Here is a 230,090-nt window from a genome sequence, read left to right on the forward strand (position 1 = left end):
AAGGTGATCAGTGGGGGCCGATGATGGCGCTGGCCAGTCTGGCCTGCCTGCCGGTGTTGCTGATGTACCTGCTGCTGCAACGGCACATCGTGAACGCCTTCGTGCGGTCGGGGTTGAAGTAACGAGTTCCGGGGTCGACACCGCAGTTCTGACAATGACTGTGGGTCAGTCGTGCAAACCTCAGTCGACTAGTGCGCCGCCGGACAGGTTGACGATTGCTCCCGTCATGGCCCCAGCTCGATCAGAAGCCAGAAATGCGGCCGTCTCTGCTATTTCGGACAGCGTGGGCAGCCTTTTCAGCAGCGTCCCCTGCGCCATTGCCCCGCCTTCGAGCAATTCCTGGACCGACTGCCCGGCCGCTGCCGCGATTTGCCCGAAGAGGTCCTTGGTGTAGGAACCCGCTGCGGGCGCATCGACGACAGCGTGTGGACGGATGCCGATGACCCGGATGTTGCTGGGCGCCAGCTCCGCGGCCAGGTTCCGGGTGAATGCCTCCTTGCCCGCCGCGCTCACGCTGTGCCCCAAGATGCCGCCCACAGCCAGCTTGGAACCCGGCTCGGACAAAGTCAGGATGACGCCGGGACGCTCGCGCCCCATGTGCCGCGCCACGGCCTGGCTCGTGATGAACAGCGTCCGCAGAAAACCGTCGATCGGCCGCATGAACTCCTCCAGCGAGAGGTCCGCCAGCAAAGTCCCCTGGTCGTGCATGACACTCACGGCGTTGAGGGCGATGTCGATATTGCCTGCCGTCGCCGCGACCGCATCGGCGTGCTTTTCGACCGCAGGTTGATCGAAAACGTCGACTTGTGCGGTCTCGACTGTTCCGCCCGTGGCGGCAATATCACCCGCCACGGCGTCGAGCTTCGCCTGCGTCCGCCCGGCGATGAAGACCCGCGCGCCTTCCCTGGCGAATACCCGTGCGATAGCGCCGCCGATAGCGCCCCCGCCGCCATAGATCACAGCGCTCTTACCTTCCAGCAATCCACTCATATCCGATCGGACTCCGTTCCATCACGTGCGACGCCGACACAGCGCCGACATCGGTCGAGGAGGTCGCCGGACGAACTCCGCACCGGACCTCCAATAAGCAACCATCGGTTGCGCATTACTCTGCCATGCACAACGAGAACGCGCAACCTTTTGTTGCGCAATAGTGGCGCGGCGCATTGCGCGCGCTGCGATGTTCGACTGGAGCCGGGAGGCGGCGGCTAGGCACTCGGTGACATCCATCCCGTTGTGCGAAGCGGCATTTTATGTCCTCTGCGGCAGGCCGATAGCGTCGGATTCATGGAGTGGAGTTTGCGGTCGGCCGAAGAGCTCGCAGCTGCGTTGCGTGCCGGTGAGGTGACCTCGGTGGAACTGACCGACGAGGCGATCGCCCGGATCGAGCGCGACGACAAGGCGATCAACGCGATCTGCGTGCCGGACTTCGACCGTGCGCGGGCCGCCGCGCGCGGTGCCGACGAGGCGCGTGCCCGCGGCGAGGACCGGCCGCTGCTCGGTATTCCGGTGACGGTCAAAGAGTCCTACAACATTGCCGGGCTGCCCACGACCTGGGGCATACCGCAGCAGCGGAACTACGTGCCTGCCGAGGACGCGGTACAGGTGTCGCGCCTGAAGGCCGCGGGCGCGGTGGTGCTCGGTAAGACCAATGTGCCGTTGATGCTGCGAGATATCCAGAGCTTCAACGAGATCTACGGCACCACCAACAACCCGTGGGATCACGACCGCACGTCGGGTGGGTCGTCCGGCGGTTCGGCGGCGGCCCTCGCGGCCGGCTTCGGCGCGCTGTCCATCGGTTCCGACCTTGCCGGTTCGCTGCGCACCCCCGCGCATTTCTGCGGTGTCTACGCGCACAAGCCGACACTCGGGCTGGCGCCGACCCGCGGCATGGTCGCGCCGCCGGCGCCGGCCTTGCCGATCGACCTCGACCTCGCCGTCGTCGGCCCGATGGCGCGCACCGCCCGCGACCTCGCGCTGCTGCTCGACGTGATGGCCGGCCCGGACCCACTGACCCACGGCATCGCCTACGACGTCGCACTGCCGCCCGCGCGCCACGAGCGGCTGTCGGACTTCCGTGTCCTGATCATCGAGGACCATCCGCTCATTCCGACCGGATCGGCGGTGCGGGCGGGCGTGCACCGGGTCGCCGAGGCGCTCGTCGACGCGGGCGCCCGCGTCGAACGGCACAGTCCGCTGCTGCCCGATCCGACCGAAGCGGCGACGCTCTACATGCTGCTGATGCTGTCGAACGCCGCCACAAGCCTTTCCGTCGATGTGTACGAACAGCTGCAGACCCACGCCGACGCCTTGAGCGCGGACGACCGGAGTCTCGATGCGGCGCGGCTGCGCGGCATGGTGCTCAGCCACCGCGACTGGGTCGAGGCGAACACCCGTCGCGAACTCCACCGCCACGGCTGGCGGCAGCTCTTCGCCGAGTTCGATGCCGTGGTGTGCCCCATCACGCCCACGCCCGCCTACCCGCACAACCACAACGGAGGTCTGGAGGACCGGCACATCGACATCGACGGTGTCGAGTACCCGTACTTCGACCAGCTCGTCTGGGCCGGTGTGGCGACCATGCCCGGCCTGCCCGCCACCGCCATACCTGCAGGCCGGTCCCCCGAGGGCCTGCCGGTGGGAGTGCAGCTCATCGGTCCGATGTTCGAGGACCGCACCCCGCTGCGGCTGGCAGAACTGCTCGAGCAGAAGATAGGCGGCTTCCAGGCCCCGGAGTAAGGGGCGTACTAGGCGCAGATCGGTTGGCCGCCAACATCTCAGGCCTGGGCCGCCGGCCGCTTCGGTAGCAGGAACACGCCAATGCCTGCTGTCACGGCGATTACGAACGTCCCGAAGGACGCGGTGGCAAAGGCGTGGCCTGCGGCGGCGACCCTGCCGACTTGCGCGGGATGGAACGAGCTGAAGTAGACGGCTCCGATAACGGCAACGCCCAGCGCTCCGCCACACTGCTGGGCGGTGGAGAGCGCCCCGGACGCGACGCCGACCGACTCCGGTTCGACGCGGCTCAGCACGGTGTTGAGCGCCGGGGTGATAACCAGTCCGCCACCGACGCTTTGCAGAATGAGGGTGGGGATCACGAGCAGCGGAGTGATTCGCGGGCCGGACACCAGCAAGACGCCGGTCGCCAGGTAACCGCTCGCCAGGATGATCGCCCCGACCTCGAGGACGCGTCGTCCATATCTCGGGATGATTCGGCTCGCCACCACACTGAACACGAAGAATGCGGTGGCTGCCGGCGTGTAGACCAGGCCCGCGCCGAGCGCCGACATATCGAGCCCCTGCTGCAGCGTCACCGACAAGGCCAGGTAATACGAGTAGATCAGCGCGTACAGGGCGATGACGAGAATGATCCCGAGCGAGAACGAGCGCTGGCTGAACAGCGTCAGCGGTACCAGCGGATCCTCGCCCCGCCGTTCCAGGCCCCGTTCGATCGCGACGAACACGCCGAACGCGACCGCGCTGCCCGCGAAGCAAGCCCAGACCCACCATGGCCAGCCTGCCTGCTGCCCCTGGATCAGCGGGAGCACCAAGAGGAAGAGGGCCGCGCTGAGCGCCAGGACGCCGGGCATGTCCAGCTTGCGGGTGGCGGCCGAGCCTGTCTGCGGCACGTATCGCACCGCGAGCAGGAACATGACAATTCCGATCGGCACGTTCACCCAGAACACCAGGCGCCAGCCGGAGTCGAACAGATTGGCGCCGATAAGCAGTCCGCCGACGACCTGTCCGCCGATGGTGGCCATACCCATGACGATGCCGACTACGCCATATACGCTGTGCCGCTTCGCCTCCGGCACCAGCACCGTGACGTACGCGAACACCTGCGGAACCATCAGGGCAGCGCCTAGGCCCTGGATCACACGCGCGGCGATAAGGCTGCCCGCGTTCGGTGATAGCGCGCAAGCGACTGACGACAGCGTGAACAGGGCCACCCCGAGCAGGAAAATCCGCTTGCGGCCGTACATGTCGGCCAGGCGAGTAGCGGCAATGATGAAGACCGCGTAGCTGAGCTGATAACCCGCCAGAACCCACTGGACATCGCCGGCGGAGGCATGCAGGTCCGCCACGATCGAGGGGTCGGCGACCACGACGATGAACGAGTCGAGGACCGCCATGAACATGGCGGACAAGACAATCGACATCGTCATCCACGGAATGCCGGCGCCCGCCGCGGCCACTACCGGCCGGCCAACTGCTTGTTGACTACTTGCCACGGTAAGAGACCTCTTCATTCGTGCGTCCCAGGGAATTGGCCAGCATCTTGACCACCTCGGCCGCCATGACAGCCTGACCCGAGGCCGAGAAGTGGATGCGATCCGCACTGAGCAGGTTGTCGCGGTCGTTGACCGGGTGATCCCACATGTCCACGACGATGGCGTCGTATTCGGCTGCCAGCCCGCGCACGATCTCGTTGACCGCGGCAATCCGCTCCGGCCAGTCAGGGAAGACCGGGACGACGTACGCCCTGCCGAGCGTGAAAGTGGTCAGCAGGGCGCCGGTCCCCTTCGCCAGGTCGTACATCTGCCGAAGCGTTCGCTCTATCGCACCGAAGTCCGGTGTCCGCCGCACGATGTCGTTGGCCCCGCATGGCACGTGCAGCAGGTCCGGGGAGAACTCGAGCATGCGGGCCGCCTGGTTCTCCAGCGTCTGGGCGGTTGTCGCCCCGATCTCGGAGACGTTGAGGTAGTCCAGCTCCGGCCGGACCGATCGCAAGACACCAGCAACCCGATCTGACCAGCCTTGATCCTGGTAGCCCGGGGTGGGATCGCCGGTTCCGGCCGAAAGGCTGTCTCCCACAACGGCATACCTGCGCCACGGGGCACCTGTCAGCAATGCCGCGGCATCCGCCTGGTCCAGGCAGAACGGGTCGGCCGCCTCGGTGAAGGTTTGTTGCACCATGCCCGAGAGCATACGGTCGGCCGTATGTTTTTCTCAACCCCACACCGTTTACCGGCCGACCCCCGCCTCAACGTGGCTTAGTGCGACACCTGCGCGAGGCCGCACGCGGCTTGGCTGCGGGCGGACCTACGGACCTCCTCCCCCGGGCCGCACCGCGTACGAATCCGACTCGAAATGCAACGCGACCGTGGTGATTCCGAATCGGACGCAGGATCGCGCAGACGGCGATCGTGTTGCACTCCTCAGCACTGCTGGATGGGGCGCGGCACGAAGCGGGTGCAATCGGCAGGTAGGCGTACGCCTGCGGTACGGAGTTGGGCGATTCGGGTGAGATAGGCGGCGCCCAGCATCATTTGGTCGGCGATGTCGGCCGCGTGGCGGTTGTTGAGGGCGGCGAGGTAGGTTCCGGCGACCCAATTGTTGAAGCCGCCCATGGCGGGGCCGCACCAGATCTGGTAGTCGGCGGTGCGGTCGGCTTCGCCGCGGATGCTCCAGCCGGAGGACAACCCGAGGTACCACCGGAATACCAAGGCCATCTTGCGTTTTGGATCTTCGTCCGCGCCGACCAACTGTCCGGGGTCGCGTTCGGTGAAGTAGGTGACGCAGTCCTGCCAGACTGTTTCCAGCGGCCGCCGGAACAGGGTTGCCTCGAGATCGCGGCGTAGGTCGGCGGGGATATCGTCCAATCCGGCGTAGGCGCGGTAGGTGTCGTACAAGCGCTGGGCCCGGGCGGCGAACATAGTGCCTCGGCGCAGGACCTGGACCTGCACACCGAGTTCGAACATGTCGGAGGACGGCGACATGGTGCAGTCGGCGAAATCTGCTCGGGCCAGTAGCTGTTTGGTTGTTTCGCACTGGGCCGCCTCACGGGTGGCCTGGTTGATCGAACCGGTCACTACATAGGCGGCACCCAGTGCGAAGGCGGCGGCCGCAGCGGCGGGTGTGCCGATACCGCCTGCGGCACCGATCCGTACCGCTGCCGCTGCGGGCACGGTGGCGGCAATCCGATCGCGCGCGGCGACCAGCTCCGGGAACAGCACGAGCAGTGGCCTGCGGTCGGTGTGGCCGCCGGAATCGGCTTCCGCGGTGATGTCGTCTGCCATCGGCACCTGCTCGGCCAGGCGGGCCTGTTTCGGCGTCAGATCACCGGATTCGACCAGTCGGCGGAGCAGAGCGACAGGTGCCGGTCGCAGGAACGGTTCGGCGACCTCGACTCGGGACACCTTGGCTATCAGGCGATTGCGCACCTCGATCTGGCCGTGCCGGTCGATGCCGAGGCCCGCCGCCCGGTATCGCACGACCTCGGTGGTCAGGCCCATGAATGCCGAGGCCTCTACGCAGCGCACGCGGTGGCGCAGGCAGGAATCGACGATCGCGCGTTCCAGCGCCGGCTCGGAGGGACTGTGAATCAGATTGCAGGCGAAGGGCTTTCCCAGCGAACTGAGTTCAGCCAGCGCCGCATCCACGGCCGGGGGCGTCACCCCGGCCGCACCATACGATGCCAGGTAGCCCGCACGCGCCATCGCCGCAACCAAGGCCGGAGCGGCGATGCCATTGGCCATCGCACCTGCCGCGTAGGCCGCGCGCACGCCGTGCGTCGCGTGGAACTGTTTGTCCCCGAGCGACTCCGGCGGCAGCGGCGCGACCGCGGTGAGCACCTTCGATCGTGCCGCGACCGCCGCGTCCGAGGTCGCGCCCACCCGGCCGTCGTGCCGCACGATCCAGCACGGTTCCCGCACATCCAGTAGTACGGCCGTGATGTCGTCGGCGGTTTCCGCGACGACGGTGGTTGACGATGCGGTCACGGCCGCTCCTCTCGCTCACCGAGTTCGATTGCCAGGTCGACCAGTTCGTAGATGCGCAGACCCGGTTTCCACAGCGATCCGTCCGCGATGACGGTGACACCGTTTGCGCCCCTGCGGATTTCTTTGATGTGGGCCTCCAACCGCACCGTTGCATCGGTCGGTAGGAATTGGCCGCGGTAGCGCCAGCTGAAGGCGATATCGCTGGGGATGCGGAAGACTGGGTCGCCGATGGTGTCGGCGAATCCGGCGTCGAGCATCCACTCCTGGACGGCGTGGATGACCGACTCCACTCCGAGCGATCCCGGGATCACCGGGTCCAGGTGGAAGTGGCGGGCGAAATACCAGTCCGACGCGTCGATTTCGCGCAGTGAATGCAGATATCCCGCACCGTATTTTCCGCCGCCGTCGACCACGTCGATCCGGTCGATCAGTGCCAGGGTTCGGCGGGCACACAGCCCGGCATTCGGATCCGCTCGGCGAGCGGCGACATCGATGGTGCGGGTGGCTTGTGGATGCTCGTCCAGCCAGGTCGGGACGGACCGTCCGGCGTCGAGGCCGGTCTGGTTCGCCAGTGCTTCGTCGCTGAAGTACCCGAACATGGTCTCGCCGGTGTAGAAGGGTGCACCGTCCACGCTCAGCGTGTAGTCGAAATTCTGCAGTGACGAGCCGGGCAGGATCGTCGTCGACAGCAGGCGCGAGGTCTGCTCGATCGTCTTGTCCCGCAGATCTACCTGGCGCAGAACGGTTGCGGTGCCGCCGAGGTTGCGCAGACTCAGGGTGACACCCGGCTGGGTAAGGGTGGGACCGGCGTAGTAGCCCATCAGCAGTGCCGCCTGCAGCGAGGTCTCCATGTACACGAAATGCGGCATGGATTCGTTGGCGGTATCGCCGTAGTACCAGGAATCGGCGGGTGAATCGTATTCGGTGCGGTACGTCGCACCATCCAATTTGCCACGGGCACCGTCGAATTCGAGGACACGGTCGACCAGGAGCAGCCCGCCCGTCGGCAGGCGGGTCGCTCGGACGTCGGTGTATTCCGCGAATTCGGGGCCCATGGCGATGGCCTGATCGCCGCGGGCGAGATGGGTCATGTGGAATTCGTTGAGCAGTAGGCCAGGTACGGCGGCACCTAGGCCGACGCCCGCGCCCGTCGGTTCGGCCACCGTCACGGTGACCCGCAGCGGAGCAGTATCCGCGATGGTCGCGGTGCCGGTGACATGCGGCCGGGGCACCAGGTCGATTTCCGAGACTACGAATTCGACTGTGCCAGTCCTGCTTTCGGTCATTCCTGGCTCGCTCACCAGCGTGCTCCGTGAGAGGCACAGCTGCATGCCGGTGAACAGTGCGAATACCTCCGCCGCCTGTACTGCGGCCGCTCGGGTATCGCCGTCGAAATGCGCGACCAAGCGGCCGTTTCCGGTGCCGCCGCGCAATTCGATGGCTACGACCTCGGTGAGCACCAAGGGGCCCGCCGCCGCGAGTCGCGCCACGGATTCGACGCCGGCGCGCCGATATCCGAATACGCCGGCGGCATCGCCCTCGGTGAGGCGTGCCAGCGCTGCTCGATCGAGGCTGGTGCGGGTGGTGCGGACCGGCGGCTTGAATGTCCACTCCGGTGCGGCGGTGACGCGTGCACTCGAAATGGACGGGCCGCTGTGGCCCTGGTCCGACGCCGGGACCTGCGGGTGCACCGTCCGCCGCCAGATCGCCCGTTGCAGCGCGACCTGGGCGGTCAGCGCTGCGCGGTGGGCGGCGACGACACCCGAACGGATCTCGGTGAGCGGACCCGGGGTTTGCGTACGTGCCTGCGCTGCGGCCGTCGAGATGGCGACTTCCCGTACCGCAGGCAGTTCATGCGCCCTCGGCGTTTCATTGCTCGCAGGCGTTTGGTGCGTGGCGAGGCCTTCGTGCGCGGCCTGGCCTTGGCGCATCGCCAGGCTTTCGCGGACCGCAGGGCTTTCGCGGACCGCCGGGCTCTCGTGCATCGCAGCCGACGTGCCCCGGACGGCAGCAGTGCCGACCGGGTCGAACGGCACTCCGTCGAACTCGATAACCGTCACGCCAGCCACCCCCGCACCGAAGCCTGGAATTTCGCGGTCAGATCCGGTGTCGTCACCACGGTGACATCCGAGAAGCGTTGCAGCACTGTCCCATCCGATGTTGTTGCGGTGGCGTCGATCCGGACATCGAAGCTGCTGGGCCGTGGGTTGTCCACGGTGAGCAGGAACGGCTCGTCCGTCGGCAGCTGCCGGTAGTAGTCCACGCGGCCGACACCCAGTGGCAGACAGGCTGCCCCGAGGAGTCGGTAGCCGAGCACCGGCGGTCCCTGCAGGATCAGGTCGGCGAGGACCGGGTCGTGCAGGCGACCGGCGTAGGCGCCGTCGGCCACTCGCGCGGCGGGCAAGGCGCAATCGAATACGATCGCCTCGTCCGATGCCGCCAGTACCGTGCGCAGGCCCTGCAGGGCGGGCGCGTGGAACTGGATGGCATCGCGGTAGATATTCGCGTCGCTGACCGATCCGGTCGGGATCGACTTGGTCGGCGGCTGATCGGCTCCGGCAGCCAGCAGCAGCGTCGCCCGGAAGTGCAGCGCATCGTCACTGCGGACAGTCGCCTCGACCAGCGCTATGCCATCGACCGACTCGCCGGGGACGAGTGCGAGTTCGAGCTCATCCACCGGATGGTCGAACACGATTCCCTTGAGGACCTGGAAATCCCTGGCACCGACGACCATTCGGCCGGGCAGGCTGCGCTCGGCCAGGTTCACCAGCGCACCGATGCCGAACGTGGCTGGAAGCACGATATGTTCGCCGATTCGGTGCGCCTGGATGATCGGATCATCGGTGAGCCCGGTGATAATCCGCCGGGCCTGCGTCGCGGGTGGAGCGACTGTCGTATCGCCCGTGAGACTTTCGGCCGGACCGATCAGTACCACCGCGTCGGCGTGTCGGTCCGCGGTGAACTGTTCGGTGAAGGCCGCCGCACCGGTCTCGGGATCCAGCAGGGCGATGCCGCGAGCGTGGAAATGCTCGCGCAGTTCGGGCGTCACCATGCCGCCGTCCCAGGCACCCCAGTCGATCGCGGTGACGTGGCAGTCGGGATGGCGGCGCCGATAGCTCACGGCGAATCGAGACAGTGCCTCGTTCGCGGTGGCGTAGTCGGCCTGACCCGCGTTACCGAACAGTCCGGCCACCGAGGTGAACAGCACCAGATGCCGTAGTTCGCCGAGTGCGGCCAGCACGGTCGCCAGCCCGGAGATCTTGGGATCCAGTACCCGCTCGATGGATTCGGCGGTTTTGTCGGTGAGCATGGAGTCCGCCAGCACACCTGCCCCGTGCACGACGCCGGTTATGGTGTCGCGCCACGGTGCGAGTGCGGTGCGCACCGCCGCTTCGTCGGTCGCGTCGACGGCCAGATACTCTGCCCGCGAACCCAATTCGGTCAGCGTTTCGCTGATTTCGCGGCTGGCCCTTATCTGGGCGCACGCACGCTCGATATCGCGTGGCTTTGCTCCGGTACCGGCGAGTGCGCGCACCGCGGCGGCCTTGAGCTCGGTATCGGAAACGCCTGCGGCCCAGTCCGGTTCAGGCGCCAACTCGGAGCGACCGAGGAGCACGAAGCTTGCCTCACTCCGCTGTGCCAGCGCCCGAACGCACGTGGCGGTGACGCCACGCGCACCGCCCGTGACGAGCAGAACATCCTGTGCCGTAAGCACACTCGGCCCCGACTCGTGACGCACGATGCTGACCGAACGGGCAGGCGCATGCGCACTGGGCACCAGCGTCCTGCGCTGCTCCGCCGCATCGATACCGACCTCGAGCGCGTCACGCGCGGCATCGTGCAACTCCGCGGTGACCAGTTCGGCCAGTCGCACCGGTGTGATTTCCGGATCGAAATCGAGTGCCCGGCAGAACAGCGCGGGCTGTTCGGCCGCAAGGGTTTTCACGACGCCGCCGACACCGCCGAGCAGGGCGGTGATCGGACCCGCCGTGCCGAGGAAGCCGAGGTGACCGTCGAGCCGGGTCACCGTGACGAACGCCGCCCGACTATCGGTCTTCGCCAGCCGCGGCAGCGCATGACCGGCGGTCAGCACGGCCGCGCCCAGCCACCGCTGCGCAGCCTCCCAATCGGCGAACTCACAGCTCAGCACCGCGAGGCAGACATCGACGGAATCGAGATCGGACAGGCCTGCCGAATCCGTCCGATGCACCGACCAGCCCTGCTCGGTGAGCACGGATTCGATGGCGGCGCAGTCGGCATCCGCGTGACCGGTGAGGTCGATCAATGCGACCGCACCGCCCTCGCGATACGGGGCGACGGCCCGGTCCAGCGACGGCAGAGTGATCAGTTCGACGGCATACCGCGGCGTTTCGGCCGCGGCCTCAGCTTTTGGGTGGACATCACCGCCCACCGACGTCGCGAGCTCGTCGACGATCTGATCCACTGTGCGTAGCGTGCCAAGCTGCTCCGGACCAAGGCTGGGTAAGTCCGGAAACCGTTCCTGAAGTGCGCCGATCACCTGAACTCGCTTGATCGAATCGACGCCGAGGTCGGCCTCCAGATCCATCGACGGATCCACCATTTCGACCGGATAGCCGGTCTTCTCGGCGACGACCTCCCGCAGTGCGATCCGCAGGTCGTCACCCGTGGGTGCGGCCGTCGACGCGGTTGCGGCATCGGCCGCAGATGCGGCCGGCACACCAGTCCCGACACCAACCGTAGGCGCAGCGGCCCCAGCAGTCCCGGCACCAGCCGTGGGTGCAGCCGCAGCAGCATTTCCGGCACCAGCCGTGGGTGCAGCCGCAGCAGCATTTCCGGCACCAGCCGTGGGTGCAGCAGCAGCTCCGGCACCAACCCTGGGTGCAGCAGTTCCGGCAGCAGGCGTAGGTGCAGCCGCCGTAGACGCACCCGAGACCTGCGAGGCTGCCCCGTTCCCCAGCAAATTCGCGATCTGATCGAGCGTGCGCAGCGTCCCCAACTGCTCCGGCCCGAGGTTCGGCAGCTGCGGGAAAAGCTCCTGCAGCGCACCGATCACCTGAACCCGCTTGATCGAGTCCACGCCGAGATCGGCCTCGAGATCCATCGACGGATCCACCATTTCGACCGGATACCCGGTCTTCTCGGCCACGACCTCCCGCAATGCGCTCAGCAGTGCGCCGGTGGATGTCTGAGAGCTGGATGCCGCGGACTCGGCAGCAGCGACGCCGCCATTGGCCTGGAACTCGGGAGCAGCGGCAACGCCACCGTTGAACTGGGCAGCGGCGGAAGTGCCACCGTTGAACTCCGGAGTGACCGGTCCACCATTGGCGGAGATCCCCGAATGCGTCGCATTGGTTTCGGCAGCACCAGAGGTACCGACACCCCCGGAAGCCAACGGCCGACGCTCGGGCGCCGACTCGATCGCGGTCTGCCGTGTGGACTCCACCCGCCGCGTCACCGCCGTCCGCGCAACAGGCGCGAAGCCACCCTCCAGCTCCGCCAACTGCGCGAGTACTTCACTTGCCCGCGAATGACTTTCACTGATCGCCACACCGTGATCCTTCACGGCTTCGATCGCCCGCACGGTCGCCTCGTCGAGCGATCCATTGCCGAGTGCCCCGGCCAAGTTGCGGGCCATATCCAGCTGGCCGTCGAGGAACTGACGGTGGGTCTGTAGGTGCTGCACGAGCGCACTGTCGAGTGCGTCCGAGCCCGAGTCGTAGGGCTGATACACGGTCGTCTCCGTTGGTTCGGCGAAAGTTGCTGCCACGGGCAGCATTTCAGGCTGAGGATCGACGACGGTGTCGACAGGAGTTGGTGCGGCGACACTGACGCGATAGCCGTCGTCGAGTGCGGCCGCATACGCCGCACGCCGGCTCTCGGGCACGTACTCGGGCGCCGAGATCGTCACGGTCATCGCACGATTCGAGGTGCGCGAAGCGGGCAGAGGCGCGACATGCCTATTTATGCCGTGCAGGCCGAAGCCGAGCACGGCCAGCCGCACCGCCGCCCGTCCCAGCGCGAGATCGCTATTGCCGATGGGACCGGAATCCGTGGGAATGGCGATGACGTCGTCGCCGAGGGTGCGCCGCACCAATGAGGTGAGCACCTGCTTCGGCCCGAATTCCACGAATACCGTGCAGCCGTCCGCACGCATCGCGGTCAGCGCGGCGACGAACTCGACCGGCTTACTGAGCTGTCCGGTGAGCAGCGCGCGATTCGCCGCGACATCATCGCCATAGCGGGCGTCGGGGGTATTCGCATACACCGGCGCGTCGGGCGCACCGATCGTCACCGCCGCGGTCGCGCCGGCGAATGCGTCCACCGCATGCGCCACATAGGGCGTGTGGAACGCACCGGACACCGGCAGGGCCCGAGTGGCCACCCCACGCGCACCGGCCCGCTCGACCACGGCGGCGATCCCCTCCGGCCCGCCGCCGACGACGACCTGATCGGGCGCATTGTGGTTGCAGATCCACACATCGTCGACACCGGCGAGCAGTTCCTCGGCGATCTCCCTCGACGCGCCGATCGCCACCATGGTCCCGGCCTCGACACCGGCTGCCGGCGTCATCGCCGCACCGCGCGCCCGGGCCAGGGCGAAGAAGTCCTCGGTGCCGACCGCACCGGAGGCCCACAGCGCGGTGAGTTCACCGAAGCTGTGGCCCAGATAGCCGTTCGCACGGAATCCGCACTCCGCCAGCGCCCGGAACTGCCCCGACGACAGCGCGCCGATCGCGGGCTGTGCGAATTCGGTTCGGCGCAAGGACTTTTCCTGCTCCGACGATGTCTCTTCATCGAAGGCGGGCGGCGGGAACACCACCGAAGACAGCCGCACCGGCGCGCCGGTGAATGCGATATTGGCCGCATCGAAGGCCGCGCCGACCGCCGGATTGCTCAGTGCCGCATCCGCTCCCATATCGACGTACTGACTGCCCTGCCCGGCGAAGAGCGCACCGATCTTGCGCTCCGGCAATGCCGCCGCCCGGAAGTACACGCCCTCCGGGTGATCCCAGGCCACGGCCTCGGGATTGCGCACCAGTTCGTCCACCGCGAGCGCCCGCAGGTGCGCGGCATTCTCATCGTCGACCGAGACGAATCCGATGCGCGCGTGGTCCTCCGGAATATCGCCGCCGTCGACGCCATCCACGCTGCGGACCGCATCCACCAGCCCGGCCACATCGGGCGCATGCCACAGATGCGCCTGCGCGGTGCGATGCAGTACCGGCTCGGTGCGACCGGAGTCGGCTTCCTCCAACACGACGTGGAAGTTGGTGCCGCCGAACCCGAATGCCGAGGCCGCGGCCCGGCGCACCGGACGCTGCGGATCCAGGATCCACGGCCGCGTCCGAGTATTCACGTAGTAGGGCGCGTCGTCCGGCGCGATCTCCGCATTGGGCGCGTCCACATTGATGGTGCCCGGCAACACCTTCTGGTGCAGTGCGAGCGCCAGTTTCATGACCGAGGCGGTGCCCGCGGCACCCTTGGTGTGCCCGATCTGCGACTTCACACTGCCCAGCGCCGCGAAGCGCGACTCCGAAGTCGCCTCGGACAACAGCGATTTCAGCGCGGTGAGCTCGGTCTTGTCGCCGACGGGCGTACCGGTCGCATGCGCCTCGATGAGCGCGACATCCGCCGGTGAGCAATCGGCATCGGCATAGGCCCGATCGAGGGCGACCCGCTGCCCGCCCGCCCGCGGCGCGTAGATGCTCTTCGCCCGGCCGTCACTGGAGGAACCCAGGCCGCGGATGACGGCATAGATCCGATTGCCATCGCGACGTGCGTCTTCCAGTCGGCGCAGGGCGAGCATGGTGATGCCCTCACCCAGCAGGGTGCCGTTCGCATCGGAGGAGAACGGGCTGATCTGACCGTTCGCCGACAGCGCCCCCACCTTGCTGAAGCACATGTAGATGAAGATGGTGTTCTCGGTATCCACACCGCCGGTGATCATCATGTCGGCCCGGCCGTCCTGCAGTTCGGCGATGGCCGTCCGCAGTGCGGCAAGCGATGCCGCACACGCAGCGTCGACGGTGCAGTTGATACCGCCGAGGCCGAGTCGATTGGCGACCCGGCCCGCGGTGATATTGGCCAGCAGACCCGGGAACGAATTCGCTTCCCACGGTGCGAACGCCGCGACGAACTTATCGGCGATCGCGTCGGCGTCGGTATCGGAGAGTCCGACCGAGCGCGCCGCCTCCTTCAACACCGGTGTCGAAAGTCGTGCCGCCAGCGGATGCATCAGCGGTACAGGCCCGGTGGTGCCGAGCACGACGCCGGTCTTGCCCGGGTCGTACCAGGCCGAATCGACCGCGCCCGCATCGATCAGCAGATCGCGCGCCACACCGAGGCTGAGCGTCTGCATGGTGCTGGTGACTTCGAGCTGATTGGGCGGCAGCCCGAATTCCAGCGGGTCGAAGTCGATATCGGGCAGGAACGCGCCGCGACGCGAGTAGGTCTTATCAGGCGCGTCCTGATCGGCGTCGAAGTAATCGTCGAGGCTCCAGCGCGATGCGGGCACCTCGGTGGTGCAGTCCACGCCGTCGACGATGTTCTGCCAATACTCTCGATGGTTGTGCGCGTTGGGCAGCAGCCCGGACATCCCGACAATAGCGATCGGGTTGCGCGCCAGGCGTCTGTCGTCTGTCACGAAAGTTCCTCTCGAACCGGGTGGAAAATCAGGCGGCGACGGTGGTCGCGGTACGCGACGCGATGAGTTCGGCCGCACCCGCGGCGAACATGTGATGACCGAGCGAGCTCGGGTGCAGACCATCGGCGGTCCACACCTCGGGCCGCTCCCACTCGGTCTGGGCGGCGATATCCAACAGCAGGGTGCCGGTTTCGGCGGTGACGGCGGCCAGCACCATATTTGCGAAGTCGAACCGCTCCCGCAGCAGCGCACGGAAGCCGTCCGGCACCGGCAGGCGGGCCGGAATGTCGGGGTAGCTTGCGGTGAAAACCGTTGCGCCAGTGCTACGTAGCGTGCCGAAGAGGGTTCCGAGGTTGCGCTCGAAACGATCCGGGTCGAAGTCGCTGACCAGATCGTTCACGCCGACGACGACACCGAAGAGGCCGGATCGCGTCGAAACCGCCCTGCGCAGTTGCTGCTCGAGCACAATGCTGGTCGTGGCCCCGTGCACACCGAAGTTGCGCACGGCGGCGGGCCGCAGGCCGAGCTGGCCGCCCAATCGGGGCACCCAGCCGCGGTAGCCGCCACCGGCCGCGGCGTCACCGCGACCCTCGACGAAGCTGTCCCCCAACGCGGTTAGGCCGGGGCCGTTCATGCCGTCACCCCGTCATTGGTGACATGCCGCGCGTCGACCGGGAAGTCGACCTTCTCGTACAGCTCGGTGAGCTCCTGCTCGCCGAAGTACTTGTCCGGCGAGTAGATTCCGGCGATCAGCCCGAAGAACTTCTTCGAGTAGTCCTCGTCATAGCTGGTCGCGCGGAATACCGAGTCGTAGTACGGCGTCAGCGACAGCTCCGAAATGCTCTGTGTCAGTTCGTAAGTGCTCGCGCTCTGCGCATCGCGCTCCACCTGGTATTCGGCCAGTGCCTCATCGAGCGGCCGGGCGCCGGACAGGCCCGCGTCGACCAGATCGGCCAGCAGCTGGGCGTACTTGAAGGCGTCGGTGATGCCCCAGCCGGTGAACGGATCCTTGTGGTAACCGGCGTCTCCCACCAGCGCCCAACCGGGCCCGTAGGAGCGGCGACGGTAGTTGTCCGGGTAGAGCATCGGCCGGAACTGCTCGACCCGCTTACCCGTATCCCGCAGGCGCGCACCGATTTCCGGGTCGATCTGGTCGACGATCTCCTGCACACCGGCATCCGGATCGGTGCGGAAGTCGCGGAACCGGTCGCGCTTGCGCATCACCGCGACCAGCGCGAGTCCGTCGTTGGTCGGCCACGACGCGAACTGCTGCTCACCGAATCCGGTGCGGTGCTGCATACCCCAGTCGACGCCCTCGTAGTAGGAGTAGTAGACGAAGCACGCCGCCGGGGAGCCCTCGTACACCTCGGTGCCCACCGCCTTCGCCACGGTCGAATTCGATCCGTCGGCACCGATCACCAGACCGGCACGGAACTCCTGTTCCGCACCGTCGCGGATGCGCCCGCGAATGCCGACCACCCGATCCTCGTCGAACACCAGCTCGGTGACGGAGAATCCGTGGATCACCTCGACGCCCGCGTTGCCTGCCGCGTCGACCAGGATCTTGTCCAGCACGGTGCGGCGCGGGCAGTACACGGCGTCGATGCCATCGGCCGCGACATCGGCGAAGCCCTTGATGACGATGTCGGTGTAGGAGAAGTTCAGGTGCCGGATGGGCGGGCAGCCGGAGGCCACCACCTCGTCCAGCAGACCCCACGACTTCAGCATTCCGAGTCCGGCCTGGTGAATGTAGTGGGTCGAGGGGGTGTCGCTCGGGAAGGTGGCGCGGTCCACGGCAAGGACCCGGTAACCCTTCCTGGCGAGCAGCATGGCCAGCGGGGAACCCGCAACCCGAGTTCCGACAACGATGACGTCGTACATGTTCGCATCACTTTCCGGTAGTCGAATTCGATTTCGAGATCAGCCGCGCTTATTGCGCGGGTTGGCGTGCCGGGTAGAGGTAGTCGATATCGGCGGAATAGGCCGCCGCGATCGCGGCTCGGCGCAGTTTCCGCGAGGAGGTCAGCAATCCGTCGTCAACGGTGAAGTCGCCGTCCACAATTCGGAACGCGCGGATCGATTCCGCGCGGGAGACAAGGGAATTCGCGTCGTCGACAGCGGACTGCACCGCGGCTTCGAGATCACCGTCGGGATGGTCGCCGCGCCAGCGTTGCACCTGCACCGGATCCAGCGTCACCAGTGCGGTGACGTAGTCGAGGCCGTCACCGACCACCATGCAGTTGCTCACCAGCGGATGCAGCCGCACCCGATCCTCCAGCGGCGCCGGCGCGACATTCTTGCCGCCGGAGGTCACCAGGATCTCCTTCTTGCGGCCGGTGATGCGCAGGTAGCCGTCGGCGTCGAGTTCACCGATATCGCCGGTGTGCAACCAACCTTCGTCGTCCACGATCGATGACTGCGTCGCGGAGCGACTCGGTGAGGGGCGGTGGTCGGGCGACGGGCGGGCCTGGACCGCCGCCGCACCCCAGTAGCCCGGTGAGACGTGCGGACCAGCGACCAGCACCTCGCCGTCGGCGTCCGCGATGGCGACCGAGGTGCCCGGAATCGGTCGCCCCACGGTGCCGAGCCGATTGGTTTCCGGGGCACTGACCGTCACGGCCGTCGCCGCCTCGGTGAGCCCGTAGCAGTTCAGCAGCACCACACCGAATCCGGCGTAGAACCCGATCGTCGACTCGTCGAGCGAGGCGCCGCCGGAGATGACCGCGCGCAGCTGCCCACCGAGCGCGGCCGCCACCGGATGGTCGGACGGGTCCGGTGTCGCCTGGTCACGCAACACCGCCAGACCGCGCGCCACCGCCTCCTGCTCCTCGGTGCCGGACAGCAGCGTTCGGCAGTACTTGCGAATCTTCTCCAGGCCGTAGGGAATCAGCGCCAGGAAGGTGGGCCGCAGCGTCGGCAGCACCGGCACCAGGTCCGGGATGCCGGGCAGCAGATGGGTGCGGCTGCCGCCGAACAGGCAGGCGAACAGGATGGTCTGGCCGAAGACGTGCGACAGCGGCAGCGCGAGCACGGTCGTGCCGTCGAACAGCTCGCCGGTCTGGCGCACGGTATTGGCCGAGGATACGAACATATTGCGGTGCGTGATCAGGCATCCCTTGGAGACGCCGGTGGTGCCGCTGGTGTAGACGATCATGGCCAGGTCATCGGCGTGCACCGCGGCGATGCGGGCACCGAGATCAGCGTCGATCTCGGTGGCCGTCCACTCCGCGATCAGTGCGAAGGTCCAGACCTCGCCCGCACCCGCGGCCCGCAGGCGCGCTCCATCGGACTCGTCTTCGGCGACGAAATAGGCACTGTCGCTATCGCGCAGGATGTGCTCGATCTGCGCCGCCGAGGAGGTCGGATACACCGGCACGACCACCGCGCCGAGGGCGAGCAGTGCGCAGTCCAGTAGCGCCCACTCCAGACTCGTGCGGCCGAGGATCGCGACCCGATCCCCCGCTTGCACGCCACGCCCGGCCAGCGCCGAGGCCAGCGCCCGAGCGCGCCGGTCCACTTCGGCGCAGGTGAGTTGGGTCCCATCCGCGCCGCACAGCGAATGCCGTTGCGGATGTGCCGCGGCCGCACCGGAAATCACCGAGTACAAACTCGCGTCGTCCGGGAGGTCGATTCCGTTCTCGGTCACTGACACTGTATTCACAATGTCGAATTCTGGTCGGCGGCAACGAATTACGTCCCCGCCTATACAGAGGTTCCTACCGCGCGAATGTCATGGCCTATCGAAGGACTCAGGCCGATAGCGCGCGGGCAATATCTATACGTGCCGGTTCGGGGGAATCGATGCAATCCAGGAAAAACGAAACCGCCGGATTCGTCTCATCCGTACGCCACACCGCGTACAAATCCAATGTCGGCACCGGATCGAACAGTTTGACCGCCACCGAGCTACTGCCCGGCGCACCCATACCCATCGAGATCGCGCGCGGTAGCGAGGCGAATCCGACGAACGGACGCACCGAGACCATATGCGCGGTCGCACCGGGATCATCCGCGGTATGCGCGACCGCCAGGCTGATCCTGGTGTCCGCGGCCGCACGGAAGATGGAGTCGTACATGGCCGGACACTGTTCGCGGGCGAACAGTACACACTCCTGCCCGGCCAGTTCGGCGAACGGTACACCGGGCCGGTCGGCCCAGCGGTGTCTGCGCCCGACCACCGCGACCAGTGGAACCCGGTGCAGCAATCGGCGATACGAGAAGTCCGAGGTGCTCGGGTGGCCGTAGACCAGCGCCACGTCCAGCGAGCCGTCGGCCAGCGCCGCCAGCTGCGGGCCGGTGCGCTTCTCCCACAGCGACACCACGATATCGGGATGTCGTTCGGTCATTCCGGTGAGCGCCTCCGGCAGCACATGTCTGCTGGCCGGAAGGTTGTAACCGATATTGAGGGTGCCCGCGCGCCCCTCGGCGGTCGCCTTGGCGACCTGGGCGGCCCGGTCCATCTGGGCCACGATGATGCGGGCTTGACTCTCGAATTCTCGGCCCGCCGGGGTCAATTTGACCTCGTGGGAGTTACGTGCGACCAGTTGCACGCCGAGTGATTTCTCCAGCTTCTGCAGCTGGGCACTGAGACTGGGCTGCGTGAGATGCAGGCGCTGCGCTGCGCGGCCGAAATGCAGCTCTTCGGCAATAGTGATGAATGAGACCAGGTGTCGGAACTCCATACCGCCGGCTCCTTATTCCGCGTATCCAAAACGTTAGCGGAGCCAGGTAACCGAGGATGAACCGCGGTCGGACGGCTATTGCCGAGACCGTTGCTGCCGGGTGAACTGACTACGGAACGTTTCGCAGATGTGCTAAGCGGAGCCGCGACCATCTAGCATGCCCGAAACGACAGGCCGAGGCAATAGCGGACCCGGTGCGCTATCACACCGGGTCCGAGCGCAACTCACTTGGCGGTGAACCTCGTCGGCAGAGATTCCAGCCCGCGAATGACCACATTCGGCTTATAGGGGGGTTCGTCCGAAAGCAGTTCGATATCACGCACTTTCCGCAACAGCACGTCGAGCAGCACCTCCATCTCCAGCAGTGCCAGAGGTGCGCCGAGGCAGTAGTGGATGCCGAGACTGAAGCCGAGGTGCTTCTTGGCCGGACGCATCGGATCGGAATACCTGGCGACGTCGACCCGGTCCGGATCGGCGAAGACGGCATCGTCGCGGTTGGCCGAATTGATCAGCACCACAACCCCTTCGCCGGTTTCGAACTCATGGCCGGCGACAGTGATCGGCCGGGTGGCGGCGCGGGTGGTGATCTGCACCGATGGCTCCAGTCGCAGCAGTTCGTCGGGTGCGGATGCGGTCAGCTCGGGACGTGCGCGCAGGGCCGCGATTTCGACCGGATTGCGCATCAGCTGCAGCATGCCGGTGCCGATCAGATTCGCGGTGGTCTCGTGCCCTGCGACGAAGGTGGTGATGCAGGTGGCCAGCAGTTCCTGTTCGGTGAGCACATCGCCGCGGTCCTCGACCTGCGACAGCACGCTCAGCAGGTCGTCCTTCGGATCGTGGCGCCGTTCGTTCAGCAACTCACGGAAGTAACCCATGAAGCCGCGCGAACCGGCGCTGCGGGCCTTCAGCGCCTCCTCGGGCAGCGTGTAATCGTGATCGAAGCCGCGCGCCAGGTCCTGGGACCACTGGTGCACCTGCTCATAGGCCTCCGGCGGCACGCCGATCAACTCGCAGGCGATGATCAGCGGCAGCGGGTAGGCGATCATCTCGACGAGATCGAATTCGCCTGCGGCCAGGGCATTGTCGACGAGTTCCTCGGTGAGCTGCTCGATGCGCGGGCGCAGCCGGGTCACCATGCGCGGGGTGAAGCCCTTGGTCACCAGATTGCGCAGCCGGGTGTGGTCCGGCGGCTCCATCCAGAGGAACGAAGTGGGCAGTTCCTCCGGCGCATCATCCGGCGACACGGTGGGATGCATCATCGCGGCCTCTTCCGCATGACTCCACGCCGTGGTCGAAAGAACGGCCGTGCAGTCCTCGTAGCGGGTCAGCAGGTGGTGGCCGAGCGGGGTCTGATGCAGCGGGCCCGCTTCGCGCAGGACCCGTGCGGGGGTGTATGGGTCGGGCCTGCCTTCCGGGCCGAATAAGTGGGCGATGGCGGTCTGGATGGCGGAATCCTGATCCGCCACCGCAGTATTCGCTTGCGACATGTCGGGGTGGTCCCTTCTGTGCGGTGCACCGCCGAACTGGCGGTGCGGCCGGTCGGAATGTGGCGGTGCGGGCCGCGACATTGCGGACCCGTCACCTCGTCGGTTCGATGAGGATCGGTGTGCGTTCGGCTGCTGCTGCCGGTTTTGTGTTGCCGCGCAGCAGGATTCGGCCCGCTATCAACGGGTGCAGGAGCGCCGCGGGCGGTTCGACGAGGTTGGCTACCCGCAGAAAGGTGCGCGCGACCTGCGGGTCGACATGTGCGGCGCGGTGCGCTCGGGCGACATAGGCATTGGTGAGGCGCGTACGCGTCGTACGCGGGCCGATGACGCCCGGATGGCTGAGGTCGGCACCCGCCGCGAGCTGCCACGCGACATCGACCACTTTGCCCGCGGCGCAGTAGAACCGGGCGGGTAGCCCGGCCTCGGATCCGGCGCGCAGACAGTCACGCAGGACGAGAGCTTGCTGGGCGGCCACGGCCATGCCCTGCGCGTACAGGGGATTGAAGCTGCACAGCGCGTCACCGAGTACCAGAAAGCCTTGCGGCACAGCGGAAAGCCGCTCGAATCTGCGCCGCACCGGAGAGCGGAATCGATGGGGCACAGCATCCTCGAGCGGTTCGGAGCTGGTGATGAGTTCGTGGATATCGGGTGCCGCAATGGTGGCGGCGAATTCGGCGAAGCCGTCCGGATCGGTGGGTGGATGGTCGCCGAGCATTCCGGCCAGCGTGATGTGCCAGCGGTCGCCCTCGACCCGGATCGCGCCGCCACCACGGCCATTCGGGCCGGTGGAGATGATCACCGAGGAGTGGCCGCCCAATTGTCCTGGCTGCCAGCGGAAGAGTCGGGAGGCGTAGCCGAGATCGACCTCGAGGCGCTCCTCCAGGGGTATCCGCCCGCCGAGGGCAGCCAGCCATACGCTCGCGCGGGAGCCGCGTCCGGTCGCGTCGACAATGAGGTCGGTGGCGTGCGCCTCTGCGCCGTATGCGCCGGAGACCGACACCGCACGCACCCGTGCGGCATCGCCGATGAGGCCGCGCGCCATGCCCTCACACAGGCGCACGCCGGGCACAGCGAGTGTTCGTTGCCGCAGTATCTCTTCCAATAGCGGCCTGGTCGCCATGATCGAGGTAAGTCCGGTCGAGGTGGGCGCGACCCGCAATCCGCCGACGTACCAACGCGTTCCGACCAATGCCTCCGCGGTGGTCGCGCCCCGATCGGCCATTTCGGAGGTGAAACCAGGATACAGCTGCTCGATAATGGTCCGGCCACGATCCAGCAGTCCGTGCAGGTGCCGTGCCTGTGGTACGCCGCGTCGCATGGCGGTACCGGCCACCGTGTCGCGCTCGAAAATGGTGACCCGGGCGTAGTGCTCGGAAAGCACCCGGGCCGCGAGCAGCCCCGCAATGCCCGCGCCGAGCACTACCGCGTGCCGCCGCTCGTTCATGACTCCGCCTCATCGGCGCTCAGCTCCGGCACGAGCGAGAGCTCGGCTGCGTTCGTGGTTCGCTCGCCGCGCTCGCTCACACCTCCCCCTCGCCAACGCTCGGCTCCGTCCCGACCGAGGTCGGCCGCGTTGGTTGCTCGCGCGCTCACAGCGACACCGGCAAGGACACAATGCCGCGGTGGATCAGGCTGGGCCGGTATTCGACGGTTTCGGTGGCGAGTTCGAGGTTCGCGGCCCGGTCGAGCAGGGTGCCGAGGGCGGTCTCCGCCTCGATGCGTGCGAGCGGTGCACCGACGCAGTAGTGGATGCCGAGGCTGAAGCCGAGATGCTTGCGCGCCGGGCGGTTTCCGGCGTAGCGAGTGACATCGAAGGTGTCCGCGTCCGGGTATACCCGATCGTCCCGGCTGGCCGAGGCGGTGAGTACAACTACGCCGTCGCCGCGGCGGAATTCATGCTCACCGACGGTGGTGTCGGCCAGGGCGACCCGGATGGTGAACTGGGTCGGGGCGTCGTACCGCAGCATCTCGTCCAGCGACGGGCCGATCAACTCCGGATTGTCCCGAAGCAATTGCAGCTGTGCCGGATTGCGCAGCAGCGCGAGCATGCCGTTGCCGATCAGGTTGATCGAGGTCTCCATGCCCGCGACCAGCGTCAACAGCGCGATCCCGATCACCTCGGGCTCGGTCAGCTGCGCACCGCTCGCGGCCGCCAGCGCGCTCAGCAGATCCGGTGTCGGATTCGCCTTCTTCTGCTGGATCAGCCGGGCGAAGTAGCCCATGCACTCCATCGCCGCGGTGCCGCGCGCGGCCACCTCGTCCGGGCCCAGCAGCGAATCCGGATCACTGCCCCGCGCGATCGCCAGCTGCCACTCGCGGAACAGTGCGCCATCGGCCGGATCGGCGCCGAGCAGCCGCACCGGCACCATCGCCACAGCGAGGGGTACCGCGAGATCGTTGAGCACATCGAGTTCACCACGCCGCACCGCCGCGTCGACCAGGTCGCTGACCACCTGACCGGCGACCGGAACCATCTCCGCCATCAGCCGCGGCGTGAACGCCTTCGCGACCAGCTTGCGGTAGCGGCCGTGCTCGGGCGGATCCATCCGGACGAACGAACCCGGAATCGCGGCGGTGGTGTCGCGGAACGGGCTGATTCCGGCGGCGTAGCCGTGACCCCAGTCCGAGCCGGTCAGGATGGCCGCGCATTCCTCGTAGCGGGTGATCAAAGTGACCGGCACATCGCCGAATTCGTACGGGAACAGTGCGGCGGCATCGCGCACCCGACGGTATGCCGGATACGGGTTCGCCCGCTCGCTGGGATCGAAGGCATCGAAGGCAATAGGGATGGCTGTATGCCCACCCGTCACCCGGCCGCCACCCCCCATGGAATCGCTCCGCGATGCTGTATTCATTTTCCCTCCAGCCGCACATGAAGTTCGGACATGCCGCGCACGACCACATTCGGCCGATACGGCGGTTCCTCGAGCAGGGTCATGGCCACGACCCGATCGGCGATGGCACGCAGCACCACCTGCATCTCCAGCCGGGCCAGCGGTGCGCCGAGGCAGTAGTGCAGGCCGAGGCCGAAGGACAAGTGCCGCTCGGCCTTTCGGCCCCTGGCGTATCGCGCGATATCGAACTTGTCGGCGTCCGGGAAGGCAAGCGGATCACGGTTCGCCGAGGCCAACAGGACGATCACCGCATCACCGGGCGCGAAAGTCCGTCCGGAGACGGTGATCACGTCGTGCGCGGTGCGCGTGGTGAGGTGCACCGGCGCGTCATAGCGCAGCACCTCGTCGACGGCGGATTCGCACAGTTCCGGGAATTCACGCAGCCGCTCGAACTCCTCGGGATTGCGGATCAGCGCGAGCACCCCGTTGCCGATCAGGTTGACAGTCGTCTCGTGCCCGGCGACAACGAGAATCAGCAGCGTGCCCAGCAATTCGGTGCGGGTCAGCCGGGCGCCCGCGTCATCGGCCTGCACCAGCGCCGTGATCAGGTCGTCGCGCGGGGATTTGCGGCGCTGCTCCACCAGATCGCCGAAGAACTCCAGGAAGGCGTGCACCGCCGTGGTGCGCGCGGCCAATTCCTCGGTCGAGAGCAGCAGATCCGGATCGAGGCCGCGGGCGATGCCGGTCGAGATCTGACGCACGTGCTCGTACGCCTCGGCCGGAACGCCCAGCAGTTCACACACCATGGTGAGCGGGAGCGGATAGGCCAGCGCGTCCAGCAGATCGACCTCACCCGCGGCGAGCATCTTCGCCAGCAGCTCGTCGACCAATTGTTCGGCCCGGTCCCGCATGCCGCTGACGGTGCGCGCGGTGAATGCCTTGCTGACCAGTCCGCGCAATCGAGTGTGCTCCGGCGGCTCCATCCAGAGGAACGAGCCGGGCAGTTCGACATCGCTGTCGCCGTGCAGCAGTTGCGGTTCCTCGGCGTGGCTCCAGCGCGGGTCCTGCATGATCGTCTGCGCCTCGTGGTGACGGGTCACCAGGTGCATATCGTGCGGTCCGGGTACGAAGGGGCCCGCGTCGCGAAGCACCGCATAACTGTCATACGGATTGTGTCGCATATTCGGTGCGACGCTCTCGACGACCGCCAGCTGCACCGGGGTCGACTCCTCGACCGCGGAATGGTCGGAACTCACCGGCAACTCCTGAATGGAATGCGAAATGGACACCGGGGGAAAACAATTCCCGTCCATCGTGGTGCCGTCGCACCCGGCGGTACGGCGACGATTGTCCGTTCCTATCGCGCCATAGCCCGAATACCTTATCGGGCAACGCGATTGAATGATCGCGGATGTTTATCGCAGACCGTAATTCACAATGCGTTCAAGGCGCCGTCACAATTCACTGTTGTCGTGGCAGACATGAATTCTGCGGAATCGGTCGAAACGCTGCCGAGTCAGCTGGCCCGGATCGCGGCCGAGCACCCCGAGGTGGCCGCCACATTTTGGTCGGTTTCGGAAACGCTGACCTACGCCGAACTCGACCGGCGCTCCCGCGGAGCTGCCGCCGCGCTGGTCCGCCGTGGGATACGGCGGGGCGAGCCCGTTGGCATCCTGTGCCCGAACGCGCCCGAATTCCTCGTCGGGCTGTTCGGTGTCGCAGCGGCCGGCGGTGCCGCGACTCCCCTGCCCCTGCCCGCCGGTTCCGCGCAGCTGAGCGGATATCCGCAGAAACTCGCGACGATCGTGGCGGCCGCCGGGATGCGCACGGTGCTGGTGTCGCACCGCTTCGCCGATCTGGCCGCGCTGCTCGACACCGCGGTGAACGTCGAATTGGTGGACACCGCAACGCTATTCACCGAGGACAGCACCCCGCTGCCCGCCATCAATGCCGATGACCTGGCCATCGTGCAGTTCACCTCCGGCAGCACCGCCACCCCCAAAGGCGTTCGCCTGACCCATCACAACGCCCTCAGCGGGCTGGCCGCTATCCGCACCGGCATCGCGCTCGACCTGACCGATCAGGGCGGATTCTGGCTGCCGCTGTTCCACGACATGGGCCTGTTCGGCACGTTGTCCGCGATCCTGCGCGGAATTCCGGCGCACGTCTGGTCGCCGCTGGCATTCGTCAAGGATCCGGCCCGCTGGCTGGCCGAATTCGCGGCCAGCGGCACCACGATCACCGCCATGCCGAATTTCGGCTACGAAGCGCTGCTCAACGCCATCCCGACGGACGAGGTCACCGATTACGATCTGCGGCGCTGGCGCATCGCCTTCAACGGTTCCGAACCGATCTCCAACGATGTGGTCGAGGCGTTCTGCGCGCGTTTCGCGCCCGCTGGTTTCGCGCCCTCGACGATGTTCGGGGTCTACGGCATGGCCGAGGCCACCCTCGCCGTAGCCTTCCCACCGCTCGGCCGGGAGCCGCTGTTCGAGTGGGTCGACCGCACGGGACTCGCGGAAGATGCTCGAGCACAGGTTGTTTCGCCCGCCACACCCGGTGCGCGCGCCGTAGCCGGTGTCGGCTCCGCCGTGGCCGATCTGCGACTGCGGATCGTGCATCTCGGTACCGGCGCGGAACTCCCGGACGGCGCGGTCGGTGAAATCCACATCCAGGGCCCCTCGGTGACCGAGGGCTATCTGACCGCCGACCCGTCCAGCGTCGCGGGACTGCATACCGCAGGTTGGCTGCGCACAGGCGATCTCGGCTACCAGCGCGATGGTGAACTCTTCGTCACCGGCCGCTGCAAGGACATGATCACCGTGCGCGGCGTCAATTACTACGCCCAGGATGTCGAGGCCGCCGTGCGTGACCTCGACGGCATCTACAAGGGCCGCTGCACCGCCGCGACCGATCCCGACGGCGCGGATGTCATCGCGCTGATCGCCGAATCCGAATGCACCGGCGCCGCGGCAGAGGCACTCGCCGATCAGATCCGCGGCCGCATCTCCACCGAGCTCGGACTGACCGCAGTCCAGGTGTATCTCGTTGCACCACGCAGCATTCCACGCACCAGCAGCGGCAAACTGCAGCGCCTCGCGGCGCGCGACCTCATCTCCCCACGGCAATGACCTTCGACCGAACTGGAGCCTCCCGTGCACAGCTATGAAGTCTTCCGTCACTACGAGCGCCTGCATTGGCGGCTGACCGATCTGGACCTCGACGCCGTCGACCACGCATTGATCCGTCCCGAATACGTGACCCTGGCCAAGAGCGCGACCATGGGCGAATCCAATGTCATCGCCGCGGTACACGGCTTCATGAACGAATTCGTCGACGACTACGACTTCTCCACCTTCGCCGTGGTGTGGGGCTACCAGGAAGTGCAGCACCACTATGCTTTTCGCTCCTGGCTCGGCGCGGTCGGCGAGAGCGTGGACGAGAAGGCCGTCGACTCCATGCGCGAGCCGTACGCGCCCGGCAGCACCCCCTCGGCCACCCTGGCAACCAACATCATCTCCGAACTCACGGTGAACCACATCTATCGCGCCGTCGCGAGCTGGGTGCAGGAGCCGGTGCTGAAGGGCCTGCTGCTCAATGCGAGTCGCGATGAGGCCGGACATGCCCGCGAATTCATCCACTACGCCACCAAGCGGCTGGAACAGCGGCCCGAGGAGTTGCCCTCGGTGCTGGAGACGCTCTACGTCTACAGCTCCGAGGCCAAGATCAAGCATCCGGTGAGCACCTTCAAGGCGGGCATCAGCGAACTCGGCGACCACGAGACCATCGACACCGGATTCGATCTGTTCCTCGAACAGGTCGCCGCCGAGGGTGAGCTGGAGGTCCTGCACGACAAGGTGCGCCGCACCTTCGCCAATATGACCGGCCTCGACCTGTCCTCCAATGCGAAGGTCCGCCGCGCCCTCGCCGACGCGATCGCCTAGCTCATGGAGCGACACAGCTCGGTTCAGGTGCCGTGGTCGGTGATTCCGGACTACCACTGCTTCGGCTGCTCCCCGCACAACGCGTCCGGGCTGCGGCTCGAGTTCGAACCGCATCCGGACGGCCTGCAGGCGCGGTTCCGGCTCGGACGCAGCTTCGAGTCCTACCCGGGGGTCGTGCACGGCGGGCTCATCGGCGTGATCTGCGATGAGGTGATGGGCAACCTCATCGTGCTGGCCCGCCACCATCCCGCATTCACGGTCTCACAGCGCACCCGCTTCATCTCCCCGTTGCTGATCGACCGCGAGTACCACTGTGTGGCAACACTATCCGAATCGGAGCACCCGATTCAGGCGTCCGCCGAGATCCTGGACGCCGACGGCGCCGTCTGCGCCACCTCCAGCGCGGCCTATCAGCCGTTCGAACTCGATGCGGTCCGCCATCAACTCAAGCTGGGCGACGACGAGGTTGCCCTGCTCTCGCAAGCATTCGCCACCGCGAATGCCCTCTCTTCGAATGGAGTTCAGCATTAACGCTTCTTCCGCTTCAGGGCGGGAGATTTCACGCTCGGACCGCAACCCCACCAGCCACCCGAGGGAAGTGATCGGATTGTCTGACATCGTCGACACGTGTGTGGCCGCGCTCTGCCACAGCCAGAATCACTCTGGCGGCGTTCCGGTCCCGACACGCGGTAAACCCACATGCCAGGCATCGGAAGATTCGTTCGCCGAGTTCGAGGGGCTGCTTGGCTCTCGCGAAACACCTCGAACACGTCATCGTCGTATACGCGGGCCGCACCAACACCACCTTCCGGCCGGCCCGCACGCCACGGCTGATCAGTTCGGACTTCGTCGCGCCGATGGCCGCGTCGGCAGCTTTGCGGGCCATCGTGGATTTGGCCAGAAACTTGGGCGTGAAATCCTCCACCGCGATCAAGTCATGGTGGTCGACAACGCTTTTCGCCCACACCCGCGCCTCGTGCTGTGTTTGGCGTGCGGCTTTCTTGTGCAGCTTGGTGGCCTCGCGGGCGGCTCGCCGGTACCCCTTCGACTGCGGACCGCGTGTGCCGCGTCGGCGTCTGGCCATCTTGCGTTGCGACCGGGCCAGTTCAGCGGCACACCGCGCACGATGGCCGCGATAGGGCAAATCGAACGACAGGTCGGTGGTCGTGGCCGTAACACGCACACCCCAGTCCAGACCGATACCGCCCTGGACCACCGGTGCGGGATCGACGGTGCGGCGCACGACGAACGAGGCATACCAGTGCCCGAGCGAATCCCGCGTGACACGCACGCTCGTCGGTGCGGAAGGCAACTCACGCGACCACACCACCGGAATACTTGTCCCCTTCGCCAGCACCAGCCGCCCGTCCCGCAGACTGAACCCACGCCGGGTGTACTCCAACGACAACTCGGTCGTCTTTCGGGGTTTGAACACCGGCCGACCCCGCCCCTTGACGGTGAACGACTGAGCAAGCGCCTGCGCATAGGTTCGCAACGTCTGCTGTTGGGCGACTTGGGAACCCTCCCGCAACCACGCGCTCCCCGCGCGGGCGGCGGTCAGCAGCTTGCTCAGCGTGCCGAACGTCGGCTTATTGCCCGACTTCTGCTGGTGCACAGCCTCGTTCCACAGGAACCGACAGCGATGCCACTCCGCCAGCAAAGCCGACTGCGCAGCCCGGCCCGGCCGCAGTCGATAGCTGTACCGCACCACCTCCTCCACGCCCGTGAATCTATCCGACACCACCGACAAGAACCCTCGAAAGGAGGACGGCGCTTCCTCACCCTCGTAAACGAGGGAGTCTCCGCGCCGAACATCCGATGACCCACACCGCCGACAACATCCTGCGCACCGTCACCGATATCGCCGCCGCCGAGACCGGCATCGCCGAGGCCGAGCTAGAACCCGACGTCGACCTGCGCGGTATAGCGGGCGTCGATTCGGTGCGCGTACTGCGCATGGTCGCCAAGATCGAACGCACCTACGACATCGAGTTGGAGGACCAGGACGTCTTCGGTCTCTCGACGCTCGCGGATGTCGTCAAGGTGGTCGATCGGGCACTGCACGAGGCAGCGGCATGACCGTCACCGCCGATACCAATCAGCACTACGATCTGGATCCGGATATCTTCGGGCAGTTCCTCGACCCGCTGCGCAAATACAGTTCGGCGCTGTACAACTCGCCGACCGACACCCTCGAACAGGCGCAGCGGCAGAAGCTGCACTTCGTCGCCGATCGGCTCGGATTGCGCGGCGGGGAGCGGCTGCTCGATGTCGGCTGTGGCTGGGGTTCGCTGATCCTGTTCATGGCCGAGGAACTCGGTTGCGACACACTGGGTGTCAGCCCGGCACCACGGCAGCACCGGTACATCGCCGAACAGGCCGTCGCACGTGGTGTCGAGGCACGCGTCGATACCGAGGTCGGACACTTCGAAGAGCTCGACCTGCCGGTACGCAGCTTCGACGCGGTTACCCTGCTCGGCTCGATCGTGCATATGCCCGACCTCGGCGCGGTCTTCCGGCGCGCACGGGCGGTACTGCGACGCGGTGGCGCACTGTATGTCTCGGAGAGCTGTTTCCGAAATGCCTCCGCCCGCAATGCCTTCGACACCCGCGTCGGCACCGAATTCGTCCGCGAGGACATTTTCGGCTGGGGTGATCTGCGCCCACTGTCGGAGCTGCTGACCGCCGCCGAGGACGCCGGTTTCTCGATTATCGCGGTGGACGACCTCACCGAGCACTACCGCCGCACCATCGATGACTGGATCGCCAATGTCGACGCGGCCGCCGAGCGCATCGACGCGCACGGCCCCGGGCTGGCCGCGAAGCTGCGGCACTACCTGGAGATCGCCAATGCCGGATGGGGTTATACGACCAAGCATTACGCGCTGACCTGTCGCAATGCCCGGTAGGAGACGCAGATGAATACGGAGTCAGCTCTGATTCCGGTCGACGAGGTGGCCGCCGCGGTCGACGGCTTCCTCGCCGCTTCCCCGGCCACGCGGGCCTGGGATGTGGAGACCGCCTTCGACTGGTCGCTGGCCGATGCGGGCCGGCTCACCGAGGGGCAGCGCTCGGCGGTGCAGTTCGTCACCCTCATCGAGGATCATCTGCCCGGCTATTTCGATGTGTACCACCGGCATTTCCCGGTGGACGACACCGTGGACCGGGCCACCTTCGTCCACAACCGCGAGCTCTACCACTTCACCGTGCGGTGGGCGCTGGAGGAGGATACCCACGCACGGGCGCTCACCCGATACCAGGAAGCATCGGGTATCGCTGAACGTGGCTCTCTCCGTGAAGAATTGGCGATCGAAGGCCAGAAGCCGTTCGATCTGCCCTACGACCATCCGGTGCAGTTCTTCGCCTACGCGCTGGTGCAGGAGAAGGCGACCCAGATGTACTACCAGCACCTGCGCGATGTGGTCGACGACCCGATCCTCGCGACGGTGCTGGGCCGGTTATCCCGGGACGAGGCAAGGCATTTCAGCTTCATGGCCGATGTGGTCGGACGGTATCTGCGGGTGCAGGGCGATGCGACCGTGGAGCCGATCCGCGATGTCATCGCCAATTTCCGCATGCCACTTGCCGATACCATGCGCGGCTACTGGCGGTGGGCGCTGAAGATCGCCGATGTGGCCTCCTACGATCACACCGAGGCCTATGAGCATCTGGTGAAGGTGATCGACCGGACGGTGGATGCCAGATCCGACCGGCTCGACGAATTGGTTCGTTTCATCGGCGAGTGCAACGCGCTGGCCTGACAAATAGCCCTGCCGCCGCTTGTTCGGAGGCAGGGCTATTTATTTCACCGCTCCGGATTCAGCACCAGAATCGTGGTCGAGCCATGCGCGATCAACTTGCCGTTCGCATCCACGATCCGTCCCTCCGCGGTCGCGGTACGGCGCCCGACGTGAATCGCATTGGCCTCACACGTGAGCCGCGATCCGTCCAATGTCACCGATCGAATGAAATTCACCTTCAGCTCCAGCGTCGTATAGGCCACGCCGTCACCGAGTTTCGTGAATACCGCACTCCCCATCGCGGTGTCCATGAGCGTCGCGATCACCCCGCCGTGCACCGTGAACATGGCGTTGATGGTGGCCGGATTCGGATCGAGGTAGTACCGGGTGTACCCGTCCCCCGCCGTCTCCAGCCGAATCCCCAGCGACGCGCCGACCCCCAGATTCTCCTGCAGCCCCCGCTCGAATACCGCCGTCAATTCCTCGACACGGGTGGCGACGGTCCCATTGCTGTGAGTATCGATGCTGGTCATGGCCTCTTCCTCCCTGGCGAACAATGCCAGCCCATTCGACCAGCGCCCGGTGAACTCCACCTGGCCACGACCCACTGCATATCCAGCTTCGATCGGCTGATCGAAATCAGAGGTCGGCGACCGCGCGCACCAATTCGGCGAGCTGCTCGAAGTCCTCCTCGACGAACGGGCCGGAGCGGCCGAGTACTACGTGCTGGATACCCACATCCGCAAAGCGGGCGAATGAATCTGCCTGCTCGGCAACCGACTTATCCGGGTACCAGTACGCGACCATGGTCTTTTCGATGTCCTCGTACCGACGGCCGACAGCTTCGCAATGTCCGTGCAGGACTTCGAGTTTGGCCGCGACGGTCTCGGCGGATGCACCGAACAGATTGCAGGCGTCGGCGTATTGCGCGACCAAGCGCAGTGTCTTTCGCTCGCCTTGGCCGCCGACCATGATGGGCGGATGCGGGCGGGTCAGCGCGTTGGGAACATTGAGCGGGCGTTCGAGGGTGTAATGCTGTCCGTGGAAAGGCTTTTCGGATCCCGCCCACATCTGCTTCGCGATCCGCAGGGTTTCCTCCAGGCGCTCGTATCGCTCGGAGGTCGGCGGGAAGAACAGGCCGAGACCTGCGGCTTCATCGCCATTCCAGGCCGCGCCGATGCCGAGCCAGGCGCGGCCACCGGAGAGCACATCGAGGGTCGTGACACTCTTGACCAGCAGACCCGGATCCCGATAGCTGACGGCGGTGACCAAAGCGCCGAACCGAATTCGCTCGGTCCGCGCCGCGATATACCCCAGCGCGGCGTAGGCCTCGAGCATGTCGTGTTCCGCAGGACCGTTCGAACCGATCTGGAACAGATGATCCATGACGAATACCGAGTCGAGCCCGGACTGATCGGCGGCCCGCACGATCCCGTCGACTCGCGGGCCGATCGCACCCGGTGAATCCGGCCAGGTGAAGTCGGCAAGAGAAATACTCAGTCGCATGAGCCGAGCCTGGCACGACAGGCGCGCGCTGGGGAGGCACCACCGGTCCTAGGACAGTCCCACCACCGGGCCTGGCTCGCCGTCCGGTCGGTCGATGGCGTGCAGCCATCGGTCGATGCATTCCAGCAGTTCGTCGGGGTCGACGGGCTTGGTGATGTAGTCACTGGCGCCGGATGCCAAGCTCTTCTCCCGATCGTCTGCCATGGCCTTCGCGGTGACCATGATGATCGGGAGCCGGTCGAACCGGGGCATTCTCCGTATCGCTGCGGTCGTGGCGTATCCGTCCATCTCCGGCATCATCACGTCCATCACGATGACATCGACACCCGGGTTGGCCCGCAGTGTTTCGATGCCTTTTCGCCCGTTGGGCGCGTGGTCCACCGACATTCCGTTCAGTTCCAGCATTCCCGCGATCGCCAGGACATTGCGTGCATCGTCATCGATGATCAGCACCTTGCGTCCGGCCAGTCTGGGCTGTGCTGCCGGCTGCGCCGGTGTTTCGAGCTCCGGCCGGTGCGGACGGGTCAGCAGCAGGATGAACCGCTCGCAGAACTCATCGGGCGAAGCCACCAGTTCGACCCCATGGTCGCGGGCATCCGCTTCGATAAGCCGTTCCTGATCGGGACCGAGTTCACCGACCGGATGTGCAAGCAGTGGAATACTTCTCGACTCAGTGCCAGCACGCAGCCCACGCAGGAACTGCGGCGTCCACACGGCCGGCAGGCTCGCATCCAGCAGGACACACCGATATGGACAGGCCGGCAACGCCTCGAGTGCCTTGTCGGCGGTACCGACGGACTCGATACGGACCGACCCTGCGGTGTCCGCAAGTGCCCTGACGACCCCACGCGCCATCCGGGTCAGCTGCCTGCTCTCCTGGTCCTCTATGACAAGGATGGAACGATCGATCGGCTTCGACCGCGTCCTCGACTCGGCCGCCACCTCCGGTTGCGGTGTCACCGGGATATAGACCGTGAACGTACTCCCGCCGCCGAGCCTGCTTTCGGCACGAATCTCGCCGCCGAGCAAGTTCGCCACCTGCCTGCTGATCGACAGGCCGAGGCCGGTACCCCCGTATCGCCGGCTGGTGGTGCCGTCGGCTTGCTGGAACGCGGTGAAGATGGCCTCCAGGTTCTGCTCTGCGATACCGATTCCGGTGTCGCTCACGGAGAATGCGATGCGGTCGTGCTGTCGCCACACCCTGAGCCGGATCATGCCTTTCTCGGTGAACTTGACCGCATTGGACAACAGGTTGCGTAGCACCTGCCGCAGCCGCTGCTCATCGGTGTTGAGGTGAGCGGGAACGTCCGGTTCGACATCGACGTCGAACTCGAGGCCCTTCTCGCTGATCAGTGGCAGGAACGTGGTCTGCACGTATTCCAGCAACTGCCGCAGCGGCACGAACTCCCTTTGAATATCCATCTTCCCGGCCTCGACCTTGGACAGGTCGAGGATATCGTCGATCAGCTGCTGTAGATCCCGGCCGGCGGACTGGATCACGTTCGCGAATTCGACCTGCTTCTCGGTCAGATTCCGGGTTGTGTTCTGCGCCAAGATGCCCGCCAGGATCAGCAGGCTGGTCAACGGTGTGCGCAGCTCGTGCGACATGTTCGCGAGGAACTCCGACTTGTACTTCGACGCCAGCGCGAGCTGTTGGGCTCGTTCCTCGATCTCGCGCCGGGCCTGTTCGATTTCGAAGTTCTTGATTTCGATATCGCGGTTCTGGCGGACCAGCAGTTCTGCTTTTTCTTCGAGATCCGCATTGGACTGTCGCAGCTCTCCGGCAAGTCGCTGCGATTCCTCGAGGAGGGCGTCGGTGCGTGCGTTGGCCATGATCGTATTGGCATTCACGCCGATGCTTTCCATCAGCTGTTCCAGAAAGTCTTGCTGTACCAGCGTGAACCGGCTGAAGGAGGCCAGTTCGATCACACCGAGCACCTGGTCCTCGAACACTATCGGCAGCACGATCAAGTTGACCGGTCGCGCGGCCCCGAGACCGGAGCTGATCTGAACGTAGTCCGGCGGTGTCCGGTCGACCACGATCGTCTTTTTGGTCAGCGCCACCTGCCCGACCAGCGACTGGCCCAGCTCGAATACGACGTTGTCCGCATTGCGCCCGTAGCCCGCGATCAGCCGCAGCCGAACGTGGTTGCCTTCGGGTTCCATCAAGAAGAACGCACCGTACTGAGCGCTGACGAGAGGGGTGAGCTGGTTCATGATCAGCTGGGCGACAGCGCTGAGATCCCGGTGTCCCTGCAAGCGTCCCGACATCCGCGCCAGATTGGTATTGAGCCAAGCCTGCTCTTCGTTGGTGCGGGTGGTTTCGCGGAGGGACTGCACCATCGTGTTGATGTTGTTCTTGAGTGCGGCGACCTCACCTTGCGCCTCTACGGAAATCGATCGGGTGAGATCTCCGGTCGCCACCGCGCTCGCGACCTCGGCGATGGCACGCACCTGACGGGTGAGGTTGCCTGCGAGCTCATTGACGTTCTCCGTCAGTCGCTTCCAAGTTCCGGATACACCCTCGACCTCGGCTTGACCGCCGAGCCGACCATCCTTACCTACCTCACGTGCCACCCTGGTCACCTCGGCGGCGAACGCCGACAACGTGTCGACCATGGTGTTGATCGTGGTCTTGAGTTCCAGGATCTCGCCGCGCGCATCAACGTCGATCTTCTGCGACAGGTTGCCGCGCGCCACGGCCGTGGTGACCTGGGCGATGGATCGAACCTGACTGGTCAGATTGCCCGCCATCGAGTTCACATTGTCGGTGAGGCTCTTCCAGGTGCCTGCGACATTGGGCACGCGCGCCTGCCCGCCGAGGATGCCTTCGGTACCCACCTCCCGGGCGACACGGGTGACCTCGTCGGCGAATGAGGACAAGGTATCGACCATCGTATTGATGGTCTGCGCCAGCACGGCGACCTCGCCCTTGGCTTCGACGGTCACCCGCTGCGACAGGTCGCCGCGCGCAACCGCGGTGGCGACCTGGGCGATCGAGCGCACCTGATCGGTCAGATTGTCCGCCATCACATTGACCGACTCGGTCAAGCCCTTCCAGGTGCCGGATACGCCCTTCACATCGGCCTGGCCACCGAGCCGACCCTCCGTACCGACCTCGCGCGCAACACGAGTGACCTCGTCGGCGAACGAAGACAAGGTATCGACCATCGTATTGATGGTGTCCTTCAACTCGAGGATCTCGCCCCGGGCATCCACCCGGATCTTCTGCGACAAATCCCCGCGCGCAACCGCGGTCGTGACCTGGGCGATCGAGCGCACCTGATCGGTCAGATTGTCCGCCATCACATTGACCGACTCGGTCAAGCCCTTCCAGGTGCCGGATACGCCCTTCACATCGGCCTGGCCACCGAGCCGACCCTCCGTACCGACCTCGCGCGCAACACGAGTGACCTCGTCGGCGAACGAAGACAAGGTATCGACCATCGTATTGATGGTGTCCTTCAACTCGAGGATCTCGCCCCGGGCATCCACCCGGATCTTCTGCGACAAATCCCCGCGCGCAACCGCCGTGGCGACCTGGGCGATCGAACGCACCTGATCGGTCAGATTGTCCGCCATGAAGTTCACCGACTCCGTCAGCCCCTTCCAGGTGCCCGAGACGCCCAGCACCTGGGCTTGGCCACCGAGTTGACCTTCGGTACCGACTTCGCGGGCGACGCGGGTGACCTCGTCGGCGAACGAAGACAAGGTGTCGACCATCGTATTGATGGTCGACTTCAGCTCCAGGATTTCGCCACGGGCATCCACGGTGATCTTCTGTGACAAATCGCCCTTCGCCACCGCGGTCGTCACCTCCGCAATCGACCGAACCTGCGCGGTGAGATTGCCCGCCATGATGTTCACCGATTCGGTGAGGTCACGCCATGTTCCCGACACGCCGGGCACCTGCGCCTGGCCACCCAGCCGTCCTTCATTGCCCACCTCTCGGGCGACACGGGTCACCTGGTCGGCAAACGCCGAGAGCTGATCCACCATCGTGTTGATGGTGTTCTTCAGCTCCAGCAGCTCTCCCTTGACATCCACGGCGATCTTCTGCGACAGGTCGCCCTGCGCCACCGCTGTGGCTACGCCTGCGATATCGCGGACCTGAGCGGTGAGGTTGTCCGCCATCGCATTCACCGACTCGGTCAGATCCTTCCAAGTGCCCGAGACCCCAGGCACCGACGCCTGGCCGCCGAGCTTGCCCTCGGTGCCCACCTCCCGGGCGACGCGGGTGACCTCGGTGGTGAATAGGGAGAGCTGGTCCACCATGCCGTTGAACACGGTGGCGATCTCGTCCAGCAGCGGATCACCGACCTCGGGCAGGGACCGCCGGAAGTCGCCGTCGCGTACCGCTTTGAGCCCATCCAACAGGGGCTGCAGGCGTTCGTCGTTGCCGCTTACTCGATCCATGGTCGCGCTGTCTCGGGCCATTGGCTGTACCTACCTAACGTCGCCTCTGCAGCCGCTCAATATCCGGGGTCGACGTCGAAGTAATCCTGGCCTGCGGCGACCCGCCGAATAGCGTTCAACAGGTCGTCGAACATTCCGGTCTTGAGCACCAGGCCGGCACCACCCGCCGCGATCACCCGGTCGACCATCGACTGATTCGCATCCCCGGTGAAGACCAGCACCCTGGTCTCCGGGGAGACGATGCGCAGCCGCTCGATCGCATCGATCCCATCTCCATCGGGCAGCCGACGATCGAGCAGGACGACGTGCGGATGGTGCCGGCTTGCCGCACCAATGGCGTCCTCGACCGACCTCGCTATTTCGATGACCTCGATGTCGTCGACGAGTTCGAAGGCGGAGTCCAACGCCATCACCACCATGGGGTGATCCTCCGCCACCAGTAGCCGGGTATGACCAGCGTCGACATCAGTCGACATAAATGTCAGTCTACATCGATGCCTGTTCGTTGCCACAAGATTTCTATCAGTCGCAAATTCTGATGGAAAATCTGTGATTTCGATGGAATTGACACAAAATTTACACCTTCCAGCGATCCCGGATCGCAGGAAGGTAACCACGCCGTCAAAAGCTGTTCATGTTCGGCGCCAGCTACCGCCGATACAGCGGTTGACACAGGTCCTGGCCACGATTGAGGCTACATCGAGCTTGTCGTACGCGATGTCGCCGGCACGCTCGGTGACTGCTGTCGAGAGCCGGCCACTGAATACATTTGCACGACAACCGCCACAATTCTGATGAGGCCGCCGAGCGAGTAGCTATGGATTTACTTGAAAGAATTACGACCGATAATTATCGGGTATAGCCGCACGACGGAAGCCAAAAGAACTTATTCTGCAGATTCCTAGGACAACAGCGGCGGGGATTTCGGGAAGGCGGTCGGAAGTGCGGTGAGGGCCCGGTGGAACGGTCCCGGTCGCCAGATCAGTTCGTCCGCAGGCACGGCGAGGCGGACCTCGGGGAGCGCGTCGAGTAGTTGGTCGATGGCGTCCTGGGCGATCATGTAGGCCATCGAATTCGCAGGACATACGTGTGGTCCGGCGCCCCAGGCCAGATGGGAGCGATTGCCCGCGTACTGATTCGCGACGATCGCCGGATCGGTATTGCAGGCGGCGATGCTGATGACGACCGGCTGGTGGGCGGGTAGCCAGACATCGTCGATCAGGATCGGCTGGCGCGGAAATGTGATGCAGAAATTCGCCATCGGCGGATTGTTGAACAACACCTCGTCGAGCGCGTCCCTGGTCGACATGGTCCCGCCGAGCACGCTGCCACCGAACCGCTCGTCGGTGAGAATCAGCAGCAGGGCATTGACGATCAGATTCTGCTGCGGTTCGATGCCCGCGCCGTACAGCGTGCCCAACTGGTGCACCATCTCGGTATCGCTCAGCGCCGCCGGATGCCGCAGCATTCGGGTGGTGATGTCGTCGCCGGGCTCGACGCGCTTGAGCTGAGTCAATTCCAGCATCGCCCCGACGAGCAACTGATTGCCGTGCTCGGCATCGATCCCCTCGAAGATCGCGGCCATACCGGTCGCGGCCTGCTGCGCGATATCGTCCGGGCACCCGAGCATGGCGTTGAGCACCGTGAAGGAGAGCGGAAACGCGTACTGGCGCACCAGGTCGGCCGACCCGTCGCCGCAGAACGAATTGATCAGCGGAACAGCGAGTTTCGCCACCGTATCGTGCAGGTGGTACTGATCGACCTTCTCCAGGCCCGCGACATTTGTCTGCCGATACCTGGCGTGCGCTTCACCAGCATTGCGCAGGGCATTCGGTCGCCACTGCATCATCGGCAGCACCGGGCAGTCCGCGGCCACACTCTGCTGCCAGGTGCGCGGATCGGCCGGAAAATGATCCGGATCATTGAGGATCTGCAACGCAGAGTAATAGCCGACCACCAATGTGGCGGGCACCCCAGGCGCCAGATCCACCGGAACCAGTGCCCCGTACCGCTCCCGCATGTCCCGATACGCCCGATGCGGATCCGCCGCGAATTCCGGCGTATACAAGGCCACCCGCGGCCCATCTGTGCCGATCGGCGAAGTGAACGGTGCACGGCTGTGCGCCGAAGGCGGCATCGTCATCGAAAAACTCCAGGATTCGAACAAACAAGCCCCGTGAGCGTAAGCACCCACCCCACCCCTCGCACCCCGAACAGCGATAACCCCCACCCGTGGCCGCCGCGGGCTGGTCAGACGATCACGATGCGTCGGTGATCCTGCGCCGCATGGCGTCGACGACGGTGTCGCCCAGGGAGGTGAGTGATTCGGCGGCCTCCAGCTGCGCTATGCCTTCGGCGGTAAGCGTCCGGACCTCGGCGAAGCGACGCTCGGCGGCCTCGGCCTCGGATCCGGTCGCGATGGTGCGCTGGACTCGCCAGAAGTCGGTGATGGCGAGGTGGGCGTAGGTGCTGTGCAGTAGGCCTTCGATCGGGCGTGGATGCGAAAAGCACGGTGGGTGGTAGCGCGGTTCGATATCGGCGCGGTCGTACAGTTCGAAGGCATCCATCATCGCGCCGAGCTTCACATGCTGGAATTCGTGCACCAGCAGTTCGGCGAGTGATTGCGGATCCAGGTGCCGGGCCGCGATACCCACCGCGCCGAATGCCAGTCTGGCCGACGCACTTCGGTTCGTCGGACCATCCGGTCGCAGCGGCAGTATCGTCCGCAGACCTGCACGCAGGCCGGGCATATACGCAGGCAGATGTTCTTCGAGGAATTCGAGAGCGCCCACGAGGACCTGCTGCCAGTGCTCGGCCTCGACATCGCTCAACCGCTCGGTCGGGTGAATTTCGCTGCCGTGATAGGGCAGCCCTCGATAGGGATCGGTGTCCTCCAGCGTCACGGTCAGCTCGCCGTAGGTCAGCTTGCGCACCGGCTCGGCCAGCGCGACCTCACCCTTGCCGGTATCGATCCACACGCGCTGCGCGGCCCGCAACGCACCGAACATCGGCAACGGCGCCATACCGTCGCGCACCGGCACCGGCAGTCGCAGATCCGCGCCTGCCAGCAGCGCGGCGCTGGCCGCGACCGCCTCCAAGTGGTGCACATCCGCGGCGACAAACTCTGCGCGACTGATGTTTTCGAGCAGTGCGGTGGCCCACACCCGGGTGTAGGGATGCGCGAGCACCGCCGCCACCGCGTCCGGGGCCGATGCGTCCAAACCCACCAGCACATCCCACGCGGCGGCGAAGCGCGCATCGTCGTGCGGGCCGAATCTGCCTACTGCCGCCAATAATTCACGTTGCACCGACGCCTGCGCCTGTACCAGCCAACGCACCGTCGCCGCATCGCCGAAACCCGCTGCCAGCTGCGCGAATTGATCCTCCGACAGACTATGTGCGGATTCAACTGAGGTCACGGCTCACCTTCATACGTTCGTCGAATGTGGCGCGGTGCACTTCCGCGGCGCGGACCGCGGCACTTTCCGCGGTGGGATCGACCGGCTCGGCGAGCCACGGCTGCACCGTCGCACTCATGCCCGCAACGAACCGAACCCCCAGCGGGGTCAGTGATCCGGATGCCTGGAGTTGGCGAATCGCCTCCGCGGTCATCATGCGCCACCGCACGAATTCCCGTTCCGATTCCTGGCGCTGCGCCCCCTCGGCCCGGATGCGATGCACCCGCCAGAAATCGGTCACGCCGATATGCGCGTAGGTGCCCTGCAACAGCCCCTCGATCGGACGCGGGTCCGGCCGCCACGGTGCGTAATACCGCAGCGCCGTATCGGAGCGGTCGAACAATTCGAACATGTCGAGAATGGCGCCCATCTTCACGTGCTGGAATTCGTGGATCAGCGGCAGCGCGGCCGATACCAGCGCTCGTCGCAACCCGATGCCGACGGCGCCGAAAGCCAGTCGCATAGAGGCACTTCGGTCGTAGTTCTCGTCCGGCTCCATCGGCATGACCGTGCGCAAGCCGGCGCGCAGCCCAGGCGCGTACACGGGCAGATGTGCGTCGATGAAGTCGATGCCCGCGGCGAAGGCGCGCTGCCACCGCTGCGCCTCGGCATCGCTGAGCCGGTCGGCCGCATAGCTGTGACCGATGCGGTAGGGGTCGGTGTCCTCCAGCGCAACGGTCAGGTCGGTCGCCGTCAGCAGGCGCAATGGATGTACCAGATCCAGCTTCTCGGCCGCGCCGGCATCGATCCAAACCTGTTCTTCCCCATCGGCTTTCAGCGCACCGAAAGTAGGCAGCGGCGCAACACCGTCGCGCACCGGCACCGGCAACCGTAGATCCTTGCCCGCGTGCAGCGCCGCACTCGCGGCGACCGCTTGCAGGTGATAGACATCCTCGGGCACCATCTCGCCCTTGCTCACACCCTCCAGCAGGGCGATGGCCCACACCCGGGTGTACGGATGCGCCAGCACCGTCGCCACCGCATCGGGCGCCGACGCATCCAGGGAGACGAGCACATCCCATGCGGCCGTGAATCTTTCGTCACTCTGCGGCCCGAATCGGCCGATGGCGGCCAATAATTCGCGCTGTAGCGACGACTGCGCCTGTGCTAGCCAGCTCACCGTGGCCGCATCACCGAAACCGGCTGCCAGTTGGTCGAATTCGTCATCGGACAGGCTGTGCGCTGCTGCTGCGGCGGCATGGGCGGAGGTCTGCGCACCGCCTCTACCCGCTGCGGCTTCGGACTCGGCCACGTGAGCGATCATCTCCTTCAGATCGGCGCAATAGACGGAGGGATTGTCGAACTCGGTGCCCGGACGGTATCGGTGCGGGTAGAACCCACCGCCGCAGACCTGAACCACGTCACAGGACCGGCAGGTGGCGCTGACGCCGTCGATGCCGTCGCGACGCACGGTGATTCCGGGCAGCATCGCAGCCTCGTCGAGACTGTTGTCCCATACATTCAGTCCAGTGGCCGCCGCGCCTTCGAAGGCGGTCTTGAGCGAGTCGACCTGCTCGAGCGTGCCATCGGTTTCGATAACCAACAGGTCCACCGGATCGAGTCCGATTGCCTCCGCGGTGCTCGGACGGCCGTACATGGCCGCTACCACCGATTCGAAGGTGCGCAACGGTACCGGTCGGCCGTCGGCATTCCACGCGTCGAATATGGCGATGAGCCATTGCGCATACTCGCCGCCACCCTGTTCCGGATTGTCCGGGTCGCGCGGTATTCGCAAGCCCGGCGGCTGATGCTCCCAATTCGAGTGCGGCAGTAGCAGATCCATGCGCGGCGGCGCCTGCTCCAGCAGCCCGTGATAGACAGCGATCGGGTCGTTGGCGATATCCACCGTGCACAGCAGGCCGGAATACAGCGGGCGGTACTGCGGCTTGCGCAACAGGTCGAGGCTCGTGATCACCTGGTCATAACTGCTGCGGCCGTTGCGGTACAGCCGATGCCGGTCGTTGGCAGTGCGATCGCCGTCGAGCGAAACACCAACTCGCACATTGTATTCGGCGAACAAGTCGAGGTACGCCGCGCTGAGCAGAATCGCGTTGGTATGGATGTGCAGATTCAGGCGGGCCACCGGGGCGATGGCCGCGTGCAGCGCGACCAGGAATTCCCTGGTCCGATCTACGCCGAGCAGCAGTGGTTCGCCGCCGTGCAGCACGATGGCGACCTCGGGTAGCGCATGGGCCACCGCATGTTCGGCGATGCGGAACGCAATCCGGGTGGCCGTCTCCGGGGCAAGCCCCATCGGACGGCCACGCCAGGATTGGTCGACGTGCTCATACATATAGCAGTGATTGCACGCCAAATCGCACCGGCTATGCACCTTGATCACAAACTGACGAAAGGGAAGCGGTTTACGGTTCACGGAGATAGCCGGTATGCCGAAGCGGTATTTCGGATCAGATCAGAGCGGAGCTGAACGAAATACCGGTGGTTGAGGAGTTGGCCAGATTCGCGAGCAGATCGGTCAAGCTCTGCCCCGAAAGCTGCCCGAGCGGAGTGCCACGCAGATCGTTCACAGCGGACACCACGGCGCGATTATTCGACTTCATGATTCGTTCTCCTAACGAGCGAAACCCTTTGGCGCTCTTGATGAATGCTACGCACCACCGGTCGCGCCCAGTTTCCCAACTTTGGGAGTCTGGTCATGGGTGAGAGGGACTGTTCCCGCGTCCTCCGCCCGCTTGAACCGCTCAGACGAATTCGACCGAATCGATGCGCCAGTCCCGGCCGGAGCGCTGCAGGGTCACCTTGGCGGTGAGATCGATGCTGTCGACAACGGTGCCGTCGGGCGCTTTGACATCCTGGGTGATCATCGCCAGCCGATCGATCCGCTGATCGGTATCGGCACCGTGCTCGGTACCCAGGATCAGCACCGTGGCCTCCACGGTGGAACGCGCACGCGCCCACTGGTCCCACTGCACCCCCGGCCCCCGTTCGGACGTCGTCGTCGAGGTCGCCGCGAATTTGTCGGTGAGCCAGGGCGCTGCGCGCCGGAATGCGTCGAGCCTGCTGGTATCGGTTCCCGGGTGCCAGGTGAACATGGTCCGCAGACCGGAGGTGATCGTCTCGATCGCCGCGTTGTCGGCGGGTTTGTCATCGCTGCCGGACGGCGTCGAGGAACACGCGACGCACAGTGCCGCTGCGAGCGACGCGAGTAGGATGAATGCGTACCGCAGTTTGGACATGGCAACCTCCTCAGAAGTGCATGGCGTGGATGCGCCAGCCTTGTTCGGTCTGCACGACGGTTGCCCAGACCGTGATTTCGATGTTCTCGATCGGTTTCGCCGCGGCGTCGGTGATCGTCTGGCCGATCAGCACCACGCGATCGATGCGGGCGAGTTGATCCGCGGGATGTTCGTCGGTCGTGACCTGCACGGTGACCTCGACCTTCGCCTTGGCGTCCGCCCATGCCTTCCACTGGGTCTTCGAGCCGCCGGAGGTGGTCTCGCGGGCGCGGGCGCCGAGTTGGTCGGTGAGGTACGGACGGGCGCGGGCATAAGCGTCGTCGGGTGAGTTGTCGCTCTGCGGCCGCCAACCGAACATCGTCGAGAAGCCGTCGTGCAGAACGATATTCGGATCAGCAGTGGCGGCGGCACCGAGCGGGGCCGGCAGTGCGAGACCGCGCACCGTCGAACCGCAGCCGCTGATCGACGCGATACCGAAGGCCGCGAACAGCAGGGCCGACACGATTCGGCGAATGCTCATGACATGCTCCGTACCTTGGCATCGGCGGCAATGGCTGCCTCGACAACCGTGCCGTCGGTGCTCGACGCGTGCACCATCCGGCCGTCGCCGATCGCAATGCCGACGTGGCGCGGTGTTCCGTTCGAATTCCATTCGCTGAATACGAGATCGCCAGGTTTGGCCTGATCGGCGGCTATCTCACGACCCTGCGCCCAGTGTTGCTGGACGGTACGTGGCAGCGTGGTGCCGCCACTGGTCGCGACGTAGGTCACGTAGCTCGCCAAACCGGGTGAGTCGAAACCACCGAGCGTGGGGCCCTTGGTATTTCCGCCGCCCCAGGCGTATTTCGTGCCGAGATACTCCTTGGCCGCCTGTGCTGCCTTGGCCGTTCGATCGGACTGCTGATCCGGCGTCGCACTGAAGTCGGTCGAGGCGAATTGGCGTTCGAGATCCCTGATGGTGCGCACATAAGGCCGGGTCTGCGTGGTGTAATCACCGCCAGAGGGCATGCCGCCCGCGGCTTGGACCGCCCCGAAGCCCGCGTTGTACGCGGCCAACGCGAGATCGACCGCATCGCCCCGCAACGAACCGCTGTTCACCCCGGCCGAGGTGTCCTTCCAGTTCTTGCACATGAAATGTGCCTGTGCCACAACGGAATCGGCAATGCTGTTGATATCGGCGACACCGTTGTTGTCGGCGTCGACCTTCCAGGTCTCCCAGGTGCCGGGCATGAACTGCGCCGGGCCCCTGGCACCGGTCGACGACACCGGAGCATTCGCACCGTAGTTGAAGTTGTTCTCCGCTTTGAGTTGTCCCGCCAGCAGCGGCGCGGTGATACCGCTGTTCGGACATTCGGCGGCACCTTTGACCAGCCACGGCACGAATTCCTGCGGCACCTTGCCCGGCGCGAGGCCCGTCCCCGGACGCACGGCACAGTCGGCGATCGCATGCGCGATCTTCAGCGCCGACTGCGACGCCGCCGGCGCGGCCTGCTCCAGCATCGGCGCGGGATCGACGGCCTTACCGCTGCCCAACCGCAGACCCTGCCACAGCTCGAAATGCAAATGGGCGCCGGAGGATTGGCCATTGCTGCCGACATCGGCGATGTGCTGGCCCGCCTTCACGATGTCACCGGTTCTGACGTGCAGACCGTTGTCATACATGTGTCCGTAGACGGTCGAGACCTGACCGGTGGATGTCGTCGAGTCGATGACGATCCAGTTGCCGAATCCGGTCGCCGGCCCGGCCGCCGACACCTTTCCGTCCAGCGCCGCGTAGATCGGGGTGCCCTCCCGCGCCGCGAGATCGATGCCGCGGTGGAATTCACCGCCGCGCTGACCGAACGGCGACGAAACCGTATACTGCCCCTTGGCCATCGGGCCGGTGATCACCGCGCACGGCGACGACTGCGAGAGATCGTCGGGGACCGTGCGTTCGGGGGCGGGCTGATTGCGCGGCGGTGGCGGGATCTGCGCGTCATTGGTAATGACCACCGGACGGTCGGTGGTTGCGCTCGTCGTTGTCGACGTCGTCGTGGCCGCGACAGTTGAATTCGTCGAGGAGACACTGGATTTGGTGTCCACGCACGGAACCGCGGAGGCGGTTGCCGTTGTCGTTACGGTTGGGCACGCCGATACTTTGGTATCGCAGGGTCGACCGGTCGCGGTGGTCGGTCCTGTCGTGCTCGGGCATGTCGTGGTAGTTGTCGTCGGCCCGGTACCTGTCGTCGGCCCAGTGCTCGTCGCGGTCCCGGACGAAATCACCGTCGTGGCGGCAACCGACGTTCGCAACGGTACGGCCGATGTAGTAGTCGTCATGGTCGTCGGCTCGACCCGAGCAGATGACGAAACCACCGGCGGCACAGTGGTTCCGGTTACCACGGTGACCGGAGCCGGAGCGGGTGACGTGTTGACCGGAGCCGGAGCGGGTGACGTGGAGACCGGCGCGGCACCCGCGTACCCGATCCGATTCCCGGACAGCAGACCACCCGCCGCCATCACGACGACCATCGCCACAAAAAGCAGCCCGGTCGCCAGCCGACGATGCGGTTCACGGTTATTACGAGTCGATCCCATTCAGGTGTCCCCACGCGCTCGAATGCGGAATGGACAACAGCGTGGCCGCGCGCCCGCCGCATCGCACCTGCCCGATCCGCCACCACGCAGCCGCCTCGGTCGTGAGCGCCGCGCACAATAACGGCCCCTACCTGGGCCGATGCCCTCGAATACGGTGCCCGAATGGGCAACGACCTGCACGTTTAGTTCTTGATGAGTGCACGGTTAGAAGTCCGCGGATGCTCGAGTTCCAGGCATCGAGAGCACTCGAAGCCCAGTCCTCACGAGAGGTGCTCCGATGGAGAGAACCGCGGTCTATGTCGACGCGCGCGACCCGATCTCGCGCGCCGGTCTCATCGCCCAGTTGCGATCACGGACGGAGGTGCTGGTCGCCGACGATCCGACACGTGCCGCTGTCGCACTGGTCGTCGCCGATACCGTCGACGAATCCACCCTGCAGACGCTGCGGCGCCTGCAGCGCGGCAGCTGCCGTCCGGTACTCGTCGCATCCGATTTCGACGAACACGGATTGGCCGCGGCGGTCGAGGCCGGAATCGCGGGACTGGTGCGCCGACAGGACGCTTCGGCCGAACGCCTGGCCCGCGCGGCATGTGCCGCGGCGCGCGGCGAAGGCACGGTGCCGCCCGATCTGCTCGGCCGGCTGCTCGATCAGGTCGGCCGGTTGCAGCGCCAGGTACTGCATCCGCGCGGACTCAGCCTGACCGGCTTGTCGCAGCGGGAGATCGAGATCCTGCGCCTGGTCGCCGAGGGCGATGACACGGCCGAGATCGCCGCCAAACTCTGCTACTCGCAGCGCACCATCAAAAACGCGCTGCACGACATCACCAGCCGCCTGCAGTTGCGCAACCGGTCGCATGCCGTGGCCTACGCGCTGCGCCAGGGCCTGATCTAAGGCTGGTGAGACGATGTTCGTCGAGGTGGACGAGGCGTTGCGGACGCTGATCGGAGCCGATGCGGTCGATCGGAACGAGGTCGATGTGGTGTTCGACGCGCCGACCAAAGACTGGGCCGCGCGGCGCAATTCGCCGACGGTCAATATGTTTCTCTACGACATCCGCGAGGACCTGCGACGACGCCAGCGCGGGCTGATCAACGAGTACGACGACCGCGGTGTCGTGGTCAGCCGACACCAAGGTCCACGGTATTTCAAACTCTCCTACTTGATCACGGCATGGACCCAGCGGCCCGAGGACGAGCATCGACTGCTGTCGGCGCTGCTGTCGTGTTTCCTACGCCACGACCAGATTCCACCTGCCTCGCTGACCGGGACGCTGGGCGATATCGGCTTGCCGGTGGCATTGAATATCGCCTTGCCACCGCCGGAGGATCGGTCCTTCGCCGACGTGTGGTCGGCACTCGGCGGGGAGCTGAAGCCGTCGCTGGATCTCGTCGTCACCGCACCCGCGGACGGTGGCCGACGGCTGCCTGCCGCGCCGCCCGCGACCGACGGTGTCACGGTCGGTATGCAGGACCGCGACGGCGCGACCGTCGACACGCCACGTAAGGCGGTGTCGCGGTGAGCGCGTCGAGTCTGCGATATCTATTGGCCCGCTTGGGAATTGTCGAGGCGAGGGTGCGTCGGGCGGTCGCGCAGCGCCGCGTCGGCGACCCGCAGCCGGACGACCCGTTTCGCGGTCTGTATCTCTCCGATGACGCGGTCGATCGGTTGCTGCGGACCCAGCACGAGCCGGTTGGACCGGATCAACCGGAGGCACAGGGCGGCATCGATGCCGATACCGCGGCCGCTGCGGCGCGGGCCGATGGCAAGGATGTGCGGCTCGCACAGGTGGTCGACGCGTTCGGACTCGATGCCCTCGATGTCGAAATCCTGCTCGTCGCACTGATACCGGACGTGGACGCCAGATTCGAATGGCTGTACGGCTATCTCAACGATGACGTGACCCGCCGCAGAGCAACTGTGGGCCTTGCCCTTTCGCTGTGTGGTGTGCCCGCCGCAGCGGCGCAGGGGCGCGCCAGATTCGCCGCGACCAGCGCGCTGGTAGGCGGGGGTCTGATCGCTGTCGACGACGCGGAGCGCCCTCTGCTGTCGAGGACACTGCGTGTACCGGACCGAGTCGTCGGATTCCTCTTGGGTGACAACACACCCGAACCCGAACTGCGCCAGGCGATCTCGCCGGAACCGCCGTACCCCGACACCGCGGATTCCCGACTGGTCGCGGCACTGCGGACCCGCGCGCCACTGCTGTATCTACGGGAACGTCCCGGCGGGGGCGGCGTCGCCGCCGCCGTCGCAGCCGCGCGACACCACGACCGCGCCGCGCTGATCATCGACCTGCGCCGAGTCGCCGAACATTCGGATCTACTGTCCGCCGCGGTGCTGGAGGCACGACTGACCGGAGCGGTGCTGATCGCGGCCGGTATCGATGTTTTCACCGAACGACCCGAAACCATCCGTCAGATCGCCGAGGCGTCGACCTGCGTCGTACTGGTCGGCACGGCGGTATGGGACCCGGAATGGGTGACCCGGCAGCCGCTCACCTTCGATATCGAGCCGCCGAATGCCGAGGAGCGCACCCGCATGTGGCGCAGCACCCTTGATGACCTACTGCCCGACGAACTCGACCCGGCGGCCGCGACCATGCAATTCGTGCTGACCCCGGAACAAGTCGCGCGCGCAGCCGCCGCAGCCGCCCTGTACGCCGAACTGTCCGGGCGGCCGGTCTCGGCGGCGGATCTACGTCGCGGCGCCCGCGCCCAGAACGGCGCCGGCCTCGAACGATTGGCCCGCCGGATCGAACCCGGCGTCGGCTGGCCGGATCTGGTATTGCCCGCGCCGGTGCTCGACCAACTGCGCGAGGTGGCGTTGCGCGCCAGGCAGCGCGCACTGGTGCTCGACGAGTGGCGGATGCGGCCGGGCGGTGGACGTGGCCGCGGCGTCACGGCGCTGTTCGCGGGCGACTCCGGCACCGGTAAGACGATGTCGGCGGAGGTGATCGCCGCGGATCTCGGGCTCGACCTCTACACGGTGAATCTCGCGACGGTCGTCGACAAGTACATCGGCGAGACCGAGAAGAATCTGGAGCGAATCTTCGTCGCGGCGGCGGGTGTGAACGCGGTGCTGTTATTCGACGAGGCGGACGCCTTGTTCGGCCGGCGCACCGAGGTCCGCGACTCACACGACCGCTACGCGAATATCGAAAGCGCCTATCTGCTGCAGCGCATGGAATCCTTCGACGGACTCGCTATTCTCGCGACGAATCTGCGGGCAAATCTGGACGACGCGTTCACCCGTCGCCTGGATGTCGTAGTGAACTACACGCTGCCCGACGAGAGCGCGCGGCGCAGCCTGTGGGAGCGCTGCATCGGCACCAGGATTCCCCGGGCCACAGATCTCGACCTGGATTTCTGCGCCCGCGGTTTCGAATTGTCCGGCGGCAATATCCGCTCGGCCGTCGTCACCGCCGCCTACCTGGCCGCCGACGCCGGAAGAGAACTGCGCACCGCCGATCTCGTCGCGGGTGTGCACCGCGAGTACCGCAAGCTCGGAAGACTCACCCTGGCAACAGAATTCGGCGAATACCACGAAGCACTGCGCTGATGCGGATTGCCCGATCGGGCAGTATTGGCTGCCCTTTCGCCGTCACGCCGGTCGACTGTCGGCGGCCTCGCCGCCACGCATACTCGACTCACGTGACAACAAGGAGATCGGCCGTGCGCGAATGTTCGAACTGCGGGCAGCCCAACTCCGAGAATGCCGAATTCTGCGTGAATCCGCAGTGCCGCACGTACCTGGGTTGGGCGACGACGGCGTTCTCGGATCCGGCGGCAAAGCCGCCGAACCCGACGCGCGCCGAGACGGTCGGGGTCTTCCCCGGGCCGCCCCGGCAACCGAACGGTCCGGCGACACCGTCGAATCCACAGCGCTTCGGGGTCCGGGTGACCATGGACCCGACCGAGTTGAGCGTCGATCCGGGCGCGGCCGTGGTCAGCACGGTGACCGTGCACAACACCGGCACCCGGGTAGAGGAGTTCGAACTCGGCGTCGCCGGTCCGCTGCGACCGTTCGCACATTTGGAACCCGCTGTGCTCAGCGTATATCCGGATGCGAAGGTCACCGCGGTGCTCCGGTTCGCACCACCGCGCGATGCCGGGGTGCGCGCCGGGCGCGCGCCGTTCGTGGTCGGCGCGCGGTCGCGGGTGAATGCCAGGGTCGAGGACAAGGTCTCCGGCACGGTGACCATCGGCTCGTTCACCGAGTTGAAGGCGGCACTGCAACCGGAATCCAGTCGCGGGCGCAAACCCGCGCGGCATACCGTGGTCGCCACGAATCTCGGCAATGTTGCGCTGGGCGTGCAGGTGGTGCTCGCCGACCGGGCCGGTGCGCTGACCTTCGAACCACCGCAGGCCATCACCACCCTTGCGCCGGGGGCGAGCGCGGAGACGCCGGTATTGGTGGGCGGATCGCGAAAGTGGTTCGGCCGCACAGAATCTCATGCCTTCACCGCTCAGGTGAGTCCGGCCGACGGCGCTCCCCCGATCGGGCTGAACGGTGTGCGGAATCAGGTTCCCGTCCTCCCGTGGTGGGTGCCGACCGCGGTGGTGGTACTGCTCGCGCTGACGTTGGCCGTTGTCGCGCTGGTGCCCAAGCACAAGGACACGGTGCCGGGGACCACCGGCATGATCCAGCTCGCTGCCGAGCAGATCCTGGAGAACGCGGGCTATAAGCCGGTCATCGTGCAACGAGCCGATCCGAATGTGCCGCTGGGCGAGGTGATCGATTCCAAACCGGTTGCGGGATATGAGTTGAAGCACGGTGAGCCGGTCCAGCTGTTCGTGTCGATCGGGCCGTGTGACGGCGGATGCCTGATCGAGGTGCCCAATGTGGAGGGGTTGAAGCAGGCCGATGCCGAGGCCGCGTTGAAAGCGGGGCAATTCGAGGTCGAGCGGTCCATCGAAGTGCCGAATCCGGCCATTGCCAAAGGGTTGGTGATTTCGAGCAGTCCCGCGGCGGGGGAAAAGAAGCAACCAGGCAGCAAGATCGTTCTCGAGGTGTCGACCGGTCCCACGCCGACCACCACGATGGCTCCGCCGACCACGACCGGCGGTACGGGCGGCCCAGGTGGCACCGGCGGTAAAGAACAGGTCGAGGTACCCGATGTGGTCGGAAAGACGAAAGCTGACGCGACCGAGAAGATCCAGGCCGTCGGTTTGACCGCCGACATCGCCGAACAGTCGAGCGCCGCCGTTGCCGCGGGCAAGGTCATCGCCACCGATCCCGCCGCAAAATCCAAGGTGGACAAGGGATCCGCGGTCAACGTCACCGTCTCGACCGGTCCAGCCCCCATCCCGGTCCCTGATGTGACCAAGAAGCCGAGAGCGGACGCGCTCTCGGCTCTGACCGCGGCCGGGCTGAAGGCCAAGGTGGTCGAACAGACGGATACCAAGATCGCCGATGGTGCCGTGATATCGACCGACCCCGCCGCGAAGACCGAGGTCGCCAAGGACACGGTGGTCACCGTGACGGTCTCGCAGGGACCGCCGTGCAAGTCAGGCTTCGTCTTCCGGCTCGCCAAACCCGACGACCACGTATGTGTCGCCCAAACGATCGCGAATCGCACGAAAACCGAGAACAGCCAAGCCGCGTCTCGGGTCAGTGCCACCGACCACACCTATGGTCCGGATACCTGCATCCAGGGCTATGTGTGGCGGGAGGCGGTGCAGGACGACCACGTCTGCGTCACACCGCAATCCCGCACCGACGCCGCGACGGATAACGCAGCCGACAAGGATCGACACGCCAAGTGAGGAATCATGCGAGCACATGACCACGAGACCGCCGAGGAAACAGTTCGCCCCAAGTCGAGCCGGGTCGAGGACCCGACCGCCGCGCAACTGCGCGCGGCACTGTCGGGACGGCTGGACGCGGTAACCCCGAACGGCCTGCTCGGATTGCAGCGCGCCGCCGGGAATGCGGGTACCACAATGCTATTCGAGGAGCAGTCGCCGGTGCACGGTGTCATCGGATCCGGTGGCGGCGCCCCGCTCGAACCCGAGGTGCGCGCCGATATGGAATCCCGCTTCGGACAGGATTTCGGCGATGTGCGTGTGCATACCGATGATCGCGCGCATCAGTCGGCGAAATCCGTGAATGCCCATGCCTACACGGTGGGCTCCGATATCGTCTTCCAGCGCGACACCTACGCCCCGACATCGGATGCCGGACGGCACACCCTCGCCCATGAACTCACCCATGTGGTGCAGCAGCGCAGCGGCCCGGTCGATGGCACCGATGCCGGTGGGGGCGTGAAGGTCAGCGACCCGTCGGACCGATTCGAACGGGAGGCCGTAGCCAATGCCGACCGCGTGATGTCCGCGCCAGCGGTGGCGGCCGGGCCCGCGGTGCAGCGCTGCGCCGACGAATCAGCCGAGGTCCAGCGGACCGAAGCGCCCGCCGAGCAGGAGGAAGAGCAGCCGACGGCGCAAACCTATGTCCAGCGCGCCGAGAGCCAAGAGGAAGAGGAGTCGGCGTAGGCCGGTGATCCGATCGGAGGCAGAGCATGCCCGAGCCCGCCCGCAAATCGAAACCGCCTCGGCCCCCGCACAATCCGGCGAATCCGGTGCGTGCGGTCGGCACCGCGAACGCGATGCAGCGGCTGCAGGCGACCGCTGGCAACGGCGCCGTCGCAGCGCTTTTCGCTCAGCGACTCAGCGCGGGCGAGGGTGCGTCGGCATGTCTGCCGCCCACCGTGGCTCCGACCCCGATGACACCGAAGCAGGATCCGAAGTTCGCAGCGGCGACCGATCGGGTAGCGGCGGAATCGGCGGCGGCAAAAGCACATCCGGCCCCGGCGAAGGAAGTCAAGGCGGCCCAGGACGCCGCCGTCGCACCGGCCGACGACAGAGACGCACAGGCCAAGGCAGCCCACACCGCGACCATGGCAGCAGCGAAACCGGCTGGCTTCGACAAAGCCGGATTCATCGCCGCGGTCAATGCCGCGATCGTGGCCAAAGCGCCCAAAAATCTCGATGAGGCCGATAAATTCGCGTCCTCCGGCAAGGCCGATCAGGTCAAGAACGAGGTACTCGGCAAGGTCGGCGCGGGCAAGGAGGCCTCCGCGAAGAACGTCGCCGACACCACCAAGGCGACACCGGATACCACCGTCGCCGAAGACAAACCGGTCACCGCGATGCCCGCCGCGCCACCGGCCCGCCAACCCGTCGCGCCCGATCCAGCGGCAGCCGCACCGAAACCCGCACCCGCCGAACAGGTCCAGCTCGGCGCGGGCAGCTGCGAGACCAACGCGAAAATGGCCGATGCCGGGGTGACCGACGAACAGCTCGCCAAATCCAATGAGCCCGAATTCACCGGCGCGCTCGATGCCAAAAAGGAGCTGCAGGCCCACGACGCCGCAGCGCCCGCGCAATTCCGCCGGCAGGAAGCCGCCACCCTCGCCGCCGCCAAGGATCAGGCCGGTGCGAGCGCGAAAACCGGTCTGGCCGCGATGGGTTCGGCCAAGGCTTCCGCACTGCGGGCCACGGGATCGGGCAAGGACGCCACCAAAGCCAAGGACGAAGCCGAACGCGCACGCATCACCGGGGAGATCAAGAAGATCTTCGACGCCACCAAAACCGAGGTGGAGCAGATCCTCACTGGTCTGGACGGTTTGGTGGCCCAGAAGTTCGAGGAGGGCGAACGCAAGGCCAAGGAGGCCTTCACCGCCGACCACAAGGAGCGGATGTGGCAGTACAAGCTGCGCCGCTACGGTGGTCCGCTCGGACCAACACTGTGGGTGAAGGATCTGCTCCTCGATATGCCCGCCGAGGCGAACAACCTCTTCCTGGAATCCAAGAAGCTCTACGAGTCCAAGATGTCGGCGGTCATCAACGATATCGCCGACACGGTCGGGACCGAATTGAACCGCGCCAAAGAACGGATTGCGCAGGGGCGCACGCAAGTTCAGAAGTTCGTCGCCGAACAACCGGCGAATTTGCAGAAGCTCGCGAGCCGGGCCGTCGACGAAATCGGTTCGCAATTCGCGGATCTGGAGAAATCCGTCGACGACAAGCAGCAGTCGCTGGTCGACGATCTGGCGACCCGCTACAGCGAGGCGCGCGACGGAATCGACGAGGAGATCAAGAAACTTCAGGACGAGAACAAGGGGCTGGTCGGCAAGACGATCGATGCGGTCGGCGGCGCGATCGAGACGATCAAGAAACTGAAGGACATGCTCCTGGGCGTGCTGGCGCGGGCAGCGGGCGCGGTCGAGAAGATCATCAAGGATCCGATCGCCTTCCTCGGCAATTTCGTCAACGCGGTCAAGGCCGGCATCAGCAACTTCATGTCGAACATCGGAACACACCTGAAGAAGGGCCTACAGGGCTGGCTGTTCGGCGCGCTCGCCGAGGCAGGCATCGAGATTCCGGCGAAGTTCGACCTCAAAGGCATTATTACGCTGCTGCTTTCATTGCTCGGTCTCACCTGGAACTCGATCCGCGCGCGCATCGTCAAGGTGGTCGGCGAACCCGCCATGCAGAAGATCGAGGGCGCTGTCGATTTCGTGAAGGCAATCGTCACCGAAGGCATTCCGGGACTGTGGAAGTGGATCGCGCAGAAGATCACCGACCTCAAAGAGCAAGTGCTGGGCCAGATCCGGGAATTCGTGATCAGCAAGGTGATCACGGCCGGAATCACCTGGCTGATCTCACTGCTCAACCCCGCGGCCGCCTTCGTCAAGGCCTGCAAGATGATCTACGACGCGGTCATGTGGTTCGTGGACAATGCCGAGCGCCTCGAGGAATTCGTCGACTCGGTACTGGATTCGGTCGAATCGATCGCCTCCGGCGGCGTCGGCAGAGTCGCCGCCCTGATCGAAGGCACCCTCGCCAAGACCGTCCCAATGCTGATCAGCGGCCTGGCCAGCCTCCTCGGCCTCGGCGGCATTGCCGACAAGATCAAGAAGATCCTGGAGACGGTGCAGAAGCCAGTCGGCCAGGTGGTCGACAAGCTCATCGGCGTCGCGGTGAAGTACGGGAAGAAGTTCCTTGGGAAGCTGAAGAATTCGAAACTCGGGAAAGCGGCCGGACGGACCGCCGACAAGGTGAAGGCCAAACTTCGCGGAGGCGACGACAGTCCGGAGGGCAAGCAGAAGCGGCTCGAGGGTGGACTTGCGACCGGGGTGTCGATCGCGAACAGATTCTCCGGCAAGACTGTCGGCGAAAGTGTGCTGCGACCACTGCTGAGCGCCGTGCGACTGCGGTACGGATTACAGGTGGTCGAGCCCGTGCAGCAGGGCGATCACTGGGCGGTGCACGCGGAGGTACAACGCGCGACGCGGGTGACGGCCGCCAAAGCGGGCACGGGTATCCAATGGGATAAGCCCCCTGCGACAAAGCTGCAGGCACGCGGACTCGACCGAGCTGAAATCACCCATGTCTTCGACCAGGCGCCCAACATCAATCTGATCAAGTCCGCGATCATGGAGGGAATGCTGGCCCGCGCCAAAGCCAGGACGCATCCGTCGAAGCCGGGCAAACCAGCGCAGGATGCCACGGGACGACCGCAGCCGGAATTCATAGCGGGGCGTCGTCTCAGCATGGGCGGCCGATCTCTCACCGACGGGATTCTCGCAACTCTCGGCATGGAGAACGACCGGCGTGTGGTCAAGATTCACAAGATCTACGAGGCGAAGTCGAGCGAGCGCCAGAAGTACAAGCTCGCGGAGGAGCACGATCGCTACAGCCGCATGTCCACCACGCCGCAGGGCAAACACCAGATGAGCGACAAGGACTTCCTCCGAAAAGAAGTCATCGAAGACCTCATCGTGCAGCACTACCCTGGTGAGCCGTACGAGACAGCGCAGGCCAAGGTGACCACGAGATTCAAGTCGAGGCTGGAATCCCTTATGGCTGCCAAGTACCGAGAGGCCACTACCGGCCAGGCGGTACGAAATCGGGAGCGGTTCAGCCCGGACGTCGATATGAAGACCGGATCCGATATCCCGGCCGTCGTGACCATCGACGAAAAGTCCTATACCGTCGTCGCATTCTCGCCGCACCAGATAGTCACGGTGGGCGTCCTGCCCAGCGATGTGAAGCCCGGTGTCACTGTCCCGGCACGGCTCGCGGAACAAGGCGTAAGAGCCGAATTCGAGAACGTCGCGATCACGGCCGACGCGCTGTCCAAGCTGGCGTCGGAGGTCAAAGCTGCGGCAGGCAAGTGACACATCGTCCGCTGCTGTCGTCCAGGGATGGACCAGGCGCCGTTGACATACCTCGCTCTCTAAATTACCTTTGCTTACAAAGCAATTATGGCGAACCTGACCCTCGTATTCCCACGCGAACGCGCGGGTCCCACGCTCCACAGAGGAGAACCAATGTCCGAACCATTCGTACGGCCCAGGGCACTGACCATCGGATTGCATCCACAAGCCATGGACTACAACCGCTTCCCCGACTTGGACGAGGCACAACTGACGGCCAGGATCGGCGCCGCGAACGATGCCCTGCGCGACACCGAATTCGATATCACCCCATACCTGGTCGGCGCATCGCCCGACGAAGCCGAAACCGAAATCCGAACCCTGCTCGCCAACCAGCGATTCGACCTCGTCATGATCGGCGGTGCGATACGAGCCTTCCCCGACCACACCCTGCTGTTCGAGCACATCATCAACGCCGTAGTCGAGGCGGCCCCGGGAATTCGATTCTGCTTCAACACTTCCCCCGAGACCACCCTCGACGCCCTGCGCCGAGCATCCGCATCCATGTGAACTCCGCCTGGTCGGAATGACCATGCTCGGTCGACACCTGCCATGCTTTGGGTCGCCAGCCGATACGGTAGGACGTACCGAGGGAGGGCAGTCATGGAGTTGGTCAAGGGTGCGAATGCGCCGATTGCTGCGGGTGAGGTCCGGGTCGCGGTGGTTGCTGCGGCGGCGGTGGATGTGGCGGCGCTGCTGCTCACGCCCACCGGGAAAGTTCGCTCCGACACTGATTTCGTCTTCTACAACCAGCCGACCGCGCCTGGCGTGGAGGTGCATCCCCCGGACGCCATCCGCATTGTCCCGGGCGCGGTGCCCAGCGATATCGACAAGATTGTCGTCACCGCCAGCCTCGACGGTTCCGGGCCCGCCGACTGGGGACAGGCTGGCCCGCTGCGGATCTCGGTGACCGACGGTGCCACCGGGGTGGTCCTGGCCACCTTCGTGCCGACCGGTTTGGGCCCGGAGACCGCCCTGATCGCCTGTGAGCTCTATCGACGGCAGGGTGCCTGGAAGGTGCGTGCCGTCGGCCAGGGGTACGCCAATGGATTGGCCGGTATCGCAGCCGATTTCGGGATCACTGTCGACGACGCCCCGCCGAGCACCAGCCAGCCGGTATCGCCGCCCATCACGCCGGTCTCGCCCCTTGCCGCACCGGCAGGCCAGCCGCCTGCCGGGCAGCAGCACGCCGCACCACAGCCGAACGCGGCGCCACAGCCGTACATCGAACAACTGCCCGCCGCACCACAGCCCTACGCCCAGCAACCCCCCGCCGCACAGCACCCGGCCGCAACGCCGTATTCAGCCCCAGCGCAGTACTCCGCCGCAGCATCGCAGTTCGGGCAGCCGACGCTGAGCCTCGACAAGGGCCGAGTCTCGTTGCGCAAGAACGAAACCGTCTCGCTCACCAAACGCGGCGCGCCACCGCTGAGCCGCGTACGAATGGGATTGGGGTGGGACCCGGCAGTACACGGCCGCAACATCGACTTGGACGCGTCGGTCATCGCATACGACAACCGAGCCAAGAAGCTGGTCAATGTCTGGTTCCTGAAGCAGGAGGCATTCAAAGGCGTCATCCGGCACTCCGGCGACAACCTGACCGGCCACGGCGAAGGCGACGACGAGGTCATCACCGTCGACCTCACCGCGCTACCACCCGAGGTCTATGCACTGGTCTTCACCGTGAACTCGTTCGCGGGCCACAAGTTCGACCAGGTGAGCCGGGCGTATTGCCGACTCGTGGACGACCACTCCGGTACCGAACTGGTGCGTTTCGAACTGTCCAAGGGTGAGCCGACCACGGGCGTGTTCATGTGCATGCTCACTCGTGGCGCGCACGCCTGGAACATGACGGCCCTCGGCGAATACGCCAAGGGCATGACCGTGCGCAAGATGATCGATCCGGGCAAGCGGTTCGTGCTGACGAGCCTCTGACCGCAAACGACGGCAGGCCCCGGCATCGGGGCCAACTCAGACTTTCTGCAACTCTCCTGCGGCGGTGAACGCTTGCGGTGCCGTCCGGCGCATCTTGGCTAACACCTTCGTGGTTCGTGCCGAATTCACCGCCGACAGGATCTGTACCGATGGTTGCCACATCGAGACCGCCCCTGTGTGATCGCCTGTCTTCCACCGGATCAGCCCGGTTTCGGCTGCGGTCAGCGCGTACACACGCGCGTGCGTATCGGGCGACCAGATAGTTGTAGCAAGCTCGTAGTACCGCTCGGCGGCAGCAAGCTCTCCTGCAGCTAGCAACGACTTGGCCGACTGGTCGACCACGGTCGCTTTGTTCGGGCACCACAGCGAAATCCATCGCGGCTGCTCGCTGGTCATCTCTGCGTTGATGTAGGGATCGGCCCGACGCAGGGCGGCGAGCGCTTCGGGCTTGTTGCCCGACTCGGCATGACAGCGCGCAACGGCCACGGTGAATAGTGCCATCGCGTCTGGGCCGATCTTCCCGGCCGCACGGCGTTCGGATTCCGTGGCAAGGTCGACGCTGAATTTCTGTTGCCGAATGTCGGTGCCTTGCAGGGCAAGGATGCGGAACACGAATGCGTCTTGTCCAGGCATCTTCGACTCTTCGGCCAGCCGGAGCGCGCCGAGGAAGTACCGTTGCGCCACGCCGTCTTCGCCCGCGTCGTGCGCCTTGAATCCGGCCAGGTAGGCCAACTCGGCGGCGGCTGAAAACGCGTGCATCCGCGTCCTTTCATCCGGGTATCGAGCCCGCAGCATTGCGCCGACGTCGGTAGCCAAGAGTTCGGCAACCGCAGTCCGGCCGACACCCCCTCCGCGAGCTTCGTCCAGCTTTATAAATGCATCCGTAATCGCTTGCACTGCACGGATTTCCGGCATTCCGACCATGCGCGTATCGTCTGCTCGGATCAACCGAGCAATGTCGGACCGAGCGACGAGACCGGTAGCGGACAGCGCAGCACTGTAAGCGGCTTTCCGCAGGAAGCTGCGTCTATCCACGTCCGCTCGCCCCAGCACTTCCACGGCGGTCACGGCATCGGCAAATGGTGCGCATACTCGTTCGTAGCACGAAATAACGTCCGCAGTCGCGGTGCGTTCACCGGTTTCGTAGTAGGCGAGCGTCGTCTTACCCCAAGGAACACGGCTAGCAAGTTGGGACAGCGACAGCCCGGCCGACTCCCGTACCTGGCGCAGTCGCGCCCCAACGATCGCGGCGTCATCCATAACGCCAGCCTAGGTGCATTGTCTCCGCTACGCGGCGGACCGAGCGGTTGTGAACGACTGTGGACGCATTCGCGCATCAATCCGATACGCCCGGGGCGACGCTGGTGAGATGACGCCCGGCATAGTCAACGAGCATCAAGCACTGCCGCAACGGATTCCGTTCGTCGGCCCTCCATTTGTGTACTCCGGTGCACCAGCGGAAACGGTTGAGCAGTTTGCGGATGCCGTCCGCAAGTGGGCAACGCAGCCCGAATCGTCCCGGTGCCGGGGTGTCGGGTCCTCCGGCACCGGGCGCACCAACAGGGAGGCGTGATGCGACGAGATGGGTTGCGGACCACGCAAACCGAGGGCGGCCGCAAGATCGCTGTGTGGCAGTTGGCAGGCCGTATACCGCGAGTCCTGCGCGTGCAGCTCCCTGGTGAGCACTTCACGGCTTACCGCGTGCCGTCGAAGACGCCGCTCTACGGAGCTCAACCGGGAACAATCCTTTTCGACGCGTATCCGGATTTGGCCGACGCTCGGGAAATGCTTCCGCAGCACGAAGACCTGTGGAACGTCCTGCGCGATGACTACTGGGCTGTGCTGCTCGGTACGACTGATCTCCCAAATCCGTTGGGGGCGTGATGATGTTGTCCGACCTCGTTTCGTCTAGTTCGCAGGAGATCGCGCCGTCCGTGCGGGCGCTTCTCGCCGCCTTCCATGAGGAGACTCTTCAGAAACTCGCTATTGCTCCGATCGATAGCGACCCGATCTACCAGGCTGCGGACGGTTGGCTGTGCCGGGTGGGCGAAGACGGCTGGATCTTCGACTCGGACGCGGTGCTCGACAAGGCCGACACAATCACGATCCAGCCGACCAGTGTTCGCGATATCGAGGAACCCTGTGATGAGACACTGACGCAGAACGGGCAGCGACGACCATACGGAGGCATCGGCGTGGGGAATGATGAACAACTCGGTCTGGATTTCGAAGTTGAACAGACCGAGTGGGGTAAGTGGGTCGACCCGGACCGGCGAGCGGCACAAGTCCGCAAGTTCTTGGAATATGCAGGGTTGCAGCGGATTCCATCGAAGCCATGGCCGGAAGACTCGGCGGAGGTAAAACGACTCGACCCCATTGTTGCGGGCCTCTTCCCCGATATGGCTACCGCGATGGCCCCTGAGAACGCCAACATGGCCGATGCGTTCATTTGCTTCATCGGGGAATGCTTCATCAAGTTCGCGGGCGCGAAATGGGTTGAGTTCGAGTGGTTCGGCCGCGAGAACTCGTTTTATGACCACGTCAATCCAGCCCTGCTGATGGACACCTATGACGAAGACGTGGATACGGCGTGGGGGTTGATGGAAAGCATGATCGACTATCACCCCGAAGTATATGACGGCATGTTCTCGCAGATAGCCAAAGCGATTCGCGAATACGCAGCCGATCACGAAGAGAAACGCCGCGAAGAAGCCTCGTCGGTCATGTGATGTGACCCGATAACTTTCGACACACAATTCAACACCTCGGGGGGTGGATTCCGTTATGCCGGACGGATACGACAAAGACCGCGATAACGTCGACAACAACACGCGCGGCAGGGTATTCGAAAACGGCACCGATCGCTTCTTTCGCGATCGCGAAAACGGATATGTCCAGCAGTCTCGTACATACACAACACGCGCGGGCCGGACCGAGTTCGACAAGATCAGGGAACGCGACGGTCGCACTGACACCATTGAAGAGAAATCAGGAAGGGTCGACACCCCCAAAGATAAAAAGCAACTGGAAGTCGTCCGCGCCATCCTTGAAAAGGATGAGAATCACCAGCATATACTGCGAACGGTCGAAGGCGAGTTCATTTCGAAAGACGTGCAGGTACTTCTCAAAGACCTCAAAGAACGGTTTCCGGACCAGTTTACGCATCAAGTTATTTCGAGAGAGGATGCCCGGGAGATCTGGGCGCGAGGTCTGGAAAGGGAAAGGAGTCCGCAACTCGAATTGCCCGGTGTCCGCGAACAAGCGCGTGAGCAGAAGGAACGACAGCGCGAGGCCCGGCAGCAGGCGAAAGAGCGTCAGGACCGGACGCGGATCGCAGAGCGGGTACAGCGGGCACGTGATCGAGAGATGGCGCGTAGCGTCGGTTCACGAGAGTTGAACGAGAAACGCGAACATGTCCGCGCGGATGTCGCGGAGCAGACGCGGAATATCGCCGAAACTCGCCAAACGGGTCATGCGCTGGAACTCGAGAAGATTCGGGAAGCCCACACCCGGATAACCAAGGACTTAGCCGATATCCGCGAAATAGAACGCGCGAAGGCGCGGGAAATGACCCGTAGCACCGGACTCGGCCGCGAACCAGCGCAAGAGATGGAACGGCACCTCGAGCAGAGCCACGAAGAGCAACGCAAAGACGTGACACGTGAGCTGGGGGAGATCGGCTCTACGATCGCGCGGGAAGACGATCGGCGACACGAGCGCGAATCGGTCGAAAGGCAACGCGAACAGATACGCGAAGTCCGTGAGCGTGCCGCACGGGAGGGTGTGCCGCGCGAAGTCATGCACGTGTTGGAAGTCGGCCGACTACAGCCCGGAGAACAACCCAGAACACGCGAACCCGACCGCGACCTCAACGAGCACCGAGCGCGAGAAGCCGCCAGGGAACGCGAACGAGTAGCCGAACGAGAACGCCTGCGCGGGTTGGGACGAACGCCGGACGGAGCGACTTAGCTGTGTCTACTTCTGGACTCGTATGCGCAACCGTCGCCGGAGTTGCGGGGCTGGGCGTCGTGGTGCGCGCCGCGTATTCCGTCAGCGCATCAACTGTGACGCCGACTCATGCGGCGCAAAGCACGAGGCCGTCTGGACTTTGATCGACGCGGGGGTGCTCCGACCAAGCACACGTATCGAACGGTGATGAGACACTGACACAGAACGGGCAGATCATGGAAGCGGCGAAAGAGTTGTTCGGCGACCGGGCCGGATTCTTCGCCATAGAAAACCGCGACTCCGCAGACCAATTCATCCGGTTCCTTGGCGAATGCTACGTGCGGCGCGCGGGTTATGGATGGATGAACATACCGGAATGGGGTCCGCCACTGTACAACGATTTCGGGCCGTCCGTGCGGCTCGGCGACGACCGGATCTCCGACGTGTCTATGGTGTCGATAGCGAAGCGCCTGTTCGACGACAGTGACGGACCCGAGATGATCGAATACAACATCACCGAAGCTGTTCGCCGGGCACGGAGAATCCGAGCCGTCACATAGCAGCACGCACCTGGGACTCAACAGCGACAGCCCACGCCAGATGATCGACGCTGACCAGGCAAGGGCACGCGTTGAGGCTGAAAGGGACCGTTCCATACACCAGCAGCGCGAACGAGCGGAACGCGAACGTCAACGCGGGCTCGGACGGGAACAGAACTGAGACGTACCGGTGAGCAATCGACATGAGTGAGCGCGAGTACTTTGCCCGGTTCGCCAAGCGGGTTGGTATGTACCTCGGGCGCACGAGTCTTCGCGGCGTGACGGCCTTCATGGTCGGTTATGACCAGGCCGCCCGCCGCTATCGCCGGCCGGGGCTGGACGGCTGGTGTGAGTGGCTGACGGCCAATCACCAGCCACATACAGCTCCGAGCGCCGCAACAATCACCAACCAGCCGCCGTGGCATCGAAATTGATCACGGCTGGCCGGTGGCGAGCGCCTGTGCGGCGTCGAGGAACTCCGGGCCGCCCATGACGTATCCGCCGACGGTTGCACCGATCAGCGCACCCGCGGGGATGCTGATCCCCCATATCAAGGGGAAGCACGCTCCGAGGATGCCGCCCACGATCGCACCGCCGATGACGCCGGGCAGGTTCTTGTTGACCTGCTCCTTGAGCCGGTCGTAGGAGCTGATGTCCTGCAGTTGCGCAATATCTTCTGCCGTCGGGGTCGGTGTCACCGACAGAGTGCGACCGTCCGAACCGATGTGCTGCGCAATCGCGATCGAACGCCCGTCGGCGGCGAACCACTGCGGTATTTCGGTCACCGCCGCTCCGTCGCCGGACTCGAGCACCACCGCACCGTTCTGCGCGATCTCGAACTTGCCATTCTCGACGGTGGCGGTAATGACCCTGTCGACTGGCGAAACGGCGATCTGGTAGTTGATTCCGTGATCCACACCGGAAGTCGTGTCGCCCGCAGTCACCGCGGTCGGCTGCGCCGTCACGGCCGGTTCTGCATGCGCTGTTGCCGCAGTGACACCCACGGCCGAGATGGCCATGAAAACAGCAGCAGTGATCTTCTCGAACTTCATCCTTCGAATCCCTCCACTCAGCTGCCCCGGATGGGCGGACCGAGTCAGACCTTAGGCGTCGAATCCAGTGGTGTGCGGTACGCCACACACAGCAGACGACAGATTGCGCATCTGGCTGCACGATGGGGCAATCTGCCGTTCCCCATCGGCTCGCCGCGCGGGCGTACTGCGGGAGCGGCGGTCGTACGACGCTAGGTGGGAACAGTTCACCTCGGAATGAGGAGGCCCAATGCCCACCTACCTGTCGCCTGGCGTGTATGTCGAGGAGGTGGAGGCCGGGTCGCGACCGATCGAGGGTGTCGGTACGGCGGTGGCGGCCTTCGTCGGGTTCGCCGAGCGTGGGCCGTTCAACGAGCCGACGCTCATCACCAATTGGAGCCAGTTCAGTCAGCAGTTCGGCGATTTCATCGACGGGAGCTATCTGGCGCATGCGGTGTACGGGTTTTTCGGCAATGGCGGTGGCGCCTGCTATGTGATCCGGGTCGGCGTGGACGCCAATGGGAAAGGCAAGGGGAACAAGGAACTTCCCGCCGGTACGCGTCAGGCGGTGCTGGGCGGGTATCGGGTTGCGGCCCTGGATCCGGGCAATGTGAAACCCGATATCACCGTCGAGGTTGCCGCGGCAGGCGACGGTGCGCCGGAGGATCAGTTCACGATCATCGTCAAGCGGGGACCGAAGGTGGAGGAAACGATCGGACCGGTCACCACCAAACGCGGTAAGGACAATGTGGTGACGGCCGTGCGGGCACAGTCGAAGCTCATTTCCATCGAGGAGCTGAGTTCCGGTGGCGCACTTTCCCGTCCGGAATTCGGCAGCGTGACGCTCGTGGTGCCGCCCGCACCGAAGCCGACGCCAGACCGCGTCTGCGCCGAGGATTACGTCGGTGATGTCGCCGATCGCACCGGTTTCTCCGGGCTGGAGGCGATCGATGAGGTGACGATGGTCGCGGTGCCCGATCTCATGAGCGCCTATGAGCGGGGCGCCATCGATCTCGAATCGGTGCAGGCCGTGCAGCTCGCGATGATCGCGCACTGCGAATTGATGGGTGATCGGGTGGCGATCCTGGATCCGCCGCCTGCGCTCGGTCCGCAACAGGTGAAGGAGTGGCGGGTCGAAAAGGCCGGGTACGACTCGAAATACGCGGCACTGTACTACCCATGGATCAAGGTATTCGACCCCGCCGCGGGGACCGGGCGCTTCGTCCCGCCCAGCGGCCATATCGCCGGGATCTGGGCGCGCAACGACGAGTCTCGTGGTGTGCACAAGGCTCCGGCCAACGAGGTCGTTCGCGGTGCGCTCACGCTCGGCGTGCAACTCACCAAGCCCGAACACGATCTGTTGAATCCGTTGGGTATCAACTGCATTCGCACATTCCCCGGTCGCGGGATCCGCGTGTGGGGTGCGCGCACGCTGTCCTCGGATCCGGCCTGGCGGTACCTGAATGTCCGGCGGCTGTTCAACTACATGGAGGAATCCATCCTGAACGGCACCCAGTGGGTGGTGTTCGAACCCAATGACGACGCGCTGTGGGCGCGCATCCGGCGCACGATCAGTGCCTTCCTGGTGAACGAATGGCGTAAGGGCGCACTGTTCGGTCTCACCCCCGACGAGGCGTTCTACGTCAAATGCGACCGCGAAACCAATCCGGCCGAAGCCATCGACGTCGGGCAGGTGGTCTGCGAAATCGGTGTCGCCCCGGTCAAACCCGCCGAATTCGTGGTCTTCCGCCTTGCCCAGATCTCCGGCGGCACCAGCCTCGTCAACGAATGACCACCCCCCAGAAAGTAGGACATCATGGCGCTCCCAGACCTCGACACGTCGGTCGGCCATTCCTTCGGCTTGGAAATCGACGGTGTTGTGATCAAACAGATTTCGGAAGTGTCGGGCCTCAAACTCGAACAGGACGTCATCGAACTCAAGCAGAACACCGCCGATGGCAAGTACGTCATCAAGAAACTGCCCGGCCGGTACAAGGCCGGCGAGGTCACCTTGACGCGCGGTCTCACCGGTGACAACAGCTTTGAAAAGTGGGTCAAGGATTCGCGATTCGGCAAGATGGGTGCCGCGCGCAAGGGCGGGGCCATCATCGTCTACGACTACGAGGGTCAAGCGATGAAGCGCTACAAGCTGACCAATGCCTGGCCGAAGTCGCTGGAAATCGGTTCCTTGAAGGCGGGCGACACCAGCGTGCTCACCGAGAAATTGGTCATCACCTACGAAAACCTCGAGGTCGAGTAATGCGCCGCGTGCACAGTGGGGTCGACCGACTCGGCGCCGTAGCGGTGGATACGCGGGTCGAGTCGACGCCGGAGCCGGTAATGCGGACGGAGTTTCCGTTCGTGCTGCCGCGCGGCTACCTCGACTCGTCGGGGACTGTGCACCGCAGCGGCACCATGCGATTGGCCACCGCACGTGACGAATTGGTGCCACTGCGTGACGATCGGGTTCGGGAGAATCCGGCGTACCTGTCGGTCGTGCTGATCGCGCGGGTGATCACCCGACTGGGCACCCTCACCGATATCCACGCGGGCATCGTCGAGGACCTGTTCGCATCCGACCTGGCCTTTCTGCAGGACCTGTACCAGCGGATCAATGCCGAGGGCCACAGCAGGGCCGGGGTCACCTGCCCGGAGTGCGCGCATGAATTCACCATCGACCTCGCGGGCAGCCGCGTGGGGGAATAGCGACGTACGGGGTCGATGCATTGCTCCAGGAGATCTCGTACGTCGCCTACCACTTCCATTGGCCGCTCGCCGAAATCCTCGACCTGGAGCATCCGGATCGGCGGCGCTTCGCCGATGAAATCGACCGCATCAATACCAGAGCCCGAGGGAGGTGAGCAGCGATGGGGTGGTTGGACCGGCTGTTTCCATGGCGGGGTACCGAGTCGGTGCGCGAGACGGAACCTGCTGTGCGGGCTCATGATTGGGCTGTGACATCGCCGGTGCAACGGGTTGTTGCAGCGCCATCCCTGATCATTGGTCCGGCGCGGTTCGCGGACGGCCTGGTATCGCATCGGGATCCGTCCTTTCGGGGGCCGGTGGTGCATGCGGTCGATGCCGAGGCGCCGTCCGGGTGCGTGGCGGGGCTCGATAGCAATCCTGTTGCTGTGCAGCGACACTCGGATGGCACGGATGCCGCGACTGAGCGCCGGCCAGCGGTGATGCGGCGTGAGCTCGCGGCACCGGCGGGGTCGGCTGGTCCGGTGGCCTGGGCAGGTCGGTTGGGCTCGGCCGGTCCGGTGGTCCTCGCCCGCCTCGAACAGCCTGGGAACGAGTTCGTTTCGGCCGGAGGCGCATTCGAACCGGAGATTCGTCCGGTGCCGACCATGACGATTCCGCCATCGTCGATACCGGAATCAGTAGCGCCACTTCCGCAGAACTCCTCATCGGCAATCGATTCTTCAGTCGCGCAGTATGATTCGGAGTCGGCTGAGCCATCGAGCTCGGGGCGTGACGAGCCGGAGAGCGGAGCAGACGTTCCCACCGCGGCGGTCGATACATCGTCCGAACCCATACCGACGCATCCCGATTCGACGGTGCCGAGGCAGCGCGCGATCTCGCCCCTGCGTCCACGGCGGTACGGGCTCGGCGCTCCCTTGCCGGAAACCAGTGACCCTGCGCATTCGACCGCGCCTTTCGTTCAACGATCCGCTGGCGAAGGTGATTCGGGGCTCGCATACCCGCTGTCTGCCGAACCGCCCGGCATTCAGCGGAGCTACGTCGGCGGCACACACGACGTGATCCGTCGCGCGGTCGAACGATCGGCCGGCGCACGAACGGAACCCGTCTCACCGCCGACGCCCCAGGTGATGGGTGCGAGCGCGCCTTTGCAGATCCAGCCCGCCGCATCGTACGACGATTACTCCGAAACCCGTTGGGCTCCTGATTCTTCTGAGAAATCAGCCTCGACATCTGAGCACTCGATGCCGTCCTCCCAGCGGTCCGTACAGACCTCCGAACAACCGGTACCGACCTCCGAACAGCCGATACCCACCTCTAGGCAGCCAATGCCGACCTTTCAGCGGTCCGTACAGACCTCCGAGCAACCAGTACCGACCTCTGAACAGCCGATACCGACCTCTAGGCAGCCAATGCCCACCCTGGAACGGCCGATCTCCACCTCCGAGCAGCACGTGCCGACCGCCGACCGGCCGATACAGACCTCTAGGCAGCTGATACCCACCTCGGGGCGGCCGATGCCCATCTCCGAACAGCACGTTCTGACATCCGAGCGGCCGATGCCCACCTCCACGACCTCCGGGCAGCCGATGCCGATCTCGAGGCAGCTGACACCCACCTTCGAGCAGCACGTGCCGACCGCCGACCAGCCCGTCCCGAACTCTGGGCAACTGATACCCACCTCCGAGCAGCCAAGACCCAACCCCGAGCGGGCAATGCTCACCCCCGAGCAGCCCATGCCCACCTCCCAGCAGCCGACGCCGCCCTCTGCAGAATTGGTGCCGATCTCCCGCCGAACAGCACCGACCATCGGAGCAATCGACACAGCGAGCTCGGTCGACGGCCCGCTGCCTGTACCTGCGATGTCTCCCGATACCACTCCGCGCCCCGCAACCACCTCCGAGTCAGCCCAATTGACCGCTCCCCCGCCGACGCCCGACGTCATGGCGGACTCATCGGCCAGTCACGCCGCCAACTCCGAATCGGCTGCACCCCAAAAATTTACGCCCATAACGTCACCTGACATCGTTGCTCCAGTACTCGCGACGCGCACCATGCAGCGCCAGACTCGACCTGAAGTTACGGACGTCCCGGCAGCTTCACTTCGGCCCCGAGCCTCGACCTCGGTGCGGCGCGCGATATCCGAGCCGACACCCGAATATTCCGGTGGGCCAGCGGGGTTCGAAGCCACCCCGGCTCTGACCCACGCTGCACCAGACCCCGGGTCCACCGATTCCTCGGCCATCGCAACCCACATCGTGGGAACAGTCGGCACGTCGGCCCTACCCACGACGGTGCAACGCTCAGCGGGTTTGCAGCCAGTCGCATCGGCACGTACCGCACCCCTCACTCCGACTACTGTGCAGCGCCAACCCGCGACGGACAAAACCACCACCGCCACGCTCGCTCACCCACTCACTGGCTCTCCAGCCCCCTCAGCCCCGCCAACCCTTCAGCGCATCTTCGACTTCGGCATCTCGACCGCTTCCGCCCCGTCAGCCACCAGAACCGCATCCGCGCCGGACCTGGCGCATACCGCCGCCCACAACCGCGCCATCGAGCCTGTGTGGTCCCCGATGCCCCTCCAACGAACCGTGGCAGCGCCGACACCGGATGTCGCCGACACGCCCGCGCAAAGCAGCCCTCCGGAACCACCGAAAACCACAGAACCCCCTGTCGTCGTCCCCGACCCCACGCCCATTGACCAGCCCAGCAGTGTCTCGACAGACACCAACGCGGCACCCCACGCAACCCCCATCGGCACCTCCCCCACCGACATCGACGCACTCGTCGCCCGCCTGTACGACCCGATCGTCCGCAAACTCAAGGCCGAACTGCGCCTCGATCGCGAGCGTGCGGGCACGGCCCTCGATCTCACCCTCTGATCACCCGAGGAGAACATAATGCCAACCGATCTCGACCCCGCGGTCAGCGTCTGCTTCGTCGTGACGATCGACAATATGAGCCTCGGCGCATTCAACAGCTGCGAGGGCCTCGGCTGCGAGGTGGTGATGGAGCAGCGTGAAGAGGGCGGCAACAACGGTTACGTCTGGCAGCTGCCCACTCGAATCAAGTTCTCCACCATCAAACTGAGCCGTCCGGTCACCCCGGATACGGCGAAGGTGGCCGCGTGGTTCGGCAGTGTCGCAACGGGTGTGCGCGCGAAGACCGGCCAGATTCGGGCCATGACCGCCGACGGCACCGTGGTCGCGCAGTGGGGTCTGCTCGGTGTGATGCCGGTGCGCTGGACCGGTCCCTCGCTCAATGCCGAATCACCGAAGGTCGCCGTGGAAACCATCGAGATCACCCATCACGGCTTCGTCGAGCCGGGGAAGGCCTGAGATGCCCGCGCCGATCGCCTTCGCCGCCAGCAGTGCGGGTGCCGACCGATCCGGTAGCGGCCGGCCGAAATTGGAGCATGCGTTCCTCGAGGTGCGCGATCCGCCGGTGGAAAAGGGATCGCTGCAACCCGGCCCGCGCTGCGGTCGGATCGACTTCCAGTTCAATCCGAAGGAATTGTCGGTTACCAAGTCCGCCAAGTGGAATCGCGATGCGCAGAAGGGCAGCAAGAAGAGCGGCGTGCCCGAGTTCAAGGGCGCCGACCCCGCCAAACTCACCCTCGAAATGTTTCTCGACGCGGGCCCACAGCAGGACACCAAGGTGGTGGACACCGTCGAGCGGCTGTTCGCCTGCTGCGTGCCCACCGACGAGAGCCACGACAAGAAGAAGTCGAGCCCGCCGTGGGTGATCTTCCACTGGGGCGGCCTGACCGGATTCACCGCATATGTGAGTTCGGTGGCGGTGAAGTACACCCTGTTCACCGCGGGCGGTCTGCCGATCCGCGGCACCGCGACGGTCACAATCGAGGAGATCGCCGCCGACCAGCCCAAACAGAATCCCACCTCGGGCAGCCTGACCGCGCGCACGATGCACACTGTCATCGCGGGCGATACCCTCGCCTCGATCGCCTGGCGCGAATACGGCGATCCGACCCGCTGGCGCGCCGTCGCCACCGCTAACAATATCGATGACCCGATGCGGTTGCGGCCCGGTACGGAACTGCTCATCCCGGCCGCCGACGAGCTGGGGTAACCGTGCCCGCCCAGGACTTCACCAACCAGCTGCTCGTCCGCATCGCGGGCACACCACTGCCCGCCGATATCGCGGCACTGCTCACCCACGGCATGGTCGACGACAACCGCAGCGCGCCAGACCTTTTCGTACTGCGCTTCCGCGACCCCCAGAACATTGTCCTGGACAAGGCGAATATCAAAATCGGCGTTCCGGTCGAACTCGGCGTCGCGTCCAATGAGGCGAACACCCCGGTGCCGCTGCTGTCGGCCGAGGTCACCGCGATCGAAAAGGAGTTCGACGGCACCGGCACCTTCACCACCGTGCGCGGACTCGACAAATCGCATCGGCTGCAGCGCGGACGGCGGGTGACCGGCTTCGAGCACATGTCGGCCGCGGACGTCGCGCGCCGGATCGCGAGCGACGCGGGTGTCGATATCGGCAAGATCGCCGCGGGTGGTCCTGTGCTGGAACAGATTTCGCAGGGCAATGTCAGCGACTGGGAGCTGCTACGCCAGCTCGCCGCCGACAGCGGCGTCGAGGTGGCGGTCACCGACGGCAAACTCGACTTCGGCAAACCCACCACCGCGGGCTCCGCGCCGCGCATCGAGGCCAAGGCGACCGAGGATCCGCTCGTCCTCGAGCTGGGACGAAATGTGTTGCGGCTATGCGCCATTGTCACCTCGGCCGACCAGGTACCTGGTGTCCAGGTCCGCGGCTGGGATGTGACGTGCAAGAAAGCCGTCGTCGCCGATGCCCCCGCGAAGACCGTGACGGCCGAGAACGGCGTGCGACCGGAGGACCTCGCCAGCCTGTTCAAAGCGCCGAAACTCGTTGGTGCGCAAGCGCCATATGGCACCCAGGGTGAGGTGGACATCGCATGTAAGGCACTCGCCGAACAGGTCGCGAGCGGATTCGCGGAATTGGAGGCGGTGCTACGGGGCAACCCGAAGGTGCGCGCGGGCACGGCCGTTGCGCTGGCCAATGCCGGTAAACCGTTCGAGGGCAAGTACACCGTGACGGCGTCGCGGCACACCTTCGATCCGGAGACCGGATATACGACCAGCGTCATCGTCAGCGGACGGCGTGATCGCACGCTAGCGGGACTGGTTAGCGGTGCAGCACAAACTAATTCGGCTCGCGCGGGGTTCCCTGGTGTGGTGATCGGACAGGTCAGCGATAACAACGATCCGGCGAATACGGCCAGAGTCCGCATCACCTTCCCGTGGCTGGCCGATGGTTTCGTCAGCGTATGGGCCCGGACCGTGCAGCAGGGGGCGGGCCACGAACGCGGCGCGCTTTTCCTGCCCGAGGTCGGCGACGAAGTACTCGTCGCCTTCGAGCACGGCGACTTCAGACGTCCGTACGTCATCGGCGGCCTGTACAACGGCGTCGACACACCCCCGACCGGGGCGGGCGGTCTCGTGGACCGCACCAGCGGTGCGGTGAACCGGCGCTCGATCGTCTCCCGCACCGGCCACCGCGTCGAGTTCCGTGAGCAGGCGGCAGGCGCCCAGGGCGTCCATGTGGCGACCGGCGACCAGAAACTCACCCTCGACTTGGACCAGCAGCAGACCACGATCACCGTCCACAGCGACGGAACGGTCACCATCTCGGCCCGCAATGGCGTGACGATCGACGCGGGCACCGGAACCCTGAAGCTCACCGGCAACGACATCTCGCTCGGCGCGAAGTCCGGGATCACCCTCGACGGTGGCGCCGGACCGGTGCGGGTTTCCAGCACCGCCGGCATCGAGGTGCGAGGCACAACCGTATCCGTGAATGGCAGCGCCAGTGCGGAATTGACGGCCGGTGCGACCGCGACCGTGCGCGCGGCCATGGTCCGGATCAACTGACGGAAAGGAAGTGGTCGATATGCCACCCGCCGCTCGCGTCGCGGATCCGACCGCACACCCCGGTGTGATCGGCCCCCCAGGCGTGCCGACAGTCCTGATCGGCGGAATGCCCGCCGCCACCGTCGGCACGCCGCATATCTGCTCATTTCCGCCGCCTGCCGTCCACCCGCCATCGGCGATCGCAGGCCCCGGCTGTCCGACGGTGCTGATCGGCGGAATGCCCGCAGCCCGCGTCGGCGACCTGTCGGCCTGTGGCGCACCGATCGCTATGGGCTGCCCGACCGTCCTGATCGGAGGGTGACCATGGCCGAACAGTTCATCGGCGCGGGCTGGGCGTTCTTTCCCATGCGAACCGACTACACCGGCGCCATCGCGCTGGTGGGCGCGGATCAGGAGATCAAGGAGAGCATCCGGCTGATCCTGGGTACCGCACCCGGGGAACGTCCGATGCGACCCGAATTCGGTTGTGCCATCCATGAATTCACATTCGCACCGGCGGATGCCGCGACTGCTGGGCAGATCGTCTACGAGGTGCGGGCCGCGCTGGAGCGGTGGGAGCCGCGCATCGACGTCGACACCGTGCAGGTGCGTTTCGATTGTGTGGACAGCGGAACGCTGTATATCGATGTCCGGTACAGCATTCGGGGCCGCAACGACCCCCGCAATCTGGTGTTCCCGTTCTATGTCATCCCGGAGCACGCGGAATCGGGTGGTGTGTCGTGACGCTGCCCGCGCCCAACCTCGACGACCGCAGCTTCCAGGGCCTCGTCGACGACGCGAAACGCTATGTCCAGCAGCATTGTCCGGAATGGAGCGACCACAATGTCTCCGATCCGGGCGTCACCCTGTTGGAAACGTACGCCATGGTGGTCGACCAACTGCTCTACCGGCTCAACCGGGTGCCGGACCGGCTCTACCTGAAATTCCTCGAGCTCCTCGGCATTCGACTGTTCCCACCCGCGGCCGCCACCGTGCCGGTCACCTTCTGGCTCTCCGCGCCGCGCGAGGAGGTCGTGCTGGTGCCCGTCGGCACGCAGACGGCCACCGATCGCGAGGACACCAGCCGACCCGACCAATGGCGTACCGAGACAATCGAACCCGTCGTCTTCGCAACCACGGTCGACCTGCCGATCGTGCCGTGCACATTGACCGCGATCGCCACCGGAGCTGCGGGCGGCCCCGTAATCGACCGCACCGACGAGCTGACCACCGGAGCGCAATTCGCCTGCTTCTCCCCCACTCCCGCACTCGACGACACGATGTATGTAGGGCTGTCGAATCCGGTGCCCTCGTGCGCCGTTGTGCTGCGATTCGACTGCCGCGTCGAAGGTGTCGGCGTCGATCCGCGCCAGCCACCACTCGTGTGGGAGGCATGGGACGGACGCCGCTGGGCCGGCTGTGAACTGGAACGCGACGACACCGGCGGACTGAACCGTCCCGGCGATATCGTGCTGCACTTGCCGCCCACGCACCGGGCATCGCCGATCCAACGGCGCACGGCGGGCTGGCTGCGGTGCCGCGTGGTGCCCGTGCGCCCCGGCCAACCGCCCTATACCGCCGCGCCGCGGGTGTTCGCCGCATCGGCCTTCACCATCGGTGGAACCGTCGACGCCCGCTATGCCGAGATCGTGCGCGACGAGGTCATCGGGATGTCCGAAGGTGTTCCGGCACAGGAGTTTCCGCTCGATCAGCGACCAGTCGTCGCCGAGCCGGACGAGGATATCGTCGTCGAGGTCGCGGCGGGCGATGGCTGGCAGCAGTGGACGCGGGTCGAGCACTTCGGTGACAGCCGACCCGATGACCGGCACTTCACTCTCGACGCCGCCGCGGGCGTCATCGTCTTCGGACCCGCCGTCCGTCAGCCGGACGGCTCGGTGACGCACTACGGTGCGGTGCCGCCGAAGGGTGCGCCGATCCGGGTACCGCTCTACCGGACCGGTGGCGGACGTCGCGGCAATGTGGCGCGCGGTACCGTCCGTTCGCTGCGCAGCTCACTGCCCTACGTTTCGCGCATCGAGAACCGCCGGCCAGGTACCGGCGGAGTGGACGGCGAGACGGTCGAGAATGCGAAACTGCGCGCGCCGATGATGCTGCGCACTCGCGAACGTGCCGTCACCACAAGGGATTACGAGTTGCTCGCGCTGGCCTCCTCGCCGCGCGTAGCCCGCGCCCACTGCCTTGCGGGCTCGGGCCAGGACGCGGCGGTGGTCCGGGTGCTGATCGTTCCCGAGGTGGACAGCGACGAGACGGCGACCGTCCCGTTCGAACGGCTCCAACCATCCGACGAGCTGCTGCAGCGCGTCGTCGCATATCTGGACGAACGGCGGATGATCGGGGCACGCCTGATCGTCGAACCGCCGCGCTATCGCGGGGTGACCGTCGTCGGCGCGGTGCGCGCACGCGCGACCAGCGATCCGGCGCGGGTCCGCGCCGGTGCGATCCGAGCGCTCAACAGCTACCTGCACCCGGTGACCGATGGTCCGAGCGGTCAGGGTTGGCCGCTCGGCAGATCGGTGCAGGCCGGGGAACTGTATGCGGTACTGCAGGGGGTCGACGGCGTCGAGCAGATCGATGACCTGCGGTTGTACCCCGCCGATCCGATCAATGGCACGCGCGGTGAAGCCACGCAGCGAATCACCTTGCCGCCCAATGGTTTGGCGTATTCGTTCGAGCATCAGATCAAGGTCACGTCATGAGGGGCACGGTCGCTGGACTGCCGTCGGCGCATCCGCTCGGCGAGTTCCTGCCGGGCATCTACCTCGACGACCCGTTCGTCCAGCGCTGGACGAACGGGATGGACGAGATCCTCGCACCGGTCTTCCTTACCCTCGACGCCCTGCACACTTACGTCGATCCCGCGCTCGCCCCCGCCGACTTCCTGACCTGGCTCGCCGGCTGGGTCGATGCCGACACCGACGAGCAGTGGCCGACGGATCGGCTGCGGGCCGTCGTCGCGTCCGCGGTCGGCATGCACGCGCGTCGCGGGGGTGTCGCGGCGATGAAGGAGCACATCCGCAGGGTCTGCGGCTGCGAGGTGGAAGTGGCGGAAAGCGGCGGCGCACGGTGGTCCCGCACACCCGACACCGTCGCACCCGGCGATGCGGTGCCACGCCTGGTCGTGCTGGTACCCCCCGACCGCTGGGATGGGCCTACCCGGCAGCGGATCGCACGCGCGGTCGAGGCGATGTGCCCGGCGCACGTGCCGTTCGAGTTGGCCCCGCAAGCACGGTAACCGGATTCGCGGATTGAACGCCCAACTCGGCGAGCATCTTCGCGTAGTCGCGCCGTGCTCGCTCCGCGGCGGCCAGATCGTCCGCACGCTGGTAAGCCGAGATCAGCAGCCGCCAGGCGCGATCCAGGTACGGATCGATATCCAGGCTGCGCCGCAGCGCATCGATCGCGGCGGCGGCACGATCGCGGCCCAGCTCGAGTTCGGCGAGGGCGACACCGGCGAGCGATGCTTGGGTTCGGAGCCGGTCGCGTTCGGCAACCACCCATTCGACGGCTCCATCCGAGGGCAGTAGTTCGCCTCGATATTCGGCCAACGCTGTCGTGAGCGCACTGTGCGCCCGGTCCTCGTCGCCGATCTGCAGGGCGGACCGGCCCGTCTCCAGCGCGGCCTCGAAGGTGACCACGTCGGCGGTGCTACGGCCGTTGAGGACAAGAGAATACGTCTCGCCCCGGCGCATCAGCAGCGTCGACTTGCCGCGGCCGGTATCGGGTTCGAGGAAACGCCGAACCGCGGACACGCTCACCTGGAGGCTCTGCCGGGCCTGTGCCTCGGACAGATCGGGCCACAGCGCCGCGACCAGATCGTCACGATGCACCCACCGCCCCGCCCGCATCGATAGGTAGCGAAGGGTCGCCGCGGCACGTGGCCGGAGGGTCCGCGGATCCAATTCGAAGCCGTCGACCTCGACCACGTAGGCGCCGAGACAGCGCAGCCGCAGCAGCGCGTTCTCCGGGGCTGGCAGTGCAACAACGGGTTTCGGCTCACTAACGAGGTCGACGAGTGACCGAGGTAATGGCATCCCGATTTCCACGGCGAGTGCACGCGCGGCCGCGAAAGGTGCCGCGGCGACATTGTCGGTTCGGACGGCGTTGGCGAGTAGGGCGATCGCGCGAGCACCGGGTACGCCGGTCGCACGAGCGAAAGCCTCGGCGCACGTCGCCTTGGTTTCGGCATCCCCCGCATTTTCGGCCGCAGCCGCCAAGGCTTCGAACGACAACGCCCACGCCTTCGGTGTATCGGCGCGCAGCCGCACGCACCGTTCGATGACCGCCCGCCACAACGACATCGACGGCTCGCCCGCCAGCAGTGCCCGATACGCCGCGATCGCCCCCGCCAGCGCGGCTCCCCAATGATCTCCCGCCGCATCGCATTCCGCGGCGACCTCGGAGCCACCGAGCTGTGACAGCGCGCGGCACTGCCGCAGCAACGCCGTCGCACCCGCGCGTTCGGCCTCACCCGCGAGCAACTCGATGCGCATCCCGACGTGCTCACCACAGACCATCGCCGCGATGGTGCCGACGAGCTGTGTCCACAGATCGAGCATCGGGACCGTCGCATCGTCAACCGACAGCTGGGCTCGCTGACCGGCGCCACGCACGTGACCGGCCAGCAGCAAGGCACATGTGTGTGCGAAAGCCGTACCGGCACAACCGTTGTCATCGTCGACATAGTCCAACGGACGACGCATCGATGCCGCCCGGATCCGATCGAGCCAATGCAGTTCGACTTGCGGCGCGGCATCGAGCCAGATATCGACCAGACGCCGTTCCCGCGCGGCCGCGTCGCGCAGATCGGGCTCGGAGAACAGCCGCTCGGCATGTCGATACCGCTGCGCCCCCTGCCGCAGATTTCCCGACGCCACTTCCCGACGAGCCGTCGCCAACGACAGCCAGGGATCCTGCTCGACCACCGATGCGGGCAGGCCGGCGCACCACACCGGACTCCGCGGATCACCGACCACCCGCGCGCCGTGCGTGTTCAGCAATCTGGCCACCTCGGTCCAGTGTTCCGCACGCGCGAACAACCGTGCCGCCTCCGGATAGGCGTGCTCGTCTTCGAGTTGGGTCGCGGCCTTGCGGCACCACCGGGCCGCCTCGGCCGCGCCGAGTTCTTCGCGCAGCGCCGAGGCCAGATGCTGGCGCAGCACCTCGTGGTAGCGGAAACTGTGGCCGTCGTCGTCCGAGCTGGTCAATGCCTGGCGCCGCTCCAACTCGGCCAGCAGCGCCGCCGAATCGGTGCGATCGAGCAGCCGGTCGCAGCGTTCGGCGGTCACCGTCTCGAAAACATGTGTGCGGCGCAGGAATTCACATAATTCGGCGGGCAGCTCACCGAGCACAGTGCGCGCGAGATAGCCCTGCAGATACCGCGCCCTGCCACTCAGCGCGCGGATCGCCGCGCGTCGCGCACCCGCGCCGAGCGTCTGGGTGCCGAGGTGGAACAGGTGCAGACCCGCCGCCCAGCCATCGGTGAACCGGGACAGCGCCGCCGCCTCGTCCGGTGGCAGGCGATGGCCGTAGACGCTCGTGAACAGCTCCTCGACCTCCCAGCAGCGGAAGCGTAGATCGTCACCGGACAGCACGGTCACCCGACCGATTTCCGCGCGCATCAGGTTGAAGGTGGGGCGCACCCGAGAGCCGAGAACGACACGCGCACCGGGACCCGACAATGCGAACCGTTCGAAGGCCGCCTCGGCAGTCCCGCCCACAACGAAGTGGAAATCATCCACTATCAGGGTTCGCGGCCCGTGCTCCGACGCCGCACGCAGCCGCCGCACGAAACGCTCGGCATCGATATCGTCCGGATCGGCCCGATACCAGGCCACGCCAGCGCCGCCGGCCGCGGCATGCTGCTGCAGTAGGTGCGTCTTCCCCGAACCCGCAGGCGCGATGACCACCGTGACATCGGCATCCGCCATCCGGTGCAGCAACCTGGGCCGCTGCAATCCCAGCCGTCCGCCCCCAGACGATGCCGTGGCACCTGATTCGACCACGCGACACCTCCTCCCGGCCATCCCGGTGTCACCTCCGAGTTTGCGCCGAGTCGAGCACAAGGACACGGGTATTCGACTACGCAATTTTCCTAGTTGACTCGCGCGAACCTACCTCCTCCATGCTGGTCAAACGATCACCATGCGTTCGTGGCGGCATCGGGCGAGAGCCACCAACACCAGCGCATGCTGGTCATCAGTCCAGTTGGGGGAGGGTGAAGCGGAGGGTGAGGAGTTGGAAGGGGCGTAGGTGTAGGCGGACTCCTGTGCCCTCTGGGGTTGCGGAGGTGTCTGCTGGTTGGGGGCGTTCCAGTAGGTCGCAGGTTTGGCATCCGGCGTTTTCGAAGCCTGTGGTTACCAGCGCCGAGGCTCGGCCGCCGTGGGCCTCGTAGACGCGGAGCACGACGTCGCCGCTGCCGTCGTCCGCGAGTTTGACGGCGCTGGTCACGACGGCGTCGTTATCGATGATGACCAGTGGCGCAACGGGTTCGGCGACACCGGGGCGCGAGATGGTGAGGTTGATGCGGTAGCCCGCGCGCACGGCATCTCCGATCGAAGCTCCGGGAATCAGGGCGTGCCGGAAGTGGTGCGTACCGTGGTCTGTCTCCGGATCAGGGAACCGGGGTGCCCGCAACAGCGAAAACCGCAGCGTTGTCGTTGTTCCGCCGTCGGCTCGAACGGTGCGGGTGACGTCATGGCCGTAGGTGGAGTCGTTGACGAGCGCCACACCCCAGCCGGGCTCGGCGAAGTGGACGAACCGGTGATTGCAGGCCTCGAACTTCGCGTACTCCCAGCTGGTGTTGGTGTGGGTAGGTCGGAAGACGTGCCCGAATTGGGTTTCGGACGCATAGCGGTCGGCGTGGATGTCCAGGGGGAAGGCAAGTTTGAGGATTTTCTCGGTCTCATGCCAGTCGACGGTGGTGTCTATATCCAGACCGCGCGCGCCCGACCGCAGCGTCAGGGTCTGCTCGACCTTGGACGAGCCGAATGAGCGGCCGATTTGCACCACCGCTTTGTCTTTCGAACCTTGTTCTGCCGCAACGAATTTCGCCTCGGTCAGGTCGGTGACCCGGTTTCGGTAGAAGAGATCGACATCCCAAGCGTCCCAGGAGTTCGGGAAATCCGGGTGTAGCTGTAGGAGATTCGCGACCGAACCCGGTGGCAGCGTCTCGCGCCGATGCTCGAGGTCGAACACCGATGCGACGAGCCCGCGCGCGTCGACTTCTACCCGCAACAGACCGTTGTCGAGGACGAACCCGCCACCCGCACGCTCGACCACCGAGCATGAATCACCCGAATCCACCGGAGCAGCGGCACCGGCTGGAACCGCTCGCCAGGTGTGCGGCGTCGGGTTGAAAATATTCGGTCCCACCCGCTCACCGCCGAGCACCCATTGCGCCCGCTCGATAATCGCCGTCAACTCCGCTGCCACCGCCGCATACGTCTGCTCCGCCTCGCGGTGCACCCATGCGATCGACGAGCCGGGCAAGATGTCATGAAACTGGTTGAGCAGCACCGTCTTCCAGATTCGGTCAAATGCCGCGTACGGGTACTCGAGGTGCTTCCGCACCGCCGCGGTGGCGGCCCACAGCTCGGCCTCCCGCAGCAGATGCTCGCTGCGGCGGTTGCCCTGTTTGGTCTTCGCCTGACTCGTCAATGTGCCACGGTGCAACTCCAGATACAGCTCCCCCACCCACACCGGCGGGTTCTCGTACTCGGCCTCGGCCTTGGCGAAGAAGCCGGATGGGGAGTCCCACACCACTTTCGGCGAACCCTCGAGGTCGGCCATCCTGGCGGCCTTCGCGATCATCTCCCGCGTCGTGCCGCCGCCACCGTCACCCCAGCCGGTCGGCGCCAGCGATATCGACACACGGCCCTTCTCCTTGAAATTCCTTGCGGCATGGGCGATCTCACGACCGTGCATCGAACAGTTGTAGGTATCGACCGGCGGGAAATGGGTGAAGATCCGGGTGCCGTCGATCCCCTCCCACAAGAAGGTATGGTGCGGAAACTTGTTGCTCTGACTCCACGAAATCTTCTGTGTCAGTAGCCATTTAGATCCGGCCGCCTTCATGATCTGCGGCAGTCCGGCCGCGAACCCGAAGGTGTCGGGCAGCCAGGCCTCTTCGTTCTCCACGCCGAATTCCGTCAGAAAGAACCGCTTACCGTGCACGAACTGCCGCGCCATCGCTTCCGAGCCTGGCATATTCGTATCCGCCTCGACCCACATCCCGCCGGTCGGCACGAACCGTCCCTCCGATACCGCCTGCTCGACCCGCGCATAGACCTCGGGACGGTGCTGCTTGATGAAGTCGAACTGCGCGGCCTGGGACATCGCAAAGATGAATTCGGGCTCCTCGGCCAGGAGGGCGGTCATATTCGAGGTCGTACGCGCGACCTTGCGCACTGTCTCGCGCAGCGGCCACAGCCACGCCGTGTCGATATGCGCGTGGCCCACCGCGGAAATCGTGTGCGCGGACGGCACCGCGGGCTTGGCCAGCACATCGACCAGGCATTCGCGCGCCGCCGCAGCGCTGGCGTTCACATCCTGCAGATCGACGGCGTCGAGCGCGCGCTCGATCGCACGCACGATCTCGTAGCGGCGGGCAGGTTCCTCGGGCATCTCGTGCATCAGCTCACCGAGGACCTCCAGATCCTGCACCAGCTGCCAGACCTCGTCATCGAAAACCGCGAGATCTATTCGGCCCAGCCGGTATTGCGGCTCGGCACCAGCAGTGAGCTTGTCACCGAGAGCGTTCGGCGAGAAGAAGGGGATGATCGGGTTCGAAGCCGCCTCGACATGCAGCAGTACCTGCTCGCCACCGACCGCCGGGGACGCCACCCGCACCCACTGGTTACGCGGGTGCAGCCCCTTCACCGGCGATCCGTCCGACCGATAGACCAGACCCTCGCACTGGAAGCCAGTCATATTCCGGTCGAAGCCGAGATCGATGATCGCCTCGACAGTCTTGCCCGCCCACTCGGCAGGCACCGTTCCCTCGACCGTGAACCAGCTCGTTCCCCATGGCGCGCCCCACCTGACACCGGATTCGATGGGCGTCCGAGGCGCGGCCAATCCCTCGGCAACCGGCACCGGCTCATCCGGCGCAACCCAGACCGATGCCCGCAGCGGCACCGATTCCGGATAGATCGCCGGAACGATCCGCTCTGCGAGGACCCGCCCGAGGCGGTCCTCGATCAACCGACGGTCATCGTGCACAGCGCTGGCTCCCATCGGCCCGGAGGAGTGATCACCGACCGCCCCATTGTCCGACAGCACAGTGAATTCCGGGTGATACCAGCCCCTTTCATCATTCCATCATTTGATGTACCGTTATTTAACGGCTCAATAAATGCGGTTTATGCATTCGGCGGACCGGACTTCGGTGACGCCGACGGACATGCAGCTGTGCGCGCTCGGGAGGCGAAATGCTCAGTCTGGAAGGTCGACTGGCCCAACTCATCAAGGAAGCAAGAAACCTGGGCACCAGGGCGACTGTTGAGACGGTAGGTCAGTTGCAATCCGCCCTCGGCTCCCTGGACCAGGAACTCGAGAGCACGGCCCCCGACGCCGGGCAGCGCCGTCAACTCGGCAGACTGCGCCGAGAAGCGGGCCTGCTGCTGGCCGACGCTCGCGCCCGAGCTGTTCTTGCGCGCGATTTCGGGGTGGCAACTTAGCCCGCGGGTGATGATCGACCTGGCCGCTCAACGTTGGGAAACGCTGTGCATCAAGATGCGGAAGACTCGACCCCATGGCCACCATCCGCACCGAAATCGTCATCGATGCTTCCCCACAACATATTTGGGACGTCGTACGTGATGTCGGGGCGGTGCACACACGCCTGCTCCCCGGCCGAGTCGCCGACACCCGCATCCAGGGCGTCGAGCGCTTCCTCACATTTCCCGACGGCCACATAATCCGGGAACTGATCATCTCCATCGACGACGAAACCCGCCGAATCGCCTACTCCGTCGCGGAAGGCGCCAGGCCATCCCTGGACTACCACCACGCATCCTTCGAGGTCCGAAGCGAAGGCGAGCGCGGCCGCCTGATCTGGATAACCGACGTCCTGCCCGACAGCATCGCCCCCGAAATCCGAATCCGCACCGAATACGGGATCAAGGAAATGAAGCAGGCAATAGAAACATCGGCATAAGCACCTCGATGTCCTTGGTACACAACCGATCAGCGGCGGTTTCGGCTTCCGCTGTGAAGTCCTCCGGGCTCAACGGTGCAGTGGGATTTCGCGTTGCATATGCGACAGCTTCTGCGGATTGCGCACGGAGTAGATGCCGCTGATGAGGCCGTCGTCGATGCGCACCGCGGTGACTGTGTCGAGTTCGCCGTTGAGCCGGATGATCAACGCTGGGTAGCCGTTGACCTGTGTCGGTTGCAGTGTCGCCGCGGCGCCGATCGTGTGCCAGTAGGCGGCGAACAGCCGAGCCACTCGCTCGGCCCCGACGATGGGGCGCGGGAGGGCCTGTTTGATTCCGCCGCCGTCGTTGAGGGCGACGACATCGGGGGCGAGGATTTCGAGCAGGCCCTGTAGATCGCCGGTTTCGACCGCGCGTTGAAAGGCGGCGAGCGCGTCGCGGGTCTGGGCCGAGGAGATGACTCCACGAGGTCGGCGCGCGGCGACGTGTGCTCGTGCGCGGTGGGCGATCTGGCGGACCGCGGCGGGAGTTTTGTCGACGGCTTCGGCGATTTCGTCGTAGGCCAGGTCGAATACCTCGCGCAGTACGAACACCGCGCGCTCGGTCGGGGCGAGCGTCTCGAGCACGAGCAGCATTGCCATCGAGACGCTGTCGGCCAGTTCGACATCGTCGGCCACGTCGGGGGCGGTGAGCAGCGGCTCGGGCAGCCAGGGACCGACGTAGGACTCTTTGCGCCGGTCGAGGGTGCGCAGCCGGTCGAGTGCCTTGCGGGTGGTGATCCGGACCAGGTAGGCGCGTTGGTCCTGCACCGTGGTCAGGTCGACATCGGCCCACCGCAGCCAGGTTTCCTGCAGGACGTCTTCGGCGTCGGCGGCCGAACCGAGCATTTCGTAGGCGACCGTGAACAGGAGATTGCGGTGCGCGACGAACGCCTCGGTGGCGGGGTCCAGGCGGTCGACCTCGCCCGCGTCACTCATAGCTCTCGACTGTGCCATACCCACGAGACGCCGGACCTGCCCACTTTGTGACACCCACCATCAGTGACGCACGTCACCTAGGCGCGGACGTCACAGGACCGCGGCCATGAGCGTCTTGTGTTCGTCCAGTTACCAAGACAGGAGGCTGACATGCAGGTCGTCGTAGTCGGCAGCGGATATTCGGGCACGCTCGTGGCGAACCGGGTGGCCAGGAAAGTCAAGGATGCCGAGGTCACGGTGATCAACCCGCGCCCGGACTTCGTGGAGCGGGTTCGGCTGCACCAGCAGATCGCGGGAACATACTCGGCGGCAACACCTCTCGCGGAGGTACTGCGGGAAGGGATCACGGCACGGGTAGGCACAGTCGACAAGATCGGTGACAGCACCATCGCCCTCGCCGACGGCGAGCGGATCGACTTCGATTACGCCTTCTTGGCCGTCGGCAGCACGGTGTCGCCCATCCCCGGAACCGTGCCGGTGGGCACCTGGGAAGGCGCACAGCAAGCTCGCGCGGCGCTGGGGCGGCTCACCTCGGGTGACCATGTCACCGTCATCGGGGGTGGTCCGACCGGCATCGAGACCGCGGCCGAAATCGCCGAGGCCAGACCCGATCTGCGAGTGCGGCTGATCGGTTCCTCGGTGGGCGGCGGCCTTTCCGACGGGGCCTATCGGCGAGTACGCGCCGGTCTGGAGCGACTGACCGTCGAGATCATCGATGATGAGGTGGCCGAAGTCGGTTCGGGCGCAGCGGATGTCGTGCGGCTGCGGTCGGGTCGGGAGATGGCTACGGACCTGACCCTGTGGGCGATCGTGTCGGGCGTGCCCGACCTCGCGGCGCGCAGCGGTCTCGAGGTCGACGCGCGCGGACGTGCGGTCGTCGACGAGTTCCTGCGCAGCGTCAGCGACCAGCGGATCTTCGCCGTCGGTGACTGCGCTGCCGTGCCCGGAGCACGTTTCGCCTGCTACACCGCCCTACCGCAGGCCATTCACGCGGCCGACAACTTCGCGCGCCTACTCGCGGGCCGCAAGCCCAAACCGCATTCCTTCCCGTACTTCAGCCGCGGACTGTCGCTGGGCAGGAAGGACGCGATAGCCCAGTTCACCCACACCGACGACACGGTCCGGCGCACTTACTTCGCCGGACGCACCGCGGTCGCACTCAAGGAAATGGCCACCCACAGCGCGTTCTCGTCCGCCCGCGCGGGCGTATCCAGTTTCTGATCGACAGGAGAATCGAATATGAAGATCGGCATCATCATCTGCAGCACCCGTCCCGGCCGCATCGGCGACCGACTGGGCGACGAGTTGCCGGCGTGGGCGCGGGCACTGGCCCCGCTGCGCACGGCTTTGGTGTCGTGAGGGCGGAACTTCATGCGTATCACAGTCTTCGGAGCAAACGGTCCCACCGGCCGCCTGCTCACCGGCCAGGCACTGGCCGCCGGACACGAGGTCGCCGCGGTCACCCGGCAGCCGGATTCTTTTCCGCTGCACCATGATCGGCTCGAGATAGTCGGTGCGGATGTGCTCGATCCGGGTGCCGTCGACACCGCCGTGGCAGGGCGGGATGCGGTGCTGTCGACGCTCGGGGTGCCCGCGGGGAAGGAACCGATCAGCACCTATTCGCGTGGTGTGGCCAATATCGTCGCCGCGATGGAGCGGCATCGGGTGCGTCGGCTCGCCGTGGTCAGCTCGAGCGGAGTCGATCCGCACCCGTACTCCGACGGCGGATTCGTGTTCAACCGCGTACTACTGCCATATGTGACGCGGGTGGCGGGTAAGACCCTGTACGACGACATGCGGCGAATGGAATCCCTGATCCGGTCCACCGATCTGGACTGGACGATCGTGCGCCCGAGCGGGCTCTACCACCTGCCGTCGGTCACCGACTACACCATCGTCGAGGGCCATGCCGACGGCAGGTTCACCGCCCGCGCGGACCTGGCCGCGAGCATGCTCGCCCTACTGGACGACGACCGCTACGTCCACACCACCATCGGCGTCATCACCACAGCCGAAAACCCCACCTTGCTCGAGTGGATTCGTCGCGAGGCACTTGCCAAGACCTGACGCGACAAGGGTTCGGCGTCGACACCGTCTGCTGCGACGCCGAACCGGTCGAACGTTGACGCCTACTCGGCGCTGTCTGTCGAATGTTCCCCACAGTTGTCCTCAGCTGCGGTACAACCGTTGTTCGCGCCGCCTGGTGCAGCGGCAGGTTCCGGGTCGCAAATCGTCGGTCGGTATTCCTCTTGTCGACGGGTCCACGCCGCGGCGGCGGCGTGCTCGGCGACATGTTTGCTCCACTCCCACATACCAGTCCCCCTGAGAATCGAAATCACTTGCGCACACGGGGTTTACAGACTCCCCGCCCCCGCTGATGCGTCGTGATCACGATATGAGCGCGTTCCTTCTCGATCGAGAAGCCGCACCGCCGGCGCACCCTGAACTGCCTGGTCCACCGGCCGGACAAGAATTCCGGACCGGACCCGGAGATTCCGGACCGGAACGCAAAGATCAGCTGACCTGGGACTACGATCGCAGGACAGTCATCACACGCGGACAACGCTCAGGCAGGAGTCCCATGTGTCGCTTGTTCGGTTTGTCGGCCGCACCGCGGCGCGTGCGGGCCACGTTCTGGTTACTGGATGCGCCGGACAGTCTGTCGATCCAGAGCAGACGTGAACCCGACGGCGTCGGCCTCGGCACCTTCACCGCCGAGGAGGCCCCGCTGGTCGAGAAACAACCGATCGCCGCGTACCAGGACGTCCAATTCGCTCGGGAGGCGCGCGAACGAGAATCGATGACGTTCGTCGCGCACATCCGTTACGCCACCACGGGCGGCTTGCAACCCATCAACACCCACCCCTTCGAACAACATGGCCGCCTGTTCGCCCACAACGGTGTGCTGCACGGCCTCGACGAACTGGACTCCGAACTCGGCGACTACCTCGACCTGGTACACGGCGACACCGATTCCGAACGATTCTTCGCCCTGATCACCAAGCGCACCGACCAGCACGACGGCGACGTCACCGCCGGTATCACCGACGCGGTCAGGTGGATCGCGGACCGACTGCCCGTCTACGCCCTCAACCTGGTGCTCACCACGGCAACAGACCTGTGGGCACTCCGATACCCCGACACACACGGCCTCTTCGTCCTCGAACGCGAGCCAGGCGGTCCACAGGGCGACCGGCACCTGGACCAAGCCGGACGAGCCGGAATCCGGACCCGAAGCGGCCACCTGCGCGAATTCCCCGCGGTCGTGGTGGCCAGCGAGCGCACCGACGAGGACCCACGCTGGCGAGCACTCGCACCAGGCGAACTACTCCACGTCGACGACCACCTGCGCGTCCGATCGACCACCGTCCTGGATTCCGCACCGCGCCACCCACTCTCGCTCGCAGAACTCGACACTCGTGCGGCGGCAGCACAGTCGGGTCGGTGACCAACCTCCCGACCCGAGCCCGCTACCGCGGTAGATGTCCTACCCCAGTGCAAGACTCGGGAGGTGAGATGGGCGGTGGCGGAAACGGGCGACGGAGGTGCGACTCTGTGTCCGCTCGATCAGGATGGCCGGCCCGCCGGACCGGTGGTGCGTGAACCCTCGCTCGCCGCCGCGGTGCGCGCACGGCCCGAGGTCGAGCGGTGGGTTTGGCGATCCACGGCCGAGATCTACCGACCGTTGCTGGCGGCGGGCGTGCGGGTGGAGCGGTGCTACGACGTGCAGGCCGCGGAGGCGCTGCTCATCGGCCATGAGGAGGGTCAGTCGGGGCAGGCGCGCTCGCTGGCGGCGGCCTGGGCGCGACTGAACAACCTGCCCGTCCCGCCGGACGCGCCCGCGCGTGCCGCCGAGACCCAGCCGTCGCTGTTCGAATCCGGCCCGGTACCGCTGCCACCCGGCACGGACGAATTCGACGTACTGCTGAAGGTCTACGCGGGTCAGCTGGCTCGTACGGCGAAGACCGAGTATCCGGAACGTATGCGGCTGCTCCTTGCTGCCGAATCGGCGGCCATGCTGGTTGCCACGGAGATGTCCCGTTCCGGGATCCCCTGGCGTGCCGACGTGCACCGTGAGCTGCTGGACAAGCTGCTGGGTGAGCGCTTTCCCGGCGGGCTGGAGCCGCGCCGGATGGCGGAGTTGGCCGACCAGGTGTCGCGGGCATTCGGGGAAGGTGTGCGGGTCCGGCCAGACCTGCCCAACGACATCATCAGAGCCTTCGGCCGCGTCGGGATCTTGTTGTCCTCCACCCGAAAATGGGAAATCCAGCAGATCGATCACCCCGCCGTAGCGCCACTATTGGCCTACAAATCGCTGTACCGCCTGTACACCGCGCACGGCTGGTCCTGGCTCGAGCAGTGGGTACACGGCGGCCGCTTTCGTCCCGAATACCTGCCCGGTGGAACGGTTTCCGGCCGCTGGACCACCAACGGCGGTGGCGCCCTGCAAATCCCGAAGGTGATCCGTCAAGCGATACGCGCGGACCCGGGCTGGCGCCTGGTGGTCGCCGACGCCGACCAAATGGAGCCACGAGTCCTCGCCGCGATCTCCCGCGACCCGGGATTGATGGAGGTGGCCGGTCGCGGCGAAGACCTGTACGCCGATGTCTTCGGCGGCGACCGCGCCCAGGCCAAACTCGCCCTGCTGGGCGCCATTTACGGCCAGACCTCCGGCGATGCCCTCACCCACATGGCCGAACTGCGCCGACGTTATCCGGCCGCGGTGTCGTATGTCGACGAAGCGGCTCGCGCCGGTGAAGAAGGCCGGTTGGTGCGCACTTGGCTCGGCCGCACCTGCCCGCCGGCCTCGGTCGCAGCGCCTGAGACGGACGGGTATGGCAGCACCTCCGCGACGCGCGCTCGCGGCCGCTTCACCCGCAACTTCGTGGTGCAGGGCAGCGCCGCCGACTGGGCCCTGCTGGTGCTGGCGGGCGTGCGTCATGCGATGACGCACGCCGGGCTCCGAGCCGAGCTCGTCTTCTTCCAGCACGACGAGGTAATCGTGCACTGCCCGGCCGAGGAGGCCACGACTGTCGCCGAAATGATTTCGGCCGCGGCCGAGACCGCAGGCCGGATCGCCTTCGGGCCGACACCGGTGCGGTTCCCGTTCACGACCGCGGTGGTGCAGTGCTACTGGGACGCCAAGTGAGGTTCCCACGCGAACCCGTCCGGATCGGTGCAGGCTCCGGCACTGCCCGCGATGACGATCCGATGCGACCCGGTTCCCTCCGGCGGCACACCAGCATCCTTGGCTGCGGCGCGGCGCCCGTAGAGCGCCAGCTTGATCGAGGACGCCGGGGTTTCGAACTCGACGTACTTGCTACCGAAGCTCTTCGCAACGGCCAGGCCGTGATCGACGTAGAACTGCTTGGTCGCCTTGACGTCGTCGACTCCGAGGAGAACCACGAAATCATCGATCTCGCGGGTCGCCGGACCGGTGTCCTTCTTCGACGACGTCGCGATCTTCCAGATCGCCCCGTCCGGCGCCTGGACGACGCCGCCGTAACCCCAGAAGCTCTTCTTGGCGGGCTTCAACGTCGTCGCGCCCGCGGCGACAGCGCTGCCGATGAGGCTGTCGACGGTACTCGGCTGCGACACCACGAGCGAGAGGATGAAGCCGCGGAAGCCGGTCGTCGGCGCTTCCGAGGTGCGCACGCGCAGCTTGTCACCGAGACCGAACGCGGCGGTGTAGAAGGCCGCTGCGGCCACAGCGTCGGGCACCTCGAGGATGACGGATTCGATAGCGGCTTGGTTAATGGTGATGTTCATGGCACTAACGCTATTTTCTACCCGGCGACCAGCGCTTCTCGATTCCTGATCGCTTCGATCGCGGTTGGAATCAGCCCGTCGAGGCGAGCCACCGGCGACCTCGGTCGACCGCCACACGCCGTTGAATGAGCCTCTGCCCCTGCTGCTTTGGGTGATCAACAGTCGACATGAACGGGAAGGTCGACCACCGCGCAATCGTCTCGACACCGGCCGTTGGTGAGCCGGCCGCGGTCACCACATGATGCCGTGACGCACCATCTGGAGACCGCCCGGCGTCTAGGGTCTGAGCGTATGAGCTGCCGCCTGTCTGAACTGATCGTCAAATGCACCGACCCCGTTGCCCTGTCCCGTTTCTGGTGCGCGGTACTGGACTACGTCGAGCTGAGCAGGGAGGAACCGGAGGACGGCATCGAGATCGGGCCGCCGTCCGGATTCGGCGGGGCCGCTGCGACGCTGGTGTTCAGCCGGGTCGCCGAGCCGAAGACCGCGAAGCTGCGGCTGCACTTCGACGTGAACCCGGTCGACCGCGACCAGGACGCCGAACTGGAGCGGCTGCTGTCGCTCGGTGCGCGACCGGCCGACGTCGAGCAGACCGGCGACGAGCCCTGGCACGTGCTGCAGGATCCGGAGGGCAACGAGTTCTGCCTGCTGCGTCAGCGGTTGCCGGAGCTTTGATTCGCGAATAACCGAGCGCCCCATAGCGGCCAACCGCTGGGAACCGCGAAATCTGCCCAGCATTCTTGATTCGTCCATCGCCGGCGGCGATCGAGTTACCCTGAATTGATGCGTTGGTTCCGTCGGTACGTCCTGGCCGCGCTCGCCGCCGCGGCGTCGACCTTGCTGCTGTGCACGAACTCCTCGGCCGTCCCGCCGATCCGGTCGAACGCGCTACCGGTACTGGACTCGGATTTCCTGTGGGGTGTCGCGTCATCCGGTTTCCAGTCCGAAGGCCATGCGCCCGACAGCAATTGGACGCGTTACATCGCGGGCTCCGGCGCCGACGAACTGCGCGATTCGGTCGACTTCTACGACCGGTACGCCTCCGACATCGACCTGGCGGCCGAGCTGGGTGTGAAGGTGTTCCGGATCGGGATCGAATGGGCTCGCGTACAGCCCGCACCGGGCGCCTGGGATGCCGGCGCGTTCGGTTTCTACGACGCGGTGATCGCGAAGATCGTGGCCGCCGGGATGCGACCGATGATCACCCTGGACCACTGGGTCTATCCCGGCTGGGCCGCCGACCGCGGCGGCTGGCGCAATCCGGGCATGGTCGAGGATTGGCTGGCCAATATGCGCACGGTCGTCGACCGCTACGCCTCCCGAAATCCATTGTGGGTCACCATAAACGAGCCGGTCGCCTACATCGTGCACGAGACCGGCCGGGGCGCGGCGAGCGGACCCGAGATGCTCGACCGCCTCGCGCAGGCCCACAACGCCATATACGACTACATCCACCAGGCCCAGCCCGGTGCCCAGGTGACCAGCAACGTCGGCTATGTCGCCGGCTCGGAAGCACAAGTCAACGGCGAGTTCGTCGATCGCGTCGCCAACCGGCTCGACTACGTGGGCGTCGATTACTACTTCGCCTACGATCCGGTGCAGTCGCTGCTGAGTTCCATCACCAGGGCCATCGGGTCGGCAATGCCGCAGCTGCCCGGACAGCGCATTTGGGAACTGCCGGTGCGCACCGAGGGCATCTACTATGCGCTGCAATACTATTCGCGCCGCTTTCCAGGCAAGCCGTTGTACATCGTCGAGAACGGCATGCCCACCGAAAACGGTATCCCCCGCGGTGACGGCTACACCCGCAGCGATCACCTTCGCGACACCGTCTACTGGATCCAGCGCGCCAAGGCCGACGGCATGAATGTCATCGGCTACAACTACTGGAGCCTGACCGACAACTACGAATGGGGCAGCTACACACCACGATTCGGCCTCTACACCGTCGATGTGCGCTCCGACCCGACCCTCACCCGCCGCCCCACCGATGGCGTCGGCACCTACACCCAGATCATCGCCACCGGCGGTCTCCCCGCCGACTATCGCCCCACCCGCGGCCCGTCGATCTGCGTGCTCGTCGACCCACCGGCCAGCTGCCTCAGCCCTGTCGCAAACCCGTAGCGTGCGCCACAGTGTAGCGACGAGTCAGATCACGCAACGCTCTGCCGCGGCTCACCACACGGCGCGCCCCGGGCCAGCCGTGTCACTGTCCGAGAGCGTCGAAGACTGCCTCGGCGCGGTCGCGCGTCTCGTATATTCCCCATGCGGAATCGGCAATTCGGTCGGGATCGAGCGTATGTCCTTCTGCGGCCCCGTATTTCGCCGGATCGGCGGTGACCATGGCATGGATGTCGCCGCGTTCGACCAAGCCGCCGATGGTGAGCGTTCCGGCGTAAATATTGCGGTCGGCCAGCGCGGCATTGAGGGTGAGCGCGTAGTTGCGCAGCGCCGCCGCAGCCAAAGCCAGTTGCCCCAGCATCGGCATGGGCCGCACACTGGACAACCCGCCCGCGAAAACCAGTCCGCCGGTACCGCGTTCGAGCATGCCGGGCAACACGGCACCGACGACGTGCACCGCGGGCCATACCCAGTCGAATGCCGATCGCGCGATCGCGACGTCGATCTCCGCGATCGGGACCGGCAGCTGCGTCGGGCCGGGACCGTAATAGACGAACTCGACATCCCCGCCGGCGCTGATCACATCCAGGACCTCGGTCAGTCGATCCGGATCGGTGACATCGGCTGTGTGGGCGGTGGCGTCGATGCCCTGTGCGGCGAGATCAGCCAGATACGCACTGTGCCGGGCGTCGCTGCGCGAGATCAGCGCGACCCGGAATCCTTCCCGACCCCATCGACTGGCCATGGACATGCCCAATCCCGGCCCGACACCGACGATTACGGCCGTGCGTGCGTTGTTCGCCATCTCTACCTCCAAATTTTGAGGGGCCCCTCACTTTCGACGAGGCTAGCACCAGAGTGAGGGGGCCCTCAAGTTTGTATGATGGTCGTCGTGACTCGACCGATGCGCCGCGACGCGGCCCGCAACCGCGACCGGTTGCTACAGGAAGCTGCCGGCGTGTTCACCGAACAAGGACTGTCCGGGTCGCTCGAGGAGATCGCACGGCGGGCCGGAGTCAGTATCGGCACCCTCTACAACCACTTCCCGACCCGCGACGCCCTCATCGACGCACTGCTGCCACCCCGCCTGGCCGCCGTAGACGAACTCGCCGAACAGGCTGCGGCTGAACAGGATTCCTGGGTCGCACTCACCGGTTTCGTCGAAAACCTGCTGACCCGACTCGCCGCCGACCGCGGACTGCTCGAAGCATTCACCGGCGATCACCCTGCCGCCGCACAACTCGCCCAGGCCTGCGCGCGGGGAATGAGACATCTGTCGACGGTGCTCGACCGCGCTCGCCGCGACGGGACACTACGCGCGGACGCCACCGACGACGAAGTGGTGAAGCTTGTCTGGGCGCTGTCGCTGCTCGGCGACAACGCCGGCGAATCGGCATGGCGACGATCCCTGCCGTTCGTGCTCGACGGTCTCCGCGCTAGCCGACGCACATCACACCATCGGCCCGGTCAGGAGTCGGCGGGTGTCTCCACGGCGATTTCGCCACCCAGCTCGTAGCCGCCACTCAACTGCAGCCCGTCGCCACTCCAAAACCGTCCGGGGTCATACCAATTCGGGCTTCGGTCCTGCGACAACAGCCCCATCGACTGATAGGTCGCGGCAACGATCTCCGCGCAGTACGCGCTTTCCAACTCCTGGACGACCGTTCGGCGCGACCGGCGGCGCGGGAGGCGGGCTCGGCCGCGTAGCCAGCGTCCAGCGAGACCGGCAGTGGAGGGAAAGGGGGTTCCGTCGAATCGGGCGATGGTGCGCAGCAAGCTGTCTTCCATCTCTTTGGTTGCCGGACGGTTCAATTGGCGCAACCAGGCCTGCTGACCGTAGCGATGCGCCCACACCAATACCGCATCATGCAGGTTGTGCAACTGGACGCCGCGGTGCGCGACACCCGACCACATGTCGGGCAGTGATCGGCCGAGCTCCGCATGCCAGATCAACGCAGGCAGATCATCGAGCACGACCGACATTCCCACGTGGTTTACCGGACTGTTCGTCGTCATCCGAATCGCACGATCGGCCGCCGAATGCCCACGGAACAACCAGATATCGCCGGTTCTGGTGAGCTCGAGCGCCCGATCGAGACTGATGCTCGTCCCCGTCATGGAAGTAGCCTATGCGGTATGAGGTGGTGGAAGGCAGTGGGATTGGCAGGTGCGGCCGGTGTGGTGGCCACCGGCGTGGTGGTCGTGCGCGCTGAGCGCCGCCGCCGCGCCTACACCCCGGACCAGGTCCGCGAACAGCTGCACGTGCGATTCGCGCAGGCGACATCGGCCGAGTGCTGACCCGGATGCTCGAACTCATTCGTCGGGCGCGACACCGGTCGGCGCGGCCGCGCGCCCCAGGCAACACCGCGCTGAATCATGCTCACATTCCATTGAATTCGACGATCGGCGGCGGGTAGTCGGCGGCACCGACAACCGCCCGCCACGGTCGATGGATCTCCGCGCCGGGCAACATCGCCAGCTCGGGCAGCCAGCGCCGGACATAGTCGCCTTCGGGATCGAACCGCTCGGCTTGGCGCAGCGGGTTGAGCACACGACTGGAGCGGGTGTCGGTGCCCGTACCCGCCATCCACTGCCAGTTCAGCCGGTTGTTCGCGATATCGGCATCGACGAGCCATTTTTCGAAATGTTCTGCCCCGGCCCGCCAATCCACACGCAGCGTCTTGACCAGGAAACTCGCGGCGATCAAGCGGGCACGTCCCGGCATCCACCCCTGGGTGAGCAGTTGTCGCATCCCGGCGTCGACCATCGGGTATCCGGTGCGCCCGGCCCGCCAGGCTTCCTCGGCCCTGGGATCCGAACGCCACGGTTCGTGCGCTGCCTTGTAGTCGGACACGGCCACCTCGCACCGGTCGGCAAGCACCTGGTGATAGAAGTCGCGCCAGGCCAGTTGCCGCACAAAGGCGTATCCGCCCGGATCAGCCGTGTCGGTGCAGGTCACCACCTCGGCCGCGGACAAACAGCCGAAATGCAAGAAGGGTGATAGTCCGGAGGTGCCATCGGCGGCGGGCACATCCTTGTCCTCGGCGTAGCGGCGCACCGGCCCGGACAACCACTGCTCCAACATCTTTCGGCCTGTCTTCTCGCCGCCCACCGCCAGTTCGGGTGAACCGGCACCGATGTCGGCAGGGTCCGGTACCGGCTCACCGGTTATCCGCGGCACCGTGACCGTGCCGGGCGCAGCGAGTGGTCGCCGTATCGGCGTATCGAGCCACCGGCGGAAGTACGGCGTGAAAATCGCGTAATGACCGCGCCCGGTATCGGGCCGAATCGCACCCGGATCCACGGCGGTGATCGAAGCCGCGTGACTCTGCACGGCGCAACCGATGCGCGAAAGCCGCTCCCGCAGCGCGCGCTCCCGACCACGGCTGTAGCGGGTGACGTCGGTGGCGAGGTGCAGACTCCGCGCATCGACATCGGTCGCCGCCCGCTCGGCCTCATCGACTACCCGGCCGCGGCGGATGATCAGCCTGCCACCCCGTGCCCGCAACTGCTCGTCGAGCTCACGCAGCGCCGCGGCCAGGAACCGCATCCGGTTGGGCGCGTTTCGCACCCTGGCCAGGATGTCGATATCCAATACGAACAGCGGCACCACCGACTCGGCTTCGCGGCATGCGGCGATCAGTGCCGGGTTGTCGTGGACACGCAGATCCCTGGTGAACAACACGATGGAGGCGCCCATACCCTCAATGTAGATTCATATTGATGCACAAACGATGCAGCTGCATTCGCGTCCTGCTATGGGCGTGGTAGAGATTTTTTCGGCGGCGCGTCGATCTTCGACATTCCCCGTTCGACTCGAAGGTGAGAGGGTCCGAGAGGGACCCGGATACCCGAGGAGAAATGAACCATGAAGTACATGCTGATCTGGCGCGCCACCGACGAGGCCTACGCGGGGATGGAGAATTTCGACTTCGACAAGATGCTCGAGACCGTCGGTCGGTACAACGAGGAGATGATCCGGGCGGGCGTGCTGGTCGCCGCGGAGGGTCTCGACGATGCCGCCGACGGCGTGGTCGTCGACTATTCCTCCGAAACGCCCGTGGTCACCGACGGACCGTACGGCGAGACCAAGGAGCTGTTCGGCGGGTTCTACATTCTCAATGTGGCATCCAAGGAGGAGGCCGTGGAGTGGGCCAAGCGTTCGCCGATCACCGGTCCCGGCTTCAAGACCGAAATCCGCCGGGTCACCACGATCGATGAGTTCCCGCAGGACAACGAGTGGATCCAGAAGGAGCGCAAGTGGCGGGAAGCGACCGGTCAGCTCTGAGCGAATCGAATGGCTGAGCACACCGGCCGCGCGGCCGTCGCCGCCATCTGGCGAATCGAGTCGGCGCGGATCGTCGGTGCACTCGCGCGGTACACCGGCGATTTCGCGCTGGCCGAGGATCTCGCCCAGGAGGCGCTGGCCGAGGCACTGGTGACGTGGCCACGTGACGGCGCGCCCCGCAATCCCGCGGGATGGTTGCTCACCGTCGGCCGGCGGCGCGCGATCGACGCGTTCCGCCGGCGTTCCGCCCTCGACGAGAGATATGCCGCCCTCGCCCGTCATCTGGGCGAGGGCGGTGTGCTCACCGGGCGCGAACCAACCCGCGAAGCCGAGTACATGCTCTGGGATCCGGATCGCATCGATGACGACGTGCTCGCGTTGATGTTCATCTCCTGCCACCCTGTGCTGTCACGGGAGGCGAGGCTGGCGCTCACCCTACGGGTGGTCGGCGGTCTGACCAGCGATGAAATCGCCAAGGCGTGCCTCGTACCGACCGCCACCGTCCAGGCCAGGATCACCCGCGCGAAGAAGACCTTGGCGGCGGCGCGGGTGCCGTTCGAGGTGCCGCCGGCACAAGAACGGGCCGAGCGCCTCGGCTCGGTGCTCAGCGTGATCTATCTGATCTTCACCGAAGGCTCGACGGCCAGCTCCGGTGACGAGCTGATCCGATTCGAGCTGGCGGGCGAAGCACAGCGTCTCGCGCGGGTGCTTGCCCGGTTGGTGCCGAACGAGCCCGAGGTCTACGGCCTGCTCGCGCTGCTCGAACTGACCGCGGCGCGCTTCCCGGCCCGTACCGGACCGGACGGCGAGCCAGTGTTGTTGGAGCAGCAGGACCGTCGCCGCTGGGACCGCGCCGCGATCCGCCGGGGACGGGCCGCCCTGGTCCGCGCGGAGCAGGTCGGCCGTGGCCTGGGCGCCTACGGCTTGCAGGCGGCGATCGCAGAATGTCATGCCGTCGCAGCCTCGGTCGAGACGACGAACTGGGAGCGCATCGTGCTCATTTACGAGGCGCTCGGCAGACTGGCCCCGTCGCCGGTGGTGGACGTCAACCGGGCGGTGGCAGTCGCCATGGCCCAGGGTCCGGCTGCGGCGCTGCCGATCGTGGATACGTTGGCGGCTGGGGCGCTTGCGAATTCGCATCTCCTGTCGAGCGTCCGCGGTGAGCTGCTCACTCGCCTCGGACGCACCGATGAGGCGCGCACCGAGCTGGAGCGCGCGGCACAGTTGTGCGGCAATGAGCGCGAGCGAACGGTGCTGCGGCGCAAGCTCGCTGCGCTCGGCTGACAGTGGGCAGTACCTGGGCCTGGTCGGTGAATCGGCTTCGCGGATGCCGGGGGTGTTCTCGGAAGGCGGGCGGCGCGTTGCCGGACGCGGTTCAGAGCGGAGGATTCCATGCGGAACCGAGTCACCTGGACTGCCGATGTTTCTGCATTTTTGCAGACGGCACCTGCAACTTTCCCTCTTGCCTGGACCCGAACAGCACATCGATACTCGCCAGGCGAGTCTTGTGCGGTGCGTCACATGCACCGGGCGACCTCGTGCGGAGAGAAAGATGAGGAACGACGGGATGACGTCCGCCGATACACAAACCAGCCCCGACCAGGTTGAAGCAACCAGCTCTGAGAAGGGGCTTGCGCGAGTTGCGCAGTCGCTCGCCAGGTGGACGGAGAAGTGGTTCCCGGACGCCTACGTCGTCGCGCTGGCGGGCGTATTCATCGTGGCCGCAGCCGCATTGGCCAACGGCTCGTCACCGCGAACAGTCGCGAACGCGTTCGGCGACGGCTTCTGGGATCTGACCGCTTTCACCCTGCAGATGGCGATGGTGGTGCTCACCGGATACGTCATCGCCACCTCCCCACCTGTCGCCCGGCTCATCGATCGGCTGGCCACGTTGCCGCGAACCGCCAGCAGCGCAGTGAGTTTCGTTGCCTTCCTCTCGATGTCGATATCGTTTCTGAACTGGGGACTCAGCCTGGTCTTCGGCGGTCTGCTGGCCCGTGCGATCGCCCGTCGGGCCGATCTACGCGTGGACTATCGTGCGCTGGGCGCGGCGGCGTTCATGGGGTTGGGTGCGGTGTGGGCGCTGGGCATATCCTCCTCGGCCGCGCAGCTGCAGGCCACCGCCACCTCGCTGCCTCCGGCCCTGTTGAAAATCACCGGTGTCCTCGACTTCGGGCACACGATCTTCACCTGGCAGTCCCTGCTCATGTGCGCCGTCATCATGGCGCTCACGGTGGTGATCGCGCACTTCTCCGCACCGAAGGACGCGGCGATCAAGACCGCCGAGGAACTGGACGTCGATCTGGATGACCAGCCGGCGGATGTGGCTCCACGCTCGCGTCCCGGGGAATGGCTAGAGTACAGCCGCATCCTGCCGATCCTGGCCGTGGTGTTGACGGTGGGCTGGTTGATCTCCCAGCTCACCAGCAAACCGGTGCTCACCGTGGTCAGCAGCCTGAACGGTTATCTGCTCGTCTTCCTGATGCTCGGCTTGGTGCTGCATGGGACCCCGCGCAAGTTCTTGCAGGCCATCTCCCTCGCCGTACCCGCCACGGCCGGAATTCTCGTCCAGTTCCCGCTGTACGCCGCCATGGCCGCAATCCTCACCAAAGCCAAAGGCCGGGGCGGCCTCACCATCTCCGAACACCTCGCGCACTTCTTCACGAGTATCGGCGGCGGCGGAAGCTTTGCCGTCGTCATCGCCCTCTACACCGTGGTACTCGGCGTCTTCGTCCCGTCCGGCGGTGGAAAATGGCTGGTCGAAGCCCCTTACGTGATGCAGGCATCAACTGATGTCCACATGAACCTCGGCTGGACGGTGCAGATCTACAACGTGGCCGAGGCGCTGCCGAACCTCATCAACCCGTTCTTCATGCTGCCGCTGCTGGCCGTGCTGAAACTGCGAGCACGCGATCTCGTCGGATTCACATTCCTGCAGTTCCTCTTCCACCTGCCGGTGGTTCTGCTTCTCGTATGGCTGCTCGGCATGACATTCGAATACGTGCCCCCGATCCTGCCCGCCACCCCGTGACCTCGGTCGGTCCCGCGAGCCTTTCCCGGACATCGGCGTATTCGATTGCCCCTTAGGCGATCTCACGGCCTAGGACGTCGACGAGCCACGCCCACTATCGGACGAGAAAGTGCCAGCCGACCCATGCCCACACGAGCACAGCGACGATCCTCGCCACCCGATTGCGCGTGAGGTACGCGATCGTTTCCCCCAGGGGCGCGATCTGATCCCGGCGCACATGCGTGACCACGACCACGCCGAGCGCGACCACCAGCATCACCACGAACCCGACGATGACGATCAGCCGATCGCTCATCTCGACACCAGCCACCAGCCGGCACCCAGCCACACGAACCATCCGGCCAACCGCAGCGGCAACTGCTCTAGCGCCGGATCCAGCAGCGTCGACAAGGTCGGGTGCAGGTCGCTGGCTCTCGTCCAATCCGGTTGCTGCACAAAGGCATACACTTCCCACATCGACGCGACGACCAGCAGCGTCGACCAAACGGCCACTCCGCGCCGCAGCCGGACGGTGCGTGGCCTCTGCTCGGGTCCCGTGCGGAACGCCAACACCGACACCACGATCACCGGCACCAGCACCAGCACGGTTGCCTGCCAACTGAACGGCCGGGTCGCGGCCCCACCCGCCGCCAGCACAACACCGACGACCAGCAGCAGCATCCGCCGCCGAAATGGTCGCGCCGATTCCCCTGTCACCTGGGCAGAATAAGCCCCTGAGCACCGAATTCGGGCGTTCGATGCCACCGACACCGCGGCTGGTCACGGTATACATGGCACCGACAAGCCGGTCGTGCTGTGTCTGCGCCGCACCCGTACGCGCGGCGCGCGATGGCTGCGCCGCGGCGGCACCGCGGTGCTCCCGCTGAGCCTGGCGGGCAGCGCCACACTCGTCCACTCCGCACTGTTGCCGGTGTTGGCCGTGAGCACGCTCGCCTTCCAACTGTGGGTCGGTGCCGTCGCCTGGCACTGGCTGCACTCCGAGTCCCCCCGCTGATCCCCACCTCGAGGAGAAACAAATGCACCACAACGCCGCTCAGATCGATTTGCCGGCCCAGGCCTGTGTCGCTGACGGACCGATCGACCACACCCGCATGTACGTTCCGGTATCCAGTGAGCACTTAGCCCGGCTCGTCATATCGGTCTCGGATTTGCTCGGCAAAAGATCGAGAAACAGCTGATCGGCCGAGACGGACGTTCGGCGCCACCAACCAGCCCGACAACTGAGCATCGATGAAACCATGCAGTCTGTCTGTAGTCCACTCACCCTGAGGAGAACCATGCTCGCAGTAACCGCCGATGTGACCGTCAAGGACGGGTCCGGCCCCGAATTCGAATCCGTCGTCGCCGACCTGGTCGCCCAGGTCCGGGCCAACGAACCCGGCAACCACGCCTACCAACTGGTCCGCTCGCAGGCAGATCCCAACAATTACCGCTTCTTCGAAATCTATTCCGACAAGGAAGCTTTGGACGCGCACAGCCGCTCGGACCACTTCCGCGCCGCCGGCAAGCTCATGGCGCCACTTCTGGCCGCGCCCCCGAAGCTCGAGTTCTTCGACACCCTCTGAAAACCCCACCCTCTGCGGACCAGATCGGTTCGCAGAGGGTAATCCAGCTCGCCGCACATACACCTGCCGAATGAATGCTCCGGCGGCCGGGATGGACGCAGTGGCTCAGCGATGACTGATACCCGCTGTGTGTCCGAATCAGTTCCCGCGAGGTGGCCGGGTAGCAGTCGTAATTCCGCTGTTCCACGAGCACGCCGTCCTGGACGGTGCGGAACATGGCGATCTCGGCAGCAGCACCAGCCCGTCAGCGGAGCTCGATCGGGCCGCGGATCTGGCGCGCCGCCGCAGTGGCCCAACCGAGGTGGTAGTGGCCGCCCTCGTCCAGGAACTTCGCACGCAGTTCGTACCAGCGCAGCCCCGGATGCCGGTGGTGCACGCCGTGCAGGTTGAAGCTCAGCGCGAAACGCTCCAGCGATCGAAGCGTACGCAGGTTCATCGCCTCCAGCGGTGCGTCGAGTGCGGTGCCGTAGTGATAAGCGTTGTCCGACAGGGAGATAACCAACGCACGCCCGCACAATGCCGCCAACAGCATCCAGCCGTCCGCACCGTAGGCAGCAAACGCGGCGGCGTAGAGCACAACGATCGCAGCCGCATCGACCCGGAACCGACCCAGCACCTTGGCCTGCGCGATATGTTCGAAAAGCAGTCCCGCAACGGAGTCCGGCGCGTCCATCAGCCGACCGAGGCGACGCAGCACCGAGGCAGGCAGCACGGCCAGCAGCGCCGCCGCGACCTCGAGCAGGTACAGACCACCGAACAGCCGCAGGTAATACCCGGGCGCGGCCTTCAGCCAACTGGATGTCGCTGGGTCGTAGATCTCGGTGCGCTCCCGTGTCCTGCTGTACCGGTGATGCAGCAGATGGCCGGCCTTGAGCATCGAAAACGGTGCACCGTACAGCACTCCGAGCACACGCCCACAAACGTCGTTGCCCGCACGCGCGCGAATCAGGCTGCCGTGGATGGCCTCATGGATCAGCGACCAGAACGGTGTCGTCCACAAAACCATGATCACCAGCGTCCAGCCCCACATCGCGCCGCGTGGCAGCAGCACCAGCGGCAGCAAGAACATCTGGAACAACCCGAGACCAATAGCGATGCCGATCAACCAACCATTGATGGCCCGAGCCGGTCGCACCGGTCCCCGGGACCCACGAATCCTGTCACGGGTACGCACCTCGGTCATATGCTGCCCTCGTTCACATCGAGCCTGCCACGGCTCATCGTGCCACCCCCGACAAGAATCGGCCGAGCTCGAAATATGCTGCCGACCAGGAACACTCGATCTTTTCATCGAATGTCCGGACACAGTTCACCTTGCGCGGCAGCGCCAGCATGCTTCGGGTTGGCCGGTGTGAGCGCGACGGCCGGGGTGCGAGGGCAATGCCACGCACGTGCCATATAAGGGGTACCTCAGCTAATCGACGCTCCTCGTCATCTGGTCTGTTTCTTCGCCTTGTTCGGCTTCTTCTTCGTCTTCGGCTTGTCGTGGTCGGGCTCCCACTCGAAGCCCGCGAGGTTCTGCTCGCAGTGCCAGTTTTCGACTACAACATCGTCCTGGTCTCGTTCGCACCAGCGTTCCGTCTTGCCGCAAGCGGTGACGCCGAGTCCGGCGGCTACCGCGATCGCCAAGGTGATCACAGCGGCCCGGAAGCGGGTGTTATGCATTGAAGTTCTCCGATTTCGGTGATTACGTGCAACTGCCGATCCTCGCCGGTGCTCTCGGCGACCGCCGGCCAAGTCGGCGGTCGCGGCGGTGCGGGATCCATTGGTAGATCGACGGTTTGGGCACCAATCCTCGCCAGTCGGCCTTGCAGGAACCTTAACGATCGGTAACTGAGTACCGGGCGCACGGGCAGCCCGGCCGCGACCCCCGCCTGCCGTGATCGCCGACGTGCTGCGCTACAGAGTCCGCCGCATCGGACGAGCCACATGGCTTGCCGCCCGGCATCTCGTCACCGTGATCGCATCCATGATGATGGTGCGGCCGTCAGCGACAGCGAGCATTCGACTTCGCCCTGGCGTCATCGAACGTCTCCGGAAAGCGAGAGACACGGCTCGCTATTCGCCGCAGCCTTGGCACAACGCTACGACGGCTAGGCAATCAAGACATCGGCAAAGACACCGCACGCTTCGAGAAGCAAGGGTGTGCCGGCGGTTCCGCGGCGCGCAGATGATCAGCGGCAGACGTGCTCGTACTCGCGGACCTCGACTTCGAGTTCGCGATGCTGGTTTGGGCCGATACGGACCTACGTTCGACGCCTCAGCCCACAAATCACCGCGCCGGCCGGTCGGGCTTGGTCTGGTCGGGCGGCTGCTCGGGCTGGGTCTGCTCCGGGGTGGTCGGCTGTGGATGCTGCTGCTCGAGCAAAGGCTCATCGGGCGCAGGCTCATGCGGCGCAGGCGGCTCGGGCAGTGAGTAGTCGTACCGGGTCACTGTGGCCGACGTAGCGCCGGCGTTCGCGATCGCAGTTCCCCCGAGCACGAGCGCCAGTGGAACCGCTCCCGCCACGACAATCGAGACCATCTTCTGTCGACGTGGGTGGCGGGCCCTGTGCGTGCTTGTGCCCATAGATATCCCCTTCTTACGAAAAGAGATTTTGGACTCGAATATTTATATCCGACAGCCGTCTCGACGACCTCGGATTATCTCCGAGCATAGGTGACAGTTTGGCGCATGTCCATGGCACCTGTTCGATCCGTATGAATATTCCGGTCGATGAATCAGGTAATCCGTGCCCCTGAACAAGACGGGCGATTACCGAGGCTTCGGATGCTCGCATCTCTTACTGCCAGTGGACTTCGCAATCAGGTGACCAGCGAAGACGTGCGCGTTCACACAAGCCAACGGTGGCATATCCGTCAACCGAGAACCAGATCCCGCCCCGCCGCAGGGACTTGACTTTTTGGTCTACCCCGGCATCCGAAATTTTGATTCGCACGGGTTAGCTGTTAATTGTTCGGACTATTCTTTGGTTCGCCGCCGGGCCGACCGTCGCCGGTAAGCGAGGGATCGATCGGAAGAGCCTCAAATCGGCTCGATGACGCTCTTCCGCAGGTGCCCGTAGACCACCGAGGTGCGTACGTCCGCGAGCTCCTGCCGCACGGTCAGCTTGTCCAGGACGACCGCGTGTAGATGGTCGGTGTCGCGAACCGCCACATGGAGCAGGAAGTCCTCTGTGCCCGTGAGCACGAAGACTCCGATCACCTCGGGCATCCGCGCCACGAAGGCCTGGAACTGCTCGATGATCGCACGCGTCGGCGGCCGTACCCGCACGGCGATGATCGCCTGCAGCCCCCGGCCGATCGAGGGGAGGTCCACCTCGGCGTGAAATCCGAGCAGCACACCTCGCTCACGGAGCGAGCGCACCCGTTCCAGACACGTGGATGGGGCAATGCCCAACTCCTGTGCCAGATCCCGGTTGGTGCGCCGACCGTCTTGCTGCAGAAGCCGCAGCAACGCCGAATCTAGTTCGTCCATGTTCCGTCTCGCTTGCAGAGGACCAAATTTAGTTCGGCCAGGCTGCCATACTCCCGGACTAATTGCTAGCTTCTCGCAGTAGTTCCGTCCATGATGCGCTCTCCGCGATGCGTAGGGCGGAGATGAGAGTTCGGACGGAAAGAGGTATCAGGGGTGGACGAGCGCAGAACCAGGATCTTGGCGATCTGTTCCATCGTGGCGGCTGCGCTGTTCTGGAGCAGTTCGTACGCGGTGACCAAGCAGGTGCTGGCGGACGTCGGGCCGTTGACCATCGGGGCCATCCGCTTCACGCTCGCCGCCGTACTGCTCGCGATCATGGTGCGCATCCGGCGCAACCCGGTCGCGCGGCCGGATGCCCGTCTGCGGCGCATGATCTACCTGAGCGGCGTGCTCGGCATCACGGTCTACTTCGTGCTGGAGAACATCGGCGTCGAACTGTCGACCGCATCCGACGCTTCTCTGATCGTGGCCACCTACCCGCTGATGACCATGCTCGTGGAACTGGCGGTCTTCCGGGCCGGAATGCCGCCGCTGCGGGTCGGCGGCGTGCTGCTCGCCACGGCGGGAGCCTTCCTGGTCGTGCGCAACGGGGCGGAAGTCGGCGGCAGCGGGCGCTGGTTCGGCGATGTCCTGCTGCTGCTCGGCGGGCTGGTGTGGGCCGGGTACAACGTGCTGGGCAAGTACGCGGGGCGCGGGCAGGACGCGGTGAATCTCACCTACTACCAGACTGTGGCGGGTGCCACCGGCTTCCTGCTCGCCTCGCTCGTCGAGATCCGGGACTGGCGGGTACCGGACGCCACGACCTCAGCGCTGCTCGCCTATCTCGCCGTGGCATGTTCCGTCGGCGGCTTCCTTCTCTACAACTACGGTCTGCGCAGGATGACCTCGAGCGTCGCGGTCAACATCCTCAACCTGGTACCGGTTTTCGGTGTGCTCGGTGCGGTGGGGATCAACGGCGAGACGGTCCGGCTCGGACAGGTCTTCGGCGGCGTGATCATCGTCGCGGGCGTGACAGTCGGGTTGATCGAGCGCCGAACGCCAGGCGCCCGACCCGCGCGCCGTCGACTCCGCGTACCCGGAGCATCAACGCGAAGCCCAGCGCGATCATCGGTCGACCTGACCCTGTGAGCATCGGAAGGTGTTGTGCCGCGTCGAGATCCAGGCGTTCACGCTCGACGGATATCACGGGGACTGGTACCGAAACGATGCCGGAAGGCAGTACTGAATGCGCTGGCGGAGCTGAAGCCCAGTTCGACTGCGAGAGTGGTGATGTTCCGATCGCGATACGCGGGGTCCTGCAGTCGCAAGTAGGCGAGCCGCAGGCGTTCTTCCTTGATGAGCTCGCGCGGTGTCGTACCGGCCCGCTGCAGAGCGACCTGGATCTGACGCAATGACCAGCCGAGAGCGTGCGCAACGCCGGCGCCGGTCAGTTCGTAGTCGTGGGCGTGTGTCCGGACGTAGTGCCGGATTGCGGATTCCACATCCTCGAGGTGACTGGATTCGGTGGGGTGGTCACCGAGGATGTGCATGCAGAGTAGATCGACCAACCGTCCGGATACAGCATCGAATTGGCGGCGGCCGAGAGAGTCGCGCTCGGCGACCAAAGCGGTGGCCATGTCGGCGACAACTCGTCCGAGTCCCGTGGTGAAATCCCAGAGCTGTGCGGGCGGCGCGGCGCGATTGAGGCGGTGATCGATCTCGCTCCGCCGGATGGTCATGACCAAACCCTCGGTGTCGTCGGCCTGGGCGTAGCCGAACGGTTGGTCGACGGTCACCAGGCAGCCGATACCTGGTGGCAGCGGCACGTGCCGACCGTCCTGCCAGATCGTCATCCGCCCGGTGACGGGCAGCAGTAAACGGTAGTCGTCATCGGAGTCGACACGCACCTGCCCGGGGGTGCGATAGTAGGCCACGGCATCGCACTGCCATCCGACAATCTGGTAGTTACCGGTACGTCGTAGCACGGTGCGTCCATGGAAGTCCCGGCGTGGGAAGGCGTATCCGAAAAGTCGGCGCTGATGGGAGTGGAGCACCGCGGCCCAATAATCGGTGCGTTCGTGCGGTAGGACCGACTCCGTTGTCACGGACTCGATGAGATCGGTCCCCTCTGTCATCCCTCAGCTCCTGGTGGCGATATATGCCTGTCGAGCACACCGTCCGGGAGGCACGGTGGTGACTTCGGCGCACAGGAACAATTCTTGTGCGCTCAGCTGAAGGCGGGGCTCGATGCAGCACCTTTACGTTGTCATTCCAGCACGGCACCGCCGCAACGACAACCTGAGCATGCGGCCGATAACGAGGTCCGAAACCAGATGGATGACAAACAGGTTGAGCAGCCGGGCGCCACAAGGGACGACATCTGGCAACGGCGCGGGGAGCGGCGGCTGGCGTCCGCTTGGCGAATGCTGCTCACACATCTGGGCAGCATCGTCACCCAGCCTGGGGATCTGGTGTTCGCCGGGGACGCCGATGGGCATCTGCTCCCCGCACTGGACCAGCGATGACCACCGGCCACAAACCGATCGGCACACCCATATCTGCTGGGTCGCAGCCCATTTCCCCGGACTCGAGCACACCGTGGTCGCGAATGCCGGGGGCGGGTTTCCCGATCGAGATCACCGAACTCGGCGACCGAATCTCCCAGGTGGCCCCGGATCGAAACGATGACGGGTCGGAATCGGCCAGCACCACGTGGTGGATCCTGCTCGATTGCACGCTCGTCGCGAACCTGGCGCAATCCAGCAGGCGGTCGGCACCCTGGTGAGTGTCACTATCCCACCCGACTTCCCGGACTGGCTGACACGCTGGGTGATCGGCCACTTCCCGGTCGGTAAACCCAAGGACATCCGCGCCGCAGCCGACGCCTGGGCACGCTCGGCCGAACGTCTCAAAGTCACACTGGCGCACCTCGAACGACTCGCACGCGACGTGCCAGCGGCGATCCAGGGCGAGGCCGGCGAGGCGATCCAGAAACAGCTGAAAACCGAGATCGCCAACACACGCAATCAAATCGAATTCGCCGACGGCATGGCCACCCTGCTCTACGACTCGGCCAACGCGATCGAACTCGAGCAGTACATCGTCATCGGCATCGCAGCGGTGCTACTGGCCAACCTCCTCATCGATACCGCCGTACCGATGAAAGCCGCCAGCGACCGCATCGCCGCCGACGTCGCCGCCACCGCCGCCCGCCGCGACACCCTCGCCTTCATGTTCCAACGCATCGCCGCCTTCATGCAGCGATTCCCCGGCATGGGGCTCGCCATTCGCGCGACCATCATGGGCGCGGCCTCCATGGGCGGCGTCGTCGCCGGTGCGCAATATGCCCAAATCCTGCAGGGCCACGGCAAACCCGGTCGGCGTACCAGCATGGATTGGAGCCAAGTCTGGGTGGCGGCGACCGCCAGTGGCGCGGGTGGCTTGGCAGGTGCCCTGGCTACCCGCGCGGTGCTGCCCGCGCTCACCCGCGTCGCGGCCAATGCCGCGACACCGGCGGGACGCACGACGGGACGCGTTGTGGCCGTCGTGCTCGCCAGTGCCACCGGCGGAGCCGCGGGTGGGGCCGGTGCCGCGGTGGTCGTAGCCGAGCTCACCGACACCGAACTCACCGGCCGAAACCTCGCCGAGATGGTCATGATGGGAGTCGGCAGCGGGGTCGTCGCAGGTGTCAGCGCGGCGGTGCGCGCCACCCGAGCCATGAACGCCGCCGAGCTCCCTGAGGGGACCGGCCCCGAGCTCGGCCGGTCCGGCTCCGATAGCTCGCGTGACGGTCTCGCAGTCCGATCAGCGCCCGAGTTGGCGAGGCCGCACAGCAGCACCGACACACCGCGAGCACATGAGGAGACCTCCCCGGCGATCGGCGGATCCCGAAATGACAGCTCGCAGGACGTGCTCTCGGTCCGATCGGAACCCGAATCGACCGATCAGCACGCCGTCGGCGACGGTGACGCACCCTGGCAACGACCTGAGGAGACCATCGACAAGATCGGCGAGCCATACGAGGAGGCCTTCGAAAGACTCGATAAGGGTGGCCCTTCGGATCCCAACCAACCGCCGCCGGACGCGCCGCATGGCACGCCTGCATCGCCGACCTCCCCCGGTAGTACACCCGAAGCCGGCCACGGCTGGAGTTCCTGGGACGATGCCCTGCGAGCACTCACCGATGACGCCTTGCAAGGCCACACCGAGCGCAGCTTCGGAGCCGCACCGGCCGATCCCATGGCCACACCGGGAAGGCTACAAGGGCTACTCACCGAGGGCACTTTCGCAGGCGCACCGGCCGATCGGACGGCCACGCCGGGAAGCTTGTTGTCGACCGGCCATCCCGGCACCGCCCAATTCAGCCGACCTGATGCTGCGCCGATGAACCTGGCAGGAGACGTCCGCGCCGCCGACAGCCAGCCGGGATCGGTGCTGACAATGAGTGCCGACACCCATGCCGAGAACGTCCCCCACGTCGCTTCCGCCAAAGATCTCGGCGGCACCGGCGGCGGCAACGGGCCGGACGTCACGGCGGGATCACTTGGCTCGCAAGGGAATTCGCCGACCGGAGGCGGACCCGGTTCGCGACCGCCCGTGACCGGGAAAGGGCCCGGCCAACTATCGCCGGACCCCGACCTGCTCAACCTCGATTTCTTCGACTTCGAGTCCGCTCCGAACGAGCCGGTCGCAGCGGCCGACAACTCCCCCACGGCGACGTCGCGCGCCACAGGCACCGCACCGGTCGAACCAGGGCTGGGCAGCGAGTCCGGCCCGACGCCATCGCCCGCCCCGATGGAGACGAAGAGCCCGACCGCGCAGGCGGGGGCAACACCTGGTCCCGGCGTCGCACCGGCAACACCCACTGCCACACCTGCGGCCAACGCACCCCACGCAAACCCACCACAGCACCCCAACGCCACACCACCTCAGCAACCCCACGCCACACCACAGGGCAGCCCACGACAGCAACCGCACGTCAACCCGCAAGCCGCGCAAGCCAACACACCGCAACCCCACGCCGCAGCGCAAGCCAACACACCGCAACCGCTACCCAACCAACAAGGGGCACAAGCACACTCGCCGCTACAGCCACATGTCGCAACGTCGCCTCCCAGCCCTGCGGTGAACAACCTTGCAGACCAGGCGATCCCACCGGCGGCACTGGCCAGCGCAGCGGCACTGAGCGGGCACGGGCCATCGAATCCCGATGCCGCTTCGGAACTCTCGGCACCCCTGCCCGCCCTGTCCGGCGGGCACCCCGCCGACAACGACCAAACTCCCAGCGATCCCAGGGAATTCCCCGACCAGAACGAGATCGGGACCGTCGTCAAACCCCCGATGCCCAGCTACGTCCCCGCACAACCACAAGTGGACGAATCTCCATACAAAGAGGCTGAGCGACACCCCGAAAGGCCGGGCACCACCTACACCCGCCCCGGCCAACCCGACCCACCACACGGCCCACCCCCCAACGCAATCCCGATCGTCCCGCACCCCACCGCACCCGCGATCCCCGACACCGGATCAGCCATACCACTCACCGACCGACCACAGGTCCCGATCCCCGACACGGCCATCCCCGGCGCACCCGCCGAAGACGAACGCGGGCAGAAGCTTCTCGTACACGACTCCGAACCACCCCGGCCCCGTCACAACAACAACCCAGCACCACACCTACCCGCCGCACCCGCCGACCGCCCCACCGAACTCAACCCACCCTCCCACTACGCCACCACACCCAACCCCCAAACCCCCGGCGCCCCAACCGACCCCGGCGGGAGACCGCAACTCAACCGCGACAGCACCCAATACATCCCCGACCCCACCATCCAACCCACGCGCGGCGGCACCCCCGCCACCAGCCTCGCAGGGCCGTTGCCGGAACCAGTGGTCGCCGCACGCCCAGTCCCCATGGCCTCGGCAGACAAGCCCAAAAGGGGCAAACGCAAACAAGACACGCCCCCACCACCGCCTCCACCCGAACCGCTTGTCGGCCGGAATCAGGAAGGCCGTGCGTTCCGGCTGCCCGGTAAGCGAAGGAAACATTCGGCTGCCGGCGCGTCCGCCGAACCCGGACAGACGCCGGCCGCCGAATCGGCACCGTCATCGCCCGCCGAGCCGTCCCAAGAACCCGAAGAGTCGGTTTCGCCGAAGCAATTGCTCACCACCAACAAGGCATACCGAAACGGGTTGTACATTCCGAATGCCGTCTCCAACATAGGTTTCAGCATTCAGGAGTCGGCCCTACCACTGGCGATGCTGGAACTGACCCATTCGCCGGTGGCCGCGGGCTTCACCGTATTCGCCCCCATGGCAGCGAGGGCTTTGTCCGAGCCCCTGGCGGGCTATGCCGCAGACTTCCATGACCGCGTCAAGATAATGCTGGCCGCGCAGTGGGCAAGTGTCACGGCCGCTACCGGCGCCGCTACCGCGGTGGCCCTCGGGGTCCCGCATATCGGCCCGGTACTCACCGGGACAACCCTCGTCGAGGGGGTTGCGGCGACGTTTTACCTGCGCAGTCTCCTGCGTACGGTTCCAGATCTGGTCACACCCGAACAGCTGACGGCAGCGAACCGCATGGCGGAAATAGATCGTTATGTCGCTGGTACCGGTGGGCGCGCGCTCGGGCCCATCGTGCTGAATGTGGCGAATTGGCTGCCCTTTGCGGCGAACGGCGTCTCATCTCTATGGAACCTGGCTGCACTGTCTCGGCTACCAGAGTCTCTCCCCCCGCATGCCCCAAAGGGCCGCCACGCATTCCGCGACATATTCACCGATGTTCGCGACGGCGCGCGGGCAGTCTTAGATGAACCATTTCTTCGTGAATACACCCTGGTCATAACTGCCACCAATGCGGCGTTCGGAATGCTGAGCCTCCGCACGGCCGCCATCATCGACGAGGCCCAAATGCACGCATTGGCCACCGCGGCGGTCGTCAGTGCCGGTGCTGTCGGTGGCGTAATCGGCGGGCTGCTGCCGAAGAAGGTGATCAGCACGGCCAAGATCAACCTACTGTTCCCGGCAGCGCTGTCCGGCTTCGCAGCAGTCGCCGCACTGCAAGCGGCAACTGCCAACCCCTTCATCGTGGCGGTTGGCTCACTCGGCACAGCGGTAATCGGTGTCGGCATGAATGTACGGGTGGCGGGGCACGTACAACAGGCCGTTCCCAAGAAGCTCTGGGCCCGGGCGAACAGCGCGACATCTCTGGTCATGTACTCCGGAGCGGCCGCTGGTCCGCTGCTGGGCGGCGCCGTGCTTTCGACACAGGGAATCTTCATCCAGGGCTGGATGGCGGCTGGCATCGTCGGTGCGGCCGCCGTCGGGGTCGCCGCGCACCGTGCCGCGACCATCGGTGGCGCCGCACATCAGCTGATCAGACGCGTGTTCGGTCTGCACCAGCGCGGATCCGAAACGCTGCCGGTAAGCGAGACAGAAAGCAGCGGTGCCCATTCCGATTCCACCCGCGCGGACGGCACCGATCCGTTGGTCGAGCTGATCAGTGACGTGAACCCATTGGGCAACGGGAACAACTGTGCCGAATGCGCGATCGTCACCGACCTCAGAATCGACGGCCGTACCAACATGGTCGCCGCACCATCGACAACGGGTCGAACCGGCGGCCGCGATACCGACGGCAGACATGACCTACCGTTTATCGAGGCCCACTACCAGACGACATTCCGACCCGTCCGGAGTTTGACCGACGTCGAAGACGAATTGATCGAGGGCGACCACCTGGCTCGCGGCATCATCGTCTACTACGACCACTCCCGGCTGGACGACAAGCAGCAGCCGACGGCACACGCGGTGAACGTGGTCAACGACGACGGCACCATCCGCTACCTCGACGGCCAATACGGCCGCGACGTGACTACCGACCTGCGCGCGACCGGCAATCGACTCACGGTGCCGGAGCGCCAGATCGACAGCAACCGACCACCGATCGAAGCATATTTCCTACGGACCGACGGCCGATACACCGGATTCCAGCATGGCGCACCCCACATCAGAAGGCCCGCACCGAACCGACCGATCATCACGGGGACCGACGCCACACCTGATTCGGAGCAGGCGAATAGCTGGCTTGCACAGGCGCGCGCACTTCGCGAACGGGGTCCCGGATCGTGAGGAACCGCGGCACCGGGCCCAGCCGCCACAACGACACGCTCTCGACTGGGTTCCGTCGGATGGCGGTCCAAAGGTGACGAGGCGGTGGCTCGAATCCGCAACGGCATCGGCTGGATTCATCTGTGGCACGATCCGGTCAGCTCGTGGCGACCCAGGCAATCTGCCCCGTGATCCCGGCGATCCACCGCACCCGGCGAAACCAGGTCCCGGCCTTCCCTCACGGGAATGCACACGATCGCACGGCAATCGCGGTACCGATGCCCCACCGGGGGCCGTCATCCCGGCCGCCGCAGCCTGATCGGTTGAACACCCAGGCAATCTCCGGCTCGCTGTGGACACCTTCCAGGTGTCGATCATCGCCACCGCGACCACCACACCCTGCTCACTCACCCGTACCGGTGTACGCGAACGGTGGTGCGCCGGAAGGACTTCGGTCCCGAAGTCGTGGCGAACGGCATCCCACAAGGTATACGCGAATGGGTCCAACAGCGCGGGCCCGGCGGCAGCAATACGCCAGCATTCGGCGTGCTCACGAGGTCAGGTGCCCCACCCTGATCGCCAGGAGATTCGCTACCAGGACGGCGACGAAGACGACCGCGACCCATCGGTAGCCAATGGCCCACAGTCCGACCGCGGCACTGCCGAAAACCACGACCTTGGTGACGACCGCGAGTGGTGGGCTGTCGAATGTCGCATTCGGCGCCGCGAACAGGCCCCAGGCCAGCGCCGCGAGGAGTGGCAAGCCCACAGCCAACACGAGCTTGACCGGAGTCACAGTGGCGGTCTTCCAGCCCCACAGTCCCAGCGCCCCGAGCGCGACCAACTCCATCCCGAATGCCAGCGTGAGGTTGGCCCATTTCCAGACTTCCTGCATGTCCGTTCTCCCATGAGTCGCCGAGAGCATCGCTCTCTAATGAGAGCAGTGTGCATGGTTCGTTCAGCTTCGTCAACTCCGTTTGCCGCAAGCCCCTGCGACTGTTGCTGTGGCGGATGCACTTTCGGCCCGCGCGCTAGGTTGAGTCCAGTTGGTCACGGCATTGGGCCGCTCCGTCGACGCTCGTTCGTCGCACCCTTTTGCAACCGGCTCCCTCCGCCAGGGGATACGCGGCGTCCTCGGATTGGGCAACGATGGGGATGGGGCCGAGATTATAGATGTGTCGTCGCGGATACTTCTGGAGTTCGGCGAAACCGCGTAGAATTCCAGCAGGTCGGGACAGCATTTGGAGCCCTATCATGACCGAGAGAAAGAATTCACACACGAAGTTCACCCGGTTGGCGACGGCCGCCGGTATAGCCGCAGTTGCCGCGATTCCGGTCGTCGCAGCCGCGGCGCAAGCGCCTACCGCGCGCGCAGCGACGCCCACGTCCGCAACCCAACTCGTCGACAGCCCCGGTTGGGGCGGCGGTGGCTGGGGTTGGGGCGGCGGCGGTTGGGGCCACGGCGGCGGTGGCTGGGGTTGGGGCGGCGGTGGCTGGGGCCACGGCGGTGGCTGGGGTTGGGGCGGCGGCGGCTGGGGCCACGGCGGTGGTTGGGGCGGCGGCGGTTGGTGGAACCCATTCGGCTGGGGCGGCTGGGGAAGCTTCTAGCGCCGGTGACCGAGCCCGGACACGCACGGCGTGCCGGGCTCGGTTGCATCAGTACCGATCATGTGAAGCCAGGTTCGACCAACCGGGCTGGCGCTGGTGACGAGATGAAGATTGTTTGTATCGGCGGCGGGCCGGCCGGGTTGTACTTCGCTATTTCGATGAAGCGGCGCGACCCGGCCCACGACATCACGGTGATCGACCGCGATCCCCCCGGGTCCACCTATGGCTGGGGTGTCGTGTACTGGGACGACCTGCTCGACATTCTGTATCGGAATGACCCCGACAGCGCCCAAGCGGTGCGCGCCGGGTCGGTCCTATGGCGTGAACAGGCAATCCATGTGCGCGACGACCAGATCGCACATTTCGGGGGCTACGGGTTCAGCATGGGACGCGCGGCATTGCTCGACGTGCTTTCCCACCGGGCGAGCGACCTGGGCGTCGATATCCAGCACGGGCGAGAGGTCCACGAGCTGTCCGGCTTCGAAGACACCGATCTCATCGTCGCCTCCGACGGCGCGAACAGCCGGGTACGGCTGCTGGGCAATCACCGTTTCGGCACGTCCGTCACACTCGGCGAGAATCGATATATCTGGCTCGGTACCGACAAGGTCTTCTCCCGATTTACCTTCGCCTTCGAACACACCTCGGCAGGTTGGATCTGGTTCCATGCCTACCCATCGGTTGCCGAAAAAATCAGCACCTGCATCGTTGAGTGCCAACCGCATACCTGGCACGGACTGGGATTCGATGCCATGGACAACCTCGAGAACTTGCGTGTTCTGGAGAACATCTTCACGCGCCCTCTCGACGGTCACTCGTTGATCAGCAAGACACGAGGCGAGTTCGCAAGGTGGAGCCGCTTTCCCGAGGTAACCAACACGACCTGGTATCACGACAACGTGGTGCTGCTCGGCGATGCAGCGCACACGACGCACTTCACCATCGGTTCGGGCACCCGGTTGGCAATCGTCGACGCCGTCGTACTCGCGCAGAGCCTGTACGAACATGCCGAGGTCGCCGACGCGCTGGAGAACTACGATGCGCAAGGGCGCGCTGCGCTGCGCCCGATACAGGCCGCCGCCCGTGCCAGCATGATGTGGTTCGAACACGCCGACCGGTATCTCGACCGCAGCGCCGTGCAGTTCGCCTATGCGATGGCGGCTCGGCACGGGCTGCAAATGCCGTGGCGATATCAGCTACACCTGCTCACACAGGTACCCACTGTGCGCAAGATCCGGCGCGCCATCGACTCCGGACAGCGGTGGTGGCGGGCCGGCCGACGGGGGGAACTCGCGATGACACTGCCCTCGCCACGGCGCCCACCCGAACCGATCCCGACCGATCAGTCGATGATCTGATCCCGCACAAGCCGGGTCACCGCCGGAAGACCGTCGTATCCCGAAACGGACAAAACCAGGGTCGAACTGACTGTGTCCGATCATGTTGCACCGCAACAGATTCAGCGTCAGCTTGATCGAGCACCGCATGCAGCAGGACGCGGACCCAGGACCACGACGAGCTCGGGCAGACCGTGAGGTCGACGGTGCGGTGAGTGCGGCAGCGCTGGCATCCATTCGAGGAGTCGTTTGCACAGAATTAACGTGCAGGGCACATGACCGCGGCCGACAGCACTCCGCCGACCACTAAAATCAATGACGCGTCTACCACACGACATCGGCGTCACCGCAAGAGCGCAGCGGCTCTATCGGTTCCTAGCGCCCGCAGATTCCAACAGACCATACAAGCGTCGCGGCACCATCCCATCGCCTGAATCGGCAATCTGTCCTGAACCCAGCGACAACGCGGAGACCCTTATGTCCCACGCCGACCTGAAACCTGCCCGCCACCTGAACGTCCGCATCATGACACCGGGCCAACTCGGCAGCGGCACATCCCCCGACCCGGCAACGCTGTCGCAAAGAATTCCGTTATCGGGCGACACCGGGCCATCTCGGCAACTCAGCTCGCTCGACGTCGTGCTCCTCGATGCCGAATCACCCACCATGCTGCTCCATGTCGGAGCGGTCACGCTGCTGGAGCCACCCGGAACAGGTAGCCCGCTGAACGTCACGATACTGCGGCGGTTGATGGCGAGCCGACTACATCTGGTCGCACCCCTGAGGTGGCGATTGCGCACCGTCCCATTAGGTCTCGACCTCCCCTACTGGGAAGACAGCGACACCATCGACCTCGGATATCACGTACGCGATACACGCCTACCCGAAGGTTCGACCGATGTAGCGCTGGCCGATCTCGCCGCCCGCCTACACACCCAGCCCCTGGACCGAAATCGACCACTGTGGGAATGCCACCTGATCTCGGGGTTGCCCCAAGGCCGCCAAGCCATCTACACCAAAGTGCACCACGCACTGATCGATGGCGTGTCCGGAGCCGAGGTCATGGCAGCAGTCTTCGATATCGTGCCCGAATCCCAGCCCGTACCGCCACCGCCCGACGGGCTCCGCTTGGGACGAACGCCCAATCCCGCTGAAATACTCGGCCGCGGCATCGCACACACGATGACCCGCCAAGCCGATCGGATGCGCCTACCGCTTCGCCTGGGACCGATGCTGCCGAACGCACTCACCGACATACCCAAAGCCAATCCCACACTGCCCGGTAATCACCCCAACGGCCCCGACCGGTCCTTCGCCTTCGCCTCGCTATCACTCGACACCGTCAAACAGATCAAGAACAGCTTCGGCGGCACCGTCAACGATGTGGTAATGACATTGTGCACCACCGCATTTCGCCGCTGGCTACACGACCACGACGCAGCAGCCGACGACCCCGCCGTGGCCGCGATCCCGGTATCGGTGCGCACCCAGGAGCAACTCGGCACCGCGGGCAACCAATTCTCCATCATGTTGTGCGAACTACCGATCGGCGAACCCGACCCACAGCACCGCATGAAACTCACCCACGCCGCGATGCTGGCCGCCAAAGATCGCTTCCAAGCCACCCCACCGACCCTGCTGCACTACGCCACCGCGGCCCTACCTCAGATCCTGCACGGCCTGGCCACCCGCCTGCTCCTACGCGTCGCCGCCCCCGCACTCCCCCTGGCCAACATGATCGTCTCCAACGTGCCCGGACCGCAGATACCGTTGTACGCCGCAGGAATTCGAGTGGCCGGGACCTACCCCATCTCCGTACTCACCGACCTTTCAGGCCCACTCAACATCACCGTCATGTCCTACAACGGCCACCTCGACTTCGGCATCCTCGCCTGCACCGACACCATCCCCGACGTCTGGAACATCGCCGCCTACCTACAAGACGCACTCGACGAACTAGCCCCATAACCGCTCACCCACCGGCGATGTACAGAGATCCGGAGACTGGGTCGTGATCGAACCCGTCGGGCGTTCTCGGGTTTACAGCGAATCGAATCGCTCTCGCTCCAGTCGCTCTCACTCCAATCGTTCGAGCTTCGCCTGCTCCTTCCCCCAGGCCCGATAGCGTTCGAAATAGTCGACCAGGGGGCGCAACGTGTTCCGCGTCCGTGCCAACTCGGGACCGAACTGCCGGACGATTGCGCGATGGCCTCCAGTGTCGGCGCGACCGCATCCGCGAAACGTTTCGCACCACGCAGATTCGCGCCGTACAGATTCAGGGCGTTTCCGTGTCGTCAGTCGAGTGGCGCGACCTCGGATGTACCGCGCAGGCAACCGCCCCCTCGCCGCCGCCCACTACCAGCCGAACTCCGCGACCTTCCTAGGGGTGGAGAATCTGCGGCTGAGGCGACTGCGAGAACCGGTCGCCGCTCCTACACCACGGCGTAGACGGTATTCAGGTCGACCAGCATGGGGCTGTCGACTTCCTTCGGCCGCTGCCCGAGGCCGATCCCCACAGCCTGCAGGTTCTCATCGAATCCCGCTCCGCTGTAGCAGGTCAGGATGGTTTGGGTGGTGTCATATCCCTTGGCCGCCAACAATTCTCGCGCACGCCGCAAGCGGTCCACATGCCCGACGGTCATCGTGCGGTCCCATTTGACCTCCCCCAGAGACAGGATGCGTCGCGGTCGTCCGGTCTCCTCTGGCGCCAACACCGCGACATCGACCTGAATCTGCCGCTTGTCACGCGGATCGCTGACTGTCGCGGCCGCCACATGCCCGGGCAACGCACCGAACACCTCAGACCCCACCGACATCGCCCAGTCCCGGCAGATTCCCTCGAAATGCGGGCCCACCACCTGCGACAGGAACGTGGCACGCGAATTACGCCATGCCGCTTCGAGGTTCCCACGCTCCAACCGGGTCCATTCCCGCCGCATGATCGCCTCGTAGAACACGATCAGCGGCTCGGCCACCCGATACACAGATTTGCCCCGATTGAATGGATCCGCCTCTCGGATGACCAGCTGCGCATCTTCGAGCACCGATAACGGATGCCCGATGTCGGTGGAACTGCGGCCGATCGTGTTCGCGATACCACCGCGTGTCGTGTGCCCGCCCGCGATCGCTCCCAGCACCGCGTGATACAGCGCCACATCCCGGATGTCGGTCTCCTCCGCCAACAGATACCGCGCCTCGCGGAACAGCGGCACCTGTGGGTTGAGCACCGTCCGCAATACCCAGGAATCGAAATCCTGCAGGGACGCCGGTGCATCACCCGCGACGAACTCACGCCGATACGCCGGCGTCCCACCCACGATCGAATGCACCAATACCGCCAACCGCGGATCCTTGATCCCCCAGAACCGCGCCGACTCCCGATAATCGAGCGGCTTGACGATCAACTCCAAACTCGCCCGCCCACGCAACGGCGCACTGCCGGCCAGCAACCGCCCCATCACCGACATCGCCGAACCACACAACAACACCCGCGAACCCGCCCGCCGTGCATAACCGCGAGGGTCGAGCGCGCGCTGCAACACCGACGGCAACGACGGACTGACCTTGGTCAGATACGGAAACTCATCGATGACAACCAGCCCATCCCCCACCACCGCGAACAACCGCTCCAACGCCTCGTCCCAATCCCGGAACGCATACCGGCCACCACCGGCATGCGCGGCCACAGCCGCGCCGAAACCGTCCAGCGCCTCGATCTCCGTCGCATCGGTCGCCGTAAAAAAGAAACCCCCCACCACGTCGGCCAACGCATCCAGTAAGTAAGTCTTGCCCTGCCGCCGCCGCCCGCTGACGATCCCCAACCGCACATCCGGACTCGGCGAGGTCACGAACCGCACCAGTCCGTCCCATTCGCGGTCACGGTCGAACACCCGGTCCGGCTTCACCAAGGCTGCCATAGATAGAAGTATACTTCTAATAAGTACACTTCTATAGAAACTGAACCACTCGGGAACAACCGTGCATCGTGACGCAGCCGTTGCGACTCACCACGATCGGTGCTACGGCGCCCCAATGTCCAATCCCGCACTGAAACCCGGCACAGCCGGGCAACCCCAGATCCGGAAACTCGCCGACGGCCGCCACGAAGCGCGGCTACTGTGCCGCAACAACTTTCGTGATTTACCGAAGCGCAACTATCCAGCGAATCCGGGCATGTTTATCCGGGCTACAGGCTGGCGCCGAGCCAGTGCGCGAACCCGAGCAGGCCCTCGGATTGGCGGGCGCTGGGCGGCGGCGATCCCGTACACCGTTTCGCGCACCGTGTGAAAATCACGTTTAGGGCGGACTAAAGCCGCCCGCGTGTACAGACCCCTTTAGCCGAGGTATGGCGCGCATCGCCCCTCCAGGTAGTGGGTCAGCCTGAGTCGCTGCGTGTGGTGCATGTCGAGGCTGTCCAGTTCGGCAGGAGCTACGAACCGCAGTTCGGTGGACTCATCGGAGATCGCGAGCTCGCCCCCGATGACACGAGCCAGGAAGCACACATTGAACTGGCGTCGAACCTCGCCGTCGCTGTAGGCGATTACGTGGCGCGGATCGGTGTAAGTGCCGACGAGCCCGGTGATTTCGATGTCGAGACCGGTTTCTTCCTTGACCTCTCGTACCGCGCAGCCGGGGAGGCTGTCGGTCATCTCCATGCCGCCGCCAGGCAGTGCCCATAGGCCGCTGTCAGCGCGCCGTTGAAGCAGGATGCGGCCCATGGCGTCGCACACCACGGCGGAAGCCGCGACGACGAGACTGTTCGGCTCTGGTGCGGCTGGGTCGTCGTAGAACTCGGTGCGCGCCATCGGCTTACCCTTCCACCGGTTGTGAATGTCCTAGCATAAATTGATCGCCTTGATGCTCGATGACGCGAAGCTGTCGGCGCGGGTGACCGCCGATGTACTCCAGCACGCCGACCCGGCCATGCCCCAGCGCAAGTACATGCGCCGCGGCAAGGTCCACCACAACGCGGCGGCCGTGATCAACGAGGCGGTCATGGAGGGATTGCTTAGTACCGAGCAAGATCAACACGCGGACAGACGTGCGGCGACTTATCGACAATTTATCTACAAGTCTGAGCTCTAGAGTACGAATTAGGCCCCTGACCGGTAGGCTGAGTGCCTGGTCAGGGGCCTATTCTTGCTCCCCCATCTGGACTCGAACCAGAAACCTACCGTTTCTGAGTAGGCGATGTTTCTGACTTCCCGACAGTTCCCAATAATGCCCGTGAGCTGCATGGATACCGAAAATCAAGATCCCAACGAATCCCGTTGAATCCGGTTGATTCCCGTTGAAAGCGTGACGTTTGCGTGTCGTTGGTCGAGTTGGCCCGATGAGCGTCTGCAGTACACGCCGCGGGTCACGGCGCGTTGCCATAAACGGAAGATCCGTCACGGACGAGCCGATAGGACTCGGTGCCGAACGGCCGGAGAAGGGGTACCGGCCATGCCGTCACCACCAATGTCACTGAGCTGCAGACAACTCGAAGCTCGAACCATCAAACTCACAGCGAAAACCCGAAGCCGGGCGGCACCGCCACTCTCCGAAGAAGCAATCTCCGGCGTGTCAATCAAACGACACGCCGAAGATTCAAACGTTTCAGCAACTTATCAGCAAACTTTGCAAGCGCATCCGTAGTGCCCCACATCGTAGAGGCCACGGAGCACACAATGTTGAGATCCTCGCCGATCCATTCGGACCGGCGCCGCCCGCGCCGGCCCAGAGAATGCATGTCGGCGAGGATAGTTGAGTTCGGCGGCCTGAAGGCCGATGACGCCAAACGCTTGAAGGACCTCTGGTTGCGCCATCGGCAGCAGGTGGCCTCGGCGATCTTGCAGGGCCCGGCACACCTCGGCGACGTCCCTGTCCTCGCCCGCCAGCCGATCGGACAGGATCGCCTGGCAGATCGGCAAGGCCAAGGGGGCGCGTGGAAGGCATTGCGAAAGGGAGGTGTAACGCTGAGGCCAGCTGTCCGAAATCTTTAGCAGATCGACCTTGAGAGTATGGCACGAGGTCGGCCGGATATTTGCTATGGTTAACTAATAGTCAGCACACGTCGCAGGAGTAAATTTCAGAATGACCACCGGTGAGAACCCATACGGATTCTGGAGTTATGTTCACGCTGATGACGATGCCGAGGGGGGTCGAATCATACGGCTCAACGAGCGAATCAAGGCCGAATTTGAACTGATAACCGGCGGTGGACGGATAGATATATTTGTTGATCGTAGCGATATCCATTGGGGGAAGAAGTGGCGGACGGTAATTGACGATGCCCTCACGGAGACGGCATTCTTTATACCGATCGTGACCGCGCGCTATATTCAACGGCACGAATGTAGACGCGAGCTACTGCTCTTCTCCGCCAATGCGGCACGTCGGGGCGTTCCTGAACTCGTTCTTCCTATCCTCTATCTTCCTGTACCTGACCTTGACGAAAGCTCGACCGATGAAGTAAAGGCAATCTTGGCCGGGACTCAGTACGAAAGCTGGGCAGACCTCCGATTCGAGGATGAGGATAGCCCCAGCTATCGACGAGCGGTGAATAGGCCTGCAGCTCGCCTCGCGCAAATCGCAGACGAGATTTCCGCTCGTCCCGAGCAGGGCCCTATCGATGCCGAGGATGCGATGGCTGCATTGAAAATCCATTCGTCGATTGAACTTGCACCTGAGGATGATGCGCCCGGGATTCTTGATGCGATGGCAGAGGCTGAGACTGGATTCCCAGCGTGGACCGAGACGATGGGTGAATATCAACAAGCAATCGAGAAGATCACCGTGCTGCTCACCGACTATGGCTCCAAAATGGAGCTAGCAGGCAATACAAGTTCAGGCGCGAAACTCCTCGTCGCTAAGCGGTTCGCTTCGGACCTCGATCCTCTCGCCGATAACTTTAAGGAAATAGGTATCCGGTACCTCGACCAGGCAAAAGCTATGGACGGCAGCATCTCTGTGGTCCTGTCGCACGTAGGTCGTTCTGGCATTGGTGATTCCGAGCGAGAATCGTTTGCCGAATTTGGCAGCTTCCTGCGCGAAATAGCCGATAGCGGCCGCGAATCGATCACAGCTGTGGAAGGATTTCAAGCTGGCGCCGACGCGGTTGGCCGCATGAGCAAAGACATCCGGCGCCCGCTTAGGAAAGTGTCTCAGGGAGCGCAGAGTTTCCTGGACGGGCAGGAGTTCTTTGATGAGTGGGTCCGTCGTCTCGATGAAATCGAACCTGGGCTTTAAGGGCGCTACTCGAATCAGATCCATCAGTCGGCGTTGTTCCTGTTTGAAGCGCAACCAGGCGGACACCTCGCGGACGAAATCATGGGTTCAGGTCAAGGTCAACCAGGCGGTTCACTACGACGGACTCGGCTGCGTACACTGTCCGTTTCGGAGACAGAGGGGATTGCCGCGGTGAATGAGAGAAGGGTCGACGCTGACGACGCCGACCCGGTGTGGACGCGACTGATTGATCAACTGCAGTGGTACAGCACTAGAAGCCATGCGGCCCAACGGTCTTACAAGTGCGTCAAAGTCGGTCAGATCGCCGTCGGTGCTGCGGTCCCGGTCGTGGCTGCGCTCGCCGGACCTCCTGCAGTGACAGCTATCTTAGCTGCTGTCGTGGTCGTCGCAGAGGGAGCCCAGCAGCTGTTCCAGTGGCACGCTAACTGGATCTTGTATCGATCCACAGCAGAGTCACTCAAGCATGAGAAGTTTCTGTTCGTTGCTCGCGTCGGCCGCTACGGAGGGCCGGACCGTCGAGAAGTATTGGCTGAACGCATCGAAGCTCTTGTCTCACAGGAGAATACGCAATGGACCATCGCACGCGAACCGCAGAATCAGGACCAAATCATTCAGAGGCCCCCGCCTAACTGACCGGCTGTCGCGGTCAGCGATCACCTGCCCCGTGTCCAAGCTAAACTATCCGACCGGTGACCGACGCACCCACATCGTTGTCGTCAAGTTGCGGCCGAGCAGGGGTGGATACACCTCTCCTGCAATAAGTTTAGTACCTTGGGGGTTGGTGTGATGCGGCATCCTTATCGCTCTACTGCGGCAGATGTGTTCAGCACTTCACCATTCAATCGCGATCCAGCATTCAAGCGCGCAAACCGTAGTTCCGTCTTCGACGAGGACTTCGAACTTCTGATACGCAATACCTACAAGGTGCTGTTGACGCGCGGGATGCGAGAGATAGTCCTCTACGCGGTTGATCCGGCGACACAGGAATTCATTGCAGGCCTGGTCGGCTTGGGGCCGCGACATCAAACCGGGCAGGGCAACGAAGCTGACCGTTCGACAGCTAAATGGGCTCCACAAGGAAGTCGGATGCAGAAGGCTATCGCTTCGCTGTCGCCGAGCTCGCAGCAGGTGTTCTTGTGTCATTCGTCTGGCGACAAGCCAGCAGTCCGTCAGCTATACCAGAAGCTTCTCGCCGAGGGCTTTCGACCATGGCTGGACGTGGAAGACCTTGTGCCAGGCCAAAATTGGGAGCATGAAATCCGTCAAGCGATCGAGTCGTCGGACGTGGTCGTCGTTTGCCTTTCCAAGAGTTCGGTGAACAAGAGGGGCTTTGTCCAGAAAGAGATTTTGTTCGCTCTCGATGCGGCTGATAGGCAGCCCGAGGGCGCGATCTACCTAATACCTACTAGGCTGGAACCGTGCGAAATCCCGCGTCGCCTTGCTCATTTGCATGGGGTGGACCTTTTCGACGACGTTGGCCATGAGAAGCTTCGCGCGGCGATACGGCAGTCGGCATCTGGGTAAAAAGACCGTGTGGCGTCTGCGCTGCGCACCTGGCAGACACGATGCACGTGAAAGCCGACCCGCTCTCCTAACAGTTCCCCTAATAGTCTTCTTTCCCCTTCTATCGTCCGCTATGGACGGGTCTTCTCACAAAGTCGAGTAAGCACTGGGCGAAGCTCGCCGGACCTAGGTAACGGGCGACGACCCACCGAAGTTCCGGTATCGCGCTCCGTGAGGGCAACATGCCGATGAACACCAGCTAGGGCGGCCGACCGATAGTGCCGCTTCGATCGCTCCGCTCAATACAACTAATGCCCGGAGTCCCCTTTGTCGCCTCCAGCCCCCTCTGGATCATCTAGCGAATCGTCGTCCTCGACGACCTCGATGAACGAGTCGGAGGTGATCCCGGCCAATCCCTCGGTAGTGCGCAGTTTTTCTGCCATCGAGATCAGTAGCGTCCGGGACTCGTCGCTGAGTTCTATGACGCGCGCTAACAACCCGCGCACTGCGTATCCCTCGAGCCTGGCTATCCGCAGATAGTCGAAGTCGGTTCCTATTGGGTTCTCGCGGAGGAAATACTTGGGATTGACCCGGAAGAACTTCGACAATGCCGAGATCGTTTCGTCCGATGTAGTGCTGAGCTGGCCGTCTCGTAGCTGTGTCAGGTATTCCTCGGAGATCGGGTGGCCGCGACGGGTCAACGCGGCGGCGATATAGGCATCGGTGTACGGCGGTTGTCCTGGCGGGTGCAACGTGTCGATCAGGATGTTCAGTCGACCCGCGAATGTCTCGGGATACGTGACGCCGTGACCAGGCGAATCAGTGGACCACCCCGGATCGGGCTCGGATCCGAACTCCGGCTCCCGGGCGATCCGGGCACCCGAATCGGACGAATATGTCAGTGCCAGTATATATTTCGCTCGGATACTCTTGACCTTGCGCTGTACCGCGTCAGGTGTGATTTCCAATTGCCGCGCAATCCGACTCACACCTTCACCCGAGGCGAACAGGTGCAGAACCTGCCACTCGGACTCGGTGAGCTCGAGGTCATCGAGGTCATCGGATTCGATCGCGATCGCCCAGTCCGCGGATGCCACCAGCTCTCCCGAGGACGCCGAGCGGATGGCCGCGACAACGAAATCCCAAGGATCGGACTTCCTGACTATCGCCAGGGCACCGCCACGGACCGCCGCCAGCAAATCGGAGGGACTACCACCATGGGTATAGATCATGATATTGGCGATACCGGCGTCGAGTATCTTCTGCATGCGCTCGGTCAGTGTCGTGTCATGGCCCTGAATATCCATGACGACAAGGTCGAGGCTCGTCGTAGCGGAGAGCAGTTCTTCCTCTGACGCTTCAGCTGCCACCACTTCCAGTTCCGGGTCCGACGCGAGCCGGCGTGCGAGGGCTCCTCCGACCAGGTCGCGATGATCATCGACCACTCCGATTCTGCGACGGCGAGTGCGGAGCGCTCGCTCGCGGACGATCTCCGTGGCAACCGGGTTCGGCACGTCTTCCCGCAAGATCAGCGTGCCGTACGTAGGCCCCTGCCCCTGCCGAAGGGCGACACCGGCTTCGATCAAGCTGAGCAGGCGGCGCACTGCCCTGGCGTTGCCGAAGTTCTCACCTTCGGCGACGCGGCAGTCCTCGAGCCAGTGCTCCGCCATTGTCTGCACGCCCGTCTCGAGCCCGAATCCCTCTTGCTCCGCCATCCGCGCGAAGATCAAACCAAGCTCGGGCACCGTGTAGTCGGCGAACTCGATGCGATGCGGGAAGCGCGACGCCACTGCGGGATTGCCGGACAAGAATTCGCCCATCCGATGCGAATTGCCCGCGAAGATGACCGACAACCGGCCCCGATGGGCCTCCATCAGACTGAGCAACGTATCCAGGGACTCCCGCTCGAAGCCGGTGCGCGCGAGTTCGTATGCCTCATCGATGAAGAGCACGCCGTCCAGGGCTTCCAGCACGCGTTCCCGGGTCTCGTTCGTGCTCTGTCCGATGTGATGAACACCGACCAGGTCCGTTCGGGTCGCCACGACGAGATGTCCGCGGGTGAGGAGGCCGAGCGCAGCAAACAGGCGGCCTATCAGTTCAGCGACCGTAGTCTTGGCGGTGCCTGGCCCCCCGATGAACAGCAGGTGCGGCGGCCCGGCGGGCTCGTGAGATAGCTGGTGCACCAAACCCAGCTGCACCGCGAGATCGCGGATCGCGGTCTTGACCTCGGCGAGCCCTACCAGCGAATCGAGTTCAGCGAGAACGACTTCCGCCGCCCTAGAGCTATCCGAACTCGGCAACGCCGAAACCGGCGGTTCGATCGGCACCGTACGCCGACTCGGCTTGTCGTCCGGTACGAGGTACACAGCCCCACGCGCGGTACCGAGCTGAACCGGGCCCGGCCCGATGGCCACCCGGGCGACCTCCCCGGCTCGTACCGTCAAGGTGGTCGACGCACGCCGCGACCCATCCGACGGCAACACCTCGAGAATCCGAGGATCGGTGTCGGGCACCAGGATCGACCTGACATCGGGTCCGACCGCAAGCGCACCGACTTCGAGAACTAGCCCGTCCCGACGCACAGGCAATGTCACATCCGGCAGAAACGACACGATATCGGCCAGATCCGCCAGCGTGACGTCGGCCGAATCCTGCCTCCCCACTTGGGCGATGGGAACGGTGACCCGGCTCGTCTGTCGAAGCAACCACGCGGTCTTCGTCGTCCGCGCCTGAGCGGGCATCCGATCCCATGCCCCCGCGAACCAGTCGGCGATACCCGATCGCCCCTCGTGCACCAGGGCATACAGTGCCCGCCGCAATTCTCGCTCGATCGGCGCCCCCGTCTTGCCCGAAATCGCCAGCCACGTCACGTGCTCCTCCAGCAACAGCGCGGGCGATGTCCGGGCGTGTACTTCGGCGATGATCGACCAGATCTGCCGGACCCCATCGGCCGGTTCGGCGCGGACGATCCACGTTGTGAGCCGTTCGCGCAACCTGTTTCGCGCTTCGCGTTCGAGAATGATGCTGCCGGGCTGCCGATCGACGACCTCGCTGAACCACAAATCCGCCTCGACTCCGACGTCCAGATACGGCAGCACCCGCAGCCGTACGGCACGGATCAGTTCGGGTTCGATCCGCACCGCGACGCTCAACGCGGTGGCCAAGTCCTCGACGGCCGCAGATAACATCGGAAAGATCTGCGGCGGAGCGCTTTTCATCGCCGTACCCGCGCCGCAAACACCGCTCCGACGGTGGTATTGCGATCCCAGGTGATCACCGACATGCGCGATAGCAGTGAATGCGGACACCGCGATCGCGGATAGGGAATGAAAGCGACTGTCTCGCAGGAACGTTGGCCGACAAGTTCAGTCAGTTGAGCCCAATCGCGCACGGTGCTCCGGTGGTGGAACAGCGCTGGTCCGCTGATGCCCAGATCGGACAGGATCACCACGCATGTCCCCGGATCGGGTGGCGTGTACGGGCCCCAGGTCCAGCCGGGTCCCAGACCGGCGCCGCGCAACGGAGCGTCCGCGAAGTACTGCACGCTGGTTCGTTCCCGCCCGACCAGCGAGGAGATCTGTTCGACGAGTTCGACCTGGTCCCGGGCGAACGGCGCCATACCCTGGCCGATGTCGACGAGCACCTGCACGCCGAAACGCATCGTCGACCTCGGTTCGCGGCGCACGTGCTGCACTGGCAGCCCGCGTGCGAACGCATCCACTACGGCATCGACATCCGGCGGACCTTCCTCCGCCTGTCGCGCCACCGAGGCTTCGACCATGGCCGCCGCGGAGCGCGGCGCAAGCAGCGGCTCATGCGGCAGCTCAGAATCGAGGTGGGCCGCGGTGGCTTCAGGCAACGGCTGCACATTCCATATTCGGTCGATTACCCGGCGCTGAGCGATCGGCTCCAGTAACGGGACCAGCGACACCGGCGCGGCGGATGTTTCATGTCCGGCATCGAATTGGGCTTCCGGCGAGCTCGCAAGCCGCATATCCCTGGCCGCAGCGGGATCCGGCATGGGGGTATGTCCGGGCGAACCCTCGTTCACCGGCGCCGAAACATCGAACCCCAATAGCCGGTATATCATCTCGCGCTCGCGGTCCGACCGCGGCACCAGCATGCCGATCGCGCGAACCACATCACCGAACCAAATATCGCTACCCATAGGTCACCACTTCGGCTGCTGCGGTTTGAGCAGGGTCAGGTTGCGCAGCTGCGCCCACTGGTCGCTGTCGACGGTGACGCCCAGCTCTCGGCAGGCGCGCAGCGCATCCAGATATTCGGCGGTGCTCGGAGCTCGAATATGCTTGTCCCGTGCCGACACTCGGAGTTTGATCAGCACTGCGGCGAGTTCGTCTGCCAATTGCTTATCGGCCTTGGTGAATCCGCCGTCGTAGGTTTTGAGATGGGCACGCGCGATGTCCACCAAATGCTTCGGGCCGGGCTCGTCCAACCAAAGCACCACGCATCGGCGCAGAAAGGCTTGGGGCAGTTCACGTTCCTCATTCGTGGTGACTACCACCAGATGGCGGCTCAGGCCCGGATCGATCGGCGCCCGCGGCGGTTCCTTGCGGATGACCGAATTTGTTTCGGTGACGACGAATTCGTTCGATCCGATCGGTACCAACAGTCCGTTGGGTACGTCTGGCTCGGCCTTGTCGATCTCATCGATCAGGACAACAGCATGGTCGGCGGAGCGGTCCGCGTTCATCATTGCGTTCGGTTCGACTGCGTCTATTGCCATCTGGTCCAGGTCCGCACCACGTCGACGGGCCGATTCCCTGGCGAACGCCCACCAGAGCACGCCGGGCTCGATATAGGAGGAGTCGTTCAGTACGGCACCGGCCGGGTTTCGCGCTTGTGCGTCGCCGAGCCTGCGCACGCTGTCGAAGGTCCAGAGCAAGTCGCGAGCCTGTGTTCGGGAGGTGACGACGTGTTCGTAGTACCGCCAGCGCCGCTCGCGGGCGATGAAGGCGGCCAACGACGACTTCCCGGAACCCGGTTCGCCGCGCAGCAGCAACGGACGCCCAGTCGCCAGCGCAACCCGGACCGCGAAGTCGACGTACTCGGACATGATGTACACCAGTCCGTCGCGGCGGTCTGGTCCGTCCAGCACGCGGCCGTCCGAGCTGGAATCGTTGTTGTTCATGCGGCACCACCCATCATGTCGCCGAGAAGCTGCTTCGGTAGGTCGGTCAGCAGGGCCACCACCTGGTGACCGGTCAGTTCGTCTTCGTAGCTGAGCGGAGGCAGCACGAACGCATCGCGCAGATTCCAGCGATCCAGATCGTGCTCGGTTGCCTGCGTCCCACCGGTGAGCAGTAAGAACGGCAGCCACGGATAGCGTTGTTGCGCGGCATGAACCGGCCGGGCGAGGTGATCCATCGGCGCCGTCGCGGGATTGACGATGAGGAAGAAGTTGACCTCGCCGCGTGCCTCTCGGATCTCCAGTGCCTTCGCCAACGGGAAGCCCGGCGGAAGCCGGAGCAGCCGCGCGACGGCGAGGTCGCATTGCCGGAGAAACTCCTCGACGAGCGCCTCGCCAGTTTGGATCGAGACGAACTCGTACCGATAGATCGGCGCGGAGCAGGTGGCCCGCATAATGTAGTGCTCAGCGGTTCGTGGGGCGTGCGCGTTGAGTGCGATCAAGCGGACACCCTGCTGAGCCACCAGCAGTTGTCGCGCCGCTTCACCGTCGACCCAGGTCGGGGCGATGAGCGCGACGAGCCGTCGCAGCCATTCCACCTGGGTGAAGCTCGCGATTCGGCGGACCGCGCAGTACGTATCATGTTCGGCGGGAACCTGATTCAGGAACTGGTGCGCCAGAAACTGATGGGCCAGAAACATGTGGCCATCAGGCAGCCGGACCTGATCGAGCACATCGTCATCGACGCGCAGATGCCTGGCGGCTCCCACCAGGGCATCGATCTCCGAGGTGTACTTCAAACATTCCGCGATGCTCTTGATCCAGTCCCGCATCGGCGAATCATCGTGCTGTGGACCGAGTTCCACGAATCTGTCGACAATGGTCCGAGCGATGACGTCGACGGCGTCGTCACTGTCATCGCGCATGGCCGAGCGCGCGATCTGGATGGGTTCGAGCTCGCTCAGTCCCGCAGTTCCCACCAGCGACGCCTTGATGTTGCCGACGAAGGCGGGCACGATGTGCAGCGGCGCGCCGAGCGCGCGACGCCACAGCAGGATGTTGACCTCGCGCCGAACCCATGGCGATCGGAAAGCCTTCTCGTTCAGCAGGATCACCGCCGCGTGGCACTCCCCGAGCCGCCTGTACAGCACCGAGCTCCACTCCTGGCCGGGCCGCAGCGCTTCCATATCGACGAAGACGTCGTAGCCCTTTTCGCCCAGGCGCGACCGCACCGCATCGCGCACCCGCCCGGCGAAATCGTCGCCGTTGGAACTGTGACTGATGAAGACCGTTGTCAGCACAGGTCAGTCACTTTCGATCACTTGGTCGCCCCACCGTTTCCACTCCGCCGCGCTCGCGTCGCACCCGCATTCAGCGTCGCAGATCGCGGCGATGTACGCACCATGAATCGATCGGATCTTCTGGCACACCGCGAGCCAAGACCGAGCTATCTTTGCAAGAGGCGCGGGGTTCGGGAGGACCGATGAGCAATGTCTTCGTCAGCCATCGTGGGGCCGATTCGGTAGCGGCGGAGCGACTCGCCGACGAACTCCGCAATCGGGGGCACACGGTGTGGCTCGATGTCTGGACGATCGGTGTCGGCGATTCGATCGTCGCGAAGATCAACGAAGGTCTAGCGGGGGCAACCTATTTGGTGCTGTGTTACTCCGCCGCCGGATCGTTGAGCCCGTGGATGAGCCAGGAATGGATGTCGGCGTTGGCTCGCCAACTCGGCGGGGCCGACATCAAAGTGCTGCCGGTGCAGCTGACTGGCGGTGAACCGCCTGCCATTCTTGCCGGTATCAAATATGCCGATCTCGTCGCCGACTGGGCCGCGGGAATCGACGCCTTGTGCGCCGCAATGAGGTGAATCGGTGAAACGGCAAGCGGTTTACGTCCTGTGCGCCGAGGGAGAGGAAACCTTCGCCGAGCAACTCGCAGGTCCGTTGCGCGAGGCAGGCTACGACGTGACCCATGCGGGCACCGTCGCCGTCGGTGAGTCCCAAATCTGGTCGGTGACAAACCTGTTGATGACCGGCGCGCCGTTGGTCGTATGCGGCACCATGAAAGCCGTCGGCAGCAATTGGGCAAACCAAATCGCTTATGCCGCACACTCGAACGGCGATAATCGGGTGTTCGTGGTGCAGATGGACGGCCGGGCACATGTCAAGCAGCTGGCTGCGGACACCAAGGTGGCCAGGTTCGACTTGGATCCCGCCCAGGGTGTTCGCGACCTGATCAGCGCGCTCGCTCAACGGTTTCCGCCGAAACTCACTGTCCTCCAATCGATTCCGAGATCCGACAGCCAATACACCGATCGTCTTCGGACATCGACCGGTTTCGACTTCGACGCACTGCGGCGTTTCCGCGGCGACCTGCGGCCCGAGGTCGAAGCCGTCTATCCGGCGATGCTGAGTCCGCGCGAGTTCCTCGAACGCGCCGCGCTGATCGACGAGGGACAGCTCACCGGCACTGGCGTCCTGCTCTTCGGCGAGCGACCCGCGCTGATGTTTCCGGCGGCGCAGGTGCAATGCATGCGGTACTACGGCCTCAACCAAGCCGCGCCGCGCGAACGCGAGCGCTTCGGCGGCACGGTTCCCGATCAGATCGTCGCCGCAAGGGAATTCGTCGCCCGGCACGTCCGACGCGGCGAACTCCCCAGCAGCGAACAGGCGGCCGCGCGGCCGGTTTATGAGTATCCGATGCTCGCGGTCCGCGAGCTCATCGCGAACGCGGTGGTGCACCGCGACTACTCGGCCATGGATGCCTGGGTGCACGTCCGGATCTTCCAGGACCGACTCGAAGTATCCAGTCCCGGCGTATGGATCGATCGCGATCTCACCGATGGCGTGCAACGCGAATTGTCAACTCTCGTCGGACAATCGAAGAAACGCAATCATCTGCTGGCGAGCATCGTGTCCTGGATCAGTTTGGTGGAAGCCGATGGCAGCGGAATCCCGACGGTTCTGCAGGACTGCGCCGCGATCGGAGCGCGGCCTCCACTCGTCAAACAGGACCAGGGCTTCATCACCGTCACACTGTGGCCCCGCCCGGATCCGACGCTCGTGGCCCGCGAGGCGAGCGAGAAGAGCATCGTAGTCGGAAAGTTTCCGGCCGCACCACCCGCGTTCATCGTGCGATCGACGGAAACTCGCCTAGCCGAAACACTGTCGGCTTCCCCGGTCGCGGTGGTCTGCGCGGTCACCGGTATGCGCGGAGTCGGGAAGACTCATGTGGCAGCGGCCTACGCACGGTCCTGGATTCAGGATCGGCGCGGCTTGGTCGGCTGGGTGAATGCGGAAAGCGTCGGCACCGCCGTCGCGGATCTCGCCAGAATCGCCGCAGCCGTGGGGGTTCAGGATCCCAAGGGCGATTCGGCGGTGTCCGCGGCGAGACTGCGCGAACGGCTGGCGTCGTGGCCGGGGGATTCGTTGATCGTATTCGACAATGCAGCCGATCCGGATAAACTACTGCCGCTCTTGCCCACGCTGGGACGCACCCGGGTGGTGATCACGAGTACCGACGCGGCCTTCACCGAGCTCGGAGAAGTCGTCGAGATCACTCAGTTCACGCGTGCCGAATCGGTGGAATACCTGCGGGCGCGGACCGGCCTGGACGACAAGATCGGCGCTGCGGGAGTAGCGGCCGAGCTGGGGGATCTGCCGCTGGCACTGGCCGCGGCGGCGGCCAACATCCGCCAGCACCGCACCCGCGAATACTCGCACTACCTGGACGAGTTGCGACGGTATCCGGTGCGGGAGGTGCTGCTCCGAGTTCCCGGTCACGAGTATCGGGATTCGACGGCCGCGGCGTTGTTGATGTCGGTCGATGCCGTTATCTCCGGTTCCGACCGCTTGGTCGCCCGGTTGATCGCGATGCTGGCGGTGCTGTCGCCCGATGGCGTCCGACTCGATGTGCTCAGCACCCTCGATGATCGGCATGGCAATTCGGCAACGCCTTCACCGGCGCTGTATGGCGCGATAGAGCACTGCCGGCGCAGCTCGGTGCTGTCCTGGTCGGTCTCCGGCGACATGTTGACCATGCATCGGCTGCTGGCCCGCGTCGTCCGGGAACGGGCCAGCACCAATGACACGCTCGGCGAATGGCATGCCGATGCGTTGCATGTCCTGGAACCACACATGTTCGAGGAATCGCATGCGTGGAATCGCAAGGAGCTCGGCTTGCACCTGGTTTCCCAGATCGAAGCTCTCTGGGCCTCGGGGATCGGGGACGCACCGAGAGAAACGGTCGAACGCGCCGCGGTCGCACGGTCGTGGGCGGTACGTCAGCTGAGCGCGTCCGCGGATCTCACCCGGGCCGCCGATGTCGCCCGACAGGCCGTCGCCGACTTCACGCGAACCCTGGGGCCCGACCACCCGCAGACGTTCACAGCGCGCAGGAACCTCGCCGGAGCCCTTCGGCACCGCGGTCGCCTGAGCGATGCGATCGCGCTGTACGAGCGAACTCTCGCAGACTGCGAACGCGTGCTGGGGCCCGGTCATCCAGATACGTTGACTTCGCAGAACAGTCTTGCCGGGGCCTATCGGGCGGTCGGGCGGCTGGCGGAGGCCATCCAGTTGTTCGAGTACACGCTGTCGGAACGGGAACAGGTGCTCGGCCAAGACCATCCACATACCTTCGCTTCCCGCGACGAGCTGGCAGCCACGTACCGCACGGCGTTGCGCGATGGCGACGCAATCCCGTTGTACGAGAAAACACTTGCCGACCGGGAACGCGTATTCGGCGAGGATCACCCCGATGCGCTGGCGTCGCGGAACAACCTCGCCAGCGCCTACTGGGCGACCGGACGTCTCAGCGAGGCGATCCCGCTGTTCGAACGGACGCTGGCCGATTGCGTACGAGTACTCGGACCGGACCACCCCGACACGCTTACCGCCCAGAACAACCTCGCGGGAGCCTACCGATCCGCAGGACGACTGCCCGCCGCGATCACCTTGTACGAACGGACCCTGGCCGATTGCGTACGAGTACTCGGACCGGACCACCCCGACACGCTTACCGCCCAGAACAACCTCGCGGGAGCCTACCGATCCGCAGGACGACTGCCCGCCGCGATCACCTTGTACGAACGGACCCTGGCCGATTGCGTACGAGTACTCGGACCGGACCACCCCGACACCCTGTCTTCTCAAAACAACCTCGCCGGGACCTATCGATCAGCGGATCGCCTTTACGACGCGATCACCCTGCACCGACGCACGCTCGACGCACGCATACGGATTCTCGGACCGGACCACCCGGACACGCTGACCTCACGCAACAATCTGGCCGGTGTATACAAGTGGGCCGGGGAGTTCAAGGATGCGACCGCGCTGTACAAGCGAACATTGGCCGACCGGGAACGCGTTCTGGGACGAGATCATCCCGAAACTCTTCGCACGCGCTACGATCTCGCGTCCACCTATCGTGCGGCTCGACGCTTCGACAAGGCGATCGCGACCTTCGAGGTGGCGCTGGCGGACCTCGAGCGGGTGTGCGGTCCGGACTATCCGCTGTCGATCGAAACGCGGAAAAAACTCGAAGACGTCCGACGGTTGGCGGCACGACCGGAAAGATCGGGCACGGCGGCTCCCGACATCTACCTGGGAGAGCAGCCGGAGGGCGAGCTCACCCAGATTAGGCCGATCATCGATTTCGGCCAGTCCAACCAAACGTGATCCACACAGAGGGCACCGGTATGCGCCTAGGCCAGAGCAACTTCCTGCACCGCGACGCCGCCCCCGGCGACCCCGAACAAGAACGCGAAGCCGACGCCTTCGCCGCCGAATTCTCACCCCCGCAAACCAGACCACCGACCGACTCCGTTCCAGTCTTCGAGTCCTGCAAGGTAGGTGAGACATGTGATTGCAGCAAACCAATCGTCCACGCGATCAGGCCGACGCGTTCGCCGGCCCAGCCCCGCATCGCAAAGCAAGCCAGCTCCGGACCGTTGACGCAGCGCTGCCGGTAGCCGCGTTGCGCGGCGATACGGTCGAGCTCGTCGATCAACCGGTCGGCGGTGATTGAGCGCTAGTCCCTGGCACGCCTGCCCGACCACGGAATCTGAATCCTGACCGGTCTCCGTCATGGTCGCGAAAGCGTGTGACGGCGCGCCAGCTGCCGTTCGGCTATCGACCCAGAAGCGGGGGTCGATGCCCCGGATTGCTTGTAACCGGTCGCGAGCCTCCATCCCGCACAATCGACAGCCATGGCCAACTGCCATGAAGATGACCGACGCGGCTTGGTGCATTGCCGATGTGATGCCGAGCGTTCTGCTGGCACTCACGTTGCTCTACTGGCCCGCCGAGGGCGGCCAATCAGACCTTGTTGGGCCCACGTAGACGGCCTTGATCCGCCGTCGGGCGATCAGTTCTGCGACGGCGGGCACGATGCGCTGGGCGCTGACCAGAAGTTTGGCCTGTCGACCGGAAACGATCGTGCGCTGGCCGCGGTCGATACCGGCGAGAGTGCCAGCCGCGATCTGCTGAACGCCGCGCTTGGGGATGGTGAGCGTGTGGGCGCGGTTCTCCGGGGTACGAGTCTGCTCGAGGTGGTCGACCATCGGGGAGTCGAATTCGCCAGGCTGGCATCAATCCGTAAGGTTGCCCTGCGCCGAGTGACCTGCTCGATGCTCAGGTCCACCAGATGCGAAAGCCGATCTCTCAGATCAAGGTCAGCGCATCCGAAACCGTGATCGACTACTACCTGGGAAACTCCCAATCCTCAGGGCGCCAACAACTTTGCGAAGCCATCATCCGCCGTCCGCTGACAGGTAGCGTTGGCAGCGCGAGATGATCTCTCCAACAAGGGGTGTACGACGATGCGACTGTTCTTGAGTCATTCGAGTCGGAACAGTGTGCAGGCTGTGGCACTCATGCGATGGCTGGTCGACCAGCGCCCCGCATTGGCGGACAACATCTTTCTGGATCTGGACAGGAATTCCGGGATCGGCCAGGGCGTGCGGTGGCGGGATGCCGTGCGTCGAGCCTTGGCGCGCTGCGACGCGGTGATCTGCCTGACGTCACGGGATTGGCACACCTCAACCGAGTGCGTTGCCGAATACCTGACGGCGGTGAATTTGGGCAAGCGAATCTTTGTTGCCCGGCTGGAAACGATTACCGATCCGGATCCGACTCGTGAATGGCAACGGTGCGACCTGTTCGGCGAAGGTCCGGTCACCGAGGTTCCGGTCGGTGGGGCCAGCGAGCCGATGCGATGGCAGACCGAGGGTTTGTACAGGTTGTTGGATGGCTTGGGCGATGCAGGGATTGGCGCCGAGAACTTTCCGTGGCCGCCCGCGAAGGATTCGGATCGCTCTCCGTACCGGGGTTGGCGTCCTTTCGAGGCCGTGGACGCCGCCGTGTATTTCGGGCGCGATGTTCAGATCAAGGCGGGTCTGGAAGCTGTCCGGCGGATGCGGTCGATCGGCGGCGAGGCGATGTTCGTGGTGCTGGGCGCGTCCGGGACGGGGAAATCGTCGTTCCTGCGCGCGGGATTGTTACCGCGGCTGGCTCGGGAGGATCGACACTTCCTCGTGCTGGACATCATGCGCCCCGAACGTCGTGCGCTGACCGGTGCGCACGGCCTGGCCGCGGTCCTGCACTCCACTCGCACTCGTCTCGGACTGACAACCCCGACACTCGGGGGGATCAAATCCGCGCTGCCCGATGTCGATCGCGTACGTGAGTTGCTCGTCCAGATCCAGCACGCCGCGCGAGAGAGGTGGCCGTCCGATGATTCCGACACACCCGCGCCGACATTGTTGCTCCCTATCGATCAAGCCGAAGAGCTGTTCGTCGCCGACGCCGGGGCGCAGGGCGAGCAATTCCTGACGCTGCTCGGCTTGCTGGTCGCCGAGCCGGAAGACACAGGCACCCAGCACGTGTCGATCAAAGTTGCGGTCACCATCCGCACCGATTGCTACGAGCAACTTCAGAATGCCGAGCAGCTGAAGGCTATGCCGCGCTTCGTTTTCGATGCGCTCGAGCCGTTGCCGCGGACCCAGTTCAAGGAGGTCATCACTGCCCCCGCGGCCCGTGCCGACGACAGTGCGCAGCTGCGCATCGAACCGGAACTGGTGGATCGACTCCTGACTGACGGCGATCACGGCGCCGACACCCTGCCACTGCTGGCATTGACGCTATCGCGACTCTACGACGACTACGCCACGAGCGGAGTACTCACTGTCGAGAACTACAGCGCGATGGGTGGTATCGACCGGGTGGTGCACACCGAGATCGAATCACTGCTGGCCACCGATCCGCATATCCGGCTGCGTCAGTTGAAGGTGCTGCGTTCGGCGTTCATCCCGGCGTTGGCGACCGTCGATCCCGACACCGATCAGCCGATGCGCCGCATCGCCCGCTGGGACGAACTCCCCGATGATGCCTATCAACTGATCGACGGGCTCGTGGACAAGCGACTGTTGGTCAAGGACCGCCGCGACGGCGAGGTGGTCGTCGAGGTGGCATTGGAAAGTCTGCTGCGGCAGTGGGATTCGCTAGCCGCATGGCTGCGCGAGCAATCGGACGACCTCAAGGCAGCCGACCGGCTCGAGCGTGCCGCTGACAGCTGGGAGCGCAACGGCCGCGACGAGTCCTGGCTGTTGGAAGGTTCTCGACTGGCCGAAGCCGAAACCGTCGCGGCGAAAACGGAATATCGGCGACGCCTCCAGCCCGTCCGGGAATTCCTGCACGCGTCCCGTCATCGCCAACAGGACCGCCTCACGGCATTGCGTCGCCGAGCTCAGGCGCTGACGGCATTGCTGGTCGTCGCCGTCGTGGTGGCAGGGCTGGCCGGAGTGGGGTTCTGGCAGGCTGGCACCGCGAGCAATCAGGCGAAGGCCGCGAGTGTTCAGGCCGAGGCCCGCACCCGCGAGGCGGTCGGGCGGCAATTGGTCGCCGAAGCTCAGGCCATGCTGGAGCATCGCCGATCCGGTGGGGACATTCGAGCACTACAAGAGATTCTCGCAGCACGAACTCTGGCACCGAGCCCCGAGACAGCGGGCGCGCTCGTCGGAGCCTTGTATGGGCGGCGACAGACAGCCAAGATCGTAAACACCGGTTCGGAAGTCTGGGATGTGACGTTCAATCCGGATGGGCGTCGGGTCGTGACCAGCGACCTGAGTGTGAAGTTGGGGATCTGGGATGTCGAGTCCGGCAAACTAGTCGAGCAGCCGCGGATCACTGGCACCGACAGGTTTCTGCCAGGGCGCCAGTTCAAACAGTTGAGCCCGGATGGGCATCGAGCCGTCACGGTCGATGGGCTGGGCGGGCCGCTGCGGGTGTGGGATATAGCATCCGGACAACCGATCGGCGAGCCGCTGAACGTCGATATCGGCCTTGAGGGCGCTGTGGCCATCAGCCCGGACGGTCGGCGGGTCGTCACCGGCGGATTGGACAAGACAGTGCGGTTGTGGGATGCCGAAACCGGACAACCGATCGGCCAGCCGCTGGTCGGCCACTCCAACGCCGTGGAGAGTGTGGCGTTCAGTCCGGACGGTCGGCGTGTCGTCTCCGGTAGTTTCGACGCGACGGTGCGGTTGTGGGATGCCGAAACCGGGCAGCCGATCGGCCAGCCGCTGATCGGCCACACCTCCATCGTCCGATGTGTGGCGTTCAGTCCGGACGGTCGGCGGGTCGTCTCGGGCAGTTCCGACAGGACGGCCCGGGTGTGGGACGCCGAAACCGGTCGGCCCATCGGGCAGCCGTTGACGGGGCACACCGACTATGTGTCGAGTGTGGCGTTCAGTCCCGATGGGCGGTCGGTCGTCACGGGCGACTGGGGCGGGATCCTGCGGTTGTGGGATACCGAGTCAGGGCGATTGATCGGAGAGCCGCTGATCGGCCACACAGCCGGTGTGCTGAAGGTGGCCTTCAGTCCGGACGGCAGGCGGTTGATCTCCGGCAGCCTCGACGGGACCGTGCGGTTATGGAATACCGGTCCGGGGTATCTAGTCGGGCAGCCGCTGACCGGCCACGACGGAATCGTTGCGAGTGTGGCGTTCAGTCCGGATGGCAAGCGTATCGCTTCCGGCGGTGAGGACAAGACCGTGCGGTTGTGGGATGTCGGGTCAGGGCAACCGATAGGGGATCCGCTGGTCGGGCACACCGAAGCTGTGAAGCATGTGACCTTTAGCCCCGACGGCAGGAAAGCCGTCTCTGTCTCCTATGACGGGACGATGCGATTGTGGGATATCGACACTGGGCGGGCGATCGGGGCACCGCTTACCGGTCTTGGCAACGGGGTGCCGAACGCGGTGTTCACTGCGGACGGTAAGCGTGTCGTCGCCAGTTCCGACACGAAGTTGCTGTTCTGGGATGCCGAGTCCGGCCGAAGAGTCGGGGAACTGGCGACCGGAGGCAGGGGCGATGCGGACAGTACGGTCTTCAGTTCGGACGGCAAGTGGGTCGCGACCGTCCTTGACAAAACGGTGCGGTTGGGGGATGTCGAATCCGGGCAAAAGGTTGTACTGCTGGATAACGACGGTCAGTCTGTGTACAGCATGGCATTCAGTCCCGATGGGAAACGATTCGTCATCGGCAGGGGTGACAACACGCTGCGAGCGTGGGATGTCGAGTCCGGACGACCACTCGGCAAGCCCATGGTCGGCCACAGCGACATAGTGGGAAGTGTTGCCTTCAGCCCGGACGGGAAGCGGATCGTGTCCGGTAGCCACGACAAGACCGTGCGGTTGTGGGACGTCGAGTCCGGACAGCAGCTCGGCGAGCCGATGACCGGCCATACCAACATCGTATACAGCGTGGCGTTCAGCCCGGACGGAATGCTGGCCGCCTCCGGAAGCTGGGATACCAACGTGCGAGTGTGGCCTGTCTTCGAGGCCGACCCGAAGAAACTGTGCGCCAAACTCACATCCAATATGAGCCATCGGGACTGGGCCGAATGGATACGTATACCGAACCAGCCCTACATCGAGCTTTGTCCCGGTCTGCCGATCAGCCCCGATTGATCAAGTCTGTCGCCGTCGCGTGAGAGTGTTATCCCGATGAGGATCAGCACCTGGAAGCAGAACTCTCAGATCAAGATCAGCGCACCGCGCACCGCGCACCGAGATCGCTGCCGCATACGACGCCGGAGCCTCCGCCAAACAGCTCGCCATCCAGTGGCAACTCACCAAAGCCAGCATCCTCTCCATCCTGCGCGACGCGGGTACCCACATCCGGGAACAACGGCGACTCAGCGAAAACGAAATCGACGCCGTCACCAGCTACCAGCACGGCGAGTCGCTGAACCGCATTGGCGACCGGTTGAACGTCGCCCACACCACCGTTCGGTCGGCACTCGAACGCCGCGGAATCCCAAGGCGTGATAGCCACGGCCGGTCCCGGTGACCGTGCCGGTAGCAGAACAAAATTCGGATATCCGCTGGCTCGCTTATGTCCCACCCCGGCAGCCAGTACCTACTTGTTGTCAACCAGCGCTGGGGATCTAGGACCGTCCCCCGAAGATGGTGATGTCGTCCAATGCGTCTTCAACGCGACCACCGATGATCGGGTCGTTGACGAGTTCGCGTAGCGCAGGAACGACGCGGTCGGTATCGATGACCCTGTGAATACGCGCGATGTGTCCCAGGGCCGTCACCGCACCGGAGCGAACATTGGGGTCCGGATTCGCGAGCAGGGCGAGCGCGCGGTCGGTGACCCATCCGCCATCAGGGTCGTGAAGAGCCAACCGCAGTATGGCCTGCGAAACCGCCCGGTTGTCGTCCGAATCGAGCACCGCGATCGCCTCGTCCCGGCCGATCGGTTCGAGGCTTTGGTACGTACTCACAGCGGCTTGCCCTTCCTGTTCACCACGCCCGCCTTGATCAAGGCGTTCTGCATCTCCTGTGTCAGCTCGTCCCATGCACGTTTGTGGCCATGGAAGATCCCCGATTCCGGATACGTCTCATCGAACACGTCGAACTCCCCAGTTTCGGAGTCCAAGCCTACGCGGCGGGAGGAGGTGGGCTTGATCTGTACAGACTTGTCGAGTGTCTCCTGCGGATGCGTCGGCTCCGGCGCAGCGTTACCTCGTTGCTCTGGACCATGTTTCGGAGAAGGCTCGAAGGTCAGCTTCTTCTCTTCACCATCGATTGCGACCTTCAACGCGATGATCGCCGCGAGCTTGGCGAGGGACTCGGTGAGATCGGGGACCTTGCCGAAGGCGTCGATGACGCCGACGGCGACGCTCGCGGCCAGCGTGATCTCGAGGATCTGGAAGAGACGTTTCGTCGTGTAGAGGCCGCGCAGGGTCGCGATCGTGTCCTCGACCGCGAGTGCGACACCACCGCCGGCGACAGCGATACTCCCGCCGAAGCTGAAGATCGCACCAACGATGGCGCCGGTGACCAATAGCCCGACAGCCCAGGCGAAGGTCGTCATCGCCGTCTTGATGCAGTCACCGACTTCGACTGTCGAGCTGTGATGGTCCGCGACAGGGGCGGCGACGTTGGTGGACGCGGAGACCAGGAGGTCGGCGCTGGATTTCAGTGTGCCGAAATGTTCCTGGATGATCGTGCGGTTCTCGGTGGCGTCCATGTCGTCGAACAACGCGGAGATCGTGGCGATCTTCGCGGGTGCGCCGGTGATGGTGGCGTGGGTGGAGAAGGTCTTCCACGTGGTGGCGGCCTTCGACAGCTTGTCGACGTCGCCGTTGTCATGAACGGAGGTCGGGATGGTGACCTTGTACTCGGATACCTGTTGCAGGGGCGGGCTTTCGGGGTTGGCGTTGTCGGCCTTCCCGTACTTGTACCCGTTGGCGTAGAGAATGTTGCCGAGATTGGTGAGCGCATCGGCCAGGTCGGTGCAGGTCTGCATCGTGTCCCGGGTGTAACGGTCGTACGCCTCGCCCCACTGTTTGCAGCCGGGAGCGTCACCGGCCATACCTGCGCACTCGCCTTTGACCGCGTCGTGCACGGGTTTATCGGCGTGCCGCAGCTCGCCGGCGAGGTCGTGGCATTGCTTGGCGGCCTCGTAGTAGGTCCGCCAGTTGACCTTCACCGCTCATCCCCCTCGGAGCATCTTCAAGTTTTCCTCGACCGCGGTCGTGTAGCCGGTGTGTGCCTTGCGCGCCACCTCGCTGATATCGCGGGCGCCTTCGGCGAATTCTCTTGCCCCGGCAGCCCATTCACGATGAGCGTCCGAATATGCCTGCGCGGCAACACCGTCCCAACCCGTTCCCGCCAAGGTCGCGACCTTGGCGTCGATCGCATCGAGATGTTCGGCGATAACGCTGGCGAGGGCGGACAGACGGATCGCGACCTCATCCAGGTGGTCCAGGTCGACCTCGAACTCCTCTGAACTCATGGCAGGTCCAAGCTCGACGTACTCGCGCTGTAGAGCACTTCCGCGTTGCTGCCGTCGAGGTTTTCATACGTTGAGGCTGTGACCCCGAGCTTTTCGGCCAACCCGGCCAGCGCGGTGATGATCTGGCCACCGCCGTCGCGGATGTCGTTCCAGCCATCGGCGAACTCGTTGGCCAAGTTGCCCTTCCACGTTCCGTTGACCAGCGACTCGACGTCCCTGGCCGCTGAGGCCAGCGCGGTCTGCATCGCGGTGGACAGCTCGTATACTTCCTCCCCCACTTCGCGCACTTTCTCGGGTACCACCGAGAGGTTTTGTCCCGAAGCTGGCGTACCCCCGTCGCTCATGCCGCCGAATACTACCTATCTTGCGGTTAGACGCCTACTGGGTGTGCTGCCGTCGCCGTCCCCCACATCGGCTTGACCTACCAAGAAGCGGCCAAGGTCTGCAGTGTGCCGGTCAGTGCCGTCCACTCCCGCATCACACGAACCGGCCAGAATCTCCTCGCCGCCGAGGAAGAGGGCCGTGAGGAATCGACGACGGTCGGCCCGGACCCCAGCGTCGGCCGATTCCGATGATCGACTGCAGGGGCACGCTGCTCGCCGCCATGCCTGCGGGACATATGTATTCAGCGCGGAATGCGCCCAGGATGGACAGTCCGTACACCGATCAGCACACCGCCGCGATCGTGGTTCTGATCATCGGCGAGATAGCGCTGCCGATCGCGATTTGCGCCACGCACAATCCGGTGCCGGTCTGTCGAGCGGCAGAAACCAACGCAGCTGCCGCGAAGACAAGCCAATCCGGCTTCGGACGGACGAAACCCGCTCCAACCGTTAACGGTCCCAATGAAAACCACTGTTCACGACCGGTCCCATCCTTGTAGCGCCCCGCCGAGGGCACGACCATGCGACGCTCCAGACTTAACCCATCCCAAAGTGACCATCGACCCACTACACACGGTGGCAACGACGGTATCGGGACGATCGAGCCCCTGCCGCCGCAAGCCGAGCAGGCTGGTACCGAAAGTGCGTCCGAGAACGGCAGCGATGCTGCGGTCGTCCCACCCGCTGCAACATGGCAGCTCGCCGCAGGCTCCCGGCACGACAACCCGACGGATGCGCTGGCCCGCTGTGAGCCGACAGCAGACGAACGCCATCGACCCCTTACGAGAATAGAACCAACGAAAAGCTCTTGACCTGCAAAAACTCTCGCTCACGTAGTGAGCGAGAGATCTACTAGAACCACAAACGCGCAGGTCAGAGCGCAAGATCGAACATATGGTGGACCTTGGGGGACCTTACTACAACACGAAAATGCAGGTAGAAGCCCTGGAGACCCTGATCCAGAAGCTGCCCGACACCACGACAACCGCCCAGCAGCCTGCGAAGCGGCCCAAACCGCGACGGGCACGGCAACTCGACGCCGACCGAATCGCGGAACTGATCACCGGATACCAGACCGGATCCACCGTGTATGAACTGGCCGCCCGATTCAGTATTGAACGGCGCACGGTCGGCACCATCCTCCACCGGCACCATGTGCCCATGCGCCGCCGCGGCCCGTCCCCCGACCAAGTCGAGACCGCCGTCCACCTCTACCAGCTCGGATGGTCCCTCACCCGCGTCGGACAGCATCTCGGCGTAGCCCACACCACCATCCTGACCGCACTCCGCCAACACGGAATACCCACCCGAGACACTCACGGAAGAGCTCGGTAGCGGGCGCATGACCGTGCCCTCGATCCGAGTAACAGCACTGGGCTAGCCTCGGCCCGCAGTTTCCTCGAAACAACCTTGATGCGCTTGCTGTAGCACTCGCTCGCGGCTGGTACTGGATAGGACGCCTACCGAAACCTACAGTGGCAGTGTCGAATCCGTCGTCTCTTGGGAGTGCCCGATGCCTCGCGATCTGAGTGACCTGGCCATCGGCGAGCGGTGGGCCTACCGGCAAAAGCAGACGGACCCGGTTACATGCGTCGAAGTAGTTCGCCTCAGCACCACCAAACCTGCGCGAGTACAGATCAAATTCGTCGATGACGCGTTTGAAGGCCGACAGGAATGGGTTCCACCAGCCCGGCTCAAGGTCCCGTGGGCTGGCGTGGATGCGTGGCAGCGTCGGCAAAGCCAATGGTCGGCGGTGTATTCCGCGTCAGAGCTTTCCGAGAGGGAGGAGGACGCGTGGCACATGGTGTTCGACAACCTGCGCGGTGTCTCTCTGGTCAAGGAACTCGACTACCACGCCTCCGGCATCCTGAGCATCTCGAACCTCGACATCCTCGTCACCGATCTCGAACTGGACCGCAACGCCGTGATCGATGACAACTTGGCCTTCATCGAGGAGGAAGGACGTTGGGTCCTGCCATGGCGGCTGTCCGAGACGATCATGCGTCGAATCGCGGAGAAGCACGCCGACATACTGCTAGCCGAGCTCGATGCTGACGAACAACGAGATCAACGGGAAAGTCGCTACGGGTACCAAAGCGGAAAGTACTGGATATCTCCCGAAATCTGCGCCGAAACACGCCAGAGATGGGTTCCCGTCCGTGATCTCGTCCGGCAGTGGTGCGGCGCCGAGGCCCGTGACCGGCATGACGAACTCATCGCGCTGCGCGCCGAGGTGCTCCGCCTCGGCACGCTCATAGAGCGTGCGATCACCGCCCTCCGCCGTGCCAAAAGCGCCGACGCGGATGCCATTGAGAAGGAACTGGGTATCCCGCTAGAGACCCTCCGGCAAGCCCGGCAGCAGGAGACCCCTGGCTAGTCCCCGGCGTGTATTTCTGCATGTGCCGAGGTAGATAGGGTTGCAGGTCGTCGAGATTCGGTTCCTTCTCGGCAGGAGCCACCGCGCCTTGCACCATCGGGTCGATGCGGTCTGCATAGTCACGACACCACTTCAACCACGCGTCTGTCCCCGTGGCATCCTGGCCGGCCGTCGAGCTGTTCTCGCATGCGTCGCAGAACTCGCGAATCATCGCGGCCTTCTCCCAATCGCCGAGTTGGGCGTCCAGCGCCGCGATCCTCCGATCTTCTCGAAAGCGGCTGGTTGCGCGTTCCATGGCAGCTTCCCGTTGGCGTTCTTGCTCCTTCCTATCTCGTTCGGCAGCGGCTCGGCGCTCACGTTCCGCTGCGACCCGATCATCGATCTTCGCCAGCATCGCCGGAATCTTGTCTTCGATGGTCCAGCGCTTACGATCTGCCCACTTGTGGTTGCTCCAGCGCGAACTGAACAGTGAAACCACCAGCCGCCCATTGGGCACCATCCGGGATTCGGCCTGAACCCGTTGCCAGGCATACGTTTTCCGCCCCGACAACTCGCCTGGAGACGGCAGGACGTCACGTTTCTCGATCTCTTCGGCAACCGTCAGACGATACTCGAGACCCTCCACCTCGATCCGGATCCCGTTCTTTACACCCTCTGCCCACTGCACGACGCATCCGCGATTGGTGCATTCGGTTAGGAACACGTGGAGGAACCGCAACACACGCGGAACCAACGGCGCCGATACCTCAAACGCACCGTTCGGGTCCTTCAGGTCGACCAGCAAGGTATGCCACTCCTCGATGCTGTCCGGCACTTCGGCGGCAGGGGCCGGGCCGACTGCCGCCGCGGTATTGAAGTGCACCCCCTTCACCAGCATGATCCGCAGATCGCCGCCATACATGCGTTGCTTCTCGAGACGATGTCCGTCCGGAACCATCTTGTGCCGCTTAGCGAAGTCCACGGTCCTCCGCCACCGCGCGACCTCCGATTCGTCAGGCTGGTGGACCACCAACTGCTCATTCGCTACCAACTCTTCGATCAGGTCCCGCGCGGCCGTCCGTCGCTCCAGCGATATGCGCGCCGTCGCATCCGGCGGCGCGCGGCGTGCCGTTACAGATGGTTTGTCATCCGGTATCGGCGATTTCGCCGTGGTCGTCTCGAAAGCGGCTGGCGGACTGCCCTTCGCGCTGCGGGCGGTTGTTTGCTGCCGTAAGGGTTTTCTAGTCCCGTGACCGTCGGGGTAGCGGCCGTACTGCAGGTAGTGCCGGCCAGCCTCGGTGATTTCGGCCCGCCAGATCCCCTTCTTCTTCGACACCACGACCAAGCCACGCCATTCGAGCGCATTCGCCGTCAACTTGTAAGCGCTGCCTGTCATTACGCCATCCGGACACCCAGCGTCCACCCACCGAAGAACTTCCAGTTGATTGCGATTGATCGGATCGGTACGGGTCGCCATGGAGTTACAACCTGCCATGGAGTCAGCCATAAACGGACCGTTTTGACATGGCCTGACGGGACGAGGGACGGCAAACCCGGAGGTCAGCATGTTCACCGTCGCGCCGACGAGCAGCACCCAGCGAATTACCCTGTTGCCGACCATGAACCGCAGACTGTCGACAAACCCGATCGACCCCGCGTGCTGCTTGCGGCGCAGGTGCTCGCGGGCCGCTGGGCGGAAGCAGACGACGGTAATGGCGACACCCGAGAGCAGGAACGTCGCGGCGTCGAAGGCCAGCAATCCCCGCTGGCCGCTCAGCGACACGACCGCGCCACCGAGCAGTGGACCAAGGATCAGCGCGAGGCGACTAGCGGTGTGCATCTTGGCATTCGCGTGGCGGCCATCGGCGGGAACGAATCGTCCGATCAACATCTGCAAGCCTGGACCGTAAGCCATACCGCCCAGGGCGGTGGTCAGCATCGCCTCACGCCTCCAACGCACCATGGCTTGAGTCGCAGCGGATGATTTCGCGAACACGAAGGCCTGGTCCCATCTCGTCGACGTGCCACGCCTATTCCCGGACCCGGTTTCGCTTTGTGGCTAGCGCGGTGGATGCCCATTGTTGATGCAGGCCGCCAGCCGAGTCAGAACACCGCCGACCACGTCGTCGCCGGAATGCGTCCCGCCGATCAGGTACGCCTGCAGCAGGACCGCAAATCGGATGTCGCCCATGAAGCCGCTATCGAGATCGACAATGACGGTCGAGTGACGGCGTCGATGGAAGGTAGTGAGTTGCTGATCGCCGCCTGGAATCTGCAGATCGCCCCATAGGGGTAGTGTCGGAGGATATTGAGATACAGGCTACGGTTGGCGGCTCAGCACAGATCGTTCGGCTCGGTCGCCCGAGCCGGGGGTGGACGTCAGCCGCGGCAGTATTCGTCATTTCTCATACTCGGCCGGTGGCGTCCCGTGCACTGCGAGCGTCGTGATCCATTCTGCGATGGTTTCCGCCACTTGCGGATGGTTGTAGAGGCCGTGGCGCATCCGACGTGCAGCGTGCAGTTCGGCCTTTTCTGCTTCGCGCTCTTCATCTGAATCCGCGAAGTAATACAGGTGTTCCTTCGCCTCGGGGTCCGGGAAAGTCACCACTGTTGCGCAATCGGATGTATCCGGGGCTGATTCGGCGGAGGCTTCTAGCAGAAAGCTCGTATTGAACAGCTCGCGGCCAAAGATGGTACGGAATAACCCTGACAGTGCCCCCGAAATGATCCGAATCGCATAAAGCGCGACGATGACCGTTAGAACGATGCGCCAAAGCGATGACAGCAGTTCGGTTGTAAGAAATGAGTCGACGATTGATTGCCGATGTGCAGCCGCCATTGTGGATGCAATCGCCATCGCCAGAATTGGCCCAAGGGATACGAACCCCTTCAAGCCGATAACTGTTGCCGTTCGAGTTGCAGCGTTGGCCATAAATCTGGTCAATCTCTCGCCAGTTGCCGCGGAGGCGATGGTCAGCGCCGCTTCATCGTTGGCTCCACGGATAACCAACAACGGAACACCCCGCACCGCTGAGTGGCGATAGAATTCGATGTATTTGCGTAACCGCCAGTTCGTTTCTGGCTCGACCGGATGCAAACCAAAGAGTGTTGATTCGGCCACCACCAACACGAGAAAAGTGACCAAGACTTCGACAGCCCAGATCATGATGTGCGCCCACCATGTCGAGATATTGATTGGAAAATGCGTCGATAATTCCGTAACTAGAGCAGCCGACAGCACTAGTTCTCCGACTGAGCTATCGTAGCCGATGAAACGGTTCGCACGGATGCTGATAAAGGGTGTAGAAATTGTGACTATTGCAATATTCGAGCAGTCTGCGCCGAGGTCGGCGGCAATCTGGACCGCCCGTAACGCTACGTTGCCGCCATGACTGTGAGCGATAATTACCCGGGGGGCGAAGCGGCTTCCGGTTCGTTGCTGATTCAATAGCTCTGCGAGTTCTCGTGCCGCTGATTCTCGGGCATCGAGAGAATTCTCGCCGGTCCATTCGACCTGCGACAATGTGGCGTGAACGTCGGCGCGGCGTAGCGCCGATATGAGTCGCTCGGCGAAGGCCGAGGAAGGTTCGAACCATCGTGGCGCCGTCCGTCGTCTGGATTGAAAGGTGGATGGGAAGATGCCCCGAGGCCATGTCCCGTGTACCAGCGTCAGTTTGACCGTCTGTTCGTCCCACTCTGGCGTGCGGGTCTTGCTGGTCCAATCCGTCAACGTGATGCTGAAGTCGGATCCGGCGACTGTCGGCGCCGCGCTAGTTCGCAGGATGGGCGCGTCATATACCTCGTAGTACAATGGTCGGCCGCATATGCAGTTATTCTTATGCGGCCTGCCAACGTTGGTCTGCACAGCTCTGTCAGATTGCACACCACAGATGCATGTCATTGTCATCAATACTCGCGACCACTGGGGTCCAGTCAATGCGGGTCGTCTGCGATGCACATTTTTAAGAGCCGTACGCTCGCACTGTATGTGATAGGTTGCGGTCACGACCGAGCGGCCCGTACTCTCTCGCTCGATGAGTGTGAAACCGGCAACGTGGGCGCGGAACGGATGCGATTTGGCATAATGGGTGGTGCAAAAACTTTCGCGCATTTCAGCATCAACAAAAACAGTTCGCCCGTTTTTGCCGCAGTCCGAACAATGGAAGCGCACTTCCAGGCGTTTCCGGAAGCGGATCGATCGGACGGTTGACGATAGATACAGTGTACATTCGATATCAAATCCCCATTCCGATTCTGACATCGGTGTCAGCTCGACACCGGACTTCCAGGGGTCGTGCAGCGCCTTTCGCATTCGCTAAGGGTACCGCCAGGAACGGCCCGACCGAGCCGACGCATCAGTGGTACACCGTAGGAACTTTGCCAGCACCGTCATCTTGCATCGATAGCTTGCGCGGCATGGCGGTGATCGGCATATAAGATGCTGGGATGGTGAATGATCTGGAGACGCATCTGGGACAACTGCTCGCCACGGCTATCGCCGAACATGAGAAGCGCAAGAATCAACTCCGGCGTGCGAACTGGGCACTGCGGATCAGTGCCATGGTGCTCGGCGGAGCTTCGACCATCCTTCTCGGGCTACAGATCAACAATGAATCCTATATCGCTGTGTCCAGGAATATAGCATTGGCAATTAGTGCAATTCTGACATTGATAGCAAGCCTGAGCGCTTTCTGGGATCTTGATAAATACTGGTTGAAGCGCAAGACGATATATAATGAGCTAACCCTTCTCTATGACCGCTTTGAATACATCAAAGCATTGGATCCCTCGAACAAGCGGGACGAAATGAAAAAGATATTTGCGAGCTATCTGAACATCCTTCGCAAACACGGTGAGTACTGGGAAGCGCAATTGAATCGGGAAGATGGCCCGCCAGCTCCGCCGCCGGGCGCAGTTGCCCCGGCAGAGCCGTCATCCTGATGCTTTCCTGATCCGCAGCGACCGGCGGGCTATCGGCCCCGGCTGGCGACGTTCGCCCTTCGATGCCGCGCCGACGAAGACCGGTAGCCCGACCCGTGCAAGCAAGGGCTGCCGCGTGGACGCCGGGCGAACGGCTGACAGTGGCTCATGCGAACGCGCGGGATAATGCCACATATCGGTTGTTCGGCAGCCCGAAAAGTGCTGCGTAGCAGTTCACCTCATGCCACCACAGTCAAAGGGGGTTCGGTATCGTTCGTTGCCGCCCTGGACACGTTCGGAGACGGGTAGCTGTTCCGACCATCGTGTGCCGCTCGTTGTGCCGGTCGTGCTAGGTGGGTGACCACATCCGTGGTCAGCCGCAGGGCGCGAGCTGCAACGGTCCGATCTGACCGGCACCTTGACCCGGACTTGCCTCCAGGCAGGACAGTGGATGCATGACAATACCGATCAACACGGATACCGCTGCCCGGCGGGGCAAACTCGAGATTCGTGGCGTTCGTCGTGATCCGCCCGATGCCGGCAAGATCGCGAAGGTGCTCGTCGAACTCGCGCGAGAACAGATGGCCGACAAGCCGAGTCGTCGTGACGACCGCACCGCGATCGGTGGCGGGAGTTCACCTTTGCCGCCCCGCGGGTCCACACCGAGGCAGACACGACAACTCGATCAGGACCACATCCAGATGCTGATACACGACTATGTCGCTGGCGCAACGACCTACGAACTGAGCAACCGACTCGGTGTCGACCGCCGCACCATCAGCGCCATCCTGCATCGCCACGACGTGCCGATACGTCGCCGCGGCCTGTCCCCCGACCAGACCGACGAGGCGATTCGCCTTTACCGTCTCGGTTGGTCCCTTGTGCGGGTCGGGCAACACTTTGCCGTCGATCCGACCACCGTGTTGAACCGCCTGCGCCAGCGTGGCGTCCGCACCCGCGACACACACGGGCGGGCTCGATCCTGACATCAATCCACGACGACCTGGTGAGACACCGCTCGTGGCGAGCACGGCTCGCGGTCGCGGTAATGAAAGAGTGCTTCCGACTTAATCGACACCGAGCCGAAACGAAAACACACCTTGGGGAGCTAACTAGAACAAGAAAACAGGCGCTGACCAGGTGATACGCGGCACCCGACCGAAGATTGTCCCCATCTTCGAAAGACAGCAAAACCCCTGATCAACGGCCCTATTCGTGTCAATTTGTGGAGCTAAGGGGACTCGAACCCCTGACCCCCACTCAGGCGACCGACTCCATCGACAAGCCTCTGCGGAGTGTCCTGTTCAATCTGAATCCGATCCGGGCTCCACGTGCGTGGAGATGCCTATAGCTGGTAATCGGCTTCATAACTAACTGGCCACGAGAAAGCAGCAGGTCGTCCCCATGCCCATGTTTGACACGCCCCGCCGAGGGCGCGATCCTGGGACGGACGACCGCCAGGCCGTTCAACTGATTGGAAGTCTGGCCCGGAAACTTTGGTGTATTCCTGGTTACATACCGAGAAAAACAGCAGGTCAAGCCCACCTAACGGGCTTGACCTGCTGTTTCTGCTCCCCCATCTGGACTCGAACCAGAAACCTGCCGACTAGCAGAGCCTAGGGCTATCACAGACAACGCTGGACGCTCCGGCACTATGCCAAAGTTGTTGGCACCCAGAGTGAATCGGGCATCACGGACCATCCTGAGCAACGCAGAACAACCTCACGCAACCACGACGATCTGCTACATAGTGGAGACTTCTTGGCGCATAGTTCGATTGCCTTGATATGCAGAGCAGTCACCCTGTTGTCAGCCGAGGCAATCGATCGGAGCGAAGACCCCGTGCCGCCCAGGACTGAAGACCAGGTGTTGCGCACGTCATGCACGTTCCGCCGGATACCCGAAACCTCATAGGTCCTGCGGATGTTCGCTGTCGCGCACCACGTATGGTCCCCAAGTGGTCCCCACACTGCCACGCACTCGGGCGGCCATCGTGAATCAGGTGGTGAAGGCATGCCCAGCGTCATGGACTTGCCCCTCTGCGACATTGGGGGGGCGAATGAGCAGTTGCGAGGACGGCTGAACACAAGGGAGACTGGGTACATTCGCTCAGCCTGTGTCAGACTGTAGCGTGAGCGGAAGCAACATCCTAACGCTATCTGGCCGATGAAAGGATTGCAGGTGTCTTTAGCGTCCTTCAATATCGTGTTGGTCGGTGAGAATTTCCCGATTTCGAACATAAAGGCTTCGGATTTTATTTTTAATCACCGACAACTTCAGGAGACTCTTCGACTTCCTGTTGCACTGCAAGCGCAAACAAGGGGGGTCATGCTACAAATTCTTCCAGAGCGATTCGAGGCAGCAGTTAGCGACTCCCGGTCTGTCGCCTTAGATGCGGAGAGACTTTCAGAAATGGTCAGTTCCATCTTTGAATATATCGGACCTAAATCCATCAAGGCCGTTGGCCACAATGCGCAATACATAGTCGAAGGAACCGAGGGGCGGAAGAAGAATCTTTCACAGAAACTCCTCAGTGACAACCTGATTAATAACTCATTGGGAATTAGCACCGACAGCGCAGATGTGCACGTCTATTTCTGGACTTCAACACAGAAGAGAGGACGTCTCGGATTCCTGACTGAGACGGATAATCCGAGAACGGTTCTCGATTTCAATATTAATTTCGATGTAGCAAATGAAGGAGGCTCCAGAGAGGCAATCGCCAATCTATCGCAGTCAATGCAAGAGATAGAAGCGATTGCTACTCGCGCAGAAGCCCTCTTCAGTCCGGAGCATGCGAAATGAGCAGATCGAAGTCCCAGTCGTACATGCCCTTATCTGCGGAAACGAGCGATATGGCGCATACACAAACTGAGCTGTTTCGTAGCATCTTGCGCCGCTTCGAAGATACGCACTGGGAAGTAATGTCCCCGGAGCAGCGATTATTGCTGATGCAGCTTCTATCACAAAGAGTTACGCATGACAGTTCAGCGTCCTTGTTTACAGGCCAGGCCAGCACTAACAGCAGTTGGAATCGAGTAAATCAGCTCGTAGAATTTCTCGATGAAGCCGTCAAGTACGATCAGGAAATCCGGGCGAAAGAAAATGATTTTGCGGACGCACCAGACCTTTTTGTTTCCAGCCCAGTAGTAGTTCCCGATTCATGGTTTGAAGAGTTTAAGCAATATCGAGCGGGTGCGGAGATCGAACTTCCATGGGCTGAGGACTAGAAGCCGTGTTCGAATCTGTCGCCAATGCGGCGCTGAGGCAGGGTGATATCTGTACAGTTTCGTCGTTTCCAAGATGGAATGTCGGCGATTCACCACTTCCCCTCCCTGGCACAAGCAAGAAAGGTGTCCTAGTCGCAGACTGGGATAGACTCATCGAAGTCCAAGATCAGAAATTAGTGTGTGTTTGCTCGTACGACTGCGATCTAGAGAATCCTCGATCTCGCTCCGGAATTCTCCTAGCTCCGGTGATGCCATTGCCAGCCTCACGTAACTCCCCGCAATACAACAGTATTTTGACGAGCTGGCGAGGGAAAGACGACGGCACCTTCGACCACCTAAACCTCTTTCCCCTTGAATTTGGCAATCATATAGCCGGACTACCCGCACACGGTGTAGTTGACTTCAGCGGTGCGACCACGCTCAGCACTGCCGAAATGGCTGTTCAAGCACTGAAGAAGACTAAAAGGCTTGAAATGTCAGACTTGGTCCGCGGATGGTTTCAAAAAAAGATAGCAATCTTCTATGCACGCCCCAGTAACTAAGTCTGCAATCCGATATTCAGACCGAGTTAGTATTCGTTGTCTAGTGTTCTGATGCACTGATGCTTTGCTTCCTGTGGATAGACCGCCCGTCCGGTACCTAGTCCCCCCGCTTCCTCATACTGGCCATCCTGTGCTGAGGGAGGGTTAGTCAAGGGTGCCGTAGGCATCGCGTAGCGACGCGAAGCGCCCTTTACTCACCCGGACTGAAGTCAGATCATGGGGGCCATGAGGAGGCGGGAACCCAAGCCGAGATGTGGATCTCTAGGCGTGAGATTCGTGGTCTGCTGCCGGGGCTCGTGTCGCTCTTCCGACGCGATGTCTGCCAGCATTGCCGCATGATCCACCCTGCCAGGTCACGCCGATGATCCAAATCAATGTGACGAACGAATGCGGTACGCCACGCAGTTGGTTCGTTGAACCGTACGGTGACGAAGTCCGGCTCGAATCTCAAGACGACATGCTGTCCATCGAGTTCGAGCATCCAGCCGACCTCATCATCGATGTCACCTTGCATGCCGATGGCGAGGTGATCTGGACACACGGCGCAGACAGATATACCGTCCTGGTGCCCGACGATCTGAAGCTTAACGACGAGAGCGTCTGGCCACCGATGAAGCGGGACGATCCCGAACAATAAACATTGAAGATCAGAGGCAGTTTGGCCTGGAGGGCTGCCGCCGACGTGCCGACGCGCCCGGCGACCGCCGTTCAGGGAGCCGGGCTGCGCGTCGTAGCACGGCGGCGGCGGCCCTCTGGGCCGCCGCCGCTCTTGAGTCTATATAGCTGAATTCGGCAACAACTCGGGATAAGTGTTGGCGCAGAACCTAAGCCGACCCGATGCTTGCTCGCGGCTGATCGAACATGACTCGACCGACCGGTGGCCGCAACGGCGAGGTTTGTGTCAGTGGGTGAGGATATCGTGGATTGATTGGTGGGATCGGTTGCCCATTAGGGGGATTCGATGAGGTTGTTCGAACAGATCAATCGGCGTGAGGTTACGGTTCGCCCCTCGCAGGGAGATCAGGCGTTGGTGCCGTTTCGGGAGGTCCGCGAGGCGGTACGGAGCAGTGTTCGCGTGATCGCCGATGAGTGTGCGGCATGGAGCTTGGGAGACACTGAACGTTGGGTGGCGACCGGTGATCACTCTCCGTTCGATTTGATGGGGCCGCTCCGGCTGCCCTTCGACTCGATGTGGTTTGAGTGGGTCTTCCCGAAGCCGGAGTCGGACGGTGCTCGTTATGCGGCATGGATAACAGCGGAGGAACCTGGCGAGGATGCGCCTAGCGGCTCGGTCCAGTTCTTAGCGTCGATGTTCTTCCGTGCGAAGGGTGGTGTCGCGGTCTATCCGCCATTGGCGGTGGGCGTCTACGTCGGGGAGTTCGGTGAGGCGCTCGGCATGTGCACCAGCATCGATCCGCACTTCCCGGGTCACAAAGGGCTGACCGGCTCGGTCGGCCCGAAGCTGATTCCTGCGTGGGTGGCCATCGGGTTGATGAACTGCCGCAACGTTCAAGTCACGGAGTCGCCGGCATCGGCGCCTGTACGGTCATCCAGGAGGCGTGCCCGGGGTTCAGTTAGGAAGCCAGAACCGCTGTCGCATCATACGATTACGCTTCCAGGCAGCTCACGTATTCGGAACCTCAGTGAAGCACGTGAAGCAAGCGGACAGGACTTGCCGTTGCATATAGTCCGCGGTCATTTCAAGACGTTCACGGCTGAGGCTCCCTTGCTTGGGAAGTATGTCGGCACGTACTGGTGGCGGCCTGCGGTGCGTGGATCCAGCGATGCTGGTCGGATCGAGACCAGCTACCGTGTTCGCCCGACATAGCAAGTGCTGGCGACTAGTCCACGGTGGTAGACGGTACAGCATGGGCACTGGCATTCCGACTGTGTCGGAACCGCACGGTAGGGTTGGACGCTGTGATTGCCGCCGTAGTGTTCGACGTTGGTGAGACGCTTGTCGATGAGACTCGCGAGTACGGGACTTGGGCCGATTGGCTCGGCGTTCCTCGGCATACTTTTGCGGCGGTCTTCGGGGCAGTGATTGCGACCGGGCAGGACTACCGCGAAACGTTCCAGGTATTCCGACCAGGATTTGACCTCACGAAGGAGCGTCAGGCTAGGGCGGATGCCGGGTTGCCAGAGTGGTACGGCGAAGACGACTTGTACCCCGATGTGCGGCCTGCCCTGTCGCAGCTGCGCGACTTGGGCGTTTGGGTGGGGATCGTTGGTAATCAGACGGTTCGGTCCGGGAAGATCTTGCGCGGCTTGGACCTGCCAACGGATTTCATTGCAACCTCGGATGATTGGGGCGTGGAGAAGCCTTCAGTCGAGTTCTTCGCGAAGGTGATCGAGGTAGCGCCATGCGACGTTGATCAGATCGTGTATGTCGGTGATCGCATTGACAACGATGTTGCGCCGGCGAAGAAGGCTGGTATGCGAACGGCCTACATTACGCGAGGTCCATGGGGTTGGATCCATCGGGATAAGCAAGAGGTCGCGGATATGTCCGATTGGAAGATCCGCGACCTCACTGAACTGCCGAGTATTGTTGTGGCAGAAAATAACTCGGCTTCAGCCAACGAGTGAATTGACGGTCGTGTGCCAGTCGTAGAGTCGGTCGTCTAAGGCGCGTACCGCTGGCAGCGAATCCCACTGCCGTAAGGACTGGCGAACCGCCTTGATCCGATCCATAGCGGTTGCGTACCAGGTGCGGCCCAGTTGGTCGAGCGCGCCTTCCAGGTGCGTGCACGCCTGCTCCGGGTTCTTTTCGAGCACAGCGGCGGCGGCGAGATCGGCGAGGTAGATTGACTTCTGCTTGACGGCGTCATCAGGCAAGTCCGCAATGACTCGTTCGAGGGTTTCACGCGCCTCTCGTCCGTGGCCCGCAGTGATCAAGGTATTGCCTTTGAATCCAGCAAGCCGCGTTGGCGAGAACCAGTCCAGCCACGCTGGTGAGGGGTTCGTGTCGGCGTCGTAGTCCTCGTACGCCTCTTCGGCATGATGGATGAGGCTGAGTGCGCGTCGAGTGTCTCCGAAACGTGTCTCCACTTCAGCCTCGACGGCGTCGAGCCACGCGATCATCTCGGCGCTGGCATTGCCCCGCCTGGCGAATGCGCGCGCAGCTCGAAGCCGGTCGCGAGCTTCTTCGGCGCGCGATACGTCGCCAGAGAACGCTGGCGCGAAGGCCATGTGCGCCAGGGTTGCTGAAGCGAGTAAGGAGTCATCGGCTTCATGCGCTGCCTGAAGCGCTAGGACGAAGCTCGGTTGTGATAACTCTGGTTGCTGGAGATCGAAGAATTCGAGTCGGCCAGCCAGGAGGCTGGATTCCGAAACCGCCTTGGCGAGAACCGATTTCGCGGATTCGGGAACTTGCAACAGGAGATCGATTCCCAGCTGGGCATGCTCAGCCACCGAACGATGAAGACGCGTTGCGGGCAATGACCAGTAGAGGTGGCGATACGAGACCGAGATCGCCATGTAGTCGGTTGCAGCCGACGCTGGGAGAGCAGCCGCCGCTCCCGGAAAGTGACGTTGAGCAGCCTGGAGATCGGCGGCAGTCCGTACCGCTGGCCGTGCGGGTGTTTCGTCCGACCACGGCGGAATGAAGCCCAGCTCGGCGATCGGACGTTTGAAAAGAGCCTCCAGTGCGGCGGCATGCTCCGTTTGCGGCCAGGGCGGTTCTGCGGACTCCCACCGACGAACCGTACGAGCAGTTACGGCAACCCGCAGCCCGATCGTTCGTGCGGTCTTGGTGAGAGCTTCCGCCAAGGCAGCCTGGGAGCGGTATCCCAGTGACTGCCGAGCCGCCCGAAGTGCGGCGTTCCCTGGTGTCGTCATGATAGACATTCTAGTCCTCTATAGGGACATGGTTCACCAGTCGATACAAGAAATGTCCTATCCATGGCCTCTTTTATGGCCTTTTTTGGGACCTTCGCAAGGCTCATTCTAGATGTGTCGAGCACCACATAGGTAAGTCGATGAGACCAATTACCAACCGACACAAGGAGATTGAGCGATGGCAGTGAAGAAGTTTCAGCGGTTCCCGATCCCGCATGACATCGGTTTCGAGGCGGGTGCGGCGATCATCAACGTGCCTGAGCCGGTGATGAAGTTCAACGAGCGCAAGCGGGCCTACACCAACGAGCAGGAGCGGGATGAGGAGACCGGTCTTCTGAAGTGGAAGGCCAAGATCATTGACTTCTCGGCGGATGTCCGGGGCTCGGACATGGGCATTGACCTGATCTTTTTGTCGGCGGTGCAGCCGATTCCAACGGGTCCGGAGCTTCGTCCGGGTATGCGCGAGGTGGTGTTCGAGAACCTGATGGTTCAGCCGCGGGCGACCAAGGCTGGCGACTTCGCCAAGCTGATCTACTCGTACTTCGCGACGGGCATCGTGGGCGATAACTCGGGTTCGAAGCAGCCTGCGAACAACGTCGGTGCGTCTCGTCCGCGTGACGAGAAGGCTGCGTGATCGTCATGTCGTTCATGCAGGTGAGTGTCAGCAAGTACGACGGCATCGACGTGCAGTACCGGGCGGCATTTCAGAGCACGCATGGCAATGGCCGCGTTCCGGCCAGTGTGGATGTGGAGCTGAACAGCAATGGTGGCCGTGCCTGGCTGAATCTGTCGCTTGAGGACGCTCGCACCTTGGCCGATCGGCTGCCGCAGATTCTCATGCTCCACGATGCGGCAGAGCGGCTGGCGGCGGAGATGGCGGTCGACCGTGATGAGACTGCTCCGGTCCCGGTCGGGAAGGCGCAGCGCAAGCGGCTGGCTGAGCAGTCCGGGCAGGCGGCTGCGTGATGTCCACGCACAAGGGGATGTTGGCAGCGCGGGTGTTCGCGGTCCTGGTGATCGTGGGCGTCGGCGCTGCCGCGTTCCGCCTCTCGTTCACCACCCTGCGAGACCTGGCGAAGCTGGCCCATATTCCGGCTTCGGATGCGTGGCTGTTCCCGCTGATCATCGACGGCACGATCGTGCAGGCAACGGCGGGTGCGTTGGTGTTGGCGAAGTCACCGGAACGCAAGTTCTTCACCCGGGTTCTGGCAGTGGGTGCACTGGTGTCGGTGGCAGGCAACAGCATTCACGCTGTCGCTGGCGGTAACCCGCTCCCTGCATGGTTGTGCGCGGTGGTGGCGGCTATCGCCCCGATTTCGCTGCTGGTGGACACCCATGGGTTGGCGGTGCTGTTCCGTGCCGCACAACGAAGCCTGGCGCCCGCGGTTGCTCCCGAACCGGTGATCGAGGAGTCATCGGAGCCGGTGTATCAGGCGGTGGCCGTAGAACCAATGGCCGAGTCCACGCCAGAACCTGTGGCACCTGTCCGGGAAGCGCTGCCGGTGCGCCCGGCATCTCGGAGTCGTGCGCCGTGGCCGTTGCAATCCGAAATGCTGCCGCTGGAAGGCTTGCCAGCCTGATCGGTCGGCTTCCAAAAGCACAGTGGTTCAACCTATTTCACTCATTGGATGTGCCCGCAAGGAGGGGCTATGTCTGTCTTGATCAGTCTCGAGGATCGCCGGATTTCGGCGGAAGTCCTCACCGAACGCGCCAACCAGGATGCGCGGTGGGGTGAACAGAACCATCCCGATGGCACGGGTCCGGCGTGGGCGCGTGACGAATTCGGCGGGTTGGGAGGCAAACTCACTGCCACCGAGTACGCCGATCTGATGCGCTGGTATTGCGCGACGGCCGCTGCGGCTGATCGTGTCACCTTCCGGCACATCCTGATCGAAGAGATCGCCGAAGCGTTCGCCGAGGATGACCCGATCGCGTTGCGGATGGAGCTGATCCAGGTTGCCGCGGTCGCTCAAGCCTGGGTCGCCAAGCTCGATCGCGAACTGCGAACAGGGGTCGCGTGATGGTTGAGGACCTTTTTATCCGGCCGATGCTCGCGGGAGTGCTCATGGTCGCCGCGCTGGTTGTTTTGCCTCTTGCACTGCTGCTGACCGTGGGCCGTGAACCGGCCGCGCCGATTCCGTCTCCTGCCCCGCGTCCGGATGGCTGCGTGATGTTCTGCGACACAACGACTTTCGATGGGGGTGAGCGGTGATGTCGCTGGCACCGATTCTGTTGTCGACCGGTTTCACGATGAGCGTGACCGCGGCGATTGTCCGCTCCTGTGTGGCGGTGCGCCGTCCGGCTGAGTTGACCCATGAACAGATCGTCGCTTCGGCTCCTGCGGAGTTGCGGCCGGCGGTGTTCGTGCTCGCTGATCCGAGGCAAACCTGCCGGATGCTCGAAGCGCTCGGTTTGGGCTCGATCGATGGCGGGTTCCCGCCGTTGGAGTCCTACGACTACGCCCCACACGGAATTGATGTCGAGTTTCTGATGCTGGCTGGTCAGTCTCGTAAGGACTGGGCCAACGACAAGACCTTGGATGCGTTCGCTCATGTTCTCGGTGTGCCGAAGGTGACAGCGCTGTCGCCTGCTCCGGGTTGGATTCGCTTGCAGCTGAGGGTGTTCGACACACTCTCGGCACCGACAACGATGTCGGGGGGCCACAACGGCGTGGACCTGCAAGCGGTCCCGGTCGGCATCACCGAAGACGGCGATATCGGCACCATCCCGATCCTGGGCACACACGGCTTGTGCGCGGGCGCTACCGGCTCCGGTAAGGGCAGTGTCGCCTACTCGATCCTCGCCGGTGTGGCTCCGGCCATCCGCGAGGGTCTGGTGGATGTGTGGTGCATCGACCCCAAAGGCGGTGTCGAGTTCGGTCCCGCCGCGGACTTGTTCGTCCGCTTCGCCTACAAGACCGTCGAAGACATCCTCGCCTTGTTGAAAGAGGCGGTCGGCGTGATGCAGGAACGGCAAGCCAACCTGCACTCCGCTGGTCTGCGCAAGCACATCCCGACCAGGGAAGAGCCACTCATCTTGATTCTGCTGGATGAGGCGGCGGCACTGTCGGCCTACGCGGATCGTGACACTCGGGTCAAATTCGAGGAACTCCTCGGCCTGCTCCTCACCCAGGCTCGCGCTACGGCGATGAGTGTGTGGGCATTCGTTCAGGATCCGTCCAAGGAGAACATGCCGCAACGGCAACTGTTCCCGATTCGGATCGCCTTGCGCCTGGATGAACCGAATCAGGTCGGCATGGTGTTCGGCTCCGGCGCCCGTGACCGCGGGGCTCGTGCCGATGAGATCTCCGATGCCACACCGGGTGTCGGCTACATCGAACAAGACGGCTCCACCGCCTTGACTCGCATCCGCTTCTACTGGGTCTCCGACGACACGATCTCTGATCTCGTGCGGGCATATGCGCCACGCCACGAAATCATTGCGACCGAAATCGATAGCACTCCAACCGATCTCACCGATTTCGATCCTGATGACCTCGGTGATGAAGGTCCGGTGGCGGCATGAAAACCGGATTCATCCAAGAGGTGCATGTGGTCATCTACTGCGACCGGTGCGGAGATGTCTACTCCGAGCACGGCAACGTCTCGATCTGCTTCGAGTCGGTCAATCAGGCCGTGCACTACCTCAATACCCGGTCGGCTGGCGTCGGCTGGCTCTACGACGGCGACAAGGTCTTGTGTGACGGCTGCCTGGCTGCTCAGCACTGCGAAGACCACGGCCACACCTTTCCCGACTCCCGGCAGACCGTCACACAGCTGCCGGGCGTGCCTACCCGTTCTCGCACCTGCGAGGTGTGCGGGGTTCCCGAAATCGAGGTTCTGCCATGAGAAACCACGTCAACCGCGGCAACGACCGTGACGAGCTCGACGCCGTCGTGGATATCCGTTCCCGCCGGCGCTGCCACTTGGAGCGCTCGGGCCTGGATCCGATCGGTATCGCGGTGCGTCTGCTCGTCGAGACCGGCGACGCTCCCGGTTGGGATTGCGGTGTCGATGACGACGGAGGTTGGGCGGCATGAGCGGGTACTGGAAGCCGAGTCATGGTGTCGATTTCCATCGGGTCGGTGTCGTCGTGGACGAGGGGCGTATCCGGGAACGCTGCGAGGTGTTCGCCCAGTTCAGCGAGAAAGCTGATCAGGTGCAGCTGACCTTTCACCGGGAAGCCGGATTCAAGGCGGTCGCGCACCTGATCATGACCGTCGATGACGCTGTCGCGGTCCTCAGGGTGCTGCAAGGCGCGATCGATGACGCTGTGACCGTCAAAGGTGAACAGCCACAACCCCTTTCAGCGGTCAATGTTCGCAATGATCGGACGGTGGCGTGATGTTGACCGTGACCGATCTATTCTGTGGCGCCGGTGGTTCCAGCTCGGGTGCTGCGGAGGTGCCCGGTGTGGTGGTCCGGATGGCCGCGAATCATTGGCGGCTGGCGGTGGAAACCCACAACACCAACCATCCCGGCACCGACCATGCGTGTGCTGACCTGTCGCAAGTCGCCCCTCAGTTGTTCCCACGCACCGATGTGTTGTGGGCCTCGCCCTCGTGCACCAATCACAGTGTGGCTCGGGGACGTCGCCGCAATATCGACTCCACGCCGGATCTGTTCGGCGAAGTCTTGCCGAATGAGGCGGCCGAGCGGTCGCGGGCAACGATGTGGGATGTGGTGCGCTTCGCCGAACACCACGCCTATCGCGCGATCATCGTGGAGAACGTCGTTGATGCCGCGAAGTGGGTGATGTGGCCCGCGTGGCTGCAAGCCCTGGAGCTGCTGGGCTACCGCTACCACGTCGTCTACCTCAACTCGATGCACGCCCAAGCCGCCGGTGCCCCGGCGCCACAGTCACGGGACAGGCTCTATGTGGTGTGTTGGCGCACTGGTGACCGTGCCCCGGACCTGGAGCGCTGGACCCGCCCGAGGGCCTGGTGTGTGGCCTGTGATCGGGAGATAACCGCGGTGCAGGGCTGGAAGAATCCGCGCCGCCGGTGGGGACGCTACCGCGCTCAATACACCTGGCGCTGCCCGTCGGTGTCGTGCCGTAACTCCATCGTGGAACCACCATGGCTACCAGCCGCCACGGCTATCGATTGGAGCCTGCGGGGTGAACGGATCGGGGATCGGCGCAAACCGTTGGCGGACAAGACGATGCAGCGCATCCAAGCCGGTTTGGCGAAGTTCGCTGACGACCCGTCGCTGGTGTTGTTCCGCTCCGGTCGTGCCCGCAATATCGCGGTGTCGGACACCTTGGCCACGGTGGTGGCCAACGGCTCCAATCATGGGTTGCTCGTCCCGTGTGGCGGGACCTGGCGCGAGCAGGCGGTCACCACCGAGGAGCCGATGTCGACTCGCACCACCCGGGAGACAGACGGTTTGCTCATCCCCGTCGAGGGACGTGTGGGGGTCTATGCCCGCCGCACAGTCGACCCGATACGCACGATGACGACCCGCAGCGAAACGGCGTTGCTGGTGCCCTACTACGGCAACGGCACCGCCCGCACCGCGCAGGAACCGCACGGCACCGCTACCACCCGGGATCGGTACGCCCTGGTGGTGCCCTTGCGTAACCACAACACCGCGAAATCGGTCCACGAGCCCCTCGACACTGTCGCTGCCGCTGGTACCCACCACGGACTCACCATTCCCGCGCCGGCGGTGCAGGACTGCGAGTTCCGGATGCTCGAGCCCTCCGAGATCGCCCGCGCGATGGCCTTCGACCAGCAATACGTGATCCTGGGTAACCGTCGCGAACAGGTCCGCCAAGCCGGAAACGCTGTCACCCCACCAGCAGCCCGTGACCTGGTATCCGCGGTCGCGGAAGCTCTCGGCCACGAAGTGACGGTGGCGGCATGAGTGGCAACGAACCGAAGTCGCTGTCGGATGCGATCGATGTAGTGATCGAGCAGATGCGTCGTGACGGCGTGCCGTGGCTGCAACCCGGTGCCGAACTCGAAGACGAAGCCCCGCAAGTCAATCCGATCGTGCGCGCTGCCGCCGACCAAGTCACCAAGGGCAAGCGGCACCACCGCAAGAACCTGCATGAGCCGTGCACGGGCCAGCTGGGCCTGTTCGATGTGAAAGGCCAAGACCATGACCACAACGACCGGTAACCGCAACAAGCGTGACCCGCTCGACCTGATCGGGCTCGCGATCCTGAACACGGTGTGGTGGGCGTTCATCGCTGCCGGTGTCGGACTGTGGTGGGCGGTGTTGTTCCCGATGATCTCGGTCCCGCTCGCGGTCGCGGTCGTTGTTGGGGTGTTGGTGGGTTGGCCGGTGGGTGTCGTGGTGGTCGGGGTGTTCGCCGCGGGGATCATGCTGTGGCGGCGTAGTCGTCCGGAGATGTTCGAGCGGTGGGTATCCCGGCGGGCACGCACCCGGTTCCTGACCTGGTTCCGCTATCGGCGCCGGTGGGCTCGCCTCACCCACGCCTGCCACCTGAGCATCTCCCGGGAGGACTGGACTCTCGTCCCGAAGCTGGTGTCGGTCGAGATCGGCGACTCGGTGGATCGGCTGCGGGTGCGGATGCTGGAAGGCCATTGCCCCGCCGACTTCGAAAACCGGGTCGAACACCTGGCTCATGCCTTCGGCGCGCAGGAATGCCGCGCCGTGATTGTCGGTCCTGGAACCGTGGAATTGGTTATGCGACAGGCTGATTCGATGGCTGAGCCGATCGCGCTGCCGGATCGCTGGGGAAAGGATGCTGCCTGATGACGACCGATACCGCGGTACCGTCCGAACCTGCCCGTGAGACAGCCGCTGAGCGACGGGCCATGCCGAACCTGTTCGATATCGCCGAAGCAGCGGCCGAGAAGTGGGGTGCGTGCAAGCGGCCGATCCCGATGCGCGCGTTCAACCCTGACACCGGTGAGTCGAAATACGTTGCCGCGGCGTGTAAGTCAACCCGTGCGTCGGATTGCCCCGCCTGTGCGGCGAAGGCCTATGCCCTGCGGTTCACCCAATGCCAGGAAGGCTGGCATATGGAAACCGAACCGGTCAACGACCGCCGTCCTCCGACCGAGCACCAGCAAGCCGTGCTGACCGCTCGCGCCGATTTCCTGGCCAAATACAAAGCAGCCCGCGAATCCGATGATGAGGACGCCGCGCAGGGCTTCCGCAACGTCATCGATGACCTGGACCGAGAACTACGCGAGTCGGGCCTACAGGGCAGGATTGCCGGTATCGACGCCACGGCGAAACCTCGCCGGTCCCGTTCGACCAAGCGGCGCCAGGACATGCCTAACCTGCCACGCAAGAAGGTGGACAAGGCCACGATCGGTCGCCAGTTCGCCGGTAAGCATCGCCCTTCGACGTTCGAGACGCTGACGTTGCCCTCCTACGGCCGCTGCCACCGTGATGGCGCGGTGAACCGCAAGGGTGAGGTCTGCGGGGACGGTTCGCCGATCAACCCGGATACCTACGACTACCGGCGTGCGGCACGCGATGCGATGTTCTTCCCACAGTTGTGGGATCGCCACGCCCAGAACTGGCGGCGCTCGGCTGGCCGTGATGTGCAGTACTTCGCGGTGGTGGAACCTCAGCGTCGTGGTGCCCCGCACATCCATATCGCCGCGCGTGGCACCGATCCGCATGAGCTGTTGAATCAGATCGTTGCCGCGACCTATCACCAGGTGTGGTGGCCACACTTCGACCACGAGGTCTACACCGACGACCGGATGCCGGTCTGGGACTACACCGCCGGCCGTTTCGTGGATCCGGACCAGGTCGACCCGGATACCGGGAAACCGGTGCCGCTGCCTACCTTCGATGAAGCATTAGCCCGCATGAAGGAGATGGACGACCAGCAACCCGCGCACGTCATCCGCTGGGGCGTGCAAACCGACCACAAGGACATCGGCGACGATGACGGCGCGGCCCTCGATGCCGACGGGGAGCATGGTCCGGTGCGTCCGGGCAAGGCCAAGGGTGTGCTTGCCGGTGAGGATGCCCGGAAGTTGATCGGCTACCTGACCAAGTACCTCACCAAGTCCATCGGTGAAGTGCTCGACGCTCCGAACGAACGCACCCGGCGTCACTACGAACGTTTGCACCATGAGTTGCAGCGCACCCCGTGCTCACCCACGTGTGCGGTGTGGCTGCGCTACGGCATCGCCCCGAAAAACGCGAACGCCAAGACTCAGCCGGGTCGCTGCAAGGGCAAAGCTCACCGCCGAGACACCCTCGGCCTGCGCGGTCGGCGGGTGTTGGTGTCGCGTCGGTGGAGCAACAAGACCCTGCCCGACCACAAGGCTGATCGCATCGAATTCGTTCGGCAAGTCCTCGCCGCGGTCGGCATCGCCAAATCAGAACAAGCCAGCAAATGGGTTGTGCGCCTGACCGAACCCACCGATCCGGATGTGCCGTCGCGTGAACAGCTGATCATGTCCGCGGTCGCTCAACGCTCGATCTGGCAACCCGAATACCTGGCTGCGAAGGCCCTGATAACGGACCCACCAGGGACGCAAGAACTTTCGGCAATCCAGGAAGCGGCATAGGAAACGGGGTGGCAGCGATGAGAGTTCGAGCGGAGTTCGTGAGTCATCACCAGCGGTGGGCGACTACTGAAGAGGCGGCCGAGATCGTGCGTTGTCATCCGGAGGTCCTTCGGCGGTGGAATCGTGAAGGCTCTGCGCCTTTTGCGTTGCCTAAGCCGAAACGTCGTGGACGCCAGTTCATTTGGGATGTGCAGGCGTTGAACGAAGCTATGGAGTCGATTCCGGCTGACGGTGAGTGCGAGTAGGCATCATGGCGAGAACGGGGCGGCCTGCTCGTGAGCTGGGTGTGCCGGGCGTGGTGAGGCTGACCGAGTTACGCCCTGGGCATTGGGAGGCTGATACGTGGGTTCGGGATCGTAGTGGGCGCCGGCGGCGGGTGAATCGTGTGTCTCCGGACCGTTTCGACAGTCGAGGACGACGCGTTCCGGATAAGGATGGAAGTCGTGCAGCGGCAGCGGTTCGTGCTGCCGCATCGGCTCTTGCGCCTGATACGGGCAGTGGTGAGATAACCGCTCGCACGACGGTAGCGGAGCTGTGGAAGGCATACAGGGCTTACCTGGTGAAGAAGGGCCGTGCTGATAACACCTTGCGCCTGTATGACCGGTGGGCGGGCATGCTGGTTGCTGAGTATGGGTTTCGCCGTATCGGGCCGGAGGAGTTCACGACGGGCACAGCGGAATCGTTCCTGGAATGGGTTGCGGCGAACCATGGCCGCGGCTCGATGCTGAATGCGCGGTCGATGTTGTCGGGAATGTTCCGGTTCGCTGTGCGTCGCGGTCCATTGAGCGTGAACCCGGTGCGGGAAGCCGAGATTCCGGAGAATGTAGCGGCCAAGGGTCGTACGGGTGGCGCCGCGTATATCGAGATCGAAGACCTGTGCTTCATCCTGGCGTCGGTGTATTGGTCGACTGTGCCGTGCCCGCGCAAGCTGACGAAGGCTGAGCAGAAGCGCGGAATCCGCTCCTACACACCGCCGACCGTGGCGGAGTACTGCGATGGTGCTGACCTGGCGGACCTGATCGCGATCATGGGTGCGGTCGGTCAGCGCCCGAGTCAGGTCCTGGGCTTTGCGTGGCCGTTCTACGACCGTAAGCGGCGCACCATTCAGACAATCGGCAAAGTGATTCGCGTGCCCGGCAAAGGGTTGGTGCGAGTGGTCAAGGACAACGACCCGAAGAATCCGCAGGGCACGATCGCGCTTCCGGAGTTCGCTGTCGAGATACTCGATCGGCGCTGGGAGCAAATGCAGCTGCGCAAGCGTGAGAATCCGCCGCCGGATGACTACGACGTGGATTTGATCTTTCCGTCGTTTGAGTGGACGTTGCGCGATCCGGTGAATGTCAGTCACCAGTGGCAGCGGGTTCGTGAGGCGTTGGGGCTTCCCGACGATGTCAGCCCGTACGCGTTCCGGAAATTGGTTGCCGTTCTCCTCGACGATGAAGGGCTTTCCGCCAGGGTGACCGCTGATGTGCTGCAGCACGCTGATCCGGCAATGACCCAGCGCAAATACATGGCGCGCGGGCGAGTGCACCATGGTGCAGCCGCGGTCATACATAATGCGGTGATGAGCGGCCTGGGTCACAATGAGCAAGATCAGGACGCGGAAGGACCGATCCCGACTTTTGGGAGACTTTCTGGCGAGTTTCCAGGTCTGGATACGACTACGGCCCCTAACCGTCCGCGTTGATGCGCTGGTCAGAGGCCGTTTTCGGCTCCCCCATCTGGACTCGAACCAGAAACCTGCCGATTAACAGTCGGCTGCTCTGCCAATTGAGCTATAGGGGACTATCCTTTGGCTCGTCCGTACTGGGCGGGCCGAGGTGAAACTTTAGCGTATCCGCGCTCGCCTTCCCAAATCGCGTCTCTACCTGGAGACATGCGGGGGCTTCGGCGTGTCTGGGGGGTGGCGCGCGGTGGGGGTGGATCCGGATCGACAGGCGTACCGGGCGTCGGGCAGGATGGTAGCCGCGCACAGGCACTTTGGGAGGAGCTCTACGAGATGCTGCGGTTGATCATCGGCATTGCGGCCGGATACGTGCTCGGCACGAAGGCCGGGCGGGGTCGCTATGAACAGATCAGTGCGGCGACCCGCGCGGTGACCGGGAGCCCGGTGACTCGCAAGCTGGTTCTCTTCGGGCGACAGAAGCTGTCGGACAAGCTCAGCACCCAGGCGAAGTTGGAGCCGATGGTGCCGCTGGATGAGCGGACCACGGTTCTGGTGCCGCAGGATCAGCTGCGCCGCTGAATTTGCGGCGTGAGCAGCGCTGTCACGGGCCAGGTTCCAATCAGTCGCCCCCCCAACCCGGATCGCGGCCGTTCTTGTCCGTACTCCGTTGGTGTCGCCCGCATAGCCACTACTCCGGGTACGCCAAAGGGTCTACACGTAGGTTCGGGCCAGTTGAAGACCGCCTGAAACCGCCAGCCAGCACACCGCCGACGTGCAGCTCAGGCCGGGGCGAAGTCGTCGTGGTTCCCCATCGCCTGGGTGAGCAAACTCTTGCGGTACTGCTCCAGCGCCACGAGATCGCCGAACAGCGCCATATACGCCTCGGGTTGTTCGGTCGATGACACCCGCTGCAGTTTCGACTTCAGCTCCGCGATCTGGCGGCCGACCCAGGCCTCCTGTACGCGAGCCAGCACCCCGGTAACGAACCGCGGAATGTCATTGGCCGACTTCACCGGCATCTGCTCACCCGACAGCTCGGAGACCAGCGCACGCATGGTCAGATCATCGGTCCCGTCCGACACAGCGCTGACCCATTCCGCGCCGCTGAGCCCCGATGCCGTGCCACCAGCCTCTGCGATCATGGCGCGAACGGCGGCGTAAGCCGGATGCGTGAAGGCCTCGGTCTCGATCGAATCGAAAACCGCACCCGCCATCGCCGGATACTGCAGCGCCGCACCGAGCGCTTGCCGTTGCGGCAGCAGCGTCGGGTCGTTCGGGTTCGGACGCGCGGCGGGATGTTCGGCGACGACCGCGCGGGTCTGTGCCGCGCCGGCCGCCGGGCCGCGGCCGCCCGGACTCCCACCGTTGCGATTGCGCTTGGCTTCCTCACCGACCCGCCGCACCACGGTCTGGATATCGTCCCAGCCGACCCAGCCCGCGAGCTTGGTCGCGTACGCCTTGCGCAGCGCGTTGTCCTTGATCTGCGCCACCACCGGCACGGCGCGGCGCAGCGCCTCGACCTGCCCCTCGGCGGTGTCCAGGTTGTGGTCGGCGAGCAGGCCGCGAATCACGAACTCATACAACGGGGTTCGCCGGGCAACCAGATCGCGCACGGCGCCGTCGCCGGAGCGCTGGCGCAGTTCGCATGGGTCCTGGCCGTCGGGCGCGATGGCGATGTAGGTTTGCCCGGCCAACTTCTGGTCGCCCGCAAAGGCTTTCACTGCCGCGGCTTGGCCGGCCGCGTCACCGTCGAAGGTGTAGATGATTTCGCCGCGCCAGAAGTTGTCGTCCATGAGCAGTCGGCGCAACAGGGCGAGATGTTCGTCACCGAAGGCGGTGCCGCAGGAGGCGACGGCGGTTTTCACCCCGGCCAGGTGCATGGCCATGACGTCGGTGTAGCCCTCGACCACCACCGCCTGGTGGCCCTTGGCGATCTCGCGCTTGGCGTGGTCCAGGCCGAAGAGCACCTGAGACTTCTTGTACAGCAAGGTTTCCGGCGTATTGATGTATTTGCCGGGCATGGTGTCGTCGTCGAAGAGCTTGCGCGCACCGAAGCCGATGACGTCACCGCCGAGATTGCGGATCGGCCACAGCAGCCGCCGGTGGAAGCGGTCGATCGGGCCGCGCTGACCCTGGCGCGAGAGCCCGGCTGCCTCGAGCTCTTTGAAGTCGAAGCCCTTGCGCAGCAGATGCTTCGTGAGCGTGTCCCAGCCCGCGGGGGCGTAGCCGCAGCCGAATTGCTGGGCGGCATTGCCGTCGAAGTTGCGGTCGGTCAAATATTTGCGCGCCACCTCGGCGTCGGGCTCGCGCAGTTTGGCCATGTAGAACTCGTGTGCGGCGGCATTGGCGGCGACCAACCTGGCCCTGGTGCCGCGGTCGCGCTGCACCGAGGTGCCGCCGCCCTCGTAGTTGATCTGGTAGCCGATCCGATCGGCGAGCTGCTCGACCGCCTCGACGAAGCCGACGTGCTCGACCTTCTGCAGGAAGGCGAACACGTCACCGCCCTCGCCGCAGCCGAAGCAGTGGTACAGGCCGTGGTTGGGCCGCACATGGAACGACGGCGACTTCTCGTCGTGGAACGGGCACAGGCCCTTCATGGAGTCCGCACCCGCGCGCTTCAGCGCGACGTACTCCCCCACCACATCTTCGATCCGGACGCGTTCGCGTATTGCCGCGATATCGCGATCTGGGAGTCGTCCGGCCACGGCGGCCAGTCTAGGCTAGTCCGGCCTCGACGCGCCCAGCGGCTGGTCACGCGTCTACTCGCTCCAGTCGACTCTCGGTATAGGACGCGATCTGGTCGACGATTACCCGGACTCGCGCGGTGTCGTCGGTCGCCGCGTGCCACCACGGGAGCAGCAGCGGGTCCAGCCCGTTTGGTGCCGTCGCCAGCAGTCGGGTCGCGACCGCCTGTATCCGCTCGCGCTGCACGGCCTGACGCTGCTTGTGCACGAGATCGGACATCACGTAGCGCAGGGCGACGGTTTTGAGCATCGCTACCTCGGCGGCGACGATCGGCGGAACCTCTAGATCCGCGGCATACCGGGACAGCACCGCGCGCCCGGCGACCTTCCGCGTGGCCATGATCGCAGCCGTGGCGAACCGGCCGACAAGTTCACTCGTGAGGCGCTTCAACGCGACCGAACTGGCGAGGGTGCCGTCGTAGCAGGCGGCTTCGGCCACCACCGGCAGTTCGGAGAGGCGCTGGGCGGCACCGATCAGGTCGTCCACCGAAAGCGTCGGGTGCTGGCCGTGCCCGAGTTCGGCTAGTGCCGCCTGTTCGGACGGATCGGCCAGGGCCCGCAATTCGATGCGCCCGGCGATTACGCCGTCCTCCACATCGTGCACCGAGTACGCGACATCGTCGGACCAGTCCATGATCTGGCATTCCAGGCTCTTGCGGCGATCCGGCGCATCCTTGCGCACCCATTCGAGCCGATCCAGATCGATATCGTAGGCGCCGAACTTGGTGCCCGAACCTGTTCTGCCCCAAGGGTATTTGATGGCGGCGTCGAGTGCGGCGCGGGTGAGGTTCAAGCCCGCGCTCGTGCCGTCCGCATCCAGAACCTTCGGTTCCAGCCGGGTGAGGATGCGTAGATTCTGCGCATTGCCCTCGAATCCGCCGTACGCGTCGGCGAAGATGTCGAGGGCCTTCTCGCCATTGTGGCCGTAGGGCGGATGGCCGATATCGTGCGCCAGTCCGGCCAGGTCGACCAGATCCGGATCACAGCCGAGACCGTCGGCGATACTGCGCCCGATCTGGGCCACTTCGATCGAATGGGTCAAGCGTGTGCGCGGGGTGTCCCCGTCACGCGGCCCCATGACCTGGGTTTTGTCGGCGAGTCTGCGCAGGGCCGCGGAATGCAGCACGCGGGCCCGGTCGCGGGCGAATTCGGTGCGGTGGCCGGTTTCGAATTCACTGCGCGGCGGGCCGAGTCCGGCGGTCTTGGCTCCCTCCACCACCATTCGCTCGCGGTCGTGCTCGCTATACATCGAATCTCACTGCCCCGCTGAGTATTTGAAGTCGGACGAGAAGTGCGTGAGCTGATACCAGAGCAAAGCGCCTGTCTCCCTCGCGATTCCGTGCGCCTGCGACTCCCTGGTGTAGACGGCGGGGCCGGTCCTGGTCGGCGCGGTCCAGGCTTCGAGTCCGGCGTCGCGGGCCATGGTTCTGGTGCGCAGCGAATGCCACGGATCGCTGACCAGCACCGCCGAGGACATCTCGCGGGCACTCATGGCGGTCGCGACGGCCTCGATGCTGCGCAGGGTGTCCGAACCTGTTTCCACCGCGAGGATCCGGTCGCTCGGTATGCCGCGCTCCTCCAGATAGTTCTTGCCGGAGGCGGCCTCGGTGTACAGATCGCCCTCCTGCTTGCCGCCCACGGTGATCACCCTCGGTGCGACACCGGCCTTGAACAGTTTGTAGGCCTGGTCCAATCGCGCCTCGAACACCGTCGACGGGGTGCCCGAGTATTGTGCGGCGCCGAGTACCACGATCGCGTCGGCCTTGGTGTAGTCGTCGATTCGCGCGACCTGCCAGACCCGGAATGCCGTGCCGCCGACCAGCACCGCCCCCATCACGATCGCGCCCACGACCAGCCGTCGCGCCCAGCGCACCAGCCCGCCTCCGACGCTGCGGGATGCGCCGGATCCGGGAGCCGAGGCCAGGGTCGCCGAATTCATCTCACCAAGTTTGCCAGGTCACCCTCGACGAGAACGTAACCGACGCATATCGATCCGCCCACACTTACCTTTCGGTTAGTACTTAACTTATTAGTCAGTACTTGTCGATAGCACAGCGGGTATCGAGAATGAATTCCGGCGCCGAACCAGCATCTCGATACTTTGAGGAGTGGATACATGACGACATCCGTGACGGTCCTCGGACTCGGCGCGATGGGACAGGCGCTGGCCGCGGCGTTCGTACGGGCCGGACATCCGACGACAGTCTGGAACCGCAGTGCCGGTCGGGACATGGAACTCGTTGCGGCAGGCGCGAAATCGGCGCAGACCGTGGCCGAGGCGGTGACCGCGAGCGATCTCGTGGTGGCCTGCCTCTTGGACCATCGATCCGTGCACGCGGTACTCGACCCGGTGACCGATATCCTGGCCGGCCGCGCATTGGTCAACTTGACCAGCACCGAGCCGCGCGGATCGCGTGAACTGGCCGAATGGGCCGCGAACCGCGGCATCGACTTCCTCGACGGCGGCATCATGGCCGTCCCGCCGATGATCGGCCTGCCTGGCTCGTCCGTGCTCTACAGCGGCTCCCGCGAGCTCTTCGACAACCATCGCGCAACCCTCGAATTACTCGGCAGCGCAGAGTATTTCGGCGCGGATGCCGGGCAGGCCGCACTGGTCGACTTCGCCCTGCTCGCCGGAATGTACGCCATGTTCGCGGGTTTCTATCACGGTGCCGCCATGGTTCGCACGATCGGCATGTCGGCCGAGGACTTCGGCCAACGCGCGTCCGGCTGGATCGCCGCGATGACCGGATCACTTCCGAGGGCCGGAGCCACCATCGACTCCGGCGATTACTCGAAACCGTTCCAGCCCTTGGATTTCACCAAGGCCGCCGTGGACGCCATCGTGTCGGCCAGCCGCGATGCGGGCGTGGACCTGGACATCGTCGGCGCGATCAAGAATCTCGTCGATCGCCAGGTCGCCGGCGGCCACGGTGCGGACAGCAGCGAGCGGATATTCGAAAGCCTCAATCCGCGCGCCGCATGAGACCTACCAGCCGCGTTCGCGCCATTCGTCGAGGTGCGGGCGTTCGACGCCGAGCGTGGTGTCATCACCGTGACCCGGATAGACGACGGCGTCATCCGGGTAGCGATCGAAGAGCTTGGTGGTGACGTCGGTGTAGAGGGAGTTGAAATCTTCCGGATTGGTGGTGCGGCCGACTCCGCCCGGGAAAAGGGAGTCGCCGGTGAACAGGTGCACGCCCGGACCGTCTACCAGGGCGAGGGCGACCGAGCCGGGAGTGTGTCCGCGCAGGTGGACGACCTCGAAGGCAAGGTCGCCGACCTCGATGAGATCGCCGTCGGCGAGTAATCGGTCGGGGCGCACCGGGAGCGGTTCGGCATCGAGTGGATGCGCGGCGGTCGGTGCACCGGTGGCGGCGGCGACCTTTTCCAGGGCCCACCAATGGTCCCGATGCTGATGGGTGGTGACGACCAGGGCGACGCGGCCCGGCGTCTCCTGGTTGACGAGTTCGATTATCCGGTCGGCTTCGTTGGCAGCGTCGATAAGCAGTGCCGCGCCGGTGGCGGTGCACTGCACTAGATAGCAGTTGTTGTCCATGCCACCGACGGACATTTTGATAACGCGGGCACCGGGGACGTCCCGCTGTTGCGGATTCGATCCAGGGGACACGTGACCGGTGTACGGCAGGTCGATCGTGATCACAGTTCGATGCTAGCCAGCTAGATTCATCCCATGCCGTTGATAGCGCCGATTCGTCGAATCCGCTGGTTCGCCGCGGTGGTCCTCAGCGTGGCGTTTCTGTGTGTCGCACCGGCCGGTGGCACGGCAGGCGCCGAGCCGCCGCTGCGGATGGGACCGTACGTCGTCGACTCGGCGCAGGTGCTCGATCGAGGACAACTCGATCGGGTGTCAGCGGCGGTCGACGATCTCTACGCCGATCAGCAGATGCGGCTCTGGGTCGTCTATGTGCACGATTTCAACGGGATGAGTCCGCAGGCGTGGGCCGATCGCACCGCGACCATGTCCGGATTCGGTGGGCGTGATCTGTTGCTCGCCGTCGCGACCGAGGATCGCGCCTATTGGTTCAAAGGCGAATTGCCCAGCAGTGTCAGCGATTCCGAGTTGGACAGCGTGTTGGCGCGCGATGTGGAGCCCGAGCTGCGCAACGCCCGGTGGGCCGACGCCGGGGTCGCGATGGCCGATGGGCTGGATTCGGCGATGCGCGATGGTGGGGTCAACCTACGGACGCTGCTGATCGTCGCCTTCCTGATTGTGCTGCTCGTCGTTGGGCTGGTGTTGTATTCGCGCAAGCGGCGCGCCGACCGCGGGCGGGCCGAGTTGGCGACAGCGCGGCGACTGGATCCCGATAATTCCACCGCGCTCGCGGCATTGTCACTGGATGCATTGCAGGACCGGTCGAAGGAGGTGCTGGTCGAGATCGACAATGCCGTGCAGACCAGTGCCGAGGAGTTGGCGTTGGCGACCGGTGAATTCGGCGATACCGCGGTCACCACGTTCAGCACCGCCTTGGCGAATGCGAAATCGGCTGCCGCCAAAGCATTCTCGATCAGACAGCAGCTCGATGACGATATTGCCGAGACACCGGATCAGCAGCGCAGCATGCTGGTCGATCTGATCGGCACGGTCGGGCGGGCCGATCGGGCACTCGACGCTCAGGTGGCCGAATTCGATGCGATGCGGGATCTGCTGATCAACGCGTCCGCTCGCTTGGACGGGCTGACAAGGGATTTGGTCGAATTGACCGGACGCACGCCGGGTTCGCAGACCGAACTCAGTCGGCTCACCACCGCGTATCCAGCCAGCGTGCTCGCACCGGTTCGAGACAACGTGACCATGGCGCGCGAACGAATCACCTTCGCGGAGCAGAACATCGACACGGGACGTACTGCTCTCACCCAGCCGGTCGGCAAACAGGGCGGTGCGGTCGCCGCGATCCGGGCCGCGGAAGGCGCGGTGGGACAGGCGCGCACGCTACTCGATGCCGTCGACAATGCGGCCACGAATATCCGGCAGGCGACCGATGGGCTGCCCGCGGTACTCGCCGAGTTGCGCGCGGATATCGCCACCGCGAAGGAGCTGTCGGGCTATGGCGGTGTCGATCTGCACGCCGCCATCACGGCGGCGGAAACGGCCCTGACCATCGCAACCGCCACCGCGACCAGCGACCCATTGGACGCCTTCCACGACGCCGTCGCGGCCGATAACGCGCTGGACCTGGCCAATGCCGCCGCCACCGACCGCAAGCTTGCCGCCGAGGATCTACAGCGCCGGCTCGACCGGGCGCTGATCGATGCCCGCGCCCGGATCGGCGCGGCAGCCGACTACATCAGCACCCGACGCGGCGGCATCGACGCACAGGCACGCACTCGCTTGTCCGAGGCACAGCGCAATCTCGATGCGGCACAACAGCTTTCCACTAGCGATTCGGCGCAGGCCCTGGTTAGCGCGCACACCGCCGCCGATCTGGGTGCTCGCGCATTGCAGGAGGCGCAGGCCAGCGTACGGGCCTGGGAGAGCAGCCAACCGCCATCGGGCACGGCGCAGGCTGGTGCGGTGCTCGGTGGAATTCTGATCGAGGGACTGCTGCGCGGCGCGGGCAGTGCCACCCGCCAACGCTCCAGCGGCTACACCCCCGGTTCATTCGGTGGTTCCAGCGGGTCCCGCCGCATCAGCCGGGGCGGCCGGTTCTGAGGATTGACCCTGACACCGTATCGCGCCGAGCCGACAGGCCGACACCACTACATACCTGTCGCGCGCGAAAAGCCGGCCGACGGACAGCCCGACGCCGGGACCGCCGTAGACCGGCAGCCGTCATGTTCAGTATCGGAGACTTCGCCAATCGGTGCGGATGCAGGAGCCCACCCACCTGACAGCCGCGGTCAGATTTTGATGGTGACGGTGTGGAAGCCGGTCGGGCCGGAGGGGAAAGGTGAGCGCGGGGTGCCGTCTTGGACTTCGCCGGAGCGGCTGATGGCGCGGGCCTGGATCGTGTGTTCGCCTGCGGGCAGGTCGACGGTGGTCCGCCAGCGCCGCCAGGCGGCAGAGTCGAGTTCGGTGCCGAGATCGACTGGGCGCCAATCGCCTCCGTCGATGCGCAGCTCTACGGACTCGACGCCGTGCGGCGGCGCCCAAGCCACCCCGGCGACGCTGGCAGCGGCACGGCCTGGCGTGGCAACGTCGATGCGGGCCTGCGGTGTCACCCAGATCGGATCCGTCGGCCAACCGCGCTTCCACCAGTAGTCGACGTGGCTGTCGTCGGTGAGTTCCAGTTCGGCAAGCCATTTCGCGCCCGTGTACTGGCCGTAGAGGCCGGGCACGAAGACCCGGGCGGGGAATCCGTGCTCCGCGGCGAGCGGCTCGCCGTTCACGCCGATCACCAGATATCCGGGCCACGCACCGGAGCGCAGCGGTTCCACCGGCAGTGAGATGGTGTAGCCGTCCACGGCCCTGGTCACCAGCCGGGTCGCACCGGTTTCGGGAATCGCGTGCTCGAGCAACTTGGCCAGTGGAACCCCGTACCAGCGGCCGTTGCTCGCGCGACGCTCACCGGGCCGATTGTGCACGCACACCATGACCGCATCGAATTCCACTGCGTCCGCGGCCAATTCGGCCAGCGACAGGCGCAACGGATGCGCGACCTTGCCGGTGACCGACAGCCGCCAGCGCGTCGGATCGATCCGCGGCGGACTCAGATTGACATCGGCGACATAGAAACTCCGGTTCGCGGTGATCAGCGACGACAGTCCGGGCTCGTCCTCCAACCCGTCCTGCGGCACCATCGAAATCCCGCCCAGCGGGCCGACCCGACGGATCGCATCACGCTGCCTGCGGTCGTAGTCATGTATCAGCGCCCGCGCCCCGGCCAGCAGTCCGGCACCGCCGCCCGCCCACAGCAGCGCGCCGAACAGCCCATGCGGGCTGCTGCGCAATCCGAGACCGAGCACACCCGCGGCCGCAGCCGCACCGGCGACGGTGGCGGGCGAACGGGTCGGTCGACGCAAGCCCAGAGCGGCCGCGGCGGCACCGAAAGCGGCGACCGCGGGTGTACGCGCCTGATCGGACAGCGCTGCGAGCCCGACGGCCGCGGCGACCGCACCGACCCCGACGCCGAGGCGCGTCACAGCCTTATCGTGCTTGCCGGACAGGGCGACGGTCGTCTCGACCACCGGCACCGGCGCGGTATCGGCCATGACCCGGCCGATGGCGTCGATCAGCGAATCACCGCGTGAGGCCGCGATCAACTCGCCGACGCCGAGCGCCCCGACACCGATCGCGGCGGCACCGAACGCACCACCGCGTTCTCTGTTGGTCCGCACCCTTCGAACACCCGCTTTCCTCGATCACAACGCCTTCGCTACGAACCTACCGCCCCTCACTCCTGCAGGGCGTCGGTGAACCGGGCCAACAACTCTCGCAACTGTTCGCGCTCCTGCGCACTGAAGGCGGCGGCCACGCGGCGCTCGATGGCGGCGGCCTTGGCATCGGCCTTGGCGAAGGCTTTGCGACCGGCGGGGGTCAGGCGGGTTTCGAGCACACCGCGATGCCAAGGATGCGGTGTCCGCTCCACGAAACCGCGCTCCTGCAGGTTCTTGAGCACCACTGTCATCGCCTGCGGCGTCACCATGCATTCCCGGGCCAGGGCGGCGGCGGAGACGCCCGGGTTCTCCGACAGCGCGTAGAGCGCCGCGTACTGCGGCACCGTAAGCGGTTTGACCGCCTCGTGTTTGACGGCCATCAGCTCCTGCTCGGCGCGCTTGAGGTCCAGACCGAGCCGCTGCTCCGCAGGCAATTTCATAAGTGTCAAAGATAGCTGACCTATCAAAGCCTTGATAGTCTTTGAAACATGGACAACCCCGTAATCCCCGAGAGCCACGCCGATTTGCTATCGCGACCGCTGTTCGCCCATCTCGCAACGCTCAACCCGGACGGCACTCCGCAGGTGACGCCGGTATGGCAGGTGTGGGATGGCGGGCGCCTGCGCTTCACGACCACGATCGATCGACGGAAGGCTGTCAATACCAAGCAGAATCCCGAAGTCGCGGTGAGCATCAACGATCCGGACAAGCCCTACCGCTACCTCGAGGTCCGCGGCGTCATCGAGGCCATCGAACCCGATCCGAACGGCGAATTCTTCGATGTGCTCGCGCGCCGCTACGACCTGCCGTATCAGCGTCCGGTCGCCGACCATCCGCGCCGGGTCGTGCTCGTCATGCGCCCGACACACGCCACCTACCAGTAGCAGCAGGCGCCCTCAGGAGCTGACGGCCTCCTCCGCGAGGGCCGTCAATTCGTCGCGCACCGCGGGCACGAGCCGGTCGGCATCGCGGCCGAGCACACCGACGGTCAGTCGGCCTTCGAAGGTGTAGACCAGGAAGGTGACTGCGGCAGAGGCGCCCGCGGAGGGACGCGGATGAGCGGAGACGTAAACGATCTCGTAGTCGGCGAGGGCGATATTCGAGGGGATGCGGAAGGCGGGCACGGCACCGGTATTCGTCACCGCGACATGTCCGGCCAGTGAGTGGATCCGGGTTGGGCCGAAGTAATCCGGGAAGTGCAGCACCGACTGCTGGACGATGCCCTCGGCCAGATCATGCCGCAATCGGGCCGAAATGTGTTGGGCCAGTTCGAGGATGTCCGCGGAAAGGTCGACCGCCGCGGCGAAAGAGGCCAGACCCGCCATATTGGTGCCTTCCGCCCGCGCGACCGGCGGGTCGAGGCGGGTGCGCATATCCACCGGATACAGACAGCCGAGCGGCACGGGATCACCGGTGGCCCTGGCCTTTTCCGAGGCGAAAGCGCGCAGCAGGGCGGCGGTGACCACGCCGTTGACGGTCACTCCCGGATAGCGCCCGAGGCCGATGATGCGGGCGCTCGCCTGCTGGTCCAGGATGATGCGCCGCGGCTGGACCAGTGCGGCGGGCGCGGGGATCGCGGGTGCGCGCGGAATGACCTCGGGCTCCAGCGGCTTGGTCACATTCTCGAAACCGGAGATCGAAGAGCGGTCGATTCCACGCGCCGAGGTATGCCATTCCAGCGATTGCGGATAGTCGTGCGGCACAACGGTTGTCGTCCCGGATTCGACGTAATCGGTGTAGAAGTCCCATAGTCGGGCGAGGAGCTCGACGCAGTGGCCCGCGTCGGCGATGCTGTGGTGGGCGAAAAGTGTCACGCGCGAGCGGCCGCGCTCGGAGCGCACCACATCCAGGTACGCCAGCTGTCCCGCCGGATCGATCGGCTCCGGAATGCGGATGGCGTCCGGATCACCGAGGCTCGCCGTCATGCCGATCTCCGGGGCCTCGCCGCGTCGTAGCAGATAGCCGCGGCCGGTAGCGTCCTCGGCGATCCGGCAGGTCACCACCGGATAGGCGCGCTGTAGTGCGGTGAAGGCCGCCCCCAACGCATTCGTATCGAGATCACCGACGACCGTGACGGATCGCCCGGTGTAGGTCCCCGCGCGCACGAAACGTTGTTCCGAGGCACCCAACACCCGCACCAAAACCTCCTCATCCCACAACACATTGCTCAGGGTGCGGCAACTCAGACCGGGGCGCAAACCCGGAGCCGCTCCGACTGAGAGAGACTGCCCACATGAGTCCCGCGGCACACATCAGTCTTACGACGCATCTGGAAGAGCTGGGTTTTCCGTTGGTGGTAGGCCAGTTGGCGCATCCGACGGTGGCGGGCATCGCCAGGGGCGATCTGCCCGAACCGGTCTTCCGGTCCTGGCTCGAACAGGACTATCTCTTCCTGCTGGACTATGTGCGGGTGTTCGCGCGGCTGGCCTGGCAGGCGCCTGCGTCACATCTGGGCGATCTGGTGGATCTCGCGCACGCGACGTATCACGAGGAGCTGTCCCTGCATCGATCGCTGGCCGCCGAATTCGGCGCGGATCTCGATGGTGCGACGAAGGGTGCGCCGTGCGCGGCCTACACCGCATTCCTGCTGGAGTCGGCCGCGTCCTACGCCGACGGACTGGCTGCGCTGTACCCGTGCATGTGGGGCTATTCGACGCTCGGCACAATCCTGGCCGAGAATCCGCCGTCGGAACCGCGCTACCGTCGCTGGGTCGACACTTACGCCGACCCCGGATTCGCGGCGCTCACCCGCCGCTGCGGGCAGATGCTCGACGAGGCGGGTGGCGATCCGGCGCGCGCGGAAGCGATATTCCTGCAGGGTATGCGCCACGAATACGAATTCTGGGAGGTGCCCGGCTAGGGGTGCAGCACGATCTTGCCGCGGGTGTGGCGCTGCTCCAGTTAGCGATACGCCTCCTGGACCTTGTCGAGGGGATACACAGCCGCGATAGGTACCTCCACCGTGCCCGCGGCAGCCAGATCGGCGAGTTCGGCGAGTACATCGATGGTGCCCGCGGCGGCATTGCCGTCGGTCTTCACGCCGTACCTCTCGGCGGCCTCCCAGTTGATGATGGTGTCGATGCGTTCGATCGCGATGCCGAGTTCGATTGCGATATCGACATATTCGGCACCGAACGTGTCGATGAACGCGTTCACGCCATCGGGAGCGGCCGCACGGATCCGGTCGATCAGCCCCGCCCCATAGGCCACCGGAATAACCCCGAACCTGCGCAGCCAATCGTGATTGACCTCGCTCGTGATGCCGAGAACCGTTGCGCCCCTGGCCCGCAGGAGTTGTACGGCGATCGAACCGACGCCGCCCGCCGCACCCGAGACCGCGACTATATCGCCCGCTTGCGGATCCACGGCCCGCACGGTCGCGAAAGCCGTTGTCCCGGCGACATACAACGATCCGGCGACATCCCAATCCAGTTTCGAGGGCTTGAGCGTCACCTGCTCGGCGGGCACCACCACGTGGGTGGCATGACTGGCCCGCTCATCGGTGAATCCGAGCACCTCGGCCCCGATCTCGATCCCGCCGACACCCGAACCGATCTCTACGATGCGACCCGCGAAATCGGTCCCCTCACCCGATGGAAATGTCGCGGGCCAACGCTCGTGCAGCGCGCCCGAACGGATATACCCCTCCCCCGGATTGATACCGGCCGCCACGACCTCGACGACGACCCGACCGGGTCCCGCCTTCGGCGTCGGCACCTCGACCACCTTCAGCTCTTCGATTCCGCCATAACGATCGAACTTCACAGCTCTTGCCATATCCGGCTCCCGCCTACTCGGTGACATACGCCGTCAACCGAGTAACCCCGCAGGAAATTTCCATGCACCGACGATCTTCGCGACGCTCTGCCGTGGACGGCACCAGGCCCTGAGCCGCTGTTCTCGGACCTGCCCGTGCCGCGCATAGCGGCACCTGCGGCACAGCGAGTGCCGCAATGGGTCATCATCATGTGGATTCCCTGGGCCGCGGTCAACGCACTGTGCATGACGATCTGGGTGGCCACCGGCGCCGGATACTTCTGGCCGTTCTGGGTCGCGGTGCCGTGGGGGTGTGCGCTGCTGATCCCGAGCGCGATCGGGGGTGCTCGTCCAGTCGAACCGCAAACCTGGTGCCGAATTCACCTCCGACGTGAGAAGCACGCGTCCCCCGGGATCCACTTAGCGACTACGGATCCCCCGGGGCACGCCGACATGCGAAACGCCCTGTCGCAGCGCGACAGGGCGTTGCTCGCCATCGAATTCAGGCGCCGATGAGATGCTGCGCCAGGTAGCCCTCGACCTTGTCCAGCGCAATCCGCTCCTGCGCCATGGAATCCCGCTCGCGGACGGTGACCGCCTGATCTTCGAGGGTGTCGAAGTCGACGGTGATGCAGAACGGCGTGCCGATTTCGTCCTGGCGCCGGTAGCGACGGCCGATGGCACCGGCATCGTCGAATTCGACGTTCCAGCTCTTACGCAGCTGTGCGGCAAGGTCTTTCGCCTTCGGCGTCAGATCCGCATTGCGCGACAGCGGCAGCACCGCCGCCTTCACCGGCGCGAGCCTGCGGTCCAGCCGCAGACTGATGCGCTCCTCCATGACGCCCTTGGCATTGGGCGCCTGGTCGACGGTGTACGCATCGACCAGGAACGCCATCAGCGAGCGGGTCAGGCCGGCCGCGGGCTCGATGACGTAGGGGGTGTAGCGCTCATTGGTGGTCTGGTCGAAGTAGCTCAGGTCATTGCCGGAATGCTCCGAATGGGTCTTCAGATCGAAGTCGGTGCGGTTGGCGATGCCCTCCAACTCACCCCATTCATTGCCCTGGAAGCCGAAGCGGTACTCGATATCGGTGGTGCCCGCCGAGTAGTGCGACAGCTTGTCCTTCGGGTGCTCGAACAGCCGCAGGTTCTCCGGGGCGATGCCAAGGTCGGTGTACCAGGCGAACCGGTTGTCGATCCAGTACTTGTGCCACTGCGCGTCCTCACCCGGCTTGACGAAGAACTCCATCTCCATCTGCTCGAACTCACGAGTGCGGAAGATGAAATTGCCGGGGGTGATCTCGTTGCGGAAGCTCTTGCCGATCTGCGCGATGCCGAACGGCGGCTTCTTGCGCGCGGTGGTCATCACATTGGCGAAGTTGACGAAGATGCCCTGCGCGGTTTCCGGGCGCAGGTAGTGCAGACCCTCTTCGGACTCGACCGGGCCGAGGTAGGTCTTGAGCATCATGTTGAAGTCACGCGGCTCGGTCCACCGACCGACGGTGCCGCAGTCCGGGCACACCACCAGCTCCATCGAGACCGAGTCCGGATCGTCGATCTTGTGCTTGATCGCGTAGGCCTCCTGCAGATGGTCCTGCCGGTGCCGGTGGTGACAATTCAGGCATTCGACCAGCGGATCGTTGAACACGCCGACGTGGCCGGAGGCGACCCATACCGGACGCGGCAGAATCACCGACGAGTCGAGGCCGACCACATCCTCACGGCTGGTGACCATGGAACGCCACCACTGCTTCTTGATGTTCTCCTTGAGTTCGACACCCAGCGGACCGTAGTCCCACGCCGATTTGGTGCCGCCGTAGATCTCACCACACGGGTACACCAGACCCCGGCGCTTGGCGAGGTTGGCAACGGTGTCCACCTTCGACTTGGGTGCCACTCGAGAATTCTCCATCCACTGAGAGTCGGATAAGGGTCGGCCCGGCTCGGGGGACCCGGTGCACTTGACGACAGCCCATTTGACTTGACGACAGTGCATTGATTTCCCTATAGCCTATCGGCCAGGACCAAGCGGGTTTCCACCGCACGGCGGCCCATGTTTGACATGCGCAACTGTGCATATCAAAATGGAATCGCTTTCCAATAAGGAGTTGGTTCGATGACCGCCGAGACCACTACCGCCCACCCGCACAACCCGTACCGATCACCCGCGCCGGTGCCGGTGCCGACGCGGAGCGTCCTGGAGGACGCGGGCGAGTTGCTACGCGCCCTCGCCGCCCCGGTGCGCATCGCCATTGTGCTCCAATTGCGTGAATCGCCGCGTTGCGTACACGAATTGGTCGATGTGCTCGGTGTCACCCAACCGCTGGTCAGCCAGCATCTGCGGATTCTCAAGTCCGCGGGCGTAGTGCACGGGGAACGCTCCGGCCGGGAAGTGCTGTACGAACTCGTCGACGACCACCTGGCGCATATCGTGGTCGACGCCGTGGCCCATGCCGAGGAAGGGTGATCGTGCCAGATAAGACGGCCTTGCCGGAAAAGCCGGTGGGCATTCGCAGTACCCGCCAGCGCAGTGCGATCGCCGCGCTGCTCGGTGACATCGAAGAGTTCCGCTCCGCGCAGGAGTTGCACGACGAATTGCGCCGCCGCGGCGAAGGCATCGGATTGACCACCGTCTACCGCACTCTGCAGTCGCTGGCCGATGCCGGACTCGTCGACGTATTGCGCACCGACACCGGCGAATCCGTGTACCGACAGTGCTCCACCGGACACCATCACCACCTGGTCTGCCGACACTGCGGTCGCACCGTCGAGGTCGCGGGCCCGACGGTCGAGGCATGGGCCGAAACCATCGCTTGCGAACACGGATTCACCGAAGTCAGCCACACCATGGAGATCTTCGGAACCTGCTGCGAATGCGCGAAGGCGGACCGCACCAAAATGTGATGGCGGTCACATGGTTAACGGCGCTGGCGCCGAGGAAGATTTCACTGCGAATCACATAACGTCCGGAGGTTCCGGGCGTCGCGCACTGAGATCGAAATCTTCTGGGAGGCAGCGTGCGATCGACCATTTTTGCGGCGGACAGACGCCGGAAAATCACCACAATCGGAGCGGCCGTACTCATCGGCAGCTCCGCCCTGCTCATGACCGCGTGCAACGACAAGGACACCAAGTCGGGACCGACCACGACGGCGTCCGCGCAGAGCACCGTCGGCCAGGGGCAGCAGCCGGGGGCGAAAAGCGGCCAGTCGACTGTCCGCAATATCGGCAGGACCGGTTGGTACGAGGGCTTCGATATCACGGTGGACAAGGCGACCGTGGTGCCCGACGAATACGGCGGCGCCAAGGTGCTGATCGATATCACCTACAAGAACACCACCCCCGACAACAAGACGATCAGCAATAACACCTACCTGCAGGTCGACAAGGAAGTCGATGGTGGTGCGAGCTTCGACTCGCCGACCGTGCCCGGAAAGGGTTCGGCCACCGGCAAAGTCACCACGTCGGTCAAGACGTTGCACGATGCCGAGCACCTGCTCGACACCATTACCGTGATCTACGGGCAGGCCTCGGATAACCAGACCAAGATTCCGCTGAAGGCCTCGGCTCAGGTCGAAGGTGTCGCGCCGAAGACGCTGAATGTCACCGGCAAACTGGTGCAGGATCAGACGACGATCGAAATCACCGGCGGCACACTGGCTCCGAGCTACACCAAGAACGAGCGCGACAAGATGGATCTCTCGTTGCGCATCAAGATCATTGGTGGACCCGGGATCTCCGCAGGCGGACTGAACGTCTTCTACGACTACTTCACCGTGAAAACCCCGGACGGCCAATCGATTCCGGCCGATATCCGCGGGCCGATCAACGAGCTGCTGAACACCAACGAAACCATCGACAACGCGAAGAATTACGTCGTTTTCGTGGTTCCGTCCCCGGCCACCGGCACCTACGTGGTGACCTACGACGCAAACAAGGGTGAGGGCGCCGCGCCGAACTTCTCCTTCACCATCTCCTGACAAACCGACCGACACAGGCCACCACTGCCGAGCAGTGGTGGCCTGTGGTCGATTTCGGGATCAGACGGCGACCGGTTCGCCGGTGCGGACCGGGGTGGAGTCCGCCGCCGGGCGCTGTCCGCGGAGTGCGCCGACACCCAGTAGCACCAGGGCGGCGAGCGCCCAGACAGTAAGAACCACAAGGGGTTCAGCAGCGGCGGCACCGTCGAAGAAGGCGACCGAGCGCAGCAGTGACGCGGCGGCGCCCGGTGGCAGCAGTTGACCGATGGCCCCCCACGGCTGCGGCAGCAGTTCCGGAGCCGAGGTCGCGGCCGAGAACGGGTTGCCGACCAGGAGCATGGTCAGCGCGGCGATGCCGATGCCCGCGCGGCCGATCGCGCTGGACAGGCCGACGACCGCGCCGGAGACCGCGAAGGACACCAGACCGGCGACGGCGGCCAGCGTCGGATAGGGGCCGGGGACCACCGACATCCAGGTCTGGATGATGACGATGCTCAACAGCCCACCCGCGATGGCGAAGGTGATCAGTCCGATCGCCTTACCACCGACCGACGGAATCAACAGGCTGAGTACCACACCCGCCGCGATACCGGACATGACCAGCGGCAATACCATCGCACCGAAGGCGGTGCCGCGCGGATCGTCCGGATCGGCGGCCACGACATCCTCGACCGGCGTGGCCGGCACACCGGACAGCTGCTGGGCGATCGCGGTGAGCTGTTGTGCCACAACGGGACTCGCGCCGGAGGCGACCAATACGCGCGGGGCGCCGCCGCCGGTGATGACAGCGCCGTAGACGTCCCGGTTCTCGATCGCCTCGCGCGCCGCCGCTTCGTCGGCGGGGTTGCTGATATCGAAGGCATCGGGATCGTGCTGGGTCAGTTTCTCGGCGACCACCGCGGCCTGTGGGCCGCTGACGGCGATGGGCAGATCGCGCGGCGCGATATGAGCCGCGGGCCAGGCGAAGGCGATCAGCATCAATGCCTGGAGCAGGGCCGCAGCGACGCCGACACCGACTGCCCGCTGGATCGTATTCATGACGTTCTCCCGAAAATCGAATGACCGTTCTCTTTCGATGTGGATACCGTCGCACGCCCCCGGGAGCTTGTCAAGAACGAGCATTCGTTTTACTTTGGAGCCATGCCCAGAGTCAGTGCGGAACACCTGGAACGTCGCAGGCAGCAGATCCTCGACGCCGCGCAGCTATGTTTCGCCCGCAAGGGGTTCTACGAGACCTCGATGCAGGACATCTTCACCGAATCGGGCCTCTCGGCCGGGGCGGTCTACCGGTACTTCAAGGGCAAGAACGACATCATCGCCGCACTGGCCACCGATACCACGGTCGAGCTGCGCGCCACCATGACCAGGGCGATCCGGTCCGATCCGCTGCCCACCCCGGCACAACTCGTCCGGGTCATCGCCGAGTACATAGTCGACCACAGCGGTCCGACCGGTCCGGTCCGGCTCGCACCACAGGCTTGGGCGCTGGCGCTGGTGCATGCGGAGGCGGCCGAATACGTGAAGGGCGCCGTGGTCGCGATGCGTGATCGGTGGACCGAATACGTCGAGCGCATGGTGGAGGTCGACTGGCTACCGCCCGATACCGATATCCACGCGGTCACGACGGCGATCGTCGGCCTGGTGCCGGGATTCATGTTGCAGCACTTGATCGTCGGCGATCCCGACCCGGATACCTTGGCTCGCGGCGTTGCGATGCTATTGCCCTACGGCAAGCCCGCCGTCCTGCCGGTCGATTCCTAGACGTCGCATATCCAGTCACTGCCTCGCATAAGGCACAGATGCCGTTGCCGACGGATTTGGCCGTGATCCAGGTCACCGCTATGTTGACGACTGCGACGCAATCATGCTCACCCGCAGGCGATTTGATCCCCGGCTTCTGTGACGTCGACGTGACGAAACCACCGCCGGGAAACGCATTCGGCAACAGCCTTCAAAACCTGGTGCGAGGCATTGTGCGTGGTCGCTCGTCACAGCCAGCCGAGGCGTTCGGCTGCACGGACCGCTTCGGCGCGGGTGCTGGTTCCGGTTTTGCCGATGGCGGATGAAAGATGGTTGCGGACAGTGCCTTCCGACAGGTGCAGCTGTTCGGCGATGGCACCTGCGGTGGCACCGTCGGCCGCGGCGGCGAGGACCTCACGTTCGCGGGCGGTCAGTGGCGAGGTGCCGACAGTCAGGGTTTCGGTGGCGAGGGCGGGATCGACAACACGTAAGCCCATGTGGACTCGGCGCACCGCGTCCGCGAGCTCACGGGCCGGGGTGTCCTTCACGACGAATCCGCTTGCGCCCGCGTCGATTGCGCGCCGCAAGTAGCCGGGACGGCCGAAGGTCGTAACCATGAGGATGCGAAGATCCGGATGGGCGGCATGCAGCTGCGCCGCGACGGCGATGCCGTCCATGCCCGGCATTTCTACATCCAGCAGCACCACATCGGGTGTGGTGCGCGTGACCGCGTCCAGGACTTCGTCACCGCGACCGACCTCCGCGACGACCTCCAGATCGGATTCCAGGCCGAGCAGTGCGGCGAGTGCGCCGCGGACGAGTGCCTGATCGTCCGCGAGGAGCAGGCGGATCACGCGACATGTTCCGTCGACGACATGAACTGGCCTGCACTTGCGGTCGAATCGCGGCAGAATCCGCACGAGTGTGAACCCGTTTCCGGATCACTCGGGCACCGTTGCACGAACACGAACACCTCCCTCGGACGACGACAGCGTCAATGTTCCCCCGGCGGCCCGCACCCGTTCGCGCAGGCCGGACAGTCCCGACCCGGAATCGACTGTCCCCAGACCACGGCCGTCATCGGCCACCTCGATGCTCGTCTCGGTCACCGTGACCGTGCAATGTCGGGCCGCACTGTGCCGGATCACATTGGTGATCGCCTCGCGCAGCACCCAACCGAACAATTCGCTGTTGCGCGTACCGGGTACGACATCCGGCAGCGCGGCGTCGATATCGGCGGCCGCCAGTGCGGTAAGAGCATTGGCCAATTCACCGCGCAGCGATACCTCGCGCAGACCGCCGACGGTATCCCGCACCCCGGCCAGCGCCTCGCGCGCCAGCCGCTCGACATCGGCCATCTCGGCCTTCGCCCTTGCCAGATCCACATCGATAAGCCGTTGCGCGAGTTCGGTTTTCACCGTGATCACAGTAAGTGAGTGGCCGAGGATATCGTGCACGTCGCGCGCGACCCGGTTGCGTTCCTCGACGATCGCGAGTTCGGCCTGCTGCCGTCGGGCCAGCTCGGCCAACCGCTCACCACGCAGGCCGAGCTGCCTGGCCAGCCAGATCAGGGCGGGTACGAACGACACATAGAACGGCACCCCGGCCAGGCGCGGCAGCACCACCGGCACGAGCAACATCGCGAGGGTGACCGCGAACGCGACATAACCGGATTCGCGTGAGGGCATATGAAAGATCGCGATCACGCCGACAAAGATCAATGTCGGCAGCGCGACCGCGCCGAGCAGTGCCATCAACCCGGCGCTGCACGCCGTCATACCGACGAGTACCGGCCACATGCGCCGATCGACCGGACGTTCCACCCAGCGGCTGGTGCCCTCGGCCCGCCGGAAGACAATGAAGGAACAGACGATCAGCGCCGCGAACACGAACAGTGTCGCGGTCGCCAGACTCGCCGTCGGCTGATCCGCGTCCTGCCAGCGCTGGATGATCGGTCCGATCATGTACGACAGCCAGATGACCGACATGAACCCGCCGAACCATCCACGCCGCCTCGTGGTGGCCCCGATGCCGCCGTCCCGAACCACCCGATCGAGCAATTCGGATACCGCACCACCCCGCAGCACGGACTTCACATCCATCGGAACTCCCATACCGACAGCGCGCATGCGTAAGCCCGATCCTGGTTGGGCACGCAGTGAACGATCACAACGGTCGACGCTACCGAACGGGCAGCCGCGGGCACTCCCGGCAGCGCACCGAACACTCGCTCGGCACCCATATGCGCCGACAGTCGCCCAGCATCGCATAGCCGGCCCGCGCGGGACGGCCGACCCACCCTGCGATCAGCCCGCGGCATCGTCGGCCACTGCGGAATTCTTGGCGACAGCCTCGTGCGCCCGCCGCGCACGGCATGATCGATTCGCCCGCACCGGCGCACGACACGGTCGCCCGGCATCGCATGAATAGTCCGCGCGGCCCGGCCGACCGCCATCCGAGGACCGACCCCGCGGCATCGTCGCTACCGCCCCACGCACCGTCGGGTCCATTCGCACCGGGCCGCCGCCTCGCACGGCATAGCCGCCCACCCTCGCAGGTAGGCGGCTATGCGTGCCGGATGGGTCAGCCTGCGGTGTCACGGCGGAAGAGAACGGCCGCGCCGCCGATGAAGATCGTGGCCCAGACGACGACATTGAGGATGGCCAGTGCGATCGACCCGCCGCTGGTGTCGCCGAAGGGCATGCGGGCCAAGGTAGCGACGCCGTTTGTCGGGAAGATCTTGGAGACCGTCTCGAACCAGCCGTGCAGCGGCATGAACAGCCCGCCCGCGAAGGACAGGCCCGCGAGGGCCGGACCCAGCAGTTGCATGACATTCTCCGAGGGCAGCAGGTAGCCGACGAACAGCCCGAAGGCGGCGAAGACCAGCGAGCAGATCCACGCGAGCACGAAGCAGCTCACCCAGGCGGTGACCGTCAGGTGGGCGCCGAAGATTCCCCCGATGACGAAGACCGCGGCAACCGAGACCAGCCCGAGCACCATCGCGACGGCGACCTTGGTGGCGATGTAGGCGACGGGACGCAGTGGGGTGAGCCGCAATTGGCGGCTCCAGCCCTGCGCGCGTTCGATCGCGACCATGGCACCGCCGCTGGTGGTGGCCAGCATCGCGCCGTACACCGCCATCGACACCATCACATAGCCGGTCACATTGCCCGATCCGAAAGACTCTGTCCGGTAATCGGATTGCAGGCCGAAGATGACGAAGAACAGCGGCGGCATGACCAGCGTGAAGATCATGGTGCGCCGATTGCGCAGCATGCGACGCAGTTCCAGGCGCAGGAAGCCGAGGCTGAAGCCGCCGAGCGGAACGTGCGTCGAAACAGCTTGTGGGGCAAGGGTGGTCATTTCAGATATCTCCGGTGGTGAGCGCAAGGAATGCGGATTCGAGATTGTGCGAGGTGATTTCGAGATCGACTGCGGCGGTCTCGGTGAGCAGATAGCGGGCGATGGCGTCGGAATCCTTGGTGTGCAGGATGATTCGGTCACCGCGCAGCTCGACGTCGTCGATGCCCGGGACCGCGAGCAGGCGGGCCGGATCGGCACCGGGAAGCGTCGCGCTGACGGCGCGTCCCGCGGCCAGGTTCTTGATCTCGGCGGCACTGCCGTCGGCGACGATCCGGCCCGCGCGCACCAGCACGATCCGGTCGGCGTATGCGTCGGCCTCGTCGAGGTAATGAGTGGCGAACAGGACGGTGCGGCCGCGAGAGGAGTCCTCGCGCATCGCATTCCAGAACTCGCGGCGACCTTCCACATCCATGCCGGTGGTCGGCTCGTCGAGCACGATGAGGTCCGGATTCGGCAGCAGCGCGAGCGCGAACCGCAAACGCTGCTTCTGGCCGCCCGAGCATTTGCCGACCAGCCGACCGCCGATATCGGCGATACCGGCGCGCGCGAGCACCTCGCCGACCGAACGCGGATGCACGTGCAGAGTTGCCACCAGTTGCACGGTCTCGGCGACGGTCAGATCAGGCAGTAGCCCGCCGGACTGCATGACCGCCGAAATACGGCCTGCCGCAAGCGCTTCCGCCGGTGGTCCGCCGAAAACCCGGACACTGCCGGAGTCCGGCGTGGCCAGCCCGAGCAACATATCGATAGTGGTGGTCTTACCCGCGCCATTGGGGCCGAGGAAGGCGACGATCTCCCCCGGCGCGACCACCAGGTCGAGTCCGGCGACGGCATGCACCTCGCCGCCGCCCGGGAGCCGGAAGCTCTTGTGCAGGTCGCGCAGTTCGATCGCGGACGACGCCCGGTGCCTGCCCGAGCCGCCCGCCGCGCCGAAAATGGCCGTGGATGTCAGTGCCGAAGTCATGACTCAACGGTCACCCGAACCGGGGGCCGGTACCTCGCACGAGTGTCACGAACCTGCCATGACATCTGTCATGCGGTCAGCGGTTCAGGGCAGCAGTCCCTGCCGCGCTTTTCCCGCGCCGGAGAGCACGAGCAGCAGCATGGTAGCCAGCGCCTGATCGTCCAGACCGGCGGCCGGGAAGGTGTAGCGCAGCATGACATCGGCCTGGTTGCCGCGGGTGATCAGGGTGATCGAACCGAACTGAATCGCGCTGTTGCGCTCGGCGACTCGCTTGTGCAACTGCGGCTTGAGCGGCCGGTCCCAGGCCAGCACGCAGGTCAGCGTCAGCACATCCAGGCCGGGTGCCAGCGTTACCGCGCGCAACGAGCACAGCGCGCCCTCGTATTCGAAGCCGATCGAACCGTCCGGGTCGACGCGCACATCGACGTCGTAGAGCGATAGGCAGGCACCGGCGCGGGCCTGTAGCTCTTGTTCGGGGGTGACTGCTGCGTCCATGTCGGTGCCGCCGTTCATTTGCTGCCGCCGTTCACTTGGTCCCCCCGAAGCGGCGATCACGCGAAGCGTACTGGAGACAGGCCTCCCACAAGTTGCGCCTGTCGAAATCGGGAAACAGCGTGTCCTGGTAGACGTATTCGGCATAGGCGGACTGCCAGATGAGGAAGTTCGAACTGCGGAATTCGCCGGACGGGCGCAGGAACAGGTCGACGTCCGGCATATCCGGCTCGTCCAGGTATTTGGCGATCGTCGCCTCGGTCACCCGCTCCGGATCTATCTCACCCGCGGCCACACGACGCGCGATTTCCCTTGCCGCATCCGCGATTTCGGCGCGACCACCGTAATTGACGCACATGGTGAGGGTCATCACCGTGTTGTCCTTGGTCAGCTCCTGCGCGGTCTCGAGTTCGTTGATCACGCTGCGCCACAGGCGCGGTCGCCGCCCGGCCCAGCGCACTCGCACACCCATCTCGTGCATCTCGTCGCGACGGCGACGGATGACATCCCGGTTGAACCCCATCAGGAAGCGCACTTCCTCCGGGCTGCGCCGCCAGTTCTCGGTGGAGAAGGCGTAGGCCGAGAGCCACTTCACGCCGATCTCGATGCAGCCCTCGACGGTGTCCATCAGGACCGCCTCACCGCGCTCGTGCCCCGCGGTGCGCGGCAGCCCGCGCTCCTGTGCCCAACGACCGTTGCCGTCCATCACCAGCGCCACATGCTTGGGCACCAACTCCGCAGGCAGTTCCGGCGGCGTCGCCCCCGATGGATGCGGCGACGGCGGGCGGACGGTGCGTTCGGCACCCGACCGTGCGCTGGTCGACCTGGTCGGCGCGGCAGAGTCTCGACGGAGGATCACGGCACCTATCCTGCCTGATGGTTGTGGAGGGATTGCGACGACGTCTCGCCTCTTCAGCCCGCCTGTGCGGCGGTTGACGGCTCCAGCCCGGTCGCCGCGTCTGCCGAACGTGAACGCTCGATCAGCGGAAGGGTGCGCAGCTGACGCTCGAGATGCCACTGCAGATGCGCCGCGACCAGGCCGCTGGCCTGTCTGCGGATCTGATCGGGGACCTGCTCGACGTAATCCCACTCGCCTTTCAGCAGAGCGACCAGCAGATCGAGCACGCCCGGGGCCGGAGTGGCCGACCCCGGGGGGCGGCAGTGCACGCAGACCGCACCACCCGCGGCGACATGGAACGCACGATGCGGGCCGGGTGTCGCACAGCGCGCGCATTCGTCCAGCGCAGGTGCCCAGCCCGCAAAACCCATGGCGCGCAACAGGTATGCGTCGAGAATCAGCTCGTGCGGGCGCTGTTTGGCGGCGATCGCCCGCAGCGCGCTCGCGGTCAATGCGTGCAGCTTCGGTGCGGGCGCGCGCTCCTCACCCGCCAGCCGCTCCGCGGTCTCCAGTACCGCGCAGGCCGTGGTGTAGCGGCCGTAATCGTCGACGATATCGGCGGCGAATGCCTCCATGGTGTGCACCTGGGTGACCGTGTCGAGATTGCGCCCCGGATGCAGCTGCACGTCCACATACGCGAACGGCTCCAACCGCGCCCCGAACCGCGACTTGGTCCGCCGCACCCCCTTGGCCACCGCCCGCACCAACCCGTGCTGCCGCGTAAGCAACGTGACAATGCGATCCGCCTCCCCCAGCTTATGCTGGCGAACCACCACCGCCTCGTCCCGATACAACCGCACCTGCCCATCCTTTCACGAATGGCCGACGCCCACCGTCAGGCACGAGCTCGAATCAACTCGATCGCACTCTACGAGAAGTCCTGGAGCCGATGCGTGCGCTGCGATTCACACCTGCCAGGACCACCACGACATCTTCTGCAGCGCTATTTACTCTAATTAGGGTAAATCGATTTACACTAATTAGCAGTATGTTGGCTTACCTCAACGGCGGAGGTGGACGTGGACAAGCCGACAACCATCGTTGGACGTGACCGGCAGTGGCGGTCTGTCGAGCGGTTTCTCTTCGATGGCGGCATCGACGGTCCGCTGCGGATCGGTTTGGTTTCCGGTCGACGCCGGACCGGTAAGACGCAATTGCTCGCAGCGGCGTGCAACGAGGTCGGCGGCCTGTACGCGGTATGCGTCCAGGATGAGGGCGATCGTGCCGCTCGCGTGCGGTTCACCGGCACGATCGCAGAGCACGCCGGACTGCCCGCTTCGGCGCTCGGACAACCGGAGCCGTGGGAGCGGCTGCTGCGATCCGCGCTGGAAACAGCAGCACGCACAGCGCCCACAGGCCGGCCACCCCTCGTGGTAATCGATGAATTTCCCTACGCAACTGCCAACGCGCCTCAGCTGCCTTCGCTGATCCAGCATCTATACGACGCCTCGCAGAACGGCGACGGACCCGGCGGACGACTGGTCCTGTGCGGTTCGGCGTTGAGCGTCATGAACGAATTACTTTCCGGCGCAAAGCCGCTGCGCGGTCGCGTGATGATGGATCTGCGGCTACCCGCCCTGGACTACCGAGAAGCCGCGCGGCTGTGGGGAATCGCAGACCCGGCGGCAGCCCTGCGCGTCCACGCTTGTGTTGGTGGTATCCCCGGCTACCGCTCGCTGATCACAAGCGCGCCGGGCTCGATCGGAGAATTCGATGAATGGGTCGTCGACAACTTGCTGACCACGGACATCGGCGTCTTCACCCATACCGAGGTGGACTACCTGCTGCGCGAAGATCCGCGAATCAGCAGCCGTGCCTTGTATTTCGACATACTCAGCGCCGTCGCTTCGGGCAACGCCACACCCAGCAAGATCGGCGCCGCGATCGGCCGCGACGCCAACTCCGTGCGCTATCCGATCGGCGTTCTCGAATCCGCAGGCTACCTCACCAAGAGCCAAGACATGCTACGCGCACGCAAGCCGACGATCACGGTCTCGGACCCGGTCATCCGCTTCGATCGATTGATCACAGCACCACATCTCGGACAGCTCGAATTCGGTCGCGCCCAACAAGTCTGGCAGGCGGCGGCACCGACTTTCCGCTCCAATATCCTCGGTGCCCACTTCGCGGAACTCGCCCGGGACTGGACACTTCGCTTCGCGCCTGACGAACTCGGTAGCCCGGCGGGATTCGGAGACGTCGGATTCGCTACCGTCCAAGACAATCCGGGCCGCTGCAAGCACGAGATCGACGTGCTCGCCGTGGCCGGTCGGCGCGTGACGGTGATCGGAGAAGCCAAGGCGACACTCGATCGTCGCGGGTTACCCGATCTCGAACGCCTCGTCCGAATCAAGGAACTACTGACCGATCTCGGCTATGACACCACCGACGTCGTACTGGCCTTGTTCTGCACCACCGGCTTCACCGTCGACCTCGAACGCACAGCCGCCGGCCGACCAGACATCCAGCTGATCGACCTCGACCGCCTCTACCTGTCATGAACGAATCCAGTGAGAAGATGCACAGTCAACGAGATCGGGTGCCGTTCGATCTGGCGGGCTATCGACAGCGGGTGCAGTCGGGGCCTTGCTTCGTCTGCGACCTTGTTGCCGGTACACCCGGGTCCGAGCACGAAGTCGTGTTCGATGACGATGAGCACGTTGCTTTCCTCGGGAGATATCCCACGATGTACGGACATGTGCTGGTGGCGCCGAAGATGCACGTCGAACACGTCGTTCGGGATTTCGAACAGGACGCGTACCTGCGATTGCAGGCGGTGCTTCATCGGGTCGCGCTTGCGGTGGAAGCCGTCGTGCCGTCCGAGCGCACCTATCTGCTCTCGCTCGGCAGCCAGCAGGGCAATGCGCATGTGCACTGGCATGTACAGCCGCTCACTCCTGGCACTCCATATGAGCAGCAGCAGTTTCATGCGTTGATGGCGGAGAACGGGGTGATTCCTTGGTCCGGGGCGGAAGCGGCGGAGTTGGGTAGGCGGTTGCGGGCGGAACTCGGTTCGGGAAAGTAGATCCGCGACTATGATCTGCGGATGCGCGGAATTCGGTTCTGCTCAGTGGTTTTGGCGGCGGTCGCGGCTGCCGCGGTCGCGAGTTGTGCAGACAACCCGAGCTCGCCCGCGGCCGATGAGACGGCGTTCGTTTCGGTGACGGAGTTGGATTCGACGATCGTTGTCGATGCGCGGTACTTCGGGGAGCACAACTTCATCGGTGCGCGGATCAATGGGTATGAGGCGCCCAAGTGCTTGTTGACGAAAGACGCGGCTGCGGCGCTTGTGGAAGTGCAGCTGGAATTGCGGCCGATGGGGTTGGGGCTGAAGACCTACGACTGTTACCGGCCGCAGCGGGCGGTGGACCAATTCGTCAGTTGGGCAAAGGATCTCGGCGATACCAAGATGCGGGCGGAGTTCTATCCGACGGTGGACAAGGCGAATCTGTTCCGGGACGGATACATCGCGGAGAAGTCCGGGCACAGCCGGGGCAGCACCTTGGATCTCACGATCGTCGCGCTGCCGCCCGCCGATCAGGAGCAGTATCACGGCGGTGATCCGCTGCGCGCCTGCACACTGCCCGCCGATCAGCGCTTCCGGGACAACAGCCTCGACTTCGGCACCGGCTACGACTGCTTCGACCCACTCGCGCATACGTCCAGCCCGGCACCGAGCGGTAGCCAGCGGGCCCTGCGGGAGCTGCTGGTGAACCTCATGAACGAGCACGGCTTCAAAAACCTCCCCGAAGAATGGTGGCACTTCACCTTGAAACCCGAGCCCTTCCCGAGCACTTACTTCGACTTCCCCATCCGATAGCGCCCCCTGCGCAACCTCGCATAATCAGTGCACTCCGCACACAAGGTGCGAGATATGTGTGGAGACCATTAGTTCTGCGACGCACCTCAGGTGCGGAGAATGCCGCCGATGAGCAGCATCAGGGACTGCTGGGCCTGGGCTTGTGCGGCCGCCTTGTCTGTGGCGTGCGCGACGATCAACCCCGCCTCGGTGACCGCGCTGAAGATGAGCTGGGCCAGGACCTGAATCGGCGCATCGGCGATCAGCCCGGCGTCACGGGCGCGTTCCAATTGGGCGATGACCAACCCCAGCCCATGGCGCGCCTCGAATTCTCGAAACGCCTGCCAGCCGAGTACTGCGGGGCCGTCGTAGAGGGTGATGCGGATCATCTCCGGGCGCTGACAGATCTCCAGGAAGACATTCAGGCCGATCGCCATCGAGGTGAGAATGTCATCGGGATTGCCTGCGCCGATGGTGTTTTCGATTTCCTGCGTGGTCTCGACCTCTATTTTTTCGAGCACGGCCAGGAACAGACCGCGCTTATCGCCGTAGTGGTGGTGCAGGGCGCCGCGGGTGACTCCCGCCTCGGTCACGAGTTCCTCGGCCGAGGTCGCCGCGAAACCGCGCTCGGCGAACAACCGGCGACCGGCCTGCTCGAGCGCGGCTCGGGTGGCACGGGAGCGATCCTCCTGACTACGGCGTTGCATGCGCCCGAGTGAACTCCAGAATCGTTTCGGAGAGCAACTCGGGCTGATCTTCGGACAGGAAGGTGTAGGAGTCGTCGATGAACTTCAGGGTCGCGTTCGGCAGGTCGGCGGCCAGGCGTTCGGCGAATTTCACCGGGAAGATCTTGTCCTCGCGAGCCCATGCGACCAGCACCGGAACTCGCACCGCCGGGAATCGGGTCGCGGCCTCGAGCGTGTACCGGCGATGCACGGTCTTCAGGAACCGGCGCAGATCCTTGCGGATCGCCGCCGAATTCCGGCTCGGCAGCAGGTAGGAGTCGGCGATCTCGGGCGGGACCGGGCGCTTTGTCACCCAGCCGAAAGCGATCGGCAGCCGATGCAGCGCGCGGATCCGCATCAACTCGGTCAGCGGTCGCAGCGAGCCGGGTACCCGCGCCAGCAGGGGCAGCGCCGCGAAGGCAGGCGGGAAGAATGCCTCGTAGGCATCGCACGAGGCCAGGACGACGCGGCCGATCCGCTCCGGACGACGGGTCAGCAACAACTGGGTGATCGCGCCGCCGGTGTCATTGGCGACAACGGTGACATCGGTGAGATCTAGCCGCTCCAGAAAGTCGGCGATCAGATCGGCAACCCCGGTTGGCGTGAGATCCGCTGCGGGGACCGGGATTTCATGTGAGCCGAGCGGCAGGTCCGGACTGAGACAGCGATAGCCCGCCGCCGCGATGGTGGGGACGACATTGCGCCAGAGATCGGAGTTGACGAGCAGGCCGTGCACGAAGACGACCGGCGCGCCCTCCCCCGTGTCGTGATACCGGATGCGGCCGCCGGGGAGATCCACCTCATGCGTGCGGCCGAGTGACGTACTGATTCCCATGGTTCCTCCATGTGTTTGCAGTTCATGTCCACCATTACATACATACGGTATGTATGTCTATAGCGCGGCCTCCTACCTGGGGTGGAGATTCGGGAGCCGATGTGGACGATTGACCAGCTCCCGCGCTACCGTGCAACGAAAGATCGAAGAAGACGGAGCTCACATGACGGTGTCCGACGCCACCCTGCGCCCATTCGAGACCGCCGAACTCGGCCTCGCCGACCACGCGGCCGCACTCGCGCAGGGCAGGATCAGCTCCGTGGCCGCGGTCGGCGCCGCACTGGACCGGGTCGAGGCGAGTCAGCCGACACTGAACGCCTTCCGCATCGTCCGGCGCGAAAAGGCGCTCGCCGAGGCCGCCGAGGCCGACGAACGCTTGGCCGCCGGCGAACGACTCCCCCTGCTCGGCGTGCCGATTGCGATCAAGGACGACACCGATATCGCCGGTGAGCCAACGGCATTCGGCTGCGGCGGCGAGCTCCCGCCGAAAACCGAAGACGCGGAATCGGTTCGACGGCTACGCGCGGCCGGTGCGGTGATCGTCGGCAAGACCAACACCTGCGAACTCGGCCAACTGCCGTTCACCAGCGGCGCCGCCTTCGGCCACACTCGCAACCCATGGGGTGCCGAATACACACCGGGCGGCTCATCCGGCGGTTCCGCGGCCGCCGTCGCGGCCGGATTGGTGCCCGCCGCACTGGGTTCCGACGGCGCGGGCTCGGTCCGCATCCCGACCGCATGGACCAATCTCGTCGGCATCAAACCACAGCGGGGCCGCATCTCCACCTGGCCCGCCGCCGAGGCATTCCACGGCCTTACCGTGAACGGACCATTGGCCCGCACCGTCGCCGACGCCGCATTACTGCTCGACACCTCCGCCGGACCGCATCCCGGCGATCTGCACACCCCCGAACCGCTCACCGTCTCCGATGCCGTCGGCCGCGATCCGGGACGACTGCGCATCGCCCTCTCGCTGCGAATCCCGTTCACCGCCACCAGAACCGCGCTGCATCCGGAGGTCGAAGTCGCGGTGCAGCGCATCGCCACCACACTGCGCCGCCTCGGTCATTCGGTAACCGTGGCGGATCTGCACTACGGCATCATGATCGGTGCGTCCTTCCTGCCGCGCTCGCTGGCTGGTGTCCGCCATGTCTACGACAAAATGCCTGGCGTACAGGTGGATCCGCGCACCACCGCGAACGTCCGGTTCGGCCGCGCGCTCAGCGGACCGGCACTGTTCGCGGCGCGTCAGGCGGAAATGCTGCTGCACAAGCGAATCGGCGGCTTCTTCCGCGACTACGATCTGGTGCTCGCACCCACCACCGCGACTCCCCCGCCGCGTGCCGAAGAAATCGACGGCATCGGCGTCAATGCCACCAACGACCTCATCACTGCCGCCTGCCCATACACCTGGCCCTGGAATGTACTCGGCTGGCCCGCGGTGAATGTCCCGGCCGGTTTCACCGACACCGGCCTGCCGGTGGGCGCACAACTCATGGGCACCGCGAACACCGAACCGCTTCTTGTTTCCGTTGCGGCGCAACTGGAATCGGAACTCCGCTGGGACCGCAATCGTCCCGAACAGTGGTGGTGAGTGCACCGATCGGGCGGGGTCCAGACCTGGGTATCGCTCTTGGTGCCCGCCGGGCACCCATCCGGACCCCGGCCGTTGACGACACCCTGCGGATACATCAGCAAGCACTGCTGCGGCTGTTCGGACTTCCCCAGGCCGGTGGCGACGAGAATGCCGATGGTCGACTCGTCGGCCACCCGACCTCGGGAGAAGTACAGCGTCCCGGTGACTCCGAGATAGTCGGTACCGCGCAGTCGCAGTGCGATGGCGGCACGATTTACATCGCGGGCGCGCTCGCGCCGGGCGCGATTGGCGCAAACCGCCTGCACCCTACGTCAGAACCCGAGCTTGCCGAGCTGTTTCGGGTCGCGCTGCCAATCCTTGGCGACCTTGACATGCAGGTGTAGGTAGATGCGGACGCCGAGGATGTGTTCGATTTGCTTGCGGGCGTTGGTGCCTACCTCTTTGAGGCGGGCGCCGCCCTTGCCGATGACGATGGCCTTCTGCGAGGGGCGTTCGACGTAGAGCAAGGCGTGCACGTCGAGCATGTCTTCGTTTTCTTCGCGCGGGAGGACTTCTTCGATGACCACGGCGAGCGAATGCGGGAGTTCGTCGCGGACGCCCTCCAGGGCGGCCTCGCGGATGAGCTCGGCCATGAGGGTTTCCTCGGGCTCGTCGGTGAGCTCACCGTCGGGGTAGAAGGCCGGGCCCTCAGGCATTTTCGAGGCGATGACGTCGACGAGGACCTCGACCTGTTCGCCTTTGACGGCGGAGACCGGTACGACGTCGTGCTCCGGGCCGAGCAGTTGCGACAGCGCCATCAGCTGTTCGGCGACCTGGTCGCGACTCACCTTGTCGATCTTGGTGACCACACCGAGCAGCGTGGTCTTCGGCGCCATCTGCTTGATCTGCTGCAGAATCCACTTGTCGCCGGGTCCGATTTTCTCGTCGGCGGGAATGCACAGCGCGATCACATCGACTTCGGAATACGTATCGCGGACAAGGTCGTTCAGGCGCTGGCCGAGCAGCGTGCGCGGGCGGTGCAGACCTGGGGTGTCGACCAGAATGAGCTGGGCGTGCTCGCGGTGCACGATGCCGCGGATGGTGTGGCGGGTGGTCTGCGGGCGCGAGGAGGTGATCGCGATCTTCTGGCCGACAAGTGCATTGGTCAGCGTCGACTTGCCGGTATTCGGGCGGCCGACGAAACAGACGAAGCCGGAACGGAATTCGGTGGACTTATCAGCCACCCTGCACCTCCGCGCCCGCGGCATCGTCGACGATCTCGAAGACCGCACCGGAGCGGTCGGTGAAGACGATGCGCGCCTCGGGCGAAACCTCGCGAACCGCGGAGACGCCCGCATCCGACAGTTTGCCGCTGACGACCACGGCGGCTTCGAATCCCTCTGCGCCACTGGAGATCGCGGCCGCGACGGCGGCCTGCAGGGCGGTCAGTCGCAGGGACTGCAGGGCGACATCACCGGCCGCGTAGGTGCGGCCGTCGGTATCGCGGATGGCGGCACCCGAGTTACCGGTGGTGCGGCCGAGCGCACCCTTGGCCAGCACCACGAGTTTGGTGTCTTCGGCGTCCAATTCGGTCATTCGCTGTCTCCGTTCTCATCACGATCGGTCGGGACTTCCCGCTCGGATCCGTTACTTTTACGCTTGCCGTTGGCCTTCTCGGCATGCGACTTCTCCGGCGCCTTACGCACCACGACGGTGTGCACCCGCACCCGTCCCCGCGCGTCCGCACCGCCTTCGCCGCGCAGCACCAGGCCGTGCGCGACGGCTTTGGAGCCGGGCAGCGGCACCCGGCCCAGTGCGTGGGCGAGCAGGCCACCGACGGTGTCGACGTCCTCCTCCTCGATTTCCAGGCCGTACAGCTCGGCCAGATCGTCGACCGACAGTCGTGCCGAAACCCGGTAGCGGCCGTCGCCGAGGTCTTCGACGGGCGGGGTTTCGTCGGTGTCGTATTCGTCGGCGATCTCACCGACGATCTCCTCGAGCACATCCTCGATGGTCACCAACCCGGCAATACCCCCGTATTCGTCGACAAGTAGCGCCATATGGTTTCTGCGGCGCTGCATTTCGTCGAGCAGGCTGTCCAGCGGTTTGGAGTCGGGCATGAACACCGCAGGGCGCATGGCATCGCGCACCTGCACCTTGCGGCTCCTATCCGCGTACGGCACAAGGTCTTTCAGGTACACCACGCCGAGAATATCGTCGACGTTCTCGCCTACCACCGGAATGCGGGAGTGACCGCTGCGCACCGCGAGCGACATCGCCTGTGCCGCAGTTTTATCCGCCTCGATCCAGACCATTTCGGTGCGCGGGACCATGACCGCGCGCGCAGGGGTATCGCCGAGCTCGAAGACCGACTGGATCATGCGGCGTTCGTCGTCGGCCACCACACCGCGCTCACTGGCCATCTCGACGACTTCCCGCAGCTCGATCTCGGATGCGAAGGGGCCGTTGCGAAATCCCTTACCCGGGGTGATCGCATTACCGATGAGGATCAGCAGCCTGCTGACCGGACCGAGCACAGTGCCGATGAACTGCAGCGGCAGCGCCGAGGCCAAAGCAATGGAGTAAGCGTGCTGACGGCCCAGTGTGCGCGGTCCGACCCCGATCACCACATAGTCCACCAGCACCATGACGGCCGCGGTGAACAGCAGCGCCCAATTGTCGTCCCACAGCGGAATCAGCGCCGCCGCCAACAGCACCGTCGCGCAGATCTCGCACAGAATACGAAGCAGCACAAGCAGATTCACATATCGCGGCCGATCTGCCACGATCCTGGTCAGCCGCACCGCGCCGGGCCGCTCCGCCCGGACCATATCGTCGAGACGCGCCGGTGAGACGGTGTTGAGCGCCGAATCGACTCCGGCGAACACCCCGCCGACCGGGACGAGCAGCACCGCCAGCAGGATCAGGGTCAGCGAATTCACGCGGGGCCTAGCGCCTCACCGGGCGTTGTGAAACCGGCCTTCCCCAGCAGCCGGGCATCGCGCTCAGCCAATTCGGCGCGCCGCTGAGCCTCACGCAGGCTCTCGTACCACTCCTCGAGCAGTCGTGCCTGCAGTGCGAACATCTCCTTCTCCTCCTCCGGCTCGGCGTGGTCGTAGCCGAGCAGGTGGAGCACGCCGTGCACGGTGAGCAGCGCGAGTTCGTGGTCGAGCGAGTGACCGGCCTTGCGGGCCTGGCCTGCGGCGAATTCAGGGCACAGCACGATATCGCCGAGCATGGACGGCCCCGGTTCGGCACTGTCCGGTCGACCACCGGGCTCCAGTTCGTCCATGGGAAAGGACATGACATCGGTCGGGCCGGGTAGGTCCATCCAGCGCATGTGCAGATCCGCCATGGTGTCGAGATCGACGAGCACCATCGACAGCTCGGCCGCCGGATGCACGTCCATCCGGCCGATCACGAATCGCGCGACACTGACCAGGTCTTCTTCGGGTACGTCGACACCCGACTCGTTGGCGATCTCGATGCTCACCTGATCAGGGTATTCGGTGTGCCCGGGCCCGCACCGCGCGGCTGGCCCGGACACGTCCGGCGCACTATCGCCGATCTCCCCGGCTCGCGGCGCGCCGCTGTGCGCGATTGCCCGGATAGTGCGGTCCGACCTGGGTTACCCGCTCGGCCTCGGCCCGCTCGTAGGCGTCGACGATATCGGAGACCAACCGGTGCCGGACCACATCGCTGCTGGTCAGCGTGGCGAAGTGGATATCTTCGATCCCGGTCAGGATCTCACTGGCCGCGCGTAGACCCGAGCGCGCGCCATTTGGCAGGTCGACCTGGGTGACGTCACCGGTTACCACGATCTTCGAACCGAATCCCAAGCGTGTGAGGAACATCTTCATCTGCTCGGCAGTCGTGTTCTGCGCCTCGTCCAGGATGATGAACGAATCATTGAGGGTTCTACCGCGCATGTAAGCCAGTGGTGCCACCTCGATGACGCCGGCCGCCATCAGCTTCGGAATGGCCTCCGGATCCATCATGTCGTGCAGCGCGTCGTAGAGCGGGCGCAGATAGGGATCGATCTTCTCGTTGAGCGTGCCGGGCAGGAAGCCGAGCCGCTCGCCCGCCTCGACCGCGGGACGGGTGAGGATGATCCGGTTGACCTGCTTGGACTGCAATGCCTGCACGGCCTTGGCCATCGCCAGATACGTCTTGCCGGTACCCGCGGGGCCGATGCCGAACACGATGGTGTTGGCGTCGATCGCGTCGACATAGCGCTTCTGGTTGAGCGTCTTGGGCCGGATGGTTTTACCGCGCCGGGACAGAATGTCCAGGCTCAGTACCTCGGCCGGGGATTCCGAGGAACCCTCGGTGAGCATGGATACGGTGTGGCGCACCGCCTCCGGGGTCACCACTCGATTGCGACCGGTCAGCGCGACGAGCTGTTCGATCACCCGCTCGGCGAGCGCGACATCGGCCGCCTTGCCGGTGAGCGTGACGGAATTGCCGCGGACATGGATATCCGCATCCAGCAACTGCTCGAGTTCACGCAGGTTCTGGTCGGCCGAACCGAGGAAGGGGAACACGGATTCGGGAGCGAGTTCGATGCTGGAACGCACGGTTCGCGCCGCCGGGCCCGTACCGTTGTCTGCACCTCGGGGGATGGAGGCCGACGAAGTCGGTGGGGTGGGTAAACTCCCGCCTGCAGTGGGGGTAGTCGGGTCGCCGATCTCGCCTTGTGTTCTCAAAAGTGGCTATAGCCTGCTTTCCGGTCTCGAATTGCTGCGTCGTTGATGAAAGTTTAACGCGCCCCACTGACAACAGGCAGTGAATAAATGGCTACCGCGGACCTGATGGGGTGGCGATTGCCTGCTGATCGCTGCCTACCGTCGTGGCATCTGGATTCCCCCGCGCCGGCGTGCCCAATCCTCGGTGAAGTCACGAAATCGCCGCACCGCATCCGATGGCGGGGCGGTCGCCGACCAGATCAGCCCCACATCGCGGGCCGCTGCGGCATCGGTGAGCGGGACGGTCACGATGCCCGATAGCGAACCGGCTGCGGGCGTGGGATCTTCCAGCGGCAGCAGCGCGACGCCGAGTCCGGCCGCGACCAGACCTGCGGCGGTGAGCAGATCGCTCGATTCGAAGGCGATGCGGGGGCGGATATTCGCGGCGGCGCAGAGTTCGTCGAGAATGCGGCGCATACCGAAACCCGGATGCATGGTGATGAATTCGGCGTCGCCGAGCTCGGCGAGACGGATCTGTCGGCGGGTGGCGAGCCGATGTTCCGCGGGCACGGCCAGCGCGAGCGGCTGTGCGAGCAGTTTGCGCCAGCCGATCCCCGGGGCCGACGGACGGGGCGACACGATCGCCAAATCCGCTGTGCCGTCGACTATCTGATCGATTACCGCGTCGAACGCACCCTGCCAGAGAGTGAACGAGATGCGTGAGGACCCGCGGCGGAAACCGCCGATCAGTTGTGGGATCAGCCAGCTGCCGAAGGAGTGCTGAAACGACAGGCGGACAACGCCTTTCGCGGGATCGGCAAGGTCGGCGACGGCCTGGGCGGCGGCATCGAGTTCGGACTGGGCGCGGCGGGCGTGCTCGTAGTAGGTTCGGCCGAATTCGTTCAGCACGATGCGTTTTCCGTGGCGGTCGAAGAGTTCGACACCGAGACGGCGCTCGAGGCGGGCCAGCATGCGCGAGAGCGTCGGCTGGGCGATGTGCAGCCGCTCGGCGGCCGCGCCGACGCGCTCCAATTCGGCCAGTGTCGTGAACCACAGCAGGTCGTCACCCAGCACGTACAGACCTCTCCTTATGCGTCTAGTGCATTAGAAACCAGATTACTATTCATTTCCCTTCTTAATGACAAGTGTCGATTCTGGTGCCATGACCAGCACGGATATCCGCTCGACCAGCACATCGCACGAACGCCGGATCACTACTGCGCTGTTCGCCGCAGGGCTGGCCACCTTCGTGTCGATGTACAGCGCGCAGGCGTTGCTGCCGAGTCTGTCGGCGGCATTCGGGGTCGCTCCGGCGCAGGCCGCGTTGGCCGTTTCGTTGACCACCGGATTTCTCGCGTTGGCGATCGTGCCGGTGAGTGCGTTGTCCTCGCGGATCGGGCGGACCAGAGTGATGACGGGGTCGGCCGTGATGTCGGCGGCCATCGGTCTGCTGCTGCCGCTGAGTCCATCGCTGGAAGTGCTGTTGGTGGGGCGGGCGTTGCAGGGGGTGGCGTTGGCCGGAGTGCCTGCCGTCGCGATGGCGTATCTGGCGGAGGAGATCGGTGGCGACGGGTTGGGCGCGGCGATGGGTGTTTATGTCGCGGGCACATCGATCGGCGGGTTGTCCGGGCGGTTGATTCCGGCATTCGCTTTGGATCTGACCTCGTGGCGCTGGGCCGAGGCCGCGGTTGGCGTTGCGGCGGCCGGGTGCACCGTCTGGTTCGTGCGTGGGTTGCCACCGTCGCGCGGGTTCGTCGCTCGACCCGCCGGAATGCGCACCGTGCTGCGCGATATCGGCGCGCCGTTGCGGCACGGCGGGCTGCTGGCACTGTTCGGGTTGGCCTTCGTACTGGTCGGCGGGTTCGTATCGATCTATAACTTCCTCGGCTATCGGCTGACCCGGCCGCCGTTCGAATTGCCTGCGGCCGTTGCTGGTTCGGTGTTCCTGCTGTACTTGGCGGGCACACTTGCCGCTGCGGCTGCCGGGCGTTGGGCCGACCGCATCGGCAAGCACCGCGTGCTCGCGGCATCCGTCGCGCTGATGGGTGCCGGCGTCCTGGTCAGCGTCCCGGACCAATTGATCGCGGTCATCCTTGGGATAGCCCTTTGCACCGCAGGGTTTTTCGGTGCCCACGCGGTAGCGAGCACCTGGGTCGGCGCGATAGCTCCCGGTGGCGCCGGGTCGTCGCTGTACCTGTTCACCTACTACCTCGGCAGCGCCGTCATCGGCGGTACTGCAGGCATCGCATATGCGAAGGGAGGATGGGTCGGTCTGGCGGCCAGCGTCGGTGCGCTGATGGTGGTGGCCGCAGTTCTGGTGTGGTACTTGATGATTCACGCTCGTCGCGAATTCGAAGCCGTTGCCGCTTCCCAGGTCTGTGCCGCGCCGACGGCTTGATATCGGTGGTCACCTGCGGCGCTCATGACCGCGAGATCGCAGGCCGACGTCTGGACCAAGCGTGGGTCGCGGCGGCGAAGGCGGCACGACGTGTTTCGTAGGGGAGCCGGTGTCGCCGGCGCGGCGGACTCGGATGACGGGCTGGTGCGGGCAACGATCTCGGGGCCGACTGCGAACGGCCGTATGTGCACCTGAGTTCGGATTCCAGCAATTTATAAGCAAAGCCACTGGATATCGATCCACGGATAAGACCGCAGCATTTGGGCCATATGCGCAAACCGCAGGGGTGGCCGTCCGTTAACTACGGAGGCAGCCCGGCCGATCTACTACTGTGACCGATATTGAATTCTCTTTCTTCGGGGGTTTCACATGCTGATCTTCGGCTGGCAGAAGCGTCTCCACACACTCGCCATGATCACCTTGGTCTGCGGCCGCTGCGGCAACCCCGCCGCACACGCCCTGCGCAGACTCGCCACCACATTCACCATCTTCTTCATCCCGATCCTTCCACTCGGCAACAAGCACTACATCGAATGCACTTGGTGCGGCGCATCGACGCCCCTGGCCGTACCCCAAGTCACCGGCCTCATCGCCCGCGCCAACGCCGAGAAGATGGGCTCCACCCAGCCTCAGCAGCCGCACGGCCAGTGGCCCCAGCATCCCGGCCCGAACGCGCACCCGCAGCACCCCGCCCTCGTCGCTCCCAACACCAACTGGCAGCACCAGCCCGCTCTTGGCGCACCCATCGCTCCGTGGCAGCAGCCCGCCCCCGGCGGATCCAACGCGCCCTGGCAGCAGCAGCCCGGCCCCAACACACCCCGACACCCATAGACCGCAGCATGACCGCACACCCAGCCGCCACCGCGCTCCAGAACACCACGGCCCTCTGGAGCGCGGGTGTGGGCTCGGGAGCCGACGTGGCGATGGCGGCCTGTGACGCGCTGGTCGCCGGTCTCGACGGTCCGGCGCTGCAGGTCCTCGCGAGTATCTCCCTGCGTGACGCCGGCTACGACCTGACCGAACACCTCCCGGCTGCGCTCGAGGAAACCCGTGACCGGACAACGGGTCAGCCCCCGTGTCGTCCGTCCACCCTGGGTTGGGCGATGATCGCGGCTCCCATCCAGCGCCGTAGATACCGACGCAGTTCGTCTTCGCTCCGGGGCGGATTGCCCGGAGAAATGAAGAACGACTGCATCGTTCGCAGGATGTATTCGACGAGTTCGTGCAGCGACGCGTCGTCGTATCCGTAACGCGCCCAATCGACGTCGAAGCGTTTGATCATGGTCATGCCGAAGGTTTGTGCCGCTTCGGAGGTGAGGCCTTCGGGGTGCACATTCGAATATGTGCTCGACAGCAGAATGCCCAGGTGAGGCGTTCGACGCACATCTGAAAGCGTGAAGACCACGCCCTCGGTCATGGCTTCGACCGGGTCCTCGATACCGCTGACCTGCTTTGTCAGCCGGTCCAGAAAGCCGTCGACCGAAGCGATGGCCGCGGCCTGCATCAGCGCGTCCGCACTGGGGAAGTATCGATACACCGTCTGACGGATGACACCGAGCGACTCCGCGACGTCGGCGATGCTGATCTCCGCACCCGTCCGTCCGATCAGATCTACTGCGGCGGCGACTATTCGACGGGACGCTTCTTCATCGCTGTTCGGCGGACTCCCGCCCCACCCGCGCCTTCCTGCCACTGCTCGCTTCCTCGGTTCGAACGATGTCCCTCGCATGCGAAACCGACAGCGGGACAACCCCGCCGACCGTCCAGTTCAGGGGCTCGACGCTACCACACGGCCGTCGTTGTCCCAGCTCGAGCAATTATCATCATACACTCGGACCAATCTGTGTATGATCACCGGTATCGAGGCTTCGGCACGTCCGAACACGGCTACAGCCCCCTTTCGAAATACGAGGTACAGCCAAGTGACCGATCTGCAAGTCCGGAAGATGCGATTCGCATTCGCGGACTACGACGTACCGTTCCTGTGGAACGAAGAGAATCCGGCCTTCTCGTCCATGGCCAACGCGGTGTCCTTCCTGGCCATCGGCTTCGAGAAGATGATCGTCAATATGATTCGCGAAGCCATGCCGCGGATAACCGATCCCGCGGTCGCCGAGGAAGCGGACGCATTCGTGCGTCAGGAGGGCCAGCACTCGACCGCCCACCGCCAGCACGCCAATGGCCTGATCAGGCGATACCCCGGGCTCCAGGAGACCCTCAACGAAGTGATCGCGGAATTCGACCGCCTCACCGTGCACACCTCGCTGGAATATCGGCTCGCCTACACCGCCGATCTGGAGGCCACCTTCACCCCGGTGTTCAAACTGATGCTCGACAACGATTCGACCCTGTTCCGGCCGGGCGACGACCGTGTCGCATCGCTGTTCATCTGGCACTTCGTCGAGGAAGTCGAACATCGAAGTTCGGCCTTGATCATTTTCGATTCGATAGTCGGCAGCGACGGCTACCGGATGCGCATGGCTCCGTCGATCTTCCGGCACGTCATGAAGGTCATCAAGGTGGCCTGCGCAGGCTTCAATAAGCATGTGCCGCAGGAGGATCGGCGCATCGATGCACTGGCGATGTTCGCGATGCACCGGGGTAAGCAGAAGGTGCGGAAATTGTTGCGGCTGCCCGTCGAGGACAACGGTCCGATGTCGCGCGCATTCGACGATCTACGACTCGGCGAACAACTGATCGCGCTGGCGGGCATCATCCGCAGTCAATTGCCCAAGCACAACCCGGATCACGAGAAGCTGCCCGCACTCGCCGATGTGTGGTTCAAACGGTACGACGCCGGTTACGACGTATCACATTGGTACACCGCCGATTCCGTTACAGCGCAGGGGGACTGATGGCCGATCATTGCGCACCCACCTTCGACGAACTCGCGAAGGCGCTCGGCTTTTCCTGTCAGGAGGCCGGTGGACTCGTCGAGGTGCGAAACCCTTTCGCATTGGAGAACTGGACGCTTCCGGTGCTCGAGTTCACCATCGTCCTCGGCGCAGTGCTCGCGCTGATCTACGCGATCGTGCGCCTGCGACGTCACGGCGATCCCACCAATCTCGTGGTCTGGTTCGGCGCGACCGCATATCTGTTCATCATCGAACCGCCGCTATACTTTCCGGCGGCATTCGGCATCGACGCACACGTCGACACGATGTTCGCGCACAACGTCTTCACCGTGGATTTCCTCTGGGGTCGGCTCCCCCTCTATATCGTGGCGATCTACCCATTGATGGCGACGTTGGCCTTCGAAATCGTCCGAATGCTGGGCGTTTTCCGTCGATACGGTGTTCTCGTCGGCGCCGTCTGCGTAGGCTTCGTCCACCACGGCTTCTATGAGATCTTCGACCATCTGGGACCGCAGCTGCGCTGGTGGGAGTGGTCGACCGAAAATTCGCTCAATCAACCGATGTTCGACTCGGTTCCGCTACCGAGTGTGGTGGTATTCGCCGCGCTGTGGCCGATGTCGCTGGCGTTCTTCGTCCAGTTGTTCGTCGGTCGTCATGTCGACCAGGGGCGCAGTTTCACTGGACTGCAATTGGTGTGGCGCACTGTCGTCATCGGCATTCTAGGGTCTTTGGGTACGGGCGTATTGCCGATCCCGGCAACAGTTTTCGGCGCCGGGAGCACCGCGTTGCGGGGATTCCTCTATGCGGCCGAATTGGTCATCCTCAGCATTGTCGCGATTCCGATTCTCACGCGCCAGTGGCTGCGGCTACGGCGAGACCATTCGGACTACACGAACCGCTTCGTACGGATTTACAGCGTCGTGTACCTCGGTGTGATGGCGTTGCTCTGGATAAGCGCGCTGCCCGATTACTTCGCTGCCGTCGACGGTTCGACGAGCAATGGCGACCCCATCGGGAATCTCTGGTACACGCTGTCGTGCTTCGCGGTCGCAATACTTTGCGTGCTAGCGATCTTCACGGTGCCGTACCGAGCAGCCGAGTCGCTACCAGCGGGAGGTCAACGCCCCCAAGGCGCCGAGGGCGACGGCGGCGGCGGTGGAGGTGCGCAAGACGGTGGGGCCGAGCAGGGTTACGTCGGCGCCCGCAGCAGCGAAGGCGGTGAGCTCGGAGTCGTCTAGACCGCCTTCGGGGCCGACGATGAGCAGGATTTCGGTGGCCTTGTCGAAAGGCAGCTCGACGAAGGGGGCGGTGCCCGATTCGTGTAGTGCCACCGCGATGCCGCCCGCGGCGACGACCCCACGGATCTTATCGAGCAGGTCACGGGTGCGGTGCAGATCGGCGACCTCTGGAATGTAGGCGCGGCGAGACTGCCGTGCGGCCGATCGGGCGGCGGCACGCCATTTCTCAACGGCCTTGTCCGCCTTGGCTTCCCAGTTGGCGATGCAGCGCGCGGCCTGCCACGGGATGATGACATCAGCGCCCGCCTCGGTCATCAGCTCGACGGCCAGCTCCGAGCGGTCGGACTTCGGCAGCGCCTGCACGATGGTCACCCGCGGCGTCGCGGGCGCGGCGAGCACCCGATCGAGCACCTGCAGCTCGAGCCGATCCTTCTGCGCCGCAACGACTTCCGATGCCGCGAGCAAACCGGAGCCGTCGGACAGTGTGATCGGCTCACCGACCCGGATGCGGCGCACCGTCGCGGCATGGCGTCCCTCCGGACCGTCCAGCACCGCGATGCCACCCGGCTCCGGAATGTCGGCGAGATAGAAGACCGTGGCGGCCAACGCCTATCGCCCGCTGAACGACGCTCGCAGCCGGGCGAACAGGCCGCTGTTGTGCTCGGACTGCGCCGACATCACTTCGGCGCGATCACCGGTGCGCATGCCCTTGTATTTGCGCAGCAGATCGGTGGTCTTGGCGTCGAGTTTGGTCGGCACCACGATGTCCAGATGTGCGAGCAGATCACCGCGCGCGCCGGAGCGCAGGCGCGGCATGCCGTGGCCGCGCAGCACCGAGATCTCACCCGGCTGGGTGCCCGGCGGAATGGTCAGCTCGGTCGGGCCGTCCAGGATGGTGTCGATGACGACGGTGGTGCCGAGTGCGGCATCGACCATCGGCACCCGAATGGTGCAGTGCAGATCGTCGCCGTCGCGAACGAAGACATCGTGCGGCTGCTCGACGATCTCCACATACAGATCGCCCGCGTGCCCACCACCGGGACCGACCTCGCCCTGCGCCGCGAGCCGCACCCGCATGCCATTGGCGACACCGGCCGGAATCGGCGCGGCGATCTCGCGCCGCGCCCGCACCCGCCCGTCGCCGCCGCACTTGTGGCACGGATCGGGAATGGTCTCACCCGCGCCGCGACAGGTCGGACACGGACGTGAGGTCAAGACCTGACCGAGGAACGAACGCTGCACGGACTGGACCTCACCCGCACCACCACAGGTCTCGCAGCGCACCGCCTTGGACTTGCCGTTGGTGCCTGCGCCGTGGCAGATATCGCAGAGGATGGCGGTGTCGACGGTCAGGTGCTTGGTGACACCGACCGCGCATTCGGCCAGGCTGAGCCGGGTCCGCAGCAGCGAATCCGCACCGGGCTGCACCCGGCCGCGCGGCTTGCGCGTCCCGCCGGAACCGCTCATACCGCCGAAGAAGGCCTCGAATACGTCGCCGAGCCCGCCGAAACCGGCGCCGGAGAAGCCCGCGCCGCCACCACCGGCCTCCAACGGATCGCCGCCCATATCGACGACGCGCCGCTTCTCCGGGTCCGACAGCACCTCGTAGGCGGTCGACACTTCCTTGAACCTGGCCTGCGCCGCCTCGTCGGGGTTGACGTCGGGGTGGAGTTCCCGCGCCAGCTTGCGGTAGGCGCGCTTGATCTCCTGGTCGGTCGCGTTCTTCGCAACGCCGAGCAGTCCGTAGTAGTCCCGTGCCACTTTGAGTTCTCTAGTCCTTGGTTTGCAACAGCATTAGTCGGATGCACTCAACTTTATCCGCCGGAGGATCGAGCGTATCAGCGACGGGGGCTCTCAGCGCTCCGCGAGCACCTCACCGATATAACGGGCAACGGCCGCGACCGATGCGATGGTCCCCGGATAGTCCATCCGGGTCGGACCGAGCACGCCCATACCGCCGAGCACCGCACCCGCAGCACCGTAGCCGGTCGACACGACCGAGGTTCCGCGCATCTGCTCGACCTGGGTTTCCTCGCCGATGCGCACCGTGATGGTGCCCGGATGCTGGGCGGCCGCGAGCAGCTTCAGCACGATCACCTGCTCCTCCAGTGCCTCGAGCACATCGCGCAGCGAACCGGGGAAGACGAAGTCGGCGGCATTGCGGGTCAGGTTGGCGGTGCCGCCGAGCACCAACCGCTCCTCCGGATGCTCGACCAGGGTCTCGACGAGCACGGTGGAGACGCGCACCAGCACATCCTTCAGCCGCACCGGCGCCCGCTCGGGCAGTTCGGCGACGGCCGCGGAGGCGTCGGACAGGCGCTTGCCGTCCATCGCACCACCGAGCATGCCGCGCAGCGCGGCGAGGTCCTGATCATCGATGAGTGCGCCGAGTTCCACCAGACGCTGGTCGACGCGACCGGTGTCGGTGATCACGACCAGCAGCAACCGCGCCGGATTCAGCGCGACCACCTCGATGTGGCGGACCGTGGAGGCCGACACCGTCGGATACTGGACGACCGCGACCTGACGGGTGAGCTGAGCAAGCAGCCGAACACCGCGGCGCAGCACGTCGTCCAGATCGACCCCGGACTCCAGGAATTCCATGATCGCCCGGCGCTCGGCCGGCGAAAGCGGCTTCACCTCGGAGATACGGTCGACGAACTGCCGGTAGCCCTTGTCGGTCGGAATGCGACCGGAACTGGTGTGCGGCTGGGTGATATAGCCCTCTGCCTCCAGTACCGCCATATCGTTGCGAACCGTCGCGCTGGATACCCCGAGGTTGTGCCGCTCCACCAGGGTCTTCGACCCGATCGGCTCCTTGGTCGCGACATAGTCCGCGACGATCGCACGCAGGACCTCGAAGCGCCGATCCTCGGTGCTCGACATGGGCCCCACCTCCTCGCTCGTCCTCGGGCACGTCGTAACGGTCACGTGCGCACCGTCCGCATCGACCCGAATTCGATGCAGGCTACTAGGTACGTCTGTTTATCCAGTCTAATTGCCTATTCGACAATTGCCCGTTCGCACACCCTGGACGCATGTGATCCAGATCCCCTCGACACCGACAGACGTTGCGCCGGAGCAAGATCCGACTGCTAACCTCACCGCGCAGCCAGCGTGACAGGGGGATTCGAAAGCCGTGAACAAACCGGACTATCCACAAATCCTCGCGCCCGCCCTCGGCGGGCCCGCGACTCCACCGATCGGCTTCCGCCCCTTCGGGTTGCCGCCGCACGCGCCGGACTACCGCGTGCTGCGGCCGGCCGACTATGTGCTGCCCGACGGCTCGCTCCCCCAGACCCCGATGCCGCCCTACCGAGGGACCCTCCTGCCGTTCAATTTCATCCTGGCGCACGGCGTCGACGAGGACGATCCGATGCCCCGCTTCCGGCCGGAACCCGCGGAGACCGGAATCGTGTTGGTGGCGTCCTGCATGCCGCGGGTCTTGGCGCATCTGTTCACCCGCCCGGAAGTCGTGCTCAACGGGCAGCATGTGCCACAGCAGGTCGGCTGGGGCGTCACCTTCATCCGGGCCGAACCGGGACTGCACCATCTGCGCGTCGGACCGCCGCCATGGCGAGCGCCCTGGTCCCGCTTCGGCAGCCACCCCATGCCCGCCGACATAATGGTGCCGGTCATCGCAGGCCATCAGACCCGCGTCTACTCCCGGGCATCCCTGGCCGTCAGCACCCCGGGCCGACTCGGACCACAACCACAGCGCTGGATCCCCGGCATCGTCAGCTGGCTGCTGTTCACTTCCATAGCGATCTTGGCCATGGTGCTCGGCGCTTACCAAGTCTTCACGTACTAGGCCCGGCGATCGGATCTTGCTATCGACCGGCGGCGGCTTCTACTACGGCGGCGACCTCGTTGGGGCGGGAGACCAAGGAGGCGTGGCAGGCGTCGATTTCGCTGGTGTGGGCACCCATGCGGTTTGCCATGAAGCGTTGGGAGGCAGGGGGGATTATGCGGTCGTCGGCTGAGACGAGGTACCAGCTGGGGGTTGCGGACCAGGAGGGAGCGCCGGAGGGTTCGACGTTGGCGGATACGGCCAGGGAGTGTTGGTGGGCGATCATGTCGGCGGCTACTTCGGGGGATACGTCTTGGCAGAAGACGGAGTTGAAGTAGGCAGGGGCTATGTAACCGTCGATGTTCTTGCCTGCCAAGCCATTTGGATCGTCGACGACGCGTACCTGGAGTGCTGGAGGCAGCAACTGGCTGCCGGGGAAGCTGATCGGGTTGAGTTCGAGGAGACCGGTTTCGCCTTGCACTGGGGCGAAGGCCGCAATGTAGACCAGCGCTTGGACTTTCGGGTCATGGACATTGGTGATGACGAAGCCGCCATACGAATGACCCACCAGGACAACAGGTCCGGCGATGGTGTCCAGGGTTCGCTGAATTGCCGCGGCGTCGTAGGCAGGGCCGCGCAGCGGGTTGTCGGGAACAACCACTTGATAACCATGGTCGCGCAGCGTCGCGGCTACGCCGTTCCAACTCGTGGTGTCGGCGAAGGCGCCGTGCACGAGCACGATCGTCGGGAGGGGTTCGGCAGTCGCGGGGGCAACCGCGAGGACGGGCGTGAAAGCCAAGGTGAGCGCCGCGATGCAGGCGCGGAGACTACGGGTGATTTTCATCGGAGTCCTGCCTGTCGTCGTTGATGCTGTCGGCTCATGATGTTGTCACCTTTTGCCGAGCCTCGACAGGCAGACTGACTGATCAGTCGGTTACGGCGCTCTGCGTGAGCACCGACTATCGCGCATCGACCCGCCCGAGTTGGTGCACGACGACGCGGAGCCCAGAGCGCTTGTGACGCTAACGCCGCGCTGCCGCAAGGGCTCGAGCACCTCGCATAGCCGGTGATATCTCGCACACAGTAGACGTTGTGCGAGATATTGACGGCTTCTGCGGGAGCGCAACCGGGGCCCGGATGCCGCTGCGGCAGATGGCACCCCGAGGCGCGGCACGAAGCGAGAGCGAACTAGTCCGCGGCTAGAGCTCGGACGCGGTTTTTGCCATCTTGCCCGCCAGTGCGTCGAGGCCGAGCATGGCGAGTAAGGACTCGCAATCCGCTGCATTCTCGGCGTGGCTGGCGACCGTCCTGGCGGCTATCGCGCACTGTCTCGCATTTTCGGCCTTCTCGGCGGCGCGCGCCTCGGCGAACTCGCTCTGCTCAGGGATCAGGGTGATGTGTCGTGCCGGTGGCATAGGACTCCTTGGGTTGGTCCGCAGCCTACGCGTCTTTACCGATCTGTGATAGCGCAACGGGCGGTATCCATGAACCCGGCCGTGAAGTGGTGATAAGTCAGAGTGAGGTCAGGAGGTCTCGAACGACGCCGTCGGCGAGTAGGCGGCCGCGATCGGTGAGGACCAGACGGTCACCGGAGCGAACTGCCAGACCGTCGGCAATGATTCGGGTTGCGGCGGCTGATTCCGTCGAGGCCAACTCGTTCAGCGGCAGGCCGGTGCACAAGCGAACGGCGAGCATGACGCGTTCGGTGTGCTGTTCGTCGGCAGTGAGCATTTCCCAGCCTGCTGCGGGAAAACCACCGCGCGCGACGGTATCGGCATAGCGCGCAGGGTGTTTGACGTTCCACCAGCGCACGCCGCCGACGTGGCTGTGCGCGCCGGGTCCCGCGCCGAGCCAGTCGCCGCCGTCCCAGTACCCGAGGTTGTGCCGACAGCGCGCGGAATCGCCTGCGGCCCAATTGGATACCTCGTACCAAGTGAGGCCTGCCGCATTGAGACGAGAGTCGATGCGCTCGTAGCGGGCGGCGAGCACATCGTCATCGGGAGCGGGCAGTTCGCCGCGACGCACGCGACGGGCCAGTGCGGTACCGTCCTCGACGATGAGCGAGTAGGCGGAGACGTGGTCGACGCCCGCGCTGAGCACAGCATCCAGGCTCGCGTCCAGATCGCTGTCGCGTTCCCCGGGCGTGCCATAGATCAGGTCGAGGTTCACATGGTCGAATCCGGCGGCGCGAGCCTCTTTCGCCGCGGCGACGGCTCGGCCCGGCGTGTGGGTGCGGTCGAGGACCTTCAGCACATGCTGGGCCGCGGATTGCATGCCGAGCGACACCCGGGTGAATCCGGCCGTGCGGATACGTTCGAAGAACTCCGGTGCGGTCGACTCCGGATTGGATTCGGTCGTCACCTCGGCATCGGCGGCGAGGGTGAAGTTCGCACGCACCGAGTCCAGCACGTCCGCCAAGCCGTCACCGCCGAGCAGTGACGGCGTGCCACCGCCGACGAAAATCGTCGCCACCTCGGGCGTGGCGGTCGGCAGCGCAGCGAACCGTTCGGCCGCCGTCGCCAGTTCGCCGCGCAGTGCTTCGAGCCAGGACTGCGGCGATGCCGAGGTGCCCAACTCGCCGGCGGTATAGGTGTTGAAATCGCAATATCCGCAGCGTGTCGCACAGAACGGCACGTGGATGTAGATCCCGAACGGGCCGCCGCCGAAGTCGCGCAGCACCAGGGCTGGCGTCTCGGCTTCGATCGGGGCGGCGGCGGAACTCACCCCTCCAGTGTGACCGCCGCTCCCCTGGGCCGTTGCGGGCGGGTTCAGTCGGCGACCACGGTGTTCTGATTCGCGGTGAGCAGCCAGCGGCCGTCCTCCTTGGCCATGACGTACATCGGTGAGCCCTGACCGGACAGTTGGCCCGCGCCGTCGAAGTACCGCTGGACCACCTTGACGGCGGCCACGTCCGGACGGATGAACAGCACATGCTCGACCTCGTAGGTCGCGGTACCGTCCCGCATCGCACCCGGCAGCACCTGTGCGGTGAACTCACCGATGGCCGCGCGGCCGAACAGTCGCTTGCCGCCTCCGGTCGTCCAGATGGCGTCCTCGCGGAACAGACCGACGAATTCGTCGATGAGCTCGTTCTGCTGGGAATGTTGAATGGTGGCGACGACCTCGCGGATGGCGTCCAGATCGGTATCGGTACTCATGTCACCGAGCTTGCTACCTCGACCTAGCTCGAGGTCAATCCGAGTGACTCGCTTCACCGGCGATGATCTTGACGAATCATGCGACGCATTGCGGCCGCTAACTATGACAGCCATCACAATCGGCCCGCATAGTCCAGGGAATTTCCCTCGATTTCGCGGGAAATATGGCCGCGAGGTCGGAAGGGCCACCCTGACATGGCACAATAGGCCGCATGCGCGGATCTGGAGTACGACTTGTGGCACGTCGCCACGTCGACTACAAGCGCGTCTGTAGCGCCTGCTGTCTGCCCGGTTCTCTTCGGTAGCTCAGCGGCGCGCATTCCCGGGTTTGCCCGGTGATTCCCCGATTTCGACGGACATCGGCCCGCTGACACCGCAGGCGTGAGTCAGCACGGCGTCTACCCACCCCGCTGGCTCCGCCAGCTACCGCCCCCTAGACGCCTTCAGCACGGATGTACCCTCACCCAGCAGGAGCGACCACATGACGTCGAGCACCGACGCCGGTCCCACGGATCAGCCCCAGCCGGAGTCCCGGCCCGGCCAGCACGCGCGCCCGGTCCGCCCGGCCTCAGAACGACGCGTCCGTCCGGACCGTCCCCGGGCCGAGGCACCGACGGGCCCACGGGTCCGCACCGGTAAGCCGGTGCGCCGCAAGGCCGAGGGCCAGTGGGCGCTCGGCTACCGCGAGCCGCTGAACCCGAACGAGCAGTCCAAGAAGGACGACAACCCGCTCAATGTCCGGGCCCGGATCGAGAACATCTATTCCAAGCAGGGCTTCGACAGCATCGACAAGGGCGATCTGCGCGGCCGGTTCCGCTGGTGGGGTCTCTACACCCAGCGCGAACAGGGCTACGACGGCACCTGGACCGGTGACGAGAACATCGACATTCTCGAGGCCAGGTACTTCATGATGCGCATCCGCTGCGACGCGGGCGCATTGAACGTCGCGCAACTGAAGACCCTCGGCCAGATCTCCACCGAGTTCGCCCGCGACACCGCCGACCTGTCCGACCGTGAGAACGTCCAGTACCACTGGATCGAGGTCGAGAACGTTCCCGAGATCTGGAAGCGGATCGAAGGCGTCGGCCTGAAGACCACCGAGGCGTGCGGCGACTGCCCGCGCGTGGTGCTCGGCTCGCCGCTTGCCGGTGAATCGCTGACCGAGATCATCGACCCGACGCCCGCGATCGACGAGATCGTGCGCCGCTACATCGGCAAGAAGGAATACTCCAACCTGCCGCGCAAGTTCAAGACCGCGATCTCGGGCCAGCAGGATGTGGTGCACGAGATCAACGATGTCGCGTTCGTCGGGGTGAATCACCCGGAACACGGCCCGGGTCTGGATCTGTGGGTCGGCGGCGGTCTGTCGACGAATCCGATGCTGGCCCAGCGCGTCGGCGTGTGGGTGCCGCTGGACGAGGTTCCCGATGTGTGGGAGGCCGTCGTCTCGCTGTTCCGCGACTACGGCTACCGCCGCCTGCGCACCAAGGCCCGGCTGAAGTTCCTCATCAAGGACTGGGGCATCGAGAAGTTCCGTCAGGTGCTCGAGGACGAGTACCTGAAGCGCAAGCTGATCGACGGCCCCGCGCCGGAGCAGCCGAAGAAGCCGATCGATCACGTCGGCGTGCAGAAGCTGCGCAACGGACTCAATGCGGTCGGCTTCTCCCCCATCGCGGGCCGGGTTTCGGGCACGGTCCTGACCAAGGTCGCCGAGGCGGCGGAGAAGTACGGCTCGGACCGGATCCGGTTCACCCCGTACCAGAAGCTGATCGTGCTCGATATCGCCGACGACAAGGTCGACGCACTGATCGACGAGTTGGAACCCCTTGGCCTGCAGGCACGTCCGTCGCTGTGGCGCCGGAACCTGATGGCCTGCTCCGGAATCGAATTCTGCAAGCTCTCCTTCGCCGAGACCCGCAAGCGTTCCCAGGCGCTGGTGCCGGAGTTGGAGGAGCGGCTCGCGGATCTCAATGCGCAGCTGGATGTTCCGGTGACCATCAACATCAACGGCTGCCCGAACTCCTGCGCGCGCGCCCAGGTCGCCGATATCGGCTTCAAGGGTCAGCTGATCGATGACGGCGCCGGGAATCACGTCGAGGGTTTCCAGGTTCATCTCGGTGGCAGCCTCGGCTTCGACAGCGCCTTCGGTCGCAAACTGCGTCAACACAAGGTGACCACCAACGAACTCGGTGACTACATCGAACGGGTGGTGCGCAACTTCATCAAGCACCGCGAGGACGGCGAACGGTTCGCTCAGTGGGCGGTTCGTGCCGACGAGGCCGACCTTCGGTAAATGGGAGAACTAGCGTGACAACGGATCAAGTAACGGCGGACCTGCCCGTGAAGCTGTCGGAAGACGAATTGCGGGCGATCGCCGAAAAAGGCGCGGCCGAACTCGGTGCCGACGCCACGGCACTGGATTTGCTGCGGTGGACCGAGGACGTCTTCGGCACCGGCTACATCGTCGCCTCGAATATGCAGGACGGCGTGCTGGTTCACCTTGCCGCCCAAGTGCATCCGGGTGTGGACGTACTGTTCCTGGATACCGGTTACCACTTCGCCGAGACCATCGGTACACGCGATGCGGTGGAAGCCGTATACGGCGTGAATGTGATCAATGTGCGGCCGGAAAGCACTGTGGCCGAACAGGATCAGCTGCTCGGCAAGGATTTGTTCGCGCGCGATGCCGGTGAATGCTGCCGGTTGCGCAAAGTTGTGCCGCTGAATCGCTCGCTCGGCGGTTACAACGCCTGGGTCACCGGCATCCGCCGCGTGGAGGCCCCGACCCGGGCCAACGCCCCGCTCATCTCGTTCGACGAGGCGTTCGGACTGGTGAAGATCAACCCGATCGCCGCCTGGTCCGACGACGAGATGCAGGCCTATATCGAACAGCACGGCATCCTCGTCAATCCCCTGGTGGAGGAGGGATATCCGTCCATCGGCTGCGCTCCGTGCACACGGAAGCCGGAGCCGGGCTCCGATCCGCGAAGCGGCCGCTGGGCCGGCCTCGCCAAGACCGAATGCGGGTTGCATCAGTCATGACCGAAACCATCAGCGCACGTTCCTTGGGCATCACCGATTTCGACACCCTCGCGGCGTTGGAGTCGGAATCGATCCACATCTTCCGTGAGGTGGCAGGCGAATTCGAACGGCCGGTGATCCTGTTCTCCGGCGGTAAGGATTCCACGGTGCTGCTGCACCTGGCGCTCAAGGCCTTCTGGCCCGCGCCGCTGCCGTTCGCGCTGCTGCACGTCGACACCGGGCACAACCTGCCCGAGGTGCTCGAATTCCGCGACAAGGTGGTCGAAAAGTACGGTCTGCGACTGCATGTCGCGAAGGTCGAGGACTACCTGGCCGACGGCCGTCTCACCGAGCGCCCGGACGGTATCCGCAATCCACTGCAGACGGTTCCGCTGCTGGACGCCATCACCGAGCACCGCTTCGACGCGGTCTTCGGCGGAGGCCGCCGCGATGAAGAGCGTTCGCGCGCCAAGGAGCGAATCTTTTCGCTGCGCAATGCCTTCGGGCAGTGGGATCCGAAGCGGCAGCGGCCCGAGCTGTGGAATCTGTACAACGGCAAGCACGCTCCCGGCGAGCACGTCCGCGTGTTCCCGCTGAGCAACTGGACCGAACTCGATATCTGGCGCTACATCGCGCGCGAGGACATCGATCTGGCGAGCATCTACTACTCGCACGAACGTCCGGTGTATCAGCGCGACGGCATGTGGATGACCCCCGGCGTCTGGGGCGGCCCGCGCGATGGTGAGGTGCTCGAGACCCGTTCGGTGCGCTACCGCACCGTCGGCGACGGATCCTCCACCGGCGCAATTCTTTCCGACGCGGCCGATAACGAGGCGATTCTCGCCGAAGTGGCCGCGTCCCGTTTGACCGAGCGCGGTGCTACCCGCGGCGACGACCGAGTGTCCGAGGCCGCGATGGAAGACCGCAAACGAGAAGGCTACTTCTGATGCGTTCCGAGTTACTCGCCGGACCGAGCGCGGCGCACAGTGTCCAAGCCTGGGCGAGCGACGACCGAGTGTCCGAGGCCGCGATGGAAGACCGCAAACGAGAGGGATATTTCTGATATGTCCGACCTACTGAGGCTGGCCACCGCCGGTTCTGTCGACGACGGTAAGTCCACCCTGGTCGGACGCCTGCTCTACGATACGAAATCCGTACTGGCCGACCAGATCGACGCCGTCACCCGCGCGTCGGTGGACAAAGGTCTTGCCACGCCGGATCTTTCGCTGCTCGTGGACGGGCTTCGCGCGGAACGCGAACAGGGCATCACCATCGATGTCGCCTACCGCTACTTCGCAACGCCCAAGCGGTCTTTCGTGCTCGCGGATACGCCCGGGCATGTGCAGTACACCCGCAATACCGTCTCCGGCGCGTCCACCGCGCAGCTGGTGATCCTGCTCGTCGACGCGCGCAAGGGTGTCATCGAGCAGACCCGTCGCCATGCCGCGGTCCTCGCGCTGCTCGGTGTGCCGAAGCTGGTGCTCGCGGTGAACAAGATCGACCTGGTCGATGATCCGGCGACCGTCTTCGCCGCGATCTCGGCCGAATTCAACACCCTTACCAGCACACTCGGCTGGGCAGCCGAGGATGTGTTGGAGATTCCGGTGTCCGCACTGCACGGCGACAATATCGCCTCACGCTCGGCGAACACTCCGTACTATGACGGACCTTCGCTGATCGAGCACCTCGAATCGGTGCCGGTGGATGCCGACAGCTCGGGCGAGCATGCGATCGGCCTACGCTTCCCGGTGCAGTATGTGATCCGTCCGCGCACCGCCGAATACCCGGACTACCGCGGCTACGCGGGCCAGATCGCGGCGGGCTCGGTTTCGCCGGGTGACGAAATCGTGGTGCTGCCCTCGGGTATTCGCTCGACCGTCGAGCGGGTCGATACACCCGACGGTGAGCTCGCGGTCGCACAGGTCGGCCGCAGCGTCACGCTGATCCTGACCGACGATGTGGACATCTCGCGCGGTGACATCATCGCCTCCCCCGCCGATGCGCCGGAGCCGATCGACACCTTCGACGCGACCGTCTGCTGGCTCGGCGATAAGCCGCTGCGTCCCGGCGCGCGACTGCTGCTCAAGCACGGCACCCGCACCACGCAGGCGATCGTCGGCGCACTCGTCGAGCGGTTCGACGAGCAGAACCTGACCGCCGAGGCGAGCCCGGAGTCTTTGGCGCTCAACGATATCGGCCGCATCTCCGTGCGCGTCGCCGAGCCGATCGCGGCCGACGACTACCGCGTCAACCGGCACACCGGCAGCTTCCTGCTCATCGATCCGGCGGGCGGCAATACCCTCGCCGCCGGTCTGGTCGGTGACGTGCTGACCGCGGTCGAGGTCGGAGTCTGAGGTGAATTCGCCCGGTGGTATCGGCTCGGTGGCGCGGCTGCCTGGCGGGTCCATGTGGGCGGAGCTGGAGCGATTGTCGGGCCACGGACGCGGACCGAGTAGACCGATGTTCGGGCCTGTCCGGGTCACGGCTGCCACACCGATCGGCGGATACGCGGAGCCCAGGTCTGCGCTCATCGCGGTGGCGCACGGCAGTCGGGATCCGCGCTCGGCCGCGACGATGTCGGCGGTCGTCGCCGATATTGCCGCCGCCCGGCCGGCTATCGATGTGCGGCTCGCCTTCCTCGATTTGAATGCGCCGTCGGTCGAGCAGGTCGTGAATGCCGTTGCCGCGCAAGGGCACACGCATGCCGTCGTGGCGCCGTTGCTGTTGGGCAGCGCTTATCACGCGCGAGTCGATCTACCGGGACTGCTTGCTGGCGCCCGGGCCGCCCACCCCCAACTCGCGCTGACCCAAGCCGACGTTCTCGGGCCGGACCCGCGACTCATCACTACCCTCCGCGACCGCGCCCTGGCCGCGCTGGGACCGGCGATATGGCCGCGGCATGGTGAAAGAGTGGGGGTCGTCGTGGCCGCAGTTGGAGCGGCATCGGCGGCGGCTAATGCGCGGACCAGCGAGGTGGCCGGACAGCTCGCGGCGATGACCGGCTGGCTTACCGAGGTCTGCTTCGCCACCACCGAACCTTCTGTCACCCAGGCAATTTCGCGCTTGCGCGCCCGGGGTGCGGAGCGGGCGCTCGTGGCACCGTGGTTCCTCGCGCCGGGGCTGTTGACCGACCGTCTGGTGGCCGCCGCGCCCGATGTGGTGCATGCGCGGGTGATCGGGCCGGATACGGCATTGACCGAAATAGTTTGGGACCGCTACGACACCGCGCTCACCGGCGCATTGAGCCTGTCTGCCTGATCTTCGAACAGTTCCGTGCACGAGGCGGTTACCTGTCAACTCAGGCGGACCCGCTACCCCGATCAGCGAATCGGCGCACCGCTCCATCAAGGACGATTGCGTTCCAGGCAAGCATGATCCGGTTCACGCTCACACCGCCCTGAGCGCCGAATCGGTTGTGCCGAAAGATAATTCAGTCGACGTAGACGACGATAGCCGTCGCGTTGTCGTTTCCGCCCGCCCGATCGGCGGCAGCCAAGAGCCTGACGACAACGGACTGCGGATCGACGCCGCGGCTCAACCAGTTCCGGAGGTCGTCGTAGCCGACCTGCTCGGATACACCGTCGGTGCACAGCAGGTATCTATCGCCGGGTTGCATCGTCACGCTCAGCACATCCGGTTCCGGCGCGTCACCGTGTCCGATGTAGCGGGTCAACTGATACCGCGCCGCTGTGGCCTGCGGCGAATCGAACGGATACCAGCCGTGCACAGCGCCGAGCCACGCCATCGTATGGTCGGTTGTCAGTAGTTCGAGCAGCCCGGCGCGCAGCCGGTACACCCGGGAGTCGCCGATCTGCACAAGCCAGTAGCCCTGCGGCGCGGCGCCCATGGCGGTCAGCGTGCATCCGGCCAAAGTCCGCAATTCCTGACCGATCCGACTCACCCGAGCGTGCGCCGCCGCCACGGCGGCACGCAGCGTGTCCGGCCCGAGTTCCACCGCATCCGCTACGTGCTCGACGAAGATATCCACCGCGGTCCGCCCAGCCGACGCGCTGCCCGGTCCATCTCCCATACCATCGGCCACCAGCGCCAACAACGGCTGCTCACGGAGATAGGTGACATCGAAATTCGCCGCATAGCGTCTGCCGATATCGCTGCCCACCGCAACGTCGATGATGGGATTGCGCACCCGCGAATTCTGGCACACCGCGCCATTTCAGGGGAGGCCGCATCAGCCTCTACGGTCGGGCTGGAACGCGCTCGCCGAATAAGGTCCGGCACTCACCGCGGCGTGATCGAGTCCAGATCCGCCGGGGTCGCGGACCCCGAAGCGATGCGCCGGTCGATGCTCGCCAGTGCGAACTCCCCCCAGCGAATGTTCTCCTGCTCGAAGGAGATTCCGCGCAGCAAGGTCAGGTAGGGACCGATGCGCTCGGCCTCGGCCAGATACGCCTGCTCGCTGCGCCCATCGAGCAGCCGGGCGCGCAAGCGTTCGTAGCGGGCCAGTTTCGCCCTGGACCAGTCCAGCTTCTCGGCCACCGCGGCGCGTACGGTCGGCGCATCGTCGGCGTCCATGCCCTGCACCTTGACCATCAATTCGTCGCGGACGGCGGTCGGCTTGGCGGGCTCGGCGATGAACGCGCGCAGCGCGGCTCGCCCAGCCGGGGTGATGGCGTGCAGTCGCTTGTTCGGACGACGTTCCTGCTGCACGACCCGGGTCTCGATCAGGCCCTCTGCGGCCATCCGCTCGAGTTCTTTGTACAACTGCTGGGGCGTGGCCATCCAGAAGTTGGCCACCGAGGCGTCGAAGCCTTTGGCCAGGTCATAGCCGGACGCCTCCCCTTCCAGCAGAGCGGCCAGTACCGCGTCACGTAACGCCACCCGCTCAGGCTACCAGTCGCGGTGATTATTCAAATTCTTGCCTAATCAACTATGGACACTAGAGCACACGCACGAATATTGTTCGGAGTGGATAGACAAATAATTGACTATGAAAGGTGGAGCGATGCATCCCTTCCGTGCAGCCGTGGAGGCCCGCGACGAGGCCGCAATCGAGGCGCTGCTGGCCGACGACGTGGTGTTCACCAGTCCGGTCGCGTTCAAGCCGTATCCGGGCAAGGCGATCACCGCGGCCATCCTGCGCGGGGTGATCCGCGTATTCGAGAACTTCCGCTACGTACGCGAGATCGCCGACGCGAATGGCCGCGACCACGCCTTCGTCTTCGAGGCGACCGTCGACGGCAAGCAGCTCACCGGCTGCGACTTCCTGCATTTCGACGAGCACGGCAAGATCGACGACTTCATGGTGATGGTGCGTCCGCTCTCGGCCGCACAGGCGTTGGCCGCGCGCATGGGCGAACAATTCGAGCAGATCAAGGCCGAGGCCACCGAGCAGATTCAGCGTGCGGCGGCGCAGGCGTGACCGATTACGACGCCATCGTCATCGGCGCGGGCAACGCCGGGCTGACGGCCGCGGCCACCTTGCAGCGCGCGGGTGCGCGAACTCTGTTGCTGGAGCGACACAATGTTCCGGGCGGCTGCGGAACTTCCTTCCGTCGTGGACGTTTCGAATTCGAAGTCGCGCTGCATCAACTTTCGGGTGTCGGCGCCGAAGGACAGCCGATGTCGTTGCGGGAAGGACTCTTCCAGCAGCTGGGTATCGCCGACAAGCTGGAATTCGTACAGGAGCACGACCTGTACCGCGCGGTGATTCCCGGGCAGCTCGACCTCACGCTGCCCGCGGACTGGGATGGCGCGATCGACGCTGTCGAAGCCGCATTTCCCGGCAACCGCGACCGGACCGCGAAGTTCTTCGAATTGATCCAACAGGTGACGTTCTGGCAGATCGCCGCCATGCGCGGGATGCCGGTCGAGCAGATCGATCCGGTGCTGTTCGAATACGGGCTGCGGCCGTTGAAGGCGGTGCTCGACGAGTTCTTCGACGACGACCGGATCAAGGTCGCGCTCGGCATGTACTGGACCTATCTCGGGCAGCCGCCGTCGAAGCTGCGATTCCAGGACCTGGCGTTGACCTTGTTCGCCTACTTCGAATTCAAGCCATGGCATCTGCGCGGCGGCTCGCAAGCGATGTCCACCGCCATCCTCGACGCATTCCTGCACGCCGGCGGTGAAGTGCGATTCAACACCGCGGTCGAGGCCATTCTCACCGATGCGGGCCAGGTATTGGGCGTCCGGCTCGATGACGGCGCCGAAGTCACCGCACGCGACGTGGTTTCCAACGCCTCGCTGCCGATCACGTACGGCATGCTCGAAGGCATCGATCTGCCCGCTGCGGTACGAGATGATCTGGCCACCAGGCGAATCGGCGTCTCCGGTTTCGTGCTGCACATGGGCCTGGACGCCACCCCCGCCGAACTCGGGTTCACTACCAGCACAACCTTCGTCAATATGGACACCGACGACGACCGCACCTACGACGCCTGGCGTTCCTTCCAGCCCGCGCGCGGAATCTGTGTCAGCTCCTACGATGTCGCGCCGATCGGATTCGCGCCCACCGGATCCACCCATGTCAGCCTGATGACCCTGCAGTACGGCGATATCTGGCGCAATGTGGCTCCGTCGGAATACGCGCGCGCCAAGTTCGCCTATGCCCAAACGCTGCTCGACCTGTGCGAGACCATCACCCCCGGCATCCGGGATGCCATCGAAGAGGTCGATGTCGCAACACCGTTGACCATGATGCGCTACCTGGGCCACCCCGGCGGCACGATCTACGGCTACGACCAGGACGCCACCGAGAACTGGCTGTTCCGCAACAGTGAACGCGAAACCCACGTTCCTGGACTGCATCTGGCCGGTTCGTGGGCGGGCATCGGCGGATTCCAGCCCACCCTCGAAGCCGGCGCACGCGTCGCGCGCCGCCTGCTGCGCGCCAAGTCCGCCTGAACGGAGCACATCATGAAACATCCCCTCGCAGAACGGTTCGACGGCGCGGCACAGATCCTCGTCGAAATCGATTCCCGCGTCCCCGACACCCGCGACCACCCCGCCGAAACCCGCGCCACCATCGACGCCTACCACCCCCGGCGGCTGCGGCTGATCGTCGCCGAGATCATCGATGACACCGCGACCACCAAAACCTTCCGGCTCGAGGGTGTCGACCAACTCGAGCTGCCGCCGTTCCTGGCCGGACAGTACGTCAATGTATTCGTCGACGGCACCAGCCGCCCGTACGCCATCTCCTCTAGCCCCACGACGCTCGACCACTACGACCTGACCGTGCGGCGCGTGACCGGCGGACGCATCAGCAATCTGCTCATCGACACGGTGCAGGTCGGCGAAGTCCTCACCACGACCGGGCCTATGGGCACCTTCCACCACAACCCGCTCTTCCACGGCGACGACCTGGTATTCCTCGCCGGCGGTTCCGGTGTTGCCCCGGCGATGAGCATGATCCGCGAGATCGTCGACCGCGATCTGGACCGCACATTCCACCTCGTCTACGGCTCCCGCTCCGCCGACGACATCATCTTCCGCGCCGAACTCGACGCACTCGCCACCCGATATCCCGGTGTCGTCGTGGACCACGTCGTCACCGAACCCGACAGCGACTGGACCGGACCCACCGGATTCCTCACCGCCGACACCATCCGCGCTTTGACCGGTGAGCTCGACCAGCGCATGGTCTACGTCTGCGGCCCGCAGGCGCTCTACCCGTACGCGCTCGAACAACTCCGCGCACTCGGCCAGCCGCGCAAGCGAATCCGCTTCGAAGCCAATGGCGCACCGAGCGACCCTGCCGCCCAACCCCATTGGCCCGCCGACGTGGATCCCGCCGAGCAGGTCAACGTCACCGTCGGCAGCACCAGCTTCCGCACACCGCGCCACCGACCACTGTTGGATGCGTTGGAGGACAACGGCATTCGGCCCGAGGCCGGATGCCGATCCGGTGAGTGCAGCCTGTGCCGGGTGCGGATCGTCAAAGGCGAGGTACACACCGCCGAGGAAGCGAAACTACGACTGTCCGACGAGCAGTTCGGCTACACCCACTCCTGCGTGGCCTACCCGATCAGCGACGTGCAAATCGATCTTTGATATCAGGCGGCGGTGTCCGGCAATGTGGCGATCGGCGGCAGCGGTCGCTCGCAGATCTCGCGCGCCTCGTCCGGCGGAATACCGAACATGCGCAGCAGATCCTCGGTGACCTCGTCCGCGGCCGCGCCATCGTCGCGTTCGGGGTTGTCGTGCAGGAGCTGACCGAGGCATAGCGAGGCGCCGGC

Annotated in this window: 210 protein-coding genes, 1 tRNA gene and 1 pseudogene (2 of these 212 cut by a window edge); 115 read left to right on the plus strand and 97 right to left on the minus strand. The window is 64.8% G+C overall.

Annotated elements, in window-relative coordinates; all coding sequences use genetic code 11:
* On the plus strand, positions 1-122 hold the 3' end of the coding sequence (locus ACQPYR_RS33395; protein WP_433622830.1) for a carbohydrate ABC transporter permease. It extends 691 nt beyond the left edge of the window; the window shows 122 of its 813 coding nt (coding positions 692-813); the start codon falls outside the window, past its left edge; it ends in the stop codon at positions 120-122.
* 58 nt (positions 123-180) lie between these two features.
* On the opposite strand, the gene ACQPYR_RS33400 is transcribed toward ACQPYR_RS33395, so the two are convergent.
* Positions 181-990: an SDR family NAD(P)-dependent oxidoreductase gene (locus ACQPYR_RS33400; protein WP_433622831.1), complete on the minus strand. Its 810-nt coding sequence runs from the start codon at positions 988-990 to the stop codon at positions 181-183.
* Positions 991-1,287: 297 nt separating this feature from the next.
* On the opposite strand from ACQPYR_RS33400, the gene ACQPYR_RS33405 reads away from it, so the two are divergent.
* Positions 1,288-2,739 carry an amidase gene (locus ACQPYR_RS33405; protein ID WP_433622832.1) on the plus strand — a complete coding sequence of 484 codons (1,452 nt, stop codon included), beginning with the start codon at positions 1,288-1,290 and terminating at the stop codon, positions 2,737-2,739.
* A gap of 38 nt (positions 2,740-2,777) precedes the next feature.
* On the opposite strand, the gene ACQPYR_RS33410 is transcribed toward ACQPYR_RS33405, so the two are convergent.
* The 13 genes from ACQPYR_RS33410 to ACQPYR_RS33470 form a co-directional block, all read right to left on the minus strand.
* Positions 2,778-4,196, minus strand: coding sequence for an MFS transporter (locus ACQPYR_RS33410; protein ID WP_433622833.1), 1,419 nt, complete (start codon positions 4,194-4,196; stop codon positions 2,778-2,780).
* Between the two features lie 25 nt (positions 4,197-4,221).
* Positions 4,222-4,917, minus strand: coding sequence for an SGNH/GDSL hydrolase family protein (locus tag ACQPYR_RS33415; protein WP_433622834.1), 696 nt, complete (start codon positions 4,915-4,917; stop codon positions 4,222-4,224).
* A gap of 242 nt (positions 4,918-5,159) precedes the next feature.
* Positions 5,160-6,722, minus strand: coding sequence for a PfaD family polyunsaturated fatty acid/polyketide biosynthesis protein (locus ACQPYR_RS33420; protein ID WP_433622835.1), 1,563 nt, complete (start codon positions 6,720-6,722; stop codon positions 5,160-5,162).
* Entirely contained in the window at positions 6,719-8,782 is a 2,064-nt protein-coding gene (locus tag ACQPYR_RS33425; protein ID WP_433622836.1) for a beta-hydroxydecanoyl-ACP dehydratase, read from the minus strand. The genes ACQPYR_RS33420 and ACQPYR_RS33425 overlap by 4 nt, the downstream gene beginning before the upstream one ends.
* A complete protein-coding gene (locus ACQPYR_RS33430) occupies positions 8,779-15,348 on the minus strand; it encodes an SDR family NAD(P)-dependent oxidoreductase (RefSeq protein ID WP_433622837.1) in 6,570 nt (2,189 codons plus the stop codon). Before ACQPYR_RS33430 ends, ACQPYR_RS33425 begins: the two co-directional genes overlap by 4 nt.
* Positions 15,349-15,376: 28 nt before the next feature.
* Positions 15,377-15,982 carry an SGNH/GDSL hydrolase family protein gene (locus ACQPYR_RS33435; RefSeq protein WP_433622838.1) on the minus strand — a complete coding sequence of 202 codons (606 nt, stop codon included), beginning with the start codon at positions 15,980-15,982 and terminating at the stop codon, positions 15,377-15,379.
* Complete coding sequence (locus ACQPYR_RS33440; RefSeq protein ID WP_433522236.1) at positions 15,979-17,229, minus strand: NAD(P)/FAD-dependent oxidoreductase; 1,251 nt, start codon at positions 17,227-17,229, stop codon at positions 15,979-15,981. The genes ACQPYR_RS33435 and ACQPYR_RS33440 overlap by 4 nt, the downstream gene beginning before the upstream one ends.
* A 49-nt stretch (positions 17,230-17,278) precedes the next feature.
* On the minus strand, positions 17,279-19,009 hold the full coding sequence (locus ACQPYR_RS33445; protein ID WP_433622839.1) for an AMP-dependent synthetase/ligase: 1,731 nt from the start codon (positions 19,007-19,009) through the stop codon (positions 17,279-17,281).
* 88 nt (positions 19,010-19,097) lie between these two features.
* Entirely contained in the window at positions 19,098-20,030 is a 933-nt protein-coding gene (locus ACQPYR_RS33450; RefSeq protein ID WP_063041076.1) for a LysR family transcriptional regulator, read from the minus strand.
* Positions 20,031-20,254: 224 nt separating this feature from the next.
* Positions 20,255-21,517, minus strand: coding sequence for a cytochrome P450 (locus ACQPYR_RS33455; RefSeq protein WP_433622840.1), 1,263 nt, complete (start codon positions 21,515-21,517; stop codon positions 20,255-20,257).
* A gap of 91 nt (positions 21,518-21,608) precedes the next feature.
* Entirely contained in the window at positions 21,609-22,961 is a 1,353-nt protein-coding gene (locus tag ACQPYR_RS33460; RefSeq protein ID WP_433622841.1) for an FAD-dependent oxidoreductase, read from the minus strand.
* A 145-nt stretch (positions 22,962-23,106) separates the two neighbouring features.
* Positions 23,107-24,372 carry a cytochrome P450 gene (locus tag ACQPYR_RS33465; RefSeq protein WP_433622842.1) on the minus strand — a complete coding sequence of 422 codons (1,266 nt, stop codon included), beginning with the start codon at positions 24,370-24,372 and terminating at the stop codon, positions 23,107-23,109.
* Positions 24,369-25,607: a cytochrome P450 gene (locus ACQPYR_RS33470; protein WP_433622843.1), complete on the minus strand. Its 1,239-nt coding sequence runs from the start codon at positions 25,605-25,607 to the stop codon at positions 24,369-24,371. The genes ACQPYR_RS33465 and ACQPYR_RS33470 overlap by 4 nt, the downstream gene beginning before the upstream one ends.
* A gap of 225 nt (positions 25,608-25,832) precedes the next feature.
* Here ACQPYR_RS33470 and ACQPYR_RS33475 point away from each other — a divergent pair, with 225 nt between their 5' ends.
* The 3 genes from ACQPYR_RS33475 to ACQPYR_RS33485 are packed head-to-tail and all read left to right on the plus strand — an operon-like array spanning position 25,833 to position 28,826.
* On the plus strand, positions 25,833-27,482 hold the full coding sequence (locus ACQPYR_RS33475; protein WP_433622844.1) for a fatty acyl-AMP ligase: 1,650 nt from the start codon (positions 25,833-25,835) through the stop codon (positions 27,480-27,482).
* Between the two features lie 24 nt (positions 27,483-27,506).
* Positions 27,507-28,295 carry a ferritin-like domain-containing protein gene (locus tag ACQPYR_RS33480; protein ID WP_433622845.1) on the plus strand — a complete coding sequence of 263 codons (789 nt, stop codon included), beginning with the start codon at positions 27,507-27,509 and terminating at the stop codon, positions 28,293-28,295.
* Between the two features lie 3 nt (positions 28,296-28,298).
* Complete coding sequence (locus ACQPYR_RS33485; protein WP_433622846.1) at positions 28,299-28,826, plus strand: PaaI family thioesterase; 528 nt, start codon at positions 28,299-28,301, stop codon at positions 28,824-28,826.
* Positions 28,827-28,854: 28 nt separating this feature from the next.
* On the opposite strand, the gene ACQPYR_RS33490 is transcribed toward ACQPYR_RS33485, so the two are convergent.
* Positions 28,855-30,015 (minus strand): RNA-guided endonuclease InsQ/TnpB family protein, encoded by a 1,161-nt coding sequence (locus ACQPYR_RS33490; RefSeq protein WP_433622847.1) that lies wholly within the window; start codon positions 30,013-30,015, stop codon positions 28,855-28,857.
* A 98-nt stretch (positions 30,016-30,113) separates the two neighbouring features.
* On the opposite strand from ACQPYR_RS33490, the gene ACQPYR_RS33495 reads away from it, so the two are divergent.
* The 3 genes from ACQPYR_RS33495 to ACQPYR_RS33505 are packed head-to-tail and all read left to right on the plus strand — an operon-like array spanning position 30,114 to position 32,056.
* The gene (locus ACQPYR_RS33495) at positions 30,114-30,374 is read left to right on the plus strand and encodes an acyl carrier protein (RefSeq protein WP_433622848.1); all 261 of its coding nucleotides are present in this window, start codon (positions 30,114-30,116) and stop codon (positions 30,372-30,374) included.
* Positions 30,371-31,204, plus strand: coding sequence for an SAM-dependent methyltransferase (locus ACQPYR_RS33500; protein ID WP_433622849.1), 834 nt, complete (start codon positions 30,371-30,373; stop codon positions 31,202-31,204). The genes ACQPYR_RS33495 and ACQPYR_RS33500 overlap by 4 nt, the downstream gene beginning before the upstream one ends.
* 9 nt (positions 31,205-31,213) lie before the next feature.
* On the plus strand, positions 31,214-32,056 hold the full coding sequence (locus ACQPYR_RS33505; RefSeq protein ID WP_433622850.1) for an acyl-ACP desaturase: 843 nt from the start codon (positions 31,214-31,216) through the stop codon (positions 32,054-32,056).
* A gap of 44 nt (positions 32,057-32,100) precedes the next feature.
* On the opposite strand, the gene ACQPYR_RS33510 is transcribed toward ACQPYR_RS33505, so the two are convergent.
* The 11 genes from ACQPYR_RS33510 to ACQPYR_RS33560 all read right to left on the minus strand — a co-directional run bounded on the left by ACQPYR_RS33510 (position 32,101) and on the right by ACQPYR_RS33560 (position 46,604).
* Positions 32,101-32,568, minus strand: coding sequence for a PaaI family thioesterase (locus ACQPYR_RS33510; RefSeq protein WP_433622851.1), 468 nt, complete (start codon positions 32,566-32,568; stop codon positions 32,101-32,103).
* Positions 32,569-32,674: 106 nt separating this feature from the next.
* Positions 32,675-33,541: an LLM class F420-dependent oxidoreductase gene (locus ACQPYR_RS33515; RefSeq protein WP_433622852.1), complete on the minus strand. Its 867-nt coding sequence runs from the start codon at positions 33,539-33,541 to the stop codon at positions 32,675-32,677.
* A 48-nt stretch (positions 33,542-33,589) separates the two neighbouring features.
* Positions 33,590-37,978, minus strand: a complete 4,389-nt coding sequence (locus tag ACQPYR_RS33520; RefSeq protein ID WP_433622853.1) for a HAMP domain-containing protein — start codon at positions 37,976-37,978, stop codon at positions 33,590-33,592.
* Between the two features lie 35 nt (positions 37,979-38,013).
* On the minus strand, positions 38,014-38,433 hold the full coding sequence (locus tag ACQPYR_RS33525) for a response regulator (RefSeq protein ID WP_433622854.1): 420 nt from the start codon (positions 38,431-38,433) through the stop codon (positions 38,014-38,016).
* 425 nt (positions 38,434-38,858) lie between these two features.
* Complete coding sequence (locus ACQPYR_RS33530; protein ID WP_433622855.1) at positions 38,859-40,100, minus strand: cytochrome P450; 1,242 nt, start codon at positions 40,098-40,100, stop codon at positions 38,859-38,861.
* Positions 40,101-40,215: 115 nt separating this feature from the next.
* Positions 40,216-41,376 carry an aKG-HExxH-type peptide beta-hydroxylase gene (locus ACQPYR_RS33535; RefSeq protein ID WP_433622856.1) on the minus strand — a complete coding sequence of 387 codons (1,161 nt, stop codon included), beginning with the start codon at positions 41,374-41,376 and terminating at the stop codon, positions 40,216-40,218.
* Entirely contained in the window at positions 41,363-43,789 is a 2,427-nt protein-coding gene (locus ACQPYR_RS33540) for an FxsB family cyclophane-forming radical SAM/SPASM peptide maturase (protein ID WP_433622857.1), read from the minus strand. Before ACQPYR_RS33540 ends, ACQPYR_RS33535 begins: the two co-directional genes overlap by 14 nt.
* A 34-nt stretch (positions 43,790-43,823) precedes the next feature.
* Positions 43,824-43,976 (minus strand): hypothetical protein, encoded by a 153-nt coding sequence (locus tag ACQPYR_RS33545; RefSeq protein WP_433622858.1) that lies wholly within the window; start codon positions 43,974-43,976, stop codon positions 43,824-43,826.
* Between the two features lie 141 nt (positions 43,977-44,117).
* Positions 44,118-44,612 (minus strand): hypothetical protein, encoded by a 495-nt coding sequence (locus ACQPYR_RS33550; RefSeq protein WP_433622859.1) that lies wholly within the window; start codon positions 44,610-44,612, stop codon positions 44,118-44,120.
* Positions 44,613-44,622: 10 nt separating this feature from the next.
* A complete protein-coding gene (locus tag ACQPYR_RS33555; protein ID WP_433622860.1) occupies positions 44,623-45,132 on the minus strand; it encodes a hypothetical protein in 510 nt (169 codons plus the stop codon).
* On the minus strand, positions 45,129-46,604 hold the full coding sequence (locus ACQPYR_RS33560) for a peptidoglycan DD-metalloendopeptidase family protein (protein WP_433622861.1): 1,476 nt from the start codon (positions 46,602-46,604) through the stop codon (positions 45,129-45,131). The genes ACQPYR_RS33555 and ACQPYR_RS33560 overlap by 4 nt, the downstream gene beginning before the upstream one ends.
* Here ACQPYR_RS33560 and ACQPYR_RS33565 point away from each other — a divergent pair.
* The 9 genes from ACQPYR_RS33565 (at position 46,597) to ACQPYR_RS33605 (ending at position 59,341) form a co-directional block, all read left to right on the plus strand.
* The gene (locus ACQPYR_RS33565; RefSeq protein WP_433622862.1) at positions 46,597-47,307 is read left to right on the plus strand and encodes a hypothetical protein; all 711 of its coding nucleotides are present in this window, start codon (positions 46,597-46,599) and stop codon (positions 47,305-47,307) included. The genes ACQPYR_RS33560 and ACQPYR_RS33565 overlap by 8 nt on opposite strands.
* Positions 47,308-47,463: 156 nt before the next feature.
* Positions 47,464-48,078: a response regulator transcription factor gene (locus tag ACQPYR_RS33570; protein ID WP_433622863.1), complete on the plus strand. Its 615-nt coding sequence runs from the start codon at positions 47,464-47,466 to the stop codon at positions 48,076-48,078.
* A gap of 13 nt (positions 48,079-48,091) precedes the next feature.
* Positions 48,092-48,706 (plus strand): DUF4255 domain-containing protein, encoded by a 615-nt coding sequence (locus ACQPYR_RS33575; protein ID WP_433622864.1) that lies wholly within the window; start codon positions 48,092-48,094, stop codon positions 48,704-48,706.
* Complete coding sequence (locus ACQPYR_RS33580) at positions 48,703-50,745, plus strand: ATP-binding protein (RefSeq protein ID WP_433622865.1); 2,043 nt, start codon at positions 48,703-48,705, stop codon at positions 50,743-50,745. The genes ACQPYR_RS33575 and ACQPYR_RS33580 overlap by 4 nt, the downstream gene beginning before the upstream one ends.
* Before the next feature lie 113 nt (positions 50,746-50,858).
* Positions 50,859-52,952, plus strand: a complete 2,094-nt coding sequence (locus ACQPYR_RS33585) for a PASTA domain-containing protein (RefSeq protein WP_433622866.1) — start codon at positions 50,859-50,861, stop codon at positions 52,950-52,952.
* Between the two features lie 6 nt (positions 52,953-52,958).
* Positions 52,959-53,678: an eCIS core domain-containing protein gene (locus ACQPYR_RS33590; RefSeq protein WP_433622867.1), complete on the plus strand. Its 720-nt coding sequence runs from the start codon at positions 52,959-52,961 to the stop codon at positions 53,676-53,678.
* A 26-nt stretch (positions 53,679-53,704) separates the two neighbouring features.
* The gene (locus ACQPYR_RS33595) at positions 53,705-57,367 is read left to right on the plus strand and encodes a phage tail protein (protein ID WP_433622868.1); all 3,663 of its coding nucleotides are present in this window, start codon (positions 53,705-53,707) and stop codon (positions 57,365-57,367) included.
* A 153-nt stretch (positions 57,368-57,520) separates the two neighbouring features.
* Entirely contained in the window at positions 57,521-57,916 is a 396-nt protein-coding gene (locus tag ACQPYR_RS33600; protein ID WP_433622869.1) for a hypothetical protein, read from the plus strand.
* 93 nt (positions 57,917-58,009) lie between these two features.
* Complete coding sequence (locus tag ACQPYR_RS33605) at positions 58,010-59,341, plus strand: TerD family protein (protein ID WP_433622870.1); 1,332 nt, start codon at positions 58,010-58,012, stop codon at positions 59,339-59,341.
* Positions 59,342-59,377: 36 nt separating this feature from the next.
* Here the strand turns inward: ACQPYR_RS33605 and ACQPYR_RS33610 are convergent, their stop codons facing one another.
* Entirely contained in the window at positions 59,378-60,601 is a 1,224-nt protein-coding gene (locus ACQPYR_RS33610) for a helix-turn-helix domain-containing protein (protein WP_433622871.1), read from the minus strand.
* 312 nt (positions 60,602-60,913) lie between these two features.
* Here ACQPYR_RS33610 and ACQPYR_RS33615 point away from each other — a divergent pair, with 312 nt between their 5' ends.
* The 5 genes from ACQPYR_RS33615 to ACQPYR_RS33635 all read left to right on the plus strand — a co-directional run bounded on the left by ACQPYR_RS33615 (position 60,914) and on the right by ACQPYR_RS33635 (position 64,262).
* Positions 60,914-61,225: a hypothetical protein gene (locus ACQPYR_RS33615; RefSeq protein WP_433622872.1), complete on the plus strand. Its 312-nt coding sequence runs from the start codon at positions 60,914-60,916 to the stop codon at positions 61,223-61,225.
* On the plus strand, positions 61,225-62,070 hold the full coding sequence (locus tag ACQPYR_RS33620) for a hypothetical protein (protein ID WP_433622873.1): 846 nt from the start codon (positions 61,225-61,227) through the stop codon (positions 62,068-62,070). The genes ACQPYR_RS33615 and ACQPYR_RS33620 overlap by 1 nt, the downstream gene beginning before the upstream one ends.
* 55 nt (positions 62,071-62,125) lie before the next feature.
* On the plus strand, positions 62,126-63,310 hold the full coding sequence (locus tag ACQPYR_RS33625; RefSeq protein WP_433622874.1) for a hypothetical protein: 1,185 nt from the start codon (positions 62,126-62,128) through the stop codon (positions 63,308-63,310).
* A gap of 215 nt (positions 63,311-63,525) precedes the next feature.
* Entirely contained in the window at positions 63,526-63,849 is a 324-nt protein-coding gene (locus ACQPYR_RS33630; RefSeq protein ID WP_433622875.1) for a hypothetical protein, read from the plus strand.
* Between the two features lie 182 nt (positions 63,850-64,031).
* Positions 64,032-64,262, plus strand: a complete 231-nt coding sequence (locus ACQPYR_RS33635) for a hypothetical protein (RefSeq protein WP_433622876.1) — start codon at positions 64,032-64,034, stop codon at positions 64,260-64,262.
* Here ACQPYR_RS33635 and ACQPYR_RS33640 read toward each other — a convergent pair whose 3' ends face one another.
* Entirely contained in the window at positions 64,263-64,880 is a 618-nt protein-coding gene (locus ACQPYR_RS33640; RefSeq protein ID WP_433622877.1) for a hypothetical protein, read from the minus strand.
* A 229-nt stretch (positions 64,881-65,109) separates the two neighbouring features.
* Between ACQPYR_RS33640 and ACQPYR_RS33645 the strand changes: the two genes are divergently transcribed.
* The 4 genes from ACQPYR_RS33645 to ACQPYR_RS33660 are packed head-to-tail and all read left to right on the plus strand — an operon-like array spanning position 65,110 to position 67,720.
* Positions 65,110-66,651, plus strand: a complete 1,542-nt coding sequence (locus ACQPYR_RS33645; protein WP_433622878.1) for a phage tail sheath subtilisin-like domain-containing protein — start codon at positions 65,110-65,112, stop codon at positions 66,649-66,651.
* A 24-nt stretch (positions 66,652-66,675) separates the two neighbouring features.
* The gene (locus ACQPYR_RS33650; protein WP_040699500.1) at positions 66,676-67,119 is read left to right on the plus strand and encodes a phage tail protein; all 444 of its coding nucleotides are present in this window, start codon (positions 66,676-66,678) and stop codon (positions 67,117-67,119) included.
* The gene (locus ACQPYR_RS33655) at positions 67,119-67,565 is read left to right on the plus strand and encodes a hypothetical protein (protein ID WP_433622879.1); all 447 of its coding nucleotides are present in this window, start codon (positions 67,119-67,121) and stop codon (positions 67,563-67,565) included. The genes ACQPYR_RS33650 and ACQPYR_RS33655 overlap by 1 nt, the downstream gene beginning before the upstream one ends.
* Positions 67,562-67,720 (plus strand): DUF6760 family protein, encoded by a 159-nt coding sequence (locus ACQPYR_RS33660; RefSeq protein ID WP_433635314.1) that lies wholly within the window; start codon positions 67,562-67,564, stop codon positions 67,718-67,720. The genes ACQPYR_RS33655 and ACQPYR_RS33660 overlap by 4 nt, the downstream gene beginning before the upstream one ends.
* A 1,181-nt stretch (positions 67,721-68,901) precedes the next feature.
* Here the strand turns inward: ACQPYR_RS33660 and ACQPYR_RS33665 are convergent.
* The gene (locus tag ACQPYR_RS33665) at positions 68,902-69,507 is read right to left on the minus strand and encodes a hypothetical protein (protein ID WP_433622880.1); all 606 of its coding nucleotides are present in this window, start codon (positions 69,505-69,507) and stop codon (positions 68,902-68,904) included.
* Positions 69,508-70,156: 649 nt separating this feature from the next.
* Between ACQPYR_RS33665 and ACQPYR_RS33670 the strand changes: the two genes are divergently transcribed.
* Genes ACQPYR_RS33670 through ACQPYR_RS33705 form a run of 8 tightly spaced genes read left to right on the plus strand, consistent with a single transcriptional unit; the run spans position 70,157 to position 76,721 of the window.
* The gene (locus ACQPYR_RS33670; RefSeq protein WP_433622881.1) at positions 70,157-70,447 is read left to right on the plus strand and encodes a hypothetical protein; all 291 of its coding nucleotides are present in this window, start codon (positions 70,157-70,159) and stop codon (positions 70,445-70,447) included.
* Between the two features lie 18 nt (positions 70,448-70,465).
* Positions 70,466-70,903, plus strand: coding sequence for a phage tail protein (locus ACQPYR_RS33675; RefSeq protein WP_063041010.1), 438 nt, complete (start codon positions 70,466-70,468; stop codon positions 70,901-70,903).
* A gap of 1 nt (position 70,904) precedes the next feature.
* Complete coding sequence (locus ACQPYR_RS33680) at positions 70,905-71,654, plus strand: LysM peptidoglycan-binding domain-containing protein (protein WP_433622882.1); 750 nt, start codon at positions 70,905-70,907, stop codon at positions 71,652-71,654.
* Positions 71,655-71,656: 2 nt separating this feature from the next.
* Entirely contained in the window at positions 71,657-73,489 is a 1,833-nt protein-coding gene (locus tag ACQPYR_RS33685) for a VgrG-related protein (protein WP_433622883.1), read from the plus strand.
* Between the two features lie 19 nt (positions 73,490-73,508).
* Positions 73,509-73,790, plus strand: a complete 282-nt coding sequence (locus ACQPYR_RS33690) for a PAAR domain-containing protein (protein ID WP_063041004.1) — start codon at positions 73,509-73,511, stop codon at positions 73,788-73,790.
* Between the two features lie 2 nt (positions 73,791-73,792).
* On the plus strand, positions 73,793-74,212 hold the full coding sequence (locus tag ACQPYR_RS33695; protein WP_433622884.1) for a GPW/gp25 family protein: 420 nt from the start codon (positions 73,793-73,795) through the stop codon (positions 74,210-74,212).
* Entirely contained in the window at positions 74,209-76,185 is a 1,977-nt protein-coding gene (locus tag ACQPYR_RS33700; RefSeq protein WP_433622885.1) for a putative baseplate assembly protein, read from the plus strand. Before ACQPYR_RS33695 ends, ACQPYR_RS33700 begins: the two co-directional genes overlap by 4 nt.
* On the plus strand, positions 76,182-76,721 hold the full coding sequence (locus ACQPYR_RS33705; protein ID WP_433622886.1) for a phage tail protein I: 540 nt from the start codon (positions 76,182-76,184) through the stop codon (positions 76,719-76,721). The genes ACQPYR_RS33700 and ACQPYR_RS33705 overlap by 4 nt, the downstream gene beginning before the upstream one ends.
* Here the strand turns inward: ACQPYR_RS33705 and ACQPYR_RS33710 are convergent.
* Positions 76,639-79,491, minus strand: a complete 2,853-nt coding sequence (locus ACQPYR_RS33710; protein ID WP_433622887.1) for a BTAD domain-containing putative transcriptional regulator — start codon at positions 79,489-79,491, stop codon at positions 76,639-76,641. The genes ACQPYR_RS33705 and ACQPYR_RS33710 overlap by 83 nt on opposite strands.
* Before the next feature lie 193 nt (positions 79,492-79,684).
* The gene (locus ACQPYR_RS33715; protein WP_433622888.1) at positions 79,685-82,708 is read right to left on the minus strand and encodes an alpha-mannosidase; all 3,024 of its coding nucleotides are present in this window, start codon (positions 82,706-82,708) and stop codon (positions 79,685-79,687) included.
* Positions 82,709-82,917: 209 nt separating this feature from the next.
* On the opposite strand from ACQPYR_RS33715, the gene ACQPYR_RS33720 reads away from it, so the two are divergent.
* A complete protein-coding gene (locus ACQPYR_RS33720) occupies positions 82,918-83,166 on the plus strand; it encodes a hypothetical protein (RefSeq protein WP_433622889.1) in 249 nt (82 codons plus the stop codon).
* A gap of 74 nt (positions 83,167-83,240) precedes the next feature.
* On the plus strand, positions 83,241-83,645 hold the full coding sequence (locus ACQPYR_RS33725) for an SRPBCC family protein (RefSeq protein WP_433622890.1): 405 nt from the start codon (positions 83,241-83,243) through the stop codon (positions 83,643-83,645).
* Positions 83,646-83,714: 69 nt separating this feature from the next.
* Here ACQPYR_RS33725 and ACQPYR_RS33730 read toward each other — a convergent pair whose 3' ends face one another.
* Positions 83,715-84,620, minus strand: a complete 906-nt coding sequence (locus ACQPYR_RS33730; protein ID WP_433622891.1) for an RNA polymerase sigma-70 factor — start codon at positions 84,618-84,620, stop codon at positions 83,715-83,717.
* Positions 84,621-84,770: 150 nt separating this feature from the next.
* Here ACQPYR_RS33730 and ACQPYR_RS33735 point away from each other — a divergent pair, with 150 nt between their 5' ends.
* The 4 genes from ACQPYR_RS33735 (at position 84,771) to ACQPYR_RS33750 (ending at position 89,769) form a co-directional block, all read left to right on the plus strand.
* Positions 84,771-85,841 (plus strand): NAD(P)/FAD-dependent oxidoreductase, encoded by a 1,071-nt coding sequence (locus ACQPYR_RS33735; RefSeq protein WP_433622892.1) that lies wholly within the window; start codon positions 84,771-84,773, stop codon positions 85,839-85,841.
* Positions 85,842-85,991: 150 nt separating this feature from the next.
* Entirely contained in the window at positions 85,992-86,687 is a 696-nt protein-coding gene (locus ACQPYR_RS33740) for an NAD(P)-dependent oxidoreductase (RefSeq protein WP_433622893.1), read from the plus strand.
* A gap of 514 nt (positions 86,688-87,201) precedes the next feature.
* The gene (locus tag ACQPYR_RS33745) at positions 87,202-88,068 is read left to right on the plus strand and encodes a class II glutamine amidotransferase (protein WP_433622894.1); all 867 of its coding nucleotides are present in this window, start codon (positions 87,202-87,204) and stop codon (positions 88,066-88,068) included.
* Positions 88,069-88,143: 75 nt separating this feature from the next.
* Positions 88,144-89,769, plus strand: a complete 1,626-nt coding sequence (locus ACQPYR_RS33750) for a bifunctional 3'-5' exonuclease/DNA polymerase (RefSeq protein ID WP_433622895.1) — start codon at positions 88,144-88,146, stop codon at positions 89,767-89,769.
* On the opposite strand, the gene ACQPYR_RS33755 is transcribed toward ACQPYR_RS33750, so the two are convergent.
* Positions 89,751-90,389, minus strand: a complete 639-nt coding sequence (locus ACQPYR_RS33755) for a glyoxalase (protein ID WP_433622896.1) — start codon at positions 90,387-90,389, stop codon at positions 89,751-89,753. The genes ACQPYR_RS33750 and ACQPYR_RS33755 overlap by 19 nt on opposite strands.
* A 291-nt stretch (positions 90,390-90,680) precedes the next feature.
* On the opposite strand from ACQPYR_RS33755, the gene ACQPYR_RS33760 reads away from it, so the two are divergent.
* Positions 90,681-91,064, plus strand: a complete 384-nt coding sequence (locus tag ACQPYR_RS33760; protein ID WP_433635315.1) for a VOC family protein — start codon at positions 90,681-90,683, stop codon at positions 91,062-91,064.
* A gap of 108 nt (positions 91,065-91,172) precedes the next feature.
* On the plus strand, positions 91,173-92,513 hold the full coding sequence (locus tag ACQPYR_RS33765) for a family 1 glycosylhydrolase (RefSeq protein WP_433622897.1): 1,341 nt from the start codon (positions 91,173-91,175) through the stop codon (positions 92,511-92,513).
* 82 nt (positions 92,514-92,595) lie between these two features.
* Here ACQPYR_RS33765 and ACQPYR_RS33770 read toward each other — a convergent pair whose 3' ends face one another.
* Positions 92,596-93,315: an SDR family NAD(P)-dependent oxidoreductase gene (locus ACQPYR_RS33770; protein ID WP_433622898.1), complete on the minus strand. Its 720-nt coding sequence runs from the start codon at positions 93,313-93,315 to the stop codon at positions 92,596-92,598.
* Between the two features lie 87 nt (positions 93,316-93,402).
* On the opposite strand from ACQPYR_RS33770, the gene ACQPYR_RS33775 reads away from it, so the two are divergent.
* Positions 93,403-94,026, plus strand: coding sequence for a TetR/AcrR family transcriptional regulator (locus tag ACQPYR_RS33775; protein ID WP_433622899.1), 624 nt, complete (start codon positions 93,403-93,405; stop codon positions 94,024-94,026).
* Here the strand turns inward: ACQPYR_RS33775 and ACQPYR_RS33780 are convergent.
* Positions 93,978-94,628 carry a hypothetical protein gene (locus ACQPYR_RS33780; protein ID WP_433622900.1) on the minus strand — a complete coding sequence of 217 codons (651 nt, stop codon included), beginning with the start codon at positions 94,626-94,628 and terminating at the stop codon, positions 93,978-93,980. The genes ACQPYR_RS33775 and ACQPYR_RS33780 overlap by 49 nt on opposite strands.
* Positions 94,629-94,646: 18 nt before the next feature.
* Here ACQPYR_RS33780 and ACQPYR_RS33785 point away from each other — a divergent pair, with 18 nt between their 5' ends.
* Complete coding sequence (locus ACQPYR_RS33785) at positions 94,647-94,808, plus strand: hypothetical protein (RefSeq protein ID WP_433635444.1); 162 nt, start codon at positions 94,647-94,649, stop codon at positions 94,806-94,808.
* Between the two features lie 82 nt (positions 94,809-94,890).
* Here the strand turns inward: ACQPYR_RS33785 and ACQPYR_RS33790 are convergent, their stop codons facing one another.
* Positions 94,891-96,210 (minus strand): cryptochrome/photolyase family protein, encoded by a 1,320-nt coding sequence (locus ACQPYR_RS33790; protein ID WP_433622901.1) that lies wholly within the window; start codon positions 96,208-96,210, stop codon positions 94,891-94,893.
* Between the two features lie 168 nt (positions 96,211-96,378).
* On the opposite strand from ACQPYR_RS33790, the gene ACQPYR_RS33795 reads away from it, so the two are divergent.
* The 3 genes from ACQPYR_RS33795 to ACQPYR_RS33805 all read left to right on the plus strand — a co-directional run bounded on the left by ACQPYR_RS33795 (position 96,379) and on the right by ACQPYR_RS33805 (position 99,829).
* Positions 96,379-96,798, plus strand: coding sequence for a YciI family protein (locus ACQPYR_RS33795; protein ID WP_040699535.1), 420 nt, complete (start codon positions 96,379-96,381; stop codon positions 96,796-96,798).
* A 9-nt stretch (positions 96,799-96,807) separates the two neighbouring features.
* Entirely contained in the window at positions 96,808-98,082 is a 1,275-nt protein-coding gene (locus tag ACQPYR_RS33800) for an RNA polymerase sigma factor (protein ID WP_433622902.1), read from the plus strand.
* 283 nt (positions 98,083-98,365) lie between these two features.
* On the plus strand, positions 98,366-99,829 hold the full coding sequence (locus tag ACQPYR_RS33805) for a short-chain fatty acid transporter (protein WP_433622903.1): 1,464 nt from the start codon (positions 98,366-98,368) through the stop codon (positions 99,827-99,829).
* 94 nt (positions 99,830-99,923) lie between these two features.
* Here the strand turns inward: ACQPYR_RS33805 and ACQPYR_RS33810 are convergent, their stop codons facing one another.
* Positions 99,924-100,124, minus strand: a complete 201-nt coding sequence (locus tag ACQPYR_RS33810; RefSeq protein WP_433622904.1) for a DUF6186 family protein — start codon at positions 100,122-100,124, stop codon at positions 99,924-99,926.
* On the minus strand, positions 100,121-100,489 hold the full coding sequence (locus ACQPYR_RS33815) for a hypothetical protein (protein WP_433622905.1): 369 nt from the start codon (positions 100,487-100,489) through the stop codon (positions 100,121-100,123). The genes ACQPYR_RS33810 and ACQPYR_RS33815 overlap by 4 nt, the downstream gene beginning before the upstream one ends.
* Positions 100,490-100,619: 130 nt before the next feature.
* Between ACQPYR_RS33815 and ACQPYR_RS33820 the strand changes: the two genes are divergently transcribed.
* Positions 100,620-100,823 carry a hypothetical protein gene (locus ACQPYR_RS33820; RefSeq protein ID WP_433622906.1) on the plus strand — a complete coding sequence of 68 codons (204 nt, stop codon included), beginning with the start codon at positions 100,620-100,622 and terminating at the stop codon, positions 100,821-100,823.
* 283 nt (positions 100,824-101,106) lie between these two features.
* Positions 101,107-101,394 (plus strand): putative quinol monooxygenase, encoded by a 288-nt coding sequence (locus ACQPYR_RS33825; protein WP_387290730.1) that lies wholly within the window; start codon positions 101,107-101,109, stop codon positions 101,392-101,394.
* A 244-nt stretch (positions 101,395-101,638) separates the two neighbouring features.
* Here the strand turns inward: ACQPYR_RS33825 and ACQPYR_RS33830 are convergent, their stop codons facing one another.
* The 4 genes from ACQPYR_RS33830 to ACQPYR_RS33845 form a co-directional block, all read right to left on the minus strand.
* A complete protein-coding gene (locus ACQPYR_RS33830) occupies positions 101,639-102,577 on the minus strand; it encodes a fatty acid desaturase (RefSeq protein WP_433622907.1) in 939 nt (312 codons plus the stop codon).
* A 248-nt stretch (positions 102,578-102,825) separates the two neighbouring features.
* The gene (locus tag ACQPYR_RS33835) at positions 102,826-103,059 is read right to left on the minus strand and encodes a hypothetical protein (protein ID WP_433622908.1); all 234 of its coding nucleotides are present in this window, start codon (positions 103,057-103,059) and stop codon (positions 102,826-102,828) included.
* A 607-nt stretch (positions 103,060-103,666) separates the two neighbouring features.
* Positions 103,667-103,963 carry a hypothetical protein gene (locus ACQPYR_RS33840; RefSeq protein ID WP_433622909.1) on the minus strand — a complete coding sequence of 99 codons (297 nt, stop codon included), beginning with the start codon at positions 103,961-103,963 and terminating at the stop codon, positions 103,667-103,669.
* Positions 103,964-104,419: 456 nt separating this feature from the next.
* On the minus strand, positions 104,420-104,872 hold the full coding sequence (locus tag ACQPYR_RS33845) for an Lrp/AsnC family transcriptional regulator (RefSeq protein WP_063040920.1): 453 nt from the start codon (positions 104,870-104,872) through the stop codon (positions 104,420-104,422).
* A gap of 153 nt (positions 104,873-105,025) precedes the next feature.
* On the opposite strand from ACQPYR_RS33845, the gene ACQPYR_RS33850 reads away from it, so the two are divergent.
* Positions 105,026-106,000 (plus strand): DMT family transporter, encoded by a 975-nt coding sequence (locus tag ACQPYR_RS33850; RefSeq protein ID WP_433622910.1) that lies wholly within the window; start codon positions 105,026-105,028, stop codon positions 105,998-106,000.
* 38 nt (positions 106,001-106,038) lie between these two features.
* Here ACQPYR_RS33850 and ACQPYR_RS33855 read toward each other — a convergent pair whose 3' ends face one another.
* On the minus strand, positions 106,039-106,986 hold the full coding sequence (locus ACQPYR_RS33855; protein ID WP_433622911.1) for an AraC family transcriptional regulator: 948 nt from the start codon (positions 106,984-106,986) through the stop codon (positions 106,039-106,041).
* 198 nt (positions 106,987-107,184) lie between these two features.
* On the opposite strand from ACQPYR_RS33855, the gene ACQPYR_RS33860 reads away from it, so the two are divergent.
* From ACQPYR_RS33860 to ACQPYR_RS33870, 3 genes are all read left to right on the plus strand, one after another.
* Positions 107,185-107,376: a hypothetical protein gene (locus tag ACQPYR_RS33860; protein WP_433622912.1), complete on the plus strand. Its 192-nt coding sequence runs from the start codon at positions 107,185-107,187 to the stop codon at positions 107,374-107,376.
* An 83-nt stretch (positions 107,377-107,459) separates the two neighbouring features.
* Positions 107,460-107,636, plus strand: coding sequence for a hypothetical protein (locus ACQPYR_RS33865; protein ID WP_433622913.1), 177 nt, complete (start codon positions 107,460-107,462; stop codon positions 107,634-107,636).
* Positions 107,633-112,981: an MFS transporter gene (locus ACQPYR_RS33870; protein ID WP_433622914.1), complete on the plus strand. Its 5,349-nt coding sequence runs from the start codon at positions 107,633-107,635 to the stop codon at positions 112,979-112,981. The genes ACQPYR_RS33865 and ACQPYR_RS33870 overlap by 4 nt, the downstream gene beginning before the upstream one ends.
* Before the next feature lie 529 nt (positions 112,982-113,510).
* Here ACQPYR_RS33870 and ACQPYR_RS33875 read toward each other — a convergent pair.
* Positions 113,511-113,855, minus strand: coding sequence for a YrdB family protein (locus ACQPYR_RS33875; RefSeq protein WP_433622915.1), 345 nt, complete (start codon positions 113,853-113,855; stop codon positions 113,511-113,513).
* 359 nt (positions 113,856-114,214) lie between these two features.
* Here ACQPYR_RS33875 and ACQPYR_RS33880 point away from each other — a divergent pair, with 359 nt between their 5' ends.
* The 3 genes from ACQPYR_RS33880 (at position 114,215) to ACQPYR_RS33890 (ending at position 117,873) form a co-directional block, all read left to right on the plus strand.
* The gene (locus ACQPYR_RS33880; RefSeq protein WP_433622916.1) at positions 114,215-114,568 is read left to right on the plus strand and encodes a hypothetical protein; all 354 of its coding nucleotides are present in this window, start codon (positions 114,215-114,217) and stop codon (positions 114,566-114,568) included.
* A gap of 104 nt (positions 114,569-114,672) precedes the next feature.
* Complete coding sequence (locus tag ACQPYR_RS33885; RefSeq protein ID WP_433622917.1) at positions 114,673-115,926, plus strand: FAD-dependent monooxygenase; 1,254 nt, start codon at positions 114,673-114,675, stop codon at positions 115,924-115,926.
* A gap of 456 nt (positions 115,927-116,382) precedes the next feature.
* On the plus strand, positions 116,383-117,873 hold the full coding sequence (locus tag ACQPYR_RS33890; RefSeq protein WP_433622918.1) for a WS/DGAT/MGAT family O-acyltransferase: 1,491 nt from the start codon (positions 116,383-116,385) through the stop codon (positions 117,871-117,873).
* A gap of 464 nt (positions 117,874-118,337) precedes the next feature.
* Here ACQPYR_RS33890 and ACQPYR_RS33895 read toward each other — a convergent pair whose 3' ends face one another.
* Entirely contained in the window at positions 118,338-119,822 is a 1,485-nt protein-coding gene (locus ACQPYR_RS33895) for an AAA family ATPase (protein ID WP_433622919.1), read from the minus strand.
* A 417-nt stretch (positions 119,823-120,239) separates the two neighbouring features.
* Positions 120,240-120,710 (minus strand): NUDIX hydrolase, encoded by a 471-nt coding sequence (locus ACQPYR_RS33900; protein ID WP_433622920.1) that lies wholly within the window; start codon positions 120,708-120,710, stop codon positions 120,240-120,242.
* 40 nt (positions 120,711-120,750) lie between these two features.
* On the opposite strand from ACQPYR_RS33900, the gene ACQPYR_RS33905 reads away from it, so the two are divergent.
* The 4 genes from ACQPYR_RS33905 (at position 120,751) to ACQPYR_RS33920 (ending at position 124,659) form a co-directional block, all read left to right on the plus strand.
* Positions 120,751-120,990 (plus strand): hypothetical protein, encoded by a 240-nt coding sequence (locus ACQPYR_RS33905; protein ID WP_433622921.1) that lies wholly within the window; start codon positions 120,751-120,753, stop codon positions 120,988-120,990.
* A gap of 990 nt (positions 120,991-121,980) precedes the next feature.
* Positions 121,981-123,135 carry a toll/interleukin-1 receptor domain-containing protein gene (locus ACQPYR_RS33910; RefSeq protein WP_433622922.1) on the plus strand — a complete coding sequence of 385 codons (1,155 nt, stop codon included), beginning with the start codon at positions 121,981-121,983 and terminating at the stop codon, positions 123,133-123,135.
* Between the two features lie 81 nt (positions 123,136-123,216).
* Complete coding sequence (locus tag ACQPYR_RS33915) at positions 123,217-123,768, plus strand: DUF4231 domain-containing protein (protein WP_433635316.1); 552 nt, start codon at positions 123,217-123,219, stop codon at positions 123,766-123,768.
* 138 nt (positions 123,769-123,906) lie between these two features.
* A complete protein-coding gene (locus tag ACQPYR_RS33920; RefSeq protein WP_433622923.1) occupies positions 123,907-124,659 on the plus strand; it encodes a TIR domain-containing protein in 753 nt (250 codons plus the stop codon).
* A 287-nt stretch (positions 124,660-124,946) separates the two neighbouring features.
* Here the strand turns inward: ACQPYR_RS33920 and ACQPYR_RS33925 are convergent, their stop codons facing one another.
* From ACQPYR_RS33925 to ACQPYR_RS33940, 4 genes are read right to left on the minus strand one after another with little or no spacing between them, the layout of a single operon-like run.
* A complete protein-coding gene (locus ACQPYR_RS33925) occupies positions 124,947-127,856 on the minus strand; it encodes an AAA family ATPase (RefSeq protein ID WP_433622924.1) in 2,910 nt (969 codons plus the stop codon).
* On the minus strand, positions 127,853-128,806 hold the full coding sequence (locus ACQPYR_RS33930) for a hypothetical protein (RefSeq protein ID WP_433622925.1): 954 nt from the start codon (positions 128,804-128,806) through the stop codon (positions 127,853-127,855). The genes ACQPYR_RS33925 and ACQPYR_RS33930 overlap by 4 nt, the downstream gene beginning before the upstream one ends.
* A gap of 3 nt (positions 128,807-128,809) precedes the next feature.
* Complete coding sequence (locus ACQPYR_RS33935) at positions 128,810-129,790, minus strand: AAA family ATPase (protein WP_433622926.1); 981 nt, start codon at positions 129,788-129,790, stop codon at positions 128,810-128,812.
* Positions 129,787-131,088, minus strand: coding sequence for a toll/interleukin-1 receptor domain-containing protein (locus ACQPYR_RS33940; RefSeq protein WP_433622927.1), 1,302 nt, complete (start codon positions 131,086-131,088; stop codon positions 129,787-129,789). Before ACQPYR_RS33940 ends, ACQPYR_RS33935 begins: the two co-directional genes overlap by 4 nt.
* A gap of 182 nt (positions 131,089-131,270) precedes the next feature.
* On the opposite strand from ACQPYR_RS33940, the gene ACQPYR_RS33945 reads away from it, so the two are divergent.
* Positions 131,271-131,657, plus strand: a complete 387-nt coding sequence (locus ACQPYR_RS33945; protein ID WP_433622928.1) for a toll/interleukin-1 receptor domain-containing protein — start codon at positions 131,271-131,273, stop codon at positions 131,655-131,657.
* A gap of 4 nt (positions 131,658-131,661) precedes the next feature.
* A complete protein-coding gene (gene fxsT / locus ACQPYR_RS33950) occupies positions 131,662-135,465 on the plus strand; it encodes an FxSxx-COOH system tetratricopeptide repeat protein (RefSeq protein WP_433622929.1) in 3,804 nt (1,267 codons plus the stop codon).
* Positions 135,466-136,079: 614 nt separating this feature from the next.
* Here fxsT and ACQPYR_RS33955 read toward each other — a convergent pair.
* Positions 136,080-136,349, minus strand: coding sequence for a hypothetical protein (locus ACQPYR_RS33955; RefSeq protein WP_433622930.1), 270 nt, complete (start codon positions 136,347-136,349; stop codon positions 136,080-136,082).
* 258 nt (positions 136,350-136,607) lie between these two features.
* Between ACQPYR_RS33955 and ACQPYR_RS33960 the strand changes: the two genes are divergently transcribed.
* Positions 136,608-140,756, plus strand: coding sequence for a TIR domain-containing protein (locus tag ACQPYR_RS33960; protein WP_433622931.1), 4,149 nt, complete (start codon positions 136,608-136,610; stop codon positions 140,754-140,756).
* 76 nt (positions 140,757-140,832) lie between these two features.
* On the opposite strand, the gene ACQPYR_RS33965 is transcribed toward ACQPYR_RS33960, so the two are convergent.
* From ACQPYR_RS33965 to ACQPYR_RS33985, 5 genes are all read right to left on the minus strand, one after another.
* The gene (locus tag ACQPYR_RS33965) at positions 140,833-141,123 is read right to left on the minus strand and encodes a hypothetical protein (protein WP_433622932.1); all 291 of its coding nucleotides are present in this window, start codon (positions 141,121-141,123) and stop codon (positions 140,833-140,835) included.
* 112 nt (positions 141,124-141,235) lie between these two features.
* Positions 141,236-141,577 (minus strand): HEAT repeat domain-containing protein, encoded by a 342-nt coding sequence (locus tag ACQPYR_RS33970; RefSeq protein WP_433622933.1) that lies wholly within the window; start codon positions 141,575-141,577, stop codon positions 141,236-141,238.
* Positions 141,574-142,788: a hypothetical protein gene (locus tag ACQPYR_RS33975; RefSeq protein WP_433622934.1), complete on the minus strand. Its 1,215-nt coding sequence runs from the start codon at positions 142,786-142,788 to the stop codon at positions 141,574-141,576. Before ACQPYR_RS33975 ends, ACQPYR_RS33970 begins: the two co-directional genes overlap by 4 nt.
* Before the next feature lie 3 nt (positions 142,789-142,791).
* Positions 142,792-143,094 carry a WXG100 family type VII secretion target gene (locus ACQPYR_RS33980; protein WP_364357758.1) on the minus strand — a complete coding sequence of 101 codons (303 nt, stop codon included), beginning with the start codon at positions 143,092-143,094 and terminating at the stop codon, positions 142,792-142,794.
* Positions 143,091-143,438 carry a type VII secretion target gene (locus ACQPYR_RS33985; protein WP_433622935.1) on the minus strand — a complete coding sequence of 116 codons (348 nt, stop codon included), beginning with the start codon at positions 143,436-143,438 and terminating at the stop codon, positions 143,091-143,093. Before ACQPYR_RS33985 ends, ACQPYR_RS33980 begins: the two co-directional genes overlap by 4 nt.
* A 72-nt stretch (positions 143,439-143,510) precedes the next feature.
* On the opposite strand from ACQPYR_RS33985, the gene ACQPYR_RS33990 reads away from it, so the two are divergent.
* A complete protein-coding gene (locus tag ACQPYR_RS33990; RefSeq protein WP_433622936.1) occupies positions 143,511-143,669 on the plus strand; it encodes a hypothetical protein in 159 nt (52 codons plus the stop codon).
* Positions 143,670-143,760: 91 nt separating this feature from the next.
* Here the strand turns inward: ACQPYR_RS33990 and ACQPYR_RS33995 are convergent, their stop codons facing one another.
* Positions 143,761-144,000, minus strand: a complete 240-nt coding sequence (locus ACQPYR_RS33995) for a hypothetical protein (RefSeq protein ID WP_433622937.1) — start codon at positions 143,998-144,000, stop codon at positions 143,761-143,763.
* Between the two features lie 407 nt (positions 144,001-144,407).
* Here ACQPYR_RS33995 and ACQPYR_RS34000 point away from each other — a divergent pair, with 407 nt between their 5' ends.
* The gene (locus ACQPYR_RS34000) at positions 144,408-144,812 is read left to right on the plus strand and encodes a hypothetical protein (RefSeq protein ID WP_433622938.1); all 405 of its coding nucleotides are present in this window, start codon (positions 144,408-144,410) and stop codon (positions 144,810-144,812) included.
* Between the two features lie 178 nt (positions 144,813-144,990).
* A complete protein-coding gene (locus ACQPYR_RS34005; RefSeq protein WP_433622939.1) occupies positions 144,991-145,854 on the plus strand; it encodes a hypothetical protein in 864 nt (287 codons plus the stop codon).
* On the opposite strand, the gene ACQPYR_RS34010 is transcribed toward ACQPYR_RS34005, so the two are convergent.
* Positions 145,745-147,772, minus strand: coding sequence for an MFS transporter (locus ACQPYR_RS34010; protein ID WP_433622940.1), 2,028 nt, complete (start codon positions 147,770-147,772; stop codon positions 145,745-145,747). The two genes, ACQPYR_RS34005 and ACQPYR_RS34010, sit on opposite strands and share 110 nt — an antisense overlap.
* Positions 147,773-147,904: 132 nt before the next feature.
* Between ACQPYR_RS34010 and ACQPYR_RS34015 the strand changes: the two genes are divergently transcribed.
* On the plus strand, positions 147,905-148,123 hold the full coding sequence (locus tag ACQPYR_RS34015; RefSeq protein WP_433622941.1) for a hypothetical protein: 219 nt from the start codon (positions 147,905-147,907) through the stop codon (positions 148,121-148,123).
* A 108-nt stretch (positions 148,124-148,231) separates the two neighbouring features.
* On the opposite strand, the gene ACQPYR_RS34020 is transcribed toward ACQPYR_RS34015, so the two are convergent.
* Positions 148,232-150,145, minus strand: a complete 1,914-nt coding sequence (locus ACQPYR_RS34020) for a hypothetical protein (protein WP_433622942.1) — start codon at positions 150,143-150,145, stop codon at positions 148,232-148,234.
* Positions 150,146-150,279: 134 nt separating this feature from the next.
* Between ACQPYR_RS34020 and ACQPYR_RS34025 the strand changes: the two genes are divergently transcribed.
* From ACQPYR_RS34025 to ACQPYR_RS34055, 7 genes are all read left to right on the plus strand, one after another.
* Complete coding sequence (locus tag ACQPYR_RS34025; protein ID WP_433622943.1) at positions 150,280-150,774, plus strand: SLATT domain-containing protein; 495 nt, start codon at positions 150,280-150,282, stop codon at positions 150,772-150,774.
* Between the two features lie 434 nt (positions 150,775-151,208).
* On the plus strand, positions 151,209-151,739 hold the full coding sequence (locus ACQPYR_RS34030; protein WP_433622944.1) for a hypothetical protein: 531 nt from the start codon (positions 151,209-151,211) through the stop codon (positions 151,737-151,739).
* 1,195 nt (positions 151,740-152,934) lie between these two features.
* Positions 152,935-153,558: a hypothetical protein gene (locus tag ACQPYR_RS34035; protein ID WP_433622945.1), complete on the plus strand. Its 624-nt coding sequence runs from the start codon at positions 152,935-152,937 to the stop codon at positions 153,556-153,558.
* Positions 153,555-153,983, plus strand: a complete 429-nt coding sequence (locus ACQPYR_RS34040) for a hypothetical protein (RefSeq protein WP_433622946.1) — start codon at positions 153,555-153,557, stop codon at positions 153,981-153,983. The genes ACQPYR_RS34035 and ACQPYR_RS34040 overlap by 4 nt, the downstream gene beginning before the upstream one ends.
* Positions 153,984-154,886: 903 nt before the next feature.
* Positions 154,887-155,162 carry a hypothetical protein gene (locus ACQPYR_RS34045; protein ID WP_433622947.1) on the plus strand — a complete coding sequence of 92 codons (276 nt, stop codon included), beginning with the start codon at positions 154,887-154,889 and terminating at the stop codon, positions 155,160-155,162.
* Positions 155,163-155,486: 324 nt separating this feature from the next.
* On the plus strand, positions 155,487-156,353 hold the full coding sequence (locus ACQPYR_RS34050) for a hypothetical protein (RefSeq protein ID WP_433622948.1): 867 nt from the start codon (positions 155,487-155,489) through the stop codon (positions 156,351-156,353).
* A gap of 92 nt (positions 156,354-156,445) precedes the next feature.
* Positions 156,446-157,114: an HAD family hydrolase gene (locus tag ACQPYR_RS34055; RefSeq protein WP_433622949.1), complete on the plus strand. Its 669-nt coding sequence runs from the start codon at positions 156,446-156,448 to the stop codon at positions 157,112-157,114.
* Here ACQPYR_RS34055 and ACQPYR_RS34060 read toward each other — a convergent pair.
* On the minus strand, positions 157,100-158,365 hold the full coding sequence (locus ACQPYR_RS34060; protein ID WP_433622950.1) for a helix-turn-helix domain-containing protein: 1,266 nt from the start codon (positions 158,363-158,365) through the stop codon (positions 157,100-157,102). The two genes, ACQPYR_RS34055 and ACQPYR_RS34060, sit on opposite strands and share 15 nt — an antisense overlap.
* 178 nt (positions 158,366-158,543) lie before the next feature.
* On the opposite strand from ACQPYR_RS34060, the gene ACQPYR_RS34065 reads away from it, so the two are divergent.
* The 14 genes from ACQPYR_RS34065 to ACQPYR_RS34130 all read left to right on the plus strand — a co-directional run bounded on the left by ACQPYR_RS34065 (position 158,544) and on the right by ACQPYR_RS34130 (position 168,561).
* Positions 158,544-158,999 (plus strand): hypothetical protein, encoded by a 456-nt coding sequence (locus ACQPYR_RS34065; RefSeq protein ID WP_433622951.1) that lies wholly within the window; start codon positions 158,544-158,546, stop codon positions 158,997-158,999.
* Positions 158,996-159,331 carry a hypothetical protein gene (locus ACQPYR_RS34070; protein ID WP_433622952.1) on the plus strand — a complete coding sequence of 112 codons (336 nt, stop codon included), beginning with the start codon at positions 158,996-158,998 and terminating at the stop codon, positions 159,329-159,331. Before ACQPYR_RS34065 ends, ACQPYR_RS34070 begins: the two co-directional genes overlap by 4 nt.
* Positions 159,331-159,945, plus strand: coding sequence for a DUF2637 domain-containing protein (locus ACQPYR_RS34075; RefSeq protein WP_433622953.1), 615 nt, complete (start codon positions 159,331-159,333; stop codon positions 159,943-159,945). Before ACQPYR_RS34070 ends, ACQPYR_RS34075 begins: the two co-directional genes overlap by 1 nt.
* A gap of 69 nt (positions 159,946-160,014) precedes the next feature.
* Entirely contained in the window at positions 160,015-160,386 is a 372-nt protein-coding gene (locus tag ACQPYR_RS34080) for a hypothetical protein (RefSeq protein WP_433622954.1), read from the plus strand.
* Entirely contained in the window at positions 160,386-160,577 is a 192-nt protein-coding gene (locus ACQPYR_RS34085; protein WP_433622955.1) for a hypothetical protein, read from the plus strand. Before ACQPYR_RS34080 ends, ACQPYR_RS34085 begins: the two co-directional genes overlap by 1 nt.
* Positions 160,577-161,890, plus strand: a complete 1,314-nt coding sequence (locus tag ACQPYR_RS34090) for an FtsK/SpoIIIE domain-containing protein (protein ID WP_433622957.1) — start codon at positions 160,577-160,579, stop codon at positions 161,888-161,890. Before ACQPYR_RS34085 ends, ACQPYR_RS34090 begins: the two co-directional genes overlap by 1 nt.
* On the plus strand, positions 161,887-162,213 hold the full coding sequence (locus ACQPYR_RS34095) for a hypothetical protein (RefSeq protein ID WP_433622958.1): 327 nt from the start codon (positions 161,887-161,889) through the stop codon (positions 162,211-162,213). Before ACQPYR_RS34090 ends, ACQPYR_RS34095 begins: the two co-directional genes overlap by 4 nt.
* A complete protein-coding gene (locus ACQPYR_RS34100; protein WP_433622959.1) occupies positions 162,210-162,404 on the plus strand; it encodes a hypothetical protein in 195 nt (64 codons plus the stop codon). Before ACQPYR_RS34095 ends, ACQPYR_RS34100 begins: the two co-directional genes overlap by 4 nt.
* Positions 162,401-162,709, plus strand: a complete 309-nt coding sequence (locus ACQPYR_RS34105) for a hypothetical protein (protein ID WP_433622960.1) — start codon at positions 162,401-162,403, stop codon at positions 162,707-162,709. Before ACQPYR_RS34100 ends, ACQPYR_RS34105 begins: the two co-directional genes overlap by 4 nt.
* Positions 162,709-164,232 carry a DNA cytosine methyltransferase gene (locus ACQPYR_RS34110; protein WP_433622961.1) on the plus strand — a complete coding sequence of 508 codons (1,524 nt, stop codon included), beginning with the start codon at positions 162,709-162,711 and terminating at the stop codon, positions 164,230-164,232. Before ACQPYR_RS34105 ends, ACQPYR_RS34110 begins: the two co-directional genes overlap by 1 nt.
* Complete coding sequence (locus ACQPYR_RS34115) at positions 164,229-164,489, plus strand: hypothetical protein (protein WP_433622962.1); 261 nt, start codon at positions 164,229-164,231, stop codon at positions 164,487-164,489. Before ACQPYR_RS34110 ends, ACQPYR_RS34115 begins: the two co-directional genes overlap by 4 nt.
* Positions 164,470-165,090 (plus strand): hypothetical protein, encoded by a 621-nt coding sequence (locus ACQPYR_RS34120; protein WP_433622963.1) that lies wholly within the window; start codon positions 164,470-164,472, stop codon positions 165,088-165,090. Before ACQPYR_RS34115 ends, ACQPYR_RS34120 begins: the two co-directional genes overlap by 20 nt.
* A complete protein-coding gene (locus ACQPYR_RS34125) occupies positions 165,090-166,874 on the plus strand; it encodes a replication initiator (protein WP_433622964.1) in 1,785 nt (594 codons plus the stop codon). Before ACQPYR_RS34120 ends, ACQPYR_RS34125 begins: the two co-directional genes overlap by 1 nt.
* Positions 166,875-167,433: 559 nt before the next feature.
* Positions 167,434-168,561 carry a site-specific integrase gene (locus tag ACQPYR_RS34130; RefSeq protein ID WP_433622965.1) on the plus strand — a complete coding sequence of 376 codons (1,128 nt, stop codon included), beginning with the start codon at positions 167,434-167,436 and terminating at the stop codon, positions 168,559-168,561.
* Between the two features lie 25 nt (positions 168,562-168,586).
* Here ACQPYR_RS34130 and ACQPYR_RS34135 read toward each other — a convergent pair.
* Positions 168,587-168,659: transfer RNA gene (locus ACQPYR_RS34135), tRNA-Asn, on the minus strand.
* A gap of 214 nt (positions 168,660-168,873) precedes the next feature.
* On the opposite strand from ACQPYR_RS34135, the gene ACQPYR_RS34140 reads away from it, so the two are divergent.
* Positions 168,874-169,119 carry a hypothetical protein gene (locus ACQPYR_RS34140; RefSeq protein ID WP_040688111.1) on the plus strand — a complete coding sequence of 82 codons (246 nt, stop codon included), beginning with the start codon at positions 168,874-168,876 and terminating at the stop codon, positions 169,117-169,119.
* A 200-nt stretch (positions 169,120-169,319) separates the two neighbouring features.
* Here ACQPYR_RS34140 and dnaG read toward each other — a convergent pair whose 3' ends face one another.
* The 3 genes from dnaG to ACQPYR_RS34155 are packed head-to-tail and all read right to left on the minus strand — an operon-like array spanning position 169,320 to position 173,223.
* A complete protein-coding gene (gene dnaG / locus ACQPYR_RS34145) occupies positions 169,320-171,245 on the minus strand; it encodes a DNA primase (protein WP_433622966.1) in 1,926 nt (641 codons plus the stop codon).
* A gap of 46 nt (positions 171,246-171,291) precedes the next feature.
* On the minus strand, positions 171,292-172,533 hold the full coding sequence (locus tag ACQPYR_RS34150) for a deoxyguanosinetriphosphate triphosphohydrolase (protein ID WP_433622967.1): 1,242 nt from the start codon (positions 172,531-172,533) through the stop codon (positions 171,292-171,294).
* A 6-nt stretch (positions 172,534-172,539) separates the two neighbouring features.
* Complete coding sequence (locus tag ACQPYR_RS34155; RefSeq protein ID WP_433622968.1) at positions 172,540-173,223, minus strand: YdcF family protein; 684 nt, start codon at positions 173,221-173,223, stop codon at positions 172,540-172,542.
* 177 nt (positions 173,224-173,400) lie between these two features.
* Between ACQPYR_RS34155 and ACQPYR_RS34160 the strand changes: the two genes are divergently transcribed.
* The gene (locus ACQPYR_RS34160; protein ID WP_433622969.1) at positions 173,401-174,270 is read left to right on the plus strand and encodes an NAD(P)-dependent oxidoreductase; all 870 of its coding nucleotides are present in this window, start codon (positions 173,401-173,403) and stop codon (positions 174,268-174,270) included.
* A 3-nt stretch (positions 174,271-174,273) separates the two neighbouring features.
* On the opposite strand, the gene ACQPYR_RS34165 is transcribed toward ACQPYR_RS34160, so the two are convergent.
* A complete protein-coding gene (locus ACQPYR_RS34165) occupies positions 174,274-174,948 on the minus strand; it encodes an MBL fold metallo-hydrolase (protein WP_433622970.1) in 675 nt (224 codons plus the stop codon).
* 30 nt (positions 174,949-174,978) lie between these two features.
* Between ACQPYR_RS34165 and ACQPYR_RS34170 the strand changes: the two genes are divergently transcribed.
* Entirely contained in the window at positions 174,979-176,958 is a 1,980-nt protein-coding gene (locus tag ACQPYR_RS34170) for a TPM domain-containing protein (RefSeq protein ID WP_433622971.1), read from the plus strand.
* A 188-nt stretch (positions 176,959-177,146) separates the two neighbouring features.
* Here ACQPYR_RS34170 and ACQPYR_RS34175 read toward each other — a convergent pair whose 3' ends face one another.
* On the minus strand, positions 177,147-178,583 hold the full coding sequence (locus ACQPYR_RS34175) for a molybdopterin-dependent oxidoreductase (RefSeq protein WP_433622972.1): 1,437 nt from the start codon (positions 178,581-178,583) through the stop codon (positions 177,147-177,149).
* Between the two features lie 56 nt (positions 178,584-178,639).
* Positions 178,640-179,062 carry a MarR family winged helix-turn-helix transcriptional regulator gene (locus ACQPYR_RS34180; RefSeq protein WP_433622973.1) on the minus strand — a complete coding sequence of 141 codons (423 nt, stop codon included), beginning with the start codon at positions 179,060-179,062 and terminating at the stop codon, positions 178,640-178,642.
* 48 nt (positions 179,063-179,110) lie between these two features.
* Here ACQPYR_RS34180 and ACQPYR_RS34185 point away from each other — a divergent pair, with 48 nt between their 5' ends.
* Positions 179,111-179,506, plus strand: a complete 396-nt coding sequence (locus ACQPYR_RS34185) for a PPOX class F420-dependent oxidoreductase (RefSeq protein WP_062991210.1) — start codon at positions 179,111-179,113, stop codon at positions 179,504-179,506.
* A 12-nt stretch (positions 179,507-179,518) separates the two neighbouring features.
* Here ACQPYR_RS34185 and ACQPYR_RS34190 read toward each other — a convergent pair whose 3' ends face one another.
* Positions 179,519-180,760 carry a phthiocerol/phthiodiolone dimycocerosyl transferase family protein gene (locus tag ACQPYR_RS34190; RefSeq protein WP_433622974.1) on the minus strand — a complete coding sequence of 414 codons (1,242 nt, stop codon included), beginning with the start codon at positions 180,758-180,760 and terminating at the stop codon, positions 179,519-179,521.
* A gap of 95 nt (positions 180,761-180,855) precedes the next feature.
* Between ACQPYR_RS34190 and ACQPYR_RS34195 the strand changes: the two genes are divergently transcribed.
* Entirely contained in the window at positions 180,856-181,482 is a 627-nt protein-coding gene (locus ACQPYR_RS34195) for a TenA family protein (protein WP_433622975.1), read from the plus strand.
* 41 nt (positions 181,483-181,523) lie between these two features.
* On the opposite strand, the gene ACQPYR_RS34200 is transcribed toward ACQPYR_RS34195, so the two are convergent.
* Together ACQPYR_RS34200 and ACQPYR_RS34205 are read right to left on the minus strand one after the other, a co-directional pair.
* Positions 181,524-182,399, minus strand: a complete 876-nt coding sequence (locus tag ACQPYR_RS34200) for an NADP-dependent oxidoreductase (RefSeq protein ID WP_433622976.1) — start codon at positions 182,397-182,399, stop codon at positions 181,524-181,526.
* Between the two features lie 481 nt (positions 182,400-182,880).
* Positions 182,881-184,272 (minus strand): glycine--tRNA ligase, encoded by a 1,392-nt coding sequence (locus ACQPYR_RS34205; protein WP_433622977.1) that lies wholly within the window; start codon positions 184,270-184,272, stop codon positions 182,881-182,883.
* Positions 184,273-184,491: 219 nt separating this feature from the next.
* On the opposite strand from ACQPYR_RS34205, the gene ACQPYR_RS34210 reads away from it, so the two are divergent.
* From ACQPYR_RS34210 to ACQPYR_RS34220, 3 genes are all read left to right on the plus strand, one after another.
* Positions 184,492-184,842: an ArsR/SmtB family transcription factor gene (locus tag ACQPYR_RS34210; protein WP_433622978.1), complete on the plus strand. Its 351-nt coding sequence runs from the start codon at positions 184,492-184,494 to the stop codon at positions 184,840-184,842.
* Positions 184,839-185,279: a Fur family transcriptional regulator gene (locus ACQPYR_RS34215; protein WP_433622979.1), complete on the plus strand. Its 441-nt coding sequence runs from the start codon at positions 184,839-184,841 to the stop codon at positions 185,277-185,279. Before ACQPYR_RS34210 ends, ACQPYR_RS34215 begins: the two co-directional genes overlap by 4 nt.
* 113 nt (positions 185,280-185,392) lie before the next feature.
* On the plus strand, positions 185,393-186,355 hold the full coding sequence (locus tag ACQPYR_RS34220) for a hypothetical protein (protein ID WP_433622980.1): 963 nt from the start codon (positions 185,393-185,395) through the stop codon (positions 186,353-186,355).
* A gap of 60 nt (positions 186,356-186,415) precedes the next feature.
* Here ACQPYR_RS34220 and ACQPYR_RS34225 read toward each other — a convergent pair whose 3' ends face one another.
* Positions 186,416-187,393 (minus strand): hypothetical protein, encoded by a 978-nt coding sequence (locus ACQPYR_RS34225; RefSeq protein WP_433622981.1) that lies wholly within the window; start codon positions 187,391-187,393, stop codon positions 186,416-186,418.
* A gap of 102 nt (positions 187,394-187,495) precedes the next feature.
* Between ACQPYR_RS34225 and ACQPYR_RS34230 the strand changes: the two genes are divergently transcribed.
* Positions 187,496-188,116, plus strand: a complete 621-nt coding sequence (locus tag ACQPYR_RS34230; RefSeq protein ID WP_433622982.1) for a TetR/AcrR family transcriptional regulator — start codon at positions 187,496-187,498, stop codon at positions 188,114-188,116.
* 227 nt (positions 188,117-188,343) lie between these two features.
* Here the strand turns inward: ACQPYR_RS34230 and ACQPYR_RS34235 are convergent, their stop codons facing one another.
* The 7 genes from ACQPYR_RS34235 to recO all read right to left on the minus strand — a co-directional run bounded on the left by ACQPYR_RS34235 (position 188,344) and on the right by recO (position 194,612).
* Complete coding sequence (locus ACQPYR_RS34235; protein ID WP_433622983.1) at positions 188,344-188,949, minus strand: response regulator; 606 nt, start codon at positions 188,947-188,949, stop codon at positions 188,344-188,346.
* Positions 188,950-189,036: 87 nt separating this feature from the next.
* Complete coding sequence (locus tag ACQPYR_RS34240; protein WP_433622984.1) at positions 189,037-190,197, minus strand: histidine kinase; 1,161 nt, start codon at positions 190,195-190,197, stop codon at positions 189,037-189,039.
* A 481-nt stretch (positions 190,198-190,678) separates the two neighbouring features.
* Positions 190,679-191,458 (minus strand): ABC transporter permease, encoded by a 780-nt coding sequence (locus ACQPYR_RS34245; protein WP_433622985.1) that lies wholly within the window; start codon positions 191,456-191,458, stop codon positions 190,679-190,681.
* Between the two features lies 1 nt (position 191,459).
* The gene (locus ACQPYR_RS34250; RefSeq protein WP_433622986.1) at positions 191,460-192,422 is read right to left on the minus strand and encodes an ABC transporter ATP-binding protein; all 963 of its coding nucleotides are present in this window, start codon (positions 192,420-192,422) and stop codon (positions 191,460-191,462) included.
* Positions 192,423-192,506: 84 nt separating this feature from the next.
* Positions 192,507-192,917, minus strand: a complete 411-nt coding sequence (locus ACQPYR_RS34255; protein ID WP_433622987.1) for a hypothetical protein — start codon at positions 192,915-192,917, stop codon at positions 192,507-192,509.
* Between the two features lie 31 nt (positions 192,918-192,948).
* Complete coding sequence (locus ACQPYR_RS34260) at positions 192,949-193,773, minus strand: isoprenyl transferase (RefSeq protein WP_063040848.1); 825 nt, start codon at positions 193,771-193,773, stop codon at positions 192,949-192,951.
* A 53-nt stretch (positions 193,774-193,826) separates the two neighbouring features.
* Entirely contained in the window at positions 193,827-194,612 is a 786-nt protein-coding gene (gene recO, locus ACQPYR_RS34265; protein WP_433598994.1) for a DNA repair protein RecO, read from the minus strand.
* Between the two features lie 219 nt (positions 194,613-194,831).
* Between recO and ACQPYR_RS34270 the strand changes: the two genes are divergently transcribed.
* The 3 genes from ACQPYR_RS34270 to ACQPYR_RS34280 are packed head-to-tail and all read left to right on the plus strand — an operon-like array spanning position 194,832 to position 197,632.
* The gene (locus ACQPYR_RS34270; RefSeq protein WP_433622988.1) at positions 194,832-196,313 is read left to right on the plus strand and encodes an AAA family ATPase; all 1,482 of its coding nucleotides are present in this window, start codon (positions 194,832-194,834) and stop codon (positions 196,311-196,313) included.
* Positions 196,310-196,837: an HIT family protein gene (locus ACQPYR_RS34275; protein ID WP_433622989.1), complete on the plus strand. Its 528-nt coding sequence runs from the start codon at positions 196,310-196,312 to the stop codon at positions 196,835-196,837. The genes ACQPYR_RS34270 and ACQPYR_RS34275 overlap by 4 nt, the downstream gene beginning before the upstream one ends.
* A gap of 21 nt (positions 196,838-196,858) precedes the next feature.
* Positions 196,859-197,632: a M15 family metallopeptidase gene (locus ACQPYR_RS34280; protein ID WP_433622990.1), complete on the plus strand. Its 774-nt coding sequence runs from the start codon at positions 196,859-196,861 to the stop codon at positions 197,630-197,632.
* An 86-nt stretch (positions 197,633-197,718) separates the two neighbouring features.
* On the opposite strand, the gene ACQPYR_RS34285 is transcribed toward ACQPYR_RS34280, so the two are convergent.
* The gene (locus ACQPYR_RS34285; protein ID WP_433622991.1) at positions 197,719-198,318 is read right to left on the minus strand and encodes a TetR/AcrR family transcriptional regulator; all 600 of its coding nucleotides are present in this window, start codon (positions 198,316-198,318) and stop codon (positions 197,719-197,721) included.
* Positions 198,305-199,171 (minus strand): alpha/beta fold hydrolase, encoded by an 867-nt coding sequence (locus ACQPYR_RS34290; RefSeq protein ID WP_433622992.1) that lies wholly within the window; start codon positions 199,169-199,171, stop codon positions 198,305-198,307. Before ACQPYR_RS34290 ends, ACQPYR_RS34285 begins: the two co-directional genes overlap by 14 nt.
* Before the next feature lie 163 nt (positions 199,172-199,334).
* On the opposite strand from ACQPYR_RS34290, the gene ACQPYR_RS34295 reads away from it, so the two are divergent.
* Entirely contained in the window at positions 199,335-200,765 is a 1,431-nt protein-coding gene (locus tag ACQPYR_RS34295) for an amidase (protein ID WP_433622993.1), read from the plus strand.
* 314 nt (positions 200,766-201,079) lie between these two features.
* Here ACQPYR_RS34295 and era read toward each other — a convergent pair whose 3' ends face one another.
* From era to ACQPYR_RS34325, 6 genes are all read right to left on the minus strand, one after another.
* Entirely contained in the window at positions 201,080-201,991 is a 912-nt protein-coding gene (era, locus tag ACQPYR_RS34300; protein WP_433598995.1) for a GTPase Era, read from the minus strand.
* Positions 201,984-202,343: a cytidine deaminase gene (locus tag ACQPYR_RS34305; RefSeq protein ID WP_433622994.1), complete on the minus strand. Its 360-nt coding sequence runs from the start codon at positions 202,341-202,343 to the stop codon at positions 201,984-201,986. The genes era and ACQPYR_RS34305 overlap by 8 nt, the downstream gene beginning before the upstream one ends.
* Positions 202,340-203,689 (minus strand): hemolysin family protein, encoded by a 1,350-nt coding sequence (locus tag ACQPYR_RS34310; RefSeq protein WP_433622995.1) that lies wholly within the window; start codon positions 203,687-203,689, stop codon positions 202,340-202,342. The genes ACQPYR_RS34305 and ACQPYR_RS34310 overlap by 4 nt, the downstream gene beginning before the upstream one ends.
* Positions 203,686-204,240, minus strand: coding sequence for an rRNA maturation RNase YbeY (ybeY, locus tag ACQPYR_RS34315; RefSeq protein ID WP_040688009.1), 555 nt, complete (start codon positions 204,238-204,240; stop codon positions 203,686-203,688). Before ybeY ends, ACQPYR_RS34310 begins: the two co-directional genes overlap by 4 nt.
* 64 nt (positions 204,241-204,304) lie before the next feature.
* Positions 204,305-205,369, minus strand: a complete 1,065-nt coding sequence (locus tag ACQPYR_RS34320; protein ID WP_433635317.1) for a PhoH family protein — start codon at positions 205,367-205,369, stop codon at positions 204,305-204,307.
* 219 nt (positions 205,370-205,588) lie between these two features.
* The gene (locus ACQPYR_RS34325; protein WP_433622996.1) at positions 205,589-206,506 is read right to left on the minus strand and encodes a LysR family transcriptional regulator; all 918 of its coding nucleotides are present in this window, start codon (positions 206,504-206,506) and stop codon (positions 205,589-205,591) included.
* 88 nt (positions 206,507-206,594) lie between these two features.
* Here ACQPYR_RS34325 and ACQPYR_RS34330 point away from each other — a divergent pair, with 88 nt between their 5' ends.
* Positions 206,595-207,830 carry an MFS transporter gene (locus tag ACQPYR_RS34330; protein ID WP_433622997.1) on the plus strand — a complete coding sequence of 412 codons (1,236 nt, stop codon included), beginning with the start codon at positions 206,595-206,597 and terminating at the stop codon, positions 207,828-207,830.
* A gap of 411 nt (positions 207,831-208,241) precedes the next feature.
* On the plus strand, positions 208,242-208,661 hold the full coding sequence (locus ACQPYR_RS34335) for a zinc-ribbon domain-containing protein (RefSeq protein WP_433622998.1): 420 nt from the start codon (positions 208,242-208,244) through the stop codon (positions 208,659-208,661).
* Between the two features lie 235 nt (positions 208,662-208,896).
* Here the strand turns inward: ACQPYR_RS34335 and ACQPYR_RS34340 are convergent, their stop codons facing one another.
* Positions 208,897-209,523, minus strand: a complete 627-nt coding sequence (locus ACQPYR_RS34340) for a TetR/AcrR family transcriptional regulator (RefSeq protein WP_433622999.1) — start codon at positions 209,521-209,523, stop codon at positions 208,897-208,899.
* Positions 209,524-209,752: 229 nt separating this feature from the next.
* Between ACQPYR_RS34340 and ACQPYR_RS34345 the strand changes: the two genes are divergently transcribed.
* Together ACQPYR_RS34345 and ACQPYR_RS34350 are read left to right on the plus strand one after the other, a co-directional pair.
* A complete protein-coding gene (locus ACQPYR_RS34345) occupies positions 209,753-210,685 on the plus strand; it encodes a metal-dependent hydrolase (RefSeq protein WP_433623001.1) in 933 nt (310 codons plus the stop codon).
* Positions 210,685-211,827, plus strand: a pseudogene (locus tag ACQPYR_RS34350) (hypothetical protein); the annotation flags it as partial. The gene ACQPYR_RS34345 and the pseudogene ACQPYR_RS34350, both read left to right, overlap by 1 nt.
* Here ACQPYR_RS34350 and ACQPYR_RS34355 read toward each other — a convergent pair.
* From ACQPYR_RS34355 to hrcA, 3 genes are all read right to left on the minus strand, one after another.
* A complete protein-coding gene (locus ACQPYR_RS34355; protein WP_433623003.1) occupies positions 211,789-212,529 on the minus strand; it encodes a 16S rRNA (uracil(1498)-N(3))-methyltransferase in 741 nt (246 codons plus the stop codon). The pseudogene ACQPYR_RS34350 and the gene ACQPYR_RS34355 sit on opposite strands and share 39 nt — an antisense overlap.
* A gap of 3 nt (positions 212,530-212,532) precedes the next feature.
* Complete coding sequence (dnaJ, locus tag ACQPYR_RS34360) at positions 212,533-213,684, minus strand: molecular chaperone DnaJ (RefSeq protein ID WP_433623005.1); 1,152 nt, start codon at positions 213,682-213,684, stop codon at positions 212,533-212,535.
* Positions 213,685-213,777: 93 nt separating this feature from the next.
* Positions 213,778-214,809, minus strand: coding sequence for a heat-inducible transcriptional repressor HrcA (gene hrcA / locus ACQPYR_RS34365; protein WP_040687994.1), 1,032 nt, complete (start codon positions 214,807-214,809; stop codon positions 213,778-213,780).
* A 253-nt stretch (positions 214,810-215,062) separates the two neighbouring features.
* Here hrcA and ACQPYR_RS34370 point away from each other — a divergent pair, with 253 nt between their 5' ends.
* Positions 215,063-215,734 carry a hypothetical protein gene (locus tag ACQPYR_RS34370; protein WP_433623007.1) on the plus strand — a complete coding sequence of 224 codons (672 nt, stop codon included), beginning with the start codon at positions 215,063-215,065 and terminating at the stop codon, positions 215,732-215,734.
* A gap of 19 nt (positions 215,735-215,753) precedes the next feature.
* Here the strand turns inward: ACQPYR_RS34370 and ACQPYR_RS34375 are convergent, their stop codons facing one another.
* The 4 genes from ACQPYR_RS34375 to ACQPYR_RS34390 form a co-directional block, all read right to left on the minus strand.
* A complete protein-coding gene (locus tag ACQPYR_RS34375; protein WP_433623009.1) occupies positions 215,754-216,557 on the minus strand; it encodes an alpha/beta hydrolase in 804 nt (267 codons plus the stop codon).
* 355 nt (positions 216,558-216,912) lie between these two features.
* Entirely contained in the window at positions 216,913-217,128 is a 216-nt protein-coding gene (locus ACQPYR_RS34380; RefSeq protein WP_433623011.1) for a hypothetical protein, read from the minus strand.
* A gap of 97 nt (positions 217,129-217,225) precedes the next feature.
* Positions 217,226-218,437, minus strand: a complete 1,212-nt coding sequence (gene hemW, locus ACQPYR_RS34385) for a radical SAM family heme chaperone HemW (RefSeq protein ID WP_433623013.1) — start codon at positions 218,435-218,437, stop codon at positions 217,226-217,228.
* Positions 218,438-218,481: 44 nt separating this feature from the next.
* The gene (locus ACQPYR_RS34390) at positions 218,482-218,871 is read right to left on the minus strand and encodes an SgcJ/EcaC family oxidoreductase (protein WP_433623015.1); all 390 of its coding nucleotides are present in this window, start codon (positions 218,869-218,871) and stop codon (positions 218,482-218,484) included.
* 212 nt (positions 218,872-219,083) lie between these two features.
* Here ACQPYR_RS34390 and ACQPYR_RS34395 point away from each other — a divergent pair, with 212 nt between their 5' ends.
* From ACQPYR_RS34395 to ACQPYR_RS34420, 6 genes are all read left to right on the plus strand, one after another.
* Positions 219,084-219,176, plus strand: a complete 93-nt coding sequence (locus ACQPYR_RS34395) for an Ms4527A family Cys-rich leader peptide (protein ID WP_357470198.1) — start codon at positions 219,084-219,086, stop codon at positions 219,174-219,176.
* Between the two features lie 176 nt (positions 219,177-219,352).
* The gene (locus ACQPYR_RS34400; RefSeq protein ID WP_433623017.1) at positions 219,353-221,164 is read left to right on the plus strand and encodes a nitrite/sulfite reductase; all 1,812 of its coding nucleotides are present in this window, start codon (positions 219,353-219,355) and stop codon (positions 221,162-221,164) included.
* 14 nt (positions 221,165-221,178) lie between these two features.
* A complete protein-coding gene (locus tag ACQPYR_RS34405) occupies positions 221,179-221,913 on the plus strand; it encodes a phosphoadenylyl-sulfate reductase (RefSeq protein WP_433623019.1) in 735 nt (244 codons plus the stop codon).
* Entirely contained in the window at positions 221,910-222,839 is a 930-nt protein-coding gene (gene cysD, locus ACQPYR_RS34410) for a sulfate adenylyltransferase subunit CysD (protein ID WP_387290852.1), read from the plus strand. The genes ACQPYR_RS34405 and cysD overlap by 4 nt, the downstream gene beginning before the upstream one ends.
* Before the next feature lie 117 nt (positions 222,840-222,956).
* Positions 222,957-224,246, plus strand: a complete 1,290-nt coding sequence (locus tag ACQPYR_RS34415; RefSeq protein WP_433623022.1) for a sulfate adenylyltransferase subunit 1 — start codon at positions 222,957-222,959, stop codon at positions 224,244-224,246.
* Positions 224,247-224,352: 106 nt separating this feature from the next.
* Positions 224,353-225,150, plus strand: a complete 798-nt coding sequence (locus ACQPYR_RS34420; RefSeq protein ID WP_433635318.1) for a sirohydrochlorin chelatase — start codon at positions 224,353-224,355, stop codon at positions 225,148-225,150.
* Positions 225,151-225,322: 172 nt separating this feature from the next.
* Here the strand turns inward: ACQPYR_RS34420 and ACQPYR_RS34425 are convergent, their stop codons facing one another.
* Both ACQPYR_RS34425 and ACQPYR_RS34430 read right to left on the minus strand, forming a co-directional pair.
* Positions 225,323-226,039, minus strand: coding sequence for a PP2C family protein-serine/threonine phosphatase (locus ACQPYR_RS34425; protein ID WP_433623024.1), 717 nt, complete (start codon positions 226,037-226,039; stop codon positions 225,323-225,325).
* A gap of 92 nt (positions 226,040-226,131) precedes the next feature.
* Positions 226,132-226,731 (minus strand): PadR family transcriptional regulator, encoded by a 600-nt coding sequence (locus ACQPYR_RS34430; protein WP_433623026.1) that lies wholly within the window; start codon positions 226,729-226,731, stop codon positions 226,132-226,134.
* Positions 226,732-226,855: 124 nt separating this feature from the next.
* Between ACQPYR_RS34430 and ACQPYR_RS34435 the strand changes: the two genes are divergently transcribed.
* The 3 genes from ACQPYR_RS34435 to ACQPYR_RS34445 are packed head-to-tail and all read left to right on the plus strand — an operon-like array spanning position 226,856 to position 229,905.
* On the plus strand, positions 226,856-227,272 hold the full coding sequence (locus ACQPYR_RS34435) for a nuclear transport factor 2 family protein (RefSeq protein WP_387290860.1): 417 nt from the start codon (positions 226,856-226,858) through the stop codon (positions 227,270-227,272).
* Positions 227,269-228,756: a phytoene desaturase family protein gene (locus ACQPYR_RS34440; RefSeq protein WP_433623028.1), complete on the plus strand. Its 1,488-nt coding sequence runs from the start codon at positions 227,269-227,271 to the stop codon at positions 228,754-228,756. The genes ACQPYR_RS34435 and ACQPYR_RS34440 overlap by 4 nt, the downstream gene beginning before the upstream one ends.
* Positions 228,757-228,768: 12 nt before the next feature.
* Entirely contained in the window at positions 228,769-229,905 is a 1,137-nt protein-coding gene (locus ACQPYR_RS34445; protein ID WP_433623030.1) for a 2Fe-2S iron-sulfur cluster-binding protein, read from the plus strand.
* Between the two features lie 2 nt (positions 229,906-229,907).
* Here ACQPYR_RS34445 and ACQPYR_RS34450 read toward each other — a convergent pair whose 3' ends face one another.
* Positions 229,908-230,090, minus strand: the 3' portion of a protein-coding gene (locus tag ACQPYR_RS34450) for a TetR/AcrR family transcriptional regulator (protein ID WP_433623032.1). The gene runs 474 nt beyond the window's last position; 183 of the gene's 657 nt are visible here — the last part of the coding sequence; the start codon falls outside the window, past its right edge; it ends in the stop codon at positions 229,908-229,910.

This window comes from Nocardia sp. CA-120079, from assembly GCF_050955745.1.
Taxonomy (GTDB): Bacteria; Actinomycetota; Actinomycetes; order Mycobacteriales; family Mycobacteriaceae; genus Nocardia.

Excerpts from the sequence above, each read along its gene's own strand:
- ACQPYR_RS33400 (WP_433622831.1), bottom strand. The coding sequence starts at position 990 with ATGAGTGGATTGCTGGAAGGTAAGAGCGCTGTGATCTATGGCGGCGGG.
- ACQPYR_RS33405 (WP_433622832.1), top strand. The coding sequence starts at position 1,288 with ATGGAGTGGAGTTTGCGGTCGGCCGAAGAGCTCGCAGCTGCGTTGCGT.
- ACQPYR_RS33415 (WP_433622834.1), bottom strand. The coding sequence starts at position 4,917 with ATGGTGCAACAAACCTTCACCGAGGCGGCCGACCCGTTCTGCCTGGAC.
- ACQPYR_RS33435 (WP_433622838.1), bottom strand. The coding sequence starts at position 15,982 with ATGAACGGCCCCGGCCTAACCGCGTTGGGGGACAGCTTCGTCGAGGGT.
- ACQPYR_RS33440 (WP_433522236.1), bottom strand. The coding sequence starts at position 17,229 with ATGTACGACGTCATCGTTGTCGGAACTCGGGTTGCGGGTTCCCCGCTG.
- ACQPYR_RS33450 (WP_063041076.1), bottom strand. The coding sequence starts at position 20,030 with ATGGAGTTCCGACACCTGGTCTCATTCATCACTATTGCCGAAGAGCTG.
- ACQPYR_RS33455 (WP_433622840.1), bottom strand. The coding sequence starts at position 21,517 with ATGTCGCAAGCGAATACTGCGGTGGCGGATCAGGATTCCGCCATCCAG.
- ACQPYR_RS33460 (WP_433622841.1), bottom strand. The coding sequence starts at position 22,961 with ATGAACGAGCGGCGGCACGCGGTAGTGCTCGGCGCGGGCATTGCGGGG.
- ACQPYR_RS33465 (WP_433622842.1), bottom strand. The coding sequence starts at position 24,372 with ATGAATACAGCATCGCGGAGCGATTCCATGGGGGGTGGCGGCCGGGTG.
- ACQPYR_RS33475 (WP_433622844.1), top strand. The coding sequence starts at position 25,833 with ATGAATTCTGCGGAATCGGTCGAAACGCTGCCGAGTCAGCTGGCCCGG.
- ACQPYR_RS33485 (WP_433622846.1), top strand. The coding sequence starts at position 28,299 with ATGGAGCGACACAGCTCGGTTCAGGTGCCGTGGTCGGTGATTCCGGAC.
- ACQPYR_RS33495 (WP_433622848.1), top strand. The coding sequence starts at position 30,114 with ATGACCCACACCGCCGACAACATCCTGCGCACCGTCACCGATATCGCC.
- ACQPYR_RS33500 (WP_433622849.1), top strand. The coding sequence starts at position 30,371 with ATGACCGTCACCGCCGATACCAATCAGCACTACGATCTGGATCCGGAT.
- ACQPYR_RS33505 (WP_433622850.1), top strand. The coding sequence starts at position 31,214 with ATGAATACGGAGTCAGCTCTGATTCCGGTCGACGAGGTGGCCGCCGCG.
- ACQPYR_RS33510 (WP_433622851.1), bottom strand. The coding sequence starts at position 32,568 with ATGACCAGCATCGATACTCACAGCAATGGGACCGTCGCCACCCGTGTC.
- ACQPYR_RS33515 (WP_433622852.1), bottom strand. The coding sequence starts at position 33,541 with ATGCGACTGAGTATTTCTCTTGCCGACTTCACCTGGCCGGATTCACCG.
- ACQPYR_RS33520 (WP_433622853.1), bottom strand. The coding sequence starts at position 37,978 with ATGGCCCGAGACAGCGCGACCATGGATCGAGTAAGCGGCAACGACGAA.
- ACQPYR_RS33525 (WP_433622854.1), bottom strand. The coding sequence starts at position 38,433 with ATGTCGACTGATGTCGACGCTGGTCATACCCGGCTACTGGTGGCGGAG.
- ACQPYR_RS33530 (WP_433622855.1), bottom strand. The coding sequence starts at position 40,100 with ATGACGATGCCGCCTTCGGCGCACAGCCGTGCACCGTTCACTTCGCCG.
- ACQPYR_RS33545 (WP_433622858.1), bottom strand. The coding sequence starts at position 43,976 with ATGAAGTCGAATAATCGCGCCGTGGTGTCCGCTGTGAACGATCTGCGT.
- ACQPYR_RS33550 (WP_433622859.1), bottom strand. The coding sequence starts at position 44,612 with ATGTCCAAACTGCGGTACGCATTCATCCTACTCGCGTCGCTCGCAGCG.
- ACQPYR_RS33555 (WP_433622860.1), bottom strand. The coding sequence starts at position 45,132 with ATGAGCATTCGCCGAATCGTGTCGGCCCTGCTGTTCGCGGCCTTCGGT.
- ACQPYR_RS33565 (WP_433622862.1), top strand. The coding sequence starts at position 46,597 with ATGACCACCGGACGGTCGGTGGTTGCGCTCGTCGTTGTCGACGTCGTC.
- ACQPYR_RS33570 (WP_433622863.1), top strand. The coding sequence starts at position 47,464 with ATGGAGAGAACCGCGGTCTATGTCGACGCGCGCGACCCGATCTCGCGC.
- ACQPYR_RS33575 (WP_433622864.1), top strand. The coding sequence starts at position 48,092 with ATGTTCGTCGAGGTGGACGAGGCGTTGCGGACGCTGATCGGAGCCGAT.
- ACQPYR_RS33590 (WP_433622867.1), top strand. The coding sequence starts at position 52,959 with ATGCGAGCACATGACCACGAGACCGCCGAGGAAACAGTTCGCCCCAAG.
- ACQPYR_RS33595 (WP_433622868.1), top strand. The coding sequence starts at position 53,705 with ATGCCCGAGCCCGCCCGCAAATCGAAACCGCCTCGGCCCCCGCACAAT.
- ACQPYR_RS33600 (WP_433622869.1), top strand. The coding sequence starts at position 57,521 with ATGTCCGAACCATTCGTACGGCCCAGGGCACTGACCATCGGATTGCAT.
- ACQPYR_RS33605 (WP_433622870.1), top strand. The coding sequence starts at position 58,010 with ATGGAGTTGGTCAAGGGTGCGAATGCGCCGATTGCTGCGGGTGAGGTC.
- ACQPYR_RS33610 (WP_433622871.1), bottom strand. The coding sequence starts at position 60,601 with ATGGATGACGCCGCGATCGTTGGGGCGCGACTGCGCCAGGTACGGGAG.
- ACQPYR_RS33615 (WP_433622872.1), top strand. The coding sequence starts at position 60,914 with ATGCGACGAGATGGGTTGCGGACCACGCAAACCGAGGGCGGCCGCAAG.
- ACQPYR_RS33620 (WP_433622873.1), top strand. The coding sequence starts at position 61,225 with ATGATGTTGTCCGACCTCGTTTCGTCTAGTTCGCAGGAGATCGCGCCG.
- ACQPYR_RS33625 (WP_433622874.1), top strand. The coding sequence starts at position 62,126 with ATGCCGGACGGATACGACAAAGACCGCGATAACGTCGACAACAACACG.
- ACQPYR_RS33630 (WP_433622875.1), top strand. The coding sequence starts at position 63,526 with ATGGAAGCGGCGAAAGAGTTGTTCGGCGACCGGGCCGGATTCTTCGCC.
- ACQPYR_RS33635 (WP_433622876.1), top strand. The coding sequence starts at position 64,032 with ATGAGTGAGCGCGAGTACTTTGCCCGGTTCGCCAAGCGGGTTGGTATG.
- ACQPYR_RS33640 (WP_433622877.1), bottom strand. The coding sequence starts at position 64,880 with ATGAAGTTCGAGAAGATCACTGCTGCTGTTTTCATGGCCATCTCGGCC.
- ACQPYR_RS33645 (WP_433622878.1), top strand. The coding sequence starts at position 65,110 with ATGCCCACCTACCTGTCGCCTGGCGTGTATGTCGAGGAGGTGGAGGCC.
- ACQPYR_RS33650 (WP_040699500.1), top strand. The coding sequence starts at position 66,676 with ATGGCGCTCCCAGACCTCGACACGTCGGTCGGCCATTCCTTCGGCTTG.
- ACQPYR_RS33655 (WP_433622879.1), top strand. The coding sequence starts at position 67,119 with ATGCGCCGCGTGCACAGTGGGGTCGACCGACTCGGCGCCGTAGCGGTG.
- ACQPYR_RS33665 (WP_433622880.1), bottom strand. The coding sequence starts at position 69,507 with ATGACGTCGGGCGTCGGCGGGGGAGCGGTCAATTGGGCTGACTCGGAG.
- ACQPYR_RS33675 (WP_063041010.1), top strand. The coding sequence starts at position 70,466 with ATGCCAACCGATCTCGACCCCGCGGTCAGCGTCTGCTTCGTCGTGACG.
- ACQPYR_RS33680 (WP_433622882.1), top strand. The coding sequence starts at position 70,905 with ATGCCCGCGCCGATCGCCTTCGCCGCCAGCAGTGCGGGTGCCGACCGA.
- ACQPYR_RS33690 (WP_063041004.1), top strand. The coding sequence starts at position 73,509 with ATGCCACCCGCCGCTCGCGTCGCGGATCCGACCGCACACCCCGGTGTG.
- ACQPYR_RS33695 (WP_433622884.1), top strand. The coding sequence starts at position 73,793 with ATGGCCGAACAGTTCATCGGCGCGGGCTGGGCGTTCTTTCCCATGCGA.
- ACQPYR_RS33705 (WP_433622886.1), top strand. The coding sequence starts at position 76,182 with ATGAGGGGCACGGTCGCTGGACTGCCGTCGGCGCATCCGCTCGGCGAG.
- ACQPYR_RS33720 (WP_433622889.1), top strand. The coding sequence starts at position 82,918 with ATGCTCAGTCTGGAAGGTCGACTGGCCCAACTCATCAAGGAAGCAAGA.
- ACQPYR_RS33725 (WP_433622890.1), top strand. The coding sequence starts at position 83,241 with ATGGCCACCATCCGCACCGAAATCGTCATCGATGCTTCCCCACAACAT.
- ACQPYR_RS33730 (WP_433622891.1), bottom strand. The coding sequence starts at position 84,620 with ATGAGTGACGCGGGCGAGGTCGACCGCCTGGACCCCGCCACCGAGGCG.
- ACQPYR_RS33735 (WP_433622892.1), top strand. The coding sequence starts at position 84,771 with ATGCAGGTCGTCGTAGTCGGCAGCGGATATTCGGGCACGCTCGTGGCG.
- ACQPYR_RS33740 (WP_433622893.1), top strand. The coding sequence starts at position 85,992 with ATGCGTATCACAGTCTTCGGAGCAAACGGTCCCACCGGCCGCCTGCTC.
- ACQPYR_RS33745 (WP_433622894.1), top strand. The coding sequence starts at position 87,202 with ATGTGTCGCTTGTTCGGTTTGTCGGCCGCACCGCGGCGCGTGCGGGCC.
- ACQPYR_RS33755 (WP_433622896.1), bottom strand. The coding sequence starts at position 90,389 with ATGAACATCACCATTAACCAAGCCGCTATCGAATCCGTCATCCTCGAG.
- ACQPYR_RS33760 (WP_433635315.1), top strand. The coding sequence starts at position 90,681 with ATGAGCTGCCGCCTGTCTGAACTGATCGTCAAATGCACCGACCCCGTT.
- ACQPYR_RS33765 (WP_433622897.1), top strand. The coding sequence starts at position 91,173 with ATGCGTTGGTTCCGTCGGTACGTCCTGGCCGCGCTCGCCGCCGCGGCG.
- ACQPYR_RS33770 (WP_433622898.1), bottom strand. The coding sequence starts at position 93,315 with ATGGCGAACAACGCACGCACGGCCGTAATCGTCGGTGTCGGGCCGGGA.
- ACQPYR_RS33780 (WP_433622900.1), bottom strand. The coding sequence starts at position 94,628 with ATGACGGGGACGAGCATCAGTCTCGATCGGGCGCTCGAGCTCACCAGA.
- ACQPYR_RS33785 (WP_433635444.1), top strand. The coding sequence starts at position 94,647 with ATGAGGTGGTGGAAGGCAGTGGGATTGGCAGGTGCGGCCGGTGTGGTG.
- ACQPYR_RS33790 (WP_433622901.1), bottom strand. The coding sequence starts at position 96,210 with ATGGGCGCCTCCATCGTGTTGTTCACCAGGGATCTGCGTGTCCACGAC.
- ACQPYR_RS33795 (WP_040699535.1), top strand. The coding sequence starts at position 96,379 with ATGAAGTACATGCTGATCTGGCGCGCCACCGACGAGGCCTACGCGGGG.
- ACQPYR_RS33800 (WP_433622902.1), top strand. The coding sequence starts at position 96,808 with ATGGCTGAGCACACCGGCCGCGCGGCCGTCGCCGCCATCTGGCGAATC.
- ACQPYR_RS33805 (WP_433622903.1), top strand. The coding sequence starts at position 98,366 with ATGACGTCCGCCGATACACAAACCAGCCCCGACCAGGTTGAAGCAACC.
- ACQPYR_RS33810 (WP_433622904.1), bottom strand. The coding sequence starts at position 100,124 with ATGAGCGATCGGCTGATCGTCATCGTCGGGTTCGTGGTGATGCTGGTG.
- ACQPYR_RS33815 (WP_433622905.1), bottom strand. The coding sequence starts at position 100,489 with ATGCTGCTGCTGGTCGTCGGTGTTGTGCTGGCGGCGGGTGGGGCCGCG.
- ACQPYR_RS33825 (WP_387290730.1), top strand. The coding sequence starts at position 101,107 with ATGCTCGCAGTAACCGCCGATGTGACCGTCAAGGACGGGTCCGGCCCC.
- ACQPYR_RS33830 (WP_433622907.1), bottom strand. The coding sequence starts at position 102,577 with ATGACCGAGGTGCGTACCCGTGACAGGATTCGTGGGTCCCGGGGACCG.
- ACQPYR_RS33835 (WP_433622908.1), bottom strand. The coding sequence starts at position 103,059 with ATGCATAACACCCGCTTCCGGGCCGCTGTGATCACCTTGGCGATCGCG.
- ACQPYR_RS33840 (WP_433622909.1), bottom strand. The coding sequence starts at position 103,963 with ATGGGCACAAGCACGCACAGGGCCCGCCACCCACGTCGACAGAAGATG.
- ACQPYR_RS33845 (WP_063040920.1), bottom strand. The coding sequence starts at position 104,872 with ATGGACGAACTAGATTCGGCGTTGCTGCGGCTTCTGCAGCAAGACGGT.
- ACQPYR_RS33855 (WP_433622911.1), bottom strand. The coding sequence starts at position 106,986 with ATGACAGAGGGGACCGATCTCATCGAGTCCGTGACAACGGAGTCGGTC.
- ACQPYR_RS33860 (WP_433622912.1), top strand. The coding sequence starts at position 107,185 with ATGGATGACAAACAGGTTGAGCAGCCGGGCGCCACAAGGGACGACATC.
- ACQPYR_RS33865 (WP_433622913.1), top strand. The coding sequence starts at position 107,460 with ATGCCGGGGGCGGGTTTCCCGATCGAGATCACCGAACTCGGCGACCGA.
- ACQPYR_RS33875 (WP_433622915.1), bottom strand. The coding sequence starts at position 113,855 with ATGCAGGAAGTCTGGAAATGGGCCAACCTCACGCTGGCATTCGGGATG.
- ACQPYR_RS33880 (WP_433622916.1), top strand. The coding sequence starts at position 114,215 with ATGACCGAGAGAAAGAATTCACACACGAAGTTCACCCGGTTGGCGACG.
- ACQPYR_RS33885 (WP_433622917.1), top strand. The coding sequence starts at position 114,673 with ATGAAGATTGTTTGTATCGGCGGCGGGCCGGCCGGGTTGTACTTCGCT.
- ACQPYR_RS33890 (WP_433622918.1), top strand. The coding sequence starts at position 116,383 with ATGTCCCACGCCGACCTGAAACCTGCCCGCCACCTGAACGTCCGCATC.
- ACQPYR_RS33895 (WP_433622919.1), bottom strand. The coding sequence starts at position 119,822 with ATGGCAGCCTTGGTGAAGCCGGACCGGGTGTTCGACCGTGACCGCGAA.
- ACQPYR_RS33900 (WP_433622920.1), bottom strand. The coding sequence starts at position 120,710 with ATGGCGCGCACCGAGTTCTACGACGACCCAGCCGCACCAGAGCCGAAC.
- ACQPYR_RS33910 (WP_433622922.1), top strand. The coding sequence starts at position 121,981 with ATGACCACCGGTGAGAACCCATACGGATTCTGGAGTTATGTTCACGCT.
- ACQPYR_RS33915 (WP_433635316.1), top strand. The coding sequence starts at position 123,217 with ATGGGTTCAGGTCAAGGTCAACCAGGCGGTTCACTACGACGGACTCGG.
- ACQPYR_RS33925 (WP_433622924.1), bottom strand. The coding sequence starts at position 127,856 with ATGAAAAGCGCTCCGCCGCAGATCTTTCCGATGTTATCTGCGGCCGTC.
- ACQPYR_RS33930 (WP_433622925.1), bottom strand. The coding sequence starts at position 128,806 with ATGGGTAGCGATATTTGGTTCGGTGATGTGGTTCGCGCGATCGGCATG.
- ACQPYR_RS33935 (WP_433622926.1), bottom strand. The coding sequence starts at position 129,790 with ATGAACAACAACGATTCCAGCTCGGACGGCCGCGTGCTGGACGGACCA.
- ACQPYR_RS33945 (WP_433622928.1), top strand. The coding sequence starts at position 131,271 with ATGAGCAATGTCTTCGTCAGCCATCGTGGGGCCGATTCGGTAGCGGCG.
- ACQPYR_RS33955 (WP_433622930.1), bottom strand. The coding sequence starts at position 136,349 with ATGGTCGACCACCTCGAGCAGACTCGTACCCCGGAGAACCGCGCCCAC.
- ACQPYR_RS33960 (WP_433622931.1), top strand. The coding sequence starts at position 136,608 with ATGCGACTGTTCTTGAGTCATTCGAGTCGGAACAGTGTGCAGGCTGTG.
- ACQPYR_RS33980 (WP_364357758.1), bottom strand. The coding sequence starts at position 143,094 with ATGAGTTCAGAGGAGTTCGAGGTCGACCTGGACCACCTGGATGAGGTC.
- ACQPYR_RS33985 (WP_433622935.1), bottom strand. The coding sequence starts at position 143,438 with ATGAGCGACGGGGGTACGCCAGCTTCGGGACAAAACCTCTCGGTGGTA.
- ACQPYR_RS33995 (WP_433622937.1), bottom strand. The coding sequence starts at position 144,000 with ATGGTCGTGCCCTCGGCGGGGCGCTACAAGGATGGGACCGGTCGTGAA.
- ACQPYR_RS34000 (WP_433622938.1), top strand. The coding sequence starts at position 144,408 with ATGCAGGTAGAAGCCCTGGAGACCCTGATCCAGAAGCTGCCCGACACC.
- ACQPYR_RS34005 (WP_433622939.1), top strand. The coding sequence starts at position 144,991 with ATGCCTCGCGATCTGAGTGACCTGGCCATCGGCGAGCGGTGGGCCTAC.
- ACQPYR_RS34010 (WP_433622940.1), bottom strand. The coding sequence starts at position 147,772 with ATGCTGACCACCGCCCTGGGCGGTATGGCTTACGGTCCAGGCTTGCAG.
- ACQPYR_RS34015 (WP_433622941.1), top strand. The coding sequence starts at position 147,905 with ATGCCCATTGTTGATGCAGGCCGCCAGCCGAGTCAGAACACCGCCGAC.
- ACQPYR_RS34020 (WP_433622942.1), bottom strand. The coding sequence starts at position 150,145 with ATGCGAAAGGCGCTGCACGACCCCTGGAAGTCCGGTGTCGAGCTGACA.
- ACQPYR_RS34025 (WP_433622943.1), top strand. The coding sequence starts at position 150,280 with ATGGTGAATGATCTGGAGACGCATCTGGGACAACTGCTCGCCACGGCT.
- ACQPYR_RS34030 (WP_433622944.1), top strand. The coding sequence starts at position 151,209 with ATGACAATACCGATCAACACGGATACCGCTGCCCGGCGGGGCAAACTC.
- ACQPYR_RS34040 (WP_433622946.1), top strand. The coding sequence starts at position 153,555 with ATGAGCAGATCGAAGTCCCAGTCGTACATGCCCTTATCTGCGGAAACG.
- ACQPYR_RS34045 (WP_433622947.1), top strand. The coding sequence starts at position 154,887 with ATGATCCAAATCAATGTGACGAACGAATGCGGTACGCCACGCAGTTGG.
- ACQPYR_RS34050 (WP_433622948.1), top strand. The coding sequence starts at position 155,487 with ATGAGGTTGTTCGAACAGATCAATCGGCGTGAGGTTACGGTTCGCCCC.
- ACQPYR_RS34060 (WP_433622950.1), bottom strand. The coding sequence starts at position 158,365 with ATGACGACACCAGGGAACGCCGCACTTCGGGCGGCTCGGCAGTCACTG.
- ACQPYR_RS34065 (WP_433622951.1), top strand. The coding sequence starts at position 158,544 with ATGGCAGTGAAGAAGTTTCAGCGGTTCCCGATCCCGCATGACATCGGT.
- ACQPYR_RS34075 (WP_433622953.1), top strand. The coding sequence starts at position 159,331 with ATGTCCACGCACAAGGGGATGTTGGCAGCGCGGGTGTTCGCGGTCCTG.
- ACQPYR_RS34080 (WP_433622954.1), top strand. The coding sequence starts at position 160,015 with ATGTCTGTCTTGATCAGTCTCGAGGATCGCCGGATTTCGGCGGAAGTC.
- ACQPYR_RS34085 (WP_433622955.1), top strand. The coding sequence starts at position 160,386 with ATGGTTGAGGACCTTTTTATCCGGCCGATGCTCGCGGGAGTGCTCATG.
- ACQPYR_RS34090 (WP_433622957.1), top strand. The coding sequence starts at position 160,577 with ATGTCGCTGGCACCGATTCTGTTGTCGACCGGTTTCACGATGAGCGTG.
- ACQPYR_RS34095 (WP_433622958.1), top strand. The coding sequence starts at position 161,887 with ATGAAAACCGGATTCATCCAAGAGGTGCATGTGGTCATCTACTGCGAC.
- ACQPYR_RS34100 (WP_433622959.1), top strand. The coding sequence starts at position 162,210 with ATGAGAAACCACGTCAACCGCGGCAACGACCGTGACGAGCTCGACGCC.
- ACQPYR_RS34105 (WP_433622960.1), top strand. The coding sequence starts at position 162,401 with ATGAGCGGGTACTGGAAGCCGAGTCATGGTGTCGATTTCCATCGGGTC.
- ACQPYR_RS34110 (WP_433622961.1), top strand. The coding sequence starts at position 162,709 with ATGTTGACCGTGACCGATCTATTCTGTGGCGCCGGTGGTTCCAGCTCG.
- ACQPYR_RS34115 (WP_433622962.1), top strand. The coding sequence starts at position 164,229 with ATGAGTGGCAACGAACCGAAGTCGCTGTCGGATGCGATCGATGTAGTG.
- ACQPYR_RS34120 (WP_433622963.1), top strand. The coding sequence starts at position 164,470 with ATGACCACAACGACCGGTAACCGCAACAAGCGTGACCCGCTCGACCTG.
- ACQPYR_RS34125 (WP_433622964.1), top strand. The coding sequence starts at position 165,090 with ATGACGACCGATACCGCGGTACCGTCCGAACCTGCCCGTGAGACAGCC.
- ACQPYR_RS34140 (WP_040688111.1), top strand. The coding sequence starts at position 168,874 with ATGCTGCGGTTGATCATCGGCATTGCGGCCGGATACGTGCTCGGCACG.
- ACQPYR_RS34150 (WP_433622967.1), bottom strand. The coding sequence starts at position 172,533 with ATGTATAGCGAGCACGACCGCGAGCGAATGGTGGTGGAGGGAGCCAAG.
- ACQPYR_RS34155 (WP_433622968.1), bottom strand. The coding sequence starts at position 173,223 with ATGAATTCGGCGACCCTGGCCTCGGCTCCCGGATCCGGCGCATCCCGC.
- ACQPYR_RS34160 (WP_433622969.1), top strand. The coding sequence starts at position 173,401 with ATGACGACATCCGTGACGGTCCTCGGACTCGGCGCGATGGGACAGGCG.
- ACQPYR_RS34170 (WP_433622971.1), top strand. The coding sequence starts at position 174,979 with ATGCCGTTGATAGCGCCGATTCGTCGAATCCGCTGGTTCGCCGCGGTG.
- ACQPYR_RS34180 (WP_433622973.1), bottom strand. The coding sequence starts at position 179,062 with ATGAAATTGCCTGCGGAGCAGCGGCTCGGTCTGGACCTCAAGCGCGCC.
- ACQPYR_RS34185 (WP_062991210.1), top strand. The coding sequence starts at position 179,111 with ATGGACAACCCCGTAATCCCCGAGAGCCACGCCGATTTGCTATCGCGA.
- ACQPYR_RS34195 (WP_433622975.1), top strand. The coding sequence starts at position 180,856 with ATGAGTCCCGCGGCACACATCAGTCTTACGACGCATCTGGAAGAGCTG.
- ACQPYR_RS34200 (WP_433622976.1), bottom strand. The coding sequence starts at position 182,399 with ATGGCAAGAGCTGTGAAGTTCGATCGTTATGGCGGAATCGAAGAGCTG.
- ACQPYR_RS34210 (WP_433622978.1), top strand. The coding sequence starts at position 184,492 with ATGACCGCCGAGACCACTACCGCCCACCCGCACAACCCGTACCGATCA.
- ACQPYR_RS34225 (WP_433622981.1), bottom strand. The coding sequence starts at position 187,393 with ATGAATACGATCCAGCGGGCAGTCGGTGTCGGCGTCGCTGCGGCCCTG.
- ACQPYR_RS34230 (WP_433622982.1), top strand. The coding sequence starts at position 187,496 with ATGCCCAGAGTCAGTGCGGAACACCTGGAACGTCGCAGGCAGCAGATC.
- ACQPYR_RS34240 (WP_433622984.1), bottom strand. The coding sequence starts at position 190,197 with ATGGATGTGAAGTCCGTGCTGCGGGGTGGTGCGGTATCCGAATTGCTC.
- ACQPYR_RS34245 (WP_433622985.1), bottom strand. The coding sequence starts at position 191,458 with ATGACCACCCTTGCCCCACAAGCTGTTTCGACGCACGTTCCGCTCGGC.
- ACQPYR_RS34250 (WP_433622986.1), bottom strand. The coding sequence starts at position 192,422 with ATGACTTCGGCACTGACATCCACGGCCATTTTCGGCGCGGCGGGCGGC.
- ACQPYR_RS34255 (WP_433622987.1), bottom strand. The coding sequence starts at position 192,917 with ATGGACGCAGCAGTCACCCCCGAACAAGAGCTACAGGCCCGCGCCGGT.
- ACQPYR_RS34275 (WP_433622989.1), top strand. The coding sequence starts at position 196,310 with ATGAACGAATCCAGTGAGAAGATGCACAGTCAACGAGATCGGGTGCCG.
- ACQPYR_RS34280 (WP_433622990.1), top strand. The coding sequence starts at position 196,859 with ATGCGCGGAATTCGGTTCTGCTCAGTGGTTTTGGCGGCGGTCGCGGCT.
- ACQPYR_RS34285 (WP_433622991.1), bottom strand. The coding sequence starts at position 198,318 with ATGCAACGCCGTAGTCAGGAGGATCGCTCCCGTGCCACCCGAGCCGCG.
- ACQPYR_RS34290 (WP_433622992.1), bottom strand. The coding sequence starts at position 199,171 with ATGGGAATCAGTACGTCACTCGGCCGCACGCATGAGGTGGATCTCCCC.
- ACQPYR_RS34295 (WP_433622993.1), top strand. The coding sequence starts at position 199,335 with ATGACGGTGTCCGACGCCACCCTGCGCCCATTCGAGACCGCCGAACTC.
- ACQPYR_RS34305 (WP_433622994.1), bottom strand. The coding sequence starts at position 202,343 with ATGACCGAATTGGACGCCGAAGACACCAAACTCGTGGTGCTGGCCAAG.
- ACQPYR_RS34330 (WP_433622997.1), top strand. The coding sequence starts at position 206,595 with ATGACCAGCACGGATATCCGCTCGACCAGCACATCGCACGAACGCCGG.
- ACQPYR_RS34335 (WP_433622998.1), top strand. The coding sequence starts at position 208,242 with ATGATCACCTTGGTCTGCGGCCGCTGCGGCAACCCCGCCGCACACGCC.
- hrcA (WP_040687994.1), bottom strand. The coding sequence starts at position 214,809 with ATGTCGAGCACCGAGGATCGGCGCTTCGAGGTCCTGCGTGCGATCGTC.
- ACQPYR_RS34375 (WP_433623009.1), bottom strand. The coding sequence starts at position 216,557 with ATGAAAATCACCCGTAGTCTCCGCGCCTGCATCGCGGCGCTCACCTTG.
- ACQPYR_RS34380 (WP_433623011.1), bottom strand. The coding sequence starts at position 217,128 with ATGCCACCGGCACGACACATCACCCTGATCCCTGAGCAGAGCGAGTTC.
- ACQPYR_RS34390 (WP_433623015.1), bottom strand. The coding sequence starts at position 218,871 with ATGAGTACCGATACCGATCTGGACGCCATCCGCGAGGTCGTCGCCACC.
- ACQPYR_RS34395 (WP_357470198.1), top strand. The coding sequence starts at position 219,084 with ATGCGCGGATCTGGAGTACGACTTGTGGCACGTCGCCACGTCGACTAC.
- ACQPYR_RS34400 (WP_433623017.1), top strand. The coding sequence starts at position 219,353 with ATGACGTCGAGCACCGACGCCGGTCCCACGGATCAGCCCCAGCCGGAG.
- cysD (WP_387290852.1), top strand. The coding sequence starts at position 221,910 with ATGACCGAAACCATCAGCGCACGTTCCTTGGGCATCACCGATTTCGAC.
- ACQPYR_RS34415 (WP_433623022.1), top strand. The coding sequence starts at position 222,957 with ATGTCCGACCTACTGAGGCTGGCCACCGCCGGTTCTGTCGACGACGGT.
- ACQPYR_RS34420 (WP_433635318.1), top strand. The coding sequence starts at position 224,353 with ATGTTCGGGCCTGTCCGGGTCACGGCTGCCACACCGATCGGCGGATAC.
- ACQPYR_RS34435 (WP_387290860.1), top strand. The coding sequence starts at position 226,856 with ATGCATCCCTTCCGTGCAGCCGTGGAGGCCCGCGACGAGGCCGCAATC.
- ACQPYR_RS34445 (WP_433623030.1), top strand. The coding sequence starts at position 228,769 with ATGAAACATCCCCTCGCAGAACGGTTCGACGGCGCGGCACAGATCCTC.